Source organism: Streptomyces sp. ATexAB-D23 (assembly GCF_000373645.1).
GTDB classification, from domain to species: Bacteria; Actinomycetota; Actinomycetes; order Streptomycetales; family Streptomycetaceae; genus Streptomyces; species Streptomyces castrisilvae.
This window is the reverse complement of record NZ_KB892089.1, coordinates 1-229,028: the sequence shown is the minus strand read 5'-3', so window position 1 is coordinate 229,028 and position 229,028 is coordinate 1. Positions and strand designations below refer to the sequence as shown.

At 72.1% G+C, this 229,028-nt stretch carries 206 protein-coding genes, 1 tRNA gene, 1 other RNA gene, 3 pseudogenes and 1 riboswitch (1 of these 212 running past the window's edge); of the genes and pseudogenes, 103 read left to right on the top strand and 108 right to left on the bottom strand.

Features of this window, described 5'->3' with window-relative positions; genetic code table 11:
* From fabF to B082_RS0135160, 5 genes are all read right to left on the bottom strand, one after another.
* Positions 1–375 carry the beginning of a beta-ketoacyl-ACP synthase II gene (gene fabF / locus B082_RS0135180; RefSeq protein ID WP_018556466.1) on the bottom strand. It extends 888 nt beyond the left edge of the window, so 375 of the gene's 1,263 nt are visible here — the first part of the coding sequence; it begins with the start codon at positions 373–375; the stop codon falls past the left edge of the window.
* A gap of 77 nt (positions 376–452) precedes the next feature.
* Positions 453–701 (bottom strand): acyl carrier protein, encoded by a 249-nt coding sequence (locus B082_RS0135175; protein WP_018556465.1) that lies wholly within the window; start codon positions 699–701, stop codon positions 453–455.
* 63 nt (positions 702–764) lie between these two features.
* The gene (locus tag B082_RS0135170) at positions 765–1,766 is read right to left on the bottom strand and encodes a ketoacyl-ACP synthase III (protein ID WP_018556464.1); all 1,002 of its coding nucleotides are present in this window, start codon (positions 1,764–1,766) and stop codon (positions 765–767) included.
* A 13-nt stretch (positions 1,767–1,779) separates the two neighbouring features.
* A complete protein-coding gene (locus B082_RS0135165) occupies positions 1,780–2,694 on the bottom strand; it encodes an ACP S-malonyltransferase (RefSeq protein WP_018556463.1) in 915 nt (304 codons plus the stop codon).
* 89 nt (positions 2,695–2,783) lie between these two features.
* Complete coding sequence (locus tag B082_RS0135160; protein ID WP_026250512.1) at positions 2,784–3,983, bottom strand: PucR family transcriptional regulator; 1,200 nt, start codon at positions 3,981–3,983, stop codon at positions 2,784–2,786.
* A 174-nt stretch (positions 3,984–4,157) separates the two neighbouring features.
* Here B082_RS0135160 and B082_RS0135155 point away from each other — a divergent pair, with 174 nt between their 5' ends.
* The gene (locus tag B082_RS0135155) at positions 4,158–4,814 is read left to right on the top strand and encodes a pirin family protein (protein ID WP_018556461.1); all 657 of its coding nucleotides are present in this window, start codon (positions 4,158–4,160) and stop codon (positions 4,812–4,814) included.
* Between the two features lie 13 nt (positions 4,815–4,827).
* On the opposite strand, the gene B082_RS0135150 is transcribed toward B082_RS0135155, so the two are convergent.
* Positions 4,828–5,409 (bottom strand): GNAT family N-acetyltransferase, encoded by a 582-nt coding sequence (locus B082_RS0135150; RefSeq protein WP_026250511.1) that lies wholly within the window; start codon positions 5,407–5,409, stop codon positions 4,828–4,830.
* A gap of 29 nt (positions 5,410–5,438) precedes the next feature.
* Complete coding sequence (locus B082_RS0135145; RefSeq protein ID WP_026250510.1) at positions 5,439–6,254, bottom strand: serine hydrolase domain-containing protein; 816 nt, start codon at positions 6,252–6,254, stop codon at positions 5,439–5,441.
* Between the two features lie 92 nt (positions 6,255–6,346).
* On the opposite strand from B082_RS0135145, the gene B082_RS0135140 reads away from it, so the two are divergent.
* From B082_RS0135140 to B082_RS0135130, 3 genes are all read left to right on the top strand, one after another.
* Positions 6,347–6,811: a MerR family transcriptional regulator gene (locus tag B082_RS0135140; RefSeq protein WP_018556458.1), complete on the top strand. Its 465-nt coding sequence runs from the start codon at positions 6,347–6,349 to the stop codon at positions 6,809–6,811.
* Positions 6,808–7,824: an aldo/keto reductase gene (locus B082_RS0135135; protein ID WP_018556457.1), complete on the top strand. Its 1,017-nt coding sequence runs from the start codon at positions 6,808–6,810 to the stop codon at positions 7,822–7,824. Before B082_RS0135140 ends, B082_RS0135135 begins: the two co-directional genes overlap by 4 nt.
* An 89-nt stretch (positions 7,825–7,913) precedes the next feature.
* Complete coding sequence (locus B082_RS0135130) at positions 7,914–8,231, top strand: hypothetical protein (RefSeq protein WP_018556456.1); 318 nt, start codon at positions 7,914–7,916, stop codon at positions 8,229–8,231.
* 66 nt (positions 8,232–8,297) lie between these two features.
* Here the strand turns inward: B082_RS0135130 and B082_RS0135125 are convergent, their stop codons facing one another.
* From B082_RS0135125 to B082_RS0135095, 7 genes are all read right to left on the bottom strand, one after another.
* On the bottom strand, positions 8,298–8,921 hold the full coding sequence (locus tag B082_RS0135125; RefSeq protein ID WP_018556455.1) for an RDD family protein: 624 nt from the start codon (positions 8,919–8,921) through the stop codon (positions 8,298–8,300).
* 166 nt (positions 8,922–9,087) lie between these two features.
* Entirely contained in the window at positions 9,088–10,152 is a 1,065-nt protein-coding gene (locus tag B082_RS0135120; RefSeq protein WP_018556454.1) for an alpha/beta hydrolase, read from the bottom strand.
* A gap of 161 nt (positions 10,153–10,313) precedes the next feature.
* The gene (locus B082_RS0135115) at positions 10,314–10,997 is read right to left on the bottom strand and encodes a response regulator (RefSeq protein ID WP_018556453.1); all 684 of its coding nucleotides are present in this window, start codon (positions 10,995–10,997) and stop codon (positions 10,314–10,316) included.
* Complete coding sequence (locus tag B082_RS0135110; RefSeq protein WP_051094768.1) at positions 10,994–12,226, bottom strand: sensor histidine kinase; 1,233 nt, start codon at positions 12,224–12,226, stop codon at positions 10,994–10,996. The genes B082_RS0135115 and B082_RS0135110 overlap by 4 nt, the downstream gene beginning before the upstream one ends.
* A 21-nt stretch (positions 12,227–12,247) precedes the next feature.
* Positions 12,248–13,201: a DUF4429 domain-containing protein gene (locus B082_RS0135105; protein ID WP_018556451.1), complete on the bottom strand. Its 954-nt coding sequence runs from the start codon at positions 13,199–13,201 to the stop codon at positions 12,248–12,250.
* 89 nt (positions 13,202–13,290) lie between these two features.
* Entirely contained in the window at positions 13,291–14,502 is a 1,212-nt protein-coding gene (locus B082_RS0135100) for an alpha/beta hydrolase (RefSeq protein WP_018556450.1), read from the bottom strand.
* A gap of 138 nt (positions 14,503–14,640) precedes the next feature.
* A complete protein-coding gene (locus tag B082_RS0135095; RefSeq protein ID WP_018556449.1) occupies positions 14,641–15,297 on the bottom strand; it encodes a TetR family transcriptional regulator in 657 nt (218 codons plus the stop codon).
* A 117-nt stretch (positions 15,298–15,414) separates the two neighbouring features.
* Between B082_RS0135095 and B082_RS0135090 the strand changes: the two genes are divergently transcribed.
* Positions 15,415–17,025: an MFS transporter gene (locus B082_RS0135090; protein WP_026250509.1), complete on the top strand. Its 1,611-nt coding sequence runs from the start codon at positions 15,415–15,417 to the stop codon at positions 17,023–17,025.
* A gap of 264 nt (positions 17,026–17,289) precedes the next feature.
* Positions 17,290–17,760: a peptidase inhibitor family I36 protein gene (locus B082_RS0135085; RefSeq protein WP_018556447.1), complete on the top strand. Its 471-nt coding sequence runs from the start codon at positions 17,290–17,292 to the stop codon at positions 17,758–17,760.
* 68 nt (positions 17,761–17,828) lie between these two features.
* On the opposite strand, the gene aceE is transcribed toward B082_RS0135085, so the two are convergent.
* On the bottom strand, positions 17,829–20,570 hold the full coding sequence (gene aceE / locus B082_RS0135080; RefSeq protein WP_018556446.1) for a pyruvate dehydrogenase (acetyl-transferring), homodimeric type: 2,742 nt from the start codon (positions 20,568–20,570) through the stop codon (positions 17,829–17,831).
* Between the two features lie 531 nt (positions 20,571–21,101).
* On the opposite strand from aceE, the gene B082_RS0135075 reads away from it, so the two are divergent.
* The 6 genes from B082_RS0135075 to B082_RS0135050 all read left to right on the top strand — a co-directional run bounded on the left by B082_RS0135075 (position 21,102) and on the right by B082_RS0135050 (position 25,702).
* On the top strand, positions 21,102–21,539 hold the full coding sequence (locus B082_RS0135075) for a DUF3052 domain-containing protein (RefSeq protein WP_018556445.1): 438 nt from the start codon (positions 21,102–21,104) through the stop codon (positions 21,537–21,539).
* A 198-nt stretch (positions 21,540–21,737) separates the two neighbouring features.
* Positions 21,738–22,196, top strand: coding sequence for a peroxiredoxin (locus B082_RS0135070; RefSeq protein ID WP_018556444.1), 459 nt, complete (start codon positions 21,738–21,740; stop codon positions 22,194–22,196).
* Positions 22,197–22,347: 151 nt separating this feature from the next.
* Entirely contained in the window at positions 22,348–22,923 is a 576-nt protein-coding gene (locus tag B082_RS0135065) for a TerD family protein (RefSeq protein ID WP_026171553.1), read from the top strand.
* Between the two features lie 114 nt (positions 22,924–23,037).
* On the top strand, positions 23,038–23,613 hold the full coding sequence (locus B082_RS0135060) for a TerD family protein (protein ID WP_018103347.1): 576 nt from the start codon (positions 23,038–23,040) through the stop codon (positions 23,611–23,613).
* 70 nt (positions 23,614–23,683) lie between these two features.
* Positions 23,684–24,811 (top strand): DUF475 domain-containing protein, encoded by a 1,128-nt coding sequence (locus B082_RS0135055; RefSeq protein WP_018556443.1) that lies wholly within the window; start codon positions 23,684–23,686, stop codon positions 24,809–24,811.
* 156 nt (positions 24,812–24,967) lie between these two features.
* Positions 24,968–25,702 (top strand): TerD family protein, encoded by a 735-nt coding sequence (locus B082_RS0135050; protein WP_026250508.1) that lies wholly within the window; start codon positions 24,968–24,970, stop codon positions 25,700–25,702.
* Positions 25,703–25,708: 6 nt separating this feature from the next.
* Here the strand turns inward: B082_RS0135050 and B082_RS0135045 are convergent, their stop codons facing one another.
* A complete protein-coding gene (locus B082_RS0135045; protein ID WP_018556441.1) occupies positions 25,709–26,590 on the bottom strand; it encodes a TerD family protein in 882 nt (293 codons plus the stop codon).
* 221 nt (positions 26,591–26,811) lie between these two features.
* Between B082_RS0135045 and B082_RS0135040 the strand changes: the two genes are divergently transcribed.
* The 4 genes from B082_RS0135040 (at position 26,812) to B082_RS0135025 (ending at position 32,170) form a co-directional block, all read left to right on the top strand.
* Positions 26,812–27,975, top strand: a complete 1,164-nt coding sequence (locus B082_RS0135040; protein ID WP_026250507.1) for an HpcH/HpaI aldolase/citrate lyase family protein — start codon at positions 26,812–26,814, stop codon at positions 27,973–27,975.
* A gap of 56 nt (positions 27,976–28,031) precedes the next feature.
* The gene (locus tag B082_RS0135035; RefSeq protein ID WP_018556439.1) at positions 28,032–30,560 is read left to right on the top strand and encodes a phosphoribosyltransferase; all 2,529 of its coding nucleotides are present in this window, start codon (positions 28,032–28,034) and stop codon (positions 30,558–30,560) included.
* The gene (locus B082_RS0135030) at positions 30,557–31,381 is read left to right on the top strand and encodes a hypothetical protein (RefSeq protein WP_018556438.1); all 825 of its coding nucleotides are present in this window, start codon (positions 30,557–30,559) and stop codon (positions 31,379–31,381) included. The genes B082_RS0135035 and B082_RS0135030 overlap by 4 nt, the downstream gene beginning before the upstream one ends.
* A gap of 129 nt (positions 31,382–31,510) precedes the next feature.
* Positions 31,511–32,170, top strand: coding sequence for an O-methyltransferase (locus B082_RS0135025; RefSeq protein WP_018556437.1), 660 nt, complete (start codon positions 31,511–31,513; stop codon positions 32,168–32,170).
* Positions 32,171–32,286: 116 nt separating this feature from the next.
* Here B082_RS0135025 and B082_RS0135020 read toward each other — a convergent pair whose 3' ends face one another.
* The 3 genes from B082_RS0135020 to B082_RS0135010 all read right to left on the bottom strand — a co-directional run bounded on the left by B082_RS0135020 (position 32,287) and on the right by B082_RS0135010 (position 34,999).
* The gene (locus B082_RS0135020) at positions 32,287–32,502 is read right to left on the bottom strand and encodes an FmdB family zinc ribbon protein (RefSeq protein WP_018556436.1); all 216 of its coding nucleotides are present in this window, start codon (positions 32,500–32,502) and stop codon (positions 32,287–32,289) included.
* A gap of 29 nt (positions 32,503–32,531) precedes the next feature.
* Complete coding sequence (locus B082_RS0135015) at positions 32,532–33,995, bottom strand: hypothetical protein (protein ID WP_026250505.1); 1,464 nt, start codon at positions 33,993–33,995, stop codon at positions 32,532–32,534.
* Positions 33,996–34,231: 236 nt separating this feature from the next.
* Complete coding sequence (locus B082_RS0135010) at positions 34,232–34,999, bottom strand: DUF4097 family beta strand repeat-containing protein (RefSeq protein ID WP_026250504.1); 768 nt, start codon at positions 34,997–34,999, stop codon at positions 34,232–34,234.
* A gap of 326 nt (positions 35,000–35,325) precedes the next feature.
* Here B082_RS0135010 and B082_RS0135005 point away from each other — a divergent pair.
* The 3 genes from B082_RS0135005 (at position 35,326) to B082_RS0134995 (ending at position 37,520) form a co-directional block, all read left to right on the top strand.
* Positions 35,326–35,400 (top strand) — tRNA-Val (locus B082_RS0135005).
* A 374-nt stretch (positions 35,401–35,774) separates the two neighbouring features.
* A complete protein-coding gene (locus B082_RS0135000) occupies positions 35,775–36,683 on the top strand; it encodes a phosphotransferase family protein (RefSeq protein WP_018556433.1) in 909 nt (302 codons plus the stop codon).
* A gap of 435 nt (positions 36,684–37,118) precedes the next feature.
* Positions 37,119–37,520, top strand: coding sequence for a hypothetical protein (locus B082_RS0134995; protein ID WP_234018321.1), 402 nt, complete (start codon positions 37,119–37,121; stop codon positions 37,518–37,520).
* A gap of 4 nt (positions 37,521–37,524) precedes the next feature.
* On the opposite strand, the gene B082_RS0134990 is transcribed toward B082_RS0134995, so the two are convergent.
* Positions 37,525–37,992 (bottom strand): DUF4240 domain-containing protein, encoded by a 468-nt coding sequence (locus tag B082_RS0134990; RefSeq protein WP_026250502.1) that lies wholly within the window; start codon positions 37,990–37,992, stop codon positions 37,525–37,527.
* A 168-nt stretch (positions 37,993–38,160) separates the two neighbouring features.
* Here B082_RS0134990 and B082_RS0134985 point away from each other — a divergent pair, with 168 nt between their 5' ends.
* The 3 genes from B082_RS0134985 to B082_RS38585 all read left to right on the top strand — a co-directional run bounded on the left by B082_RS0134985 (position 38,161) and on the right by B082_RS38585 (position 39,246).
* Positions 38,161–38,472 (top strand): hypothetical protein, encoded by a 312-nt coding sequence (locus B082_RS0134985; protein ID WP_018556431.1) that lies wholly within the window; start codon positions 38,161–38,163, stop codon positions 38,470–38,472.
* Positions 38,473–38,583: 111 nt separating this feature from the next.
* Positions 38,584–39,009, top strand: a complete 426-nt coding sequence (locus B082_RS0134980) for a hypothetical protein (RefSeq protein WP_018556430.1) — start codon at positions 38,584–38,586, stop codon at positions 39,007–39,009.
* Positions 39,010–39,060: 51 nt separating this feature from the next.
* Positions 39,061–39,246 (top strand): hypothetical protein, encoded by a 186-nt coding sequence (locus B082_RS38585; protein WP_026250501.1) that lies wholly within the window; start codon positions 39,061–39,063, stop codon positions 39,244–39,246.
* A 54-nt stretch (positions 39,247–39,300) separates the two neighbouring features.
* Here B082_RS38585 and B082_RS0134970 read toward each other — a convergent pair whose 3' ends face one another.
* On the bottom strand, positions 39,301–40,071 hold the full coding sequence (locus B082_RS0134970) for a class I SAM-dependent methyltransferase (RefSeq protein WP_018556429.1): 771 nt from the start codon (positions 40,069–40,071) through the stop codon (positions 39,301–39,303).
* A 392-nt stretch (positions 40,072–40,463) separates the two neighbouring features.
* On the opposite strand from B082_RS0134970, the gene B082_RS0134965 reads away from it, so the two are divergent.
* Positions 40,464–41,654: an MFS transporter gene (locus B082_RS0134965; protein ID WP_018556428.1), complete on the top strand. Its 1,191-nt coding sequence runs from the start codon at positions 40,464–40,466 to the stop codon at positions 41,652–41,654.
* A gap of 10 nt (positions 41,655–41,664) precedes the next feature.
* Here B082_RS0134965 and B082_RS0134960 read toward each other — a convergent pair whose 3' ends face one another.
* Both B082_RS0134960 and B082_RS0134955 read right to left on the bottom strand, forming a co-directional pair.
* Positions 41,665–42,981 carry an MFS transporter gene (locus tag B082_RS0134960; RefSeq protein ID WP_018556427.1) on the bottom strand — a complete coding sequence of 439 codons (1,317 nt, stop codon included), beginning with the start codon at positions 42,979–42,981 and terminating at the stop codon, positions 41,665–41,667.
* 199 nt (positions 42,982–43,180) lie between these two features.
* Positions 43,181–44,137 (bottom strand): LysR family transcriptional regulator, encoded by a 957-nt coding sequence (locus B082_RS0134955; protein ID WP_026250500.1) that lies wholly within the window; start codon positions 44,135–44,137, stop codon positions 43,181–43,183.
* 90 nt (positions 44,138–44,227) lie between these two features.
* Here B082_RS0134955 and B082_RS0134950 point away from each other — a divergent pair, with 90 nt between their 5' ends.
* The 4 genes from B082_RS0134950 (at position 44,228) to B082_RS0134935 (ending at position 47,395) form a co-directional block, all read left to right on the top strand.
* A complete protein-coding gene (locus tag B082_RS0134950; RefSeq protein WP_018556425.1) occupies positions 44,228–45,718 on the top strand; it encodes an MFS transporter in 1,491 nt (496 codons plus the stop codon).
* Complete coding sequence (locus tag B082_RS0134945; protein ID WP_018556424.1) at positions 45,715–46,458, top strand: siderophore-interacting protein; 744 nt, start codon at positions 45,715–45,717, stop codon at positions 46,456–46,458. Before B082_RS0134950 ends, B082_RS0134945 begins: the two co-directional genes overlap by 4 nt.
* Positions 46,459–46,601: 143 nt before the next feature.
* The gene (locus B082_RS0134940; protein WP_026250499.1) at positions 46,602–47,087 is read left to right on the top strand and encodes a DUF7144 family membrane protein; all 486 of its coding nucleotides are present in this window, start codon (positions 46,602–46,604) and stop codon (positions 47,085–47,087) included.
* An 80-nt stretch (positions 47,088–47,167) separates the two neighbouring features.
* Positions 47,168–47,395 (top strand): DUF2277 domain-containing protein, encoded by a 228-nt coding sequence (locus tag B082_RS0134935; RefSeq protein WP_018556422.1) that lies wholly within the window; start codon positions 47,168–47,170, stop codon positions 47,393–47,395.
* On the opposite strand, the gene B082_RS0134930 is transcribed toward B082_RS0134935, so the two are convergent.
* The 5 genes from B082_RS0134930 to B082_RS0134910 all read right to left on the bottom strand — a co-directional run bounded on the left by B082_RS0134930 (position 47,382) and on the right by B082_RS0134910 (position 52,260).
* Positions 47,382–48,047 carry a DedA family protein gene (locus tag B082_RS0134930; protein ID WP_018556421.1) on the bottom strand — a complete coding sequence of 222 codons (666 nt, stop codon included), beginning with the start codon at positions 48,045–48,047 and terminating at the stop codon, positions 47,382–47,384. The genes B082_RS0134935 and B082_RS0134930 overlap by 14 nt on opposite strands.
* A 234-nt stretch (positions 48,048–48,281) precedes the next feature.
* Positions 48,282–48,740: a DoxX family protein gene (locus B082_RS0134925; protein ID WP_018556420.1), complete on the bottom strand. Its 459-nt coding sequence runs from the start codon at positions 48,738–48,740 to the stop codon at positions 48,282–48,284.
* A 449-nt stretch (positions 48,741–49,189) separates the two neighbouring features.
* Complete coding sequence (locus B082_RS0134920) at positions 49,190–49,834, bottom strand: HNH endonuclease family protein (RefSeq protein ID WP_018556419.1); 645 nt, start codon at positions 49,832–49,834, stop codon at positions 49,190–49,192.
* A 336-nt stretch (positions 49,835–50,170) separates the two neighbouring features.
* The gene (locus B082_RS0134915; RefSeq protein WP_018556418.1) at positions 50,171–50,833 is read right to left on the bottom strand and encodes an HAD-IA family hydrolase; all 663 of its coding nucleotides are present in this window, start codon (positions 50,831–50,833) and stop codon (positions 50,171–50,173) included.
* 206 nt (positions 50,834–51,039) lie between these two features.
* Complete coding sequence (locus tag B082_RS0134910) at positions 51,040–52,260, bottom strand: peptidoglycan-binding domain-containing protein (RefSeq protein ID WP_018556417.1); 1,221 nt, start codon at positions 52,258–52,260, stop codon at positions 51,040–51,042.
* 137 nt (positions 52,261–52,397) lie between these two features.
* On the opposite strand from B082_RS0134910, the gene B082_RS0134905 reads away from it, so the two are divergent.
* A complete protein-coding gene (locus tag B082_RS0134905) occupies positions 52,398–54,461 on the top strand; it encodes an MDR family MFS transporter (RefSeq protein ID WP_018556416.1) in 2,064 nt (687 codons plus the stop codon).
* A 9-nt stretch (positions 54,462–54,470) separates the two neighbouring features.
* On the opposite strand, the gene B082_RS0134900 is transcribed toward B082_RS0134905, so the two are convergent.
* The gene (locus tag B082_RS0134900; protein WP_018556415.1) at positions 54,471–54,965 is read right to left on the bottom strand and encodes a GNAT family N-acetyltransferase; all 495 of its coding nucleotides are present in this window, start codon (positions 54,963–54,965) and stop codon (positions 54,471–54,473) included.
* A gap of 49 nt (positions 54,966–55,014) precedes the next feature.
* Positions 55,015–56,103 carry a DUF2330 domain-containing protein gene (locus B082_RS0134895; protein ID WP_018556414.1) on the bottom strand — a complete coding sequence of 363 codons (1,089 nt, stop codon included), beginning with the start codon at positions 56,101–56,103 and terminating at the stop codon, positions 55,015–55,017.
* A 380-nt stretch (positions 56,104–56,483) separates the two neighbouring features.
* Here B082_RS0134895 and B082_RS0134890 point away from each other — a divergent pair, with 380 nt between their 5' ends.
* Complete coding sequence (locus B082_RS0134890) at positions 56,484–58,523, top strand: bifunctional glycosyltransferase 87/phosphatase PAP2 family protein (RefSeq protein WP_018556413.1); 2,040 nt, start codon at positions 56,484–56,486, stop codon at positions 58,521–58,523.
* A gap of 26 nt (positions 58,524–58,549) precedes the next feature.
* On the opposite strand, the gene B082_RS38580 is transcribed toward B082_RS0134890, so the two are convergent.
* Both B082_RS38580 and B082_RS0134880 read right to left on the bottom strand, forming a co-directional pair.
* Entirely contained in the window at positions 58,550–58,699 is a 150-nt protein-coding gene (locus B082_RS38580; protein WP_018556412.1) for a hypothetical protein, read from the bottom strand.
* Positions 58,700–58,744: 45 nt separating this feature from the next.
* Positions 58,745–59,995 carry a cytochrome P450 gene (locus B082_RS0134880; RefSeq protein ID WP_018556411.1) on the bottom strand — a complete coding sequence of 417 codons (1,251 nt, stop codon included), beginning with the start codon at positions 59,993–59,995 and terminating at the stop codon, positions 58,745–58,747.
* Between the two features lie 332 nt (positions 59,996–60,327).
* Between B082_RS0134880 and B082_RS0134875 the strand changes: the two genes are divergently transcribed.
* Together B082_RS0134875 and B082_RS0134870 are read left to right on the top strand one after the other, a co-directional pair.
* Positions 60,328–61,506: a steroid 3-ketoacyl-CoA thiolase gene (locus B082_RS0134875; protein WP_018556410.1), complete on the top strand. Its 1,179-nt coding sequence runs from the start codon at positions 60,328–60,330 to the stop codon at positions 61,504–61,506.
* A 100-nt stretch (positions 61,507–61,606) separates the two neighbouring features.
* Positions 61,607–62,890, top strand: coding sequence for an alpha/beta hydrolase family protein (locus B082_RS0134870; protein WP_018556409.1), 1,284 nt, complete (start codon positions 61,607–61,609; stop codon positions 62,888–62,890).
* Between the two features lie 74 nt (positions 62,891–62,964).
* Here B082_RS0134870 and B082_RS0134865 read toward each other — a convergent pair whose 3' ends face one another.
* The 6 genes from B082_RS0134865 to B082_RS0134840 all read right to left on the bottom strand — a co-directional run bounded on the left by B082_RS0134865 (position 62,965) and on the right by B082_RS0134840 (position 69,340).
* Positions 62,965–63,405, bottom strand: coding sequence for a transglycosylase SLT domain-containing protein (locus B082_RS0134865; RefSeq protein WP_018556408.1), 441 nt, complete (start codon positions 63,403–63,405; stop codon positions 62,965–62,967).
* A gap of 302 nt (positions 63,406–63,707) precedes the next feature.
* The gene (locus tag B082_RS0134860; RefSeq protein WP_202454207.1) at positions 63,708–64,580 is read right to left on the bottom strand and encodes an ECF transporter S component; all 873 of its coding nucleotides are present in this window, start codon (positions 64,578–64,580) and stop codon (positions 63,708–63,710) included.
* Complete coding sequence (locus B082_RS0134855) at positions 64,532–66,253, bottom strand: ABC transporter ATP-binding protein (RefSeq protein ID WP_018556406.1); 1,722 nt, start codon at positions 66,251–66,253, stop codon at positions 64,532–64,534. Before B082_RS0134855 ends, B082_RS0134860 begins: the two co-directional genes overlap by 49 nt.
* Positions 66,250–67,410, bottom strand: coding sequence for a cobalt ABC transporter permease (locus tag B082_RS0134850; RefSeq protein ID WP_018556405.1), 1,161 nt, complete (start codon positions 67,408–67,410; stop codon positions 66,250–66,252). The genes B082_RS0134855 and B082_RS0134850 overlap by 4 nt, the downstream gene beginning before the upstream one ends.
* Positions 67,407–68,087, bottom strand: a complete 681-nt coding sequence (locus B082_RS0134845; protein WP_018556404.1) for an SCO2322 family protein — start codon at positions 68,085–68,087, stop codon at positions 67,407–67,409. Before B082_RS0134845 ends, B082_RS0134850 begins: the two co-directional genes overlap by 4 nt.
* Entirely contained in the window at positions 68,084–69,340 is a 1,257-nt protein-coding gene (locus B082_RS0134840; protein WP_018556403.1) for a prenyltransferase/squalene oxidase repeat-containing protein, read from the bottom strand. The genes B082_RS0134845 and B082_RS0134840 overlap by 4 nt, the downstream gene beginning before the upstream one ends.
* A gap of 128 nt (positions 69,341–69,468) precedes the next feature.
* Positions 69,469–69,541: riboswitch (cobalamin riboswitch) on the bottom strand.
* A gap of 135 nt (positions 69,542–69,676) precedes the next feature.
* Here B082_RS0134840 and B082_RS0134835 point away from each other — a divergent pair.
* Positions 69,677–70,771, top strand: a complete 1,095-nt coding sequence (locus B082_RS0134835) for a hypothetical protein (protein ID WP_078622724.1) — start codon at positions 69,677–69,679, stop codon at positions 70,769–70,771.
* 41 nt (positions 70,772–70,812) lie between these two features.
* On the opposite strand, the gene B082_RS0134830 is transcribed toward B082_RS0134835, so the two are convergent.
* Complete coding sequence (locus tag B082_RS0134830; protein ID WP_018556401.1) at positions 70,813–73,035, bottom strand: bifunctional glycosyltransferase/CDP-glycerol:glycerophosphate glycerophosphotransferase; 2,223 nt, start codon at positions 73,033–73,035, stop codon at positions 70,813–70,815.
* A 223-nt stretch (positions 73,036–73,258) separates the two neighbouring features.
* The gene (locus tag B082_RS0134825) at positions 73,259–74,299 is read right to left on the bottom strand and encodes an MBL fold metallo-hydrolase (protein ID WP_018556400.1); all 1,041 of its coding nucleotides are present in this window, start codon (positions 74,297–74,299) and stop codon (positions 73,259–73,261) included.
* A 239-nt stretch (positions 74,300–74,538) separates the two neighbouring features.
* On the opposite strand from B082_RS0134825, the gene B082_RS0134820 reads away from it, so the two are divergent.
* Both B082_RS0134820 and B082_RS0134815 read left to right on the top strand, forming a co-directional pair.
* Positions 74,539–76,002, top strand: coding sequence for an aldehyde dehydrogenase (locus B082_RS0134820; RefSeq protein ID WP_018556399.1), 1,464 nt, complete (start codon positions 74,539–74,541; stop codon positions 76,000–76,002).
* Complete coding sequence (locus B082_RS0134815; RefSeq protein ID WP_018556398.1) at positions 76,002–76,235, top strand: ferredoxin; 234 nt, start codon at positions 76,002–76,004, stop codon at positions 76,233–76,235. The genes B082_RS0134820 and B082_RS0134815 overlap by 1 nt, the downstream gene beginning before the upstream one ends.
* 70 nt (positions 76,236–76,305) lie before the next feature.
* Here the strand turns inward: B082_RS0134815 and B082_RS0134810 are convergent, their stop codons facing one another.
* Positions 76,306–78,273: a helix-turn-helix domain-containing protein gene (locus B082_RS0134810; RefSeq protein WP_018556397.1), complete on the bottom strand. Its 1,968-nt coding sequence runs from the start codon at positions 78,271–78,273 to the stop codon at positions 76,306–76,308.
* Positions 78,274–78,308: 35 nt separating this feature from the next.
* The gene (locus tag B082_RS0134805; RefSeq protein WP_018556396.1) at positions 78,309–79,127 is read right to left on the bottom strand and encodes a 3-hydroxybutyrate dehydrogenase; all 819 of its coding nucleotides are present in this window, start codon (positions 79,125–79,127) and stop codon (positions 78,309–78,311) included.
* A 265-nt stretch (positions 79,128–79,392) separates the two neighbouring features.
* Here B082_RS0134805 and B082_RS0134800 point away from each other — a divergent pair, with 265 nt between their 5' ends.
* Positions 79,393–80,676 (top strand): alpha/beta hydrolase family esterase, encoded by a 1,284-nt coding sequence (locus B082_RS0134800; RefSeq protein ID WP_018556395.1) that lies wholly within the window; start codon positions 79,393–79,395, stop codon positions 80,674–80,676.
* 58 nt (positions 80,677–80,734) lie between these two features.
* Here B082_RS0134800 and B082_RS0134795 read toward each other — a convergent pair whose 3' ends face one another.
* The 7 genes from B082_RS0134795 to B082_RS0134765 form a co-directional block, all read right to left on the bottom strand.
* Positions 80,735–81,628: an alpha/beta hydrolase gene (locus tag B082_RS0134795; protein ID WP_018556394.1), complete on the bottom strand. Its 894-nt coding sequence runs from the start codon at positions 81,626–81,628 to the stop codon at positions 80,735–80,737.
* On the bottom strand, positions 81,625–82,737 hold the full coding sequence (locus B082_RS0134790; protein ID WP_018556393.1) for a branched-chain amino acid ABC transporter permease: 1,113 nt from the start codon (positions 82,735–82,737) through the stop codon (positions 81,625–81,627). The genes B082_RS0134795 and B082_RS0134790 overlap by 4 nt, the downstream gene beginning before the upstream one ends.
* Entirely contained in the window at positions 82,734–83,621 is an 888-nt protein-coding gene (locus tag B082_RS0134785) for a branched-chain amino acid ABC transporter permease (protein ID WP_018556392.1), read from the bottom strand. The genes B082_RS0134790 and B082_RS0134785 overlap by 4 nt, the downstream gene beginning before the upstream one ends.
* Complete coding sequence (locus B082_RS0134780) at positions 83,621–84,367, bottom strand: ABC transporter ATP-binding protein (protein WP_018556391.1); 747 nt, start codon at positions 84,365–84,367, stop codon at positions 83,621–83,623. The genes B082_RS0134785 and B082_RS0134780 overlap by 1 nt, the downstream gene beginning before the upstream one ends.
* On the bottom strand, positions 84,364–85,152 hold the full coding sequence (locus tag B082_RS0134775; RefSeq protein WP_026250498.1) for an ABC transporter ATP-binding protein: 789 nt from the start codon (positions 85,150–85,152) through the stop codon (positions 84,364–84,366). The genes B082_RS0134780 and B082_RS0134775 overlap by 4 nt, the downstream gene beginning before the upstream one ends.
* 3 nt (positions 85,153–85,155) lie before the next feature.
* Positions 85,156–86,397, bottom strand: coding sequence for a substrate-binding domain-containing protein (locus B082_RS0134770; RefSeq protein WP_018556389.1), 1,242 nt, complete (start codon positions 86,395–86,397; stop codon positions 85,156–85,158).
* Positions 86,398–86,532: 135 nt separating this feature from the next.
* Positions 86,533–87,144: a TetR family transcriptional regulator gene (locus B082_RS0134765; RefSeq protein WP_018556388.1), complete on the bottom strand. Its 612-nt coding sequence runs from the start codon at positions 87,142–87,144 to the stop codon at positions 86,533–86,535.
* A 230-nt stretch (positions 87,145–87,374) separates the two neighbouring features.
* On the opposite strand from B082_RS0134765, the gene B082_RS0134760 reads away from it, so the two are divergent.
* The 3 genes from B082_RS0134760 to B082_RS0134750 all read left to right on the top strand — a co-directional run bounded on the left by B082_RS0134760 (position 87,375) and on the right by B082_RS0134750 (position 90,593).
* Entirely contained in the window at positions 87,375–88,706 is a 1,332-nt protein-coding gene (locus B082_RS0134760; RefSeq protein ID WP_018556387.1) for a glycosyltransferase family 4 protein, read from the top strand.
* A gap of 70 nt (positions 88,707–88,776) precedes the next feature.
* A complete protein-coding gene (locus B082_RS0134755) occupies positions 88,777–89,523 on the top strand; it encodes a class I SAM-dependent methyltransferase (RefSeq protein ID WP_018556386.1) in 747 nt (248 codons plus the stop codon).
* Positions 89,520–90,593 (top strand): prenyltransferase, encoded by a 1,074-nt coding sequence (locus tag B082_RS0134750; RefSeq protein ID WP_018556385.1) that lies wholly within the window; start codon positions 89,520–89,522, stop codon positions 90,591–90,593. Before B082_RS0134755 ends, B082_RS0134750 begins: the two co-directional genes overlap by 4 nt.
* A gap of 19 nt (positions 90,594–90,612) precedes the next feature.
* Here B082_RS0134750 and B082_RS0134745 read toward each other — a convergent pair whose 3' ends face one another.
* Positions 90,613–90,903, bottom strand: coding sequence for a hypothetical protein (locus B082_RS0134745; protein WP_018556384.1), 291 nt, complete (start codon positions 90,901–90,903; stop codon positions 90,613–90,615).
* Positions 90,904–91,003: 100 nt separating this feature from the next.
* Here B082_RS0134745 and B082_RS0134740 point away from each other — a divergent pair, with 100 nt between their 5' ends.
* Both B082_RS0134740 and B082_RS0134735 read left to right on the top strand, forming a co-directional pair.
* Positions 91,004–91,780, top strand: coding sequence for a maleylpyruvate isomerase family mycothiol-dependent enzyme (locus tag B082_RS0134740; RefSeq protein WP_018556383.1), 777 nt, complete (start codon positions 91,004–91,006; stop codon positions 91,778–91,780).
* A 93-nt stretch (positions 91,781–91,873) separates the two neighbouring features.
* Positions 91,874–92,914: a PHP domain-containing protein gene (locus tag B082_RS0134735; RefSeq protein WP_018556382.1), complete on the top strand. Its 1,041-nt coding sequence runs from the start codon at positions 91,874–91,876 to the stop codon at positions 92,912–92,914.
* On the opposite strand, the gene B082_RS0134730 is transcribed toward B082_RS0134735, so the two are convergent.
* From B082_RS0134730 to B082_RS0134700, 7 genes are all read right to left on the bottom strand, one after another.
* Complete coding sequence (locus tag B082_RS0134730; RefSeq protein WP_018556381.1) at positions 92,895–93,914, bottom strand: LLM class F420-dependent oxidoreductase; 1,020 nt, start codon at positions 93,912–93,914, stop codon at positions 92,895–92,897. The two genes, B082_RS0134735 and B082_RS0134730, sit on opposite strands and share 20 nt — an antisense overlap.
* A gap of 107 nt (positions 93,915–94,021) precedes the next feature.
* Positions 94,022–94,804: a DUF5336 domain-containing protein gene (locus B082_RS0134725; RefSeq protein ID WP_018556380.1), complete on the bottom strand. Its 783-nt coding sequence runs from the start codon at positions 94,802–94,804 to the stop codon at positions 94,022–94,024.
* Positions 94,805–95,027: 223 nt separating this feature from the next.
* Positions 95,028–95,960 (bottom strand): N-acetylmuramoyl-L-alanine amidase, encoded by a 933-nt coding sequence (locus tag B082_RS0134720; protein ID WP_018556379.1) that lies wholly within the window; start codon positions 95,958–95,960, stop codon positions 95,028–95,030.
* 81 nt (positions 95,961–96,041) lie between these two features.
* Entirely contained in the window at positions 96,042–96,629 is a 588-nt protein-coding gene (locus B082_RS0134715) for a class I SAM-dependent methyltransferase (protein WP_202454225.1), read from the bottom strand.
* Positions 96,630–96,800: 171 nt separating this feature from the next.
* Positions 96,801–98,129 carry a M20/M25/M40 family metallo-hydrolase gene (locus B082_RS0134710; protein WP_018556377.1) on the bottom strand — a complete coding sequence of 443 codons (1,329 nt, stop codon included), beginning with the start codon at positions 98,127–98,129 and terminating at the stop codon, positions 96,801–96,803.
* Positions 98,126–99,514, bottom strand: a complete 1,389-nt coding sequence (locus B082_RS0134705; protein WP_018556376.1) for a cytosine permease — start codon at positions 99,512–99,514, stop codon at positions 98,126–98,128. The genes B082_RS0134710 and B082_RS0134705 overlap by 4 nt, the downstream gene beginning before the upstream one ends.
* Entirely contained in the window at positions 99,514–100,467 is a 954-nt protein-coding gene (locus tag B082_RS0134700; RefSeq protein WP_018556375.1) for a DUF1177 domain-containing protein, read from the bottom strand. The genes B082_RS0134705 and B082_RS0134700 overlap by 1 nt, the downstream gene beginning before the upstream one ends.
* A 148-nt stretch (positions 100,468–100,615) precedes the next feature.
* Here B082_RS0134700 and B082_RS0134695 point away from each other — a divergent pair, with 148 nt between their 5' ends.
* Together B082_RS0134695 and pepE are read left to right on the top strand one after the other, a co-directional pair.
* Positions 100,616–101,449: an IclR family transcriptional regulator gene (locus tag B082_RS0134695; RefSeq protein ID WP_018556374.1), complete on the top strand. Its 834-nt coding sequence runs from the start codon at positions 100,616–100,618 to the stop codon at positions 101,447–101,449.
* 25 nt (positions 101,450–101,474) lie between these two features.
* Positions 101,475–102,203, top strand: coding sequence for a dipeptidase PepE (pepE, locus tag B082_RS0134690; protein WP_018556373.1), 729 nt, complete (start codon positions 101,475–101,477; stop codon positions 102,201–102,203).
* Here pepE and B082_RS0134685 read toward each other — a convergent pair.
* Positions 102,166–104,052, bottom strand: a complete 1,887-nt coding sequence (locus B082_RS0134685; RefSeq protein WP_018556372.1) for an MFS transporter — start codon at positions 104,050–104,052, stop codon at positions 102,166–102,168. The genes pepE and B082_RS0134685 overlap by 38 nt on opposite strands.
* Before the next feature lie 268 nt (positions 104,053–104,320).
* Here B082_RS0134685 and B082_RS0134680 point away from each other — a divergent pair, with 268 nt between their 5' ends.
* The 3 genes from B082_RS0134680 to B082_RS0134670 all read left to right on the top strand — a co-directional run bounded on the left by B082_RS0134680 (position 104,321) and on the right by B082_RS0134670 (position 109,236).
* Entirely contained in the window at positions 104,321–106,504 is a 2,184-nt protein-coding gene (locus tag B082_RS0134680; RefSeq protein WP_018556371.1) for an acyl-CoA dehydrogenase, read from the top strand.
* 18 nt (positions 106,505–106,522) lie between these two features.
* Positions 106,523–107,719, top strand: a complete 1,197-nt coding sequence (locus B082_RS0134675; RefSeq protein WP_026250495.1) for a lipid-transfer protein — start codon at positions 106,523–106,525, stop codon at positions 107,717–107,719.
* An 80-nt stretch (positions 107,720–107,799) separates the two neighbouring features.
* Positions 107,800–109,236, top strand: coding sequence for an MFS transporter (locus B082_RS0134670; protein WP_018556369.1), 1,437 nt, complete (start codon positions 107,800–107,802; stop codon positions 109,234–109,236).
* Positions 109,237–109,390: 154 nt separating this feature from the next.
* Here B082_RS0134670 and B082_RS0134665 read toward each other — a convergent pair whose 3' ends face one another.
* Genes B082_RS0134665 through B082_RS0134645 form a run of 5 tightly spaced genes read right to left on the bottom strand, consistent with a single transcriptional unit; the run spans position 109,391 to position 114,441 of the window.
* A complete protein-coding gene (locus tag B082_RS0134665) occupies positions 109,391–110,833 on the bottom strand; it encodes a glycosyltransferase family 39 protein (protein ID WP_018556368.1) in 1,443 nt (480 codons plus the stop codon).
* A gap of 50 nt (positions 110,834–110,883) precedes the next feature.
* Entirely contained in the window at positions 110,884–111,516 is a 633-nt protein-coding gene (locus B082_RS0134660; RefSeq protein ID WP_037711581.1) for a response regulator transcription factor, read from the bottom strand.
* A gap of 5 nt (positions 111,517–111,521) precedes the next feature.
* On the bottom strand, positions 111,522–112,757 hold the full coding sequence (locus B082_RS0134655; protein ID WP_026250494.1) for a sensor histidine kinase: 1,236 nt from the start codon (positions 112,755–112,757) through the stop codon (positions 111,522–111,524).
* Positions 112,758–112,768: 11 nt separating this feature from the next.
* Positions 112,769–113,497, bottom strand: a complete 729-nt coding sequence (locus tag B082_RS0134650; protein WP_018556365.1) for an ABC transporter permease — start codon at positions 113,495–113,497, stop codon at positions 112,769–112,771.
* Positions 113,497–114,441, bottom strand: coding sequence for an ABC transporter ATP-binding protein (locus B082_RS0134645; protein WP_199783893.1), 945 nt, complete (start codon positions 114,439–114,441; stop codon positions 113,497–113,499). Before B082_RS0134645 ends, B082_RS0134650 begins: the two co-directional genes overlap by 1 nt.
* Positions 114,442–114,745: 304 nt before the next feature.
* Between B082_RS0134645 and B082_RS0134635 the strand changes: the two genes are divergently transcribed.
* The 3 genes from B082_RS0134635 (at position 114,746) to B082_RS0134625 (ending at position 117,773) form a co-directional block, all read left to right on the top strand.
* Positions 114,746–115,621 (top strand): MaoC/PaaZ C-terminal domain-containing protein, encoded by an 876-nt coding sequence (locus B082_RS0134635; protein ID WP_018556362.1) that lies wholly within the window; start codon positions 114,746–114,748, stop codon positions 115,619–115,621.
* Positions 115,622–115,705: 84 nt separating this feature from the next.
* On the top strand, positions 115,706–116,782 hold the full coding sequence (locus B082_RS0134630) for a Zn-dependent alcohol dehydrogenase (RefSeq protein WP_018556361.1): 1,077 nt from the start codon (positions 115,706–115,708) through the stop codon (positions 116,780–116,782).
* A 49-nt stretch (positions 116,783–116,831) separates the two neighbouring features.
* Positions 116,832–117,773: a 3-oxoacyl-ACP reductase gene (locus B082_RS0134625; RefSeq protein WP_018556360.1), complete on the top strand. Its 942-nt coding sequence runs from the start codon at positions 116,832–116,834 to the stop codon at positions 117,771–117,773.
* A gap of 190 nt (positions 117,774–117,963) precedes the next feature.
* Here the strand turns inward: B082_RS0134625 and B082_RS39680 are convergent, their stop codons facing one another.
* Together B082_RS39680 and B082_RS0134620 are read right to left on the bottom strand one after the other, a co-directional pair.
* Positions 117,964–118,113: a hypothetical protein gene (locus B082_RS39680; protein ID WP_199783898.1), complete on the bottom strand. Its 150-nt coding sequence runs from the start codon at positions 118,111–118,113 to the stop codon at positions 117,964–117,966.
* 144 nt (positions 118,114–118,257) lie between these two features.
* The gene (locus tag B082_RS0134620) at positions 118,258–119,730 is read right to left on the bottom strand and encodes a hypothetical protein (protein WP_018556359.1); all 1,473 of its coding nucleotides are present in this window, start codon (positions 119,728–119,730) and stop codon (positions 118,258–118,260) included.
* A gap of 211 nt (positions 119,731–119,941) precedes the next feature.
* Here B082_RS0134620 and B082_RS0134615 point away from each other — a divergent pair, with 211 nt between their 5' ends.
* From B082_RS0134615 to B082_RS0134605, 3 genes are read left to right on the top strand one after another with little or no spacing between them, the layout of a single operon-like run.
* Positions 119,942–120,778, top strand: a complete 837-nt coding sequence (locus B082_RS0134615) for a Nif3-like dinuclear metal center hexameric protein (RefSeq protein WP_018556358.1) — start codon at positions 119,942–119,944, stop codon at positions 120,776–120,778.
* A complete protein-coding gene (locus B082_RS0134610; RefSeq protein WP_199783897.1) occupies positions 120,775–121,518 on the top strand; it encodes a zinc ribbon domain-containing protein in 744 nt (247 codons plus the stop codon). The genes B082_RS0134615 and B082_RS0134610 overlap by 4 nt, the downstream gene beginning before the upstream one ends.
* Complete coding sequence (locus B082_RS0134605; protein WP_018556356.1) at positions 121,518–122,867, top strand: bifunctional RNase H/acid phosphatase; 1,350 nt, start codon at positions 121,518–121,520, stop codon at positions 122,865–122,867. Before B082_RS0134610 ends, B082_RS0134605 begins: the two co-directional genes overlap by 1 nt.
* Before the next feature lie 194 nt (positions 122,868–123,061).
* Here B082_RS0134605 and eda read toward each other — a convergent pair whose 3' ends face one another.
* Entirely contained in the window at positions 123,062–123,682 is a 621-nt protein-coding gene (gene eda, locus B082_RS0134600) for a bifunctional 4-hydroxy-2-oxoglutarate aldolase/2-dehydro-3-deoxy-phosphogluconate aldolase (protein ID WP_018556355.1), read from the bottom strand.
* Positions 123,683–123,746: 64 nt separating this feature from the next.
* Entirely contained in the window at positions 123,747–124,547 is an 801-nt protein-coding gene (gene yaaA, locus B082_RS0134595) for a peroxide stress protein YaaA (protein WP_018556354.1), read from the bottom strand.
* Between the two features lie 200 nt (positions 124,548–124,747).
* Between yaaA and B082_RS0134590 the strand changes: the two genes are divergently transcribed.
* The 4 genes and pseudogenes from B082_RS0134590 (at position 124,748) to rnpB (ending at position 127,359) form a co-directional block, all read left to right on the top strand.
* Positions 124,748–126,166, top strand: a complete 1,419-nt coding sequence (locus B082_RS0134590; protein WP_018556353.1) for an RNB domain-containing ribonuclease — start codon at positions 124,748–124,750, stop codon at positions 126,164–126,166.
* Between the two features lie 64 nt (positions 126,167–126,230).
* The gene (locus B082_RS0134585; RefSeq protein ID WP_018556352.1) at positions 126,231–126,740 is read left to right on the top strand and encodes a TetR/AcrR family transcriptional regulator; all 510 of its coding nucleotides are present in this window, start codon (positions 126,231–126,233) and stop codon (positions 126,738–126,740) included.
* A gap of 68 nt (positions 126,741–126,808) precedes the next feature.
* Positions 126,809–126,928 (top strand): annotated as a pseudogene (locus B082_RS39385) (Uma2 family endonuclease); the annotation flags it as partial.
* Between the two features lie 31 nt (positions 126,929–126,959).
* Positions 126,960–127,359: RNase P RNA component class A (rnpB, locus tag B082_RS37575), an RNA gene on the top strand.
* 772 nt (positions 127,360–128,131) lie between these two features.
* Here rnpB and B082_RS37340 read toward each other — a convergent pair.
* Positions 128,132–129,379 (bottom strand): MFS transporter, encoded by a 1,248-nt coding sequence (locus B082_RS37340; protein ID WP_018556350.1) that lies wholly within the window; start codon positions 129,377–129,379, stop codon positions 128,132–128,134.
* Positions 129,380–129,674: 295 nt separating this feature from the next.
* On the opposite strand from B082_RS37340, the gene B082_RS0134570 reads away from it, so the two are divergent.
* On the top strand, positions 129,675–130,880 hold the full coding sequence (locus B082_RS0134570; RefSeq protein WP_106435578.1) for an acyltransferase family protein: 1,206 nt from the start codon (positions 129,675–129,677) through the stop codon (positions 130,878–130,880).
* A gap of 142 nt (positions 130,881–131,022) precedes the next feature.
* Here B082_RS0134570 and B082_RS0134565 read toward each other — a convergent pair.
* The 4 genes and pseudogenes from B082_RS0134565 to B082_RS37330 form a co-directional block, all read right to left on the bottom strand.
* A pseudogene (locus tag B082_RS0134565) lies at positions 131,023–131,730 on the bottom strand (NADPH-dependent F420 reductase); the annotation flags it as partial.
* A 58-nt stretch (positions 131,731–131,788) separates the two neighbouring features.
* Complete coding sequence (locus tag B082_RS0134560) at positions 131,789–132,799, bottom strand: beta-ketoacyl-ACP synthase III (protein WP_018556347.1); 1,011 nt, start codon at positions 132,797–132,799, stop codon at positions 131,789–131,791.
* Between the two features lie 283 nt (positions 132,800–133,082).
* Positions 133,083–133,910 carry a helix-turn-helix transcriptional regulator gene (locus tag B082_RS37335; RefSeq protein ID WP_078622723.1) on the bottom strand — a complete coding sequence of 276 codons (828 nt, stop codon included), beginning with the start codon at positions 133,908–133,910 and terminating at the stop codon, positions 133,083–133,085.
* A 34-nt stretch (positions 133,911–133,944) separates the two neighbouring features.
* Positions 133,945–134,820 (bottom strand): thioesterase II family protein, encoded by an 876-nt coding sequence (locus B082_RS37330; RefSeq protein ID WP_018556345.1) that lies wholly within the window; start codon positions 134,818–134,820, stop codon positions 133,945–133,947.
* Between the two features lie 214 nt (positions 134,821–135,034).
* On the opposite strand from B082_RS37330, the gene B082_RS0134545 reads away from it, so the two are divergent.
* From B082_RS0134545 to metF, 12 genes are all read left to right on the top strand, one after another.
* Positions 135,035–135,889 (top strand): helix-turn-helix transcriptional regulator, encoded by an 855-nt coding sequence (locus B082_RS0134545; protein WP_051094758.1) that lies wholly within the window; start codon positions 135,035–135,037, stop codon positions 135,887–135,889.
* A gap of 560 nt (positions 135,890–136,449) precedes the next feature.
* The gene (locus B082_RS0134540) at positions 136,450–136,692 is read left to right on the top strand and encodes an acyl carrier protein (protein ID WP_018556343.1); all 243 of its coding nucleotides are present in this window, start codon (positions 136,450–136,452) and stop codon (positions 136,690–136,692) included.
* Between the two features lie 137 nt (positions 136,693–136,829).
* Positions 136,830–137,450 (top strand): hypothetical protein, encoded by a 621-nt coding sequence (locus B082_RS0134535; protein ID WP_018556342.1) that lies wholly within the window; start codon positions 136,830–136,832, stop codon positions 137,448–137,450.
* A complete protein-coding gene (locus B082_RS0134530) occupies positions 137,443–138,336 on the top strand; it encodes a hypothetical protein (protein ID WP_037711533.1) in 894 nt (297 codons plus the stop codon). Before B082_RS0134535 ends, B082_RS0134530 begins: the two co-directional genes overlap by 8 nt.
* A gap of 41 nt (positions 138,337–138,377) precedes the next feature.
* Positions 138,378–138,596, top strand: coding sequence for a tautomerase family protein (locus tag B082_RS0134525; protein ID WP_018556340.1), 219 nt, complete (start codon positions 138,378–138,380; stop codon positions 138,594–138,596).
* A gap of 12 nt (positions 138,597–138,608) precedes the next feature.
* Positions 138,609–139,436: an AfsA-related hotdog domain-containing protein gene (locus B082_RS0134520; protein WP_199783892.1), complete on the top strand. Its 828-nt coding sequence runs from the start codon at positions 138,609–138,611 to the stop codon at positions 139,434–139,436.
* 80 nt (positions 139,437–139,516) lie between these two features.
* Positions 139,517–140,212: an HAD family hydrolase gene (locus B082_RS0134515; RefSeq protein WP_018556338.1), complete on the top strand. Its 696-nt coding sequence runs from the start codon at positions 139,517–139,519 to the stop codon at positions 140,210–140,212.
* 276 nt (positions 140,213–140,488) lie between these two features.
* Positions 140,489–141,304, top strand: a complete 816-nt coding sequence (locus tag B082_RS0134510; RefSeq protein ID WP_018556337.1) for a carboxymuconolactone decarboxylase family protein — start codon at positions 140,489–140,491, stop codon at positions 141,302–141,304.
* 351 nt (positions 141,305–141,655) lie between these two features.
* Positions 141,656–142,465, top strand: a complete 810-nt coding sequence (locus B082_RS0134505; protein ID WP_018556336.1) for a class I SAM-dependent methyltransferase — start codon at positions 141,656–141,658, stop codon at positions 142,463–142,465.
* 237 nt (positions 142,466–142,702) lie between these two features.
* Positions 142,703–143,911: a methionine adenosyltransferase gene (metK, locus tag B082_RS0134500; protein ID WP_018556335.1), complete on the top strand. Its 1,209-nt coding sequence runs from the start codon at positions 142,703–142,705 to the stop codon at positions 143,909–143,911.
* 1 nt (position 143,912) lies between these two features.
* Positions 143,913–144,893, top strand: coding sequence for a carbohydrate kinase family protein (locus B082_RS0134495; RefSeq protein ID WP_018556334.1), 981 nt, complete (start codon positions 143,913–143,915; stop codon positions 144,891–144,893).
* A gap of 118 nt (positions 144,894–145,011) precedes the next feature.
* Positions 145,012–145,911, top strand: a complete 900-nt coding sequence (metF, locus tag B082_RS0134490) for a methylenetetrahydrofolate reductase [NAD(P)H] (protein WP_018556333.1) — start codon at positions 145,012–145,014, stop codon at positions 145,909–145,911.
* Positions 145,912–146,068: 157 nt separating this feature from the next.
* Here the strand turns inward: metF and B082_RS0134485 are convergent, their stop codons facing one another.
* On the bottom strand, positions 146,069–147,010 hold the full coding sequence (locus B082_RS0134485; protein ID WP_026250492.1) for a helix-turn-helix domain-containing protein: 942 nt from the start codon (positions 147,008–147,010) through the stop codon (positions 146,069–146,071).
* Positions 147,011–147,254: 244 nt separating this feature from the next.
* Between B082_RS0134485 and B082_RS0134480 the strand changes: the two genes are divergently transcribed.
* Positions 147,255–148,694 carry an MFS transporter gene (locus B082_RS0134480; RefSeq protein WP_078622722.1) on the top strand — a complete coding sequence of 480 codons (1,440 nt, stop codon included), beginning with the start codon at positions 147,255–147,257 and terminating at the stop codon, positions 148,692–148,694.
* Between the two features lie 296 nt (positions 148,695–148,990).
* On the opposite strand, the gene B082_RS0134475 is transcribed toward B082_RS0134480, so the two are convergent.
* From B082_RS0134475 to B082_RS0134465, 3 genes are all read right to left on the bottom strand, one after another.
* Entirely contained in the window at positions 148,991–150,685 is a 1,695-nt protein-coding gene (locus B082_RS0134475; protein ID WP_026250490.1) for a glycosyl hydrolase family 18 protein, read from the bottom strand.
* Positions 150,686–151,108: 423 nt separating this feature from the next.
* Entirely contained in the window at positions 151,109–151,414 is a 306-nt protein-coding gene (locus B082_RS0134470) for a hypothetical protein (protein WP_018556329.1), read from the bottom strand.
* Positions 151,415–151,451: 37 nt separating this feature from the next.
* On the bottom strand, positions 151,452–156,623 hold the full coding sequence (locus B082_RS0134465) for a DUF6531 domain-containing protein (protein ID WP_018556328.1): 5,172 nt from the start codon (positions 156,621–156,623) through the stop codon (positions 151,452–151,454).
* A 464-nt stretch (positions 156,624–157,087) separates the two neighbouring features.
* On the opposite strand from B082_RS0134465, the gene B082_RS0134460 reads away from it, so the two are divergent.
* Positions 157,088–157,876, top strand: a complete 789-nt coding sequence (locus B082_RS0134460) for a MerR family transcriptional regulator (RefSeq protein WP_026250489.1) — start codon at positions 157,088–157,090, stop codon at positions 157,874–157,876.
* 36 nt (positions 157,877–157,912) lie between these two features.
* Entirely contained in the window at positions 157,913–159,127 is a 1,215-nt protein-coding gene (locus B082_RS0134455) for a glycosyltransferase (RefSeq protein ID WP_018556326.1), read from the top strand.
* Between the two features lie 18 nt (positions 159,128–159,145).
* On the opposite strand, the gene B082_RS0134450 is transcribed toward B082_RS0134455, so the two are convergent.
* Positions 159,146–159,595, bottom strand: coding sequence for an Lrp/AsnC family transcriptional regulator (locus B082_RS0134450; RefSeq protein ID WP_018556325.1), 450 nt, complete (start codon positions 159,593–159,595; stop codon positions 159,146–159,148).
* 93 nt (positions 159,596–159,688) lie between these two features.
* Here B082_RS0134450 and B082_RS0134445 point away from each other — a divergent pair, with 93 nt between their 5' ends.
* Entirely contained in the window at positions 159,689–160,507 is an 819-nt protein-coding gene (locus B082_RS0134445) for an LLM class flavin-dependent oxidoreductase (RefSeq protein ID WP_026250488.1), read from the top strand.
* Positions 160,504–160,938, top strand: coding sequence for a nucleoside deaminase (locus B082_RS0134440; RefSeq protein ID WP_018556323.1), 435 nt, complete (start codon positions 160,504–160,506; stop codon positions 160,936–160,938). The genes B082_RS0134445 and B082_RS0134440 overlap by 4 nt, the downstream gene beginning before the upstream one ends.
* Positions 160,939–160,978: 40 nt before the next feature.
* Here the strand turns inward: B082_RS0134440 and fxlM are convergent, their stop codons facing one another.
* From fxlM to B082_RS0134400, 8 genes are all read right to left on the bottom strand, one after another.
* Positions 160,979–163,324 (bottom strand): methyltransferase, FxLD system, encoded by a 2,346-nt coding sequence (gene fxlM, locus B082_RS0134435; RefSeq protein ID WP_018556322.1) that lies wholly within the window; start codon positions 163,322–163,324, stop codon positions 160,979–160,981.
* A 28-nt stretch (positions 163,325–163,352) separates the two neighbouring features.
* On the bottom strand, positions 163,353–163,898 hold the full coding sequence (locus tag B082_RS0134430) for an NUDIX domain-containing protein (RefSeq protein WP_018556321.1): 546 nt from the start codon (positions 163,896–163,898) through the stop codon (positions 163,353–163,355).
* Complete coding sequence (locus tag B082_RS0134425) at positions 163,895–165,346, bottom strand: NUDIX hydrolase (RefSeq protein ID WP_018556320.1); 1,452 nt, start codon at positions 165,344–165,346, stop codon at positions 163,895–163,897. Before B082_RS0134425 ends, B082_RS0134430 begins: the two co-directional genes overlap by 4 nt.
* Positions 165,347–165,426: 80 nt before the next feature.
* On the bottom strand, positions 165,427–167,382 hold the full coding sequence (locus B082_RS0134420; RefSeq protein ID WP_018556319.1) for an ABC transporter ATP-binding protein: 1,956 nt from the start codon (positions 167,380–167,382) through the stop codon (positions 165,427–165,429).
* Between the two features lie 259 nt (positions 167,383–167,641).
* Positions 167,642–168,019, bottom strand: a complete 378-nt coding sequence (locus B082_RS0134415) for a VOC family protein (RefSeq protein ID WP_026250485.1) — start codon at positions 168,017–168,019, stop codon at positions 167,642–167,644.
* A 170-nt stretch (positions 168,020–168,189) separates the two neighbouring features.
* Positions 168,190–169,077: a PhzF family phenazine biosynthesis protein gene (locus B082_RS0134410; RefSeq protein ID WP_026250484.1), complete on the bottom strand. Its 888-nt coding sequence runs from the start codon at positions 169,075–169,077 to the stop codon at positions 168,190–168,192.
* A 98-nt stretch (positions 169,078–169,175) separates the two neighbouring features.
* Positions 169,176–169,643 (bottom strand): lamin tail domain-containing protein, encoded by a 468-nt coding sequence (locus tag B082_RS0134405; RefSeq protein ID WP_018556316.1) that lies wholly within the window; start codon positions 169,641–169,643, stop codon positions 169,176–169,178.
* Positions 169,644–169,730: 87 nt separating this feature from the next.
* The gene (locus tag B082_RS0134400; RefSeq protein WP_037711529.1) at positions 169,731–170,513 is read right to left on the bottom strand and encodes an SDR family oxidoreductase; all 783 of its coding nucleotides are present in this window, start codon (positions 170,511–170,513) and stop codon (positions 169,731–169,733) included.
* Positions 170,514–170,789: 276 nt separating this feature from the next.
* Between B082_RS0134400 and B082_RS0134390 the strand changes: the two genes are divergently transcribed.
* The gene (locus B082_RS0134390; protein WP_018556313.1) at positions 170,790–172,418 is read left to right on the top strand and encodes an alkaline phosphatase D family protein; all 1,629 of its coding nucleotides are present in this window, start codon (positions 170,790–170,792) and stop codon (positions 172,416–172,418) included.
* A gap of 3 nt (positions 172,419–172,421) precedes the next feature.
* Here the strand turns inward: B082_RS0134390 and B082_RS0134385 are convergent, their stop codons facing one another.
* Positions 172,422–173,417 (bottom strand): Gfo/Idh/MocA family protein, encoded by a 996-nt coding sequence (locus B082_RS0134385; protein WP_026250483.1) that lies wholly within the window; start codon positions 173,415–173,417, stop codon positions 172,422–172,424.
* A 76-nt stretch (positions 173,418–173,493) separates the two neighbouring features.
* Between B082_RS0134385 and B082_RS0134380 the strand changes: the two genes are divergently transcribed.
* A complete protein-coding gene (locus tag B082_RS0134380) occupies positions 173,494–174,807 on the top strand; it encodes a multidrug effflux MFS transporter (RefSeq protein ID WP_018556311.1) in 1,314 nt (437 codons plus the stop codon).
* A gap of 28 nt (positions 174,808–174,835) precedes the next feature.
* Entirely contained in the window at positions 174,836–175,831 is a 996-nt protein-coding gene (locus B082_RS0134375) for a small ribosomal subunit Rsm22 family protein (RefSeq protein WP_018556310.1), read from the top strand.
* Between the two features lie 161 nt (positions 175,832–175,992).
* On the opposite strand, the gene ddaH is transcribed toward B082_RS0134375, so the two are convergent.
* Positions 175,993–176,808 (bottom strand): dimethylargininase, encoded by an 816-nt coding sequence (gene ddaH / locus B082_RS0134370; RefSeq protein ID WP_026250482.1) that lies wholly within the window; start codon positions 176,806–176,808, stop codon positions 175,993–175,995.
* Positions 176,809–177,125: 317 nt separating this feature from the next.
* Here ddaH and B082_RS0134365 point away from each other — a divergent pair, with 317 nt between their 5' ends.
* Positions 177,126–177,872, top strand: coding sequence for a bifunctional DNA primase/polymerase (locus B082_RS0134365; RefSeq protein WP_018556308.1), 747 nt, complete (start codon positions 177,126–177,128; stop codon positions 177,870–177,872).
* Between the two features lie 30 nt (positions 177,873–177,902).
* Here B082_RS0134365 and B082_RS0134360 read toward each other — a convergent pair whose 3' ends face one another.
* The 4 genes from B082_RS0134360 to B082_RS0134345 form a co-directional block, all read right to left on the bottom strand.
* The gene (locus B082_RS0134360) at positions 177,903–178,895 is read right to left on the bottom strand and encodes a hypothetical protein (protein WP_420707729.1); all 993 of its coding nucleotides are present in this window, start codon (positions 178,893–178,895) and stop codon (positions 177,903–177,905) included.
* Between the two features lie 102 nt (positions 178,896–178,997).
* A complete protein-coding gene (locus tag B082_RS0134355) occupies positions 178,998–179,837 on the bottom strand; it encodes a heme ABC transporter ATP-binding protein (RefSeq protein ID WP_018556306.1) in 840 nt (279 codons plus the stop codon).
* Positions 179,834–180,931 (bottom strand): FecCD family ABC transporter permease, encoded by a 1,098-nt coding sequence (locus tag B082_RS0134350; protein WP_018556305.1) that lies wholly within the window; start codon positions 180,929–180,931, stop codon positions 179,834–179,836. Before B082_RS0134350 ends, B082_RS0134355 begins: the two co-directional genes overlap by 4 nt.
* The gene (locus tag B082_RS0134345; RefSeq protein WP_018556304.1) at positions 180,928–182,007 is read right to left on the bottom strand and encodes a heme/hemin ABC transporter substrate-binding protein; all 1,080 of its coding nucleotides are present in this window, start codon (positions 182,005–182,007) and stop codon (positions 180,928–180,930) included. The genes B082_RS0134350 and B082_RS0134345 overlap by 4 nt, the downstream gene beginning before the upstream one ends.
* 146 nt (positions 182,008–182,153) lie before the next feature.
* Here B082_RS0134345 and B082_RS0134340 point away from each other — a divergent pair, with 146 nt between their 5' ends.
* The 3 genes from B082_RS0134340 to B082_RS0134330 all read left to right on the top strand — a co-directional run bounded on the left by B082_RS0134340 (position 182,154) and on the right by B082_RS0134330 (position 186,026).
* On the top strand, positions 182,154–183,569 hold the full coding sequence (locus B082_RS0134340) for an HtaA domain-containing protein (protein WP_026250481.1): 1,416 nt from the start codon (positions 182,154–182,156) through the stop codon (positions 183,567–183,569).
* Between the two features lie 65 nt (positions 183,570–183,634).
* A complete protein-coding gene (locus B082_RS0134335; RefSeq protein ID WP_018556302.1) occupies positions 183,635–185,227 on the top strand; it encodes an HtaA domain-containing protein in 1,593 nt (530 codons plus the stop codon).
* 82 nt (positions 185,228–185,309) lie between these two features.
* On the top strand, positions 185,310–186,026 hold the full coding sequence (locus tag B082_RS0134330; RefSeq protein WP_026250480.1) for a PhzF family phenazine biosynthesis protein: 717 nt from the start codon (positions 185,310–185,312) through the stop codon (positions 186,024–186,026).
* 32 nt (positions 186,027–186,058) lie between these two features.
* On the opposite strand, the gene B082_RS0134325 is transcribed toward B082_RS0134330, so the two are convergent.
* Together B082_RS0134325 and B082_RS0134320 are read right to left on the bottom strand one after the other, a co-directional pair.
* A complete protein-coding gene (locus B082_RS0134325; RefSeq protein ID WP_018556300.1) occupies positions 186,059–186,721 on the bottom strand; it encodes a heme oxygenase (biliverdin-producing) in 663 nt (220 codons plus the stop codon).
* Between the two features lie 235 nt (positions 186,722–186,956).
* A complete protein-coding gene (locus B082_RS0134320; protein WP_018556299.1) occupies positions 186,957–187,703 on the bottom strand; it encodes a TetR/AcrR family transcriptional regulator in 747 nt (248 codons plus the stop codon).
* Between the two features lie 140 nt (positions 187,704–187,843).
* Between B082_RS0134320 and B082_RS0134315 the strand changes: the two genes are divergently transcribed.
* The gene (locus B082_RS0134315) at positions 187,844–188,731 is read left to right on the top strand and encodes an NAD(P)H-binding protein (protein ID WP_018556298.1); all 888 of its coding nucleotides are present in this window, start codon (positions 187,844–187,846) and stop codon (positions 188,729–188,731) included.
* Here the strand turns inward: B082_RS0134315 and map are convergent.
* A complete protein-coding gene (gene map, locus B082_RS0134310) occupies positions 188,718–189,575 on the bottom strand; it encodes a type I methionyl aminopeptidase (RefSeq protein WP_026250479.1) in 858 nt (285 codons plus the stop codon). The genes B082_RS0134315 and map overlap by 14 nt on opposite strands.
* A gap of 58 nt (positions 189,576–189,633) precedes the next feature.
* Here map and B082_RS0134305 point away from each other — a divergent pair, with 58 nt between their 5' ends.
* A complete protein-coding gene (locus B082_RS0134305; RefSeq protein WP_018556296.1) occupies positions 189,634–189,864 on the top strand; it encodes a hypothetical protein in 231 nt (76 codons plus the stop codon).
* A 96-nt stretch (positions 189,865–189,960) separates the two neighbouring features.
* Here the strand turns inward: B082_RS0134305 and B082_RS0134300 are convergent, their stop codons facing one another.
* Positions 189,961–191,271, bottom strand: coding sequence for an MFS transporter (locus B082_RS0134300; protein WP_026250478.1), 1,311 nt, complete (start codon positions 191,269–191,271; stop codon positions 189,961–189,963).
* A 417-nt stretch (positions 191,272–191,688) separates the two neighbouring features.
* On the bottom strand, positions 191,689–192,294 hold the full coding sequence (locus B082_RS0134295; protein ID WP_018556294.1) for a hypothetical protein: 606 nt from the start codon (positions 192,292–192,294) through the stop codon (positions 191,689–191,691).
* Between the two features lie 153 nt (positions 192,295–192,447).
* Between B082_RS0134295 and npdG the strand changes: the two genes are divergently transcribed.
* Positions 192,448–193,158: an NADPH-dependent F420 reductase gene (gene npdG, locus B082_RS0134290; protein WP_018556293.1), complete on the top strand. Its 711-nt coding sequence runs from the start codon at positions 192,448–192,450 to the stop codon at positions 193,156–193,158.
* Between the two features lie 86 nt (positions 193,159–193,244).
* Positions 193,245–193,442: a hypothetical protein gene (locus B082_RS0134285; protein WP_018556292.1), complete on the top strand. Its 198-nt coding sequence runs from the start codon at positions 193,245–193,247 to the stop codon at positions 193,440–193,442.
* 10 nt (positions 193,443–193,452) lie between these two features.
* Here B082_RS0134285 and B082_RS0134280 read toward each other — a convergent pair whose 3' ends face one another.
* On the bottom strand, positions 193,453–194,241 hold the full coding sequence (locus tag B082_RS0134280) for a site-2 protease family protein (protein ID WP_026250477.1): 789 nt from the start codon (positions 194,239–194,241) through the stop codon (positions 193,453–193,455).
* Between the two features lie 166 nt (positions 194,242–194,407).
* Between B082_RS0134280 and B082_RS37325 the strand changes: the two genes are divergently transcribed.
* The 3 genes from B082_RS37325 (at position 194,408) to B082_RS0134265 (ending at position 199,005) form a co-directional block, all read left to right on the top strand.
* A complete protein-coding gene (locus B082_RS37325; RefSeq protein ID WP_018556290.1) occupies positions 194,408–195,064 on the top strand; it encodes a hypothetical protein in 657 nt (218 codons plus the stop codon).
* 24 nt (positions 195,065–195,088) lie between these two features.
* The gene (locus tag B082_RS0134270; protein ID WP_018556289.1) at positions 195,089–195,487 is read left to right on the top strand and encodes a hypothetical protein; all 399 of its coding nucleotides are present in this window, start codon (positions 195,089–195,091) and stop codon (positions 195,485–195,487) included.
* Between the two features lie 146 nt (positions 195,488–195,633).
* A complete protein-coding gene (locus tag B082_RS0134265) occupies positions 195,634–199,005 on the top strand; it encodes an AfsR/SARP family transcriptional regulator (protein WP_018556288.1) in 3,372 nt (1,123 codons plus the stop codon).
* Positions 199,006–199,022: 17 nt separating this feature from the next.
* On the opposite strand, the gene B082_RS0134260 is transcribed toward B082_RS0134265, so the two are convergent.
* The 3 genes from B082_RS0134260 to panB form a co-directional block, all read right to left on the bottom strand.
* Positions 199,023–199,883, bottom strand: coding sequence for an ABC transporter permease (locus B082_RS0134260; RefSeq protein WP_018556287.1), 861 nt, complete (start codon positions 199,881–199,883; stop codon positions 199,023–199,025).
* A complete protein-coding gene (locus tag B082_RS0134255; protein ID WP_018556286.1) occupies positions 199,880–200,899 on the bottom strand; it encodes an ATP-binding cassette domain-containing protein in 1,020 nt (339 codons plus the stop codon). The genes B082_RS0134260 and B082_RS0134255 overlap by 4 nt, the downstream gene beginning before the upstream one ends.
* A 168-nt stretch (positions 200,900–201,067) precedes the next feature.
* Complete coding sequence (panB, locus tag B082_RS0134250) at positions 201,068–201,952, bottom strand: 3-methyl-2-oxobutanoate hydroxymethyltransferase (protein ID WP_018556285.1); 885 nt, start codon at positions 201,950–201,952, stop codon at positions 201,068–201,070.
* A 168-nt stretch (positions 201,953–202,120) separates the two neighbouring features.
* On the opposite strand from panB, the gene B082_RS0134245 reads away from it, so the two are divergent.
* The 4 genes from B082_RS0134245 (at position 202,121) to B082_RS0134230 (ending at position 207,361) form a co-directional block, all read left to right on the top strand.
* Positions 202,121–203,725, top strand: coding sequence for a DHA2 family efflux MFS transporter permease subunit (locus B082_RS0134245; protein WP_026250475.1), 1,605 nt, complete (start codon positions 202,121–202,123; stop codon positions 203,723–203,725).
* Between the two features lie 265 nt (positions 203,726–203,990).
* Positions 203,991–204,662, top strand: a complete 672-nt coding sequence (locus B082_RS0134240) for a TetR/AcrR family transcriptional regulator (RefSeq protein ID WP_051094760.1) — start codon at positions 203,991–203,993, stop codon at positions 204,660–204,662.
* A 292-nt stretch (positions 204,663–204,954) separates the two neighbouring features.
* A complete protein-coding gene (locus B082_RS0134235) occupies positions 204,955–205,887 on the top strand; it encodes an endonuclease/exonuclease/phosphatase family protein (protein WP_063831080.1) in 933 nt (310 codons plus the stop codon).
* 226 nt (positions 205,888–206,113) lie between these two features.
* Complete coding sequence (locus B082_RS0134230; protein ID WP_018556281.1) at positions 206,114–207,361, top strand: MFS transporter; 1,248 nt, start codon at positions 206,114–206,116, stop codon at positions 207,359–207,361.
* A 168-nt stretch (positions 207,362–207,529) separates the two neighbouring features.
* On the opposite strand, the gene B082_RS0134225 is transcribed toward B082_RS0134230, so the two are convergent.
* From B082_RS0134225 to B082_RS0134215, 3 genes are all read right to left on the bottom strand, one after another.
* Positions 207,530–209,284, bottom strand: a complete 1,755-nt coding sequence (locus tag B082_RS0134225) for an NAD+ synthase (protein WP_018556280.1) — start codon at positions 209,282–209,284, stop codon at positions 207,530–207,532.
* Between the two features lie 73 nt (positions 209,285–209,357).
* Entirely contained in the window at positions 209,358–209,792 is a 435-nt protein-coding gene (locus B082_RS0134220) for a CBS domain-containing protein (protein WP_018556279.1), read from the bottom strand.
* Between the two features lie 155 nt (positions 209,793–209,947).
* Complete coding sequence (locus B082_RS0134215) at positions 209,948–210,625, bottom strand: DUF3105 domain-containing protein (RefSeq protein ID WP_018556278.1); 678 nt, start codon at positions 210,623–210,625, stop codon at positions 209,948–209,950.
* Positions 210,626–210,868: 243 nt separating this feature from the next.
* Between B082_RS0134215 and glnA the strand changes: the two genes are divergently transcribed.
* The 4 genes from glnA to B082_RS0134190 all read left to right on the top strand — a co-directional run bounded on the left by glnA (position 210,869) and on the right by B082_RS0134190 (position 215,251).
* Positions 210,869–212,230 carry a type I glutamate--ammonia ligase gene (glnA, locus tag B082_RS0134210; protein ID WP_018556277.1) on the top strand — a complete coding sequence of 454 codons (1,362 nt, stop codon included), beginning with the start codon at positions 210,869–210,871 and terminating at the stop codon, positions 212,228–212,230.
* Positions 212,231–212,363: 133 nt separating this feature from the next.
* Positions 212,364–212,717 (top strand): hypothetical protein, encoded by a 354-nt coding sequence (locus B082_RS0134205; RefSeq protein ID WP_026250474.1) that lies wholly within the window; start codon positions 212,364–212,366, stop codon positions 212,715–212,717.
* Positions 212,718–213,620: 903 nt separating this feature from the next.
* Positions 213,621–214,874: a helix-turn-helix transcriptional regulator gene (locus tag B082_RS0134195; protein WP_018556273.1), complete on the top strand. Its 1,254-nt coding sequence runs from the start codon at positions 213,621–213,623 to the stop codon at positions 214,872–214,874.
* 14 nt (positions 214,875–214,888) lie between these two features.
* A complete protein-coding gene (locus B082_RS0134190) occupies positions 214,889–215,251 on the top strand; it encodes a hypothetical protein (RefSeq protein ID WP_018556272.1) in 363 nt (120 codons plus the stop codon).
* A gap of 214 nt (positions 215,252–215,465) precedes the next feature.
* On the opposite strand, the gene B082_RS37315 is transcribed toward B082_RS0134190, so the two are convergent.
* Positions 215,466–215,963, bottom strand: coding sequence for a contact-dependent growth inhibition system immunity protein (locus tag B082_RS37315; protein WP_018556271.1), 498 nt, complete (start codon positions 215,961–215,963; stop codon positions 215,466–215,468).
* A 158-nt stretch (positions 215,964–216,121) separates the two neighbouring features.
* Between B082_RS37315 and B082_RS37310 the strand changes: the two are divergent.
* A pseudogene (locus tag B082_RS37310) lies at positions 216,122–216,502 on the top strand (NUDIX hydrolase); the annotation flags it as partial.
* A gap of 871 nt (positions 216,503–217,373) precedes the next feature.
* Here the strand turns inward: B082_RS37310 and B082_RS0134170 are convergent.
* Complete coding sequence (locus tag B082_RS0134170; protein ID WP_018556268.1) at positions 217,374–217,772, bottom strand: hypothetical protein; 399 nt, start codon at positions 217,770–217,772, stop codon at positions 217,374–217,376.
* A 649-nt stretch (positions 217,773–218,421) separates the two neighbouring features.
* Here B082_RS0134170 and B082_RS0134165 point away from each other — a divergent pair.
* The 3 genes from B082_RS0134165 to B082_RS0134150 all read left to right on the top strand — a co-directional run bounded on the left by B082_RS0134165 (position 218,422) and on the right by B082_RS0134150 (position 223,602).
* Positions 218,422–219,603: a S1 family peptidase gene (locus tag B082_RS0134165; protein WP_018556267.1), complete on the top strand. Its 1,182-nt coding sequence runs from the start codon at positions 218,422–218,424 to the stop codon at positions 219,601–219,603.
* Positions 219,604–219,747: 144 nt separating this feature from the next.
* Positions 219,748–220,656 (top strand): hypothetical protein, encoded by a 909-nt coding sequence (locus tag B082_RS0134160; RefSeq protein ID WP_018556266.1) that lies wholly within the window; start codon positions 219,748–219,750, stop codon positions 220,654–220,656.
* Positions 220,657–220,770: 114 nt separating this feature from the next.
* A complete protein-coding gene (locus B082_RS0134150) occupies positions 220,771–223,602 on the top strand; it encodes a LuxR C-terminal-related transcriptional regulator (protein ID WP_018556264.1) in 2,832 nt (943 codons plus the stop codon).
* 42 nt (positions 223,603–223,644) lie between these two features.
* Here the strand turns inward: B082_RS0134150 and B082_RS0134145 are convergent, their stop codons facing one another.
* Positions 223,645–224,265 carry a hypothetical protein gene (locus B082_RS0134145; RefSeq protein ID WP_158688929.1) on the bottom strand — a complete coding sequence of 207 codons (621 nt, stop codon included), beginning with the start codon at positions 224,263–224,265 and terminating at the stop codon, positions 223,645–223,647.
* A gap of 389 nt (positions 224,266–224,654) precedes the next feature.
* Here B082_RS0134145 and B082_RS0134140 point away from each other — a divergent pair, with 389 nt between their 5' ends.
* The 4 genes from B082_RS0134140 (at position 224,655) to B082_RS0134125 (ending at position 227,921) form a co-directional block, all read left to right on the top strand.
* Positions 224,655–225,395 (top strand): peptidase E, encoded by a 741-nt coding sequence (locus B082_RS0134140; protein WP_018556262.1) that lies wholly within the window; start codon positions 224,655–224,657, stop codon positions 225,393–225,395.
* Between the two features lie 28 nt (positions 225,396–225,423).
* Complete coding sequence (locus B082_RS0134135; RefSeq protein ID WP_026250472.1) at positions 225,424–226,605, top strand: NADH:flavin oxidoreductase; 1,182 nt, start codon at positions 225,424–225,426, stop codon at positions 226,603–226,605.
* A 121-nt stretch (positions 226,606–226,726) separates the two neighbouring features.
* The gene (locus B082_RS0134130; protein WP_018556260.1) at positions 226,727–226,954 is read left to right on the top strand and encodes a hypothetical protein; all 228 of its coding nucleotides are present in this window, start codon (positions 226,727–226,729) and stop codon (positions 226,952–226,954) included.
* 166 nt (positions 226,955–227,120) lie between these two features.
* Positions 227,121–227,921 carry a putative protein N(5)-glutamine methyltransferase gene (locus B082_RS0134125; protein ID WP_018556259.1) on the top strand — a complete coding sequence of 267 codons (801 nt, stop codon included), beginning with the start codon at positions 227,121–227,123 and terminating at the stop codon, positions 227,919–227,921.
* Positions 227,922–228,072: 151 nt separating this feature from the next.
* On the opposite strand, the gene B082_RS0134120 is transcribed toward B082_RS0134125, so the two are convergent.
* Together B082_RS0134120 and B082_RS38555 are read right to left on the bottom strand one after the other, a co-directional pair.
* A complete protein-coding gene (locus B082_RS0134120) occupies positions 228,073–228,423 on the bottom strand; it encodes a hypothetical protein (RefSeq protein ID WP_018556258.1) in 351 nt (116 codons plus the stop codon).
* Between the two features lie 41 nt (positions 228,424–228,464).
* Positions 228,465–229,028 (bottom strand): RHS repeat-associated core domain-containing protein (locus tag B082_RS38555; protein WP_275942402.1); only part of this gene is annotated, 564 nt, incomplete at its 5' end.

The following is a 229,028-nucleotide window of genomic DNA, read 5'->3' as shown; positions in this document are numbered from 1 at the left end:
GTACTGGTCGAGCAGGGTGATCACGCCGCCGATGCCGGAGGCGATGACCGAACCGAGCCGCTCGGGCTGGATCTTCTCGTCCTCACCGGCCTTGCCGGTGAAACCCGCGTCCGCCCACGCCTCGCGGGCCGCGATCAGCGCGAACTGCGCCGAGCGGTCCAGACGGCGGGCGAGCGGACGGGGCAGGACGTCAGCGGGATCGACGGCGGCCAGGGCCGCGATCCGAACAGGCAGCTCGGCGAAACGTTCGCCCTCAAGAGGCTTGACGCCGGAACGGCCGGCCATCAGACCTTCCCAGGTCGATGCGGAATCGCCACCCAGCGGAGTGGTTGCGCCGATACCGGTGACGACCACGGTGCGATTGGTCGAGTTCACTGGAAAATCTTCTCCACGTGTAGGGGGTCGTGAATCAGCGGCGCCACCGCCGGGTGGCGACACACGATCCGGCTGGATCAGGCCTGGTGCTTGAGGATGTAGTCCGCGGCGTCGCCGACGGTCTTGAGGTTCTTGACGTCCTCGTCGGGGATCTTCACGTCGAAGCGCTCCTCGGCGGCGACGACGACCTCGACCATGGACAGCGAGTCGACGTCCAGGTCGTCCGTGAAGGACTTGTCCAGCTGGACGTCCTCGGCCGGAATGCCGGCGATCTCGTTGACGATGTCGGCGAGACCCTTGACGATCTCTTCCTGCGTGGCGGCCATGTCGGCGCTCCTTCGGTGTATATCTGCTGGGTTCGGACGTCCGGGCGAAAAGACCCGGTGTGCCTAGGGGAGGGTAACGACCGTCGCGGCGTAGACGAGACCCGCCCCGAAGCCGATGACGAGCGCGGTGTCGCCGCTCTTTGCCTGACCGGTCGCCAGAAGCCGCTCCATCGCGAGCGGAATCGAGGCGGCGGAGGTGTTGCCGGTGGTTTCCACGTCACGGGCGACCATGACGCTCTCCGGCAGCTTCAGGGTCTTCACCATCGAGTCGATGATCCGCATGTTGGCCTGGTGCGGGATGAAGACGTCCAGGTCTTCCGGGGCGATCCCGGCCGCGTCCAGCGCCTGCTGGGCGACCTTCGCCATCTCGAAGACGGCCCAGCGGAACACCGCCTGGCCCTCCTGCGTGATGGCCGGGAACTTCTCCGGCCGGTCGGCGTGGAAGGTGTCCCACGCCACGGTCTGCTTGATCGTCTCGGACTTGTCGCCCTCGGAGCCCCAGACGGTCGGGCCTATGGCGGGCACGTCGGACGGGCCCACGATGACCGCGCCGGCGCCGTCACCGAACAGGAACGCCGTGGCCCGGTCCGTCAGGTCGGTGAGGTCGCTCAGCCGCTCCACGCCGATGACGAGTACGTACTGGGCCGAGCCCTCGACGATCATGCCCTTGGCGAGGGTCAGCCCGTATCCGAAGCCCGCGCAGCCCGCCGAGATGTCGAAGGCGGCGGGCTTGCCCGCGCCGACCTTGTGGGCGATCTCGGTCGCGATGGCCGGGGTCTGCTTGAAGTGCGAGACGGTGGAGACGATCACGCCGCCGATCTGCTCCGGCGTGATCCCGGCGTCCGCGATGGCCTTGCCGGACGCCTCGACGGACATCGCAGCCACGGTCTCCTGGTCGGAGGCCCAGTGACGGGTCGCGATGCCGGAGCGGGAGCGAATCCACTCGTCGGACGAGTCGATCGTTTCGAGGATCACCTCGTTCGGCACGACCCGGGTCGGGCGGTAGCCGCCGACACCCATGATCCGTGCGTACGGGGCGCCCTTGCTGGGCTTGATCTTCGACATGCTCTCGGGCTCCTTAGGCGCCCGCGTGCTCAGCGATGAGCGCGCGGGCCGCGTCGAGGTCGTCGGGGGTCTTGAGCGCGAGGGTCCGCACGCCGGGCAGCGCCCGCTTGGCCAGACCGGTGAGCGTGCCGCCGGGGCAGGCTTCGATGAGCGCGGTGACCCCGAGTTCCTTGAACGTCTCCATGCACAGGTCCCAGCGCACCGGGTTGGCGACCTGGCCGACGAGCCGGGTGATGACCTCGTGGCCGGTCGCGACGGTCCTGCCGTCGGCGTTCGAGACATACGTCACGGTCGGGTCGGACACGTCCAGGTCCCCGGCGGCGGCGCGCAGCCGCTCGACGGCGGGAGCCATGTGGTGCGTGTGGAACGCGCCGGCCACCTTCAGCGGCACCACGCGGCGTACACCCTCCGGCTTGTCCTCGGCGAGCGCGGTGATCTGCTCGGCGGTGCCGGCTGCGACGATCTGGCCGCCCCCGTTGACGTTCGCCGGGGTCAGCCCGAGCTTCTCCAGATGCTCCACGGTGACCTCGGGGTCGCCGCCGAGCAGCGCCGCCATGCCGGTCTCCGTGACCGCCGCGGCCTCGGCCATGGCGAGCCCACGGGTGCGTACGAAGCGGAGCGCCGCCTCCTCGCCGATGACACCGGCGAGGGTGGCCGCGGTGATTTCACCGACGCTGTGACCCGCGACGGCACCCGGCGAAACGTCGAGCGCGGCGGCCGAGAGCAGACCGGCGGCGACCAGCAGCGGCTGGGCCACCGCGGTGTCGCGGATCTCCTCCGCGTCGGCCTTGGTGCCGAAGTGGGCAAGGTCGAGCTCGATGGCGTCGGACCAGGCCGCGATGCGGTCGGTGGCACCGGGGAGGTCGAGCCAGGGAGTCAGGAAGCCGGGCGTCTGAGCGCCTTGGCCGGGAGCGACGAGTACGAGCACCCTCACACTCTCTCTTGTGAACGGTCCGGAACACCCGTGGGGACAGGGACGAAGAACCGTAAGGGGAATTGTTGATGTCCGACAAAAGTCTAGGACTGCGCATCCCGGTCGGCCAGACGCCCCAGGATCAGGGCGATTCGCAGAGTGAACGCCGAACGGACATCGGAAGGCGACCAGCCGGTGACGTCTGTCACACGTCGGAGCCGGTAGCGCACGGTGTTGGGATGCACGAACAGCATCCGGGCCGCGCCTTCGAGGCTGCTCGCCTGCTCCAGATAGACACTCAGCGTCTCCAGGAGTGCGGAGCCCGCTTCTTCGAGCGGTCTGTAGATCTCCTCCACCAACTGCTCGCGCGCGGCAGGGTCGCCCGCCATCGCGCGCTCCGGCAGGAGATCGTCCGCGAGCACCGGCCTCGGCGCGTCCTGCCAGGCGCCGCACGCCTTCAGACCGGCGGCCGCCGCCTGCGCGGACCGGGTCGCCGCCAGCAGGTCGGCCACCACGGGACCGGCCACCACGGGACCCGCCGCATACGGTCCGATCAGGGCCTTCGCGACCTGGAGCGGGTTGTCGCTGCCGCCCGCGATGACGACCAGGCGGTTGCCGAGCACCCCCGTCAGCACCTGGAGCTTGGCGTGCCGGGCGGCCCGCCGGATCGCCTCCACGGTCAGCTCGCTGTCCCCGTCCGGGGCCGTGCCGAGCAGTACGCAGACGTGCTCCGGCGAGTTCCAGCCGAGCGCCGCGGCCCGGGACACCGCGCCCTCGTCGGCCTCCCCGGACAGCACCGCGTTCACCACGAGCGATTCCAGCCGGGCGTCCCAGGCACCCCGGGCCTCCGCCGCCTGCGCGTACACCTGGGCGGTCGCGAACGCGATCTCGCGGGCGTAGACGAGCAGCGCCTCGCGCAGCACCGACTCGTCGCCGGGCGCGGCCACCTCGTCGATCGCGGCCTCCATGACCTCGATCGTGGTGCGCACCATCTCGACGGTCTGCCGCAGTGTGATCGCCCGGGTCAGCTCGCGCGGGGCCGTCCCGAAGACGTCCGTCGAGATCGCCTGCGGGGTCTCCGGATGCCGGAACCACTCGGTGAACGCGGCGATACCGGCCTGGGCCACCAGGCCGATCCAGGACCGGTTCTCCGGAGGCATCGCCCGGTACCACGGCAGCGACTCGTCCATGCGGGCGATCGCGTTCGCGGCCAGCCGGCCGGAGGACTGCTCCAGCCGCTTCAGGGTCGCGGCATGGAGATGGGCGTCGTTCGCAGCGGGCTGCTCAGGATCGGGTCGGGGCACGGACACAAGACTGCCTTATCCGGACGGGGGCACGGAGGGCCGGGGCCGGTGGCGGGTCGTACCGCCCGGTAGCGGGGGGTTCCTCCGGACGGCCGAACATGATCACGTGATCACGTTACTGAAGTCGCGAATCCATAGGACACTCGCTCGCCCCCGGCGGGCTACCGTGGACGGGTGATCTCCGTACACCGCGCGGCCGACCGGTTCGAGGGCGGGGACGAGGCGGCCGGTATCTCCTCCCGGCACTCCTTCTCCTTCGGCCCCTTCTACGACCCCGACAACCTCCGCTTCGGCCCGATCCTCGCCTGCAACGAGGAACGCCTCGCACCCGGCGCGGGCTTCGAGGAGCACCCGCACAGCCACACCGAGATCGTCACCTGGGTCGTCGAGGGCGAGCTGACCCACCGCGACACCGCCGGTCACGCCACGGTCGTGCGCGCCGGGGACGTCCAGCACCTCAGCGCCGCCTCCGGCGTCCGCCACGTCGAACGCAACGACGGCGCCACCTGGCTGACGTTCCTTCAGATATGGCTCGCCCCCGTGGAGCCCGGCGGCGACCCCTCGTACACGACGGTCCCCGGCATGGCTGACTCCACCCCGTACGCCCTGCCCGAGGCGGGCGCGATGCTGCACGTGCGGCGGCTCACGGAGGGGGAGCGCACGGCGGTCCCGGACGCTCCGCGCGTGTACGTCCATGTGGTGCGCGGCGCGGTCCTCGTCGGCGGCGAGGAGCTGGCGGCGGGCGACGCGGCGCGGATCACCGGCGAGGCCGGTCTCGAACTGGTCGCGGCGGGGAACGCCGAGGCGCTGGTCTGGGAGCTGCCGGACTGAGCCGGGGTCCGGCCTACCGGCGCCACATCGACCACATCGGCGGCCCGGACCGGAACGTCATCTCCTCCCGCACCTCGAAGCCGTGCCGCCGGTAGAACGTCAGGTTGCGGCTGTTGCTCGACTCCAGGAACACCGGCCGCCCGTCCGCGTCCGCCCGCTCCAGCAGCCCGCGCAGCACCCGCGAGCCGCGCCCGGTGCCGCGCGCGTCGGCGTGGGTGCCTATGTACTCCACGTACCAGTGCGCGGGACCGGCCGGATGGCGGTGCTCCAGGGCGAGCAACCGCATCCCTGTACGCGGCAGTTGGGCCCGCCCCGCCCGCAGCAGCGTGCCCGCGTTGCGCAGCAGGTAGCTCGCCGGGAGCTTCCACGCGCCGGGCTCCGCCCAGATGGCCGCCACCGTGCGGTCAGCGTCCGTCCACACCCGGCCCGCCGGGATCTGCTGGGCCAGATGCGCGGTGAACAGCAGCCGCAGCCGCCGGTCCCGATCGGTCGGCATCAGCCACGACCAGACCGGGTCCTCGGCGTACGCGCTGGCCAGGACCCCGGCGAGCGCGGGGACATCGGATGCGGTGGCGCGGACCATGTCGTCGCTCATGGCCGGGGAGCGTAGCGCCGCCGGGGCCGTTACGCCCCCAGTTCCGCCAGCACCGCGTCCGTGAACGCGGGCCACACCTCGACCGCCCACGGCCCGAAGGCGCGGTCGGTGAGGGCGACGCAGGCCGCGCCGGCGACCGGGTCGACCCACAGGAAGGTGCCGGACTGACCGAAGTGGCCGAAGGTCGCGGGGGAGGAGGAGGCGCCGGTCCAGTGCGGGGACTTGGAGTCGCGGATCTCGAACCCGAGGCCCCAGTCGTTGGGGTTCTGGTGGCCGTAGCCGGGAAGGACGCCCTTCAGACCGGGGTGGACGACGGTCTGCGCGGCGAGCACGGTGCGCGGGTCGAGCAGGCGGGGGGCCTGCACCTCGGCGGCGAAGCGCGCGAGGTCGTCCACGGTGGAGACGCCGTCCTTGGCGGGGGAGCCGTCCAGGGTGGTGGCGGTCATTCCGAGGGGTTCGAGGACCGCCTGCCGGACGTACTCCGGGAACGGGATGCCGGTGGCCTCGGCGATGTGGTCGCCCAGGACCTCGAAGCCCGCGTTGGAGTAGAGGCGGCGGTTGCCGGGCGGGGCCATCACGCGGTGCTCGTCGAAGGCGAGGCCGCTGGTGTGGGCGAGCAGGTGGCGGACGGTCGAGCCCTCGGGGCCCGCCGGTTCGTCCAGCTCGACGGCGCCCTCCTCGTACGCCACCAGCGCCGCGTAGGCGGCGAGCGGTTTGGTGACGGAGGCGAGGGGGAAGCGGTGCGCGGTCGGGCCGTGCGTCCCGACGACCGTGCCGTCCGCTCGTACGACGGCCGCCGCCGCGGTGGGGACGGGCCAGTTCTCGATCATCGCCAGGCTGTTCATAATCACGAGACTAGGTTCTGCGCGCCGCCCGTCGAAACCCGCACCCGGTCATGCTTGCTTCGAGTGCACTCCAACGTTCTAGCGTGGAGGGCATGACGGTGATGGAGACCACTTCGACGGGGACCGACGCCTGCGCTTCGGGCCCGGCCGCGCACCCGCGCCCCGAAGGGCGGGACCAGTACACGATCAGCGAAGTGGCGGCGTTCACGGGTCTGACCGCGCACACACTGCGCTGGTACGAGCGGATCGGCCTCATGCCGCACGTGGACCGGTCGCACACCGGCCAGCGTCGCTTCACCAACCGGGACCTGGACTGGCTCGCCTTCGTCACGAAGCTGCGGCTGACGGGGATGCCGGTCGCGCACATGGTGCGGTACGCCGAGCTGATACGCGAGGGCGACCAGACCTTCGAGGAACGGCAGGAGCTGCTGGAGGCGACCCGCCGCGACGTGCGGACGCGGATCGCGGAGCTCCAGGACACCCTGGCCGTACTCGACTACAAGATCGACTTCTACGCGGGCGCCCGCACGGCGCCGGAAGGGCCCAGTGCCGCATGACCGACAACAAGATCGCCACCGTGGAGCTCGGCAGGGGCGGCCCGCGGGTCGGCGTCCAGGGACTCGGCTGCATGGGCATCAGCGAGTTCTACGGTGCCACCGACGAGGCTTCCGCCCGCGAGACGCTGGAAACGGCACTCGCGGCGGGCGTCACCCTCTTCGACACCGCCGACGTCTACGGCAGTGGCGCCAACGAGACGTTCCTCGCGCCATTCGTCGGGGCGCACCGCGACGAGATCACCCTCGCCACGAAGTTCGCCATCGAGCGGCGCGACGAGGACCCGGACTACCGGGGCGTGAACAACGACCCCGCCTACATCCGCAAGGCCGTCGAGGCCAGCCTGCGCCGGCTGGACACCGAGGTGATCGACCTCTACTACATGCACCGCCACGACCCGGCCGTCCCGTTCGCCGAGTCCGTCGGCGCGATGGCCGAACTGGTCGAGCAGGGCAAGGTCAAGCAGCTCGGGCTCAGCGAGGTGACCGGGGCGGAGCTGCGCGAGGCGCACGCGGTGCACCCGATCGCGGCCCTCCAGTCCGAGTGGTCGCTGTTCAGTCGGGACGTGGAGCGCAGCGCGGTGCCCGCCGCCGTCGAGCTCGGCGTGACCGTGGTGCCGTACTCGCCGCTCGGCCGGGGCTTTCTGACCGGGTCGTTCGCGGACGCGGGAACGGAGCTGTCGCAGGGTGACATCCGCAAGCACCAGCCGCGCTTCAACGGGGACAACGCGCGGACGAACGCCGCGCTTCTGGAGCCGGTCCACAAGATCGCCGCCGCCCACGGGGCATCGGCCGCGCAGGTCGCGCTGGCCTGGGTCCAGCAGCGCGCCCAGGTCCACGGCGTCACCGTCGTTCCGATCCCGGGCACCCGCAGGAGCCACCGCCTCCTGGAGAACGTGGGCGCGACCCGGCTCACCCTGACCGCCGGCGAACTGGCCCTGCTCGAACCGATCGCCGGCCGGGTGGCCGGGGACCGCTACCCGGACATGAGCCTGACGGCGGCGGCCCGCGAGTAGGGCGTCCCCGGCGGCCGGGCGCCCCGTGGTGATCGCGCCCCGGATGCCCCTTTCGTCACGAAAACGCATGGCCGGGTTAAGGTCGCGCCATGCGTACGATGCCGTCGGCCGAGATGGTCAGCCTGATCTCGTTCCTGGCTGTCCTGTTGATCTTCTTCAGCATCGATGTGCGGTCGAGGGACTCCGGGGCGTCGAAGCCTTGGCACGCGCGCCTCTTCGAGTGGGCCTCACGCGTCGGTGGCATCGCCACCGCTCTGGCCCTGACGCTGGGCTGGGTGGACCTGTTCCTGCCGGACGAGAACAGCGCGATCCATGTGGCGTTCGTGGCCGTGCCCGGATCGGTCGCGGTGCTGTGCGCGATCGTGCTGGGCCTGGAAATGCTCTGGCAGCGATGGGAAGCACCGTGAGGCAGGCGGTGGCGACGGTCTCCGGTGGGCCCGGGGAGCCCGCGGCGGCGGGGCCCCGCCTGCCGGTCAGCCCTTGGCGACCTTGATGACGACGGTGTTGCACACCTTGTCGGCGAACGTCTGCCGCTTGGGGTCCCACAGCGGCCACAGCCAGCCGAGGTAGCAGCTGAAGCTGTCCAGCGCGTGCGCGATCTTGCGCACGAACGCCATGCCGAAGCCGAGCGTGTTCCCGTCGCGCTCCCGGCGCACACTGATGCGCAGGACCTTCTTGCCGGTCGTCTGACCGGTCTTCCCCTCCCGGTAGAGCTGGTAGAAGCCCATGACGAAGAAGTAGACGACGCCGACCGCGAAGAAGGCCCCGGGGCCGGCGGTCTCCGGGTCGTCGCTCCGCGCGAGGTCGACGAAGCCGAGGGCGTACATCGGGGCCACGATGATCAGCAGGTCGAGCAGCCACGCCCCCACCCGCTCCCCCCAGTGGGCCAGCGGCGGCAGCCCCGGCATGCCCATGCCCGGCATTCCGGCCGGCGGGTACGCCCCGTAGGGCTGGGCCGGGTAGCCGTACTGCGGGGGCACACCTTGCGGGGGTACGCCCTGCGGAGGCACGCCCTGCGGGGCCTGCTGCGGATATCCCGGCTGCTGCCCGTACGAGGGCTGGTTCCCGTAGGGGTTGTTCGGGTCCCCGAAGCTCATGGCGAAGTCTCTCCCGTGCCGTTGAAAGATGTGGGGCGCGGGGTGGTGGACAGCTCGCCGTACCAGCGGTTTGCCCCCGCACACTCGCGCTGAGGAGCGCTCATCGTGTGCGGAGCACCACGGGGTTGTCCAATCCGATGACCACATCTTCGCAACCGGCAACCCTTCAGGCCGCGTTCACACCCCCCGCGTTCACCCCCTCGGCAATCGCGGCGAACGCGCGCAGCGACTTGGTGCCGGGGGCGAAGTAGCCCGTGTGGCCCTCGGCGTCGTCGGCGGGTACGTGGCGGGCGCCGAAGTCCGGGGACGCGGGATCGGCGCCGTGGCCGAGGCCGGCGAACTCGATGTGGGGGACCTTGCCGATCCAGTCGCCCGGGTCCTTGGCCGCCCAGACGCGCGCCCCGGTGCGCAGGCCGGAGACGTGGTCCGCGCGCATCCCGGGGGAGCCGAGGACCACCAGGTCGGCGATGTGCAGGCGGGACGCGGCCAAGCCGCAGACGACCGAGCCGTAACTGTGGCAGAACACCGTGGTGACGGGCACTCCGGCCGCCGCGAGGCCCTCCGTGAAGCGGGTGAGACGGGTGGAGCCGGCCTCGGCGAGGGTGCCGGTCGCGGCGTCCGGGCCGAGGCCCACCGGGGTGGTGTACCCGGCCCAGGCGATCACGGCGGTGCCCGGACCCGTCCGCGCGTACAGGGACTTGGCCATGCCGGCCGGGGTGCCGTACACATCGGTCGTCCGGTCGAAGGTGCCCGCGTCGATGTCGGAACCGGGCACCACCACCGACACCCGGCGGGCCGTCGCCAGGTCGCCGAAGACCTCGGCCACCTGGCCCCGGCCGCGCGGGTCGAACGCCAGGATGCGGCGGTGCGGGTCCTCGGCGAGGTGGGCGTACCGGGGGTCGTGGGTCGCCTTCAGGGCGCGCGCGTTGGCCCGGAGGCGCAGCTCCACCGGGGCGCCGTCCAGGTTGCCCACGACGAGCGGGTGCCGCACCGCCAGCGCCTGCTGGTCCGATGCGCTCAGCCCCCGGAAGAAGTCCGCCACTTCGGCGGGCGTGGCCCGCTGGGGATCGGGCAGCTCACGTCCCAGCGTGTGGTCCGCCCGCCAGGACGCCGTGCCCGGCGGCGGGCCCGTCACGGCCCGCTGGGCGTTGCCCGAGACCCATCCGGCCGTTCCCGACACCACGGTGGTCGCCAGCGCGACCGCGACCAGGGTCCTCGCGTAACGCCGCATCCGCCCCGCCCTCCCACTCCGGCCGAACCGCCGGTCCCCGCACGCCGTGCGGCGCGACGGGAGGAAGGTAGGAAGGGGGCGGGTGAGCGGACGTCACACCGGAGAGCCAACTGCCGGGTGATACCTGGGTAGGGGGTGGCCTGGACCGGGCCCGGTGCCGGTCAGGCGGTGCCGGGGACCACGAGTCCCGCCTCGTACGCGAAGATCACCGCCTGCGCCCGGTCCCGCAGGGACAGCTTCGACAGGACGCGCCCGATGTGCGTCTTCACCGTCTGCTCGGCGAGCACCAGCTTCCCGGCGATCTCCTGGTTCGACAGGCCGCGCGCGATCAGTTCGAGGACCTCCGTCTCGCGCGGGGTCAGCCCGTTGAGCCGGAGCGCCGCCCCGCTGCGGGACGCCGCCTGCGGCCGCTGCCGGGCGAAGTCGGCTATCAGACGGCGCGTCACGGACGGGGCGAGCAGCGCGTCGCCCGCCGCCACCACCCGTACCGCCGCGATCAGGTCCGCCGGGGGCGCGTCCTTCAGCAGGAACCCGGACGCCCCGGCGCGCAGCGCCTCGTACACGTAGTCGTCCACATCGAACGTGGTGAGCATCAGCACCCTGGGCACATGGACCACACCGGGCGGCGGGTCCAGCAGCGCGCGGGCCGCCGCCAGGCCGTCCATCTCGGGCATCCGGACATCCATCAGCACCACGTCCGGGTGGGCCCGGCGGCTGACGTCGATGCCCTGGCGCCCGTCCGGCGCCTCACCGACCACGTCGATGTCGGCCTGCGCCGCCAGCAGGGCCGCGAAGCCCGCCCGCACCATGGCCTGGTCGTCGACGATGATCACACGGATGGTCACGGGTCCTCCGGGCTCGGGGTGGCGGGGACGAGCGGCTCCTTCGGGGGGAGCGGCAGCCGCGCGGCGACCCGGAACCCCCCGTCCGGCAGCGGCCCGGTGTCCAGCGTGCCGCCGGTCAACCGTACGCGTTCGCGCATCCCGACAAGACCGTGGCCCGTTCCCGCCGTCTCCAGCGGTGAAACCGGCTGCTGGGGAGGGCCGTTGACCACCAGTAGCGTCAGATGCGCCCCGTCCGTGCCGACCGATATCCGGGTCGGGGCCCCCGGCGCGTGCCGGACCGCGTTCGCCAGCGCCTCCTGCACGATCCGGTACGCGGACAGGTCCACGGCCGGAGGCACACCGTCCAGTCCCGCCGGCATCGACAGCTCGGCCGGAAGCCCCGCCCGTACCGTCGCCTCCACCAGCTGCTGCAAGCGGTCGAGCCCCGGCTGCGGGGTCCGTTCGCCCTCCGTGCCGTCGCCGCGCAGCACCACCAGCAGCCGCCGCATCTCCGAAAGCGACTCCCGCGCGCTCGCGGCGATCGTCCCGAACTCCTCGCGCGCCTCGTCCGGCAGCTCCTGGAGCCGGTACGGCGCCGAGTCCGCCTGGACGGTGATCACGGACATGTGGTGGGCGACCACGTCGTGCAGTTCGCGAGCGATCCTGGTCCGTTCCTCCAGCAGCGTCCGCCGGGCGCGTTCCGCCTCGCTGACGGTCTCCTGCTCGGCGAGCCTGCGCTGCGCGACGCGCCGCTCCCGCACCGCCGCGCCGATCACCAGCGCCACGGCCCCGAAGACGGGCAGGAGCAGCGCGCTGCCGTTGCTGCGGTCCGGGCCGGCCAGATGCAGGAGGAGGCTCGCCGCGCCGGTCGCCAGCCAGACGGCGGCCAGGGTGCGGCGGGGCTCACGCAGGGCCAGCGCCAGGAGCAGGAAGAGGTAGGCGATCAGAGGGGCCGGCGGCCACGGCCACACGTCGTACTTATCGGCAGGCTGCCCGAGGATCACCAGCGCGCCCACGACGTCCGCCGGGAAGACGATCCACCAGGCCCGCAGCGGCCGGTGCGCCAGCATCAGCAGGGGCCCGGCCTGGGCGACGGCGAGGGTGGCCGCGACCGCGCCGCCGATGCCGTACTGATCACGCAGGTTGACGAGGGTGACCGGGAGGAAGAGCGCCGTCAGCAGGACGACGGCGGCGTACGGCAGGAACCGCCCCCGCCGCTTCGGGCCGGGGGCGGACGGGGACTCGGCCATGGAGGCGGTCACGCGCGGCGGCTACAGCTCGGCGAGGAGCTGCGCCTTCTTCGCGCTGAACTCCTCGTCGGTCACCAGACCCGCCCGGTGCAGCTCACCGAGGTGGTGGATGCGCTCCGCGATGTCCGCCGGATCACGCCGGGCGGTGGTGGTGGTGAGCGCGGTGGCGGCCGGGGGCACCGACTGCTTCCTGCGTACGGACTCCAGGACGGCCGCGGCGAAGGGCAGCGACTCGTGGACCGGGCCGTAGCCGAGGCCGAAGATCACGGCCGCCGGGTCCTGGTCGGCGCGGGCGGGCCGGGGTATCACCGGGTGGACGCTCTGGGCCGTACCGGTCCCGATCCCCGCGGGCACCGGCCCGGCGAGCGTGTCCGGCCCCGGGGCCAGGCACTCGGACCCCCTGGGCAGCAGCCGCAGATAGCCCTCCAGGCCCTCCGGAGAACGCCACTCGACCCCGCACAGGTCCGTCACCGGGAACGTCTGGTCGCCCGCCTTCCACTTCTCCGACGAGGCGCCCGTCCAGAACCAGCGGAAGGAGATCCGCTCCCCGTCGAAGCCGGCCCGCCCGTCGTACGCCTTGAACTGCATCGGTGCCTCGGGGGCGGCGACCAGGAAGCGGTCGGCCGGCTCGCCCGCGTCCGGCCCGAGACAGGCGCGCAGCTCGTCCGCGTAGTACTCGGCGAGGGTCTCGCGGCCGGCGGGGAGCACCAGGCGGTACGGGTCGCAGCCGTCCTTCAGCTGCCCGGCGGCGGCCTCCACCAGGGGGTCGGCACCGGGTCTCGGCACCGCACGCAGCACCACCGTGCCCCGCTTGCCCGGGGTCAGCGTCACCGACGACAGCGCCGTGTGCGGGACGCGGCGCTCGCGCAGGCTCTGGAGGAGCCTCGGCGTGCGGATACCCCGTTCGTAGCGGATGAGCACGGAGTCGGTGTCGAACTCCCAGGTGGCATGAATTCCGGCCAGCACATCACCCATGCGCCTCATCGTATGCGGCACTTGCCCGCCCCGTCCCCTCTCGGCGTCGACCGCTTCGGTGGGGACGAGGCGGCCGTCTTCTACGCGCGTCAGGCAGTCGTATCCGCGTAAACCCCGTTGTTGCAGACGCTGTCGGCCTGTGCGCAGGTCACCGACGTGTACGCGCCCACGCCGATCGCGGCGAAGTTCTCCAGGCTCTCGGTGCCGGGCTCGAAATAGCCGCTGTGCCCGCTCGCGCCGGCCGCCGAGACGACCCGGGCGCCGAAGGCGTGGTCCACCGGGTCGGCGCCGTGGCCGAGGCCGCCGAACTCCAGGTGCGGGACGTCCTCGATCCAGTCACCGCTGTCCCGGGCCGCCCAGACGTGGGCCCGGGTGTGCAGCTGTCCGGCGTTGTCGGCCCGCATGCCGGGGCTGCCCGCCACCGCGATGTCCTCCACCCGACCGGGCAGTCGCTTCGCGGCGACCCCGCACAGCACGGAGCCATAGCTGTGGCAGAACAGCGAGACGGGGGCGGGTCCGGGGAGCGCCCGGACGAGCGCGTCGAGCCGGACCGCCCCGCGCTCGGCGAGGTTGCCCAGGGCGGCGTCCATGCCGATGCCGACGGGCGTGGTGTAGTCGGCCCAGGCGATCACGGCGGTGCTCACCTCGGGGCGCGTCGCGCGCTCGGCGGCGTACAGCGACTTGGCCATGCCGACGGGCGCGGCGTTCGTCCTGCTGCCGGTGCGCTCCAGGGTCAGGAGGCCGGTGTCGACTCCGGGCACGACGAGCGAGATGCGTCTCGCCCGGTCGAGGTCGCCGAACACCTCGGCGGCGAGCCCGCGCCCCGACGGGTCGAACGCCAGGAAGTGGCGGTCCCGGGCCAGCATCGAGCGGAAGCGCTCCAGGCGGTGCTGTGCCTCGGCGCGGCCGGTGGCGGAGAGTCTGGTGTCGTGCACGCGCCGCCGCTCGACCGTGCTCGCCTGCTGGATCGCCCGCCGGTTCGCCCGGTAACGGACGGTGACCGGGGCGCCGTTGAGGTTCCCCACCACCAGCGGGTACCTGTCGGCGAGACTGCCGCGCTGCGCGGCCGTCAGCGTGGCGAAGAAGTGCGCCAGCTTGTACGACGGGGCGTCGGCGTCCGGCAGCGGCCGGCCCGCTATCGATCCCTTGGCCCAGGAGGCGAGCGCGAGCGTGCGCGAGTCGGAGGACCGCTGGTGGTGCACGGCGGTCCAGCCGGTCGTCGCGAGCATCACGAAGACGACCGCGAGGGCGAGCAGAGCGCGCCAGGCGGTGAGCGTGGGGGAGGAATCGAAGGAAGTCACTCCGGACCACCCTAGGAGACGCGGGGAGCCGCTTTGCGAGCAGGGTGACGCACATCACCCGACTGTGCGGAAGGACACGGCGATTGCCTCACGCTGCGTACGCCCTTCCACCACGGTGAGCGCCGCCGACGCGTCCGCCTACGGCGTGCGCCAGGTTTCGGAGAGGGCCGGGGTGAGGGCGTCGAGATACGTCTCGGTCAGCACCCGGAGCGACTCCATGCTGGTGTCCCGCCCCTGACCCCACAGTTGACCGGCCGCCCGCATCACTCCGGAGAACGCGGCGACCGCGACCCGGGGGCGGGGGTCGTGCGCCATGTCCAGGCCCTCGCGCCGCGCGATCAGTTCGGCGATCTGGTTCTCCAGGTCCATGCTGCGGCGCAGGTGGGCGGCGAGCAGCGAAGGCGTGGACTCGATCATCCGGTAGGCGCGCATGTGGAGTTCGACCGGGATGATGGCCTCGACGGCCTCCCCTATACCGTTCCAGGCGCACAGTACGGCACGCCGCATGGCCTCGAAGGGGGCTTCGCCGGCGGGCCGTTGGAGCAGCTCCGCGAGGAAACGCGACTCCACCATGTCCTGCACGGCGAAGACGACCGCCTCCTTGCCCGCGAAGTAGCGGAAGAAGGTGCGCTGGGAGACCTCCACCGCGTCGGTGATCTCGTCGACGGTGGTCTCCTCGTACCCGTGGGTGGTGAAGAGTTCGAGGGCGGCGACGAGCAGCGCGTCGCGGGTGCGCCGCTTCTTGCGCTCGCGCAGCCCGATCGGGAGGGCCGCGGACGGCTGCCCTTCGGTCACTGAACTGGTCCCCTTTTCCCTGCTTTGTCCAGCTCAGCCTACCTGTGAGCTACGTGACAGTTACCGACTTGTGAATTGGTTTGTCAACTGTCAGTGACTGACACTAATCTCCCGCGTATGACTAGTCAGACCACCGTCGAAAAGGCACCGCGGGACCCTCAGGACCCTGTCGGTCCCGCATCTGCCAGGGGGCTGCGCGGCCACCCCTGGCTGACGCTGTTCTCCGTGGCCATCGGCGTGATGATGGTCGCGCTCGACGGCACGATCGTCGCGATCGCCAACCCCGCCATCCAGCAGGACCTCGGTGCCTCGCTCGCCGACGTCCAGTGGATCACCAACGGCTACATGCTCGCCCTCGCGGTCTCCCTGATCACCGCGGGCAAGCTCGGTGACCGGTTCGGCCACCGGCAGACCTTCCTCATAGGTGTCGTGGGCTTCGCCGCCGCGTCGGGGGCCATCGGGCTCTCCAGCAGCGTCGCCTTCGTCATCATCTTCCGGGTGCTCCAGGGCCTCTTCGGCGCGCTGCTCATGCCGGCCGCGCTCGGCCTGCTGCGCGCCACCTTCCCGGCCGAGAAGCTGAACATGGCGATCGGTATCTGGGGCATGGTGATCGGCGCCTCGACCGCGGGCGGCCCGATCCTCGGTGGCGTGCTCGTGGAGCACGTCAGCTGGCAGTCCGTCTTCTTCATCAACGTGCCGGTCGGCGTGCTCGCCCTGGTGCTCGGTGTCCTGATCCTCAAGGACCACCGCGCCGAGAACGCCCCGCGCTCCTTCGACATCGCCGGCATCGTGCTGCTGTCCGGTGCCATGTTCTGCCTGATCTGGGCCCTCATCAAGGGCGCCGAGTGGGGCTGGGGCGACACCCAGACCATCGGCTTCCTGGTCGGCGCCGTCGTCCTGTTCCTCGCGTTCGCCCTGGTCGAACAGCGCGTCAAGGAGCCGCTGGTCCCGCTGGCGATGTTCCGCTCCGTCCCGCTCTCCGCGGGCACGGTCCTGATGGTGCTGATGGCCTTCGCCTTCATGGGCGGCCTGTTCTTCGTCACCTTCTACCTGCAGAACGTGCACGGCATGAAGGCCGTGGACGCGGGCCTGCACCTGCTGCCGCTGACCGCGATGATGATCGTCGCCTCGCCGCTGGCGGGCGCCCTGATCACCAAGTTCGGCCCGCGCGTCCCGCTGGTGGGCGGCATGGTCTGCACCGCCGTCGCCATGTTCGGCATGTCCCAGCTGACGGTCGGCACGGGCACGCTGACCATGTCGGTCTGGTTCGCCCTGCTCGGCCTCGGCCTCGCCCCCGTCATGGTCGGCGCCACCGAGGTCATCGTCGGCAACGCCCCCATGGAGCTCTCCGGCGTCGCCGGTGGCCTCCAGCAGGCCGCCATGCAGGTCGGTGGCAGCCTCGGTACGGCGGTGCTCGGCGCGATCATGGCCTCCCGCGTCGACGCCGAGCTGGCGGACAACTGGAAGGCGGCGAAGCTTCCGCCGCTGTCGCCCGAGCAGCTCGGCCAGGCGTCCTCCGCGATCAAGGTCGGCATGCCGCCGGTCACCAAGGAGACCCCGCCGGAGCTCGTCGGCAAGATCGCGGGCGTCGCCCACGACACGTTCGTCTCCGGGATGAGCACGGCGTTCATGGTCGCGGGCATCGTCGCGGTGATCGCCGCCCTCGTCGCCACGCTGACCAAGCGCGGCGAGAACGCGGAGGCGGGCGCGGGAGCCGGTCACATCTGACGTTCCCGCCACGCGGCGTTTCCGTTACGCGACGTTCCCGTCACGCGGTGTTTCCGTTACGCGACGTTCCCGTGGCGCCGTTCGCGTCAGCACAGCGCGTCCCACAGCCCCGCCGGACCGATCCGGCGGGGCTGTCACCTGTCAGGGTGAACCCGGCCCCGAACCCTTCCGGTTACGCAGAGTAATCATCCAGGGTTGGTGATGGAAGATCCACATCAGTGGACGCTCCACCCAGGAGTTCCATCACACGGGGGTTCATCTCGCATGCGTACGACCACTCTCGCGGCCGCCCTGGCCGCCACGCTTCTCGCTCTGACGGCGCTGTTCTCGTCCCCGCCGGCCCGCGCCACCGCCGCGCCCGCCCGAGCCGCCGCGCCCGCGGCCCCGGCCACCGCCGCGCCCGCCGCGCCCGCCGCGCCCGCCGCGCCCGCCGCGCCCGCCGCGCCCGTCGGGCTCGGCAACTGCGCGAGCGGGCAGCTCTGCCTCTGGGCCAAGCCCGACTTCACCGGCGCCCGGCAGATTCACGAGCTGTCCACGATCGACATCGAGAGCTGCGTGCCACTGAAGACCGGCACCACCGCCCAGGCCCTCGCCAACCGCACGGGCAGGCCCGTCACCACCTACCAGTCCGCCACGTGCGCGGAGACCGGAGAGTTCGAGACGTACCCGGGCGGCGGCACCTGGCTGCCCCGCTCCCCGTACCAGGTCCGCGCCTTCAAGGTCTGGGAGAACTGACCGGCCCGGGACACGCCGCGGGGCGGCGGCACCCTTCCGGGCACCGCCGCCCCGCACCGGTCACGGTGTTACGCGTCGCCGCCCGCGGCCCCCGGATCGGCCGAGGCCACATCCAGCAGCTCGTAGCGGTCGACCGCAGTCTTCAGCACCGAACGGTCGACCTTCCCGTCCTTCGCCAGCTCGGTCAGCACCGCGAGCACGATCGACTGCGCGTCGATGTGGAAGAACCGCCGGGCCGCACCCCGCGTGTCCGCGAAACCGAACCCGTCCGCACCCAGCGACTGGTACGCACCGGGCACCCAGCGCGCGATCTGGTCCGGCACCGAGCGCATCCAGTCCGACACCGCCACGAACGGCCCCTGGGCCCCGGAGAGCTTGCGCGTCACATACGGCACGCGCTGCTCCTCCTCCGGGTGCAGCAGGTTGTACCGCTCCACGTCCACGGCCTCGCGCCGCAGCTCGTTCCAGGAGGTCGCCGACCAGACGTCCGCCTTCACATTCCACTCGTCGGCGAGGATGCGCTGCGCCTCGACGGCCCAGGGGACCGCCACACCGGACGCCATGATCTGGGCGGGGATCTCGCCCTTCTCACCGCTGCTGTAGCGGTAGACGCCCTTCAGGATGCCCTCTACGTCCACGTCGGCGGGCTCGGCCGGGTGCTGGATCGGCTCGTTGTAGACGGTGAGGTAGTAGAAGACGTCCTCGTTCTCCTCGGGGGTCCCGCCGTACATCCGGCGCAGACCGTCCTTGACGATGTGCGCGATCTCGTAGCCGAAGGCCGGGTCGTACGCCACACAGCCCGGGTTGGTCGAGGCCAGCAGCTGCGAGTGCCCGTCGGCGTGCTGGAGACCCTCACCGGTCAGCGTCGTACGGCCGGCGGTGGCGCCCAGCACGAAACCGCGCGCGAGCTGGTCGGCCATCTGCCAGAACTGGTCACCCGTGCGCTGGAACCCGAACATCGAGTAGAAGACGTACACCGGGATCAGCGGCTCGCCGTGCGTCGCGTACGCCGAACCCGCGGCGATCAGCGAGGCCGTGCAGCCCGCCTCCGAGATGCCGTCGTGCAGCATCTGCCCGGTCGGCGACTCCTTGTACGCGAGCAGCAGATCGCGGTCGACCGACTCGTACTGCTGCCCCAGCGGGTTGTAGATCTTCGCGCTCGGGAAGAACGCGTCCATGCCGAAGGTGCGGTACTCATCGGGCGCGATCAGCACGAAGCGCTTGCCGATCTCCTTGTCCCGCATGAGGTCCTTCAGGATGCGGACGAACGCCATGGTGGTGGCGATCGACTGCTGACCCGAACCCTTCTTCGCCGTCGCGTACGTCTTGTCCCCGGGCAGCTCCAGCGGCTTCGCGCGCACCACACGGGTCGGGACGTAGCCGCCCAGGCCCTTGCGGCGGTCGTGCATGTACTGGATCTCCTCCGAGCCGCGGCCCGGGTGGTAGTACGGCGGGTTGCCGTCCTCCAGGTCCTTGTCCGCGATCGGGATGTGCAGCCGGTCCCGGAACCGCTTCAGGTCCTCGGCGGTCAGCTTCTTCATCTGGTGGGTCGCGTTGCGGCCCTCGAAGTTCGGCCCGAGGGTCCAGCCCTTGACCGTCTGCGCCAGGATCACCGTCGGCTGGCCCTTGTGGGCCTTGGCCGCCGCGTACGCCGCGTAGACCTTGCGGTGGTCGTGACCGCCGCGGCCCAGGTGCAGGATCTGCTGGTCGGTCATGTCCTTGACCATCTCGCGCAGCCGCGGATCGTCACCGAAGAAGTGCTCCCTGATGTACGCGCCCGTCTCCGTCGCGTACGTCTGGAACTGCCCGTCCGGCGTCGTGTTCAGCTTGTTGACCAGGATGCCCGTGCGGTCCTGCGCCAGCAGCGGGTCCCAGGAGCGGTCCCAGACCAGCTTGATGACGTTCCACCCGGCACCCCGGAACTGCGACTCCAGCTCCTGGATGACCTTGCCGTTGCCGCGCACCGGGCCGTCGAGGCGCTGGAGGTTGCAGTTGACGACGAAGGTCAGGTTGTCCAGGCCCTCGCGGGCGGCGATGGACAGCTGGCCCAGCGACTCCGGCTCGTCCATCTCGCCGTCGCCGAGGTAGGCCCACACATGGGAGTTCGACGTGTCGGCGAGGCCGCGCGCCTCCATGTAGCGGTTCATCCGCGCCTGGTAGATCGCGCCGAGCGGGCCGAGACCCATCGACACCGTCGGGAACTCCCAGAAGTCCGGCATCAGCCGCGGGTGCGGGTAGCTGGACAGCCCGTTCGGAGCCTTCGACTTCTCCTGGCGGAACGCGTCGAGCTGCGCCTCGCTCAGCCGGTCCAGCAGGAACGCGCGGGCGTAGATCCCGGGGGAGGCGTGCCCCTGGAAGAAGATCTGGTCACCGCCCAGACCGTCGTCCTTGCCGCGGAAGAAGTGGTTGAAACCGACGTCGTACAGCGAGGCGGAGGAGGCGAACGTGGCGATGTGCCCGCCGACGCCGATCCCCGGACGCTGGGCGCGCGAGACCATCACGGCCGCGTTCCAGCGGGTCGCGTTCAGGATCTTGCGTTCGATCTCCTCGTCGCCGGGGAAGAACGGCTCGTCCTTCGTGGCGATCGTGTTCACGTAGTCCGTGCTGCGCATCTCCGGCACGGCGACACGCTTCTCGCGTGCGCGCTCGATGAGCCGGAGCATGAGGTAGCGGGCCCGCTCACGGCCTCGCTCGTCGACGGCGGCGTCGAGGGAGTCGAGCCATTCCTGGGTCTCTTCGGGATCGAAGTCCGGGACCTGACTCGGAAGGCCGCCAATGATGATCGGGTTGCGATCGGATCCGGAAGCCACGCTGTTCCTTCGCTGTTCGGTACTACGCTTCGGGGCCTGTTACGGGAGTCCGCCCCCGGACAAGAGGAATGTGTACGCCAACCCCATCGTGTACCGCTGGAACGCGTACGTCATCTCTACCGAGAGGTAACCCCGACGCGTCCCGGCCCGTCCGCGCCGGGACGGATGGACGGCCGCGGACTGGGTATCGGTGCAGGCAGATGGTGTCGGACAGGATGGGGCAGGCAGGATGGTCCGGGCCGAACCGCAACCATACGCCCAAGGCGTCCAAGTGTTCCCAAATGCTGCTCGGCTCCGAATGCCGGACCGAAACGGCATAAGCTGTCCAAGGACGTAAAGGGAATGGAGGAGGGCGCGGGCTCCCGCAGGGGGGCCGCCGGCACGACGGCGACGTGGTACGAAACGTCACCGTTTAGGCGGTCTCGCACGCTGGGTACTTGCGCGATCCGCCGCTCCCGTGTGGACTACGGCCAACGCCCCGCGCACGCGCGTGGCTGAAGCATTTTCCGAAACATGATCAGGAGGCAACCCGTGAGCGCGACCGCGGACCACGCGGAGGAGCGGACCAACCCGGCGGCACGCCTGGGGTTCGAGCCCGGACAGGTGGTCCAGGAGATCGGCTACGACGACGACGTCGAGCTGGAGCTCCGTGAGGGCATTGAGGCCACTATCGGCCAGGAACTCGTCGACGAGGAGTACGACGACGTCGCGGACGTCGTTCTGCTCTGGTTCCGCGACGAGGACGGCGACCTTACGGACGCGCTGGTGGATGCCATCGGTCTGCTCGAGGACGGCGGCGTTGTCTGGCTGATGACCCCGAAGACCGGCCGTGACGGATACGTCGAGCCGAGCGACATCAACGAGGCCGCCCAGACCGCCGGTCTCGCCCAGACCAAGAGCGTCAACGCGGGCAAGGACTGGTCGGGAAGCCGGCTCGGGACGCCGAAAGCGGCGAAAGCCAAGCGCTGACCCCCTTCATCCCTGAAGGCCCCCGACAGGCATCGAGCCGGCCGGGGGCCTTCGTACACCCGTCCCCGCGCCGGCGGGCTTGAGCCGTATGTCCGCGGGAAGCTTTCACGGGTGCCGCGCGGCCGCCCGCGCCCTCTGCGTAGGGTGGGGGTCACCCGGACAGCCCAGCCCGGCGGACGTAGCGAAGGGACGCGTTTCATGGCGATCGAGGTCGGCACCAAGGCCCCGGATTTCGAGCTGAAGGACAACCACGGCCGGACCGTGAAGCTCTCCGACTTCCGTGGCGAGAAGAACGTGGTGCTGCTGTTCTACCCGTTCGCCTTCACCGGCGTCTGCACGGGCGAGCTGTGCGCGCTCCGCGACGAGCTGCCCACGTTCGAGAACGACGACACGCAGCTGCTGGCCGTCTCCAACGACTCCATCCACACCCTGCGCGTCTTCGCCGAGCAGGAGGGCCTGGAGTACCCGCTCCTGTCCGACTTCTGGCCGCACGGCGAGACCTCGCGGGCCTACGGGGTCTTCGACGAGGACAAGGGCTGCGCGGTGCGCGGCACCTTCATCATCGACAAGGAGGGCGTGGTGCGCTGGACGGTCGTCAACGGCCTGCCCGACGCGCGCGACCTCAACGACTACATCAAGGCGCTCGGCGCCCTCTGATCCGGCTTCGGGCGGATCATCCGGCGGGACCCCGGACCGAAAGCCTGCTCAGGCCGGGAACCGGTCACTAGGATCCACTCGTTGATCCGATGCCAACACGACGTGGAGGCGCCGGCACCGGCCGGCCCCCAAGAAACCAATGGGAGGACTCGTGGGAGTCAGCCTCAGCAAGGGCGGCAACGTCTCGCTGACCAAGGCCGCGCCCAACCTGACCGCGGTCATCGTGGGTCTGGGCTGGGACGCCCGTACCACCACCGGCGGGGACTTCGACCTCGACGCCAGCGCCCTGCTGACGAACGCCGAGGGCAAGGTCGCCAACGATGGCAACTTCGTCTTCTTCAACAACCTCAAGAGCCCCGACGGCTCCGTCGAGCACACCGGTGACAACCTCACCGGTGAGGGCGAGGGCGACGACGAGGTCATCAACGTCAACCTGGCCACCGTTCCGGCCGACGTCGACAAGATCGTCTTCCCGGTCTCGATCTACGAGGCCGAGACCCGCCAGCAGAGCTTCGGCCAGGTGCGCAACGCGTACATCCGCGTCGTCAACCAGGCCGACAACAGCGAGCTCGCCCGCTACGACCTGTCCGAGGACGCCTCGACGGAGACCGCCATGGTCTTCGGTGAGCTGTACCGCAACGGCGCGGAGTGGAAGTTCCGTGCCATCGGCCAGGGCTACGCCTCCGGCCTGCGCGGCATCGCGCAGGACTTCGGCGTCAACGTCTAGGCAGCTGCCCGGGGCCGCACGGCCCCGGCATCAGCGTTTCTCCGTCCGGCGCCGCACGACGTGCGGCGCCGGACGCGCTCATCACACGGTTCATCGACTCGGGGAGGACACACCATGGGCGTCACGCTCGCCAAGGGAGGCAATGTCTCCCTCTCCAAGGCCGCACCCAATCTCACCCAGGTGCTGGTCGGGCTCGGCTGGGACGCACGATCCACGACCGGCGCGGATTTCGACCTCGACGCCAGCGCGCTGCTGTGCCAGTCGGGCCGGGTGCTCGGCGACGAGTGGTTCGTGTTCTACAACAACCTCACGAGCCCCGACGGTTCCGTGGAGCACACCGGTGACAACCTCACGGGTGAGGGCGAGGGCGACGACGAGTCGATCATCGTGAACCTCACGCAGGTGCCGGCCCATTGCGACAAGATCGTCTTCCCGGTCTCCATTCACGAGGCCGACAACCGCGGTCAGACATTCGGCCAGGTCAGCAATGCGTTCATCCGCGTCGTCAATCAGGCGGACGGCCAGGAACTCGCGCGTTACGACCTCACCGAGGACGCCTCGACGGAGACCGCGATGATCTTCGGCGAGCTCTACCGCTACAACGGCGAGTGGAAGTTCCGTGCAGTTGGTCAGGGGTACGCGTCAGGGCTGCGGGGCATCGCTCTAGACTTCGGGGTCAACGTTTCGTAAAGCCGCGCACGGCGCGGGGGAGCCCCGTACACCTCGGGGGAGACCCGTTACATACATGATGGGGTAGCCAGTGCTTCTGAAAACCTTCGGGTGGTCGCTCGCGATCACCGCGATCGGCCTCGTGGCCGCGTGGTTCTACGGGGGGTGGGAAGCCTTCGGAGTGGTGGCGATCCTATCCGTTCTGGAGATCTCGCTGTCGTTCGACAACGCGGTGGTCAACGCCGGAATTCTGAAGAAGATGTCTGCCTTCTGGCAGAAGATCTTCCTCACGATCGGTGTGCTGATCGCGGTCTTCGGTATGCGGCTGGTCTTCCCCGTCGTGATCGTGGCCATCACCGCCAGTCTGAACCCGATCGACGCCATCGATCTCTCCTTCAACGACGCGGACCGCTACAAGGAACTGGTCACGGACGCCCACCCGGCGATCGCCGCCTTCGGTGGCATGTTCCTGCTCATGATCTTCCTCGACTTCATCTTCGAGGACCGTGACATCCAGTGGCTGCGCTGGATCGAGCGCCCGCTCGCCAAGCTCGGCAAGGTCGACATGCTGTCGGTCTGCATCGCGCTCATCATCCTGCTGATCTCGGCCATGACCTTCGCCACCAGCGCGCACCAGCACGGCGGCGGGCACGTGGACAAGGCGGAGACCGTCATGCTCTCCGGCATCGCGGGTCTGATCACGTATCTCATCGTCGGCGGGCTCTCCGGCTACTTCGAGGACAAGCTCGATGAGGAGGAGGAACGCGAGCACGAGGAGGAGGAAGAGGCCAAGCGGAGCGGCAAGAAGATCTCCGCGGTCGCCCTCACCGGCAAGGCCGCGTTCTTCATGTTCCTCTACCTGGAAGTGCTCGACGCGTCCTTCTCGTTCGACGGCGTGATCGGCGCCTTCGCCATCACCAACGAGATCGTGCTGATGGCGCTCGGCCTCGGCATCGGCGCCATGTACGTCCGTTCGCTCACGGTCTACCTGGTCCGCCAGGGCACCCTGGACGACTACGTGTACCTGGAGCACGGCGCGCACTACGCGATCGGCGCGCTGGCGGTCATCCTGCTCGTCACCATCAAGTACGAGATCAACGAGATCATCACCGGTCTCGTCGGCGTCGTCCTGATCGCCTGGTCCTTCTGGTCCTCGGTCCGCCGCAACAAGGCGCTGGAGGCCGAGGAGGAGCGGAGCGAAGTCCCCGCCGGGGTGTGACCCGGTAGCAATTGAGGGAACGCTCTCTGCGGGGCGGCTCGTCAGGCGGCGGCCCGGGGTAATGCCCGGGACCGGCCCGGAGTCGCCCCGCAGCGGTGCGTGCGTCGCGTGCGCCGTGTGCGACGACTGGAGCAGGACCGAGAGGTGGGGGTCGGGATGGCGTTCTGGGACAACCTGTGGCCGGGGCGGGAATCACAGTTCGAGTCGGGCAACGCGGCCACCAACTCCATCGTGCTCACCCGGCGCCGCGCCACGGTCTCGCTGACCAAGCAGGGCGCGCTCAGCGGCAACCTCCGGGTCAACCTCTCCTGGCGGATGCGCACCTCCGACATCGAGGGCCGCTCCCGCCAGGGCGGCCGGCTGCTGCGCCCCCTGAAGCTCTTCCAGCCCGAGCCCGTCCAGGCGCACACCCAGGGCGTGGTCAACGTCGACCTGGACCTGGGCTGCATGTACGAGCTGGCGGACGGCACCAAGGGCGTGGTGCAGCCGCTGGGCGACCTGCTCGGCGATCTGAACGGGCCGCCCTACATCAGGCTCAGCGGCGACGACCGCTTCGGCGCGCCCTCGGGCGAGACCCTCTACGTCAACCTCGACCAGCGCGAGAACATCAAGCGGCTGATGGTCTTCGTCTACATCTACGACCAGACGCCGGCCTTCGACCGCACGCACGCCAAGGTGACGCTCTACCCGGGCAACGGGCCGCGCATCGAGATCGAGCTGGACGAGCGCGCCCCGCAGGCCCGCTCCTGCGCGGTGCTCACGGTGGAGAACATCAAGGACGAGCTGGTCGTGCACCGCGAGGTGAAGTTCGTGTACGGCTTCCAGTCGGAGCTGGACCGGATGTACGGCTTCGGCATGCAGTGGGGACGCGGCTACAAGTCCCGTACCTAGTGCTTCTCAGGGCCGTATGAACTGCGGGCCCTGCGGGGGCAGCGTGAAGTTCGGGTCGGGCGCGGGCGCGGCCGCCGGGGCGGGCTGCGGATAGCCGTAGGCGGGCTGCGCGGAGGACGGCTGAGGGTAGCCGTACGCGGGCTGCGGAGCCGGTGCGGCGGGTTGCGGATAGCCGTACGAGGGCTGCTGGTGCAGCACCGTCGCCTGCGAGTCGGGCGCGGGGACCGGCGCCGGCGGGAACGGCGGCGCGGGCGGCACCGGGTCCGGCCGGTACTGCGGCTGCGGCGGCTGCTGCGGATGGGGCTGGGGCTGCGACGCGGGCTGCGGCTCCGGCTCGGGCTGCCCCTCGTCGACCGAGATCCCGAAGGCGGTCGCGAGGCCGATGAGCCCGGTCGGGTAGCCCTGCCCCACGGCCCGGAACTTCCAGCCGTCCCCGCGCCGGTACAGCTCGCCGCAGATGATCGCGGTCTCCTCGCCGGTCTCCGCGCGCACGTCGAACACGGCCAGCGGTTCGCTGCCGGCCGCGGCCGCCGCGTCGTGGATGAGGATGCGCAGATCGCGCACGTGCTCGAAGGCGGCCCCGTCCGACGACGCGGCGATGACCACCTGGTCGACCGAGGGGTCGAGCGCGCCCAGATCGGCCTCGATGGTGTCCGTCAGGCCCTCGGGCAGGCTCCGCTTCGGCAGTCGGCGCACCAGGCCGGACGGATGGCGGGGCTGGTTGTAGAAGACGAAGTCCTCGTCCGAGCGCACGCGGCCGCCGGCACCGAGCAGCAGGGCCGAGGCGTCCACATCGGGCACCCCGGCGCCCGGCGTCCAGCGCAGCACGGCCCGTACGGCCATGGCGTCGAGGGGGACGTTCGAGCCTTTCACCATCGCGTGCGTCATGCCGGTCATCCTGCCTGCTGGCGGCCCGTGCGGACAACGCGGGGGTCGGGACCCGTGTCCCGGCGGCAGGCGGCGATCACCCGGTCCCGCCCCTTCGAAACCCTCGCGAAAGGGGTGAGCCACCCCGAATTCATCCGGCCAGGGAACCGCGGACACCCGCTCGTACGTACTATTACCGGCCACACGTTGTCCGATCGGTCAGAGAGTACGGGGGGAATTGCATGCGTCATTTCGGGCATATTGCAGCTGCTGCGAAGGACGGGCTGTTCTTCCAGGAGCCCTGCGTGTTCGACGCGGACTCGCCGCGTACCCTCCTCGCCGCCGCTCTGGGCGCCACGCTCTACAGCCCCGCCACCCGCCCCCGCCTCGCCGACGACATCGTCAAACTGGCCGGGCGCGGCGTCGTCTCCATGGTGCTGTGCCTGGAGGACTCCATCGAGGACTGCGAGGTCGCCGGGGCCGAGGAGAACCTCGTCCGGCAGTTCGCCGACCTCGACGCACGCGGAGCCGATCTGCCGCTGCTGTTCATCCGGGTCCGCGAACCGGAGCAGATCACGGACCTGGTGCGCCGCCTCGGGGCATCCGTCCGGCTGCTGTCCGGATTCGTGTTCCCCAAGTTCACGCGCGAGCGGGGCGTGCCGTTCCTGGAGGCCCTGACCAAGGCCGAGGCATGCGCCGGACGGCAGCTGTTCGCCATGCCCGTGCTCGAATCGCCCGAGCTGCTGCACCTGGAGACCCGCCGGGACGCCCTCCAGGGCATCGCGGAGACCGTCGGCGCCCACCGCGACCGGATCCTCGCACTGCGGCTCGGCGTCACCGACTTCTGCTCCGCCTACGGACTGCGGCGAGCGCCCGACATGACGGCGTACGACGTAGGGATCGTCGCCGACGTCATCGCCGACGTCGTCAACGTCCTCGGCCGCGCCGACGGGACCGGCTTCACGGTCACCGGCCCCGTGTGGGAGTACTTCCCCCGCCAGGAACGCATGTTCAAGCCGCAGCTGCGCCGCAGCCCCTTCCAGGAGAACCGCGCCGACGAACTGCGCACGGCGCTCATCGCGCACGACCTGGACGGACTCCTGCGCGAGATCGAGCTCGACCGGGCCAACGGTCTGCTCGGCAAGACCTGCATCCACCCCTCGCACGTCGCCCCCGTGCACGCGCTGTCCGTGGTCAGCCACGAGCAGTTCAGCGACGCCCAGGACATCCTGCGGCCCGAGAGCAACGGCGGCGGGGTGCTGCGCTCCGCGTACACGAACAAGATGAACGAGGTGAAGCCGCACCGGGCCTGGGCCGAGCGCACGCTGCTGCGCGCGGAGGTCTTCGGCGTGGCCCGTGAGGACATCGGCTTCGTGGACCTGCTGACGGCCTGCCTCGCGGAGTGAGCCCGGCCGGCGGGACCATCGGAGAAGGACCCCCGGCGCCGGCTGCGGCACCGGGTATGACGGGCGAGTGGAAAGAGACGGCGAACGTGGTGTGGTCGGGTAGCTGGGTGGCGGAGCGACTGGGCGTCGAGCTGGTGGGAGACGCGGAGCTGCGCGAGCTGCTGGGCCTCGCCCTGCGGCGCAACCCCAAGCGGGCGCACCTGCTCGTGTCCCAGGTGCTCGGCAAGCACGTGCCGCAGCACCCCTCGGTGGTGTACGCCGCCGGATTCGACCTCGGCCGCCGGGTACGGGCCCTGCTGGGCGACGAGGGGGCACGGCGGGCGGTCGTCCTCGGATACGCGGAGACGGCCACCGGCCTCGGCCACTGTGTCGCCGACGGCCTCGGCGACGCGCCCTACCTCCACTCGACCCGCAGGCCCGTGCCCGGCGTGCCCCGGGCGGGCGGCTTCGAGGAGTCCCACTCGCACGCCACCTCGCACCTGCTGCTCCCGCGGGACCCGCGGCTGCTGGCCGCGGACGCGCACGGCCCGGACGGCTCGCCGGACGCGGCACTGGTGCTGGTGGACGACGAGTTCTCCACCGGCAACACCGTCCTCAACACGATCCGCGCGCTGCACGAGCGCTACCCCCGCGACCGGTACGTCATCGTGGCCCTGGTCGACATGCGCTCCCCGGCCGACCGGGGGCGGCTCGCCGAGTTCGCCGCGGAGATCGGGGCCCGGGTCGACCTGGTGGTCCGCAGCACCGGCACGGTCGGCCTCCCGGACGACGTCCTGGCGAAGGGGCAGGAGCTGATAGCCAGGCAGGAGGCACTGCGGGCGGCCGGGGCCCCCGTCGAGCAGCCGCCCTCGCGAACGCCCCGCACGCGCATCGACCTCCCCTGGCCCGCAGGCGTCCCCGACGGCGGCCGGCACGGCTTCACCCGGGCCCACCGCGCCCTCTTGGAACCCGCCCTGCCCGCCCTGGCCGACCACGTCGCCAAGGCCCTGGGCGACGGCCCCCGCCGCGTCCTGGTCCTCGGCTCCGAGGAGCTGATGTACGCCCCGCTGCGCCTGGCCACCGCCCTGGAGGAGCGCACCGCCGCCGAGGTCCGCTACTCCACGACCACCCGCTCCCCGGTCCTGGCCGTGGACGACCCGGGCTATGCGATACGCACCCAGCTGGCCTTCCCGGCCCACGACGACCCGGCCGACGGACCCGGCGAGCGCTACGCGTACAACGTGGCGGGCGCCGGCTTCGACGCCGTGGTGGCCGTGGTCGACTCGGCGGGCGACACCCCTGCGCTGCACGCCCCGGGCGGCCTCCTGGACCAGCTCGCCGCGCACACCGGGCAGGTCCTGCTCGCGGTGATCCCGTCGTACGTACCGCAGGCGCCCGCCGCCGCACTCCCGCCCGCCTCCGAACGGCAGGAAGACCCCCACATGCTGCTGCCCGAGCCCCTTCGCGGCCCCGCCTTCTCCTCGTACGCGCCGGACGAGGTCGGCTGGCTGCTCCAGGACCTCTCGGACACCCGCCTCGAAGCACCCACGGAGGAGCGCGAGGAAGCGATACAGAGCGGGGGAGCGCACTACGCGGAGTCGCTGCCCGTCGAGTACCAGCCGTCCGCCCAGTACCAGGAGCTGTTCAAGACCGCCCTGGACCTCTCGGCCGCCCGGATCGCCCGCGCCGTGGGCACGGTCACCGAGACGGTCCTCGCCGAGCGCGGCCCGCGCCCGGTGCTCGTCTCGCTCGCGCGGGCCGGTACGCCGGTCGGCGTGCTGATGCGCCGCTGGGCCCGGGTGCGGCACGGCATCGACCTGCCGCACTACGCCGTCTCCATCGTGCGTGGACGCGGCATCGACGCCAACGCCCTGCGCTGGCTGGCCGCCCACCACGACCCGGCCGACGTCGTGTTCGTCGACGGCTGGACCGGCAAGGGCGCGATCACCCGCGAACTGGCCGCCGCGATCACCGAGTTCGAGGAGTCCGAAGGGGTCAAGGGCTTCAACCCGGAAATCGCGGTGCTGGCCGACCCGGGCGGCTGTGTGCGTACGTACGGCACCCGCGAGGACTTCCTCATCCCCTCCGCCTGCCTCAACTCCACGGTCTCCGGGCTCATCTCCCGCACCGTCCTGCGCGCCGACCTGGTCGGGCCGCACGACTTCCACGGAGCGAAGTTCTACCGCGACCTGACCGGCTCCGACGTCTCCGGCCTCTTTCTCGACACGGTCACCGAGCGCTTCGACGAGGTCGCCGGCGCCGTGGACGCCGAGGTGAAGGAGCTGCCGGCCGCGGACCGGGCCCCGACCTGGGAGGGCTGGGCCGCGGTGGAACGCATCAGCGAGGAGTACGGCATCCACGACGTCAACCTCGTCAAGCCCGGCGTCGGCGAGACGACCCGCGTCCTGCTGCGCCGCGTCCCGTGGAAGATCCTCGCCCGGCGCGGCGCCGGCCCGGACCTGGAGCACATCAGGCTGCTGGCCGAGCAGCGCGGCGTCCCCGTCGAGGAGGTCGACTCGCTCCCGTACACCTGCGTCGGGCTGATCCACCCCAAGTACACGCGCGGGGCGACCGGCGCCGACGGCAAGGCGGTGGAGTCCGCGTGACCGCCTCCCCGGTGACCCTGATCGCCAGCGACCTCGACCGCACCCTCATCTACTCCGCGGCGGCCCTCCAGCTCACCATGGACGATGCGCAGGCGCCCCGGCTGCTGTGCGTCGAGGTGTACGACCACAAGCCCCTCTCGTACCTCACCGAGACGGCCGCCGGGCTGCTCGCCGACCTGACCGGCGCCGCGTCCACCGTCTTCGTGCCGACCACGACCCGCACCCGCGAGCAGTACCACCGCATCCATCTCCCGGGCGCCCCCGCCGAGTTCGCGATCTGCGCCAACGGCGGCCACATCCTGGTGAACGGCGAGTCCGACCGGGACTGGCAGCGGACGGTGGCCCGCCGGCTCTCCGACGAGTGCGCCTCGCTCACCGAGGTCCGCGCCCATCTCGTCTCCGCCGCCGACCCCGCGTGGCTGCTCAAGGAGCGGGTCGCCGAAGACCTGTTCGCCTACCTCGTCGTGGACCGCGCCGAACTCCCCCCGGACTGGATGAAGGAACTCGCCGCCTGGACGGAGCCGCGCGGCTGGGCCGTATCGCTCCAGGGCCGCAAGATCTACGCGGTACCGCGCCCGCTCACCAAGAGCGCCGCCATGCGCGAGGTCGCCCGCCGCACCGGGGCCACCCTCACCCTCGCCGCCGGCGACTCACTCCTGGACGCCGACCTGCTGCTCGCCGCCGACCGGGGCTGGCGCCCCGCCCACGGCGAACTCGCCGACGCCGACTGGAGCGCCCCGCACATCGAGGTGACCGCTGAGCGCGGCGTCGCCGCGGGCGAGGAGATCCTGCGCCGCTTCGTGCGGGCGGCACGCCGGTGACGTAGGAGCGGGTCCCCTTGCGACGCGCCGTGGAAACGCGCGTGTCCGGGCAGGGGCGGACGACTGACGACTACAGTCACGCCGTTCCCGCCCGCCGGGGGGACACGCGGCCGACCAGGGAGTACTGCGATGACCAAGGGAAACGAAACCAAGATCACGGACGAGCTGTACGCGTACATGCTGGCGCACAACCCGCCGCTCGACGCCGTACAGCGCGAACTCGTGGAGACCACCTACGCCGAGCTGCCCGACCGGGCCGGCATGCAGTCCGCCGAGGAACAGGGCCCGCTGCTCGCCTTCCTCGTCCGGCTGACCGGCGCCCGGCACATCGTGGAAGTCGGCACCTTCACCGGCTTCTCCGCCCTGGCGATGGCCCGGGCGCTGCCCGCCGACGGCCGGCTGATCGCCTGCGACATCTCGGAGGAGTGGACGGCGTACGGCCGTGCGGCGTGGGAGAAGGCAGGCGTCGCCGACCGCATCGACCTGCGCATCGCACCCGCCCTGGACACCCTGCGCGCGATGCCGCGGGAACCCCACATCGACTTCGCCTACCTGGACGCGGACAAGAGCGGCTACATCGCGTACTGGGAGGAACTGGTGCCCCGGCTGCGGCAGGGCGGCGTCATCGCCACGGACAACGTGCTGTTCCACGGCCGGGTGACCGACCCGCACGCCACGGGCGCGGCGAAGGACATCCAGGACTTCAACGACCACGTGTCGGCCGACCCGCGCATGGACAGCGTGCTGCTGACGGTCGCGGACGGCCTGACACTGTCGCGCAAGCGGTAGCCGCCGGGAGGGCGGGCCCCCGGGCGGCCGGATCAGCCGGGCGGCGGGTCCGGCCGGGCGGCCGGACCAGCCGCAGCGGTCCTGGATCAGCATCAGCCGCACCAGCCAGCCCTGGATCAGCCGCAGCAACCCCCGCCGCAGCAGCCGCCGCCACCGCCGGCCGAGGGCGCGGGACCGGAACTGCCCGATCCGCCCACGGCGACCGTGGAGAGCAGCTTCACGGTGTCCTCGTGCCCGGCCGGGCAGGAGGCGGGGTCGGCGGACTCGGCCATGGGCCGGCTGAGTTCGAAGGTGTCTCCGCAGGAGCGGCAGCGGTACTCGTAACGAGGCATGGGCCCAGGCTATCCGCAGCGGGCCGAAGTCAGTTGGCTCCGGCCCCGCGTTCTTCGCGGATCTCGGCGACGACGTCGGCGGCGGTCTGCCGCAGGCCCTCCGTCACCGTGAGGAAGTGCCAGTAGTCGGGATGGCGGCCCTCAAGAGCCGTGATGGCCTGGTCGAGGCGGGCCACCGCGTCGTCCAGCGGGCGGGCATGGCGCGGCTCGGGGGTGTGGCGCCCGGCCATGGCCAGCCGCTGGGCGTCACGGATCGCGAACCGGGTCCGCTGGATCTCCTGCTGCGGGTCCTTGGCCACGAGGTCGAGCCGGTGCAGCCGGTCACCGGCGGCGGATACCGCCTCGTCCGTGGCGTTGAGCAGGGCGCGCACCGTGCTCAGCCGTGAGGTGGCGTCGGCCCAGCGCTGCTCCTCGCGGGCACGGGCGGCCTCCTTGAGCTTCTCCTCGGCCCGGCGCACATTGACGGCCGCCTGCTCGGGAACCGGCTGGAGGTCCTGCCAGCACGCGGCGGAGAACCGCCGCCGCAGCTCACTCAGCACGGGCTCGACGGACGCGGACCGGGTGGTCAGCGCCTGGGCCCTGGTCCGCAGGGACACCAGCCGGCGATCGATCTCGGCGGCCCGCTCGGGCAGCTTCTCGGCCTCCGCCCGTACGGCCTCGGCGTCGCGCAGCACCCGGTCGGCACGCTGAAGGGTCTCGGGCACACCGTGGCGCCCGGCTCCCTGATTGAGCTTGGTCAGCTCGGGGCCCAGGGCGGCGAGCCGGGCGGCGAGATCATCGGCGCGCAGCCCGGACGCCCGCACCGCGTCGAGCGCGTTGCTCGCGGCGAGGAGCGCCTGTCGCGCCCGCTCGACGGCCGGGGCGAGCCGGGCGAGCTGGGTCTCGGCGCTCCCGAGCAGGGGCCCGAGCCCGGCGGCGAACCGCTCCAGGTCGCCCTTGACGCGCACCAGCTGGTCCTTGGCGGAGGACAGCTCGGTCCGGGCCCGGGAAGCGACGGACGGGTCGAGATCGTCCCGGTCGAGGTCGTGGGCGTCGACGGCGGTGATGTAGGCGTGGCTGGCCTCGTCGATGCGCTGTCCGAGCGCGGCGAAGTCGTCGACGGCCTTGCGGGCGGCGGGCGAGCTGTCCACCGCGGTGATCGTCTCGATGGAGATCTTCAGGTCGCGCTGCGCGGTGTCGAGCTCGTAGAAGGCCTCGGCGGCGGCATCCTTGGCCGCCTGCGCCTCGGCCCGCTGCCCTTCCCCACGCCCTCCGAACCAACGCCGCGTACCCCCGCCGTTGACGGCGAGGGGAAGAGCGGCGGCGAGGAGGGGGAGCGGGGCGAGGACGAGGAGACACACGTCACGTACGTCGCGCCCGAGCGAACGGCGCCGCCCGCGCCCCGCGTACGCCCCGATCGCTCCGGGCATCCCGATCGCTCCGGGCGCTCCGGCGACGGAACTCACACCCCTCCCGCCCGCTCTCGCCTGCGGCTGCGTGTGTGTTGCCGTCACATGCCTCTCCCGTGCCGTTTCGCCTTGCCCCGGTACATTCTCCCACCCGGTAATAACGAACACACGGGCCGGTTGGTTCGCGCCGGGCGCGGTGACTCGGTGTTGCGGGGCGGTGGCGTGTGACGTGGCGCGGTGGCGTGACGGGCGTGACAGACGTAACGGGCGTGACAGACGTGGCGGACGTGGCGTCGTGCGGTGCGGCGGCTGTCCGCGCGGGGGCTGTCCGCGTGGGGAGGTCAGTCCGCGTGCCGGACGGAGACACCCCCGTTGTCGCTGTGGGCCTTCACGACATGCGCGCTGTCGTCACTCCGAGGCACATCCACGGAGACGTGCCCGTTGTCGGCCGACGCGGACACGGCGTACCGGGTCTTGCCTGCGGGAAGGTCGATGGTGATACGCCCGTTGTCACTGACGGTGTCCACGAGATCCGGCACCTTGCTGAGGCCGAGCTTCACGGACCCGTTGTCCGACCGGGCGATCACGGACGCGGACGAGATTCGCTCGGCCAGGACGGACCCGTTGTCGCTCTTCAGCTCCAGGGGCCCGCTGACGTCCCGTACGACGACCCCACCGTTGTCCGAGTAGAGCTTGAGCGGCGTGGTGAACTTGGAGGCGGTGACCTTGCCGTTGTCGGCATCCACGGTGAGCGCGAGCCCCCGGGGCACCTTCACCTCGTGCCGCCCCTCGCAGTTGCTGATCATGGCCTTGCACTTCACCCGGAGCGTGAGGGTGTCCCCCTCCAGCTTCCACACGGGGTCCGGCCCGCTGCCGAGCACGGCCCAGCCGTCGACCTGCCGGGTCACCTCGACCTCGTCCACATCGGCGGGGACGACGACCACGGTGGAGTTCTCCGCGTCGATGGTCAGCGCCTTCCCGCCGTACGCGAACGACTTGTGCTCAACGGGCGCGTCCTCCACATCCGTGCTCCCGCACCCAGTGAGCGCCCCGACGAGCAGAGCGGTGCCCCCGATGGCCACGAGAACGCTGCGATTACGGATGGTCATGGTGATCAGGTCCCCCTGGGCCGGCGCTGCGTTATGCCTCTTGCGATGCCCCTACGGTATGCAGCCCCGGCCGCGCCGACGATCCGGTCGGCTACCGTCTTGGGGGTGGGGGTAGCCCCCGTACACCCCGGGCCGACGCGGCCGTACGACCGGGCCACCGCCCCGGCTCACGACCCGGTCTCCGGCCTGTGTTACGACCCGGTCTCCGGCCTGCGTTACGACCCGGTCTCCGACCTGCCTTACGATCCGGCTCGGCCCGGCTTCGGCCCGGGGATAACCGATTGTCGACATGTGCCGTGAGGCATGTAACCTGTTGCCTCATCCACGGGTGCGTAGCTCAGGGGTAGAGCGCTGCTCTTACAAAGCAGATGTCGGCGGTTCGAAACCGTCCGCGCCCACCAGTACGAAGGCCCCTCGTCGATCACGGCGGGGGGCCTTCGGCGTCTTCCTCCGACATCAACGGGCGGAGCCAAGAGCGGACGAGGGGTATCGGGGACCTGAGGCGGGCGGGATGGGAGCCGGGGGAGCAGCGGGCCGGGGATCGCCTCGTCCATGAGTAGTAGAGCAGCCCGACGAGGTAGTCGGAACCTCGCTGCCGTGCAGTAACGAGTGCAGCGACCTCAGATGCCTTCCCGTGCCCGTCTCCACGGATAACTGGGCTCGCAGGGTGAGTCGTTCGTCATGTCGATAGCCTTCCCTCGTGACCAAAGGTGGGGGCCGAGAGGGACGTGACGGCGATCTTGGGGCGGAGGTCCCGGGTGCCACGCGGTCGTGGGTGGAGGAGCGGCTTGGTGCCGGGCAGCGGATAGCGGGGGTCGAGCGTCTGCGTGGCGGCTGGACCTCGGAGATGCGCAGACTTTGTATCGAGGGGCCGGGTGGCAGCGGGCACCTGGTGTTGCGGTCCTTCGTGAAGCCCTTCTACGTGCGGCACGCGGACGGTCTGTTGTCCCGTGAGGCCGAGATCCTGCGTCTCCTCGGGGCAACGGACGTACCCGCGGCCGCCCTTGTGGACGTGGACGCGACCGCGACGCACTGCGACCACCCGTCTCTCCTGATGACGTTGCTGCCCGGGGCGGTTCGGCTGGACGACCGAGGTGCCGAGCGCCGGGCGGACCTGTTGGCCGAGCAGCTGGTGCGCATCCACCGGGTGGAGGTCTCCGCCGACGCGAGGCCGCGTGCCTGGCAGGCGTGGACGTCGCCGGAGCGGGTGACGCCCCCGCAGCAGGCGGTGCGGCCGGAGCTGTGGAAGCGGGCCGTGGATGTCATCCGGCAGGATCCGCCTGCCTTCCGGCCTTGCTTCCTGCATCGGGACTTCCATCCGGGCAATGTCCTCTTCGAGGGCGAGCGCGACGATGCCCGCGTCAGTGGTGTCGTCGACTGGGTGGAGACCCCCTGGGGGCCGGCCGACCTCGACGTGGCCCACTGCTCGACGGCTCTGGCTCTGCTCCACGGCGTTTCCCTCGGGATGACCTTCGCCGATCGGTACGCCGCCGCGGGCGGGCGCCTCGCCGAGCGGGGCGCGGCGCACCTCTACTGGCGGGTCATCGACGCCCTGGCATTCGCCCCGGACGCGGAGAAGGTCGCCGTCCCTTGGCGCGAACTCGGCCGCACCGACCTGACTCCCGGCCTTCTGAGCAGCCGGCTTGAGGACTACCTCCAGGCCCTGTTCGACCGCTACGCGTAGGTTGCGAAGGTCTGCGGGCGCGTCAGGGGGATGGTTCGAGCCCAACCAGCCCGGTGAGCGACGACCGCATCCGTGGGCCTGGCCCTTACCGCTTCCGCCGTTGTGCCTCTTCCACTTGTGCGGGCCGGTCGCCTCCGGGGGCGGAGGCCAGACGCCCGACGCACTTGACGCCCGTGTCCGTCCAGCGTTCTGTTCGGCTGTTCCCGGTCCCGTCGTGTCTGTGCAGGGCGTCTGCTCGTGCTTGCTTGTGCGGGCACGCGCCCGGCGCCGATGATCGGTGACGACTGCCCGCGAGGTCCGGGCTCGGGAGGCGCGGGGATGATGACAGCCGATCTTCGGTTCAGTTGGGAATTGAGCGGCTCGGGATGGGCGACCGTTCGCATTGCTGACAGTGTTGCCGAGCACAAGGAAGACGTCAGCTATTGCACGGACGCCTTGGCCGACCTACTTCATGCGGTGGCGGGGCTGTACGGCGGCTCCGCCATGCAGAGGGTCTCCTTCGACCTCGAACCGGCCGAGGTGAGGTGGCGGCTCCGGCGCCGGGGTGAAGGCGTGGACCTCGCCATCTATCGGTTCCCGGACATGGCGAGTAGTTGGGACGCGCCCGACAGCGACGGCACCCTCGTCTGGAGCTCGGCGCAGCCCCGCAGCACGCTGGGGCATGCGGTGATGGAGGCCGCTGAGACCGTGCTGAGGTTGCACGGAGAGGACGGCTACCGGAAGAAGTGGGTGCTGTACCCGTTCCCCGTTTCGGCTCTCCAGGACCTTCGAAGGCTGCACCGGAGGGAGGACCGGTGCCGGCACGAGTCGTGCCTGAGCGGGACCGTGACCTGCTGAGGCGTCAGCCTCGCAGGTGCGGCCAGCCGTCCTTGTTGGAGAAGGACTCGAAGCAGTACCGGGTCGTGCGGTCCCACTCCTTTCCCGTGGCCAGCTCGTACGCCTCGTCCGGTACGTACAGCAGTCGCTCACCGTCGTACTCGGTCGAGGTGTACGGGGCGAAGGCGTCGGCGTCGGAGAATGCGCTCTCCCAGACGTCCCGGCCCGCGGCCACCACCGCGCACCGTGCGTAGAGGAACGAGTCGCCCGACTGCGGGAAGGGCTCGCCGTTGCCGTCCGTCATGTCGGCGACGGGCAGTGAGCCGAACTTCTCCTGGTCCAGGCGGTAGAGAGCTTCGGCGTGGCGTTCCGCGAAGCCGATGATGGCGGGGAGGGGGCGGCGGCTCAGCCTCGTGGCGAGGCGGCGGCAGTTGGCTTCGGTGGCTTCGCCGTTCAGGGTGGCTATCAGGGCCCAGAAGTCGGCCCATGTCATGGTCACGGCGTGCAGGATGTCAGGGCGGTCTGACATCTGCGGCCGGTGTCGAGGGGGCGTACGTGTACTCGGGTGGGTTGTGTGCCGGTCCGCGCTCAGGAAGGTTGACCAACTGGCGGGATCCGCTGGCACACTCCGAGACGGCGGCGGAGTCGGAGGCGTAGCGGAATGAATGAGTTGCCCCAGGCGCTTTGCACCTGGTTCGCCGAGAACGACGAGCAACTGCGATCACGCGGTGTCACGGGTGAGATCCAACGATCACCTGACGACGGCCGGCCCAAGTCCAACGCATGGATGACGGTGGAGACCGACGATTACGGCGCCGTACTCATCGTCTGGGACAGCGGCGAAGCGGAGTTGGAGTGCGGTGGCTCGACCGGTGACGGAATCCGGCGAGAGCATCGCGATCTGCGCACTGTGGACGAACTCCACGACGCCATCGATTCCCTTCTCGGATGGGTCCGGGCGAAGCACGGATGAGGACGCCCCGCGCGACGTGAGGGTTCTCCTCGTGTCAGGGAGCGGACACGACTCCTCGCTCTCTCCGTATCTGGCAGCCTGAATTCCTTGCCACTCAGCCCCAGGGGGACCATGAACACCCGCATCGCCGCCCCGCTCATCGCCGTCGGCCTGCTCGTCGGGCTCACCGCGTGCGGGAGCAGTGACGACGACAAGGCTGCCGCAGCGCCCAGCAGGACCGTCAGCGAGGCCGATCGGGATGCCGCGCGGAAGGCTGCCGGGCTTCCCGAGGAACCGAGCGCCCATGCCCGGTACGCGTTTCTCGGAGCCCTCGACGCGATCGACCCGCGCATCTCGAAGGCCGATATGGACGAGCGGTCCGTGAGCCGTGGGCTCAATCAGTGCGGGTCGATCAGGACGACCAAGGACCGTGCGAAGCTGATCGAGCTGACCCTTGAGAGGTTCACCATCGCGACGCGCCTGCCCGACATCAACAACGCGGACACCGGGGGCAAGATCCTGGACGCCGTGCACAAGCATCTCTGCCCCGACTTCTGACCGGCCCCACGCCGGCCCGCCCTTCACAGCCTCACTCGGTAAGGTCCCCGTGTGACGAGCAAGCCTGAGCCGACGATTCCCGAGATCACCCGCACCGACTGTGCGCGGTGCGGCACCGAGGTGCATGGTCTGGCCGGACGGTACGCCTGTGCGCTCTGCGGGTGGGTCAATCACTACTCGGAGGGGCATGAGGAACTGCCCGGGTTGGACGAGGATCCCGATCACGGGCGCGGGTGAACGCATTCGGCGTGCGGGGCGTGCGGGGCGTGCGGGGCGTGTGCGCCGGGCCGTTCAGCCCGCGATCAGCAAGCGGTAGCCGTAGTCCACGGAATCGCGCGTGAGCAGGTCCGCGTGGCGGGTGTGCCAGGTGCCCGATGCCAGGTCCTCGTGGAGTCGGGCGATCGCCGGTTCGACCACCGATGCGGGCAGCTGGGCGAACGTGGAGCTCGCGCGGCGGATCATCGGGTCGAGGTAGGACTCCGGGCGGCGCCAGTACGCGATCTGGAAGCCGTCGGTGAAGTCGTGCGGGATGGGGAACGGGACCACGGTGTGGGCGCCCAGAGCCTCCGCCACCGTGGACAGTGGGGTGAAGCGGGCGTGTTCGAGGTGGCGGATCTCCGGGAGGTACTCGTTGATCAGCCACAGTTCCTCCGCGTGCTGCGGGTCCCAGGTGAAGACCAGTTGCCGGTGCGATACGCGTCGCAGCTCGGCCAGGCCCCGTCGCAGGTCGGGCCAGTGGTGGACCGTCATCACCGCCATCGCGGCGTCGAACGCCCCGGCGGGGAACGGCAGGTTCTCCGCGCTCGCCAGGACCTTCCGGCCGCCCGGGTGCTGGTCGAGCATGACCTGTGACGGATCGACCGCGGTGACCCGCGCGGTCCCCGCGCCGGGTTCGTAGGAGCCGGTGCCCGCGCCGACGTTGACGACCGTACGGGCCCTGGCCAGCGCCTCGTGGATCAGGGCGGCCAGACGGGGGTCCGGGCGGCGGATGTCGGGGTAGCCCGTGCCGATGCGGTCGTACGTCGCGGTAGGTGAGGTGTGTCCTGGTCTGGAATGCGTCATGGGGGAATGCCACCACGTCCGCGCACCGCCCGGCCAGGTAGGCGGCGCGGCCCGCCGTGGGCTGCCGGTGCCCCGGCGCGTACCGGGCCGGGCTTGCCCCCGTCCAGCAGAGGTGCGGCGGTCCCGGACAGTCGGGTGCCACGCCACGCCCTCGCGCGTACCGGACCGGGCTCGTCACCCGGGCCCGGCATGGGCACCTCGTCCTCTACCTGCGCAGCACGCTCGGGGACCGGCCGGCCGCCTGAGGAGCCCTTACCGGCCACCTCCGGACGCTCGGGTGCCCCCGCCCCGCCCCCACCCCTAATCTGGCCGCCATGGGTGACGTGCGTGAAGGGCCGGCCGCTGCTGTCGATCATCCGAGTGAGCCTCCCTCTCCCGCGGCCGGGTCCCCGTTGCGGCTGCCCGTCTTCCGGCGCTTCCTGCTCGCGAACCTGATCTCGGCGACCGGGTCGGCGATGGCCCCCGTGGCGCTGGCCTTCGCGGTGATCGGGCAGGGCGGGGGAGCGTGGTCGCTCGGGGTCGTGCTCACCGCCAATACCGTGCCGAGCCTGCTTTTTCTCCTGGTGGGAGGGGTGCTCGCGGACCGGGTCTCGCGCAGCCGCCTCCTCTTCCTCGGGAACCTCGGGGCGGGGGGAGCGCAGGCGGTCGTCGCCGTGCTCGTCGCGACGGCGACGGCGACCACCTTCGCGATCAGCGCGTGCGCGTGCGCCTCGGGAGCGGCCTCCGCCTTCACCACGCCGGCGGCCCGGGGGATCGTGTCCCGGCTCGTGCCCGTGGAGCAGCTCCAGCAGGCCAACGCGCTGGTCCGGGTGCCCCGTAACGCCGTCAAGGTCATCGGTCCGGTCGTCGGCGGGTTCGTCGTCGCGCTGACCGGGCCGGCCTGGGCGCTCGGGTGGGACGCGGCCACGTTCGTCGTCGCCGCGCTCCTGATGGCCGGGCTGCGGCTCGCGGGTTCCGCGGCTTCCGGGGGCCCTCGCGGCGGGCTGCTGGTCGATCTGAGGGTCGGGTGGGCCGGGTTCCGGTCCCGGGCCTGGCTGTGGAGCTACACGCTGTCCGGGACCGCTGTCGTGGCCGCCTGGCTGGCCGGCTACCAGCTGCTCGGGCCGCTCGTGGCGGACCGCAGTTACTCGGGTGCCGGTTCCTGGGGGCTGGTGCAGGGGGCCTTCGCCACCGGGCTGCTGGCGGGGACGGCCGTCTGTCTGCTGTGGAAGCCGCAGCGCCTCATCCTGGTCTGTGTCATCACCAGCTCCGGGCTCTTCCTGCCGCTGGCCGCCATGGGTCTGGGGCTGCCGCTGCTCTGGGTGCTGGGCGCCGCGGCGGTTGCCGGGGCGGGGATGGACGTTGCGATCGTCGCCTGGTCCACCGCCATGCAACAGCAGGTGCCCGACGAGGAGTTGGGGCGGCTCAACGCCTTCAACTCCCTGGGGGAGCAGATCGCCATCCCTGCCGGGTACCTCGCGGTGGGGGTCGCCACCGCGTACTGGAGCACCCGGAGCGTCCTGCTCGTCTGCGCGGCCGTCATCGTCTTCGCCGGGCTCGCCAACGCCTGCGTACGCGATGTGCGCCGGATCAGGAGGGTGTGAGGGTCCGGGGTCACTCACCGGCATATGACGGTTCTCCGGCCGACTGTCCTGGTTCAGCGGCCGGGAGGTGTCTGCCCAGGCGGGACAAGGGGGAGAGCGCCATGAACGCCGGGGAGAGAGCGAGCGCCACGGCGGTGAGCAGCAGGCTCGTACGCAGGCCCCACGCCGTCGCCAGGAAGCCGCCCAGCAGCGAACCGAATGGCGTGAGGCCCATGCCCGCGAAGTTGATCGTCGCCACCACCCGGGCCTGGATGCGGACCGGGGTGACGGCCTGCCGTACCGACATCACCGTGACGTTGACCAGCTGGCCGAACGTACCGAAGAAGAAGTTGACGGCCATGAGAGCGGGCAGGACGAGGGCACCCGCGCCGGGCAGTGCCGGTACGCCGAGCATCACGCCGTCCGCGAGGACCGCCGCGCCCACCAGCACGGGTCCGTAACCCAGCCGTTCCGGCAGTTTCGCGGCCAGCAGCGAACCCAGCACCGCCCCCGGGCCGGTCGCCGCGAGCGCGAGGCCCACCTCCGCGCCCGACAGGCCGAGTTCGCGCGGGAGGAAGAGCAGGTAGACGGTCATCAGGGCGGCCAGCGAGAACTGGAAGAGGGCCGATGCCAGTCCCACCGCACGCAGCGCCGGATGCCGGGCCACGAAGCGGAGGCCCTCCCCGATCTCCCGCAGGACCCGGGGGCGGCCTCCGAAGGGCGCGGGAACACGTTCACGGCGGCGGATGCGGCAGATCGACAGGGAGGACAGCGCGAAGAGGACCGCGCCGGTGACGACGGCCAGGGGAGGCGCGAACACGGACACCAGCGCGCCGCCCAGCGCCGGGCCGCCGATCTGCGCCGCCGACCTGCTGCCCTCCAGGGCGCTGTTGCCCCGCATCAGCAGGCCGCGGTCCACCAGCCGGACCAGCGAAGCCTGGTACGCCACGTCGAAGAACACGCTGCCCACGCCGGTCAGCGCGGCGGCGACGAGCAGCGCGGGCAGCCCGAGCACGCCGAGCAGATACGCCACCGGGACCGCCGCCAGGGCCAGTGCGCGGCCGATGTCCGCCGCGACCATCACCGTGCGGGTGCGCCGGCGGTCGACCCACGCGCCCGCGAGCAGCGAGAGCAGCAGGATCGGCGCCTGCTCCACCGCGCGCAGAACGCCCAGCTCGCCCGCGTCGGCGTGCAGGGAGACGACGGCGACGAGCGGCAGGACGACCTGGATGGCCTGCGCGCCGAACTGGGACGCGGTCTGGCCCGCCCACAGGCGCAGGAAGTCCGGGTCCCGCCGGAGGGAGGTGCGGGAGGTGTGGTGGTCGGGGGTGTGGGAAGCGGGATGCACGGGTGGCCCCTTGGGCTGCGGAGGACAACGCTCCGCCGCCGCCGGGGCACGTGTGTGCGCCGGCGGTCGGGCGGGAAGGGCTCGCTGTGCCGCAGTCGGAGGCAGCACGCGATGACGGGTCGATCACGACCTACGGCGTCAGCGCGCGCTCGGGCTACCGGGCAACTTTCCCTCCTCGTGGCCGTCGGATGAGGGGAGGTTAGCCCTTGGGCGGCGCGGGGAACAGCGGGTTTTCGGCGCCGTCCCGCGGGGCCTCCTCACGTGCCAGGTTCCGGAAGCAGTCCCGTAGCCAGGCGTGCGCCGGGTCCGCGTCGTGGCGTGGGTGCCAGGCCATGCCGAACGACAGCGGCGGCAGCGGGAAGGGGATCTCGAACGTCCGCAGGCCCAGGGGGGCCGTGATGGGGCGGGCGCGCCGGGAGGCCAGGCCGACCAGGTCACTGTTGAGCAGGATGAAGAGGGACGAGGGGAAGGTCCCGACGCTTCCCACCACCCGTCTGCGCAAACCCAGTCCGGCGAGGGCGGTGTCGACCGGGCCCTCGGTCCGGCCGCGCCGCGAGACGGTCAGGTGCTCCGCGGCGGCGAACCGGGCCGGAGTGATCTCCCCGTCCAGGAGCGGGTGCCCCGGCCGCACCACCCCCACCATCCGGTCGTCGTAGAGGTGTTCCCGGTGCACCTCCGGCGCACGCGTGTCGAGGACCCCCACCTCCAGATCGGCGGCCCCCTCGCGCAGGAACGGGCCGTCCACATGGCTCTCCATCAGGAAGCGGAGCCGCACGCCCGGCGCCTCCCGCGCGATCCTGGCGAACAGCGCGGGACCGGACGTCGCCGCCAGGAGGTCCTGGGCGAGCACCGTAAAGGTCCGTGACAGGGCGCGCAGATCCACCTTGCCGCCCGACAGGAACAGCCCGCGCGCCCGCTCCACCACGGCGCGCACCTCGCCGTGGATGGCCAGGGCGTGCGGGGTGGGCACCATCGTGCGCCCGGCGCGCACCAGCACGGGATCGCCGAGCGCCTTGCGGATGCGGCCCAGGGTGCGGCTCATCGCGGGCTCCGACAGATGGAGCCGGGCGGCGGCCCCCGAGACGCTGGATTCCTCCAGCAGAACGTCCAGGGCGACCAGAAGATTGAGGTCAAGGCTGGATTGCGTCACGCGCATACATCCCTTGTCAAAGATGCATTGGAAAGCAAGTCGTGCCCACTCTACGGTGGACGGCACACCCCTCAACCACGGCTCCCAGGAGGAGCGTTGTCCCCGTATGCCCAGAAGACCCCCGAGGCCCCGGACCCGCCGGTCCTCTCCCGCGCCGCGCTGTACGTGCTCTGCGCCTGTGTGCTCGTCGCCCAGGGCATGGTCGCGGCCATCAACCTGCTCATCCCCCAGCTCGCCGCGTCCTCCCTGCACCCCTCCTCCAGCGAACTGCTGTGGGCGGTCGACGCGTACGTCATCGTCTTCGCCGGTCTGCTGATCCCGGCGGGCGCGCTCGGCGACCGCTACGGACGCAAGGGTGCCCTGCTCGCCGGACTCGGGCTCTTCGCCGCGGGCGCCGCCACCAGCGCGCTCGCTGCCACCCCCGCCGTGCTCATCGCCGGACGCGGGGTGTGCGGCGCCGGGGCCGCGCTCATCATGCCCGCGACCATGTCCCTCCTCGTCACCCTCACCCCGCCCGCCCGCAGGTCACAGGCGCTGGCGAGCTGGACGCTCGCCGCCGGGCTCGGCGGGCTCGCGGGCAACGTCGGCGGCGGCCTCGCCGGACAGTTCCTGACCTGGCGCGCCCTGTTCTGGGTGATGGTGCCGCTCGCCGCCCTGCTCGCCCTCGCCGTCGCCCGCCTCACGCCGCGCAGCCCCGAGCGGTCCAACTCCGCGCCCGACCCGGCCGGATCGCTGCTGCTGACCGGGGCCCTGGCCGCCCTGGTGTACGGAATCATCGAGGGCCCGCCGCGCGGCTGGGGCTCGGTGCACGTCCTGTCCGCCTTCGGCCTCGGAGCCGTACTGCTCACCGTGTTCGTCGTCCACGGGCTGCGCGCGGCCGAACCGCTGCTCGACCCCCGGATCTTCGCCTCGCCCGTTCTGCGGGCCGGGACCCTGGGCATCGCCACGGGCTTCTTCGGCCTCTTCGCGCTCTTCTACGTCAACTCCCAGTACCTCCAGTACGTGAAGGGCTTCCCGGTCGGCCTCGCCGGGGTGGCGATCATCCCGCTCACCGTCGGGATGGCCGTCATGCCGAAGGTCGGGGCGCGCTGGCAGGACCGGCACGGCATCCGGCCGGTGGCGGGCGGCGGGCTCGCCCTCATCGGGGCCGGGCTGCTCCTCGTGTCGACGGCCGGCGCGGCCACGCCGTACGCCCTGTACGCCGGGTACCTCCTCGTCATCTCCGCCGGTACGGGACTGTGCGCGCCGGCGCTGACCGCGGCCGTCCTGGCCGGACTTCCCGCCCATCGCAGCGGGCTCGGATCGGGGCTCAACACGGCGGCCCGCGAGATCGGGGCGGCCCTCGGTGTCGCCGTCGTCGGCACCGTGCTGGCCTCCGGGGCCGGTACGGGCCACTCCTCGGCCGCGGACGCCGCCGCGTTCACCTCGGCGATGTCCGACGGGCTGCGGGTCGTCGCGGTGGTGCTGCTGGTCGCCACGGTCTTCGTCGTGCTCGGCGCCTCCGGCCGGCCGCCCATCGCCCCGGCCCCGGCGGACGACGAGGACGGGACGCGGGTTGCGCGCGCGGACGAACGGGAGACGGTGTGAGCGGCAGGGAGAAGGGTTCCCCGCGCGCCGGCGGGGTACGGGAACGCGTCCTCGGTCTTCTCACGCTCCGGGGAACGGTCACCGAGGCGGAACCCGTCGCCGCCCGGATGCGCAGGATCCGTATCGCCGGGAGCGGTCTCGCCGGCCTCACCGTGCTGCCGGGGCAGCAGATCAGGGTCCATGTGGACGGCGGGCTCACCACCCGCCGCACCTACTCCCTGCGGCGGTACGACCCCGCCGGCGGCCTCGACCTGTGCGTCTACGACCACGGGGACGGCCCCGGAGCGGCGTGGGGGCGGTCCGTGCGGGTGGGGGACGAGGTGCGGTTCGGGAAGCCGGAGGGCGGTTTCGTCCTGCGGCCCGGGGCCTCCCACCACGTGTTCGTCGGCGAGGAGACCGCCTCGGTCGCCCTGGCCGCCATGCTCGCCGCCCTCCCCGACCCGTCCCGGGCGCACGGGGTGATCCAGACGGCGACCGAGGCCGGCCGGCTGCCCGTGGACCACGCGGGCCGGCTGCGGTGGCAGCTGCGCGGGGACCGGCCGGCCGCCGCCTCCCAGCAGCTCGCGGACGGCGTACGGGCACTGGAGCTGCCCGCCCCCCGGGGCGCGGTCGCCTATGTGGCGGGGGAGGCGCGGACGGTGCAGCTGGTGCGGGGCGTGCTGGTACGGGAGCGCGGGTGGCCCCGCAGGTCGGTGGTGACGAAGCCGTTCTGGACGCCGGGGAAGCGCGGCCTGGAGTGAGGGAAGCGCGGGCGTCCGGGGCGGGGCGGTGGGGCCTGTGCGGGGCGCCGGCGTTCACCCGTACGGGTGTGTTCGCGTGGCCGTCCCCGGGTAGCCGCCGCAGGGTCGGGCTGACGTGTACTTCCGCCGGCCCAGGAGTCCTCATGGCACACACCGCGCCCCCGCCGGGCACCCCCTCCTCGCCTCAGCCGCCTGCCGGTCCGGGGGCGCCCGGCCCGGGAGGCGGTTCGGGTTCCGGGCCCGGGGACATCAATCCCTGGGCGGCCGGCGGGATCATGTTCGCCGGTGTGCTGCTGATGGTCGACGGGGTGCTCGGGGCGATCAAGGGCATCGCCGGAATCGCCTCGAACGACGTCTACGCGCGGATCGACGACTACGTCTTCAAGTTCAACGCGACGTCCTGGGGGTGGATCCACCTCGTCCTCGGTGTGGTCATCGCCGTGGTCGGCTGGGGCATCCTGCGGGGCTCGCCCTGGGCGCGCGGGGCCGGTGTGGGGCTGGCGGCGCTCAACATGATCGCCAACTTCATGTGGCTGCCCTACCAGCCGGTCTGGGCCGTCGTCTCGCTCGCCATCGACACCTTCGTGATCTGGGCGCTGTGCACGGGACGCACCAAGCCGGTCGTCTGACGGTCGCCGCGCGGGCCCGGCACCGGGCCCGCGCCGGACGGCCGCGCGCTGTTGTCAGTGGTGGGCGTCACACTGGAGACATGTGCCGCAGTATCAAGACGCTCCGACCGCCCGCCCTCCCCGAAGAGGCCACCGAGGAGGACATCCGCGCCGCCGCCCTGCAGTTCGTCCGCAAGGTGTCGGGCTTCCGCGCCCCGGCCGCGCACAACAGGGAAGTCTTCGACCGCGCCGTCGACGAGATCGCCGAGGCGACCGCCCGGCTGCTGGACGGCCTGGAAATACGCGGTGGTGGTGTCAGGACGCCGTAGGGACCGAGGCGGCGGCCGCGGCGGCCGCCGCCGGGCGCCGCATGAGGAGCGCGGCGAAGGAGCCCGCGACGAACAGGGCGAGGACCGAGACCGCCGTGCCCAGCCAGCTCGCGCCCAGCCATTGCGCGCCGAAGTAGCCGAGGCCCACGCTGTAGCCCGCCCAGGCCAGGCCGGCGACGGCCGACCACGGCAGGAATTCCTTCACCTTGCGCTGCGAGGCGCCCGCGCCGAGCGAGACGACCGAGCGCCCGGCCGGTGCGAAGCGCGCGATGACGACGAGGACGCCGCCGCCCCGGCTCAGGGCGGCGCCGAGACGTTCCTGCGCCGAGGTGAGGCGGCGGGAGCGGGCGATGGCTCTGTCCAGCCGCTCGCCGCCGTGCCGGGCCAGCCGGTAGGCGGCCAGGTCGCCGAGCACCGACGCGGTGGCCGCGCACAGGAGGAGGGCCAGGAGGGAGGGGACCTCGGTGACCTGGCGGGCGGCGCCGGCCGCGTCGGCGGCGACGCCGGTGGTGCCCGCGGCCGCGGCCGTGGCGGCGGTGATCACCAGCACGCCGCTGGGCAGTAGGGGGAGGAAGACGTCCAGCAGCACCGAGAGGGCGACCACGGCGTAGATCCATGGGCTGCCGGTCAGCGCACCCACACTCTCCAGCACCTTCTACTCCCCGATCGGTGACAACGCCGCGACGTCGCAGGGGAGCGGCAGGAGCGGCAGGTTCAGCTGTACAGCGTACGCCTGTCGTTCAGCTGGAGATCCCTATATATGCGTGATGTTGGGCACCTCGGTCGAGCGGTGCTCGAACGCGTACCGCCGGGGAGCGGTTTTCCCGGCGGTACGCGTGGGTTTCGGCGGGCCCGGTCGGCAGCGGGCCCAGGGGAGGGGAGTGGGTCAGACGGCGACCGGGGAGCTCTGTTCCGTCGTGTGGTTCTGGTCCTGCCGGTTGGGGGGCCGGGAGGTGAACAGCCGGTCCAGGGCGAAGGCCCCTGGGCCGGTGAAGACGAGCAGGAGGAACACCCAGGAGTAGACGGCGGAGGGTTCGCCGCCGTTCTGCAGGGGGAAGAGTCCTCCCGACTGGTGGACGCTGAAGTAGGCGTACGCCATGGAGCCGGAGGAGATCAGGGCGGCGATCCGGGTGCCGAGACCCAGGGCGACGAGGATGCCGCCGATGAGCTGGATCACCGCGGCGTACCAGCCGGGCCAGGTGCCGGCGGGTATGGAGCCACCGCCCCTGGCGCCGCCGAGCACGCCGAAGAGCGAGGCGGCACCGTGGCAGGCGAAGAGCAGGCCGACGACGATTCGGAAGAGCGCGAGGGCATAGGGCTGGGCCCGATGCAGGTGTGCGGACATGGTGGGGAGCTCCTTCGGTCTGGTGGGGACGTGAACCGACTGAGCCCAAAAGATTAGGTAGACCTCACCAATACTTGCAAGTTCAACGTTTTGTCGACTGGCTGAAATTCGACGGCCTGTCATGAGTCAATGGGCGGGCCAATACCGCCGCGAACTGGGCACCTTCTTTCCTTTACTTGGCCTGAACCATTGACGGCGCAGCTTTCCGGCCATGGGGGTCCGTGTCGCGGCGCGACGCCCCGACCATGGCACGCCCTTTCTTTCGCTGGAGTACCGGTGGAGTTCCGGGCCTCCCGGGGGCTGTTGAGGGGTGCGCGGGCCGTCGTCCGGTGGCCGGTTCGCGCGAGGGCTTGTCATGGACATCCGTAGTAGGCCGAAAACACGTCGGTGGCCCCACCGGCCGGCCCGGCCTGCGGGCGTCGGCCGGTGGGGCCACCGACGTGGGGGTTTCAGCAGCCCTTGAGCGCGGCTTGCAGGGCTGTCTTCTCCGCCGAGTCGACCGTCAGCTTGTAGTAGTGCTTCACATGAATCCAGGCGCGCACATATGTGCACTTGTAAGCGGCGCGCGGCGGCATCCACTTGGCCGGGTCCTTGTCGCCCTTGGACTGGTTGACGTTGTCTGTGACCGCGATCAGCTGTGGGCGCGTCAAGTCATTCGCGTACGCCTGCCGTTGGGCGTTGGTCCAGCTGGAGGCGCCGGAGCGCCAGGCCTCGGCGAGCGGGACCATGTGGTCGATGTCCACATCGGAGGCGGCGGTCCAGGTGGCGCCGTCGTACTCCGAGTACCACTTGCCGCTGGTGGCCGCGCAGCTGGAGTCCTGCGTGACGTTCGTACCGTCCCGCTTCAGAACGACCTCGCGGGTGTTGCACGTCCCCGACTGGGTGATCCAGTGCGGGAACTTGTCCCGGCTGTAACCGCTGGACGAGCCTTCGGCCTGGACGGTCAGCTGGCTCAGATACGTGCGGGCGGTGGACGCGGCGATCGGGGTGGGCATGGCGGCCTGGGCGCTGGGGGCGGTGAGCAGGCCGGTGGTGGCCGCGAGGGCGGCGGACGCGGTGAGTACGGCTATGCGACGCGCGTAGATACCTGACATGCGAACTCCCTTGATGTGGGGGGCTGGTGGGCGGGCTGTCCGGAACGGCCCGGCCATCGTGGCGGCGCCGGGTTTCCGCGGGGTGGGCGCCAGGTAACAGAGTGGCGACATGGGCACGTCACATCAAGGGGTCTGACAAAGGGGTTCGCCGTACGGGGGGCGTGCCCGGCCGTGCGCGCGGGCGCGGGGAGCTGAGGGATTGCCAGTTTCGGGGCGGGGCAAGGGTGCCGGCCTGCGAGGGGTCACACGCGTACGGCCCTCACCCGGAGTGGGTGAGGGCCGTACGGCTGTTCGCGGTGTGGGTGTGCGGTGGGGTGCGGGAACCCCGGCCGGGGGCTACCGGGCGTCGAAGCGCAGGGTGATCGCGCCGTCCGCCGCCGCCTCCACGCGGAGGTGGGTCAGATCGTCGACGTGGGCGTCGGGGGAGAGGGCCGCCGCGCGCGGGCCGACGCCCACGACGCGCATACCGGCCGCCCGGCCGGCGGCGATGCCCGCCTCGGAGTCCTCGAAGACGACGCAGTCGGCCGCCGTGAAGCCGAGTCCGGCGGCGCCCTTGAGGAAGCCCTCCGGGTCCGGCTTGCTGGCTCCGACGCTCTCGGCGGTGACGCGGAAGTCGGGCATCCGCAGACCGGCCGCGCCCATCCGGGCCGTCGCCAGCGCCAGGTCGGCCGAGGTGACCAGGGCGTGCGGAAGGCCGGCGATGGCGTCCATGAAGGCCGGGGCGCCGCCGACCGGGACCACGCCGTCGGTGTCGGCGGTCTCCTCGGCGAGCATCACCCGGTTGTCCGCGTGGTTCTGCTCCATCGGGCGCTCGGGCAGCAGGACCGCCATCGTGGCGTACCCCTGCCGGCCGTGGACGACCTTCAACGCCTCTTCCGGGTCCAGCCCGTGCCGCAGGGCCCAGCGTCGCCAGCAGCGCTCCACGACGGCATCGGAATTCACCAGGGTGCCGTCCATGTCGAGCAGGAGGCAGCGGGCGGTGAGGGCGGTGGCCGGCATGGGCGGGCTCCAGAACGGGGAAGCGAACGCCGCCGGGGGAGCGGCGCGGGAAGAGATCAAGCGGCCCCCGCCCGCCGGTCAGGGTGTGCGCGCGGAGGCCACTTTGTTCCTCCACGATACAAAAACGGGCCGATGAAAGCGAATCACCCCGGCCCCGGAGGTGTGCGGCTCCGGGTGCCGGGGTCTTCCGCGCAGGTCGGCGCGGGTCAGCGGCGGCCCTGCCCTGTCGTGCGCGCCTCAAGAGCGCGCCGGGTGCTCGGGCCGTAGACCCCTCCCGGGTCGTCCGTGATGTTCCACCAGCTCTGGAGCTCGCGTACGGCCTGCTCCGTGCGGTCCGAGTAGTCGGAGTCGACGGGGCCGTTGTACACCCAGACCTCGCGGAGCCGGTTCTGCAGCTCGGCCACCTCCGGGCCCCGGTCGCCGCGCCGCAGCGTCGAGGAGTCGCCGGGCGGCTCGGGAGGCGGTGCCACGCCCTCCGTGGGGCCGTTGCTCTCCGTGGGCGCCGCCGGGGACGAGGGGGCGCCCGCGCCGGGCGCCGTCGCCGAGGCCGTGGCGGAGCGGGACGCGGAGGCGGTCGCCGAGGGGGACGCGGGCGCCGAGGCGGAGGCGGAGGAGGACGCGGAGGGGGAGGGCGAGCGGGACGGCGGGGCGGAGGCGGACGACGTGGTGGACGGCTCGGGCTCGGCGCTCTCGTCGGGCAGGCTGGCCACCGTGGAGGGCAGGGCCTGGTCGAGGTCCACCTCCCCCTTGTCGTCCCCGTTGAACAGTCCGCCGATGAACGCGGCCGTGCCGACCACCGTGACCACGGCCGCCCCCGCGACCAGGGCGGCGAAGGGCTTGCGGCGGCGCGGCGAGACGGGGTCCTGGCCGGCGAGCAGGATGCCGGTGGGCGCGTCCCCCGCCGGGTCCTTCGCGTCCGGCGCGGGGCCGAGGAAGAGCGGCATCGTGGTGGCGGCGTCGCCCTCGGGGCCACCGGGCCCGTAGCCGTGCGGGGTGCCGGGGCCGTGCGCGCTGTCCGGGTCGTGCGCGCCGTCCGGGCCGTGCGCGCTGTCCGGGTCGTGCGCGCCGTCCGGGCGGTGCGCGCTGTCGGGGTCGTGCGAGGTGCCCGGGGTGTGCGGGGTGCCCGGTGGGTACGCGCTGCCGTCCGGGGCGTGCGCGCTGTCCGGGGTGTGCGCGCCGTCCGGGGCGGCGGGTGCGGGCGCCGCCGCGGTGTCGCCGCCCAGGGTCACGTACGGGCGGATGCGCAGCGGGTCGAAGTCCTCCGCCGCCGCCATCTCCGCCGACCGGCCGGCGTGGTGCGCCTCGGTGATGCGCTGCTGTTCGGCGGCCCGCTCCCGGTCGGTGGCGTACCGCGGTGCGCAGGCGCAGCCGGGACCGGTGCCCGGTCTGCTGTCCGTACCGCACTCCGGGCATATATGTCCGGCCATGGTGGGTCCCCTCCCCTTGAATGGTTGCGATTATGCAGCCCGCCGCCGAGAAGCCCAATCATGCGGGTCCCCGGCAGGCCATAACGGTGTGAAACAGACAGGATGGGGGTGTAACGGATCATCCGAGGAGATGTTTCATGGCCCAGCAGCTGAGCCCCACGGCCCAGGCCCCCGGCGGGGACCGCTCCACGCGCTCGGTTCTGGTGGCGATCGGCGCACTGCTTCTCGGCATGCTGCTCGCCGCGCTCGACCAGACCATCGTCTCCACCGCGCTGCCCACCATCGTCAGCGACCTCGGCGGGCTCGAACACCTGTCGTGGGTGGTCACCGCCTATCTGCTGGCCTCCACCGCCGCGACCCCCCTCTGGGGCAAGCTCGGCGACCAGTACGGCCGCAAAAAACTGTTCCAGGCCGCGATCGTCATCTTCCTGATCGGCTCCGCGCTCTGCGGCGTCGCCCAGAACATGCCGCAGCTGATCGGCTTCCGTGCCCTCCAGGGGCTCGGCGGCGGCGGTCTGATCGTGCTGTCCATGGCGATCGTCGGTGACATCGTCCCGCCGCGCGAACGCGGCAAGTACCAGGGGCTCTTCGGGGCCGTGTTCGGCGCGACGAGCGTCCTCGGCCCGCTGCTCGGCGGCTTCTTCACCCAGCACCTCAGCTGGCGCTGGGTCTTCTACATCAACCTCCCCATCGGGGTCGTCGCCCTCGTCGTGATCGCCGCCGTGCTGCACATCCCGGTCCGCCGGACGAAGCACACCATCGACTACCTCGGCACCTTCCTCATCGCCTCGGTCGCCACCTGCCTGGTCCTCGTCGCCTCACTCGGCGGTACCACCTGGCCCTGGGGCTCGGGCCAGATCATCGGCCTCGCGGTGCTGGCCGTGCTGCTCCTGGCCGTCTTCGTGTACGTGGAGCGGCGGGCCGTCGAACCGGTCCTGCCGCTGAAGCTGTTCCGGATCAGGACCTTCAGCCTCGTCGCCGTGATCAGCTTCGTCATCGGCTTCGCGATGTTCGGCGCGATGACCTATCTGCCGACCTTCCTCCAGGTGGTGCACGGCATCACCCCGACGATGTCCGGCGTCCACATGCTTCCCATGGTGTTCGGGCTGCTCCTCACCTCGACCGGGTCCGGTCAGATCGTCAGCCGGACGGGCCGCTGGAAGGTGTTCCCGATCGCCGGCACCGGCATCACCGCCATCGGCCTGCTGCTCCTGCACCGGCTCACGGTGTCCAGCGGCACCTGGGAGATGAGCGCCTACTTCTTCGTCTTCGGTGCCGGGCTCGGCCTGGTGATGCAGGTCCTCGTCCTCGTCGTGCAGAACGCCGTCTCCTACCAGGACCTCGGCGTGGCGACCTCCGGCGCGACCTTCTTCCGGTCCATCGGCGCCTCGTTCGGCGTTGCGATCTTCGGCACCATCTTCACCAACCGGCTCACCGACAAACTCAACGCGGCGCTCGCCGGCCGGTCGATGCCGCCCGGGGTCGACGCGAAGAGCCTGGCCGCCGACCCGCGCGCCCTCGGCCAGCTGCCGCCGGCCCTGCGCGGGCCCGTCCTCCAGGCGTACTCGACGTCGATCACCGACGTGTTCCTGTACGCGGCACCCGTCGTCCTGGTCGCCTTCCTCGTCGCCTGGTTCCTCAAGGAGGACAAGCTGCGCGGTTCGGTGACGGCGCCCGACACGAGCGAGACCCTGGCGTCGAACCCGGTCGAGCGGTCCTCGTACGACGAGTGCGCGCGGGCCCTGTCCGTCCTGGCCACCCGGGAGGGGCGGCGCGAGGTCTACGTCAAGATCACCGAGCGGGCGGGGTTCGACCTGCTGCCGGCCGCCAGCTGGATGCTGCTGCGCATCAAACGGCACGGCACCGTCGAGCCCGCCCGGCTCGCCGAGGTGGCCCCCGTACCGCTGCGGGTGATCAACGAGGCGGCCCGGCAGCTGGAGGGACGCGGCCTCGTCCGGCGGGTCGGGGTGCAGATGGTGCTGACCGAACCGGGCGCGGAGGCGGTGGTGAAGCTCTCGCAGGCCCGCGAGGACTCGCTCGCCGAGCTGCTCGGCGACTGGTGGGGGCCGGACCGGCCGACCGACCTGGTCGCGCTGATCTCCGAGCTGACGGCGGAGACGAGCGGTTCGAGCAAGGAGCGCCCGCACAGCCCGGAGCCGAAACGCGACCACGCGGCCGGCCACCCGCGCCGCGGGGAGTAGGCGCCGGGGTCAGGAGGCGGGCGACGCCCGCAGCTCCTTGACGAACCAGTGCTCGGCGTACGCGCGCCGGTGGAAGGCCGGGACCTCGCGGTAGCCGTGCTTCGCGTACAGGCCGCGCGCCTCGACCAGGTCGTGACGGGTGTCCAGGCGCAGCCGGCTCAGCCCCATCGCCCGCGCCCGGGACTCCACCGCGGCGAGCAGCAGCCCACCGCCGCCCGTGCCCCGGAACTCCGGGCGTACGAACACCCGGGTCAGCTCCGCGACGTCGGCGTCCACCAGGACCAGGCCCGCGCAGGCCGCGGCCCGGCCCCCGAAGCGGCCGACCACGAAGTCACCCGTCGGGGCCGTGAGCAGCTCGGCGCCGTCCCCGGTGAGCCCGTCCTCGATCTCCTCGGCCGTCGCCGGACGGTCCCAGTAGCGGCCGGCCACCTCCGCGTAGTACTCCCACCGCAGCTGGGCGGCGTCCGCGGAGTCGAAGGGCTCGGGCGTCACGGTCCAGGTCATGGGTTCATTCTGACGACCGCGCTACGGGCTCCGGGGCCCGCCCCCGCCCTCACCGCAGCGGCGGCGGAGCGAAGACCGGCGGCGGGGGCGGCACCGGGCGCCGCCGCCGGGCCCGCACCACCAGCAGCAGTGCCACGACCACCACCACGGCCGCGCCGAGCAGCGTCAGCAGCCAGGCCGGCACGCCGCCCACGGTCAGCAGCTCGTCCCGGTACACCACGGTCCGGTACGGGGTGTCGTCCGCGGTCGCCCGCAGCTCGTGGTCGCCGTCGATCCGCTCGGGCGACGGGAAGTACTGGCCGATCGCCGTCAGGAAGACCGGCTTGCCGCCCGTGACGGCCGCCAGCGCCTCGTACGGCTCCTTCGCCGGGTCCACCCGGCCCGCGTAGGCGACCTTCGGGGGCCGCCCGCCGATCGCGCCGCGCGGCTCCATGCGGTGGTCGGCCAGCACATACAGGTCCAGCGACTGCGGAGTGGCGGCGAGCCGGGACAGGCGCATCGGGTAGACCAGCCGGTCACTGGCGAACCGCAGCCGCAGCGGGTCGAGCGTGCCGCTCAGCCGCGAGCCCTGCTCCTGGGGCGCGAGGCGCACCGCCACGTACTCCCACTTCTGCTCCACGTACGGGGTCAGGGCGGTGGCCAGACGGTCCGGCAGCTCGAAGCCGTTCTCCTTCAGCCAGCCCTCCAGCGCCGCCGGGTCGGTCGCCGCGAGCCGGGCCACGTCGAACGGCCCGAGCCGCTCCCGGCCCACCACATCGACCGGCGCGGCGGCCGATGGCGCGGGGGCCCCGTCGCCGGACGCGTTGCCGGAGCCGCCGAACGGCCAGTCCTTGTCGCGCGGCCAGAAGTGGTGCCGCTCCTCGGTGACCGGCGCGGTGATCGCCTTCAGCTCGGAGAAGAGGGCCGCGTCACCCAGCTCGACCGTGGCGCGGTGCGGCACCGGCATGATCCAGGCGGCGTCCGGCGCGTTCCCCCGGACGGTCAGCCGCATCACGATCTGCTCGGTGGTGCCGTCCCAGCCGACCGCCGAGGTTTCCCGGTCGACCGCCACCTCGCTGTCGCGGTGCACGACCATCGCCCCGCAGCCGCAGGCGTACGCAGGTGCGATCAGGGAGCCCAGTTGCAGCGACACCAGCATCAGGGCCAGGGAGAGCGCACGGGCCGCCCAACCGCGTGCCCCGCTCCCCGCCCCTCGTTCTCTCCCCGTGCGCCGCATGTTCCGGTCCTCCCCCGTCGGTGCCGATCACGGGCTCAGACGTGCGCGGACTCCGGCCGGTTCCGGACCCCCGGCCGGCATCCGAAACGGCCGACCGGGCAGTCTTTCGGACAAAGCGGGATGACAGTCAGGCGAAGAGCGGGTTGATTGGGTCTACCTCAGAGCACAATGCGAAGGTTTCACACATGCCGGACAACTGGCCCGGCGACAGACCTTGGGAGGGTCGGCGCAGGGTGGCGAACGCGGAGCAGAGTGGGAGCGCAAGCGCGACGGGGGGAGCGAGGACCGGCACGGCACGGGCGGTGCTCTGGCTGGTCGTGGCCGCACTGGCGGTCCGGCAGATGGCGGTGGTGCTGCGGCAGCCGCCGGGCGAACGGCTCACCGATCTGGAGACCTGGATCGGTGAGAACGGTGTGCTCCATGTGACCGGCTCGCTCTACGACACCGACCGGTTCAGCGGCACCCCCTTCGCCGGCCTCGTCCTCAAGCCGCTGACCCGCACCGCGGAGCAGAGCCTCGGCGTCGCCTGGACCTTCGGCTCGCTGCTGCTCGTCGCCGCCCTCGGCCTCGTCGCGGCCCGCGCCCTGCCGAAGCCCGTGGGCCGGCGCACCGCCCTGCTCGCCGCGCCCGTCGCGATCAGCCTGCTCATGCTCTCGCTGCCGGTGCGCAACGCCCTCCACCTCGGCCAGGTCAGCATCCTGCCCGTCCTCCTGGTCCTCGTCGGCCTCTTCGCCGTCCGGGGCGAACGCAAGGCGGGCGTGCTCATCGGGGTGGCCGCGGCCCTCCAGCCGACCGTGCTCCTGTTCGCCGTCCTGCTCTGGCTGACCGGCAGACGCCGGGCCGCCCTGACCGGCGGCGCCGCGTTCGCCGCCTGCACGGCCCTGGCCTGGGCCGCGATGCCGCACGACTCGTGGACGTACTGGGTGCACCATGTCGCCGGGGCCGGCCTCGGTGACCAGGCGGACAGCCTCGCCAACCAGTCCCTGCACGGCGCGCTGCTGCGCCTGGGCCTCGCGGGACCGGTGGAGATCGCGCTCTTCCTGGCGCTGGCCGCCGCCGTCTGCGTCCTCGGCCTGCGCCGCGCCGTGCGGTACGCCCGCGACGGGCAGCTCCTGCTCGCCGTGGCCGTGACCGGCTGCGTGGCGGTCGCCGTGTCGCCGACCGCCTGGCAGCACCAGCTGCTGTGGGTGCTGTTCGCCGTGGTCGGCCGGGCCGGGCGGCGGGCGTCCGACCGGCTGGTGTGGCCGGCCGTCGTGGTCCTCGTGACCACCCTGCCGGGCGCGATGCTGCTGCCCAACATCGAGGCGGTGTTCCCGGTGCGCGACAACGTGCTGCTGATCGCCGCGCTCGGCGCCGCCTGCGCCGCCCCCTTCCTGCCCCGCACCTCCCCGTACTGGCAGCGGCCCGTCCCCACCGACTACGCGGCGCCCGTCCCGGCGCGCTGGAGCCGGGTGCCGCTGCTGCCGGTGTGGCGGCGCGTCCTCACCCGTCCCAACCTGCTCCTGGAACTCCTGCTGATCCGCGTCGTCTACTCGGCGTACGCGCATGTCAGGCTGGCCGCGACGGCGGGGCGGCCCACCGCCGAGCGGCACGGCCGGCAGATCCACTCGATCGAGCAGTGGCTGCACATCGACATCGAGCACCGGGTCAACCACGCGGTCGCCGGGGTCGCCCGGCTGCGGGACTTCTTCGACTACTACTACTCGACGTTCCACTTCATCGTCCCGCTGGCGATCCTCGCCGTGCTCTACGTACGCCGTCCCGCGGACTACCGCTGGGCCCGCAGCACCCTCGGGTTCGCCACGCTCCTGGCCCTGGTCGGCTTCTGGCTCTACCCGCTGGCCCCGCCGAGGCTGATGCCGGGGCTCGGCTTCATCGACACGGTCCACGGGGTCCAGGACTTCGCCAAGCCGGACTACGGGGCGCTGACGGCGATGACCAACCAGTACGCGGCGATGCCGTCGCTGCACTTCGGCTGGTCCCTGTGGTGCGGGGTGATCATCGTGCTCCTCGCCCCGAAGACGTGGATGAAGGCGCTCGGGGTGCTGCATCCGCTGTTCACGGTCTCCGCGATCGTCGCGACCGCCAACCACTGGGTGCTGGACGCGGTGGGCGGGGCGACGGTCGTCGCGCTCGGCTTCCTCATCGCGTACGTGCTCGCCGGGCCGCGGAGGCTGCGGAAACCGGAACCGGAACCGCAACCGGAACCGGAAGTGGAGGCGGCGGAGGCGGACGTGAGGGTGGCACCGGGGAAGGCGGCCCGGGTGCCGGTCCCTTCCCCCGCCCCGGCACCGGAGGCGGAGGCGGAGGCGGACGGCGAGGCGGTGGCGGGAAAGCCGTAGCCGCCCGCGTGCGGTACGCGGACGGCTCACGGGTCCAGCGCCCAGGTGGCCAGGGACAGGGTGACCATGGACACCGGCGTGGACGCCACGATCGCGTCGCGGGCGGGCCCGGTGTCCAGGGTCACGCCGAGCAGCGAGGCCATGATGACCGGGTCGCGGACGGGCACGGTGAGCATCCGCCGCAGCCCGCCGCCGGGGCGCGGGCCGCCCTCAGCGCGTTCTCAGCGGGCCGATGTGCTCACCTGGAGCTGTTTGATGCCGTTGAGCCAGGCCGAGCGCAGCCGCCGCGGGTCGCCGGCCGGCCGCAGAGTGGGGAGCACGTCCGCGATCGCGTTGAAGATCAGGTCGATCTCCATCACGGCCAGGGACTTGCCCAGGCAGAAGTGCGGACCGCCGCCGCCGAAGCCGAGGTGCGGGTTGGGGTCGCGGGTGATGTCGAAGTCCTCCGGGCGGTCGAAGACCTCGGGGTCGTTGTTGGCCGATGAGTAGAACAGGCCGACCCGGTCGCCCTTCCTGATCCGCTGCCCGCCCAGCTCGGTGTCCTGGGTGGCGGTCCGCTGGAAGGAGACCACCGGGGTCGCCCAGCGGACGATCTCCTCCGCGGTCGTCGACGGCCGCTCGCGCTTGTAGAGCTCCCACTGCTCGGGGTGGGTGAGGAAGGCGTGCATGCCGTGGCTGATCGCGTTGCGCGTGGTCTCGTTGCCGGCGACCGCGAGCAGGATCACGAAGAAGCCGAACTCGTCGGATGAGAGGTTTCCCTCGCCCTCGGCCGCGACGAGCTGGGAGACGATGTCCCGGGCCGGGCACTCCTTGCGGGCGGCCGCCAGGTTCATCGCGTACGAGACGATCTCCATGGCCGCCTCGGTGCCGACCTCCTCCGTGATCGCGTACTCCGGGTCGTCGTACGCGGCCATCTTGTTGGACCAGTCGAAGATCTTGGCCCGGTCGTCCTGCGGTACGCCGATCAGCTCCGCGATGGCCTGGAGCGGCAGTTCCACGGCGATGTTGGTGACGAAGTCGAACGAGCCGTCCGCGTCGGCCGAGGCGAGGGCCGTCTCCACGATCGAGCGCGCCCGCGTCCGCAGGGCCTGTTCCAAGGAGCGTACGGCGCGCGGGGTGAAGCCGCGCTGGACGATCTGGCGGACCCGGGTGTGCTCGGGCGGGTCCATGTTCAGCATGATCAGCTTCTGGACGTCGATCTGGTCGCGGCTGATCGACTCGTTGAAGCGGATGACCGCGGTGTTGAGGTTCGAGGAGAACAACTCGGGGTGCGTCGACACGTACTTGACGTCCGCGTGCCGGGTGACCGCCCAGTAGCCGTCGTCCTGGAAGCCGGAGATGCCGGTGGGCTGGGCGCACCACCAGACCGGTGCGGTCTCCCGCATGCGCGCGAACTCCGGGTGAGGGACGCGGGATCGGAGCAGGTCGGGGTCGGTGAAGTCGAACCCTTCGGGCAGATGGGGGCAGGGCATCGGCAGCTCCAGGTCGAAGACTCCGGGTCGGTCCGCGAGTTGCCGTACGGCGTCTGACGACCCCACAGCTGACGACCCATCAGAAGATGTCCGCAAGGTAGTAACGAGTTCTACAACTCACAAGGGGCGTGGCCCGATCTGTTGCGCCGGGCGCCCCTGCGACTGGCCGATTCCTGTCGGTTGTGGGGCGTCTTGTGCCGTTGCCGTGGGTGCACGACCCTTGCGTACCGGGGGTAAGCCTCATAAGACTGCTTGCAGAACTAGAACGCGTACTAGTTCCTTCCGTGGGGCGCCGGGACGCCATCGCGGGAGCGCGAGGAGAGGACGAGCTCATGGCCGCGGAACCCGTCATCGTCGAAGCCGTACGCACTCCCATCGGCAAGCGCCAAGGCGCGCTCGCCAATCTGCACCCCGCCTATCTGCTGGGTGAGACCTACCGTGAACTTCTCGGCCGGACCGGCATCCAGGCCGACTGCGTCGAACAGATCGTCGGCGGCACCGTCACCCACGCCGGCGAACAGTCCATGAACCCGGCACGCAATGCCTGGCTCACCGTGGGACTTCCGTACGAGACGGCCGCGACCACCGTCGACTGCCAGTGCGGCTCCTCGCAGCAGGCCTCGCACATGGTGGCCAACATGATCGCGGCCGGGGTGATCGACGTCGGCATCAGCTGCGGCGTCGAGGCGATGTCGCGGGTGCCGCTGGGCAGCGGCTCCAAGCACGGCCCCGGCAAGCCCTGGCCCGACGAGTGGAACGTCGACCTGCCCAACCAGTTCGAGGCCGCCGAGCGCATCGCCCGCAGGCGCGGCCTCACCCGCGAACGCGTGGACGCGCTCGGCCTGCGCTCCCAGCAACGGGCGGCCGCCGCCTGGGCCGAGGAGCGGTTCAAACGGGAGACGTACGCCGTCCAGGTGCCGACCACCGAGGAGGAGCAGGCCGCCGGGCAGGGCATGTGGCGGCTCGTCGACCATGACGAGGGACTGCGCGACACCACGATGGAGGCGCTCGCCGGCCTCAAGCCGGTGATGCCCACCGCCGTCCACACCGCCGGCAACTCCTCCCAGATATCCGACGGCGCCTGCGCGATCATGTGGTCCTCCAAGCGGATGGCCCGCGCCCTCGGGCTCAAACCGCGGGCCCGGATCGTGGCCCAGGCGCTCGTCGGCTCCGACCCGCACTTCCACCTCGACGGACCCGTCGACGCCACCCGCGCGGTGCTCGGCAAGGCCGGGATGTCGCTCAAGGACATCGACCTGGTCGAGATCAACGAGGCCTTCGCCTCCGTGGTGCTGAGCTGGGCCCAGGTCTTCGAGGACGACCTCGACGGCCTCGCGAAGGTCAACGTCAACGGCGGCGCCATCGCGCTCGGCCACCCGGTCGGCGCCACCGGGGCCCGGCTGATCACCACCGCCCTGCACGAACTGGAGCGCTCCGACAAGGAGTTCGCCCTGATCACCATGTGCGCGGGCGGCGCGCTGGCCACCGGCACGATCATCCAGCGGCTCTGAAGCGCGTCCGGCGGGTGGCCCCCGGCCAAGGGTGCACTCAAGTGCACCCCGGGCCGGGGGCTCACGCGGATGTCGGCGCCGCGTCCCCTTTTCTAACGTCATGGACATGAACAACAACGCGAGCAACTCGCCCCGGAAGCCCAGCGCCCGACGCCTCCTCGCGGCGGCCACCGTGGTGGTCCTCGCCGCACTGGGCACGGTGCCGGCCACCGCCGCGTCCCGGCCCGCGACCGGCCACGACCCCGCGTCCGCCACCACCGGCCGCCACGAGGCGCGGGGGACCCTCCTCGCGGTCACCCCCGTCGCCCGCCTCGGCCGGGCCGAGGTGGCCGCCTTCATCAGCGAGGCCGGCATGAGCGCGGACACCGTCCGCCACGGCGTCCGCGCCTACCGCCTCAGCTACGCGACGATCACCCCGCAGGGCCGCCCCACCACCGCCACCGGCCTCCTCGTGCTGCCCCAGGGCGGCAGCCACCGGCTCGACCTCGTCTCCGACACCCACGGCACGATGGCCCACCGCGACTACGCGCCGTCCGTCGGCGAGGACTTCGGCCGCTACGCCCCCTACCTGCACGCCTCCGCCGGGCGCGCGGTCGCCGCCCCGGACTACCTGGGCCTCGGCCAGGGGCCCGGCCGCCACCCGTACATGGACACCGACTCCGCCGTCAGCGCCTCGATCGACATGCTCCGCGCCTCGCGCACCGCGTCGCGGCACCTGGGCCGGCCGCTCACCGGCGACGTGTACGCGAGCGGCTTCTCGCAGGGCGGCCAGGTCGCCATGGCCGTGGGCAAGGCCCTCCAGGACGGCGCCGACCGGCACTTCCGGCTGCGGGCCCTGGCCCCCGTCTCCGGCCCGTACGACATCGAGCACGCCGAGACGCCCGCCCTCTTCGACGGCCGCGTCAACGACACCAGCGGCATCTTCTACATGACGTACTTCCTCACCGCGCAGAACCGGCTGCACCCGCTGTGGAAGGACCCCTCCGAAGCGTTCCGGGAGCCGTACGCGGGCATCGTCGACGACCTCTTCGACACCCACCACTACGAGGAGCAGATCATCCCCGCCCTCCCCGCGACCCTGAAGGAACTGCTCACCGACGACTACTACCGCAAGCTCCAGCACCCCACCGGCGCCCTGCTCGCCGCGGTCCGCGCCCAGGACGGCACCTGCGCCTGGAAGCCCGCCGTCCCCGTACGCCTCTACACCTCGTCGGGCGACACCGACGTACCCATCGCCAACGCCCGCAGCTGCGCGGCCGATCTGGCGAAGCGGGGCGTGAAGGCGCCGGTCATCGACCAGGGTGAGACCGGTCACAACGAGACCTACCTGACGTCGGGCCCGCGGATCGTGCGCTGGTTCGACAGGCTGGCGGCGCGCGGCTGACCGCGTCCGGACGCGCCGGAGCCCCGGCCGCGGTGCGGTCGGGGCTCCGTTGCTCACTGGACGGCCGGGCCGGCTCAGTACCAGCTGTTGGCCTGCCAGAAGGACCAGGCGGCGCAGGGGCTGCCGTAGCGGGAGTTCATGTAGTCCATGCCCCACTTGATCTGGGTGCCGGGGTTGGTCTTCCAGTCGGAACCGGCGGACGCCATCTTCGAACCGGGCAGCGCCTGGACCAGGCCGTAGGCACCGGATGAGGCGTTGGTCGCGCTCGGGTTCCAGCCGCTCTCGTGGCTGACGATGTTGCTGAAGCACTGGAACTGGGCGTCGTCACCGATCATCTGCTTCGCCGTGTCCTGAGCGCTCGCGGCGGCGGACGTCGGCGCGGCGGACGGGGCCGCCATGGCCGGGGAGACACCCAGGCCCAGGCCGGTGGCGCCGAGCAGTACGGCGGCGCCGGCGACGACGGTCTTGCGACGGGCGGTGCGGGGCTGGGCGAGGATGTTGCGGGCGAACGACACAGGGAACCTAACGTCGGGGACGGGGGAGTCGCGGGCTCGGTCCGAATCCTGCGTGGACCGGCGCTCGTTGACCGCGATCCGATCGATGGACCCTGCGGTGCTCGGCGACGGGTTCCAGTCTTAGCGGCGCCGATCGGCCGTGGCAATGACCCCCGGTACGACCCCGCCTCGCACCCCGGACCGAAGGTCCCGAACCATCCCAAACCGCTCCATAGCAGGTCGGAGGGGTCGGGGCCGGTCCCACGGGCCGCCCGTGCGTCTCCTATCCCGCTTCGTACGGGACCAAAGTCCTGTGGGTGCCCTCACTCGCCACGGGCGTCGAATGTGACCTGGGCCTCGAAGGCGGCCCGCCTGGTGGCCCGCCGCAGCGCCTTCAGCAGCGGCGCCCCGACCGTCAGCGTCAGGACGACGGTGAGCACGGCCCGGCCCAGGTCCCAGCCCAGCGACGTCGTCGCGCAGTACACCAGGAACCGGACCAGGTTCTCGCCCAGCGGCCCGCCGGGATGGAAGGAGATGCCCGAGGCGAGGCCCGGCACGATCGTCCACCCGTACAGATTCATGATCGTTCCGTACGCGAACGACGCCACCGCCCCGTACGCCGCGAGCATCCACAGCTCGCCGCGCCCGCGCAGCCGGTCCGGGCCCGGCAGCAGCCCCGCGCCCATTGCGAACCAGCTCATCGACAGCATCTGGAACGGCATCCACGGCCCCACCCCGCCGGTCAGCAGCGCCGAGGCGAACATCGTCACGGAACCGAGCACGAAGCCGAAGCCCGGCCCCAGCACCCGGCCGCTCAGCACCATCAGGAAGAACATCGGCTCAAGCCCCGCCGTCCCCGCCCCCAGCGGGCGCAGCGCCGCGCCGACCGCCGCCAGCACCCCCAGCATCGCCACCGCCTTCGCGTCGAGCCCGGCGTCCGCGATCATCGCGACCACCACCCCGACCAGCAGCGGCAGCAGCGCGGCGAACAGCCACGGCGCGTCCTGCGCGTGCGCGAGCCCCGAGTCCGGGCCCGCCAGCAGCGGCCAGCCGAAGGCCACCACCCCGATGGCGCTGATCAGCACCAGCGCGGCGACGGCACGCGGCCCGAGCCGGACCGGGCCGCCGCCGAGCCCCTTCGCGCCGCTCACACGCCACCTCCGAGCGCCGCGCGCACCTGGGAGACGGTGAGCCATTCCTGCGGGGCGAGGACCTTCGCCGTCTGCGGGGCGAACGCGGGCGACGACACCACGACCTCGGCGGTCGGCCCGTCCGCGACGACCTCCCCGTCGGCGAGGATCACCACCCGGTGGGCCAGCTCGGCGGCCAGCTCCACATCATGGGTGGCCAGCACGATGGCGTGGCCATCGGCGGCCAGCGCGCGCAGCACCCCGACGAGCCGGGCCTTCGCCGCGTAGTCCAGGCCCCGGGTCGGCTCGTCCAGGAGCAGCAGCGGGGGCCGGGCGGTGAGCACGAGGGCGAGGGCCAGCGCGAGGCGCTGCCCCTCGGACAGATCGCGGGGGTGGGTGTCGTCCGCCACCCCGGGCAGCAGCTCGGAGACCAGCGCCCGGCAGTTGCCCGGCTCGGCCCCCGCGTCGGCGTCGGCCGCCGCGCACTCGGCGGCGACCGTGTCCGCGTACAGCAGATCGCGCGGCTCCTGCGGTACGAGGCCGACCCGGCGCACCATCTCGCGCGGCGGGGTGCGGTGCGGGGTGCGTCCGCCGGTCAGAACGGTGCCGGAGGTGGGCTCGACCATGCCGACGAGGGCGCCGAGCAGGGTGGACTTCCCGGCGCCGTTGCGGCCCATCAGCGCCACGGTCTCGCCGGGGCCCACGGCCAGCGACACCCGGCGCAGCGCCTCGATCCGGCCGCGCCGCACCCCGAGCCGCTCGACCCGGGCCGCCGCGTCGCCGCCGACGGGCTCCGGAGCCGGGGCCTCCTGCGGGGCGCGGCCGAACAACCTGGCGAGCGGGCCCCGGCGCGGCGCGGGCGCGAGGGGCGGCGGCGCAAGGAGCCTCTGATCCACGACACCGCCGACGGGCTGCGGCACCACACCAGCCAGCCGCTCCCGCATCCCCGAAGCCCGCCGCCGGGCGTCCCGGACCGAGAGCGGCAGCGGCTGCCAGCCGGCGAGCCGCCCGAGCGCGACGACCGGCGGGTACACCGGGGAGACCGCCATGACGTCGGCGGGCGCCCCCATCACCGGGGCGGCGCCCGGCGAAGGCAGCAGGACGACCTGGTCCGCGTACTGCACCACGCGCTCCAGCCGGTGTTCCGCCATCAGGACCGTCGTGCCCAGGTCGTGGACGAGCCGCTGGAGCACCGCGAGGACCTCCTCGGCCGCCGCGGGGTCCAGCGCGGACGTCGGCTCGTCCAGCACCAGGACCCGGGGGTGCGGGGTGAGGACCGAGCCGATCGCGACCCGCTGCTGCTGGCCGCCGGAGAGGGTGGCGATCGGGCGGTCGCGCAGCCCGGCCAGCCCCAGCAGGTCCAAGGTCTCCTCGACCCGCCGCCGCATCACGTCCGGGGCCAGGCCCAGCGACTCCATGCCGTAGGCCAGCTCGTCCTCGACCGTGTCCGTCACGAAGTGCGACAGCGGGTCCTGGCCCACCGTGCCGACCAGATCGGCCAGCTCCCGGGGCTTGTGCGTGCGGGTGTCCCGCCCGTCCACGGTGACCCGGCCGGACAGCCGGCCGCCCGTGAAGTGCGGCACCAGCCCCGAGACGGCACCCAGCAGTGTCGACTTGCCGACCCCGGAAGGACCGACGAGCAGTACCAGTTCGCCTTCCGGGACCGTCAGGTCGACCCCCGACAGGGTGGGGCGCTCCACGCCCTCGTACCGCACCGAAACATCGTCGAACCGGATCACACCTGCTCCTCGAAGCCTTTGGGGGAGGGCGGGACGGGCGCGGCCACCGCCGGCAGCAGCCCGAGCAGCACGGCGGCCGCGGGCCACAGCGGCAGCACGGGAGCGGTCAGCGGTACGACCCCGGGGTGCAGTGCCGCGGGACCGGCGCTCCCGGCCCAGATCATCGCCGCGGCGACCGCGACGCCCGACCCCGCGACCAGCCAGGCCCGCGCCCCCCACCGGTCGGGCCGGTAGCGGGTCCGCACCGAACGCGCCCCGCCCAGGCGCAGCCCGGCCGTCGCGGCGACGAGACCGGCGACCAGCACGGGCAGCCCGTACACCGCGCCCTGCGCGGCGAGCAGCCCGTACGTACCCGCGCACACGCCGAGCAGCCCGCCGAGCGTGAGGACGTTCGTGGTGTGCCGGACGGCGGCCGGGACCCGGGCGGTCCGCCCGTAGCCGCGCGCGTCCATCGACGCCGCCACCGCGACCGACCGCTCAAGGGCGCCCTCCAGGACGGGCAGCCCGATCTGGAGCACCGCCCGCACCCCGCCGGTCGGACGGCCGCGCAGCCGCCGGGCGGTCCGCAGCCGCAGCACGTCGGCCACCATGTTCGGCGCGAACGTCATCGCGACGACGACGGCGACCCCGGCCTCGTACAGCGCGCCGGGCAGCGACTTCAGGAGCCGGGCCGGGTTGGCGAGGGAGTTCGCCGCTCCGACGCAGATCAGCAGGGTCGCCAGCTTCGCCCCGTCGTACAGCGCGAACAGCAGCTGCTCGGCGGTGACCCGGCCGCCGATCCGGACGCCCTTCGCCCAGTCCGGCAGCGGCGCCTCGGGCAGCGTGAACACGACGTGCGTGCCGGGGATCGGGGAGCCCAGGAAAGCGGAGAAGAGCAGCCGCACCGCGATGACGAACAGCCCGATGCGGATGAACATCCCGTAGGACCGGGCCCACGGTGCGTCGGTGCGGCGCGCGGCCACCACGTATCCCGCGACCCCGATCAGCAGGCCGAGCAGCAGCGGGTTGGTGGTCCGGGACGCGGCGGTGGCCAGCCCGAGCGCCCACAGCCACCAGGCCCCGGCCGGCAGCGCGTTGCTGCGGGTTGCTGCGGGGGCACGCCAGGCGGGGAGCCGGGCCGGCGCGGTGTCCGTGCGGCCGGCCGTCGGGCCGGTCATCCGCGGCGGCGGCGGGCCTGCGCGACTGCGGCGATGCCGAGGAGCAGGACGGCGCCGATCCCGACGAGGACCCCGGCGGACGGACCGCCGCCGTTGCCGGAGGAGGAACCGGCGGCGGACGCCGAGGTGGGCGCCCGGCTGCCGCCGGAGTCCGAGCCGCCGTTCCCGTCGTGGGAGGTCTGCTCGCCGCAGCCGGTGGCCGGGTAGCCGGAGATCGCGCAGAGCATCGCGCTCGTGTCGTAGCGCAGCGGCTCGGCGACCGAGGCCAGCGCCTCCGCGCTGCTCGCGTCCCCCGGGACACGCGCGCAGGCGGTGCGCAGCGCGGGCGGGGTCTCGCCGTCCGGCGCGTCCGCCGCGACGCCGGGGTCGATGACGAGCGCGACGCGCTTGCTGCCGTCCTTCGCCGGGGTGTCCGCGCAGATCTTCGCGAAGTCGGGGGCGCGGCGGGGCTTCGACGCGTCCTGGGAGTCCGCGCTCACGGCGAACCGGAAGCCCTGCACCGAGCCGTCGCCGGGCCGCACGAGGGACGGCCCCTGGGTGGCGTACGTCCAGCCGCTCGCCGAGCCCTCCCAGAACGACCAGTAGCGGTAGCCGGCCGCCTGCGCCGTGCCCGAGCCGAGCACGGCCGGCACGGCGCAGGCGGCCAGGAGCGCGGCGGTCCTGACGACGTTCCTCACAGCTGCTGGTTCTTGCGGCGGCCACTGATCAGGAAGCCGACGCCCGCGCCGACGGCGAGGCCGATCCCGACGAACCACCAGAGGCCGCCGATGCCGTCGCCGTCGCCGCTGTCCTTCTTCTCCTCGTCCTCCGTGGCGGCCGCCTTCGGCTTCTTCACGGCGGCCGGCTCGGGGCCGGTGGCGTTCAGCTGGGCGACCAGGTCGGCGCCGCCGAAGTCGCGGAGGTCGGCGCCGGTCGCGTGGGCGGCCAGGATCAGCTGGGCGTAGGCGGCGGGGCCGTTCTCCTTCGCCCAGTCGGCGGAGTTCTTCTCCAGCCAGGCGACGGAGGCGGCGGCCTTGTCCTTGTGGCCGGACGCGGACAGGGCGACGACCGCGTCGGCGGTGTTGCCGTAGTCGGGCTGCGGGGCGCTGTCCTGCGCGCCGGGCATCGGCGCCGAGTCGAGGTGGCCGCTCTTCGCGAGGGTGGCGGCGAGGTAGGAGGCGCCGTTCTGCGCGGCCTGCTCGGGTTCGAGCGCGGAGCCCTTGTGGCAGGTGGGGTCCTTGACCGCCGCGTTGTTCCCGACGACGAGCCCCTTGCCGAGCGCGCCGAGGACTCCGGCCGCGGTGGCGTCGGCGTTGGCGGCGAGCTCGCCGTCCTTGTCGGGCTGGTAGGCGAAGGCGCCGCCGTCCTTACCGCCGCAGGGGATGGCGAAGGTGAGCAGCGCGGCGTACGGGGTCCGGCCGCCGTCCGTCGTCACGTCCCCGAGCTTCTCGCCGGCCCGCGCGAGGGCGCCGATCACGATGGAGGTGGAGTTCGCGTCGCTGGGGCTGCCCGCGGTGTAGCCCCAGCCGCCGTCCTTGTTCTGGACGGACTTGAGCCAGCTGACGGCGTTCGCGACGGCGTCCTGGTGGCCGCCGACGTCGCGCAGCGCCTGGACCGCGGCCGCCGTCGCGTTGGTGTCGACCATCGTCTTGTCGGTGCAGGGCGCGGAGGCGTCCGCCCGGTACGCGGGGAACGCGCCGCTGTCGCACTGCTGGCCGGTCAGCCAGTCCACCGCCTTCGCGGCGGGCGTGACACCCGCGGTGCGCTGCGCGAGGAACGCCAGCGACTGCCGCCACACCCCGTCGTACGTCGGGTCCTTCGTGCCGTAGAGGCCCGAGGGCAGCGCCACGGAGGGGGAGGGGGACGGCGCGGCGACGGCGGCCGGTGCTGCGGCCGCACAGAGCACGGTGGCGGTGGCGGCGAGCGCGACTGCGCTGCGGCGTACGGTCATGGCGGCGGGGGCCTCTCCTGGGGGAACCGGGCACAGGCACACACAGGCACCAGGCTCCGGCTCCGTATACCTCGACGGTGCCGGCCGCCGGGGGTTCCCGACGACGCGAGCCGGTCACGACACGGACAGGGCATTCCGACTTCCGCTGGGCGGCGGTTCACGGCTGCGTGGTCAGTGCCGGATTCGCACCGGCTTCCCCCTGAACGGGCATGATGACGACTCGCACACTCTACCGGGCGGGTCTCAGGGGGGCCCTGGCCGGGAGCGGCCGCCGGGCAGAATGCGGGTGGACGGTGCGGTGGGACGGCCGGGGGGCCGGGAGGGACGGGGGCCGGAATGGATACGACGACGAGCGGCGGGCCGGGGGCACCGGAGCGCTGGAGGCTACTGGCGCCCGCGTGCGTGGGGCTGCTGTGCCTGCTGGCCGGGGCGGTGCTGTTCGCGCTGGTTCCGGGAACGGTCGCGGACGTGGACGCCTACGCCTCCGCGCCCGCGTGCCGGGCCGGGCAGCCCCGGTCGGCCTCGTGCACGACGGCGGTTCCGGCGACGGTGCGGACCACGGAGAAGGTGTCGAGCGGGCGGGGCATGCGCTACTGGCTGACCGCCGGCGAACGGGACGCGGCGCCGGGCGCGGACGCGGTGCACCGCATCCACATGAGCGGCGCGAAGCCGGTGCACTCCGCCGTGCGTCCGGGCGACGAGGTGACCCTCGTGTACTGGCGCGGCGAGATCCGCACGGTGCGCTTCGGCGGGGCCGCCCAGGAGACCAAGGAGTCGCCCTCCGAGGACTGGCGCCTCCCGGTGGCCTTCGGCCTGCTGGCCGTGCCCTTCGGTCTCGTCCTGCTGTACGCCGCCTGGTGGTACCGCTACCGCTCCCGGACCACGACGCACATGGCGCCCATGCGGTACCTGATCTGGCCGCTGGCCCTCACGCTGGTGGCCGTCGTCGGATTCACCGCCGGCCTGGTGGGCAGCGGGATCGGGAACGCGTTCACGGTCACCGGGTGTGCCGTCCCGCCGTCGTTCGCGCTGGCCGCCCTGTGCGCCTGGCGGCTCCAGCGCCGCGCGACGCGCGCCGCCGACACCAGCGACATCGTGCCGGTGGCCGTGACGGGCCGACGGTGTGTGAGCGCGTCCGTCCACGGCGACGTCCCGTACAGCGTGGCGGGCTTCGGCACCCTGGTCCTCGGCGACGGTCCGGTGGCGACGACCCCGGACCCGACGGGCCGCGTCGCCGGCCGGGCGCTGCCCGCGACGCTGACCGTGCGCGGCGTACGGGGGCTGCGGCCGGGCGACCCGCACGCCTGGTACGGCATGTACAAGTACGACGCGGCCGTCATCGAGTGCGCCGACGGCGACCGTACGGTCCTCATCGGCGCCCCGCGCAAGGAGGCCGGGGCGATACTCGGGGCCCTGGCCCGGCCGGACTGAGCACCGCCGCCCGCACCCGGCCGACCGGGGAGAACCCCGCCCTACGCCGTACCGGGCGCGGGCGCCGGGGTGCGCTCCGCGAGCGGGACCGGTGCGGGGCCCGGGTCCTGGGAGAGGAAGAGGCGGCGCACGACGCGCTCGGCGGCGTGCCCGTCGTCGTACTGGCAGAAGCGCTCACGGAAGGCGGCCCGCAGCGCCGTGGACTCGGGGCCGCGCCAGCGACCGCTGAGGAAGACGTCGGCGAGCTCCTCCTCGGTGGCCGTCACGGGCCCGGGGGTGTCGCCGGGGAGACCGGAGAGCAGGTCGAAGGTGACCCCGCGCACGTGCGAGTAGGTCGCCCAGTCGTCGGCGTGGACGACGATCGGGCGGTCGAGGTTGGCGTAGTCGAAGACGACGGACGAGTAGTCCGTGACGAGCGCGTCCGCCGCGAGGCAGAGCTCCTCGACCGACGGGTGACGGGACACGTCGATCACGCGGTCGTGCCCGGCGAGTTCGGCCGGCAGCGGGCTCCCGCTGTCCAGGCGATGGGGCCGGACCAGCAGGACGAAGTCCTCGCCCAGCGTCTCGGCCAGCCGCGCCGGGTCGAAGGGAGGCGTCCACTCCTTGCGGTAGTCGCGGTGGGTCGGCGCGTACAGCAGGGCGGTCTTCCCGGCCGGGATGCCCAGCCGGTCACGGGCGGCGGCGACGTCCTCGGCGCCGGCGGTGTAGTAGCGGTCATTGCGCGGATAGCCCGTGGCCAGGGACTCGAAGGCGCCGGGGTAGACGCGCTCCCACTGCGCGGTGGAGTGCTGGTTGGCGGAGACGCTGAGATCCCACTGGTCCACCCGCTCCAGAAGACGGCCGAAGTCGATGTTCCGGGCGGCGGCGGGATGGGCCTTGCGGTCCAGGCCCATGCGCTTGAGCGGGGTGCCGTGGTGTGTCTGCGCGTAGACCTGCCCCGGGCGCTTGACGATGCCGTCCGGGAAGTCTTCGTTGCTCACGAAATACGTGGCGCGGGCCATCACCTCCCAGTAGCGGCGCGACCCGCGGACCACGTGGTCGATGCCCTCGGGCACCTCGGGGGCCAACTCCTCGCGCACCAGCCACACACCGCGCACCCGCGGGGCCAGCTCCCTGGCCTTCTCGAAGACCGCCAGCGGGTTGCAGGAGGGCAGCCCGTTCCCGTACGAGGTGTAGACGGCGAGGTCCGGATCCAGGGGGCGCCGGCGGTGCACGGTGTACAGGCCCGCAGACGCCCGCCTGCTCGCCGCGTCCGTGATCCTGACGGCCTTCTTCGGGCCCCTTCTCCTGACCCGCACGGCGAACTCGGCCGCCCGGTAGGTGCTGAACGACCGCTTGGCCAGGGCGCGCATGGCGGCCCCGACCGCCCCGCCCGGCGGCGTGAAACCCGCCGGGACGTGCTTCGCGTAGAAGTCCGCGGTGAGGGCGAAGAATTCCTTGCGGTCGCCGGCCTGCACCCGGTCGGGGCGCTTGATCACGAACAGCATGTGGTCCATGGCCCGCTCGAACAGCAGCCTCTGGGCCCAGGCCAGTCCGGGGCGCTCGGCGAGGGCGGCGAACAGCCCCTCGTACTGCGCGAAGATGTCGAAGTGCCTGCGGCCCGGCGTCTTCGTGATCGCGCCGTGGCGGCGCTGGCGGTACTCGACACCGACCCGGTCCAGGCAGCCGATGCGCTCGGCCGTGACCATCGCCAGGTGGGAAACCGGCGCGTCCTCGTACAGTCCTGGCGCGTACTGGAAGCCCTCCTTCAGGAAGAACTCGCGGCGGAACGCCTTGTTCCAGGCCACCAGGAACAGCTCGATGAACTCGGGCCGGTCCTCGACGCGGAAGACGTCCGTGCCCGCGCGCGCGACCAGGTCCGCGGTCTGGCTGCGCGGGCCCCTGCCGTACCAGTGGGTGCGCACGTGGTCGAAGACGAGGATGTCCAGCTCACCCACCGCGTCGAGCCGGTCCGCGAGCGCCTGGAGCAGGCCGGGGGCGTAGGCGTCGTCACTGTCGAGGAAGAGGACGTAGTCGCCCCGCGCGTGTCCCAGCCCCGCGTTCCGCGCCCGCCCCAGGCCCACGTTCTCGGGCAGGTGCACCGCCTCGACACGGGCGTCGCGGGCCGCGTACTCGTCGATGATCGCCCCGCAGGCGTCCGGGGAGCAGTCGTCGACGGCGATCACTTCGATGTCCCGGAACGACTGCCCCAGGACCGAGTCCAGGCACTCGTGAAGGTATCCCTGAACCTTGAACACAGGGATGACAATGCTGAAACGGGGCATTTTCGGGAACTCCAGGTGAAGTGCTGGGTCGCGGGGGTCGGACAAGGATGACTCCCGAGCCCGCTGAAGCGTTGTACGGGGGTGTTGTACCAGGTGAGGGGAGGGCGCGTCCCCCCGCCGGCGTCCCCCCGCCGGTACCGCGCCGGCGTCCCCCCGCCGGTACCGCGTCCCCTCGCCGGAGTCCCCGTCGGTACCGCGGGCCCGTGACCGGGCCCGCTCCCCGTCACACCGCCACGTACGTCACCGGCTCGCTCCCCGCCACCGCCTCGGCCCGGCCCAGCTTCACCAGCCGCCGCAGATGCGCCTCGGCCTCCGAAACGGCGATGTTCCGGGAGCCGTGGGGGATCTGCGCCCAGGGGCGGTTCCACTCCATGCGCTCCGCCAGCTGCCACGGGGTGAGCGGTTCGGCGAGGAGGGCGAGCAGCCCCGTCAGGCGCTCCTCGTGGTGGTCCAGCAGCTCGCGGACCCGGCCCGCCGCGTCCGCGAAGGCGTGCTGATGGGCGGGCAGCACCTCGGACGCGCCCAGCCGGCCGATGCGTTCCAGCGAGTCGAGGTAGTCGCCGAGCGGGTCGGTGACCGTCGCGTCGTCCGGGTCCTCGTACAGGCCCACGTGCGGGCTGATGCCGGGGAGCAGGTGGTCGCCGGAGAAGAGGCGGCCCCGGCCGGGGAGGTTCGCCGGGTGCTCCTCCTCCAGGTGCAGGCAGACGTGGCCGGGGGTGTGGCCCGGGGTCCAGATCGCGCGCAGCGAGCGGCCCGCGAGGTCCAGGAGTTCGCCCGGCACGATCTCGCGGTCCGGGAGCGCGGCCCGCAGTCCCGGCAGGGTGCGCATGCGGCCGCCCTGCTCGCGGGCGGCCAGCAGCGGGGCGATGTGGTCCCCGGGGGCGCCGACCGCCGTCAGCTTCGCCGCCAGGTACGACAGCCAGCTGCCGGGCTCCGACTCGCGGGTGCGGCGCACGATCGCCGTGTCCGCCGCGTGCATCGCGATCCAGGCACCGGAAGCCTCGCGGACCTGCCCGGAGAGGCCGTGGTGGTCGGGGTGGTGGTGGGTGATCACCACGCCGTGGATGTCCGCCACGTCCACGCCCACGGAGGCCAGGCCCGCCGTGAGGGTGTCCCATGCCTCCGGGTCGTCCCAGCCGGTGTCGATCAGGACCGGTCCGCGGTCGGTGTCCAGGAGGTGGACCAGGGTGTGGCCCAGTGGGTTGTCCGGGATGGGGACCTTGATGCTGTGGACACCGCCACCGTGATTGATCACCTGCGTCATGGACTCCCCATCTCTGCGCGGTATCGGCGGCGTCCGGCTGCGACCACGACGCGCCACGCCCACTGTAACGAGAACTTGTTGCAGCGGGAGCCCCGGGGCCGGTCGCCCGCCCTTCGGTGGCGGTGTACGGGGTGGACTCCTGCAACAGGAACTGGTATCAGTTCTGACTGTCAGTCAGATTCGGTCGCGGGGCGGGTCGCCGAGCCGGATCACGTGCCGCGTCGCGGAAGGCAGCAGCCATGAGCGAGCTTGTCGAACACGGAAAACTGTTCATCGGCGGGGAGTGGGCCGATCCGCTCGGCCGGGACGTCATCGAGGTCGTCTCGCCGCACACCGAGCAGGTCATCGGCCGCGTCCCGCACGCCGCGGAGGCCGACGTCGACCGGGCCGTCGCCGCCGCCCGGCAGGCATTCGACCACGGCCCCTGGCCCAGGACGAGCCTGGACGAGCGGATCGCCGTCGTCACCCGCATCAAGGACGCCTTCGCCGCCCGGTACGAGGAGATGGCCCGGGTCATCAGCGCGCAGAACGGCACCCCGTACACGTCGAGCGTCATGGTGCAGGCGCTGGCCGCGATGATGGTGTGGGACGCCGCCCTCACCGTCGCCCGCTCCTTCTCCTACGAGGAGCGCAGGGACGGGGCGCTCGGGCCGCTGCTCGTACGCCGGGAGCCGGTCGGGGTCGTCGCGGCCGTCGTCCCGTGGAACGTGCCCCAGTTCACCGCCGCCGCCAAGCTCGCGCCCGCGCTGCTCGCCGGGTGCACGGCCGTCCTGAAGGTGTCGCCCGAGACGCCGTTGGACGCCTACCTGCTGGCCGGGATCGCCGCCGAGGCCGGGCTGCCCGAAGGCGTGCTGTCGATCCTGCCCGCCGACCGCGAGGTCAGCGAATACCTGGTGGGGCACGGGGGCGTCGACAAGGTGTCCTTCACCGGGTCCGTCGCCGCCGGCCGCCGCGTCATGGAGGTCGCCTCCCGCAACCTCACCCGCGTCACGCTGGAGCTGGGCGGCAAGTCCGCCGCCGTGATCCTGCCCGACGCCGACCTGGACGCGGCCGTCGCCGGCATCGTGCCCTTCGCCTGGATGATCAACGGACAGGCGTGCGTGGCCCAGACCCGCATCCTCGTGCCGCGCTCCCGGTACGAGGAGTGCGCCGAGGCCTTCGCCGCCGCGGCCGGCGCGCTCAAGGTGGGCGACCCGCTCGACCCCGCCACCGAACTCGGCCCGCTCGTCGCCCGCCGCCAGCAGCAGCGCTCCCTGGACTACATCCGCATCGGCCAGGACGAGGGCGCCAAGCTCCTGACCGGCGGCGGCCGCCCGGCCTCGCAGGAGCGCGGCTGGTACGTCGAGCCCACGCTCCTCGGCGACGTCGACAACTCCATGCGCGTCGCCCGCGAGGAGATCTTCGGCCCGGTCATCTGCCTGCTGCCGTACGGGGACGAGGAGGAGGCCGTCCGGATCGCCGACGACTCCGAGTACGGGCTCAGCGGCAGCGTCTGGACCGCCGACACCGAGCGCGGCATCGACATCGCCCGCCGGGTCAGGACGGGCACGTACAGCGTCAACACCTTCAGCCTGGACATGCTCGGCCCGTTCGGCGGCTACAAGAACTCCGGCCTGGGACGGGAGTTCGGGCCCGAGGGGTACGGCGAGTTCTTCGAGCACAAGATGATCCATCTGCCCGCCGGATACGGGAGCGGAGCCTGATGGGGGACCGCTGGAGCGTCGAGGTCGACCGGGGGGTCTGCATCGGCTCGGGGATGTGCGTGAACCACGCGCCGGACGGCTTCCGGCTGGACTCCGCCCGCCAGTCCCACCCCGTCGACGCGGAGGCCGACGCCAACGAACGCGTGCTCGCCGCCGCCGAGGGCTGCCCGGTCGAGGCGATCACGCTCACCCTGGCCGGCACCGGAGAGGTGGTGTTCCCGCCGGAGGAGTAGCGGACCGGGGCCCTTCCGATCCGAACGAAGGGCCCCGCGGGCTGATCCACGAAGATCCGCCGGACAGGCCCTAACGGCCGGCCCCCGACAGCAGATGCAGCCGCAGCGCCAGTTGCAGTTCCAGCGCCCGGTCCGGTTCGTTCCAGTCGCGGCCCAGCAGCACCTGGATGCGGTCCAGGCGCTGCACCACCGTGTTCACGTGCACATGCAGCTCGTCCTTGGCCCGGATCAGGCTGCCGCCCGCGCCGAAGTACGCGCTCAGCGTCCGCACCAGATGCGTGCCGCGCTGGGCGTCGTACTCCAGCAGCGGTCCCAGCGTCGCCGACACGAACCCGTCGACGTCCCGCGCGTTGCCCAGCACCACGCCCAGGAAGCCCAGCTCCTCCACGCACGCGCCCTCGCCCGCACGCCCCAGCACCCCCATCGCCCGCAGACAGCGCGCCGCCTCCGCGTAGGCGGCGGCCAGCTCCTCGGGGCCCCGGGCCGGACCGGCGGCGGCCACCGTGACCGGGGCCTGGGCCAGCTGCCCGAGCTGGGCCGCCGCCGCACGGGCCGCCGCGCCCGCGCCCGTACCGCCGTACTCGGTCAGCAGCACCACGGCGCCCGCGTGCTCGGCGCTCACGCCCTGGTTCTCGCCGCCGAACAGGAAGCGCATCGCGGCGGGCGCCAGCCGTTCGCGCGCCTCGGTCTCCGCGACCAGCAGCAGGTGCGGGCGGTCCAGGTCGATGCCGAGCCTGCGCCCACGCTCGGCCAGGCCCGCCGGATCGCGGCCGCTGTCGGTGAGCAGGTCGGCGATCAGCTCGCCGCGTATGCGGTTCTCCGTCTCGGCCACCGTGCGCCGCAGCAGCAACAGCAGCCCCGTCACCACCGCCGACCGCTCGAACAGCCGCCGGTCGGAGTCGTCCAGCGGGCGGCCGCGGTGCAGCACCAGACCGGCCAGCAGCTCCTGGCCGGCGAGCACGGCACACACCACCCGCCCGTCGCGGTGCACGGCCCGCGCCCCCGTACGCGACTCCTCGGCCGCCTCCGCCAGCCACCCGGCGTCCATGCTGTCGGCGGCGAAGCCCGTACCGTCCGGGCGGACCGCGGCCAGCGGGCGGCCGCCCGGGTCGTGGATGGTCAGCGGTGAACCGAGCAGCCCGGCCACGGCCGCCCCCACGTCTCTGACGTCCCGGCCGCGCAGCACCAGGTCGGTGAGCCGGTCGTGCGACTCCTCGGCCCGCCGCATGGCCGCCGAGTGCGCCCGCACGGAGGCGTTGGCCTCGGCCAGTTCCGCGTTGGCCTCCGCGAGGTCGGCGAGGGCCGATGTGGTGTCGGCGAGCGCGCGGGCCGTGTCGATGGCGATCGCGGCGTGCGCGGCCAGCGAGCAGAGCAGGGCGACCTCGTCGGGGCTGAAGACCCGGGGCGCCCGGTCCGCCGCGAACAGGACGCCGATCACCTTTCCCGTACCGCCCCGGCTGGAACCCAGCAGCAGCGGCACGCCCAGGATCGCGACCAGGCCCTCGTCCAGGACCCCGGCATTGATGTTGCGGGTGTGGCGGAAGCGCTCGTCGGTCCGGTAGTCCGGTGTCGCGTACGGGCTCGCCGTCTGCGCCACCAGACCGCCGAGCCCCTCGCCCAGCTCCAGGCGCAGCCGCTGGAAGAGCACCGAGACCGAGCCGTCCGTCACCCGCATGTAGGTGTCGCCCGCCTCCTCGTCCGGGAGGGTCAGATACGCGGTGTCCGTGCCCAGCAGCATCCTGGCCCGCCGCACGATCGCCTTCAGCACGTCGTCCAGGTCGCGGGAGGCGGCGAGGTCGCCCGCCGTGTCGAAGAGCGCGGTGAGCTGGAGCTCGCGCCGCCGGTGCTGGCGCAGCACACTCCTGATCCGCAGCGCGGTCGCCGTCGCCCGCTCCACCTCCGCCAGCTCCTCGGCGGGCACCCCGTCCCCCCGGGCCTGCGAGGAGACCGCCCCCAGCGTCTCGGCCGGCGCGTCGTCGGCCAGCAGGTCGAACAGGCGCCGGAGGTGGGGTGCGGCGGAGGGGAGCGGTTCAGGCATGGCGTCCAGAGTTCCTCGGGGGTGTGTCAGGCGGGTCAGTTCGCGGTCCAGCCGCCGTCCATGGAGAGCGAGGAGCCGGTGATGTGACCGGTGCGCGGGCCGCACAGCCACAGGACCGCGTCGGCGACGTCCGCCGGCTCGATCAGGCGCTTGATCGCACTGCGCTCCAGCATCACCCGCTCCACCACCTCCTCCTCCGAAATGCCGTGCGTCCGGGCCTGGTCGGCGATCTGGTTCTCGACCAGCGGGGTGCGGACGTAACCGGGGCAGACGCAGTTGCTCGTCACCCCGTGCTCCGCCGCCTCCAGCGCGACCACCTTGCTCAGCCCCTCCAACGCGTGCTTGGCCGTCACATAGGCCGATTTGTACGGGCTCGCGCGCAGCCCGTGCACCGACGAGATGTTGACCACGCGCCCCCAGCCGCGTTCGTACATCCCCGGCAGGGTCCGGCGCAAGACGCGGAACGGGGTCTCCACCATCACGCGCTGGATCAGGGCGAACCGGTCCGGCGGGAACGTGTGCACCGGGGCCACGTGCTGGAGCCCCGCGTTGTTGACCACCACGTCCACATCGGCCGGCAGGGTGTCCACGACCGCCGGCTCGGACAGGTCCACCACCCAGGGCGTCCCGCCGATCTCATCGGCCAGGAGCCCGGCCGCCTCACCGGCCCGGTCCACCACGTGCACATGGGCGCCCGCCGCGGCGAGCGCCTGGGCGCAGGCCCGTCCGATCCCGCTCGCCGCCCCGGTCACCAGCGCGGTGCGCCCGGCCAGGACGGGTACTGCGGGCGCCTGCGTCGGTCCGCCGGGCGCGGGGGCGGCGGGCTCGTGATCCGGTCTGCGGGAAGTCTCCATGGCCGTCACCGTAGGTACGCGGCGGCCCGTGTCACATGGCGCCGGTGCACACACCCTCCCGCCCCGGCATGGTGGCGGCGTACGTGGTGCCGGTCCCCGCCGGGGCGGCCCCCGCGCCGGTCCCGGGCGCGGCGCAAGGGAACGGCCGCACACAGCCGGGGCCCGCCGGTGTCCGTCTGCCACATGGGCGGGGGCGTGCGCTGCTCGTAGGTTCCGGCAGCAACCCATCGGACCGCCCACCCCCACGACAGGGAGATGCAGCCCCGTGCGTCCAACGATCCTGAAACGCCTCTTCCGCCGCGTCGCCTCCACGGCCGCCCTCGGCCTGCTCGCCGCGACGCTGAGCGCCACCACCGCCGCGCAGCCCGCGGCTGCCGCCTCCGGCCTCCAGCAGGTGACCGGCTTCGGCTCCAACCCCGGCAACCTCCAGATGTACGCGTACACCCCGGCCGGGCTCCCCGGCAACGCCCCCCTCGTCGTCGCGCTGCACGGCTGTGCCCAGAGCGCCGACGCGTACTACACCAACTCCGGCTGGCCCGAGTTCGCCGACGAGTGGGGCTTCGCGGTCGTCTTCCCGCAGACCACCTCCGCGAACAACGCGCTGTCCTGCTTCAACTGGTTCGACCCGGCCGACGACACCCGGGGCAAGGGCGAGGCCGCGTCCATCGTGCAGATGGTCGACTACGCGAAGCAGACCTACGGCACCGACGCGGGCCGGGTGTACGTCACCGGACTCTCGGCGGGCGGCGGGATGACCGCCGACCTGCTCGCCGCCTACCCGGACGTCTTCGCCGGCGGCTCGGTGGCCTCGGGGCTGCCCGCCCAGTGCGCGACGAGCCAGGTGGCCGCCTCCACCTGCCAGTACGGCCCGCAGAGCCAGACACCCGCGCAGTGGGGCGACAAGGTCCGCGCCGCCTACCCCGGCTACAGCGGCCCGTGGCCCCGGGTGGCGATCTGGCAGGGCACCTCGGACTACACGGTCTACCCGGCCAACGCCACGGCCCTGCGCGACCAGTGGACCAACGTCTGGGGCATCAGCCAGACCCCGTCGTCCACCGACACCCTGCCCGGCAGCACCACCCGTACCGTCTACAACGACGCCTCCGGCAAGCCGGCCGTGCAGATGTACTCGATCTCCGGCATGGGCCACGGCCTGGCCGTCGCCCCCGGCTCCGGCGACCAGCAGTGCGGCTCGACGGCCGCCTACTTCCTGAACTCCATCTGCTCCTCGTACTACACGGGCGTCTTCTGGGGCCTGGACGACGGCACCGCCCCCGGCGACGGCGGTGACCCGGGCGATGGAGGGGACCCCGGCGACGGTGGCGACCCGGGTGACGGCGGCGACCCCGGTACGCCCGACCCCGCCGCGTGCTACACCGCCTCCAACTACGCCCACGTCACGGCCGGCCGGGCGCACACCTCCGGCGGGTACGTCTACGCCAACGGCTCCGACGAGAACATGGGCCTGTACAACCTCTTCGTCAGCCACACCCTGAAGGAGACCCCGGCGGGCTACTTCGTCATCGCCGACAGCGGCTGCACCACCTGACACGCACGGCGGGAGGGGCCCGGCGGACGGTGTGCCGGGCCCCTCCCGCCGTTCCCGGTCAGGCGCGCGCGAACGCCACCAGCCGGTCCGCGATCTCCCGCGCGCCCCGGTCGCCCGTGAGGACCGTGTAGTGGTTCACGTCCCGCACCGCGACCGGCTCCACCCGGGTCCCGCCCAGGCCGGCGGCGGTCAGCCGGCCCTCGTCGTACAGGCCCTGCTCCTCGTCCATCAGGCCGCGCGCCGCCCACAGCAGCACCGCGTCGGCGGGCAGCTTCCGCACCGCCGAGAGGACCTCCTCGTCGAACAGGCCGACCCCGTCCGTGCGGATCGCCTCGATCCGGCAGGTCGAGCGCAACTCCGGCTCCTCGCCCGTCAGATCGCGCTGGATGTACGCGTCCACCTCGTCCGACCAGGCGTCCGCGAACGCCGGGTGGGCCTGCCAGAACGCGCGGTAGGCGGCCCGGTCCGGGAAGGTCATCGACAGCCGGTCCATCGCCGGGCCGATCACCGCCGTCATCAGCTCGTCCGGGGTCAGATGGGTGGGGGCGGGGAAGCCGATGCCGCCGTCCACGAGCAGCAGCGGCCCGAAACGGTCCGGGTGGCGCACCGCGGCCAGCGCCGCCACGAACGCGCCCATCGAGTGGCCCGCCAGCACCACCCGGTCCGGGCCCAGGGCCTCGGCGAGGGCGGCGATGTCGTCGGTGTGCGCGCCGATGCCGTACGGCCCCGGCAGGTGCGCGCTGCCGGCCCGGCCCCGCAGGTCCGGGGCGATCAGCGTGACGCGGCCGGCCAGCTGCCGGGCCACCGCCGCCCAGGACAGCGCGTTGGCGGTGATGCCGTGCAGCGCCACCACCACCGGGGCGTCCGGGTCGGCGGCCGGCCAGCGCAGCGCCGCCAACGCGCCCCCGCGCACGGGGACCTCGATCTCTTCGTACTCCGGGTGCGCAGTCACTGCTCTCCGGTCTCCTTCCGGTTCGATGCGGCCCGCAGCCGGGACGGCAGCCGGGCCAGGCCGCCGGGCAGCAGATGTACCACGGCCACGAACAGCACGCCCAGCAGGAACAGCGGCTGCGAGAGCGGTACGCGCAGCACCGCCGGCAGATCGGCGACCGCGCCCGAACCGGCCAGGTCGCCGAGCCGGTGGTCGGCCCAGGTGTAGAGGATGCCGCCGACCATCGGGCCCCAGCGGGTCCCGGAGCCGCCGAGCACCACCATCACCAGCAGCGACAGCGTGAAGTCGGAGGTGGTCGTCTGCGGGGTGGAACCGCCCGTCAGCAGCAGGTGCACGATCCCGCCGAGCGCCGCGAGCCCGCCCGCGACCACGAACGCCGTCAGCTTGAACCCGTACGGCTTCAGGCCCAGCACCTCCACCCGGCGCTCGTTCTCCTTGATGCCCTCCCAGACCCGGCCGGTGGGGGAGCGGACCGCCCAGTGGACGACCCCCAGGGTGAGGACGAGGTAGGCCAGCGCGATCCAGTACAGGTTGGCGGTGTTGTCGATGCCGACGAGAGAGGACGGCAGCAGGTCGGAGGGGGCCGCCCGGCCCTCCTCGCCGCCGGTGATCCCGCCGGGGTCGCGGGACACCAGGATCGAGCCCGCCTGAGCGAACGCCAGGGTCACCATGGAGAAGCCGATGCCGGTGACGCGCAGGCTCACCGACCCCAGCGCCAGCGCGAGCGCGATCCCGAAGAGCAGCCCGAGAACGGTGGCGAGGGCGAACGGCAGCCCCGCCTCCAGCAGGAACAGATTGGTGGCGTAGCTGCCCGCCGCGAAGTACAGGGCGTGGCCGAACGAGAGCAGCCCGGTCCGCCCGAGCAGCAGGTCGTAGCCGGTGGCCAGGGCGCCGAAGAGCAGGCAGGTCGCCAGGAGTTGCAGACTGCCCGCCGAGCCGAGGGGCCCGTCGAGCACGCCCGGAACCGGTACGGCGCTGAACGGCGCGACCACCAGCACCAGCAGGACGACGGCCGGCCACCAGCGCAGTGGCCGGGTCCGCCCGGCCGGGGCCGGGGCCTTCGCCGGGCGCCCGGCGGTGCGGTCGGGTGTGTCGGTGGCGGTGCTCACGCGAGCCTCCCCGTCAGTCCGCGCGGCCGGATCAGCAGCAGCACGGCGAGCAGGACGACGACCGCCAGATCGCCGAGCCCCGCTGCGGTGTAGTAGTTGGCGAACTGCTGGACCAGGCCGATGACCACGGACGCCACGGCGGCGCCGGTCACCGACCCCATGCCGCCGGTGACCACGACGACGAACGCGAAGATCAGCAGCGAGGTGCCCTGGTGGGGGTCGACCGAGCCGAAGTACAGCCCGCCGAGCGCCCCGCCGAGCGCCGCCGCGCAGCCGCCGATCGCGAAGACCAGTGTGAACGCCTTGCGGACGTCGATGCCGAGCGCGGTGACCATCGCCCGGTCCTCGACCCCCGCCCGGACGACCAGGCCGTGCCGGGTCCGGCCGAGGAACAGCCGCAGCGCCACCAGCACCACGACCGCCGCCCCCACCAGCACCAGCCGGTTGACGGGGACCTGCGCGCCCAGCAGCCCGAAGGTCCCGCCCAGCGCCTCGGGCCCGGGGAAGGTGTGGGCGTCCGAGCCCCAGATGCCGGAGAGCAGCGCGGGCACGGCCAGCCCCACCCCGACCGTGGCGAGCACCTGCTCGCGCGGCCGGGTGTAGAGCGGGCGGACGACGGCGAGTTCCAGGAGCACGGCGGCGGCGGTGCCCACCGCCGTACCGAACAGGACCGCCAGCACGAAACCGGCCCCGCCGGGACCCGCGCCGGGCAGATTCCCGGACGCGGCCCACCAGGTGCCGTACGCGCCGATGGACAGCAGCGCCCCGTGCGCGAAGTTCAGCACGTCCATCAGACCGAAGATCAGCGAGAGTCCGGACGCGACGAGGAAGTAGAGGGCCCCCAGACCGAGTCCGGTCATGGTGAGCAGGACGAGGGTGGACATCAGGAATCCGCCTTCACGGAAGGGTGTGCGGGGAGCGGGCCGTGCCCCACGCCGAGCAGCGTGCGGGCCGCCTCCGCGTCGCCCAGCAGCTCGGCGGCCGGGCCCCGGTGGGCGGTACGGCCGTCGGCGAGGACCACGCAGTGCCCGGCGAGCCGGCGCACCACGGCGAGGTTCTGCTCCACGAGCAGCACCGGTACCGCCTCGGCGGCCCGCTCCAGTACCTGCGCCACCTCGGTGACGACCTTCGGCGCCAGGCCCTTGGTGGGCTCGTCGGCGATGATCAGCCGGTTGGTGTTGAGCAGGGTGCGCCCGATGGCGACCATCTGCTGCTGCCCGCCCGACAGCGTCCCGGCCAACTGCCGGGCCCGCTGCTTGAGTTCGGGGAAGAGTTCGTGGACCAGGCCGTACGCGGGCTCGCCCGCGCCGCGCCGCTCGGCCAGCCGCAGGTTCTCCGCGACGGTCAGCCCGGCGAAGATGCCCCGGTCCTCGGGGGCGTAGCCGACACCGCGCCGGACCAGGGCGTGCGTGGGCAGGCCCACGGTCTCCTCGCCGTCGAGCCGGACGCTGCCGGCGCGCGGGACGAGCCCGAGGACGCCCCGCACGGTGGTGGTCTTCCCGGCGCCGTTGCGGCCGAGCAGCGCGGTGACGCCGTGCGCGGTGACGTCCAGGTCGACGCCGTGCAGGATGTGCCGGCCGCCGATCAGGACCCGCAGGTCCCTGACGTCCAGGAGGGGGCGCTCCGTCAAAGCCCCTCCCCGAGGTAGGCCTGCTGCACGGTCGGGTCGGCGGTGACCGCCTCCGGGGTGTCCAGGGCGAGCAGCCGGCCGTGGTGCATCACGGCGAGCCGGTCCGCGAGGCCCAGCAGGACGTCCATGTGGTGTTCGACCATGAGGACCGTGCGCCCCTCTTCCCGGTGCAGGGTGCGGATGAGTTCGGTCAGGGCGGGGACCTCCTCGGCGCTGACTCCGGCCATCGGCTCGTCGAGCAGCATCAGCCGGGGCTCGCCCACCAGCAGCACGGCCAGCTCCAGCTTCCGCTTCTCGCCGTGCGACAGTTCGGCGGCCGTGGCCTTCGCCCGGTGGCCGAGCCCGGTGCGTTCCAGGACCCCGGCCACCTCGGCGGGGTACGCCTCGGCGCGCCGCCACAGCCGGTACGAGCCGCCCCGGGCCGCCTGCGCGGCGAGCCGGACGTGGTCGGCGACGGTCATCGCGGGCCACAGGCTGGACGTCTGGAACGTCCGGCCGACCCCGTGCCTGGCCCGCACGTGCGCGGGCCGGTCCGTCATCTCGGCGCCGTCCAGCTCGATGCGGCCGGCGGTCGGCAGGTTCAGCCCGCTGATGAGGTTGAACAGGGAGGTCTTGCCCGCCCCGTTGGGCCCGATGAAGGCGAGGAACTCGCCCTCGCGGACGCTCAGCGTGACGTCCTGGACGATGGTGGCGCCGCCGACGCTCCAGCCGAGTCCCTCCAGCCGGAGCACGGGCGTCTCCCTGTCCGCCGGGCGCGTCTGCCCGAGGGTGTGGGGTGCGGTCACGGTTCAGCCCGCCGCGGGCTTCACGGGCGGGGCCACGGCGTCCATCTGCTGGGTGTCCAGCAGCTTCGGCTCGGCCGTCTCGCCCTTGCCGTCCAGCTTGGCCACGAACATCGGCTGGAGCAGCGCGTGGTCCTCGCCGCGCACCCGGGTCCGTCCCTTGACGCCGTCGAAGCTCCAGCCCTCCAGCGCCTTCACCATCGCGGCGGTGTCGGTGGCGCCGCCCTCCTCGATGGCGTGCACGACCATCTGCGCCGCGGTGAAGCCGTCCGGGGTGAACAGGTCGGGCCGGCCGCCGTCCTTCTTCACCGCGTCCAGCATCGCCTTCTCCACGGCGTTGTCACCGCCCGCGCCCGGGAAGTAGTGCGCCAGGAACGACACCTTGGAGCCGGCGGCCCCGAAGACCGGGTACGAGGCGGTGCCGGCCAGGCCGGTGACCACCTTGCTCGCGCCGAGTACGCCCTGCTGGTCCAGTGCGGTCCACAGCGCCGGGGCGGTCGACCCGGCCCAGGCGACGAAGACCAGGTCGGGCCCGCCCGCCTTGACCTGCCGGGCGAACGGCGTCAGGTCCGTCGCGCTGGGCGGCGCCAGCACCGAGCCCACCTTCGCGCCCTTCTCGCCGAGCACCGCCTTGACGGCGGCCACGTTGGCCTGGCCGAAGGTGGAGTCCTGGGCGAGCACCGTGACCTTCTTGCCCTTGGCGTCCCCGAGCATCGTCCCCGCCGTCAGGATGTCCTGGTAGGACTGGCGGCCGGAGCGGAAGGTGTAGTCGTTGATGCCGGTCACCGCGTCGGTGGCGGCCGGGCCGCAGACGTAGAGCACCTTGTTCTGGGCGGCGAGCGGGGCCATCTGGAGGGCGACACCGGAGTCGGTGGTGCCGGCCAGCACCTTGTAGCCCTTGCCGATGAGGTTCTTCGCGGCGGACACGGCCTTGCCCGGGTCGCCCGCGTCGTCCTGCTCGGTGACCTCGATGGGGTGGCCGCCGGCCTTGCGGGTGCCCTTGGTGGCGTAGTCCAGGCCGGCCATGAAGCCGTCGCGGTACTGCTTGCCGTAGTCGGCCAGCAGCCCGGTCCTGGAGTACACCAGGCCGACCTTCACGGCCGAGTCGTCGGCGGACTCCGCGGAGTCGGACCCGCCCGCCTTCCCGGCGGCGGTGCAGCCGGTCAGCAGCAGGCCGGCCGCGGCCAGGACGGCGACGGTACGGACGGGGGTGAGGGCTCTGAGGGATCTGCGGGCTGTGCGGGGCATGGTGACCGGCTCCTCGGCGTGTTCCTGTGATGTCGCCGAACCGTATGAACACCGTGCCGTCGTCGATATGGTGCAGGGCACCCCACCTGGCCCCCGGGGCGTGTGGGCGCCGCACATGGCAGGCGCCCGCCCGGGTCAGGGGGCCGGGTCCGGCGCCGACAGGCCGATCAGCCGGCACACCGTCTCGATGTCCGTGCGCACCTGCGCGATCGACGCCCGGCCCGAGAGCCAGGTGATCAGCGCCGAGTGCCAGGTGTGCTCGATCACCCGGACGGCGGAGAGCTGTTCCGGCGTCGGGTGGCCGGTCCCCATCGCGTCCAGGATGATCGCGGTCGTGAGCCGCGAGACCGTGTCCACCTCGGGGCTCACGCTGCGGTCCGCGAACGTCAGCGCCCGGACCATCGCGTCCGCGAGGTGCGGTTCGCGCTGCATCGCGCGAAAGGCCCGCATCAGGGTGTCGGTGACCCGGGCCGCCGCGTCGTCCCCGGCCGGGGGGCGCTTGCGGAGGGTCGTGTGCATGTGCTGGAGCTGGTCCTGCATGGTGGCGACGAGGAGGTGGACCTTGGACGGGAAGTACCGGTACAGGGTGCCGAGGGCGACCCCGGCGGCCTCCGCCACCTCGCGCATCTGGACGGCCTCGAAACCGCCCTTGCCGGCGAGCTGGGCGCTGGCGTGCAGGATGCGGCGGCGGCGGGCCTCCTGGCGTTCCGTCAGGGGCGGCGATGCCGGTCTGGCTTCCGCTGTCATGTGTCCCATCCCCGTGGCTTGCGTCCGCGTCCGCGAGGGCGCGACGGCCGGTGCGGCGGCGCACAGCATGCCAGGGTGTGTGCCGTGGCGCGAATCACCTGATCCCGCCGTTGCACCGTCGCTACCTGCCGGTAGATTCGTAGCTCATTGAACGACCCGGTCTATAACTTGTTCTAGATTAGCGTGAGCGGTTACGCTCCGGCGAACACGCAGTGAGAAGGGGGCCGAGTGTGACCGCTGAGGCCATAGAGTCGGGCCCCCGCACGGGCCCGGGTACGTCGGGCACGGGCGACGGAGACGGCCCCCTGCGCATCGCACTCCTCACGTACAAGGGCAACCCCTTCTGCGGCGGACAGGGCGTCTACGTACGCCACCTCGCCCGGGAGCTCGCCCGCCTCGGCCACAGCGTCGAAGTCATCGGCGCGCAGCCCTACCCCGTGCTCGACGAGGGCGTCCCGCTCACCGAACTGCCGAGCCTCGACCTCTACCGGCAGCCCGACCCGTTCCGTACCCCGAAGCGCGGCGAGTACCGGGACTGGATCGACGCCGCGGAGGTCGCCACCATGTGGACCGGCGGCTTCCCCGAACCGCTCACCTTCAGCCTGCGGGCCCGGCGCCACCTCGCCGCCCGCCGCGGCGAGTTCGACGTCATCCACGACAACCAGACGCTCGGCTACGGGCTGCTCGGCGACCTCGGCGCCCCGCTGGTCACCACGATCCACCACCCCATCACCGTCGACCGGCAGCTCGACCTGGACGCGGCCCCCAACCGCCGCCGCCGCGCCTCCGTACGCCGCTGGTACGCCTTCACCCGCATGCAGAAGCGGGTCGCGCGCCGACTGCCGTCCGTGCTCACCGTCTCCGGCTCCTCCAGGCAGGAGATCGTGGACCACCTCGGCGTGGACCCCCGCCGCGTCCAGGTCGTCCACATCGGCGCCGACACCGACCTGTGGTCGCCCGACCCCTCGGTCGCCGAGGTCCCCGGCCGGATCGTCACCACCTCCAGCGCCGACGTCCCGCTCAAGGGCCTCGTCCACCTCGTCGACGCCCTCGCCAAGCTCCGCACCGGCAACCCCGCGGCCCACCTCGTCGTCGTCGGGCGCCGCGCCGAGGACGGGCCGGTCGCCCAGGCCATCGAGCGGCACGGGCTCACGGACGCCGTCGAGTTCGTCAAGGGCATCAGCGACACCGAGCTGGTCGACCTGGTGCGCGGCGCCCAGATCGCCTGCGTCCCCTCCCTGTACGAGGGCTTCTCGCTGCCCGCCGCGGAGGCCATGGCCACCGGCACCCCGCTCGTCGCCACCACCGGAGGAGCGATCCCCGAGGTGGCCGGCGCGGACGGCGAGACCTGCCTCGCGGTGCCGCCCGCCGACCCCGGCGCCCTCGCGGACGCGCTCGGCCGGCTGCTCGGCGACGCGGGGCTGCGCGCCCGGCTCGGGGCCGCTGGGCGCGAGCGGGTGCTCGCCCGGTTCACCTGGAAGCAGGCCGCGATGGGCACCGCCGCCCTCTACCGGCAGGCGATCGCCGCCCGCGCCGCGACCGGCCCCGGCGGCCGGCGATGAACCCGGCCCGCCCGCCGGGCCCCTGACCCCCTGACCACCCTCCCGACCCCGACCGCGAAAGCAGGCATTCGTGCTGACCGTGGACTTCACCCGCTTCCCGCTCGCCGCAGGCGACCGAGTGCTCGACCTGGGCTGCGGCGCCGGACGCCACGCCTTCGAGTGCTACCGGCGCGGCGCCCAGGTGGTGGCCCTCGACCAGAACGGCGAGGAGATCCGCGAGGTCGCGAAGTGGTTCGCCGCGATGAAGGAGGCCGGGGAGGCACCCGAGGGCGCCACCGCCACCGCGATGGAGGGCGACGCGCTGAACCTGCCGTTCCCCGACGAGTCCTTCGACGTCGTGATCATCTCCGAGGTCATGGAGCACATCCCCGACGACAAGGGCGTGCTCGCCGAGATGGTCCGGGTCCTCAGGCCCGGCGGCCGGATCGCCGTCACCGTCCCGCGCTACGGCCCCGAGAAGGTCTGCTGGGCCCTCTCCGACGCCTACCACGAGGTCGAGGGCGGCCACATCCGCATCTACAAGGCCGACGAACTCCTGGGCAGGATGCGCGGCGCCGGCCTCAAGCCGTACGGCACCCACCACGCCCACGCCCTGCACGCCCCGTACTGGTGGCTCAAGTGCGCCTTCGGGGTCGACAATGACAAGGCGCTGCCGGTGCGGGCGTACCACAAGCTGCTGGTCTGGGACATCATGAAGAAGCCGCTGGCCACCCGGATCACCGAGCAACTGCTGAACCCGGTCGTCGGCAAGAGCTTCGTGGCCTACGCGACCAAGCCGCACCTGCCCGTCGCCGCGGCAGCCGAGGCCGAGGCGTGAGCCTTCCCGAGCGGACCGAACACCTCGTCCTGCCCGGAGTCCTCACCGCCGCGCAGGCCACCGAGACCGTCGCCGCCGTGCTCGCCGTGCAGCGCCCGGACGGCGCGATCCCGTGGTTCCGCGGCCACCACCTCGACCCGTGGGACCACACCGAGGCCGCCATGGCCCTGGACGCCGCCGGTGAGCACGCCGCCGCGGAACGCGCGTACGAGTGGCTGGCCCGCCACCAGAACGAGGACGGCTCCTGGTACGCCGCCTACCACGACGGCGACCCGCTGCGGCCGACCGACCTCGGCCTGGAGTCCAACTTCTGCGCCTACGTGGCCGTCGGCGTCTGGCACCACTACCTCGCCACCGGCGACGACGCCTTCGTCGACCGGATGTGGCCGACGGTCTTCGCGGCCGTCGAGTTCGTCCTGCGGCTCCAGCTGCCCGGCGGCCAGATCGGCTGGAAGCGGGAGGCCGACGGCACGCCCGTCACGGACGCGCTGCTGACCGGCTCCTCCTCCATCCACCAGGCGCTGCGCTGCGCGCTCGCCATCGCCGAGCGCCGCGAGGAGCCCCAGCCGGACTGGGAGCTGGCGACCGGCGCGCTCGCCCACGCGATCCGCAGCCACCCGGAACGCTTCCTCGACAAGAGCCAGTACTCGATGGACTGGTACTACCCGGTCCTCGGCGGTGCCGTCACCGGCACGGCCGCCAAGGAGCGGATCGAGGAGGGCTGGGACCGTTTCGTCGTCCCGGACCTCGGGGTGCGCTGTGTGCTGCCCAACCCGTGGGTGACCGGCGGCGAGAGCTGCGAACTGGCCCTCGCCCTCTGGGTCATGGGCGAGTCGGACCGGGCGCTGGAGATCCTCCAGTCCATCCAGCACCTGCGGGCGGACGGCGGCATGTACTGGACGGGGTACGTCTTCGAGGGCAACCGGGCGTTCTGGCCCGAGGAGCACACCTCGTGGACGGCCGGTTCGCTCCTGCTGGCGGTGGCCGCGCTCGGGGGCGACGAGGCGACCACCGCGGTCTTCAGCGGTGAACGGCTCCCGAAGGGCCTTGAGCCGGACTGCTGCGGCTGAGGGCTCCGGGGAGGTTCCGTCAGCGCCGGATACGGCCTGCCACGGCGTGCCCGATGAACAGGTACACCAGGGCGGCCAGGCCGTATCCGGCGACGACGTTGGCCCAGGCCCGGTCGAAGGTGAACAGGTCGTGCGACCAGCCCGCGAGCCACCGTGCGGTGTCGCGTACGAACTCCACCAGCTCGTTGCCCCGGTTCGCGTCGAGCAGGTACATCAGGATCCACAGGCCGATGATGAAGGCCATGACGTCGGCCACCACGGCGATGACACGTGCCGCGGTGATGCTTCCACTGCCTCTGCTGTAGGACATGGACTCCGCGTTGCCCCTTTCGCCGCGCCGAAACCCGGACGGCTCGCGGCCCGGCGGATATCCGCATGTGGGGGAGCCTCGATCGCACTAGGGTCCGAGCATGGATCTTCGCGCGCATGAGCGCTACTGCGATGAAATCGTCCGGCTGACCGGTGAGTTGAGGGCGACGATCAAGGGGGCCGACCTCGACGCCACCGTGCCGACGTGCCCGGACTGGACGCTGCGCGAACTCGCCCAGCACGTCGGCCGCGCCCACCGCTGGGCCGGCGAGATCGTCCGCACCCGCGCCACCGAGGCGGTCGCCCCCGAGAAGGTGCCGGCGCACACCCCCGAGGGCGACGGCCCCGACGCGCTCGACGCCTGGCTCGCGGACGGGGCGGCCGGGACCGCCGCCGCGCTGCGGGAGGCGGGGCCGGAGGCCGAGGTGTGGAGCTGGGCCTGGGAGCGGCGCGCCGGCTTCTGGTCGCGGCGCATGGCCCTGGAGACCGTCGTCCACCTCGCGGACGCGGCCCTCACCGCGAAGGTCCCGTACACGATGTCCCCCGAGCTGGCCGCGGACACGATCGACGAGTGGCTCCAGATCGTCGCCTTCGCCCAGGCCCAGGGCGACCCGGAGATGGCCGAGCTGCGCGGGGCCGGGCGCTCCCTGCATCTGCACGCCACCGATGTGCCCGACGCCGAATGGCTGATCGAGCTGGGCGAGGACGGTGTCACCTGGCGCCGGGCGCACGGGAAGGCGAACGTGGCGCTGCGGGGGCCGCTCACCGACCTGATGCTGGTCTTCAACCGGCGCCTGGCCCCGGACAGCGACCGGGTGGAGGTGCTGGGCGACGCCGCGCTGCTGGACCTCTGGCTGGCGCGCACGTCCTTCGGCTGAGGACGGCAGGCCCTCCGGTGTGCGGGCCGGGCGGTGCTGGGCCAAGCTGGACGGGGCGGCCGAAACCGCCCCGTCCCGCACGAGGAGGTGCCGATGGACCCGGTCGGGGCCCTGGAGCGGATCGCCTTCCTGCTGGAGCGCGACAGCGCGGTCACCTACCGCGTCCAGGCCTTCCGCACCGCCGCGCGGACCGTCGCCGCGATGGACGACGGCGAACTGGACCGGCGGCTGGCGGACGGCTCACTGGAACGCGTCAAGGGCATCGGCCCCCGCACCGCCCAGGTCATCCGCGAGGCGGCGGCCGGCGAGACCCCTGGCTACCTGGACCGGCTGGAGTCCGGGGCCCGGAGCGCGGGCCCGCTCGCGAAGGGCGGCGAGCACCTGCTCTCCCTGCTGCGCGGCGACTGCCATACCCACTCCGACTGGTCGGACGGCGGCAGCCCCATCGAGGAGATGGGCCGCGCCGCCGCCGAGCTGGGCCACGAGTGGACGGTGCTCACCGACCACTCGCCCCGGCTCACCGTCGCGAACGGCCTCTCGCCGCGGCGGCTGCGCCGGCAGCTCGCCGAGATCGCCGAACTCAACGAGCGCTGGGCTCCGTTCAGGCTCCTCACCGGCATCGAGTGCGACATCAACCTCGACGGCACCCTCGACCAGGAGGAGGACCTGCTGGAGCAGGTGGACCTCGTGGTGGTCTCCGTCCACTCCAAACTCCGCATGGACCCCGCCCCGATGACCCGGCGCATGCTCGCCGCCGTCCGTCACCCGCGGGCGAACGTCCTCGGCCACTGCACCGGCCGCCTGCTCACCGGGCGGGGCCGCCCCGAGTCCACCTTCGACGCGGACGAGGTCTTCGCCGCCTGCGCCGAGTCGGGCACGGCCGTGGAGATCAACAGCCGGCCCGAACGCCTGGACCCGCCCCGCCGCCTCCTGCGCCGGGCCGTCGCGGCGGGCACCCTGTTCGCCGTCGACACCGACGCCCACGCACCGGGCCAGCTGGACTGGCAGGCATACGGCTGTGCCCGCGCCGAGGAGTGCGAGGTCCCACCGGAACGCGTGGTCACCACCTGGCCGGCCGGTGAACTGCTCGACTGGACCCGCGAGGGCGAAGTCCCTAAGCGCGCTGCTGGTTGAGCTCCGCCAGCACCCGCAGCGTGTCCGGGTCCGGCGCCGTCACCAGCAGGTCGGTGACCGGGCCCGCGCGCCACGCCTCCAGGCGTTCCGCGATCCGTTCCCTCGGGCCGACCAGGGAGATCTCGTCGGCGAACGCGTCGGGCACGGCCATCACCGCCTCCTCCTTGCGGCCCTGGAGGAACAGGCGCTGGATGCGGTGCGCCTCCTCCTCGTAGCCCATCCGCGCCATCAGATCCGCGTGGAAGTTGCGGGCGGCGGCGCCCATGCCGCCGATGTAGAAGCCGAGCATCGCCTTCACCGGCAGCAGGCCCTCGGCCACGTCGTCGCAGACCCGGGCCCGTGCCATCGGCGCGACCATGAAGCCCTCGGGGAGGCCGGTGAGCGCGGCCTCGTAGACGTCGGTGCGCTCCGGTGACCAGTACAGCGGCAGCCAGCCGTCCGCGATCCGGGTGGTCTGCGCGATGTTCTTCGGCCCCTCCGCGCCCAGCAGTACCGGGAGGGAGGCACGCAGCGGGTGGGTGATCGGCTTCAGCGCCTTGCCGAGGCCGGTGGCGTCCGGGCCGCGGTACGGGTGCGGGTGGAAGCGGCCGTCCAGTTCCACGGGGGCCTCGCGGCGCAGCACCTGGCGGATCACGTCCACGTACTCGCGGGTCGCGGTCAGCGGGCTCGCCGGGAACGGGCGCCCGTACCAGCCCTCCACGACCTGCGGGCCCGAGAGGCCGAGGCCGAGCATCATCCGGCCGCCGGAGAGGTGGTCGAGGGTCAGTGCGTGCATGGCGGTCGCGGTGGGGGTGCGGGCCGCCATCTGCGCGATGGCCGTGCCCAGGCGGATGCGGGAGGTGTGGGCGGCGATCCAGGTCAGCGGGGTGAAGGCGTCCGAACCCCAGGCCTCCGACGTCCACACCGAGGCGTAGCCCAGGTCCTCCGCCGCGCGCGCCAGCTCCAGCTGGGCCGCGTCCGGGCCGCGGCCCCAGTAACCGAGAGCGAGTCCGAGCCGCATTCCGCTGCCTCCCCGGGATTCTGACGTGTCATCAGCTATGCCGGGGAGGGTACGGCAGCGGCCCCCCGCCCGGAAGGGGCGAAGGGCCGCCGGCTGGGCGCGGGGCGTCAGCCGCGCTGGATGCCCGTGGTGTCCTGGAGGACGCCGCGACGGCCGTCCTGCGTCTGGGCGATCAGCGCGGCACCGCGCTGCTCGACCGCGAGGTACCAGGTGCCCGGCGCCAGTTCGGCGATCGGCGCCTGCGAACCGTCCTCGTTGTACAGCTGGCGGGCCACCGGCACCGCGAACCAGAACGGGGTGAACTCACCGGACTGCCCGCCGGCCGCCGGGGCCTGCGGGGCCGGGGCCTGCGCCTGCTGGGCGTCGGGCTGACCGGCCTGCTGCGGGGCACCGTACGGCTGGGGCTGGCCCGGCTGACCGCCGAAGGAGGCCTGCGGGCCGCCCGGGTAGCCGTAGCCCTGGCCGGGCTGGGCGCCGTACGGCGGCACGGCCTGCGGCTTCGGGGCGCCCGCGAGCGGGGCCTTGAGGGCCGGGACCAGCGGGGCGGCGACCGCGCCGCCGGCCAGCACCAGGGAGGCGATGAAGCCGAGGATCAGACCGGCGCCGGCGTCGATCTGGCCGAGGTCGATGATCGTCCAGAACATGTTCCACGCCGTGAAGACCGTGGCGGCGACGCCGAACGGGGCGAGGTCGAGTCCGAGGACCTTGCGCGGCTGGGGCTGCGAACGGGACAGCACGATCAGTGCCGCTCCGATCACCCCGACCATGTAGACGCCGATGCCGTTGCCCAGGGAGTCCCAGGAGTTGGGCGCGTCGATGCGGCTGCTTCCGTAGTCGACGTAGTCGAGGAAAGAGGCGATGAACAGCACGACCGCTGCTCCGATCACCACGCCATCGCCTCGAGTGAGGGAGCGGATATTCACGTGAAGGTCCTTAGTCGGTCGTCTCGTCGGGGCGGTCGTCGCTGGCACCGCGTCTACGGCGGGCACGGCACGTAGCTCGGGAACGGCTCCCCATCGTACGGATGAATCTATCGTCTGATCGGCCGGGTTGTGTTCCTGCCCGGTTGGTGCGCGGACATCCTCCCGAATTCATCGCAGAACCACCTCTTGCCTACCCCTTGAGGAAGCTGCTGATGCCGTCGGCGATGCCCTGGGCGGCCTTCTGGCGCCAGCCGGGACTGGTGAGCAGGGCGGCGTCCTCGGGATCACGCATGTTGCCGCATTCGATGAAGACTTTGGGCACGGTCGACAAATTAAGTCCGCCAAGATCCTTGCGGACGTCCAAACCGGTATTGCCGCCTACGTAATTGGAAGGGGAACTTCCGGTACTGCGTACGAACAGTCCGGCGATACGGGTACCGAGATCGCGCGAGGGCGCGACGATCTTCGAGGTGTCCGCGCCCCCGCCGCGCACCGATGCGGGGAGAATCACATGGAAGCCCCGGTTGCCGACGGCCGATCCGTCCGCGTGGATCGAGACCACCGCGTCCGCGTGCGCCTTGTTGCCGATGCGCGCCCGCTCGTCCACGCACGGCCCGAACTCCCGGTCCCCGTCGTACGTCAGGATCACCGTCGCGCCCTGGGCCCGCAGCAGCGTCCGCAGCCGGTGCGCGACGTCGAGGTTGAACGCCGCCTCCGCGTAACCCCCGTTGGTGGATGTGCCGGTGGTGTCGCACTCCTTGTGCCCGGTCCCGATCTCCACCTGGCGGTTGATCTCGGCGGTGTGCAGGTGGTTGGTCGGGTTGTGCCCGGGGTCGATGACGACCGTACGGCCGGACAGCGGGCCCGAGGGGGCGGCCGGCGGCTTCGAGGGCGGCGCGGACGGGGACGCGCTCGTGCGCGACGGTGTCGGGGAGCGGGACGGGGAGGGCGGGGCCGGGTCGGCGGAGGGGGTGACCGCCTCGGTGGCGCTCGGGCCCGGCCGGGCCTGCGCGGTGCCGCCGTCGCCGCCGCAGCCGGCGAGACCCAGGCACATCAGGGCCGCCGCCGCCGCGAGCAGGACCGGGCGGCGCGGGGTGGGGGGAACGCTCTCGTCGTGACGCACCCGGCGATGCTATCCGCCGAGGGCGGCCGCGTCCGGGGCGTTCACGGACCCGCCGGGAACACCCGGGGCAGGCCCCCGCCCTCAGATCCCCGGCCCCGTGCGCCGCAGGACGCGCAGCGAGTCCGTGACGGAGACCTCCGTGAACGCCCCCGACTCCAGCGCCCGCAGATACACCCGGTAAGGGGCCTGCCCGCCGTGCGCCGGGTCCGGGAAGACGTCGTGGATCACCAGCAGCCCGCCCTCGGCGACATGCGGCGCCCAGCCCTCGTAGTCACCGTTCGCGTGCTCGTCGGTGTGGCCGCCGTCGATGAAGACGAGGCCGAGCCTGCCGCTCCACACCGCCGCGACCTGCGGCGAGCGCCCCACGAGCGCCACCACGTGGTCCTCCAGGCCCGCCGCGTGCAGCGTCCTGCGGAACGTGGGCAGCGTGTCCATCCGGCCGACCTCGGGGTCCACCACCGTCGGGTCGTGGTACTCCCAGCCCGGCTGCTGTTCCTCGCTGCCCCGGTGGTGGTCGACGGTGAGCGCGGTCACGCCCGCCGCACGGGCCGCGTCGGCGAGCAGGATCGTGGAACGCCCGCAGTAGGTGCCGACCTCCAGCAGCGGCAGGCCCAGCGCCGCCGCCCCGGCCGCGGCGTCGTACAGCGCGAGCCCCTCGACCACCGGCATGAAGCCCTTGGCGGCCTGGAACGCGGCGAGAATCTCCGGCTTGGGCTCGGCGGACACGGGGTTCCTCCTGGTGGGACGGGTACGGCGACGACCGGCGGGCGACGGCGCCTTATCGTGCCGTACGCCCCCGCCGAAGGTACCGGCGGGGGCGTACGGCGGGGGCGCGCGGGCTCAGCAGCTCTGCCAGAGGCGGGTCATGACACGGACGCCGAAGCGCAGGCCCTCCAGCGGGACGCGCTCGTCCACCCCGTGGAAGAGGCGGCCGTAGTCCAGGTCGTGCGGGAGCTTCAGGCCCTTGAAGCCGAAGCAGCGGATGCCCAGGTGGGTGAAGGCCTTGGCGTCCGTGCCGCCCGGGTTGCAGTACGGCACCGGGTGGCCGTCCGGGTCCTCGGCGCGCACCGCCGCGCACATGGCGTCCACGAGCGGGCCGTCGAACGCCGTCTCCATCGCGATGTCGTGGTTGACCCACTCGCGGCTGACCGAGGGCAGCAGGAGCCTGTCGATGGTGTCGATCAGCTCCTGCTCGTGGCCGGGCAGGAAGCGGCCGTCCACACGGGCGGTGGCCTTTCCGGGGATGACGTTGGTCTGGTAGCCGGCGTCGAACATGGTGGGGTTCGCCGAGTTGCGCAGGACCACCTGCATGAAGTCGGCGACCGGGCCCAGCTTCGCGAGGCTGCCCTCGATGTCGTCCTCGTCGAACTCGACCCCGTAGAGCCGGGCGGCCTCTTCGAGCAGGGCGCGGACCGGTTCGATCAGCCGGACCGGGAAGGTCTCGCGGCCGATCCGGGTCAGCGACTCCGCGAGGTCGGTGACCGCGTTCTCGTCGTTGGGGGACGAGCCGTGACCGGCCCGGCCGGTGGCGGTCAGCTCCATCCAGGCCATGCCGCGCTGGGCGTTCTCGATCGGGTAGAGCCGCCGGGTGCCGTCGATGGCGAAGGAGAACCCGCCGCCCTCGCCGATCGCCTCGGTGACCCCGGCGAACAGCTCCGGGCGGTGCTCGACCAGCCAGTGGGCACCGAATTTGCCGCCCGCCTCCTCGTCGGCGAGGAAGGCCAGGACCAGATCGCGCGAGGGCGTCGTCCCGGTGCGGGCGAAGTGCCGGGCGGTGGCCAGCATCACGGCCACCGTGTCCTTCATGTCGATCGCGCCCCGGCCCCAGAGGTAGCCGTCCCGGATCTCGCCGGAGAAGGGCGGCACCTGCCACTCGGAGGCGTCGGCCGGCACCACGTCCAGATGGCCGTGGACCAGCAGGGCGCCGCGCTCCGGGTCGCGCCCGGCGATCCGCGCGACGACGCTGGCCCGGCCCGGCGCCGACTCGATCAGCTCGGAGGCGATGCCCACGTCCGCGAGGCGGGCCGCCACCCACTCGGCGCTCGCGCGCTCGTCGCTCGTGGGGTTGGAGGTGTCGAACCTGATCAGCTCGGCGCAGAGGTCGACGACCTCGGCCTGGGCCTCGTCGGAGGCCGGGACCAGGGCGGGGGAATCGGATGCGGTGCTCATGCTGCTCCCACGGGGGTGGTGGTGCGGGCGGCGGGGGTGGTGCCGTCCTCGTCGTCCAGGGCGGAGGTGCCGTAGGGCCTGATCCAGCCCAGCAGGCCCAGGACGCTGTACAGGACGAAGGCGGTGGCCAGCGAGTTCAGGGCCGGGATGCCGCCGTCGTAGAACTTGCCGACGCAGAACGCGACGACCCAGATGGCGAGGGACGCGGGGACCCAGGTCGGCGAGGAGGCCGGCAGGGTCTCGGAGGCCCGGGTCTCGTCCAGCGGCCTGCGCATCCGCTTGACGATCCAGTACTCGGCCACGATGATGCCGCCGATCGGCGGGATCGCGACGCCGAGGATCGTGAGGAACTCGGTGAAGTGGCTCATGATCCCGACCGCGGACAGAAGCGTTCCGGCGACGCCGAGGACGATGGTGACCGCCCCGCGGTGGACGCGCTTGCCGAAGACGACCTGGAAGAAGTTGACGACGCCGAGCGAGGAGCCGTACAGGTTCCAGTCGTTGATCTTCGCCGTGGACATCAGGACGACGAGCACACCGAAGGCGCCGGAGGTGGAGAGCACGATGTGCGAGACCTCGCTGCTCTTGACCAGGTGGCCCAGGAGCACGCCGGTCAGGCCGACGATGTACTCGGAGAGGATCATGGACGAGGCGCTCTGCAGGAAGACGTGCGAGCCCTTGCGGTTGTAGCGGGTCATCTCCGGGGAGACGATCGCGCCCGTCATGTAGCCGCCCGCGATGGCGGTGGCGGCGACGGCCAGCGGGATCGTGTCGCCCGGCGGCGGCGAGTGGATCAGCTCGCTCAGCGAGTGGTCGTTCAGCGTGCGGATGACGGAGAAGGCCACCATCGCGAAGAAGAGCGGGGTGACGATCTTCGCGAAGTTCGCCATGTACTTGAACCCGAAGATCACCAGGGCGGTGATGGCGATGCCCGCGAGCACGCACCACATCCAGGACGGTCCGCCGACCAGCGCCGAGACGCTGTCGCCGAAGATCGTGTTCTGGACACCGAACCAGCCGACCAGGCTGACCGCGATCACGAAGCTGACCAGCGCGGAGCCGTTGCGGCCGAAGCCCACCCAGCGGGTCAGCATCGGGGTGGCGAGACCCTCGCGCATCCCGGCCAGGCCGATGGCGAAGATCACGACCTCCAGGATCACCGCGCCCAGCGTGAACGCCCAGAAGGCGTTGGCGAAGGTCATCCCGACACCGATGGTGGCGCCGAGCGTGAACTGCGAGATCGAACCGGACTGGGCCAGCCACTGGAGCAGCATCGACCAGAAACCGAACCGCTTGTCACGCGGGACGCGCGAGAGCGAGTAGTCGTCGCTGCCGATGCTCTTGGCCTCACGGGCCACGGCACCGGACTGAGGGGCGGCTGCCATCAGGACTCCTGGGGTGTACGGCCGAAGGTCTGGAGGTGGGTCAGCGGGCCGTAGCGGCTGACGAGGTTGTCGAACTCCACGGCGTCGTGGAAGTCCAGCCGGCCGCCGCCGAAGGCCTTGGCGACCTCCACGGCGTAGCGGGCGGCCGACGCGATGTCGCTCTCATGACTCGCGCCCGTCCCGCAGCCCGGCACCGCGGCGGCCGAGGTGACGGCCAGGCCGACCACGGGGGCTGCCGTGGCGGTGGAGGGCTGGAGGATCGAATTGATGTGGTGTGCACCATTACCGTACGGCGTGATGTCCTGCGTGGTCACGGGGTACGTGACCAACGGCTCACCGGTCACCACGGCCAGCAGCTCGCCCAGCTGCTCGTTGACCCGCAGCACCCAGCCCTCCTTGACGGTGGGTGACAGGGCGAGGCCCTTGTGGTTGATGATCCGGTTGCCCTTGGTGGTGTCGATGGAGAGCACCGCCTCCATCTCGCCGGTCACCTCGTGCCGGTTCATGGTGGCGATGTCCACGGGCGAGCCCATGAACGGCACCGGGTCGTGCGGCTCGGTCGGCGCGTTCGGGCAGATGTGGGTGGCGACGATCACATCGCCGGGCAGCACGTCGCCCCGGCGCCGCATGTCGAGCAGCTTCGCGGCGGCGGCGAGCGCCGAGACGGCGCCGTCAGCGTCGGAGACCAGGCCGGTGACCTCGGGCCGGGCGCCGATACCGCCGAGCCGGCCGACGACGCCGAGCGTGCGGGCGTCACCCCCGGCCGTACGCCCCCGGGAACCCGGGACGCGGACCGACACGAAGTCCGTCGAGCCCCGCTCACCGGCGACGGTGGTGACCTGTGCGGACGAGCCCTCGGCCCCCGCCGCGGCGTCCAGGTAGTCGACGACCGTCCTGCCATTGGCCCGGGGGTCGTCGAGCAGGTCGACGAGGTCCAGTACGTACTTCAACATGGGGGGCCTTTCTCGCGCATCCGTCACACCCGTCCGGAGCCCGCCAGGGAGCCAAGGCCCCGGACGGGGTGCTGAGAGCAGATTCGGGATCGGATAGCGTTGAGCGCAATGATTTCCCGTTATCTGCAATTCACGTCTGAATGGTGAGATGGCCATGGCGGAGTTCGATCTGGACCGGCGCACCCCCGCCGGAGCCCTGCAAACCGTGGACCGGGCGCTGCTCGTGCTGCTGGCCTTCGAGCGGACCCGGCCCGACTGGGGTGTGACCGAGGTCGCGGCGGAGTTCGGCTGGGACACCTCCGTGGCGCAGCGCCTCCTCGCCACCCTCGCGGGGCGCGGCTTCCTGGTCTCCGACCCGGCCACCCGGCGCTACCGCATCGGCCCCGCCGTGCTGCGCCTGGGCAGGCTCTGGGAGCGCTCGGGATCACTGGAGCTGCTGGCCGGACCGGTCCTGGAGGAGCTGCGCCGCGTCACCGGCGACACCGTGCTGTTCTGCCTGCCCGACAGCTTCCACATGCGGTGCGTGGCCGCCGAGGAGGGCGAGGCGGGACCGCTGCGCTACTACCCGCTGGTCGGCGAGCTCTACCCGGCGCACGCCGGGGCGACGGCCAAGTCCTTCTACGCCTGTCTGCCTGACGAGCAGCGCCACCGGCTGTTCCGGGGACGCCCGATGGCCCGCTTCACCGACCGGACCGTCACCGATCCGGACGCGCTGGAACAGGAGTTCCTGAAGGTCCGCGCCCAGGGGTACGCCTGGACGGTCGGCGAGTACGACACCGGCATCGCGACCGTCGCCGTACCCGTCTTCCTGGGCCGCGAACCCTACGGAAGCCTCAGCCTGGGCGGGGCCGAGGAGCGGTTCGACGGGGCGCCGGAGAACCGCCTCGAAGCGCTGCGGCACGCCGCCGGACTGCTGGAGAAGCGCCTCACCCACCCGCCGCAGCGCCCGAAGCCCCGGACGCGCCGCACCCCCACGACCTGACCGAGCAACCCCGAAGAGGAACCCCGTGAATCTGCTCCTGCTCTCCAACTCCACCCAGTACGGCCGCGGTTACCTGGAACACGCCCTCGAAACGGTCACCGCGTTCCTGCCCGCGGGCGCCCGGCTGGCCTTCGTGCCCTACGCGCTCGCCGACCACGCCACGTACACCGCACGCGTCCGCGACGCCCTCGAACCGGCGGGGATCGGTGTGCACGGCGTCCACGAACACACCGACCCGGTCGCCGCGCTGGAGACCGCCGACGCGGTGTTCGTCGGCGGCGGCAACTCCTTCCGGCTGCTGAGCGCGCTGTACCGGACCGGGCTGCGGGACGCGGTGCGCGGGGCCGTGCGGGTGGGGCTGCCGTACATGGGGGCGAGCGCCGGGACGAACATGGCGGCGCCCACCCTGCGGACGACCAACGACATGCCCATCGTGCAGCCGCCGTCCTTCGAGACGCTCGGCCTCGTCCCGTTCCAGATCAACCCGCACTACCTCGACCCGGACCCGGACAGCACCCACAAGGGCGAGACCCGCGAGGAGCGGCTCACCGAATTCCTGGAGGAGAACGACGTGCCCGTGCTCGGCCTGCGCGAGGGGTCGTGGCTGCGCGTCGAGGGCGAGGCCGCCCGGGTCGACGGCGCCCGCCCCGCCCGGCTGTTCACGCGGGGCTCGGCGCCCCGGGAACTGGCGGCGGGGACGGACGTGTCCCGGCTGCTCACGTCCGCAGCGCGGTTCGACGCTCCGGCGCGCTGACCGTCAGCACCAGGTCCGTGTCCACCGCGCCGCCGCCCGCGGGGCAGGCCGCCGGCCAGGCGCGCGGCGCGTAGTCGGTGGCGGACACGGCCAGCACGAAGGTGCCGGAGCCGGGGGCCGTGAGCGCCCAGCGGCCGGAGGCGTCGGTGGTGGTGAGCCCGGCCTGCCGGCCCTGCCGGTCGATCAGGGTCACATTGGCCCCGGCCACCGGCGCCCCGTCGGCCTCCAGCACCCGGCCCCTGAACCCCTGCGGGCCCGGCAGCGGGATCGGGACGACGGCCTCTCCGGCAGCGTCCAGGATTCCGGCGTCCAGGATTCCGGCGTCCAGGGCCCCGGTGTCCAGGGCCCCGGTGTCCAGGGCCCCGGCGGCGGCGCGCCGGGCCGCCGCGTCGCCCTCGCTGCTCGCCAGGAGGACCGGGGCTGTGGCGGTGCGCCGCGACGGCAGGAACGAGGCCAGGACGAGGCCGGCCACCACCGCGCCCGTCGCGATGAGGAACGAGATGCGGAACCCCTGCATGGTGGGCACCGCGACCGTCCCCATCCGCGTCGAGGTGTGGGCCAGGACCATGCCGATCACCGCGCTCGACACGGAGGTGCCGATGGAGCGCATCAGGGTGTTCAGCCCGTTGGCCGCGCCGGTCTCGGAGGCGTCGACGGCGCCGATGATCAGGGCGGGCAGCGAGGAGTACGCGAGCCCGATGCCGGCGCCGAGCATCACCGCGATCAACACGGTCTGCCAGGCGGCGCTCATCAGGCCGAGCCCGGCCCCGTAGCCCACGGCGATGACCAGCATGCCGAGGATCAGGGAGACCTTCGGGCCGCGCCGGGCGGAGATCCGGGCGTACAGCGGGGCGACGAACATCATCGTCAGGCCGAGCGGGGCCACGCAGAGGCCGGCGACCACCATCGACTGGCCGAGGCCGTAGCCGGTGGACTTCGGCAGCTGGAGCAGCTGGGGCAGGACCAGCGAGACGGCGTAGAAGGCGACCCCGACCATGATCGAGGTCAGGTTGGTCAGGAGCACCTCGCGGCGGGCCGAGGTCCGCAGGTCGACCAGCGGGGCGTCGCTGCGCAGCTCGAACAGCGCCCACAGCACCAGCACGACCAGGGAAGCGGTGATCAGCCCGAGCGTGGTGGGCGAGGCCCAGCCCCAGTCGCCGCCCTTCGTGATGGGCAGCAGCAGGAGGACCAGGCCGAGCGAGAGGCCGAGCGCCCCGACGACGTCGAACCGGCCGGGGGCGCGCAACGAGGTCTCGGGCACGGCCAGCACGGTCAGCACCATGGCCAGCACGCCGAGCCCGGCGGAGCCGAAGAAGAGGGTGTGCCAGTCGGTGTGCTGGGCGACGAGCGCGGCGGCGGGCAGCGCGAGTCCGCCGCCCACTCCGATCGAGGAGCTCATCAGGGCCATGGCCGAACCGAGCTTCTCGCGCGGCAGCTCGTCGCGCATGATGCCGATGCCCAGCGGGATCGCGCCCATGGCGAAGCCCTGGAGCGCGCGGCCCACGATCATGATCACGAGGTCGTCGGTGAAGGCGCATATCAGTGAGCCGACGACCATCACGGCGAGGCTGGCCAGCAGCATTCTGCGCTTGCCGTTCAGGTCCCCGAGCCGCCCCATGATCGGGGTGGAGACGGCTCCGGCGAGCAGGGTGGCGGTCATCACCCAGGTCGCGTCGGAGGGGGAGGTGTGCAGAAGGGCGGGCAGATCCTTGATGACGGGGACGAGCAGGGTCTGCATCACCGCGACGGTGATGCCCGCGAAGGCGAGGACGGGGACGATCCCCCGGCCCGCCCTCGCGCGCGGATCAGGAAGCTCCGCGGCGGGCTGTTCGTGCGTCGTCTGTGGCATGCGTGCGGCCTCCGGGCAGCGGTGGGAGCGGCGACAGGGGTGGGGCGAACGGTCGTGTGTCCCGGTCGTGGACAGCGTCGACCGCCAAGTCTGTGCAGGGTGAACCTTCTTCGGCTACGGCGTATTCCGGTGAACCAGGTGCGAACGGGGCGCGCTCGCCCCCGGGTCCTCACGACCGTCGGGATCGAGCCTGCGTCTGACCTTCCGTCAGATTGAAACGTGTTCTACTCTTGCGCCGTTCCAATGGCTGCGACCGGCGAGGATGCGCATGGGTATCGGGATCACCGAAGAACACAGGGCGCTCGCACAGGCGGTACGGGGATGGCTGGCCAGAGCCGTACCCCCCGGCGCGGTCCGCGAACTGCTCGACGCGGACGCCCCCGCACCCCCCGGCGCACGCCCCGCGTACTGGGACGGCCTCGCCGGACAGGGCCTGCTCTCCATCCATCTGCCCGAGGCGTACGGAGGCTCCGGCGGCGACCTCCTCGACCTCGCCGTCGTCCTCGAAGAGGCCGGCCGGGCCGCGCTGCCCGGCCCCTACCTGGCGCACGCCCTCACCACCGCCGCCCTGCACACCGCCGGCGCGGACGCGCTGCTCCGGGACCTCGCCACCGGCAGCCGCACCGGCGCCGCCGCCCTCGGCCCCGGCAGCCTCACCGCCGTCCCGCACGCCGAGGGCCACCTGCTCGAAGGCGTGGCGCCCCCCGTCCTGTCCGGAGCCGACGCCGGACTGCTCCTCCTCCCCGCCACCCGCGAGGGCGCGGTCCACTGGTTCGCCGTGGACGCCGAAGCGCCGGGGCTCACCGTGCGCCCCCACCGCGGCGCCGACCCGACCCGGCCCACCGCCGAGGTCCGGGCCGCCGGCGTCCACGTCCCCGCCGGGCGGCTGCTGCGCCTGGGCCCGGACCTCGTGACCGACCTGGCCGCCGTCCTGTTCGCCGCCGAGGCGTGCGGAACCGCCGCCCACGCCCTGGAGACCGCCACCGAACACGCCAAGGTCCGCGAGCAGTTCGGCCGGCCCATCGGGCAGTTCCAGGGCGTCAAGCACCTCTGCGCCGACATGCTCGTGCGCCTCGAACAGGCCCGCGCCCTCACCTGGGACGCCGCCCGCGCGGCCACCGACCCGCACCGGAGCGGTGACGTACGGGGGCTGACCGCCGCCCTCGCCGCGGCCACCGCGCTCGACGCCGCGTACGGCTGCGCCAAGGACGCCATCCAGATCCTCGGCGGCATCGGCTTCACCTGGGAGCATGACGCCCACCTGTATCTGCGCCGGGCCCTGGTCGCCCGCCAGCTGCTCGGGTCCGGCGACACCCACCGTCAGCGGGCGGTACGGCTCGCCGCCGCCGGGGCCCGCCGCGAACTCGCCCTGGAACTCCCGCCGGAGGCCGAGACCCACCGCGCCGCGGCCCGCGAGGCCGTCGCCGCCGCCCGGGGCCTCGACCCGAAGGCCGCCCGCCGCGTCCTCGCCCCCACCGGCTACGCCGCCCCCCATCTGCCCGCACCCCACGGCCTGGACGCCGGCCCCGTACAACAGCTCGCAATCCAGCAGGAGTTACGCGCCCAGGGCGTGAAGCTGAGCGACCTCTCCATCGCCACCTGGGTGGTGCCCTCGCTCCTCGCCCACGGGACGGCCGAGCAGCAGGAGCGCTACCTCCCGCCGACCCTGCGCGGCGACCTCCTGTGGTGCCAGCTCTTCTCCGAACCCGGCGCCGGCTCCGACCTCGCCTCGCTGCGCACCCGGGCCGAACGCACCCCAGAGGGCTGGCGGATCAACGGCCAGAAGGTGTGGACGAGCGCCGCCCAGTGGGCCGACCACGGGATCCTCCTGGCCAGGACGGACCCGGACGCGCCGAAGCACCGGGGCCTCGGCTACTTCCTCGTGGACATGAAGAACACCGAAGGCATCGACATCCGCCCGCTGAAGGAGATCACCGGCGACGCCCTCTTCAACGAGGTGTATTTCGACGACGTGCTGCTGCCCCCCGACGCGCTCGTCGGCGAGCCCACCGGCGGCTGGCGGGTCGCCCGCAACACCCTGGGCAACGAACGCGTCCACATGGCCGACCAGATGACCTTCGACACCGGCCTGGAGGCGCTGATCGGCCGCTCCGCCGCACTCGACGGGGCCCAGCGCGCCCGGATCGGGGCCCTCGCCGCCGAGGCCCACGCCCTGGCCTGCATCGGCCTGCGCACCACGCTCCAACAGGTCTCCGGGCTCGAACCGGGCGCGGGCGCCTCCGTACGCAAGCTCGTCCGGACCACGCACCAGCAGAAGACCGCCGAACTCGCCCTCGAACTCCTCGGCCCCGAGGGAGCGGTGTGCGAAGGGCCGGGGGAGCGGGCGGTGCACGGCTTCCTGATGTCGCGCTGCCTGACCATCGCGGGCGGCACCACCCAGGTACAGCTCAACGTCGTCGCCGAGCGCATCCTCGGCCTCCCCCGGGACTGAAGGGAAACCGTGATCATGATGAGGTCCTACATCGTCGGCGTCGGGATGACGAAGTTCGAGAAGCCCGAGACCCGCGACTGGCAGTACTGGGACATGGCGAAGGAGGCCGGCACCGCCGCCCTCGCCGATGCCTCGCTCGCCTACCGCGACATCCAGCAGGCCGTCACCGGCTACTGCTTCCAGGCGTCCACCGCCGGACAGCGCGCCGTCTACGAACTCGGGCTGACCGGGGTGCCCGTCTACAACGTCAACAACAACTGCGCCACCGGCTCCACCGCCCTCATGATGGCCCGGCAGTTCGTGGAGGGCGGAGGCAGCGACTGCGTCCTCGCGCTGGGCTTCGAGAAGATGGCGCGCGGCTCGCTCGGCGGCGGCGGGGCGGACGGCGGCGCGAGCGATTTCAAGACGTCCCCGGTCGCCCGCCACTACGCGGTCATGGCCGCCGCCCACGGCTTCGAGATGACCCCGCCCACCGCCCAGATATTCGGCAACGCCGCCCGCGAGCACATGGAGCGCTACGGCACGACCGAGGCGCAGCTCGCCGCCGTCGCCGCCAAGAACCACCGCCACTCCGCCGGCAACCCGTACGCCCAGTTCCAGACCCCGTACACCGTCGACGAGGTCCTCGCCGCCAAGCCCGTCCACCTCCCGCTCACCCGGCTCCAGTGCTCCCCGACCTCCGACGGGGCGGCCGCCGCCGTCGTCGTGTCCGAGCGCTTCGTGGAGCGGCACGACCTCGGGACGCGGGCCGTCGAGATCGCCGCCCAGGCCATGACCACCGACACCGAGGCCTCCTTCGCCTCCGGGACCTGCGTCGACGCGGTCGGCCTGCCCATGTCCCGGGAGGCGGCCCGGCAGGTGTACGAGGCGTCCGGCACCGGCCCCGACGACCTCGACGTCATCGAGCTGCACGACTGCTTCTCCATCAACGAACTCCTCACCTACGAGGCGCTCGGGCTGTGCGGCGAGGGCGAGTCCGGGCCGCTCGCCGAATCCGGCGCCACCACCCACGGCGGGCGCTGGGTGGTCAACCCGTCCGGCGGCCTGATCTCCAAGGGCCACCCGCTCGGCGCCACCGGAATCGCCCAGGCCGCCGAACTGACCTGGCAGCTCAGGGGCGAGGCCGGGGCCCGCCAGGTACCCGGCGCCCGCACCGCGCTCGCCCACAACATCGGCCTCGGCGGCGCCGCGGTGGTGACCCTGCTGCGCCGTTGAGAAGGGCCCGGGTCCTACGCCGCTGGACCGAGGCCGACCGGACCGGAAACCGATGTACGGGGCGCACGGCGGCTGCGAGTATGACACCCATGGTTGACGTCTCCACGCCCGCACCGCCCACCGACCGGATCAAGGCCCGCACCTGGGCGGTGGTCCTCGCCGCCTGTGTGGGGCAGTTCCTGGTGGTGCTCGACGTGTCCGTCGTCAACGTCGCGCTCCCGTCCATGCGCACCGACCTGGGGCTCAGCGCCGCCGGGCTGCAATGGGTGCTCAACGCGTACTCGATCGCGTTCGCCGGGTTCATGCTGCTGGGCGGGCGGGCCGCCGACCTCTACGGCCGCAAGCGGATGTTCCTCGTCGGCCTCGGCCTGTTCACCGCCGCCTCGCTGGCCGGCGGCCTCGCCCAGGAGGGCTGGCAACTGCTCGCCGCCCGCGCCGCACAGGGGCTCGGCGCGGCCGTCCTCGCCCCCGCCACCCTCACCCTGCTCACCGCGGCCGTCCCCGAGGGCCCCGCGCGGACCAAGGCCATCGGCACCTGGATGGCGGTCGGCGCGGGCGGCGGCGCGGCCGGCGGACTGGTCGGCGGGGTGCTCACCGACACCCTGTCCTGGCGCTGGGTCCTCCTGATCAACGTGCCCATCGGGGTGCTCGTCCTGATCGGCGCCGCGCTCTGGCTCGCCGAGGGCCGCACGGGCGGCCGCAGCCGCATCGACCTCCTCGGCGCCGTCCTCGTCACGGCCGGCCTGGCCTCCCTGGCGTACGGCATCGTGCAGACCGAGGAGTCCGGCTGGACCGCCGCGCCGACCCTCGTACCCCTGCTCGGCGGCCCCGTGCTGCTCGCCCTGTTCGCCCTGGTGGAGACCCGCACGGCGAAGCCCCTGATGCCGCTGCGGGTCCTCGCGGCGCGGCCGGTGGCCTCCGCGAACGTCGCCATGGTCGTCATCGGCTCGGCCACGTTCTCCATGTGGTACTTCATGACGGTGTACGCGCAGAACGTGCTGGGCTACAGCGCGCTGGAGGCCGGACTCGCCCTGATGCCCTCCTCCTTCGCCGTGGTGCTCGGCTCCAAGGCCGCGCCCCGGCTGATGGCCCGCGTCGGCGCGAAGAACCTCGCGCTCATCGGCGCCGCCGTCGCCGCGACCGGCTTCGGCTGGCAGTCCACGATGACCGTCCACGGCTCCTACCTCACCGCCGTCTGCCTGCCCGGGGTGCTCATGATGGCGGGCGCCGGGCTCGCCTCCACCCCGCTCGCCGCCCTCGCCACCTCCGGCGCGGCCCCCGGCGAGGCCGGCCTCGTCTCCGGTCTCGTCAACACCTCCCGCACCATGGGCGGCGCCCTCGGCCTCGCCGTGCTCTCCACGGTCGCCGCCGCCCGCACCCACGACGGGGCGGACCCGGTCGAGCTGACCGCCGGCTACGCACTGGCCTTCCGTACGGCGGGCGGGGTCCTGCTCGCCGGGGTCCTCGTGATGGCCCTCTGGCTCCCGCGCCACCGGCCGACCGTCATCAAGGTCTGAGCCCGCCGGACGCCGGGCGCGCGAGGGCGCCCGTACGAGGCCGGGCGCGCGGGACCCGTACGACGCCGGGCGCGCGAGGCCGGCCGGACGCCGGGCGCGCGAGGCCCGCCCGGGTCATCGCCGTGCTCGCCCCGTCACCGCCGTGCCCGCCCCGTCAATTCCGCTCGTACAGCGTCACCCGCCGGCCGCGCACCCGGGCGTCCGCGACCGCGGTGAAGTGGCCCCTCAACACGGCGGCCTTCACCTTCTCCCGCTGTTCCGCTTCCGGCCGGGCCGCCTCCGGTGTGTCCGTCACCAGCAGTATCCGCGGCTGCGCCAGCATCGCGTCCCGTATCCGAACCGGCTCCGCCTCCACCCCGTTCAGCGTCCCGGACTCGTGCGGGCCCCGGGCCAGCGCTATGTCCCGCAGGCCGGTGAACGCGCCGGGGGAGACCAGCATCGTGTCCCGCCGGGCGCTCGGCAGGAACACCACCGCCGCCCCCGGCTCCTTCAGCCGCCGTATGTCCGCCGTGGTCGCCAGCACATCGTCCACCCGGCTCTCCGGGGACCGCTTGGCCAGGGACTGCGGAAGGAGCGCCGCCACCGTCCCGGCCAGCAGCACCGGGACCAGCCACCTCGACGCCGCGGGGAACCGGGGCGCCGCCGCCCGCACCGCCGCCGCGAGCCCGGCGCCCGTCAGCAGCGCCAGGCCCAGCAGGCTGAACAGCACGTACCGGTCCAGGAACAGCGGCTTGACCAGCGAGAGCGCGACCAGGCCCAGTTGGGGAACCGCCAGCAGGGGCAGCCCGACCGAGGCCAGGGAGAGCCGCCCCGCCCCCGGCCGGTCCGCCAGCGCGCCGAGCCCGCCGATCGCCAGCAGCACGGCGGGGCCGATCAGCATGTGCCAGGTCAGCGGCGGTATCCAGGACACCTGCTCGGCCTGGCCCGCCGTGAACAGGATCAGCGGCAGCGCACCGGCCACCGCGGCGGCCGAGGCCACCGCCCACCGCGCCCACACCCCGCGCCCGGCCCCGCTCCACGCCAGCGTCGCCAGATGCGCGGGCAGGATCAGCAGCGAGAACCAGTTCAGCAGCGCACCGGCCAGGACCGCGCCCGCGTACGCCACCCAGCGCCCCCACCCGCCGCGCCCCTGGAGCAGGGCCACCAGGAGCAGCGTCGAGATCCCGGCCGCCGCCGCGACCAGGGCGTACGGGCGGCCCTCCTGGAGGTAGAACTGCACGGCCGGCAGGAGACCGAGCACCATGCCGCCGCCCAGACCCGCCCACGGCCCGGCAAGCCGCCCGCCGATCGCCGTCACACAGGCCGCCGCCACCGCCATGGCCAGCACGGACGGCAGCCGCAGGGTCGTGGTCGTCGCCCCGAACCAGTCGAACAGGCCGTGCATCAGCAGGTAGTAGACCCCGTGCACCGCGTCGACATGGCTCAGCAGGCCCCGTATGCCGGCGGCGGACCGCAGGGCCACCTGCCAGGTGGCGGCCTCGTCCCGCCAGACGCTGTCCTGCCGCGAGAGCCCCCAGAGCCCGAGGCCCAGGGTCCAGAGCGCCGGTATCGGCCAGAGCGGAAAGGCGCGCCGGAGCGCGGTGGTGCGGGAAGTCATCGATGTGGCCGGGTCCCTGGGTGGTGACGGTACGGACGAAGCGGTGGCGGTCAGAGCCAGCCCTGCTGCCGGGCCGCGCGGACCGCTTCCATCCTGTTGCGGGTGCCCGTCTTGCCGATCGCCGACGAGAGGTAGTTGCGGACCGTCGACTCGGAGAGATGCAGCTTGGCCGCGATGTCGGCGACCGTCGCCCCGTCCACCGACGCGATCAGCGCGTCACGCTCGCGCGCGGTCAGCGGGCTCGGACCGGAACTCAGCGCGGCGGCTGCCAGCGCCGGATCGACCACCGTCTCCCCGGCCAGCACCCGGCGGATCGCCTCGGCCAGGTCCTCGACCGGGCCGTCCTTCACCAGGAAGCCCGCCGCCCCGGCCTCCATCGCACGGCGCAGATAGCCGGGCCGGCCGAAGGTGGTGAGGATCAGCACCCGGCAGTCCGGCACCTCCTCGCGCAGATCGGCCGCCGCGTCCAGCCCGCTGCGGCCCGGGAGTTCGATGTCGAGCAGTGCCACATCGGGCCGCGACGCCCGCGCGGCGGCCACGATCTCGTCGCCCGCGCCGACCTGGGCGACCACTTCCATGTCCGGCTCCAGCCCGAGCAGCAGGGCGAGCGCGCCGCGCATCATCCCCTGGTCCTCGGCGAGCAGTACGCGTACGGACGGGGCCGGCGGGTGCTCCTGTGGCATCTCGTTCACCGGCCCAGGGTAGGCGAGTTGTCCGCGCGGTCCCTCACATCCGGCTCCGCCGCGTCGCCGTCCGCCGCGCCGCCCGCGTCCACCGGGAGTTCGGCGGTGACCACGAAACCGCCGTCCGGTCCCGGGCCGGCCACCAGGGAGCCGCCGGCCGCGGCGAGCCGTTCGGTCAGCCCCTTCAGGCCGGTGCCGCCGATGCCCGGGGTCGGCGCGGGCCCGTCGGGCCTGCCCCGGCCGTCGTCGGTGACGGTCAGCCGGACCCGTTCCCCGCTGCCGCCGAGCTCGAACACACAGCGGGCGGCGGTGGAGTGGCGTACGACGTTGGTGACGGCCTCCCGCACCACCCAGCCCAGCAGTGCCTCGGTCTGCGGAGCGAGCGGGGGTCCCGAGCGCCGGACGACCGGTTCGATCCCGGCGGCGGTCAGCGCGGACCTGGCCCGGTCCAGCTCGGTGGCGAGGCTGCCCTCGCGGTAGCCGGTCACCGCCTCGCGGATCTCGGTGAGCGCCTGGCGCCCGACGGACTCGATGTCGGCGACCTGGGACAGCGCCGCGTCCATGTCGCGCGGGGCGAGCCTGCGCGCGGCCTCCGACTTCACGACGATGACGGAGAGCGTGTGGCCCAGCAGGTCGTGCAGATCGCGGGAGAACCGCAGCCGCTCCCGCTCGACGGCGGTACGGGCCAGCTCCTGCCGGGTGTCGCGCAGCTCCATCACCGTCTCCGACAGGGTGAGGATCGCCGCCGTCACCGCCCCGGAGATGAACGTCCCGTACCCCAGCGTCCACGGGGTCGACGCGCTGTCCCCGCGCCAGACGGCGATCCAGCACGCGGTGATCGCGAGGCCGAGCAGCCCGAGCACCAGCCGGCGGCTGCGCAGGACCGTACCGCAGGCCAGCGACAGCAGCGGGAAGAACAGCAGCCAGCTGCCGCCGTAGCCGATGGCCAGGGCGAAGGTGACCGCGGCCAGCGCGCCCAGCAGCACGTACGTCACCGGGCTCTCCCGCTTCTTCTTGACGAAGCCGCGGAACACCACCGAGATGTAGAGGGAGTTGAAGGCGAGGAGGCCGGCGCCACCGATCCACGGGCTGGGGGTCTCGCCCTGGAAGAGGTTGGAGAAGGCGCCGAGCCCCATCAGCAGCCAGGGCATCAGGGCGTACGGGCCGGGAGGGCCCGGCCGGCGGCCCTCCCTGCGCAGCCGGCGCCGCTCCTTGCGGGATGGTGTTGCGTTGCGCGGCATGTTCGCTCCCGTCACACGGTCCTGGCGGCCCGACGGTACGAGATCCGGGCGTACACACCGAACAGCAGCAGCCACACGGCGAGTACCCCCAGAGTCGTCGCGCCCGGCGCGTGTCCGTCGGTGGTCGCCCAGCCCAGGTCGGCGAACCGGTTGGCGGGGGTGAAACGGCCGACCGAGCCCAGCCACCCGGGCAGCATCTCCAGCGGGAACCACAGCCCGCCGACGACCCCGAAGCCCATCAGGCAGGCGACGTTGACGACACCCGTGCCCTGCGGGGTCAGGCGGTAGCCGTTGCCCAGGCCGAGGAGGGTGAAGGGCAGCGCACCGGCCCACAGCACCAGCACCAGCACGGCCCACTGCCAGCCCGCCATCCGCACTCCGTTGACCAGCGCGCCGGCCAGCAGCACGGTGAGGATCACCGGCAGCACGGTCACCGAGCCGCTGACGGCCCGGCCCACCACCGCCTGGGTGGGGGAGAGCGGGGTGACCCGCAACTGCTGGAGCCAGCCCAGCGACTTGTCGGAGGCGACGCCCGTACCGATCGACATGGCCGAGCCGAGCGCCCCGTACGCGGCCATGCCGACCATGGAGGCGGTGCGCCAGCCGTCGGCGCCCTCACCGTCGCCGGAGCCGATGTTGGTGAAGATCAGATACATCAGGACCGGCATCCCCGTGCCGAAAACGAGGAAGGAACCGTCGCGCAGGGTCCGGCGGATTTCGAGCAGAACGTAGCGGAACATCAGACGGTCTCCTTCTCGTTCTTGAGCGTGGTGTCACCGGGAGCGGTGAGGGCGAGGAAGGCGGTCTCCAGCGTGGCCACCGAGACCTGGAGGCCGCGGACCATGCCGAGCCGGGCCAGCTCCATGACGGTGGCGTCCGAGTCGTCGGTGTGCAGCAGGGCGCGGTCCCCGGTCACCTCGACGGTGGCGACCCCGGGCAGCAGCTCCAGGCCCTCGGTGGAGCGGCCCGCGAGGTCGAAGGAGACCTGGTTGCGGCCGGCCGAGCCCTTGATGGTCTCGCCGCTGCCGTCGGCGACGATCCGGCCCCGGTCGATGACGACGATCCGGTCGGCGTTCTCGTCGGCCTCCTCCAGGTAGTGGGTGGAGAAGAGCACGGTGTTGCCGCGCCGGGCGTAGGCCCGCATCGAGTCCCAGAAATCACGCCGTCCCTCCACGTCGAGGGCGGCGGTCGGCTCGTCGAGCACGATCAGCTCGGGATTGCCGGCCAGCGCGACGGCGAACCGGACGCGCTGGATCTGGCCGCCGGACAGCTTGTCGATGCGCCGGTCCGCGTACTCCGTGACCCCGGCCAGGACCAGCGCCTCGGCGACCGGCAGCGGGTGCGGGTAGGTGGAGGCGACGAAGGCGACCAGCTCACGCACGGTCACCCGGGGGATCGGGCGCCCGTCCTGGAGCATGGCGCCGACCAGACCCGCCCGCACCGCCTGCTCGGGGGAGCGGCCCAGGACCTGCACGGTCCCGGCGTCCGGCTCGTCCAGCCCGAGCAGCAGCGAGATGGCGGTGGACTTGCCCGCGCCGTTGCGCCCGAGCAGGGCCACGGTCTCGCCGCGCCTCATCGTCAGTTCGATTCCGTCGGCGGCCCGTACGCTCCGGCCGGCCCGCCCGAAGGTCTTCACCACCCCGGTGAAGACCACCGCTGCCTCGTCGTCCCTTGTCTGCGTCATGTCTACGAGATTACGGAGGGTGAGTGTGCCGTGGCAGAGGCACATGTACGCGGTCGGCGATGACATATGTCACCGCCGCCACCGGACGGAATGCTGAACCGGTTGCCGCGTAAGCGATCTGACGGAACGTCAGCGGTCTTCACAACTTCCGGGCGCTGCGTTATACAGGGGGGCAACCGGCTAGAACGCGTTCTAGAACAGGCGTGGTCCGCCCGGTCCCCGCACGACCTCGGTGCGGCCGACGGTGCGGACGGCCGTGCCGAGGTCTCCCACCGTCGAGGAGCAGTCGAGGAGCAGCTTCCCCATGCCCATTGATGCCGAGAAAGCTCTCGCCGCCGAACCCCGGACCAGCCGGATCGGCTGGGACCACAAGGACGTCCAGCTCTACCACCTCGGCATCGGCGCGGGCGCCCGCCCCGGCCTCGCCGACCCTGCCGTCGACCCCGGCGAACTGCGCTACACGCTGGAGTCACGGCTCCAGGTGCTGCCCTCCTTCGCCACGGTCGCGGGCGCCGGTACGGGCATGGCGGGGCTCGCCTCGCCCGGCATCGACGTGGACCTCGCCGCCGTCCTGCACGGCGGGCAGAGCGTACGCGTGCACCGGCCGATCCCCGTGAAGGGCGACGCCGTACAGACCTCCAAGGTCGCCGCCGTGTACGACAAGGGGAAGGCGGCCGTGCTGGTGCTGCGGACCGAGGCGGCGGACGACGACGGCCCGCTGTGGACCAACGACTCCGAGATCTTCGTACGCGGCGAGGGCGGCTTCGGCGGCGAGCGCGGTCCTTCCGGACGCACGGCCCGCCCGGCCACCGCCCCCGACCAGGTGGTCGAGCGGCCCGTCCGCCCGGACCAGGCCCTGCTGTACCGGCTGTCCGGCGACTGGAACCCGCTGCACGCCGACCCCGGTTTCGCCGCGCTTGCGGGCTTCGACCGGCCGATCCTGCACGGGCTGTGCACGTACGGCATCACGCTCAAGGCCGTCACCGACACCCTGCTCGACGGCGACGCGAGCCGCATCCGCTCCTACCGCGCCCGGTTCGCCGGAGTGGTCTTCCCCGGCGAGACCCTCCGTATCCGGATGTGGACCGCGACCGCCGGGAACGAGGTACGGGTGGAGGTGACGGCCGCGGAGCGGAACGACGCCGTGGTCCTCGGCGACACCTCCGTCACGCACTCCTGAACCGCGCACTTGTGAACCCGCGCACTCCTGAACCCGCGCACTTCCGAGCCCATGAACCGCCCGTGTACCGAGGGGAGCCGCACCATGCGCGCAGCCGTACTGCACGAGATAGGCCAGGACAAGCTCGAAGTCCTCGACGACGTCGAGGCGGTGGGCTTCGGCCCCGGCAAGGTCAGGCTCCGCATCCGGGCCACCGGCCTGTGCCACTCCGACGTGTCCGCGATGAGCGGGGTGCTGCCCCAGCCCGCCCCCTTCATCCCCGGCCACGAGGGCGCCGGCGAGGTCATCGACGTGGGCGACGGGGTGAGCGGGCTGAGCGCGGGCGACCGGGTCCTGGTCTGCTGGCTGCCCGCCTGCGGCTCCTGCCCGGCCTGCAAACGCGGCCAGACCCAGCTGTGCCTGGCCGGCTTCATGAACGCCGGCACGCCCAACTTCAAGCGCCCCGGCGGGGACGTCTTCGGCTTCGCGGGCACCGGCACCTTCACCGAGGAGGTCGTCGTCGGAGCCGGCTGCGCGGTGCCGATCCCCGACGACGTCCCGTTCGAGATCGCCGCGCTGATCGGCTGCGGGGTCACCACCGGCCTCGGCGCCGCCATCAACACCGCGCGGGTGGAGGCCGGTTCGTCGGTCGCCGTGATCGGCTGCGGCGGTGTCGGCATCTCCACCGTTCAGGGCGCCAGGGTCCAGGGCGCCGCCCAGATCGTCGCGGTCGACCCGGTCGCCTCCCGGCGCGAGGCCGCGCTCCGCTTCGGTGCGACCGAGGCCGTCTCCCCCGAGGAGTTCGCCGACGCCAAGCAGCGGATCACCGCGGGCGAGGGCTTCGACTACGTCTTCGAGGTCGTCGGCAAGTCCGCCACCGCCCGCACCGCGTACGAGAACACCCGGCGCGGCGGCACCCTCTGCATCGTCGGCGCGGGCGCGCTGGACGACAACTTCCAGGTCAACATGTTCGAGCTGTTCTTCGACGAGAAGCGCATCCTGCCCTCCATGTACGGGGGAGGGGACGTGCTGCGCTCCTACGAGCGGGCCATCGCGCTCTGGCGGGCCGGCCGCATCGACCTCGCCTCGATGATCACCCACCGGGTGCGGCTCGACGGCATCAACGACGCCCTCGACCAGATGCGGACCGGCGAGTCGCTGCGTACCTGCGTCGAGCTCTGAACCCGGCCCGCCCCGCCGCCCGTTGTCTCCCGAGAGGACCCGAGAACCGATGTCACTTCCCCTGGACGGACTGACCGCGGTCGTCACCGGCGCCGGTCGCGGCCTCGGACGCGCCGAGGCGCTGGAACTCGCCCGGCTCGGCGCCGCCGTCGTCGTCAACGACTACGGGCAGCCGGGCCGCGACGGCTCGGGCGAGGCGTCGGCCGCCCCTGCCGAGGAGGTCGCCGAGGAGATCAGGGCGGCGGGCGGCCGGGCCGCCGCCCACCTCGGCGACGTCTCCGACCACGAGCAGGCCCGCGCCCTGGTGGAACTGGCCGTCGAGACGTACGGGCAGCTCGACATCCTCGTCAACAACGCGGGCATCCTGCGCGACCGGATGATCTTCTCGATGACCGAGGACGAGTGGGACTCGGTGATTCGGGTCCACCTCAAGGGCCACTACAACACCACGCACTTCGCCGCCGCGCACTGGCGCGCCCGCTCCAAGGCCGCCGGCGGCCCGGTCCACGGCCGCGTCGTGAACACCTCGTCGGAGGCGTTCCTCGCCGGATCGGCCGGCCAGCCCAACTACGCGGCGGCCAAGGGCGGCATCGTCGGCCTGACCACCTCCACCGCCCTCGCCCTGGGCCGGTACGGCGTCACCGCGAACGTGATCTGCCCGCGCGCCCGGACCAGGATGACCGAGGACGTCTTCGCGGGCTTCGAGGAGCCGGGGGACGGCCGGCTCGACGCCCTGGCCCCCGAACACGTCTCCCCACTCGTCGGCTACCTCGCCTCACCGGCCGCCGCCCACGTCAACGGTCAGCTGCTCGTGGTACACGGCGGGATGGTCGCCGTCATGGAACGCCCCCGGGTGGCCGCGAAGTTCGACGCGGCCAAGGAGGCGTTCTCCTTCGAGGAACTGGACGAGGCGCTGACCCCGTACTACGCGGACCGCCCGCCGAACGAGACGTTCGCGGCGGCCGAGGTGCTGGCCCTCAAACGCGGCTGAACAGAAGGGCTGAACAGGGCGGCTGAGCAGGGCAGCTGAACAGAAGGGCTGAGCAGGGCAGCTGAGCAGGGCAGCTGAACAGAAAGGCTGAACAGAGGGGCTGAACAGAGGGGTGCCCCCGCGGCCGGAACGCTGTGGCCGGTCGCGGGGGCACCCCTCTCCCCTCCGTTGTTCTCCTGGCGGGCGGTGGTCAGGCCGCCGCGCTGCCCTTGTCCTCGGGACGGCGGTGACGGCCGGCCGGCTGGGCAGCCGCGTCGTCCGTCGCCACACCCCCTCGGTGCTTTCCGGAGCCGCCGGCTTCGCCCTGCGCGTCCGCCCCCGGCGGGCGTGTCTGGGTCATGTCGGTGCGGGCTTCAGACATGTGGGAAGTCACCCCGTTGTGATCGCTTACGTGTGTGTCGTCCGGAGCGTCACGCCCCCGCCGTCCCGGGACAAGGCCACGGTCGGTGACCGCAGTGCACGGTTGCGTGAGCCCGGCCCAAGCTTAGCCAGGAGCCGTACGCCCCACGAGAGGCGCCTGCCCCAACGGAACCGGCCTACACACAGGAGGAGGCGCCACAGCCGCGGAAGGTTGCGTACCGCTTTCACCGCATCCGGGACCCTCCACCGGCTCCACCTCCTCCGGCATCTCCAGCAGGGCCACCGCGCAGGCCGTCGCCCCGTCCGCGTAGGGGAGTCTGAGCACGCCGTCGCGGGACCAGACGCCGCTGCCCGCAAGCCAGCCCCCGGGCGCGGCGAGCTGGTGCAGCCGACGGCCCGCCGGGCGCCACACCCCGACCCAGCTGCCCGCCGCCCCGTCGATCCGCAGGGCCACCGCGCAGCTCTCCGGCATCAGCATCTGGCCCGGCTGCACGGCGAACGGCTCCACCGCGCAGTCCGGCAGGCGCAGGCACTCCGGGAAGCGCACCGGCAGGCAGCTGCCGAGCACCCCCCAGCCGAGCCGGTCGTGCCCCGGCGCGTCCGAGCGGATCAGCAGCAGTCCGCTGTCGGGGTCGGCGAGCAGCAGCCGGTCGTCGCTGTCGGGCGCGATCTGGAGCAGCGGCGTCATCTCCGCGCCCCGCCCCAGGTCCACGGCGACCGCCTTCACCGGGCCGCCGCCGGCCGGTTCCCGGTCCAGGGCCAGCAGCCGGCCCGCCCGGTCCAGCCAGACCCCGCCGGAGCAGCGGCCCGGCAGATCCGCCAGGTGCTCCGGCCCGCACGCCCCGCCGGCCACCCGCCACAGCGCGGTGGAGTACTCGCCGGCCGACAGGGCGTACACGCAGGCGCCGTCCGGCGAGGGCGGCAGCAGCGTCAGCTCGTCGCTCTCGACGGCGCCCAGCAACAGCTCGCCGGTGCCGGGCCCGGTCGGGTAGAGCAGCGAGAAGGTGTGCCGCTCCGCGACCCGGCGCCGGATCAGCACCCGCCCGTCGGCGAGCGGCAGCACCTGCGAATCCGCCTCCTCCGGCTGGTTCGTCGGCAGGGGGACGGCGTACGGCTCGGGCCCGTCGAGCGTCCAGCGCTCCGCGAACCAGGCGGTGTCGGCGCCCGCGCCCGCTTCCACGGTCCCGGGCGCGGCCGTCAGCCGGGCACCGTACGCGCCGTCGGCGGTGAGCGTGAAGCCGGGCAGGACCGTTTCGGCAGGGTCGGCCCTGGCGTGGCCGGGCCGAGCGGGGCCGACCTCGGCAGGCGCGGTCCGCGCGGGGACGCCGTCCCCCGGGGCGCCCTCCGCGTCGGCGGCCCCGTCCACTGCGGCCCCGTCCACTGCGGCGGCGGTCGCTCCGGCCCCGCCCGCTCCGGCCCCGCCCGCTTCGGCCCCGTCCACTGCGGCCCCGCCCGCTTCGGCGGCGGCCGCTCCGGGATCGCTCGGGTCGGGCTCGGGCTCCGACGGCTCACCGGTCCCGGTCGCCTCGGCGGAGCCGTTCCCTTCGGCGGACCCCTCCGCGTGTGTGGTCCCGTCCTCGATGGCACAGGCAGTCATCGACTCATCACCTCCGGCAACCGAAGCTAGTTTTCGCACTTCCAGCCGAACAACACGAGACCCCCCCACTTCACACATAAGGGTGGTGATGGTCGGATTCGGCTGTGACACCGAGGGCGGGTGTGCTTCGCGAGGGGCCGCTCCCGGGCCGCGGGAGGGCGGTCCGTTCCCGGGGCTCCCGGGGACGCGCCGGGCAGGTAGCCTTTCCCCCGTGCCCCGTCTGTCTGATGTCATCTCCGAGCTCGACGCCCTCTGGCCGCCCGAGCGGGCCGAAGGTTGGGACGCGGTCGGCACCGTCTGCGGTGATCCGGACGCCGAGATCCACCGGGTGCTCTTCGCCGTCGACCCCGTCCAGGAGATCGCCGACGAGGCGATGGAGCTGGGCGCGCACCTGATCGTGACGCATCACCCGCTCTACCTGCGCGGTACGACGACCGTCGCGGCGACCACCTTCAAGGGCCGGGTCGTGCACACCCTCATCAAGCAGGGCATCGCGCTGCACGTGGCCCACACCAACGCCGACACCGCCGACCCCGGCGTCTCCGACGCCCTGGCCGCCGCCCTCGACCTGCGCGTCGAGCGCCCCCTCGTACCCGACCCGACGGACCCGGCGGGCCGCCGCGGACTCGGCCGGATCTGCGCGCTGGACCACCCCGAGACCCTGGGCGCGTTCGCGGCCCGCGCCGCCGCCCAGCTGCCCGCCACCGCGCAGGGCATCCGCCTCGCCGGCGACCCGGAGGCGCTCGTGCGCACCGTCGCGGTGAGCGGCGGATCGGGCGACAGCCTCTTCGACGCGGTGCGCGCCGCGGGCGTGGACGCCTTCCTCACCGCCGACCTGCGCCACCACCCGGCCTCCGAGGCCACCCAGCACTCTCCGCTCGGCCTGGTCGACGCCGCGCACTGGGCCACCGAGTGGCCCTGGTGCGAGCAGGCCGCCGCACAGCTCGAAGCGATTTCCGACCGCCTCGGATGGGACCTGCGGGTCCATGTCTCGAAGCAGGTCACCGACCCCTGGACCGCCCACCACTCTTCTGGAGCCCCCAACTGAACGCCGCGCCCGCCGACCAGATCCGACTTCTCGACGTCCAGGCGCTCGACCAGCGCCTCTCCCAGCTCGCGCACCGCCGCAAGTCCCTGCCCGAGCACGCCGAGATCGAGTCGCTCACGGCCGACCTCTCCCAGCTCCGCGACCTGCTCGTCGCCTCGACCACCGAGGAGAGCGACACCGCCCGCGAGCAGACCAAGGCGGAGCAGGACGTCGACCAGGTGCGCCAGCGCGCCGCCCGCGACCAGCAGCGCCTGGACTCCGGCGCGGTCACCTCGCCGAAGGACCTGGAGAGCCTCCAGCGCGAGATCACCTCGCTCGCCAAGCGCCAGGGCGACCTGGAGGACGTCGTCCTCGAAGTCATGGAGCGCCGCGAGTCCGCGCAGGAGCGGGTCACCGAGCTGACCGACCGGGTCGCCGCCGTGCAGGCCAAGGTGGACGATGCCACCGCCCGCCGCGACGCCGCCACCCAGGAGCTCGACGCCGAGGCCGCCACGGTCACCAAGGAGCGCGAGGTCGTCGCCGGTTCGGTCCCCGCCGACCTGCTGAAGCTCTACGACAAGCTCCGCGCCCAGCAGGGCGGGGTGGGCGCCGCCCGCCTCTACCAGCGCCGCTGCGAGGGCTGCCGCCTGGAGCTCAACATCACCGAGATCAATGACGTGAAGGCCGCGTCCCCCGACACGGTGCTGCGCTGCGAGAACTGCCGCCGCATCCTGGTCCGCACCGCGGACTCGGGCCTGTAGTGAGCCGGCCGCGCCAGTTCGTCGTCGAGGCCGACGGCGGCTCCCGGGGCAACCCGGGCCCCGCCGGCTACGGCGCGGTCGTCATCGACCCGGAGACCGGCGAGACGCTGGCCGAGGCCGCCGAGTACATCGGGGTCGCGACGAACAACGTCGCCGAGTACAAGGGCCTCGTCGCCGGCCTCCGTGCCGTGAAGGCGCTGCTGCCGGATGGTCCGGGGGAGGCCGGCGCCCGGGTCCACGTCCGGATGGACTCCAAGCTGGTCGTGGAACAGATGTCCGGCCGCTGGAAGATCAAGCACCCGGACATGAAGCCCCTCGCGGCCGAAGCGGCGAGCGTCCTTCCGGGCTTCGCCGTCACCTACGAGTGGATCCCGCGCGAGCGGAACAAGCACGCCGACCGCCTGGCCAACGAGGCGATGGACGCGGGCAGGCGCGGCGCGCAGTGGGACCCGACGGCCTCCACCGCCGCCCTCGACGCACCGCGCTCCTCGGTGACCGCCGCCCTGCCCCCGGTCGAGGGCCCGCCGGGCGACGCGGCGGCCGGCGCGGCGAGAGCCCGAGCGGCACTGAACCGGCCGGGCGCCGGGTCCCAGGGCCCGGCCGGGGCGGGCCGTGCGACGCGGGCACCGTCCGCGACGCCGCCCACCGCCACCACCGAGCCCTCAAGCCCGCCGCCCTCCGACCCCGTCACCCCGCAGGTGGGCTGGGGCTCCGCCCCCGACCTGGGCGCGCCCGCCACCCTCGTCCTGCTGCGGCACGGCGAGACGGCCCTCACCCCGCAGAAGCGGTTCTCCGGAAGCGGCGGCACCGACCCCGAGCTCTCCGCCGCCGGCCGCGAACAGGCCGAGCGGGCGGCGGCCGCCTTCGCCGCGCGCGGCACCGTGCAGGAGATCGTCAGCTCACCGCTGCGCCGCTGCCGCGAGACGGCCGGCGCGGTCGCGGCCCGGCTCGGCCTGGAGATCCGGGTCGAGGACGGGCTGCGCGAGACGGACTTCGGCGCCTGGGAAGGGCTCACGTTCGGCGAGGTCAAGGAGCGGTACGCCGCCGACCTGGACGCCTGGCTGGACTCCCCGGACGCCGCGCCGACCGGTGGCGGCGAGAGCTTCGCCCAGGTCGCCGTCCGGGTGGCGGAGGCCCGCGACCGCCTCGTCACGCGTTACGCGGGGCGCACGGTCCTCGTCGTCACGCACGTCACGCCCATCAAGACCCTGGTCCGGCTGGCCCTGGGCGCGCCCCCGGAGTCGCTGTTCCGGATGGAGCTGTCGGCGGCGTCCGTCTCGTCCGTCGCGTACTACGCCGACGGCAACGCCTCGCTGCGCCTGCTGAACGACACGTCCCACCTGCGCTGACCCGGACCGGGGCAGCACTCGGCCCCACCGGCGGGGGGGAAGGCCGGTGGGGCCGAGGCGGTTCCGGCGGGTCGGGGGATTACCGGCCGGAACCCGGGTCACCCGGCATGCGGGCTACGTCCCCTACAAGGGTCGTGCCCCGAATGCCGGGAGGCATGCACGGCGAGGCGCGACGGGTTCTCCCGCCGCCCCGTTCAGCCCCGCAGCGCCGCCGCCCCGGCGGCCAGCCGCTCCACCCGCCCCCAGTCCCGGGCCGCGACCGCGTCGCCGGGAACCATCCAGCTGCCGCCCACGCAGCCGACGTTGGGCAGCGCCAGATACGAGGGCGCGGAGGCGAGCGAGATGCCGCCCGTCGGGCAGAAGCGGGCCTGGGGGAGCGGGGCGGAGAGGGCCTTCAGATAGGCCGTGCCGCCCGCCGCCTCGGCCGGGAAGAACTTCATCCCGGTGACCCCGCGCTCCAGCAGGGCCACCACCTCGGAGGTGGTCGAGACCCCCGGCAGGAACGGCAGCCCGGACCCCTGCATGGCGTCCAGCAACGCGTCCGTCCAGCCGGGGCTGACCAGGAACCGGGCCCCCGCCGCCACGGTGTCGGAGACGTTGCCGGGCGAGATGACCGTGCCGGCCCCGACCACCGCGTCCGGCACCTCGGCGGCGATGGCGCGGATCGCGTCCAGGGCGGCGGCGGTGCGCAGGGTGACCTCGATCGCCGGAAGCCCGCCCGCGACCAGGGCACGGGCGAGCGGCACCGCGTCGGCCGCGTCCTCCAGGACGACGACGGGCACGACGGGGGCGAGGTCCAGCACGGAGGAGGTCATGCGGCCATCCTGCCCGGTCAGCGGCGCGGTGCGCAACGAGCGTTGCGGAGGGTGCAACGTATGGTCAGTGGATCTCCGTCACGACCACATCGAGCTGCCACGGCCGCCCCGCCCGCGTGGGCGCCTCGCCCTCGACGACGTACCCGAGGTCCCGCAGGACGCCCATCAGCTCGGCGGGCCCGGCCGGCCGCGCCCCCGCGAGCAGCAGATCGCGCACCATCCGCCCCTTGGTGGCCTTGTTGAAGTGGCTGACCACGGACCGCTTCTCCACCCCGTCCACGACCTGCGCGTGCAGCACCCGCACGCTCGCCGTGCGCTCCGCGACCACACCCTTCGGCTTCCAAGCCGCCGTGTACGCGGACGAGCGCAAGTCCAGCACCAGCCCGTTCCCGGCAGCCTCGGGCATGACCTCCGCCATGGGCCCGCGCCAGAACGCCCCGAGCGCGCCGAGACCCGGCAGCTTCACCCCCATCGAGCAGCGGTACGGCGGAATCCGGTCGCCCACCCGCACCGCGCCCCACAGCCCGGAGAACACCAGCAGCGACTTACCCGCGAGGCGGCGGGCGGCCGTGTCGAGCGAGTCCAGGCCGAGAGCGTCGTACAGCACACCGGTGTACAGCTCCCCGGCCGGACGCGTCCCCGCCGTCCGCAGCTCCGCGTTCTTCGCGACCTCGCCCCGCAGCCCCTCGCTGAGCCCCAGCACGTCCCGCGCCTTCTCCTCGTCGGCCACGCACAGCTCCACGAGCGCGTCCAGCACCTCGGCACGCGCCCCGGCGAGACCGGGCAGCGACAGGGACTCGGGCTTCAGGGGCGCCCCGCGCCCCGAGGCGGCCTTTCCTTCGGAGGGCGGCAACAGCACGAGCACGGCGGTTCTCCTTCTTACGTACGGGGAAGAGGCGCGGCGGTGTGCGGACCGCACGGATGCCCCAGGTCAGCGTACGGGGACGGCGAGGCAGTTCGTACGGGGCGGAGGGGCCCACCGTACGGGCACAAGGCCCTCCGTTCGGAATGCCGCGTTCCGCGCTCCGCCCTACGCTCGGGACCATGCCCCGCCGTCATCTGCACATGACCGGCGCAGCCGAGACCCCGCTGCGGGCGGCCCTGCGCGGCCTGCGCACCGAGCTGTCGCTCCCCGACGACTTCCCGCCCGAGGTGTCCGCCGAGGCGGCGGACGCCGCGCGGAGCTCGGAGCTCGCCGGGCACGCGGACGCGACGGACCTTCCCTTCCTCACCATCGACCCGCCCACGTCCACGGACCTCGACCAGGCAATGCACCTGGAACGTCGCGCCCACGGCTACCGCGTGCACTACGCCATCGCGGACGTGGCCGCGTTCGTGCGCCCCGGCGGCGCGCTCGACGCCGAGGCCCACCGCCGGGTGACGACGCTGTACTTCCCGGACGGCCGGGTGTCCCTCCACCCCGAGGTCCTGTCCGAGGACGCCGCGAGCCTGCTGCCCGGCCGGGTCCGCCCCGCGGTCCTCTGGGAGATCGACCTCGACCCGGAGGGCGCGGCGGTCGCGACCCGGGTGCGCCGGGCCCTCGTACGCAGCCGCGCCAAGCTGGACTACGCGGGCGTGCAGCGGCAGATCGACGCGGGCACAGCCGAGGAACCGCTCGCCCTGCTCCGGGACATCGGCACGCTCCGCGAGGAGCAGGAGGTGGCCCGGGGCGGCATCTCGCTCAATGTGCCCGAGCAGGAGATCACCGAGCACGACGGCCGCTACGGCCTGGCCTACCGCGCCCCGCTCCCCGCCGACGGCTGGAACGCCCAGGTCTCCCTGCTCACCGGCATGGCGGCGGCCCACCTCATGGCGGAGAGCGGCACCGGCATCCTGCGTACGCTGCCGGTCGCGCCCGACGGCGCGGTGGCCCGGCTGCGGCGCAGCGCCGAGGCCCTGCACATCGACTGGCCGCATCACGTCCCGTACGCGCGGCTCGTCCGCTCGCTCGACCCGGGGCGCACGGATCACGCGGCGTTCCTCCAGGAGTGCACGACGCTGCTGCGCGGCGCGGGCTACACGGTCTTCGACGCCGGCGACCTGCCGGTGCCCGCCGTGCACGCGGCCGTGGCGGACCTGTACACGCACTGCACGGCGCCGCTGCGCCGCCTCGTGGACCGTTACGCCTCCGAGCTGTGCGTCGCGGCCTGCGAGGACCGGGACCCGCCCGAATGGGTCCTGGCCGCCCTGCCCGCGCTGCCCAAGGAGATGGCGGAGGGCACGCGCCGGGCCAACACCGTGGAGCGGGAGTCGGTGGACCTGGTCGAGGCGGCGCTGCTCAAGGACAAGGTGGGCGAGGTCTTCGACGGTTACGTGGTGGACGTGAAAGAGAACGAACCGGCCACCGGCACCGTCCACATCGACGCCCCGGCGATCGTCGCCCGCGTCGAGGGCGCCGCGCCCCTGCCCCTGGGCGAGCGCCTGCGGGTCCGGCTGGCCCAGGCCGCTCCGGGCACGGCGAAGGCCCTGTTCGTACCGGCCTGACGGCGTCTCGTACGATCGCGAGTCCGGCCCCCGCGCCCCGCGCCCGTACGACGGAAGGACCGGCGTGACCGACCGCGCCCGCCAGCACCAGATCCTGGCCGCCGCCCGCATGCTCCTGGAGCAGGAGGGCCCGGAGGCGCTGACCATGCGCCGGCTCGCGGGGCTGCTGGGCATCACGGCCCCGTCCCTCTACAAGCACTTTCCGGACAAGTCCTCGGTGGTCGACGCGCTGGCCGACGCGATGCTGACGGAGACCGCCGAGGCCCTGGAAGCGGCGGAGACGGCCGCCCCCGGCTCCTTCCCCGCCCTGGCCACGGCCTACCGCGCCCACGCCCTGGCCCACCCCCACCTCTACCGCCTCACCACGTCCCGCCCCCACCCCCACCACCTGGAGGACCGCGCCGCCGCCCCGCTCTTCCGCGCCCTGGCCCCCGAGGACCACCTGGCCCGCGCGGCCTGGGCCTTCGCCCACGGCATGGTCATGATGGAACTGAACGGCCGCTTCCCCACCCCGGAGTCCGTCACCACGGCTTGGACGGCGGGCATCACCGCGTTGGGGTCGAGCCGGTTGTGACAGTGGCGGGTCCGTTTGTGCCACGATGGCCCATTCCGGCGAGCGACCGAGGAGAGGGCGCCACATGTCCGCTGTTCAGCGACCCGGAGGGCGACGACTACCGGCAGCACCGCACGGTCCCGTTCGGCAAGTCGGTCCGCTTCCCGGAGCCGTTCTCGTTCGACCTGGAGACGGCGGAGTTCATCTGATTCGGCCAGGTAGCATGGGCCCCACGGCAGACGAGCCGGGCGGACGGCCGCGTGGGGATCTTCGGATCCTCCCGAGGAACGTCCGGGCTCCACAGGGCAGGGTGATGGCTAACGGCCACCCGGGGTGACCCGCGGGACAGTGCCACAGAAAACAGACCGCCCGGGACCTCGGTCCCGGGTAAGGGTGAAACGGTGGTGTAAGAGACCACCAGCGCCTGGGGCGACCCAGGCGGCTAGGTAAACCCCACCCGGAGCAAGGTCAAGAGGGAGCACCTCGGTGCTCCTGCGCGAACGCTTGAGGGCTGCCCGCCCGAGTTCGCGGGTAGACCGCACGAGGCCGGCAGCAATGCCGGTCCTAGATGGATGGCCGTCTCCCCGGCCGCCGCGAGGCGACCGGGCGACAGAACCCGGCGTACAGCCCGACTCGTCTGCCGCTACCTGCGGCTTTGCCTGGGAAAGGCCCTTTGACCTGCAGCGGAGGCCCTTTCCGGGCTTTCAAGGGCTTGCTGCGTCAGGTGGCGTAAAGTCCCTCGAAAGTCCCTCGGACAGCGCTGAAAGTCCCTGAAAAGTCCCTGGACAAGGGGTGGGGCGCTACGGGGCTGAGAGGCAGAGCCGCGCTCGGGTCGTGGATCACGGTTGTCGCAGATCCTCGCGGGGTACCCGGCCGGGCGCGCTCAGAACGACGCGGTGACTGCAGCCCGGGACGACATCAACACTGGGCGGCGTCGCAGGCGACGCCACGCTCGCCCGCGCGCCGGAACGCCTGGAGCTCACCTTGTTCGCAGGCGCGGGAGAGTGGACCGGACACGGTCTGGGGTACAACAACGCTCTGTTCATGGCGGCCGAACTGCTCCTGTTTCCACCAGTCGAAATCCTTGCCCGGACACCATTGGCGCCCGTGGGCGTCTGCCACCGTGGTACCCGCGCAGGATCACCGGCGTCCCGGCCGGCACCCGCACGTGGCCGCCGGAGGCCGACACCACGGCCCGCAGGTTCATACGCAAGTGCCGTTCGGCCCGGGGCCGGGCGCAGCAGCGGCGAGTGACGGCGCGGATCGCGAAGTCGGACCTGCTGCCCACCGATGTGAGTCTGCTGGAGCACCGCGCAGGCTTCGCCGAACCGAGCGCGGTCTGCGTCCAGTTCGGTTCGGCGCGGCCACCCGGCCTGCCCGGCCCGGAGCCGGCGCGAGGTCCGCGGGCGGCCTCAGTCCCGCCGGCGCACGCTGTCCCTCCCGCACAGCACAGCCAGTGCCGTCGCGCCCGCGGCGAACACCGCCGCCACGAGCATGGTCGGCCGTTGTCCCGACGCGTTCGTGAGCAGCCCACCGATCAACGCCCCGACGCCGATGGCGCCGTTGAAAGCCGCCACATACCACGAGGAAGCCGCCTCGCTCTTCTCGGGGACGGCTTGCAGCACCCACGTCTGCAACGCCACCGGCAGAGCCGCGTACAGCACGCCCCAGCAGACCAGCATCGTCACGGCGAGCGGAGTGCTCGCACCGCCCGCCCACATCACTGCCAGGACGACGCCCAACAGTCCGCTGCTGCCGATCAGGCTGCCCCGCAGCGCATGCGCCACCACCGCACCCGCCGCGAAGTTGCCCACCAGTCCGGCCACGCCGAAAACGAGCAGCAGCACGCTGATCAACGAGGGCCGGACCCCTGTGACCTCCTCCAGGTAGGGCGTCACGTAGGTGAAGGCCAGGAAGTGTCCGCTCATCACCAGCGCTGTCACCCCGATCGCCGCCAGCAGGGTGCGATGGCGCAGCACATGGAGGAGTGTGCGCAGGTTCCCGCTGCCCTGCGCGGGCAGCGTCGGCGTGAACAGCACTGCTGCCGCCAGCACCGGCACACCGAGCAGAGCCACGCACGCGAACGCCACGTGCCAGCTCGTCGATTGGCCTATCGCTGTGCCCAACGGCGTGCCCGCGACCGAGGCCAACGAGATCCCGCCCAGCACCACCGAGGTCGCCCGCACGGCGTGCTGCTCGGGGACCAGCCGTACGGCGATCGACACGGCGATGGACCAGAAGACACCATGGGCCAGCGCCACGATGATGCGGGCGGCCAGCAGCAGCGCATAGGTGGAGGCCACCATCGCCAGCGCATTGCCGGCGATGTAGAAGACCATCAGCGTCGCGAGCAGCCACTTGCGGTCCATACGGCTCGTAAGCATGGTCAGCGGCGCTGCTGTCGCCGCCGCGACCATGGCGAAACCGGTCACCAGAAAGCCCGCCGCGCCGACCGACATCGACGTACCGTCAGCGATCGACGGCAGCAGACCGATCGGCAGGGTTTCGGTCGTGACGAACGAGAAGACACCGAGGGTCAGTCCGGCGACGGCCAGCCAGCCGCGCGGTGCCGAGTTCTTCGCCGGTTTGGCCGACTGTGCCGAGCCGGGTGCGTGGGGTGAGTGCTGCGAGGTCGACTGACCGGTCGCACCGTGGGACATTCCTGCTCCCGATGGGATATGCCTGCGATGAATTATTCAGGGAATTGATGAAGAGGTCGGAAAATTGTTTGACGGGTCGTTCGGGTGATTTAGGTATGGGGTTATCGTCGCGCGCGCACCGAGTCTTCGGGAAGTGTTTTCCAGTCGTGGTGGTAGGGCCACCACCCATCGCAAACTGCCTGGTAGTCGCTCTGCTGGTGCTGGGAGTAACCGGATGAATCCACCCCCGCAGCAGCGGGAAGGGTCGGGTAACTTGCGCTTATCCGAATCCCACGTTTCCCTGAGGAGCAGATACGTGTCGACGGACCGAATGAGTGCGACGGGGCGCCCCCGGATCACTCGCCTCAACACGCTCACCGGGCTGCGCTTTCCCGCCGCTTTCGTGGTGTTTCTCTACCACGCGTCGCTGCTCGGATTTCTGGGCGTGCCCTGGCTCAGCCCCGAGAACACGCACGACTACTACCGCTCGGTACACCACGCCGGCGCGCTCGGCGTCAGTTTCTTCTTCGTGCTCAGCGGCTTCGTGCTGACCTGGTCGGCTCGGGGCTCGGACACCGCGGTGCGCTTCTGGCGCCGCCGGTTTCTGAAGATCGTCCCCAACTACCTGGTGGTCTGGGTGCTGGCCATGGTGGTCTTCGCGGCACCCCACACCGACATGCAGATCGGCGTGCTCAACTTCTTCATGCTCCAGGTGTACTACCCGGACTTCGCCATCAACTTCGGTGTTAACCCGGCTGGTTGGTCCCTGGCCGTCGAGGCGGTCTTCTACCTGTCCTTCCCGTTCCTGCTCCGCCTGATCAAGAAGATCCCGGCCAACCGGATCAACCTCTGGGTCGCGATCGTCGGCCTCGGCATCATCGCCACACCGTTTCTTTCCACCCATCTCGCGCCGGCCGGTTCCGTGTTCATGCCCATGGAGCCCGAGACCTCGGTAAACCAGTACTTCTTCTCCTACATCCTGCCGTTTCCGCGGGTACTGGACTTCGCGCTCGGCATTCTGGTGGCCCGCTCGGTGATGTCGGGGCGCTGGCGCAACATCGGTATGGTCTGGGCCGGCGCACTGCTCATCGCCAGCTACGTGCTCGGCTACTTCGTGCCGTACATCTACTCGTCGCGTGCCGTCTGCGTCATCCCGGCCGCCATCCTCATCGCGGCCGGTGCCATCGCGGACGACGAGGGCCGCTTCACCGTCTTCCGTAACAAAGTGACGGTCTGGCTCGGTGACATCTCTTTCGCCTTCTATCTCGTGCACTTCACCGTGCTGGAAGGTGTGTGGAAGCTGCTCGGGAGCAAGACGTACAGCGCACCGCAGGCCGCGGCCATGATGGTGCTCGGCCTCGGCGTCGCGATCCTCGCGTCCTGGGCGCTGTACGGCCTGATCGAGCGCCCCGTCACCCGGCGCTGGTCGAACCCGAGGAGGAGGCCGGCGTCCGCCCGGCGGGAAGCGGTCCCCGCGGAGTCCCTGTCGCTCGCCGCCGGGGCGGCCGGCGAGGAGCGCTGACCGACGCCGGGCAGAGGAGACAGCCACCCGGCGACCGCCTGCCCCGACCGGCTCCGGCCGGTCGGGGCAGGCGGTCGCTTCGTCTTCCCGGACGACGGGCGACGACGGGTACGTCGTCCCGCGGCCGCCGTCGTACGACGCCTCAGCCGCTGATGCCCGCTGCCCTCCGCAGGCCGGCTGCCGTCGAGAAGTATCCGAAGAGCGCGCCGTCGGGCTCCAACGCCGCGGACTCGTCCAGCCCGCCGATCCGTACCGGGACGAAGCCCGCGTCGTGTACGAGGCGTTCCGTGATCCGCAGCGCGTCCGCGTCGTCCCCGGCGACCGCCATCCCCCAGAAGTGCCGCTGCCGCGTGCCGCGCGGCCAGAGCAGTTCGTCCGGGAAGTGGCTGAACGCCCGCGTCACCGAACTGCCCGGCAACCGCTTCGCCGACCAGGTGCCCTGGGTCAGGCCCGGGCCCAGCTCGGACCTGAACAGGCCGTCGGCGGAGACTCCGATCGGGCTTGTCGCGTCGATCACGGTTTTCCCGGTCAGACGGTCGTCCACCTGCTCCAGCAACTCCTCAAGATGCGGATGCGGCACCGAGAGCAGCACCACGTCACTCGCGTCCACCGCATCCGGGTAGGAGGCCGCCCGCGCTCGCTCGCCCGACTCCTCGACGAGGGCGGCGAGCCGGTCCGGAGTCCGGGAACCGAAGGTCACGGTGTGGCCGGCGGTCAGCCAGTGGCGGCCCAGGGGGCGGCCGATGTTGCCCGCGCCGAGGACGGCGATGCGCAGCGGGGTGGGACCGGTCTTGGGTTCGGGCATCGTCCAGCTCCTTGGTCTCTGTGATCGGTCACGGCGGGACAGCCGCCGGACATGACTGGCGGCCGCCGGTCCTCCCGCGCCGACGGCCGTCCCGGTGCAGCGCTCAGCCCGCCACGATCTCCGGCCACACCAGGGCTGTGGAGCCCCAGGTCAAGCCGCCCCCGAAGGCGCTCATCAGGATTCGGTCGCCGGGCGTCAGCAACCCCCGGGAGGCGGCGTCGCCGAGCGCCAGCGGGATGGAGGCGGCCGACGTGTTGCCGACGCGGTCGAGGTTGACGACTGTCCGGTCGCGGGCCAGGCCGAGCTGGTCTGCGACGGCGTGCAGTATCCGCACGTTCGCCTGGTGGCCGACAAACCAGTCGACCGACTTCGGGGTCCAGCCGACGCGGTCGAGCAGGGTCTGGGACGAGGCTGCCATACGGGTCACGGCGTGCCGGAAGACCGGCTTGCCCTCCATGTGGAAGTACGTCTCGGCGGGGCGGGTGCCGGACGCCGTCACCGCGCCGGCCGGCTGCCGTGAGCCGCCGGCCGGGACGATGATGAGGTCCTTCAGCGAGCCGTCGCTTCCCAGGTCGTGTGCGAGCAACGCGCCCGGTTCGGACGGTTCACCGGCCCGCAGCACCACGGCCCCGGCGCCGTCAGCGAAGATCACCGAGGTGGCGCGGTCCTCGGGGTTGAGAATCCTGGAGTAGGTCTCCGCCCCGATGACCAGCACGCGGTCGGCGATCCCGGCGGCGATGGCGCCCGCGGCGGACGCCATCGCGTAGACGAATCCGCTGCACACGGCGGCGACGTCGTACGCGGCGACTGGGCCCAGCCCCAGCCGGTGGGCGACATGGGGAGCGGTCGCCGGGCAGGGGTGGTCCGGCGTGGTCGTGGCGACGACGACCAGATCGACGTCATGGGTGCCGGCCGACTTCAGCGCCCGCCCGCCTGCCTCGACGGCCAGGTCACCCGTGGCGGTGTCGGGTTGGGCCCAGTGGCGCTGGGCGATGCCCGTGCGAGAGCGGATCCACTCGTCGGAGGTGTCCATGGCCCGGGCGAGGTCCTCGTTAGTGACGACGCGGCGCGGCACGTATGTTCCGAGTCCGGCGAGGACCGCCGCTCTGCTCATACCGCCGTCTCCTTCAGCGGATACCAAGGGGGCCTCCCTGATTGCGATGCCGGACCTCGTGGCCGGGCCGTCGGAAGGTGCCGCCTCTTCGGTAGGGGACGGAGGAGGAACGACACACGTGGTCGGGTACGTGGCGACGGCGCTGATGCGCCCTCGTCACGAGGAGGCACCAAGGCGTACGACGATTATCGGGCGACCGGACACCGCCCTGCCAGACTGTGTCGACGCTGTGACTGGCCCCGGTGGTGGCGAGAACACCACCTCCCGAGCCGGGGCGCACCCGCTAGTTCTGGACCCGCTGGGCGCCGACGACTCCTGGCGGCAGATACACCAGCAGCCGGAAGGAGGAGGCTTCGTCGAGTTCCATGGTGAACAGCGCGAAGGAAGTCGGGCCCTGGTCGGGATGGTCCAGCTCGACAGTCATGGGCTCGAACTCCTCCACCTCGTGCCTGCCCCACAACTCGGCGAAGTGCGCGCAGTCCGCGGCGAGCCGTTCGGCCATCCGCTCGTAGCGCTGATCGTCGGCGAGGTGGGACGTCTGGAGGCGGAAGCGGGCGGTCATCCGGCGGGCCACCTGGGGCAGATCGACGTACTGGCGTCTGTGGGATCCCGTGAACAGACCGATCAGGAAGTTCTCGTTGCCGTCCTGCCCCAGGTGCAGCAGCCTGGCGGCCTGCTCGTTGCTCGCGACGACATCCCAGTACCGGTCGATGATGCATGCCGGCCCCAACCGCAGTCTGTCGACCACCCGTTGGAAGACCTCGGTGTCCGACGGGCCCGCACCTGGCGTCGGCAGCGGGGAAGTGGCCTCGGCGAGCCGGTACAGATGGACGCGCTCCCGTTCGGTGAGGCGCAGCGCGCGGCTGATCGCGTCCAGGATCCTGTCCGAGACCCTGATGGGACGCCCCTGTTCCAGCCACGCGTACCAGGACGCGCTCACCCCGGCCAAGACGGCGACCTCCTCCCGCCGCAGGCCCGCCCGGGTGCGACCGCCCGCCGACCGCATTCCGACGTCAGCGGGGGAAAGCGCGGCGCGACGACTGCGTAGAAAGTGCGTCAGCTCGTCGCGTCGCTTCTTCTGGTTGTCGATGCTGCTGGTTGAGGTATGCATGTCAACGGACTGTAGATCGGGCGAACACGCACTGTCAGCGGCGAGAGTCACACCTTCGGGGTGTTTGAGGAAGGGGTGACTGGTGGTCCGGTGAGCTGCGGTGATCGGCACCCGTCGCTCCCAGGGCGCGTCTCAACTCCTCGAAGAACAGCTTCTTGTGCTCTTTGTGGAAGAAGTGCCCGCCGGGCAGGACGCGCAGCGAGAAGGGGCCCGCCGCGTGGTGCTGCCAGGCTGCCGCGTGGGCGGTGGGAACCAGTGGGTCCTGGCTGCCGTGGAGCACGTGAACCGGACAGGGGAGCGGCCGATGCTCTGCCGCCGGATACCGGTAACTGGCGCTGACCAGCAGATCCTGACGGAGCCGCTCAACCACGGCGCTCATCCGCCCGGGGTTCTCCCGCAACAGCCGGCCGGTCCCGCCCAGGCCCAGCAGCAACTCGAGAGCGGCGGTGTCGGAGAGGTCCATGGTCAGTTCGGGCGCCGGCAGGTGCGGGGCACGGTGGGCCCCGGTCACGAAGGCGACGGGCGGTCGCCGACCGGCGGCCAACTGCCGCTGGGTCACCCCGTGGGCGACCAGTGAACCCATGCTGTGGCCGTAGAAGGCGTAGGGCCGCTCTTCGAGGGCCGGGGCGAGCCGCTGTGCCACCTCTCGGACCAGGTCGCCCATCGTGCTGACCGATCCGGCGGAGCCCGGTGCGGACACCGACCGTGGGGGCAGGGCAACCGGCACCACTTCGATCTCGGGCCCGAGCCGCCGCCCCCACCCCGCGAAGGACCAGGCACTGCCGCCCGCATGATGAAAGCAGAACAGGCGCAGCGGGGCGCTCTCGCCGCCCGGCACGGTACGCCGGCGCCTGCCCGGGGCTGTGTCGCCCACTGTCTCTTCGGTGCTGTCCTCCGTTATGTCGGCCATGATCGGCAGTCTCCCGCCGATAGCGGCAGAGCGGAAGTCCCCGTCCCATCAGGTGGTGTCACCGCCGGTGGCTCCGGCGCCGGGTCCGCCTACGTCACCGGACCACGATCGCAGAAAGTCATCGTCAACTTTGAACCAAGGACCTCCGTCTATTGCAAGATCACAGTAAAGTCTCGCTCCGGAATATCCCGAAATCAAGAAGAGAGGCCGTTACGTGCAGGAAACTGACTCGTCTCAGGCGTCCGGACACATACGAAGGGCGAAGCTGCGTGATTTCCTGCGGGCGCGCCGGAACGGATTACTGCCCGAGGAGGTCGGTCTGGTGTACGTCGAACGACGGCGTACCCCCGGACTGCGCCGGGAGGAGGTCGCGGCACTCGCCGGTGTCGGAGTGTCCTGGTACACCTGGCTGGAACAGGGCCGCGACATCAATGTCTCCGAGGGAATCGTGCACGCCATCAGTGACGCCCTGTTGCTGGACGACTGCGAGCGCCGGTATTTTCTCCGGCTGGCCAGACTCAACCCAACTCAGCGCGCGAGTGGGGAGCGTCGGGACGGCGAGTTCGCGCGTATGTGTGCGCTCGTGGAAGGCTGGTCCCCCAATCCGGCCTACATCACCGACCGGTACGGGCGTATCGAATTCGCCAACGGCTCCGCCCGCTCGCTGTTCAATCTCAACGCGAGCGGGGACAATTGCCTGGAGAAGTTCTTCACCGAGGCGCACACTCGCGCGAAGTATCCCGACACGGAACAAGTGGCCCGCAGCCTGGTTACTCACTTCCGGACGCAGTCAGCCCGGTTCCTGGACGATCCGGAATTCGGCAGGATGGCGGAACGGCTGTGCCGGACGAGTCCCAAGTTCGCCGAGTTATGGGAGCGCCACGAAGTCGACGACGAATATCAGAACGTGCGCAAATTCGTTCACCCGCGCGCCGGAGTGATGGTCTTCGACCGAGTACTGATGCGCCTGCCTGAGTACTCCGGGTCGGTACTGACCGTGTACATGGCCCAGCCTGGCGCCGCGGCGGCCATCAGGGCGCGCGACACGATGATGGTGAGTCATTCTTGAGGCGTCTCCAGCGGACCGGGCCGCATGTCGGGGAGACGAAGGCGTCGCGGAGCCCGATGCGGCCGGTGGGCTGCTCGCTGACGCAGCGGAGTCGGTCCGGACCCCTGACGTTCGGCGTTCCGTCGCGTGAGCCGGCCGGCCGGCTCAGGTGCCGGTGCGGCTCGCGAGGGTCCGGGTCGCGGTCGTAGCCCTGGTCGTTGAGCGGAGCCGCAGGTGTCGGCGTGGCCGGCCCGGACGTCCGGCGACGGTGGGACGCCGTCGACCGGGACGAGGGCCTGGGTGACGCCGTGCACGGTGGCCGCGGTGGTGAGCGGCCTTCAGCGGATACCGCGCCCGTCGCGGATCGTATGGCCGGAACCGCACCTCGGTCACGGCGGCCACCTGAGTAGTGAGACGGACCGGGGCCGCAGCCGGTTTCCTGGATGGTGGTGTTCTCGCCACCACCATGGGAAGACACTTCCTCCACCCGTGGCCAGATCCCAGGATTGCACCCATGGGACGCGACGGGGTTCAAGTCCCGGATTCGCAGTCGGCGTCCCCAACGACTCGTGGAGGAAGACATGGATAGTGCGATCGTCGGTCGCATCGTCGTGGCCTTGACGGAGTTGAACGTGCCGACGGACGAAGTCACGCCGGACACGACTTTCGATGCCATGGAGATCGACTCGCTCCTGCTGGAGGAACTCGCCCTGCGTCTCCAGAAAGTCTTCGGCATTGAGATCGAGACGGGCGAACTCGTCCCCGAGCATACCGTCGGCGAGGCGGCCGCGGTACTCGCGGCCAGGGGTGTCGCCGTCGTCTGACGCGCTCCGGGGCTCACGCCCTCGCGCCGTCCCGGCCGTGCGTTCTCGCCGTTTTTCTTGGCAGTCCACGTATCCAGCATCACCACCGGTCATGAGGTCACGCGCATTTCACGCGCACTTCATCGAGAGGAACAAAGATGTCCGCCACCCTCCTCATCCTCAACGAAGTCGGCGTCGCTCCCGGCAAGGCGGACGAGGTTCTGGCCCGCTGGAGCGAACTGAACGACAAGAAACCGCTGGACGGCCGCACGCTGTACCGCAGCGCGGACGGTGACGACATTCTTGAGATCACACCTGTCAAGGAAGTCGCCGAGTTGGACGCGTTGTCGGCGGGCTGGCGGAGGCTGTGGGACACCGTCTCGGCGGACCTTGTCAGCGACTTCCGTCGCCAGCTCCTGGAATTCGTCGAGGCGCCCAAGGACACCGCCGATCCGCTGCCTCGGACGCCGTACGTCCAACTGCGTTACATTCAGGTCAAGCCGACGGAGTACACGGCCTACCGAGAGTGGCGCGAGAACACCATCTTCGACGTCGTTCGCCGCGCCGGGTCGGTCACCACCTTCCTGGCATACCACACGCTGCTCAGCACCCAGCCCGGCGTGATGTTCGTGGCGGGTTTCGAGTGCGAGCCGCAGGAGTACCAGAAGGTCTTCGCCTCGGCCGAGTACCAGGACATCGTCCAGCAAGCCGGCGACCGTTTCATCGTCGGTGGCGAGAGCGGTCTGTACACCCGCGTCTACCAGCGTGCCGATGCCTGAGACCGCCGCGGCCTCCTGGACCACGACTCCGGGGCTCACAGAGACGCACGAACTCAGCCTCACCACCCAGGGCCCGCTCTACCCGCCGAGTGAAGTCATGGACGCCGACGGCAACTTCGTGGTGGTCGGGATGATCAACCGCACCACCCGGGACGGTGCGATCCGGCCGGACTGGGGCGCGGCCGTCGTCTCCCCGGACAGTCCGCTGCCCGAGTTCGGGGGGCTCGCTCCGTACACCGTGGTACGGGAGCTGGACACCGAACCCGACGGGGCCGACAAGGACATCGTCCTGCACACGCTTCCGCTGCCCCTGCCGTGCAACAACTACCCCATGGTGTTCGCACCGGAGCAGTTGCCGGAGGCCGGCCAGGTCAAGCGGCCCAGCCACGCCTTCCATGAGGTGCCCATCCCGGACCTCCGCCCCGAGGACGGGCCGAAGGTGACCGCCCCGGTGACATTCGGCACCTGGATGAGGGCCGGCGGAACCCTGGAGGTCGCGGTCACGTCCGACGGCCACTGCGGGACGTTCGACTTCGCGTTCTCCCGCCTTGTCCCGGACAGCATCTACACCGTGATGTCGCTGCGCGCCCACGACCTGGACCCGGCCGGGCCGACCCGGCCGGGCCCACTCGGAGTGCCGAACGTCTTCGTCACCGACGCCGACGGGAACGGCCGGTACCACGCGACCATGCCGAACCCGTTCCCGGACCCCGAGCTGCCCGCGGCCAACCGGATCATCAACGTGGTCGTGCTGTGGATGAGCTACCAGCGCGGCTACGGCGGCGCCATCGGTGAATTCGGCCTCGGCGGCGACATCCACGCCCACCTCAAGCTGCGCGGCGCGTCCTTCCAGAACCTGCGAACCACCGCCGCGCCACAGTCCTGACCCCACGCGCACCCGCCGGCATTCAGCAAAGGAGGAGCCCGATGCCCATCATCTCCGTCACCACCTGGGACGGTCAGGACGACGCCCAGGTACAGGAACTCATGGAAGAGCTGACCCGAACCGTCCGACGTGTCACGGGAGCCCCCCTGGACAAGATCACCGTCTACGTCCAGGAGGTGCCGCGCAACCGCTGGGCGGAGGGCGGTGCCCTGGGCAGCGACCCCGAGTTCCCGAAACTGAGCCGCCGGCTCTCTGAGTGAGGGGTGTTCGCCGTGTCCTCCGACATGCATGAGCTCACCCGCCGCACCGGAGCCGAACCGAGCACTCTCTTTCTCGTCGGTGACGTCTTCGTCGAATTCGCGCAGCACCAGGGCGTGGTGACGGTGTCCCAGCTCGCGCGGCGGATCAAGGAAGGCGCGTTCCCCAGCGGCGCCGGAGCGGCCTCGGTGACCCTCGGGCAGGGGGTGTCCCAGTTCGACGTCCAGTTCGTACGCGACATCCTGGCCCGGCGCGGCCTCACGGACGTGGTCGTCATCGACGACCGGGCGCTGCGTAACCGCGCCGGGCGGGAGATCGCGCACAAGCACCGGGCGGAGAACGTGCTGATCTCCCTGCCCCGGCGGACCGGCCCCGGCTCCTTCGAGTCGGACCTGCTGGTGGACTCCGGCAACGAGGTGATGTCCGACCACCTCACTGGCCAGCACATGCAGGGCATGCTGGCCATGGAGGCCGGGCGGCAGATGTTCATCGCGGTGGCCGAGCAGCACTACTTGCCGCCGGAGGCGGCAGGCAACAGCTACTTCGTGATCGACACCTTCGACACCCGCTACCGGAACTTCCTCTTCCCGTTGCCCGCGACCGTCCGGTGCGAGGTCCTCGCGCATCGCGTGCCGCACCGCACCCGCGCGGCGTTCTCCTGTGAACTCGCCGTGCTCCAGAGCGGCTGGGAGGCCGCGGTGATGGAGGTCCGGTTCACCGCCTTCGACACCAAGGTCTCCCACGTCAAGGAGGCCCGGGCGGCCGAGCGGGCCCTCCAGGGCACCGCGGCGATCCTGGCCGCCGAGACGGAGCCGGAAACAGCCGAAGCCCGTACCGCGTGACCGGGGCCGGCACCGAGTGACAGACGGCGGCCCGGACACGCGTCGGACCACCGGCACGCATCAAGAAGGAGCCCCCGTACATGTCAGATGCCCACCGCCGGCCGGCTACGGACCGCCCCTACCTGGTCTTCAGCGACGTCGACGAGACCTTGATCACCGTCAAGAGCATGTTCGACTTTCTCCGCTACCAGTTGGTACGCCGGTATGGCGCGGCCGGGGAGGGGAGGTACGAGCGGATCATGGCGGCGGTCCGCCGCCGCACCGGCGACGGCACCGCCCGCGCGGACATCAACCGCTTCTACTACGGCCACTACACCGACGAGTCGGTGGAGACGATCGACAGGCTCGCGGCGGGCTGGTTTGCCGAACGCGCCGCCGCCGGCCGGGGCTTCTACATCGAGTCGACGCGGGAGGCCCTGGCCGCCCATCGCGCCGGCGGTGCGACCGTCGTCCTCGTCTCCGGCTCATTCCCGCCGCTCCTGGAGCCGATCGCGCGCGAGGTGGGCGCCGAAGCCGTCCTCTGCACCCGTCCGCTCATCGCAGACGGCCGCTACACCGGGGAGGTGGAGACCCCGGTCATCGGCGCGGGCAAAGGTGTCGCCGTGCTGCGGAAGTTGACGTCCCGACCCGACGTCGACCCGTGCGACTGCTGGGCCTACGGCGATCACGTCTCCGACCTGCCGATGCTGGAACTCGTGGGGCACCCCGTCGCCGTCGGGGAGGACGAGGAGTTGCGAAAGCGACTGGCCGAGCGGGCCGAGGGAGTCACCGCCTGACGGCCGGGGGTCCGTTCCTCGTGCTGCCCGGCCCGACGGAGCCGGGCAGCACGAGGTGATCAGCCGCCCCGCCCGCGCCCGGCGGCCCCGGCTGCTGCCCCTCCGTCCGGTGCGGCGGCGCATGAACCCCAAGGAGCACGCCAAGCCCATTTTCTCACTGCTGCTTTACGGCTTTGCTGCTCTGCGATTCCAGAGCGAAGGCAATGTCGTCGCGGTCGGGGCGGTCCGAATACGCTAATTGCTTGGTGCGCACTCCACCTACTAATCTGATGCAGCATGAATGAGCCCAGTTCTCCGTCCGCGCAGACCGACAGCCGATTCGCGCGCGGCCTGACCCTCCTCGGCGAGGTGTCCGGCGCGCGCGGCGCCGGCATCGTCGACGCGCTGGCCGACATCGCCCCGGACCTCGGCCGCTTCGTCGCCGAGTGGGCCTACGCCGACATCTTCGATCGCCCCGGCCTCGACCTGCGGGAGCGCGAGCTGACCACGGTCGGCGCGCTCACCGCGCTGGGGGACACGGCACCCCAGCTGAATTTCCACATCGACGCGGCCCTCCGGGTCGGCGTCGCCCCCGTGGAGATCGTGGAAGCCCTCCTCCACCTGGTCCCCTTCACGGGCTTCCCGCGGGTGCTCAACGCGATCGGCGTCGCCCGGGCCGTCTTCGCCGACCACGGTGTCACCGTCGACCCGGTGGTCATGGACGACGACCGAGACCGCTACGAGCGCGGCGCCGAGAAGCTGGCCAGGATCGACGGCCAGCACGGCCTGGACGTCGTGGCCTCCCTCAAGGACATCTCTCCCGACCTGGCCCGGTATCTCGTCGAGTTCGCCTTCGGCGACATCTACTACCGGCCGTGGCTGTCGCAGCGGCGCAAGCAACTCGTCACCGTCGCCGCCTTGACGGCCCTGGGCGACACCGCGCCCCAGTTGGCCGTGCACATCGGAGCCGCCCTCAACGTCGGCCTGAGCCCGACCCAGGTCGTGGAGACCCTGACGCAGGTGACCCCGTACGCAGGCTTCCCGCGCGTCCTCAACGCCATCAGAACGGCCCGGGAAGTGTTCGAGAAGCGGACGCTCTCCGTAGAGCCATGAGGCAGTAGGCAGTAAGCGGTAGCGGAACGCCCGTGCATCCATGAGGCGGACGGGGTCGAATGCACAGCCCGCGGGTGTCGGCGTGGCCGGCCCGGACGAGGGCCCCGTCCCCCTTCTCGGCAGTGCGCCGGCGCGGGTGCCGGAGGCTGCCCGAGCACGGATCAGGTTTCCGCACAGGTGGTGTTCGGACCACCACGATCAGAAGACACTTCCTCCACCAGTGCCGTCATCCCAAGATGAATGTGTGGGACGCGGCCGAATTCAAGCCGCTCAATTTCCAGTCATGAATGGCGTGAAGAGCTGTCCGTTGTGAACTGCAATGGCGGCATCACGAACCCAAGGAGATCAGAAATGGCTGAATTCGACTCGCACGGCACATTCCAGAAGGCCGCAGACGAGTACGCGAAGATTCAGGACGCCTTCCCCGAGGTGATCCGTGACCCGCTGCTGGCCGACATGGCGGTGAAGGAAGGCGACCGGATACTCGATCTGCCCTGTGGGACGGGCGACTCAATCGTCAAGGCAATGGAGCAGGCGGGACCGACTGGGCACGCCCTTGCCATAGACATCTCCGCCTCCATGATCGAAGAAGCCAAGGAAGCGGCAGAGGCTGCCGGGGTCAAGAACATCCAGTTCGTCGTCGAGGACATGGACAAGGCCCAGTTCGACACCGAGGCATACGACATCGTCGTGTCGGCCAACGGGCCCTTCTTCTCCTCAGATCTCAGGGCATTCCTGGCGAAGATGTGGGACGCTGTCAAGCCTGGCGGAAAATTGGTCATCATGACCCTGGGGCGCAACTTCCTCGCCCCCCTCTCCGGCGTCTTCTTGGACCTGGCGCAGAACAAGACCGACAACCTGCACATCTCCACGCCCTGGCGCATCACGGAGGACATCCTCTTCCTGAAGACACTCCTGGAAGAGGTGACGGACGGGCACCGAGTCAATATCACCCACCGGGACGCGGTGATGGACTACAAGACGGCAGACGGAGGCTGGAGCCTCCTGATGGGTACCGCGTTCAGGAACTACACCCTGCAGATGTCACCGGAGAGCCAGGCCGAGATCGAGGCGGAGTTGAAGGACTGGATGCAGACCAACAGCCAGTTCTCCGCGACCTGCAGCTTCAACAACATCACCATCACCAAAGACGGTGCGTGACTCGACTGGAGCAACTGGGCGTCGCTGACTTGCGGCGTTCGCCGCGACCGTCGCGCTCTCGCGGGCCAGAACGCCGCCTCCGGGCGAACCGGAGACGAAGGCGGACCAAGACCGCCGGGGCGGTCCGGGCGCCAACGGGATTCCCTTCTTCGCGCCCCGGCGCTCACCACCAGCGGGAGGGGTCCAAGCTCCCTTGACGTCGAGTCTCCTCACTGCCCCCCAATCCCGGAGAACGCCATGCCTCGTTGTCTGTTCACCTCGGAGTCCGTCACCGAGGGCCACCCCGACAAGATCGCCGACCAGATCAGCGACACCATTCTCGACGCGCTCCTGCGCGAGGACCCGTCGTCCCGGGTCGCCGTCGAAACCCTGATCACCACCGGCCTGGTGCACGTGGCCGGCGAGGTCACCACCAAGGCCTACGCCGACATCGCCACCCTGGTGCGCGGCAAGATCCTGGAGATCGGCTACGACTCCTCCAAGAAGGGCTTCGACGGCGCCTCCTGCGGCGTCTCGGTCTCCATCGGCGCGCAGTCGCCGGACATCGCGCAGGGCGTCGACACCGCCTACGAGAACCGGGTCGAGGGTGACGAGGACGAGCTGGACCGGCAGGGCGCCGGCGATCAGGGTCTGATGTTCGGCTACGCCTCCGACGAGACGCCGACCCTCATGCCGCTGCCCGTCTTCCTGGCCCACCGCCTCTCCAAGCGCCTGTCCGACGTGCGAAAGAACGGCACGATCCCTTACCTGCGCCCGGACGGCAAGACGCAGGTCACCATCGAGTACGACGGCGACAAGGCAGTCCGCCTGGACACCGTCGTGGTCTCCTCGCAGCACGCCTTCGGCATCGACCTGGAGTCGCTGCTCGCTCCCGACATCCGTGAGTTCGTCGTGGAGCCGGAGCTGAAGGCGCTGCTGGACGACGGCATCAAGCTCGACACCGAGAACTACCGCCTGCTGGTCAACCCCACCGGCCGCTTCGAGATCGGCGGCCCGATGGGCGACGCCGGCCTGACCGGCCGTAAGATCATCATCGACACCTACGGCGGCATGGCCCGTCACGGCGGCGGCGCCTTCTCCGGCAAGGACCCGTCCAAGGTCGACCGCTCCGCCGCCTACGCGATGCGCTGGGTCGCCAAGAACGTGGTCGCCGCGGGCCTCGCCGCCCGCTGCGAGGTCCAGGTCGCCTACGCGATCGGCAAGGCCGAGCCGGTCGGCCTGTTCGTGGAGACCTTCGGCACCGCCAAGATCGACCACGAGAAGATCGAGAAGGCGATCGACGAGGTCTTCGACCTCCGCCCGGCCGCCATCATCCGCGACCTCGACCTGCTCCGCCCGATCTACGCCCAGACCGCGGCGTACGGCCACTTCGGCCGCGAGCTGGACGACTTCACCTGGGAGCGCACCGACCGGGTCGAGGCGCTGCGCGAGGCAGCAGGTGTCTGACATGCGCATCGCTGTCACGGGGTCCATCGCCACCGACCACCTGACGACATTCCCGGGCCGCTTCAGTGAACAATTGCTGCCCGACCGACTCGCCAGCGTCTCGCTGTCCTTCTTGGTGGACGATCTCCAGATCCGCAGAGGAGGAGTCGCCGCGAACATCGCCTTCGGCCTCGGCCTGCTCGGAGTCACTCCCCTGCTGGTCGGTGCCGTGGGCACCGACTTCGCCGAGTACGGCGCCTGGTTACGCATGCACGGAGTCGACACCAGCCATGTGCAGGTGAGCGAGCAGTCCCAGACGGCCAGGTTCATGTGCATCACTGACCGCGACCAGAACCAGATCGCCGCCTTCTACCCGGGTGCCATGACCGAGGCCCGGAACATCAGTCTGGCCGACATCACGGCCAGTTGGGGCAGACCCGCCCTCGTCTTCATCGCGCCGGACGACCCTCCGGCCATGCTGCGCCACACTTCCGAGAGTCGGGAACTGGGCATTCCGTACGCCGCGGACCCCTCGCAACAACTGGCCCGTCTGGAGAAAGAGGAGGCGCGTCGGCTGGTCGATGGAGCGCAGTCGCTCTTCAGCAACGAATACGAGGCCGCGCTCCTGTGTGAACGCACCGGATGGACCGAGCAACAGGTCTTGGACCGCGTGGGCACCTGGGTCACCACCCGGGGTGCCGACGGAGTGACGGTTGTCGCCCAGGGGCAGGCAGTGCTCACCGTCCCCGCGGTGCACTCCGAGAAGGTTGTCGATCCCACGGGTGTGGGTGACGGATTCCGGGTGGGCTATCTCGTCGGCATATCACGCGGCCTGTCCAGGGAGAGAGCGGTTCAGCTGGGCTGTGCCCTGGCCACCACTGTTCTGGAGACCGTGGGGACCCAGGAGTATCGGCTGAGTGATGACCTGCTGACGCGTGTCGCGGACACCTACGGCGCAGGTGCCTGCAGGGACATCGCGCGCTGTGTGAAGGTGCCGGTGTGACGGCGTCTTCCGACTTCACCGCCGTCCGTGACGGCCATCGGCGGAACACCGAGGGACTGCCTACCGACGGCACCGGCGCAAGAACCCCGAAGTACTGCGATGGTGGAGGCAGTCGAGCATGAGACCTCTGCGAGAACTCCTCGCCCGAGGGGAGCGGTCCTTTTCCTTCGAGTTCTTTCCACCGAAGTCGGAGGCGGGTACTCGGGTTCTGTGGGACGCCATCCGCCGCATCGAACCCCTGGCGCCCTCCTTCGTGTCGGTCACCTACGGCGCGGGCGGCTCATCGCGGGACCGCACGATGGAGGTGACCGAGCGGATCGTGAGCGAGACAACGCTCCGGCCCGTGGCGCACTTGACGGCGATCGGGCAATCGACGGCCGAACTGCGCCGCGTCATCGGTCAGTACGCGCAGGCGGGTGTGCGGGACGTGCTGGCACTGCGCGGCGACCCGCCGGGGGACCCCAACGCACCCTGGTCACCGCATCCGCAGGGGCTTCGGTACGCGCGTGAACTGGTCTCGCTGGTACGGGAGTCGGGCGACTTCAGCATCGGTGTCGCCGCCTTCCCCGAACGGCATCCGCGCTCCCCGGACTGGGAAAGCGACATCCGGCACTTCGTGGCCAAGTGCAGAGCGGGCGCCGATTACGCGATCACCCAGATGTTCTTCCATGTGGAGGACTACCTGCGGCTGCGCGACCGAGTTGCCGCAGCCGGCTGTGACACCCCGATCATCCCGGAGATCATGCCCGCTACCGACTTCCGGCAGATCGCCAGGTTCGCCGAGCTGAGCCACGCCACCTTTCCCGACGACCTGGCCAGGCGTTTGGAGGCGGCTCGGGAAAACTCGGCGGAAGGGCGCAGGATCGGCGTCGAGTACGCCACCGCGATGGTCGACCGGCTCCTCGACGAAGGCGCTCCGGGCCTGCACTACATCACACTCAACCGTTCCACGGCGACGCTCGAAATCCACCGCGGCATCCTGGGGTCAAGAAGCACACACGCTCTCGCGCTGAGCTGACTTCGCCGATCGCGGGGTCGCCGGGGCCCACGCGGACGATCCCGGCCTGACGGCGCTCGCCGGCGAAATCACGGTGACGTTGTCGGAGTTCGCGCGGACCGCGCCAGGCCCGACAACGTCAAGCCCGGACGAGCGCCGGCGAGGACGGCGGCCCGGCTCAGCCGGCGGAGGCGTCGGCCGCGGCGGGCACGCTGGTGGGGCACGGCTCGGCGGCCGGCTCCGGGGGCCCCACGAGTGCCGGCTCCGGCCTGGCGCCCACGGCGTCCAGGCGCAGCATGGCCTGCTCGTCCGCGGTGCCGGGGAGCGCCTGGTAGACCACCATCCGCTGGCCGCTCGCCCGGGCCAGTCGCATGACCTCGTAGGTCAGGGTCATTGGTCCGACCTTCGGATGCCGGAAGGACTTCTGCCCCCCACCGCGCTCGCAGACGTCGTACCGTTCCCAGATTCGCGCGAATTCCGCGGACTTCAAAGCGAGTTCGCCGACGAGCGTCGTCAGCTCGGGATCGTCCGGGTCGGCCCCGGCGACCGCGCGCAGATGTGCCACCGAGAGCGCGACCGTCTCCTCCCACGGCTCGTAGAGCGTCCGGCCGACGGGGTGGAGGAACAGATAGCGGGTCAGGTTGCGCTGGTCCTCCGGCATGTCCCAGAGGCCGGGCATCAGCCGCCGGCCGGGCCGGTTCGCCGCCAGTACGCGGTTGTAGCGGTCCTCCACATAAGCGGGCAGCGGACGAACCGACTCCAGCATGCGCAGTACCGAGTCGCGGACCGCGTCCTGCGGTCCGGCCGACAGCTCGGAGGACCGGCCGGAGGCCAGCTCCGCGAGTTCGTGCAGGCGTTCGTAGCCGTCGCCGCTCAGCCGCAGGGCCCGGCCCAGGGCGTTCAGCACGGCGGAGGACGGATTGGTCTCCCGCCCCCGCTCCAGGCGGATGTAGTAGTCGACGCTCACTCCGGCCAGCACGGCTAACTCCTCCCGGCGCAGCCCGGGCGTACGGCGCAGGCTTTCGCCGACCGGGAGACCGACCTCCTCCGGCTTCACCTGCGCCCTCCGGGCCTTCAGATATCGGCCGAGTTCGGTGCCCCTCGTCTCTGCTGCTGTCATAGGGCCATTGTCGCAGGCGGTCAACGCCCGTGGGGGGCAGTGCCAGAGCCTGGAACGCCGTACCCCGGGGACAGCGCGGTCTGCCGGACGGCCGGGCGGGGGCGGAGAATCGATCCCGGAGCGGGCGGTCCAGCCGTCGGGGCCCAGGGGGTGCGAGACACCGGGCCGCGGCCCCCGCCGCGTCGCGACCGCCCGCCCGGTCCTTTCTGTCAAACCGCCACCTGGCCTTGATCTGGAGTTCTCCATGACAACCACCCCGTCCACCTCCGGCACCGGACACATCCCCGAGCCGCCGGTGTCCGGGCTGCCACGACAGCCGGACCGAGCCCGGCCGGCCGCACCGCCGCAGTCCAGCGTCGCCGCACTGGTTGCTGCGTTGCTCGGCTTCACCGTGATCACCATCGACGTGTCGGCCGTGAACATCGCGCTGCCCGCGATCCAGGACTCCCTCGACGGCGGGATGGCCGGGCTCCAGTGGGTGGTTGACGCCTACACCCTGATGCTCGCGGCCCTCATGCTGTCCGCCGGTGGCTTCGCCGACCGCGTCGGCGCCCGCCGCGCCTACGCCTGGGGCGTCGCCCTGTTCACTCTCGCCTCCCTCGGCTGCGCGCTCGCGCCCGGTATCGGCGTGCTGGTCGCCGCACGCGTGGCGCAGGGCGCTGCTGCCGCGATCGTGATGCCGGCCTCGCTGGCGCTGATCCGGCAGGCCTACGACGATGCCCAGGCACGCGCCCGTGCCATTGCGACGTGGACGGCCGGTGGCGCGGTGGCGATGGCGGCGGGCCCGGTGCTGGGCGGGCTGTTCACCGACATGGCCGGCTGGCGGGCTGTCTTCCTGCTCAACCTGCCGGTGGGCGCGGTGATCCTCATCCTGCTGATCCGGGTGCCGCAGTCTCCGCGCCGACCCGCCGTGCTGGACGGCGGTGGCCAGCTCAGCGCGGTTTTGGCCCTGTCCGGGCTGACCTTCACCGTGATCGAGGGTGGCCACCTGGGCTGGACCAGCGGCCCCGTGCTGGCCGCCGCCGCGCTCGCCGTCGTTTCCGGTTACGCCTTCCGGGTGATCGAGGCGCGACACCGCCAGCCCATGGTCCCTCCGGCCATGTTGAACAACCGGCGGCTGGCCGTCACGCTCGCGGTCGGTTTCACCGTCAACGCCGCTTTCTACGGCGGGATCTTCCTGCTGGGGCTGTACTACCAGCAGCTGCGAGGGATGTCGGCGATCGCGGCCGGGCTGATGTTCGTCCCGGTTTCGGCGCTGGTGACGGCGAACAACCTGCTGTCGCCGCGGCTGGCGGAGCGGATCGGGCGCCGCTCGGTGATCGTCGTCGGGCAACTGATCTTCGTCATCGCCATGCTGGCCATGCTACCGCTGGCCGCACAGACCCCGCTGTGGCTGGTGCTGGTCCTGCTGCTGCCGCTGAGTGTCGGCGGGGCGCTCGCGGTGCCCGCGCTGACCGCGCTGCTGATGGACGTGGTTCCGTCGGAGCGCGCCGGGACCGCGTCCGGGCTGCTCAACTCTCTTCGCCAGACCGGCGGTGCGCTCGCCGTCGCGCTGTTCGGCGGCCTGCTCGTCGGTTCCGACGGGGGCTTCTCCCTCCCGGGCATGCGCATCGGCCTCATTACCATCGCCGTCCTTCTCCTGGCCACCGCCGTCCTCTCCCGAGCCCTCCTGCCCCGTGACTGACCGCCGCGACGGATGCCACTCGTCCGTCTGAAGACGCTCCGGCCCGGGCGAGCGACCTGATGAGCCGCCGCCCGGACGCTGCCGGAGCGGATCGTGCATCGCACGTACCTCATGCCAGAAGTCGTGAGCGGGACAGACCCCGGCGTACAGCCCGACTCGTCTGCCGCCACCTGCGGCTCCGCCGCCGAACAGTGGTCCTGGGTTCCTTCGGGTGGCCCGCCGCCCTCTGTGTCCCGTACGGCCGAGGGCCCCGCCGGTGCGTGCGCCGGCGGGGCCCTCGGGGTGGTCGGGGTCGTTCAGCAGGCGCCCTGGTCCTTCCAGACGCCCCAGTCGCCGGTGCTGCCCGGGGTTTCGTTCTGGGTCCACCACTGGGCCTTGTACGTGCGGCCGTTGTGGGAGACCTCATCGCCCGCGTTGTAGACCGTGCCGGCCACGTACGCCGGGACCGAGCCGCAGTCACCGGCGGGCGGGTCCGTGGGGTCGGTGGTGGGCGGGGTGGTCGGGTCCGTGGGGTCCGTGGTCGGCGGGGTGGTGGGCTCGGTGGTGGAGCCGCCGATCGCGGCGTTGATCTGGTTCAGCAGGGTGGTCTTGTCGTCCAGGCCGAGGAGGGAGTACATCATCGCGCCGGCCAGGCCGCGCTGCTTGGCGTAGTCGGCCCTGGCCTGGATGGACTTCTGGTCCAGGCCCGTGAAGAACTCGCCGTCCTTGTAGAAGTAGGACGCCTTCGCCTCGTCGTCCCAGTACGTCGTCGCCGGGTTGTCGACGATGCCGCCGAGCTCCTTGTAGTGCGCGATGCCGGCCTGCTGGCTCAGCGGGCGGGCGGCGGAGCCACCGGTCGCGGACTGGGCCAGGCCATGGGTGGTGCCCTCCGGGACGCCCTTCCAGCCGCGGTAGTAGAGCTCGTAGCCCAGGGTCAGCTTGTTCGCGGGGAAGCCGCCGGCGATGCCGTAGGCCGGCTTGCCGTCGATCCAGGAGTCGACCGCGTTGTCGATCGAGTACTTCTCGGTGCCGGGCGCGACCGGGTCGGACGGGTCGTCGGCGCCCGAGTAGAGCGGGGACTGGTGGTACGTCGGCCCGTCGCCGTCCCAGGCGCCGTGCATGTCGTACGTCATCAGGTTCGCGTAGTCGAGGTACTGGCCGATCTTGTCGGTCTCGATGTTCGCGATCTTGTCCTGGCCGGCCCCGAATGCAGCGGTCAGCAGGTACTTCTTGCCGCCGTTGGCAGCGCCGTACGCGTCGAGCTGCTTGCGGAACTCGGCGAGCAGGAGCGTGAAGTTCTGCTTGTCCTCGGGGGCGTAGTGGTTGCCCAGGTGGCCGCCCGAGGAGGCGGGGTACTCCCAGTCGAGGTCGATGCCGTCGAAGACGCCGGCCGCCGTGCCGGGGCCGCCGAAGCCGCCCTCGACGGGCAGGTTGCCCTTGATGTACTGGTCGATGCAGGAGGAGACGAGCTTCTTGCGGCTCGCGTCCGTCTTCGCCGCGTCGCTGAAGTACTTGGAGTAGGTCCAGCCGCCCAGCGAGATGTTGATCTTCAGGTGGGGGTACTTCGCCTTCAGTTCCTTGAACTGGTTGAAGACGCCGACGATCGGCTGGTCCCAGGTGTCGGCGACGCCGTCGACGCTGTCGGCGGCGCTGAAGGACTTCTGGTAGTCGGCGTACGAGTCGCCCGCACCGTCACCCGCGTTGGGGTTGTTGTCGTCGCCCGCCGCCTTGTTGGCCTCGAAGCAGGTGAGGTCGGTGGGGTGGATGTTGCCGAACGAGTAGTTGATGACGTCCAGTTGACCGGCGATGCCCCGGGTGTCGAGGTGCTTGGGGTAGAAGGCGTTGCCGTAGACGCTCCACTGGTCGTAGTACGCGATGCGTACGTTGCCCGCGGATGCGGTGGCCGGCGCGTCGGCCGCCTGTGCCGAGCCGAGGCCGACGGTCGCCGCGAGGGCTCCGGCCGCGAGGGCCGTGCTGAGCAGCGCGGCGGTCAATGTCTTACGGGGGTGCACGTGCGGCCTCCAACGAGGGGGAGCGGTGGTGCTGTTGATGGGCTGGAGCAGTGATAACCGGCCTGTGACCAGCGCGTCAACGATCTCGACGAGATTAGGACTAGACCAATTCGGGGCTTCGTGGCCCCACCGGGGCGGCGCGCGGCGCGGCCGGGAAAATTCGCGGTGCCGGTGACCAGCGGCTTAAGGGTCATTTAAAGATGGCGCACAAGTGGTTCAGTGATGAACCACTCGGTCTCGGTATGTGGACATCCGGGCCGCCGGGCTCCGCGCCCCGCTCGGGCACGGGGGTGTGGCTCGCCCCTCCCCGCACGCCGGCCGTGCGGCCCGGTCCGTCCGTCGATACCCGCGGCTTCTGCCGGGAAGGGGCCTCCGGCCCGAGCCGGAGGCCCCCTTCCGGCCTTCTTGAGTGGTGCGTGGCGCCTACCAGTAGGCGCGCGTGACCTTTTCAGGCGGTTGTCCCTGCCGCTCCCATTCCTGGAAGACCGCCGATACCACGATCAGGAAAGCGCGGCGGAGCTTCGGGTCCGGGTCGGGGTTTTCCACATTTCCGATTCCTTTGTCCAGGAGCATGTCGCCGATGACTGCTCCCTGTGGAGTGCAGGGGCGGGCGACCGAGCCCTCCGGGTCGATCAGGATGTTCCCGGTGGCGCCTTCCGCGGTTTCCCAGGCGTAGACGGATCCCGCTTCGAGGGAAGCGGTCCTCCTGCACGTCAGTGATGCTGTCACGGGGATTTCCGCCCATTCGCTCGTGCCAGGATTTTGATCACCGGTACCCTATCCCGTCCGCCGCGGGCGCGTGCTCGTCCCAGGTGTGCCCGGCGTCCAGGGTGGCCTGATGGGCGCGGCGATAGTTCTGGTCGCCGTGCTGACGCATCCAGCTCGACTCGTAGAGTTCATGCGCGAGCAGATCGAAATCGCTGGGATGCGGATTTCCGTTCTGGAGGCGTTCCCAGGCCCTGGCGATACGCGGATTGGCGTCGAATCGCAGCATTCCCGCGTCGAGCTGATGCGATTCGGTGAACAGGTGGTTGTAGATCTGATTGATGTCGGCGGCGGAATAGCCGTGCGACGCCGCGGTCTGCGCCACCCGGCCGAGCTGGGCGTCCGCGCGGATCGCGTCATAGGCGTGGTCGGCCCATTCCAGCTCGAAGTCCATCTCGCTGCGCGGCCGCCGGAAGGACGAACCGCCGGACTGCAACTCCCGCTCCGTGGCCACCGCGGTCCGCCGCCACCCGGTCAGCCCGCCGACCCCGGTGAGGACCAGCTGCTGGGCGAGTTCGTCGGCGGTCTCCGCGTACAGGTCGGCGAGCGCGTCGCAGCCCTGCTGGCGGAGCATGTACTCGGCGCGGTAGAGCCGGTAGGCGGGGCGCACCGGGAGGTACTTGTCGATGAACGCGCCCGCGCCGCCGTTCTTGCCCGTGAACGCGTCGTGCAGGTCCCCGAGGAACACGAACGGCGACTTGGCGACGTCCACGAAGGCGTCACCGAAGATGCCGAGCGCTTCGCCGAAGCTGTCGACCCGGTCGTTGTCCGGGTCGTCCGGGCTCAGACCGCTGGGGTCGGTGAGCGCGCTGGGCGCGTTGTCGGCGTAGGCGTACGCGGAGACGTACGGCGTCGACAGGTCCCGGGCGGCCGGGTCGGACCGGGTGAAGCGGCCGGTGGTGGTGTCGTACTGACGGGCGTGCAGGTCGAGGTTGCCGGTGCTGGTCTCGTACCGGGCGCCGGTGTAGGACGGGGTGCTCGCCGGCGCGCCGGCGGCAGTGGTGTCCAGGGTGCGGGTGCCGAACGAGTCGTAGGCCCAGCGCTGGTGGAGGGTCCCGGTGCTGCCGGTGACGTCGACCGGGGAGCCCTGGGTGTCGTGGTGGTAGTAGAAGACCTCCTCGGTGCCCGTCGCGGTGGCGGCGGGTTGGCCGAGGGGGTCGTAGCGGTAGGACTGCTCGACGGCCCAGCCGCTGTCGTACTCGGTGGCCAGGACGGGCAGGGGAGCGTTGGGGTCCCACTGGGTGCGGCTGGTGACCGCGCCGTCCTCGGCGGTGGTGACCTGGTTGCCGCTCGCGTCGTGGCCGTAGGTGTAGGAGGCGCCCCCGACGGTGGCGGCGGAGATCTGTCCGGCCAGGTCGTAGCTGTAGGTGTCGGCGCCGGCCTTGGTCCGGTTGCCCTCGGCGTCGTGGTCGTAGGCGGTGGTCGTCGTGCCGGTGGTGGTCGAGGTGAGCTGGTCGGCCGCGTCGTAGGCGTAGCCGGTCGAGGCGGTGCCCAGGGTGGAGGTCAGCCGGTTGCCGACCTCGTCGTAGGTGTAGGACGTGGTGCGGCCCGCGGCGCAGCCGGTGACCTCGGGCTGCGGCGCGCAGCCGGAGGTGAGCCGGCCGGCCGCGTCATAGGTGAGGTCGTAGCCGCCGGTGCCGACGCCTTCGCGGGTGACGTCGACCCGGGAGGGCAGGCCCGCGGCGGACAGTGTCAGCGCCGTCCCGGTGACCGTGGTGCCCGCGCGGGTGGCGGTCACCGCGGTGATCCGGCCCGCCCGGTCGTAAGTGCGGTTCTCGGTGGCGGAGTCGGGCAGGGCCGAGGCGGTCAGGTTGCCCGCCGGGTCCCAGGTGTACGTGGTGGTCGCGCCGTCGGCGTCCATCGTCGCGGTGCGGCCGTCGGCGTCGTAGGTGTACGCGAACGTACTGCCGTCGGCGTACTCGCGGGTGAGCATCTGCCCGGCGGCGTCATAGGTGTAGGCGAAACCGCGCGTGCTGGACAGGTTGCCGACCTCGTCGTAGACGAAGTCCTCCACGACCTCGGAGTTCGCGCGGGCGGTCAGCTGTCCGGCGTCGTCGTAGCCGAAGGACGCGTCGGGGGTGGTGTCCGAATAGTCGATCGCGGTGAGCAGTCCGCGCGGGTCGTAGGTGTACCCGGTGGTGCCGCGAGGGGTGGTCTTCCCGGTGACGTGGCCCTCCGCGTCGTAGGCGTAGGCCGTCTCCCGGTCCAGCGGGTCGGTGACCGAGGTGAGGCGGTGCACCGCGTCGTAGCCGTACGCCGTGACGTGGTCGTTGGCGTCGGTGCGCTCGGTCAGGTTGCCGAGCTGGTCGTAGCCGTAGGTGGTGACCGCGCCGCCGGGGGCGGTGACCTCGGTCAGCCGGTCCAGGTCGTCGTAGCCGTAGGAGGTGGTGCGTCCGTCGGCGTCCTCGCGCTCGACGACCTTGCCGGTGGCGTCGTAGGCGGTGGTGGTCGTCCCGCCGAGCGGGTCGGTGACCTCGGTCGGGTGGCCCGCCGGGTCGTAGCCGTACGTCGTCGTGTACTGGGCGGGGTCGGCCCCGGTGGCGTTGCCGCGCGGATCGACCGCGGTGGCCCGGCGGCCGTCGTCGTCGTAGGTCCAGCTCGCCCTGTGGCCGAGCGGGGAGGTGCGGCTGAGCAGATTGCCGTCGGCGTCGTAGGCGTAGGCCGTGGTCCTGCCCAGCTCGTCGGTGCTGCTGCTGAGGCGGTTGTTCTTGTCGTAGACGGCGGTGGTCGTCTCGCCCGCGGCGTCGGTGGTCCTGGTGACGTTGTTGTTGGCGTCGTAGGTGTAGCCGGTGGTGCGGCCCAGCGGGTCGGTGACCACGAGCGGCCGGTTGACTGCGTCGTAGGTCGTCTTCGTCGTCGCGCCGGTGGGACCGGTGGTCTCGGTGAGGTTGCCGGCCGTGTCGTACGCGTAGGACGTGGTGTAGGCGGCCGGGTCGGCGCCGGAGACGTTCCCGCGCGGCGAGACGCTGCTGAGCAGCCGGCCGGCCTTGTCGTACGTGAAGGTGGTCCGGCCGCCGGCCGCGTCGGTCCTGGAGGCGAGCCGTCCGCCCGTGTCGTAGGCGCGCGTGAGGGACTCGCCCGCCTGGTCGGTGGTCCGGGTCAGATTCCCCGCGTCGTCGTAGCCGAGTGTGGCGGTGTCACCCGCGGGGTTGAGCACCGACGCCAACTGCTCGGCGCCGTTGTACTCGTAGGTCGTCGTGCGGCCCAGGGCGTCCGTGGCCGAGCTGAGCAGACCGCGGCCGTCGTAGGTGTACGTCGTGGTGTACGCGGCCGGGTCGGCGCCCGTGACGTTCCCGCGCGGGTCCGTCCTGGTCAGGACGCGGCCCGCCGGGTCATAGGTGAACGTCGTCCGCTCGCCCAGCGGCGTGGTGACCGACGTCCGGTTGCCCGCGGTGTCGTAGCCGTAGGTGGTGACCTTGCCGCGCGGGCTCGTCACGGTCTCCAGCGAGCCGAGCGCGGTGTACGTGTAGGCGGTCTCGCCGCCCGTCGGGTCCGTCGCCGACGTCAGCCGGTTCGCGGTGTACGCGTAGGTGGTCGTGTTGCCGCGGCCGTCGGTGTGGCTGGTGAGGTTGCCCGCGCTGTCGTAGCCCCAGCTCTCCTCGTAGCCGAGCGCGGCCGGCGCGGCGCGGGTGAGCATCCGCCCCGCGGAGTCGTACGTCATCTCCGTGGTGTTGCCGCGCTGGTCGGTGATGGCGGCGGGGCGCAGGTAACGGTCGTAGTCGTAGGTGATGCTGTTGCCGTACGGGTCGATCGTCTCCATCAGGACGTTACTGGCGTAGACGTCGGTCCACACACCGCCGTCGGGCGCGGTGGTGTGGGACTCGCTCCTGCCGTCCCAGGTGAACGTGGTGGTCTCGCCGTTCTGGTCGGTCTGCGACGTGATGCGGCCCGCGCTGTCGTAGACGTTGCCGACCTCGCCGCCCGCCGGATCGGTGTACGACGACAGCCGCTTGTCCGTGTCGTACGTGTACGAGGACGTCCGGCCGGCCGGGTCGGTGACCGAGGTCAGCAAGCCGCCGGTGTATCCGTACGAGACCGATGTGCCGTCCGGCAGGGCCACTTCGGACAGCAGCCCGTCGGCGCCGGGTGTGAAGGAGGTGGTGCGGCCGGCGCCGTCCTTGACGGAGGCGAGGCTGCCCGACGCGTACGTCAGGCTCAGGCCCTTGCCCGCCGCGCCGGTCACGGAGGTCAGCAGGCCGGTGCTGTCGAACGTCCGCACCGTGTGGTCGGGGGTGGTGACCGTGTACGTACTCGTCCCCTTGACCAGCTCGGCCGTCGTGCCCGCCGGGGCCGTGTACGTGCCGTTGGCCGCCTGCGTGAACACAAATGACGCCCCGTCGCCCGTCCGGTACGTCGCCTTCCCCGTCGCCAGGGTCAGCCGCGCGTCGAACGGCGTCGCCCAGCCGCGCCCCAGCAGACCGGTGGAGGACGAGTCGGACCGGTAGGTGCGCTCCAGGGTCAGCGGCACCCCGGGACCCGTCAGCGAGGCGTCGGTGAGCTGCTCGTAGAACATGCCGGTCGCCGTGTTGACCGGGTCGGCGCGGTGGGCCTGGGCGTAACACGTGCAGATGCCCGCAGCGGCGCCGGGGATGCCGGGTGTGTAGAAGGCTTCCACCAGCAGCGAGGTGGTGCCGCCGGGGCTGGAGCCGTCGGCGTTGCTCAGGAAGACCCAGGCGTAGTACTTCTTGCCGTCCTCCAGGATTCCGTCCAGCTCACTGCCGGCCCACCAGAAGCACTGGTCGGTGGGGTAGGAGTTGCTCGACCACCAGTCGTAGCACCAGGCACCGGTGTCCGGGGTGTCCCCGCTGGGGTCGTCGGTGGACCTGTTGATCTCCTGCTGGACGACGGGGTAGCCCGCCTCGTCCAGGACGTACAGCCACATCCCGGTGTACGTGGATCCCCGCTGGGGCAGCTTCACCTGCCCGCCGATCGACAGCATGCCGGGGTACGCGGTCGCCCAGGCCGACACCGAGACCGGGTTCCCGGGCGCGGCGGCGAGGCGCTTCGAGGCCGCGCCCTTCCCGGCGGCGGGGCCCCGCTCGACGTGCTCCGAGTCCGGCCGGCCGGGCGGCGCGCCCTTCGCGGTCCGCTCCGGCGCGTCCATGTAGCCCCGCATGGGCGACACTTCGTGCCGGTCCTTCGCGACCTGCTTGCGCCGCTCGGCCAGCGTCATCGCCCTGGGCGGATCGGGCAGGTCCTCGGCCGTACGGGCCTTGACCTGGACGACCCCCTCCCCGGCACCGCCCGGCCGGTCCCGTGGAGCCGCCCAGGAGGGGGCGGTGGCGGCCGATATCGCAAGGAGAACGAAGGCCAGGAGGGCCGTGACGAGTCTTCGCGCTTGTGTGCGCATGGTGAATCACCTGTGAGGCAGCAGTGAGTGAGCAGAGACTCGGTGATGTTGATCCATAAAGCGTCCGGAGTAACGCGTGGTACGAAAAGCGGCTGGATAGCGAGGGCGAGGCTGAAGCGACGAGAGGGAAAACGCCTGCTCATGGAGGCGGGCCCGGACGGGCAGGTGATCAAGTTGGCGTGGACGCGCCGATGCGGACGGACCGGCCCGTCCTCCGCCCGGTTGCCGTGGATTGACCCTCCCCTTACGTCGGGCTCAATGCTGGGTGGCGACGAAAGGGCAGGTGGATGAGTTATTCCGTGGGGCAGGTCTCGGCCTTCGCCGGGGTGACGGTGCGTACGTTGCATCACTACGACAAGGCGGGGCTGCTCTCCCCCAGCGGGCGCAGCCAGGCCGGTTACCGGCTCTACAGTGACGCCGATCTGGTCCGGCTCCAGCAGATCCTCTTCTACCGGGAGCTCGGCTTCCCGCTCGACGAGATCGGCGAGATCTTCAAGGACCCGCAGGCGAACGCCCTGGAGCATCTGCGGGCCCGGCAGGAGCAGTTGGCGGCGGAGATCGCCAGGCTGCAACGGCTGTCCGAGGTGGCGCGGCGCGCGATCGAGGTGCAGCGGACCGGGGTCGCCCTGTCCCCGCAGGAACGCTTCGAGGTGTTCGGTGAGATCACCTTCGACCTGAGCTACGCCACCGAGGCGGCGCTGAAGTGGGCGCACTCGCCCGGACAGCGCGAGGCGATGGCCCGCGCGGCCGCCCACACCAAGGAGGACTGGCGGCAGCTCATGGGCGAGGCCACCGCCTGGCGCGCGGAGTTGCTCGCGGCCTTCGACGAGGGGGAGGCGAGCGACGGTGAGCGGGCCATGGACCTCGCCGAGGAGCACCGCCTGCACGTCTCGCGCTGGTTCACCTCCTGCCCGCCCGGCATGCACCGGCGCATCGCGGACGACTTCGCCGCCGACCCCCGTGCCTTCGCCCTGGTCGTCCCTGTGCCCCAGCAGCGCCCCGGCCTGGCCGCCTACCTGTGCAAGGCCGTCCACGCCAACGCGGCCCGCCGGGCCGCCGGCCCTGCCGGTGCATGAGGACCGATGAGGACCAGGGAGGACCAGGGAGGACCGATGAGGATACTGATCACCGCCGCCAGATCGCGCGGGGACATCGCGCCCTACACGGGCCTGGGCTCCGCACTGCGCGCGGCCGGCCACGACGTCGCCCTCGCCACCACGGACGCCTTCGCACCCCTCGTCCGCGCGGCCGGGCTGGAGTTCCGCGCGCTCCCCGCCGACCCGCGGAAACGGGGCGCGGGCACCGGGCAGCGGGAACTCGTGCGGACCGCCGCCGCGTTCATCACCGACCTCGGCCAGGGGTTCGCCGACGCGATGGACGACCGCACGGAACTGCTGCTGCTGTCGACCTCGACCGCCCCGCTCGGCCTGCACCTCGCCGAGGCCACCGGCATCCCGAGCATCGGGGTGTACCTCCAGCCCACCGTACCGACCGGCGACTTCCCGCCCGTCGTCACCGGCGCCCGCTCCCTGGGCCGCCCCGCCAACCGCCTGTCCGGCCGCTTCGCCCTGCGGATGACCGACCGCCTCTACGCGCCCGCGGTGGCCCGGCTGCGCGACCGCCTCGGGCTGCCCCCGGCCTCGCCCTCCGAGACGCGCAGGCGTCAGGAGCGCTCGAACTGGCCCATCGCGCACGGCTTCAGCACCGCCCTGGTGCCCCGGCCCGCCGACTGGCGTCCCGGCCTGCGCGTGGTGGGCAACTGGTGGCCCCACCACCCGGCGGCGGCACGGCTCCCCGCGGACCTGGAGGACTTCCTGCGCGCCGGACCCCCGCCCGTCCTCATCGGCTTCGGGAGCATGGCGGCCGGCGACGGGGACCGGCTGAGCGGGATCGCCGTGCGGGCCCTGCGCCGCGCCCGGCTGCGCGGCATCCTCCAGTCCGGCAGCGCCGGGCTCTCCGCCGAAGGCGACGACGTGCTCACCATCGGGGACGTACCGCACGCCCTGCTCCTCCCGCGGCTGGCCGCGGTGGTCCACCACGCCGGGGCCGGTACGTCGGCCGCCGCCCTGCGCGCCGGGGTTCCCTCGGTCACGGTCCCGGTGGCGGCCGACCAGCCGTTCTGGGCTCGCCGCCTCGCCGCCGTCGGAGCCGCCGACGAGCCGGTGCCCTTCCGCACCCTCACCGCCGAACGGCTCGCCGACGCACTCGGCCGCGTCGTGCGCGAGCCGGCCTACGCGGAAGCCGCCGCGAAGGGCGCACGCCACATGGCGGCGGAGGACGGGGCGGGGCGGACCGTCGAACTCGTTCAGCGGCTGACCGGCGGATGAGGGGGACTGGTCCCCGGGTCAGGAGGGCCGCGCGGGTCCCCGGTACGGCAGCGTCTGGCTGTAGACGACGCTGGTGGTCGTGGAGCCGAAGCCGGCCAGCTCGTCCATGAGGGTCTCCAGATGCTCCATCGAGGTCGCGGCCACCTTGAGGGTGTAGCAGTCGTCGCCGGTGGTACGCAGACACTCCAGGATCTCCCGCCTCTCGGCGAGCAGCCTGCGCAACGGCTGGTGGCGGTTGCCGGGGTACTTCAGCCGGACGACCGCGAGCACCGGGTAGCCGACCCGGGTCAGGTCGACGACGGCGCGGTAGCCGGTGATGACGCCCATCGCCTCCAGGTTCCGCACCCGTTCCGTGGTGGCCGACGAGCCGAGACCGACGCGCCGCCCCAGCTCGCTGAGGGAGATCCGCCCGTCCTGTTGCAGTTCGTCGACGATCGCCCAGTCGATGTCGTCAAGGTTCCCGGTCATATGGAAATTCTACCGGGAATTCGATGGCGAAGTCCCTCTTGTGCCGGGCGAATCGTCTTCCTCGGGCCCTGATCACCGGCATATCCTCCACCCATGCGACTTGGCGTCAACGTAACGAACTTCGGGCCCGGCACCGATCCCGGTGTGCTCCGCGAGTGGGCGCGGACCGTGGAAGGACTCGGATTCGATCTGCTCATGGTCTCGGACCACGTGGTCGTCACCCCCGATGTGGCCGCGCGCTATCCGGAGCCGTTCTACGAGCCCTTCACCACGCTGTCCTGGCTGGCCGGGATCACCACCAGGGTGCGGCTGGGCACGACCGTGCTCGTACTGCCCTACCGGCACCCGCTGCTGGTGGCCCGGATGGCCGCCAACCTTCAGCAGCTCAGCGGCGGCCGGTTCGTGCTCGGGGTGGGGATCGGCTGGGCGCGCCAGGAGTTCGACGCGCTCGGCGTGCCTTTCACCGCACGCGGCAGGCTGACCGACGAGCACCTCGGCGCCCTTCGCGAGGCATGGCGCGAGGAGGGGGACGGGCCCGCCGGCCCGATTCCCGTCTGGGTCGGCGGCAACAGCGAGGCCGGAATCCGGCGCGCCCTCTCGTACGGCGACGCCTGGCATCCGCTGCGGGGCACGCTCCCCTGGATGCGCTCGGTCCTCGCGAACCACACACTGCCGGCGTTCGCGCCCCGTATCGCCCTGCGGCTGACCGACTCCCCGGTCGACGACCCCGAGCGGCTCGCCGGCACCGGCACCCTCGAACAGATCCTGGACGATCTCGGCGAGTTGCACCGCCTCGGCGCCGACACCGTCGTACTCGACCCGTACCACGGGGACCCGCAGGACACCCTTCGGCCCCAAGAGGGCTGGCGGGCCCTGACGGCCGTGGCCACACACTGGAGGACACCATCGTGATCACCACCGCCGACGAGGCACTCCTGCGACGGGCCGTCGCCCTCGCCGCCCGCGCCGTCGAACTGGGCGACGCGCCGTACGGCTCCCTGCTCGCCGGCCCGGACGGCGCGGTCATCGCCGAGGCCCACAACACGGTGCGCCGCGACAACGACATCAGCGCCCACCCCGAGCTGAAGCTCGCTCGCTGGGCGGCCCGGGAGCTGGACCCCGACGCGGCCGCGCGCACCACCATGTACACCAGCTGCCAGCCCTGCGGCATGTGCGCCGGCGGGCTCGCCCGGTCCGGGCTCGGCCGGGTCGTCTACGCGCTCTCCACCGAGCAGCTCATCGAACTCAACCCGGAGTCGGGCGCCTGGCCGGTACCGGAACAGGACGGTCCGGCACTGTTCGACGAGGCGCGCGCGCCCATCGCGGACTACTACCGGCGCTGAGGCAGCCCTCCCTCCACGGCCCGCCCGCCGAATCCGCCCCTCATGCCCGCTCCGCCGTTGCGGCGGGCGGTGCCGCCGGGCCCGGCACCCGGGCGGTACGGCCGGGCCACCGGAGGACCAGCCGGGCGGACGGCACGTCGAACACGTCGCCCGGCGGCAGTTCGTCGTCACGGGTGTCCGCCGGGTGCACGGTCATCGGCGGGTAGCCGCGGTCGCGTACGTGGCGGTCCCAGGCCCTGACGCATCCGGCCAGCCGCTCGGCCAGACCGGGGGCGGCCGGGCCGTAGGCGTGGACACGGAACTCGCTGAGGCAGTCCGCCGGGTCCGGGGCGTCGTGGATTGCGACGTGGGTCAGATACGCGAGTGAGCCGCCCGACACGATCGCGGCCGCGTCCTGCTGGGCGATCAGCGCCGGATCCTTCGCGCCGCTCAGGCGGCAGAAGCCGCGCTGGGTGGTCGCCGCGTAGAGCTGCAACGTCTCGAACGAGTACCGGCCGGGGACGACGACCCCCGTGGCCAGCTCGTGGCGCCGGCCGCGCAGGGCCTCGTCCAGCGCGGGCACGTCACCCGCGACGCCGCCCTCCCAGCGCGCCGTGACCGCCCCGCCGGCCAGCACGGCGGCCGGGACCGCGCGGGCGGCGCCCCCTCGGTCGCGTACGAAACCGCAGTACGTCCAGTGCTCCGCCACCAGCACGTCGCCGCGCCTGACCAGAGCGACCGAGCGGGTGTAGCCGGCCACGTCGAGCGGGACGACCAGCCGGCCGCCCTCCGCAAGCTGCTCCCGCCAGGCCGGGGCGATGTCCGAGGCGGTGTGCGTGATGATCACACCACCGAACCCGCCCGCCGGTACGTGAGCGGGCGCGCCCAGGGCGCCGTCGCCGGGGACGGCGGTGACCCGGCCGCTGCCGGCCTCCGCGCACAGCCGCCGGGTGCGCCGCACGACGTACGGGTCGATGTCGACCGTCACCACCCGGCCGCGCGGTCCGACGAGATGGGCGAGCAGCTCCGCGTTGTATCCGCCCGAACCGACCTCCAGCACGGCTCCGCCCGGCTCCGGGCGGAGCCGTTCGGCCATGTCTGCCTGAAGCCAGGGGGCCGATACCGAGCTGACCGCGGTCCCGGTGGCCTCGCGGACCGTGACCACGGCGAGATCGTCGTCGTAGGCCGTCTCCAGGGGCGCCTCGGGGACGAAGCGGTGGCGGGGGACCTCGCGCAGGGCGGCCCGGACGGCGGGGGAGGGGGCCCAGCCCTTCCGGATCACCGCGTCCGCCATCCGCCCGCGCAGGCGTCCGGCCTCGGCGGGCTCACCGGGCACGGGCGGGACCCCGGACTCGCAGGGGTAGGAGTGGACGGGCGGCAGACCGGGCAGCACGCCGGGCCACACCGCGTTCAGCGCCTGGGCGGACGGCATGAAGATCCGGCCCAGGGACGCCAGGGTGTGCGGAGGGTGCCACTCCCAGCGGGAGAACCTGTGCGGTTCCGGCAGCCCGAGCTCACCCGCCCAGCCGGTGACGCGGACGACGGGCGTGACGCGGCGTACGTCGAGCCGGTCGTCGTGCAGGACGGTGACGACGTGCGCGGCGTCCTCGCGGGCCGTCAGCCCGGTCTCCTCCGCCAACTCCCGTACGGCGGCGGCCTGGGCCGACTCGCCCGTCTCCACGCGGCCGCCCGGCAGCTCCCACATGGACCGGGTGGAGCGGCCCAGCAGAACCCGGCCGGCGCCGTCGGTGACCACGGCGGCGGCGCCCAGAACGGCCTGCGGTGCCGGGCGGAGCTTCTCCACGGCGGTGAACGAGCCTTTGGGGCCGCGCAGCACGAGCACCGCCAGGCCCTCCGCGTCGAACCTCCCGGTCTCCTCGAAACCCTCCGCGATCAGGCCCAACTCGTCTTCCTCCAGGGCGATGTGACGCCGCGCCTCGGGGGTGTGGGCCACGACCGGAGTGATCACGACGAGCGCGCCGCCCGTGCGCAGCCGCGCGCCCAGAGCGTGCAGCAGGCGGGACCGGTCGCGGATGAAGGCGACGCACGACCGCATGGTGATCAGGTCGTATCCGGGGCCGCTCCCTTCCGGCGGGTGCGGCAGCTCTTCGTGCTCGACGTCCAGGCAGAGGAAGCGCACCTCGGGCAGCACCCCGGAGTGCTCCGCGCGGGCCCGGGTGATCGCCTCCGGCGCGAAGTCGACCGCGTCGACGGCGTAGCCCAGGCCGGCCAGCGCGGCGGCGAGTTCACCCGTACCGCAGCCGATGTCCAGCGCCCGGCCGGGCCGCCCGTCCAGGGGCGCCGGTGCGTGCTCGGCCAGCAGCGCCCGTTCCCGTACGCCCAGGGGGCGAAACCCCCGGCCCTGCGCGTAGTGCTTGCGCCAGATCTCCGTCCGGTCCCGCTTCAACGTGCCTCTCCTCTCGTCGCCGTACCGGTCACGCGTCCCCCCACCCCCACGCGTCGAAGTACGCGGCCGTGCCCGTCAGCCGCGCTGTCATCACCGCTTCCAGGCGGGCGAAGTCCTGCGGGGGCATCAGTGGGTGCCACTGGGCCAGGGACAGGGCCCGGACCGCGTCGTGCTCGTCCGGGTCCAGGACGATGGCGCGGATCTGCTCGTCCGTGAGCCGGCCGCCGTCGAAGACGCAGCCCGATGTGCTGAACGGCCAGTCGATGCCGGGCGGGCCGAAGACCGAGGCCAGCAGGCGGGGCGGGCCCGGCACCACGATGCCCGTCTCCTCCAGGCACTCCCGCCGCGCCGTCTCCCAGGGACGTTCGCCGTGGTCCATCGTGCCGCCGGGGAACTGCCACGGGTGCGTCCGGGAGTACGTCGCCCGCAACTGCACCGGGCGGTGGCGCTCGTCGGTGAAGAACACACAGGCGAAGCCGGTCGACTTGGGCACCGAGCGGGCGTACTCCTCCGGCGGGAGCATCACCCGCCCGGACGGTGCGGGGACGCCGTGGGCCGTGCCGGTCCCGGTCATGCCGCCTCCCAGCCCATCTCGGTGAACAGGCGCCCGGCGCGGACGCCCTCGATCGCGGCCCGGGTGTAGGGGACGATCGGGTCGGGAAGGGCGTCCACGGGCCACCAGTCCCAGGACACGCACCGGTCGGGTTCATACACGGCGGGCTCGCCCCGGGCCTCCGCACGGAGGAAGAGCTGAATCCTCGGCGGCCCGCCCGCGGCGTCCACCACGTGCACCACATGGACCAGTTCGGCACCGGCCGGGTCGACGACGAGGCCCGCCTCCTCCCACGCCTCGCGCGCCAGACAGGCGGCGGCGCTCTCCCGCTCGCAGTGCCCGGCCAGGGCGTGGTGGACGTTCCCCGCGTACGCGCTGTCCGGGTGCCTCAGGCCCAGCAGGACCTTTCCCTCGCGCTCCAGGTAGAGGTGCACGCCGACGACGCGCGGAACCGCGCCGCTCCCCGACACCGGCTTCGGGGGGCCGGCCTGCCGCGCGTGCCGCTGGATCAGGGCGAGGGTCGAGGGCGCCATCCGCAGCCGGGGCATCGTCTCCGGGTCGAACCAGGCCAGCATGACGCCCTCCGTCAGGGGGAGGGCGGCGGCGTCGCCGTTCCAGCGGCCGGCGAAGACCTGGATGAGGTGGCTGGTGCCGTCCAGGCTCACGGCCTCCTCCACCGCGAACGGCGCCAGGCCGGGAAGTACGAGGCCGGTCTCCTCGCGCAGTTCGCGGCGGGCCGTCGCCTCCAGAGAGGCGTCCTGCCGCTCCCGCCCGCCGCCGGTGACCGACCAGGCGCCCGGCTCCCAGATCAGGCCCGGGTAGTGGTCGCGCAGATGCAGCAGGTACTCGCCCCGGTCGTTGCGGATGAGGACGGAGGCGCTCAGCGGCTCCGGAGCCGCGCCCAGGGGTGCGGCGAGGAGCTTGGCGCGCAGGGCCGGGCACGTGGTCCCGGCGAGCGGCAGCCAGGTCACCGCCGAGACCTCGTCCGCCCGGACCGTGGTCTCCACGGTCTCCGGGACGAGGTGGAGGACGAACCGGAAGTCGTAGTGCCGGTGCGCGGGTTCGCCCTTGGCCGGGTTCGCCTCGATCTCGTGCACGTCGATGTCGGCCGGCTCGGCGCGGAAGGCGGCGGTGTGGCTGAGCCGCGCGGCCGGGATGCCGGTCTCCTCCTCCACCTCCCGCAGCGCGGCCCCGAGCAGGGTCGCGTCGCCCGGTTCGACATGGCCGCCGGGGGTGAGCAGCAGGCCGCCCGAAGCGTTGTGCCGCACGTGCAGGACCCGCCCCGCGCGGTCGATGACGGCGGCGCTGCACGTGATGTGCCCCGGCAGCGTCGTCCGCGCGGTCGGATCGTCCGCCGCGTCCAGCGCGGACAACAGCGGGGCGAGAGCGTCTCGTTCGTCCGGGTGGCGGGCCAGGTACGCGGTCACCACGGCGTGGATGCGGGAGCGGGTGAGGGGTGGCTGTGACACGGGGGCCTCTCTCGTTGTCGCGGGCGGAGGGTGCGGGGCGGCGGGTGCGGGCTGGAGGGTGTGGGGCGGCGGCCGGCCGGTCAGGGGGTGCCCGGGTCCTGGCCCGTGCGCTGCTGGAGTTCCCACAGCGTTCTGAACAGGCCCGGCTCCCGGGTCAGTTGCTCGTACGTCCCCTCCTGCACGATCCGGCCCCGGTCCAGGACCACGATCCGGTCGGCGACGCTGACGTTGGTGAGGCGGTGGGTGATCAGCAGGACGGCCCGGTCCTTGGCCAGGTCCCGCAGGCCGGTGAAGACGCGGTACTCGGCGCGGGCGTCCAGGGCCGCCGTCGGCTCGTCCATCACCAGCAGGGAGGCCTGCCGGTGGAAGGCCCGGGTCAGGACCGTGCGCTGCCACTGCCCGCCGGACAGTTGCTGGCCGCCGAACCACTCCGCCGTCAGCAGGGTGTCGAGGCCGGAGCGCAGCGCGGGCAGCATGTCGATCGCCCCGGACGCCTCGCAGGCGGCGAGCACGGCCGCGTCGCCGGTGTCGCCCTGGCCGAACGTGATGTTGTCGCGCATCGTCAGCGGCAGGTACGTGTACTTCTGCGGGACCAGCGCCACATGGCGCCACGCCTCCCACGGGTCGAGCTCGGCGGTCGTGGTGTGACCCCAGGCCACCGCGCCCTTTGACGGCAGCAGCAGCCCGCACAGCAGGCGGGACAGAGTGGTCTTGCCCGAGCCGTTCTCCCCGACCAGGGCCACGATCTCGCCGCGCTTCACATGGAGGGAGACCCCGGCGAGGCTGTCGGCGGGCGCGCCGTCGTAGCGGTAGGTGAGGTCGCGGGCCTCGAACCGCTCCGGCGCGGCCGGCAGGGTCCTGGTGCCCCGGGAGTCCGCCATCGCCTGGCCGTGGGCGTTGTCGAGGAACCGCTGCCAGTCCTGGACGTACCAGCCGGTGCGCACCAGCCGCGCCCCGCCGTTGATGATGCCGCGCACGGACGTGGTGGCGGTCTGGAGCGCGAAGACGGCGCCCCCGCCCGCCGCGAGGTCCATGCGGCCGGTGGCCAGAAGGTACAGCAGGGCCGCCCATACGGTGGCCGACGCGACCCCGCCCACGGCGGCGCCGGCCAGCCCCATCCACGCGCCCGTGTCGGCGGCCCTGCGCTCGGCGGCGTTCACGGACGCGGCGAGGCGGCGGTACCGCCCGATGAGGAACGGGCCGGCCAGGCAGGCCCGCATCTCCTCGCTGGACTCCGTGTAGGCCATGTGCCAGCGCAGCTTGGACAGCATCCGCCGGCGCCCGGACGTCTCCAGGTTCGCCAGGTACAGGACGCGGGCCGCCCGCACGTACGCGGCGGCCTGCGGCAGGCACGCCACCAGGAGCAGCGGCAGGAGTGCCGGGTGCAGGACCGCGAGCACGGTCGCCCCGGCGGCGAGCGTGGCGGTGGCGGCCAGCACGTCCTGGGACTCGGCCACCAGGTCGGGGGTGACCTGGGCGCCCCGGTCCGCGATGTCGTAGAAGTCGTTGTAGCCGGGCATGTTGTTCGCCGCGAGCTCGGCGCCGAGCGCGGCCTCGATCATCGTCAGCTCCGCCGCACGGGCCAGGACCGGGCGCAGCCTGCCCGTCAGCCACGTCACCACGATGCCCAGCAGGGCGCGCAGTCCGGCGGCCGCCGCGATGACCGCCAGCTGCGGGGCGGCCTCCCACAGCCGGTCCGCGATGTCGCCGGAGGAGATCAGCGCGTTGATGGTGCTCGTGACCGCGAGCAGTCCCAGCGCGGCCAGTACCCCGGTGCCCACCTGGCAGGCCAGCAGGCCCGCCGTCGCCGCCCGGTCCACCCGCCAGGCCATCCTGAGCGACCGGAGCACCAGCGCGGGCAGCCGCCGCGCCATCGTGCCGCTCGTCAGCTGCGCACCGGCCTGGAGCCGGGACTCGTCCCGGTACAGGAACTCCTCCTCCCGCGCCGGGCCTCCGCTTCCGCTGTCCGGTGGTGCTTCCTTCTCCGTGCTCGCTGGTTCCGCACTCAGCTGTTCGGGCGTGCTGGCCGAGGTCAAGGTGGCCCCCTCCGTGGTCGGTCGCCGCTGGGTCACACGGCTTAACGACCACGCCCGGAACTCGAACACCTGTGTTTCGGTCGGCCTGCGATCCCCTCCGCGCCGGGCCGCACGGGCGTGCGGGATACATCCACCCGTGCCCCGCACGGGGTCCGGTACGGGGCCGGGTTGGCCGAAACGCCGAGAGCAGCGCACACGGACACCCGAGCCTCCGGCTCGCGCGCCGGTGCGCGCGGGCGGGGGAACGGGCGCCCGGTGCTCAGCGGTGCGTCAGCACGTTGATCACGCGCCCGTTCGGATCGCGTACGAAGAAGCGGCGCACGCCCCACTCCTCGTCGTGCGGGCCGTACACGATCTCCGCGCCGGCACCGGTCAGCGCGGCGTGCACCGCGTCCACGTCCTCGACCTCCACGCTGAGGTCCGGGGTGACCGGCCCCGTCCGGTCGGCGGTCATGACGCTGATCTGGGCCGTGGGCCGGGCCGGCGACGCCAGGGTCATGATCCAGCCCTGGTTCATGACCTCCTCGAAGCCCAGCAGGCCGTAGAACGCGGCGTTGTCCCGCATAGCCGCCGCGCCGGCCTCCGTGCCGTCGCCCGCACCGACCGGGATGTTGGGAACCACGCGTCGAATCGACATGGGGCACTCCTGTCACAGGGATGACGGCCGGTCACTCCCACCACACTAAGGCCTGCCCCCGGCCGGGCCCCGGATCAGGACCGGGCCCCGGATCAGGACCGGGGCCGGGATCGGGATCGGGATCGGGGCCGGGATCGGGATCGGGATCGGGATCGGGATCAGGTTCAGGATCAGGCCGGCTCCGGCAGGCGGGTGCCCGTGCCGCTCACCCGCACCCGTGCGTCGCCCGCCCGCAGCGTCACCGTGAGTGTGCCGGGGCGGCCCATGTCCTCGCCCTGGTGCAGGGTCAGTTCGGCGGTCTCCGGGACGAGGGACAGCGCGCGCAGGTACGCGCCGAAGGCGGCCGCCGCCGCGCCCGTCGCCGGGTCCTCCACCACACCGCCGACCGGGAAGGGGTCGCGGACGTGGAACACCGTGGGGGAGGCGCGCCACACCAGTTGGAGCGTGGTCAGGTCCAGCCGGCGCATGAACGCTTCCAGGCGCGCGAAGTCGTAGTCCAGCGCGGCCAGCCGCTCCCGTGTCCCGGCGGCCAGCACGAGGTGGCGCGCGCCCGCGTAGGCGATCCGGGGCGGCAGGGCCGGGTCGAGGCCGGCGGCCGGCCAGTCCAGGGCCGACAGCGCCTCGGCCAGGTCGGCCGCACCGATGTCCTCGGTGTGCGGTGCCACGCTGGTCAGTGTGGCGGTCAGCGCGCCGCCCGCACGGACCACGGTGACCGGCACCCTCCCCGCGCGGGTGGTGAACTCCAGCTCCCCCGGACCGTCCCGCTCGGCGAGGGCCAGAGCGGTCGCGACGGTGGCGTGGCCGCAGAACGGCACCTCGGCCTTCGGGCTGAAGTAGCGGATCGCATACCCCCGCGCACCGGGCTCCGCCGTCTCGGCCCGCCCGGTCAGGAACGCCGACTCGCTGTAGCCGAGCCCCGCCGCCACACCGAGCATGGCCGCGTCGTCCAGGCCGGCGGCGTCGAGCACGACCCCGGCCGGATTGCCGCCCTCCGGATCGGCGGAGAACGCGGTGTAGCGCAGCACTTCGGGGGGCCCGGCGGCGGAAGGATCGCTCATGCGCCGCACAACCACGGACCCGGCGGCGGCATTCCCGGGCCCGTGGTGGTGCGGCATTCCCGGGCCCGCCCGCCGGCGGTGCGGACCCGGGGCGGCCCTCAGTGGCAGTTCTTGACGCCGTTGCCGGACTTCGTCCAGGAGCAGGAGTCCAGCAGCGCGCCGCTCGGCTTGATCAGCCGCGCCTTGTCGTCGGTGTTGTTCCAGACGTACGAGCCGCGGTTCCAGTACAGGTGGCCGGGGGTGGCCGTGCCCCTGCCGGTGTGTACCTTGACGGTCTTGCCGGGGCTGATGTTGTAGCTGCCGAAGGTGTACGTGTAGCCGGTGTTGTCCTTGAGCTTGTAGCCCTTGAGCTGGAACTTCGACTTGGTGTTGTTGTGTATCTCGACCCACTCCGCCTTCAGCGAGGCGTTGGACCGGGTGTCCTTGCCGGGGCTGTCGTACTGGATCTTGCCGAGGTGCACCCCGCCCTGGTGCTTCGCGGCCGAGGCCGGGGCCGCTAGGAGCAGTGAACCGGCGAGTGCGGTCGTGGCGACCAGCGCGAGGGGCGCCGCGGTGCGTATGCGCATGCTGTGTTCCTTGTGTGGTGTTCCGGTGAAGAAGCGTGAGCATAAAGGGCGTACGCACCCGCCGGCGGGGTTATCGCACAATCCGCCTCAACCACGCCCCACATACGGCATGGCCGTCGCCATGACCGTGGCGAACTGGACGTTGGCCTCCAGCGGCAGGTCCGCCATGTGGAGGACCGTGCGGGCCACGTCGTCGGCGGCCATCACCGGCTCCACCGCCAGTTCGCCGTTGGCCTGGAGGGTGCCGGTCCGCATCTGTTCGGTCATGTCGGTCGCCGCGTTGCCGATGTCGATCTGGCCGCAGGCGATCCGGTGCGGTCGCCCGTCCAGCGACAGCGACTTCGTCAGACCGGTGATCGCGTGCTTGGTCGCGGTGTACGCCACCGAGTGCGGGCGGGGCGTGTGCGCCGAGATGGAGCCGTTGTTGATGATCCGGCCGCCCTGCGGGTCCTGCTCCTTCATCTGCCGGTACGCCGCCTGGGCGCACAGGAACGCGCCCGTCAGGTTCACATCGACGACGCCGCGCCAGTCCTCGTACGCCAGGTCCTCCACCGGCACCGAACCCGGCCCGAAGGTGCCCGCGTTGTTGAAGAGCAGGTCGAGGCGGCCGAAGCACTCCCGCACGGAGGAGAACAGCGCGTCCACGTCATCCGGGCGGGTCACGTCGGCGGGGACGGTGATCACCCGGGCCTGCTCGCCGGCCAGCGCGGCGGTCCCGGCGAGCGGGTCCGGGCGCCGGCCCGCCAGCGCGACCGCCCAGCCGGCACCGGCCAGGGCGAGCGCCACCGCACGGCCGATCCCGGAGCCGGCGCCCGTGACCAGAGCCGTCCTCGTCGGGGCGGTCGGCGCGTTCAACAGTCTGTTGTCCATGCGGCCGCAGCGTACGCGCAGCGGCCGCGCGCCCTCGCGCGCCGCCGCCGGTTCCCGTCCCCCCAGGGGTGATTCCGGGGTCCGGTCCGGCGATTCACGGCCCCTCGCGGGCCCGCTCGATGATCATGGCTTTGGCCGCGTACGCGGAGTTTGCCCCCGGGGGCACCATCCTGCCGCACTCCTCATCCAGGCGACGCCCGCGCGACGCGAGCACGACAGCCGCAGGATGCGCCGGCCCGGTGGACTTCCCTCACATCACCAGTCAGGGGAGGACAGATGACGCACTCATCGCCACAGCAGGAGCTGCGCGACGCCGCCCGGCACACCGACCGCCGCCGTTTCCTCACCGTCACCGGAGCCGCCGCCGCGCTCGCCTTCTCGGTCGGCCTGCCCGCCGCCGGGACGGCGAGCGCCCGCGAGATGGAGGCCCGGCAGATCGGCGAGGACCCGTTCACCCTCGGCGTCGCGTCGGGCGACCCGCTGCCCGGCTCCGTCCTCCTGTGGACGCGGCTCGCGCCCCGCCCGTTCGAACCCGACAGCGGGCTGCCGAACGCCCGCGTCGAGGTCCGCTGGGAGCTGGCCCACGACGAGCGCTTCACCCGTGTCGTCCGGCGCGGCACCGCCTACGCGCACCCGGAGTTCCACCACAGCGTGCACGTCGAGGTGGGGGGCCTGGTCCCGGACCGCGTCCTCTACTACCGCTTCCGCGCCGGACGGTGGACCAGCCCCGCCGGCCGGACCCGCACCGCACCCCCGGCCGGTGCCCGCAAGCGCGAACTGAGCCTGGCCGCCGTCTCCTGCCAGGCCTACCACGACGGCTACTTCACCGCGTACAAGCACCTCGCGCAGGAGGACGTCGACGTCGTCTTCCACCTCGGCGACTACCTCTACGAGTACGCCGTCACCGCGACCGGCGGCGCCCGCGACTACACCGACCGCACCCTGCCCGCGCTCTTCAACCGGGAGACGACGACGCTGGAGGACTACCGGCTGCGGTACGCCCTCTACAAGTCCGACCCCGACCTGCGCGCCGCCCACGCCGCGCACCCCTTCGTCGTCACCTGGGACGACCACGAGACCGAGAACAACTACGCCGGCGCCATCCCCGAGAACGACGTACCGCCCGAGGAGTTCCTGATCCGCCGGGCCGCCGCGTACCGCGCGTACTGGGAGAACCAGCCGCTGCGCGCGCCCCAGCGGCCGACCGGCCCCGACATGCGGCTCTACCGCCGCCTGAACTTCGGCCGGCTCGCCCAGTTCGACGTCCTCGACACCCGCCAGTACCGCAGCGACCAGGCGTACGGCGACGGCTGGCAGACCCCCGGGCCCGAGTCCGAGGACCCGAAGCGCACCCTGACCGGCGCCGCCCAGGAGCGCTGGCTCATCGACGGCTGGCGCCACTCGCGCGCCACCTGGAACGTCGTGCCGCAGCAGGTCACCTTCGCCCAGCGGCGCGACCTGCCGACCGACGCCTTCAAGCTGTCCATGGACTCCTGGGACGGCTACCCGGCCTCCCGCGACCGTATTCTGAAGGGCGCGCGGAGCGCCGGCGTGGACAACCTCATGGTCCTCACCGGCGACGTGCACGTGAGCTACGCCTTCGACCTCAAGCAGGACTTCGACGACCCGGCGTCGCGCACCGTCGGCACCGAGATCGTCACCACGTCCATCACCAGCGGCAAGGACGGCTCCGAGAAGCCGTCCAACTACAACAACCTCACGCAGGCCAACCCGCACCTGAAGTTCTACAACGGGCGCCGCGGCTACGCCGTCGTCACCCTCCAGGAGGGCCGGGCGCGCGCCGACTTCCGTACGGTCTCCGCCGTCACCACGCCGGGCGCCCCCGTCACCACCGCCGGCTCCTACGTCACCGAGGCCGGTGACCCGGGCCTGAAGCCGGCCTGACGCCTACGCGTCCACCGGGTAGCGGACGCCGACGCGGTCACGTACCGCGTCGAGCGTCCGCATCACCGCGAGCGAACCCTCCAGCGGCACCAGCGGGGACTCCGTCTCGCCCGCCCGGACCGCGCGCATCACCTCGGCCGCCTCGTACTGCATCCCCGAGAGGCCCTGCGGGCCCGGACCCGAGGTGATCTCCTCGGGCTCGGCGCCCGCCCGGTGCAGCACGAAACCCTGCGGGTGGAAGAAGCTGTGCGGGATGTCGATCCGCCCGCCCGTGCCGATCACCGTGGCGGCGGTCGGGTGGTGCCCGACGATCGAGCAGGACAGCAGCGCCGTGGCGCCCGAGTCCCAGCCCAGCAGCATCCCGGTGTTCAGGTCCACGCCCTCCGGCGACAGCAGCGCGTCCGCCTGCACCCGGTCCGGCTCGCCCAGCAGCAGATGGGCGAACGACACCGGATACACGCCCAGGTCCAGCAGCGCGCCGCCGCCCAGCCGCGGATCGCGCAGCCGGTGACCGGGACCCAGGTCGCCCGCGAAGCCGAAGTCGGCCTGCACGGTACGGATCTCGCCGATCGCCCCGTCCCGCACCAGCTCGGTCAGCCGCCGCACGACCGGGTTGCAGTACGTCCACATCGCTTCCATCAGGAAGACCCCGCGGTCCCGGGCGAGCTTCACCAGCTCCCGGGCCTCGCGCTCGTTCAGCGTGAACGCCTTCTCGCACAGCACGTGCTTCCCGGCCTCCAGCGCGAGCGCGGCGGCCTCCCGGTGCGCGGAGTGCGGCGTGGCCACGTACACCACGTCGACCTCGTCGTCCGCGACCAGACCGGCCCAGTCGCCGTACGCCCTCGGTATCCCGAACCGCTCGGCGAAGGCCCGCGCCGAGGCGTCCGTACGGGAGGCCACGGCCACCACCTCCGCGTCGGGCATGGCCTTCAGATCAGCGGTGAACGTCGCCGCGATCCCGCCTGTCGCCAGCACGCCCCAACGGACAGTCCTGCTCATGCACGCTCCAAAAGGTGTCGACCACTCCCGCTGAGCTGAGAGCATAGAGCCGGATTCAACAACTATGGAGATGAGAATGCCGGAGAGCGGCGTCAGCCGGGCCCAGCACATACGCACCACCGACCCCACCCCCGACAGCACCACCGGCACCGGCACGGCACAGCCCCGAGCCGTCACCGCGGCCGCCCGGCGCACCGGCCTCCTCGTCACCCTGGTCCTCGGCGGACTGACGGCGCTCCCGCCGCTGTCCATGGACATGTACCTCCCGGCGCTCCCCGCCGTCACCGACTCGCTGCACGCACCCGCCTCCACGGTCCAGCTCACCCTCACCGCCTGCCTCACCGGCATGGCGCTCGGCCAGGTCGTCGTCGGACCGATGAGCGACCGCTGGGGCAGGCGCCGCCCGCTGCTCCTCGGCATGGCCGTCTACGTCCTCGCCACCGCGATCTGCGTCTTCGCCCCGTCCGCCGGGCTCCTCATCGCCTTCCGCCTGATCCAGGGCCTCGCGGGCGCGGCCGGCATCGTCATCGCCCGCGCCGTGGTGCGCGACATGTACGACGGCGTCGCGATGGCGCGGTTCTTCTCGACCCTGATGCTGATCTCCGGCGTCGCCCCCGTCATCGCACCGGTCATCGGCGGACAGGTCCTGCGGCTCACCGACTGGCGCGGCATCTTCGCCGTCCTCACCGTGGTCGGCGTCCTGCTCACCTTCGTCGTCTGGAAGTGGCTCGACGAGACCCTGCCGCCCGCCGAGCGCCACACCGGAGGCGTCGGCGACGCGCTGCGCACGATGCGCGGGCTGCTCGCCGACCGCGTCTTCACCGGCTACATGATCGCGGGCAGCCTCGCCTTCGCCGCCCTCTTCGCCTACGTGAGCGCCTCACCCTTCGTCATTCAGGAGATCTACGGCGCCTCCCCGCAGACCTTCAGCCTGCTGTTCGGCATCAACTCCATCGGACTGATCGCGGTCGGCCAGATCAACGGCAAGCTGCTCGTCGGCCGGGTCAGCCTCGACAAGGCCCTCACCTGCGGGCTCGTCGCCATCGTGGCCGCCGCGGTCGCCCTGCTCCTGATGACGTCCGGGGCCTTCGGCGACGTCGGTCTCGTGCCGGTGGCCGCCGGACTGTTCATCCTGATGTCGGCCATGGGCCTGGCGATGCCCAACACCAACGCCCAGGCACTGATGCGGACCAAGCACGCCGCCGGATCGGCCTCCGCGCTGCTCGGCACCTCGCAGTTCCTGATCGGGGCCGTGGCCTCCCCGCTCGTCGGGATCGCGGGCGAGGCGACCGCGGTACCCATGGCCGTCGTCCAGCTGGTCTGCGCGGTCGGCGCCCTCGCCTGCTTCCTCGGCCTGTGCCGTCCCTGGCAGCGCACCTCCGCGATCTGAGAGCCCCCGCCCCGCCTACAATTCCTCGGTGAACGCCACCCTCCCCACCGCGGAAGCCCTGCGCGCCGCCCTGTCCGGACTCCTGGACGGGCTGCCGCCCAAGCAGGCGGGCCAGGCCGTCGACCGGCTCATCGCCCACTACCGGGGCACGATTCCCACCGACGCCCCGGTGCTCCGCGACCGCTCGGACGTGGCCGCGTACGCCGCGTACCGGATGCCCGCCACCTTCGAAGCCGTACGGGCCGCCCTCGACGCCCTGCGCGCGGCCGCCCCCGACTGGGCGCCCGCCACGCACACCGACGTCGGCGGCGGCACCGGGGCCGCGAGCTGGGCCGTCGCCGGGGCGTGGGAGGGCCACCGCACCACGGTCCTGGACTGGGCCGAACCCGCCCTCGCCCTCGGCCGCGAACTGGCCGCCGTCTCCGGCCTGCCGGCCCTGCGCACCGCCGAGTGGCGGCGCGCCCGCATCGGCGAGGACCTGGACCTCGCCCCCACCGACCTGGTCACGGTCTCCTACGTGCTCAACGAGCTGACCGGCCGGGCCCGCACCGCGCTCATCGACGCCGCCGCGGCCGCCGCGCGGGCCGTCGTGGTCGTCGAGGCCGGCACCCCCGACGGATACGCCCGGATCATCGACGCCCGCGACCGGCTGACCGCCGCCGGGCTCACCGTCGCCGCGCCCTGCCCGCACAGCGGCGCCTGCCCCATCGAGCCGGGCACCGACTGGTGCCACTTCTCGGCCCGGGTCAGCCGCTCCTCCCTGCACCGCAAGGTCAAGGGCGGCACGCTGCCGTACGAGGACGAGAAGTTCAGCTACGTCGTCGCCACCCGCTTCGCGACCCGGCCCGTGACCGCCCGGGTCACCCGCCGCCCGCAGATCCGCAAGGGCCAGGTGCTCCTGGAGCTCTGCACCCGCGACGAGGGCCTGGAGCGGGCCACGGTCACCAAGCGGCACGGCGAGCTGTACCGCGCCGCCCGGGACATCGACTGGGGCGACGCCTGGCCGCCCCCGCAGGCCGGTTAGGGCCTGTCCGGCGGATCTTCGCGGGCCCGCGACGCCTGGCACGCACTCTCGCCGCACGCCCGAATCACCCAAGTACGTCCAGTACGAGGCAGATCCGGGCGCACGCCGAAAGCACGCACCAGACGCCGCGGGCTGATCCACGAAGATCCGCCGGACAGGCCCTAGCCGCGCAGCTCCTGCGTGCAGCACTTCACGCTGCCGCCGCCCTTCAGCAGCTCGCTCAGGTCCATCGGCACCGGCTCGAAACCGCGCGCCCGCAACGGGTCGAACAGGCCCGTCGCGGCCTGCGGCAGCAGCACATGGCGCCCGTCGCTCACCGCGTTCAGACCGAGCGCCGCGGCGTCCGGCTCCTCGGCGATCAGCGCGTCCGGGAAGAGCCGGGCCAGCACCGCCCTGCTGCCCGGTGAGAAGGCCGGAGGGTAGTACATGACCTCGTCGGCCGCGTCGTCCAGCACGCTCAGGGCCGTATCGAGGTGGTAGTAGCGCGGATCGACCAGATCGAGACCGATCACCGGACGGCCGAAGAACTCCTGCGCCTCCGCGTGCGAGAGCGGACTCGACCGGAAACCGCGCCCGGCCAGGACGTACGAGGCGGTCACCGCGAAATCGCCCTCGCCCTCGTTGACGTGGTCCGGCTCGTGGATCTCGGCGAAGCCGCGGTCACGGAACCAGTCCCGGTGGGCGGCGGCCTCCTCGAACCGTTCCCGGTAGGCGAAGCGGGCGCCGAGCACCCGGCCGTCGATCACCGTGGCCCCGTTCGCCGCGAAGACCATGTCGGGCAGGTCGGGCCGGGGCTCCAGCAGATCCACGGTGTGACCGAGCGCACGGTAGCGGTCGCGCAGGTCCTCCCACTGGGTCTGCGCCAGCGGCAGGTCGACGGGCTTGGTGGGATCCATCCAGGGATTGATGGAATACGTCACCCTGAAGTGGGAAGGGGCGCACATCAGGTAGTGCCGGGGTGTGGCTTCACGAGGCAAGGAAGGCTCCTCACGAAATCGTCGCTGCGGCTGTGGCCGCTGCGGCCGGTGCGTCGCACGGGTGTGTGCGTGAGCCCATGGTGCGGCCTGCGGGCCCCCGGGCGCAGTGGTCCGATCGGGTGGTTCGGGCGGACACGCCCCGCCACGCGCGCCCCCGCCCGGTTCCGGGCCGGGGATACACGCGCTCTTTCGTGACAAAGCGTGTGATAGCGCCCACCCTGCGGCACCGGCCGTCCCACCCCGCTTCCGGACTCTGGCCACCCGAGGCGCAGGATGGTGGGACCATGGGCAGGGGCAACGCAAAGGCAAGGGGATAGATGGGCGCCGATTTCGGCCGTAATCGCGGCTCAGAGAGCAAGTTTTCCCAGTGGCTGCGGCGACGACCCAAACCGCAGCAGCGCGAGGTCGACGACACCGCACGGGAGGCGCTGCTCCTGGCTGTCGCCGAAGCCGGAATGCCGATCGCGCCCGCCGCCCACCCGGTCGGCTACCGATGTTCGTGCGAACGCATCGGCTGTCCCACCCCCGCCCGTCACCCCGTCTCCTTCGCCTGGCAGACGCAGTCCACCACCGACCGCGCCCAGATCGAGCGCTGGGCCCGCAGCCAGCCGCAGGCGAACTTCATCACCGCGACCGGCATGATCCACGACGTGCTCGACGTCCCGCTGTCCGCCGGCGCCCAGGCGCTGGAGCGGCTGCTCGAAGCCGGGATCGAGGTCGGCCCGGTCGCCCGCTCCGGCGACGACCGGATGCTGTTCTTCACGGCGACGCGCGGCACGCCGGAGGACGAGGACGAGTGGTGGCCGTGCGAGCTGGACTGCCACCCCGAGACGATGGACGAGCACCCGGGCCTGCGCTGGCACTGCCGGGGCAGCTACGTCCTGCTGCCGCCGGCCCAGCTCCCCGGCGAGCTGGACGTCGCCTGGCTGCGGGGCCCCGAGCACCCGCTGCCCGACCCGCTGACGCTCCTGGAGACGCTGACGGACGCCTGCGCGCGGTTCGTGGGCTCCGCCGAGCAGAGTGAGGTCGATCACGACGCGGTGGCCTGGCCGCTGCGCCGGTGACCGGGCGGGGCCCCGGTCACCGGCGCCCCGCTACGAGCCCTTCGCCGCCGTCAGGCCGGGCAGCCGGTTCAGCACGGTGAGCTTGCGGTGCTCGGCGCCCTTCCCGGGGACGTACACCAGCTGGCTGGAGATCCGCTCCTTGGTCAGGGTGCTCTTCACCTCACCACTGAGCAGCGCCTCCACATCGGGGTCCACGGTCGGGTGCAGCCCCTTCGCCGCGGTCTGCCGTTCGTAGTGCTTGCTGCTGAAGAAGACCAGCGCCCCGCCGTTCCCGGCCGCCAGCGCGAGAGGCGCGAACGTGCCGTTGTCCAGCGGCTGGTCGACGTACTGGTAGGAGAAGCCGGCCCGCTTGGTGTTCAGCCGGGCGTCGCGCCACTGGGAGGTCGCGGCGCCCGGGGCGAACACATCGGGCGTGCCCTTCTGCAGGTACTGCGTGTACTGCGTGCCCAGGTCCTGCGGGGCCACGGCCAGGTCGGTGCTGTCCGCCGCGACCGGCTCGGCCAGGCCGTCGTCGTCCTCCACGAGGTCCGGTATCCGGTCCGGGGCGACGACCGCCAGATAGGCGGCCTTCCAGCCCGCGTCGGGGCCGGACTTGACGAAGGCCAGCAGCCAGCGGGTGTCCTGGTCGCCCGTGTCCCGGTCACGGTTGGAGTCCGTGTCGGCGAGGAACCAGCGCGGCCAGCCCGCCTTCTTCGGGATGACGAACTTGGCGTCCGTCAGCTCCAGCGGCTGGTGCCGGGCGTTGCCGGTCGGCTCGATCGTGTGGCGTGCCTTGAGCCCCGCCTGGTTGATGGCGCCGAGGGAGCCCGTCACCAGGCCGGCGTCGAGCGCCGGATCGTACGCCTTGTCGGCGGCGTTGTACGCGGCGGTGAACTCCTTCAGGACCCGTGCGGCCTCGGACTTCGTCGCGGCCGGCACGACTGCCTCCTCGCCGTGCACGGTCATGCACCCGCTCGCCGCCAGGCTCAGCACCGTCGCCACCGCGAGTCCCGTCACCGGCCGTGCCGGCTTCAGACTTCTCATCCGTTGCTTTCCGCGCCTTCTGATCCGTCGCCACTGACCGTCCGAACCCTACCGGGCAGACGAACACCGCGAGGGCCGGGACCGGATCGGGCGGTGCCGAGGTCAGGCGGTCCGGTCCGGTACGACGAGCGGCACCCCCGTCCGCGGGTGCGGGAACACCTCGACCGCCTGCCGGTAGACCCTGCCGAGCAGTTCGCCCGAGAACACCTCCGCCGGCGGGCCCGCCACCGCGATCCGCCCCTCGTGCAGCACGGCCGCCCGGTCCGCGTAGGCGGCGGCGAGCCCCAGGTCGTGCAGGACGACGACGACCGCGTCCCCGGCGGCGGCCCGCTCCCGGCAGATCCGCAGCACCAGCTCCTGGTGGCGCAGGTCCAGCGCGGCCGTCGGCTCGTCCAGCAACAGCAGCGGGGCCCGCTGCGCCAGCACCCTGGCCAGCGCGACCCGGGCCCGCTCACCGCCGGACAGCGCGGAGAAGGGGCGCCCGGCGAACTCGGTGACCTCGGTGGCCGCCATCGCGGCGGCGACCGCCGGATCGTCCTCGTCCGCCCGGTCCGTACCCGCCCAGGGCGCGCGCCCCATCCGTACGACGTCCTCCACCGGGAACGGGAAGGCGAGGGCCGCGGACTGCGGCAGCACGGCCCGGCGCAGGGCCAGTTCGGGGGCGGCCCAGTCGGTGACCGGCCGTCCGTCGATGCGTACGGCACCGCTCTCGGCCGGCAGGTCGGCGGCGAGCGCGGCCAGCAGGGTGGACTTCCCGGCCCCGTTCGGACCGACGAGCGCCAGGACCTCGCCCGCGTGCGCGGTCAGGTCGATGGAGTCCAGCACCTGCCGCCCGCCGAGCCGCACCCGCAGCCCGCTCACCTCGGCGACCGGCGCGCCGGCCGGTACACGTACGGGCAACTGCCGGCTGTGCGTGGCGAAGAGGTTCCGCAGCGACTTCATGCCCAACCACCTTGCTTGCGACGGGTCCTGCGCAGCAGCCAGAAGAAGAACGGGCTGCCGAAGAGCGCGGTCAGCACACCGAGCGGCAGCTCCGCCGGGTCGGCGACGGTACGGGCCGCGAGGTCGCCCGCGACCAGCACGAGCGCGCCGCCGAGCGCGCTGCCGGGGACGAGGAAACGGTGCCCCGGACCGTTCGCCATGCGCAGCAGGTGCGGCACCAGGAGCCCGACGAACGAGATGATCCCGGCGACCGCGACCGCCGCCGCCGTCAGCAGCGCCACGACGAGCACCAGCACGAGGCGCAGCCGCTCCACATCGACGCCGAGGTGCCGGGCGGGCCGCTCGCCGAGCGCGAGCAGGTCCAGCTTGCGCGCGTAGAAGGGGGCGATGAGGAGCCCCAGCGCCGCGCACGGCAGGACGGCCAGCACCTTCGGCCAGGTGGCCTGGGCCAGCGAGCCGAGCTGCCAGAAGGTGATCTGGGTGATCTGCGCGTTGTCGGCGAAGAAGACGAACAGGCCGATGAGGGCGCCCGCGAAGGCGTTGACGGCGATCCCGGTGAGGATCAGCGTCACCACCTCGGTCCGGCCGCCCGACCGCGACAGCGTGTAGACGAGGAGCACGGTCAGCAGACCGGCGGCGAACGCGCAGACGGTGATGGTCCAGTTGCCGAAGAAGCTCAGTCCGAGCGCGATCGAGGCGACCGCGCCGACCGCGGCGCCCGCGGAGATCCCGATGACGCCCGGCTCGGCGAGCGGATTGCCGAACACGCCCTGCATCAGGGCGCCCGCGCAGCCGAGCGAGGCGCCGACCAGCAGCGCGAGGACGACCCTCGGCAGCCGTACGTTCCACAGGACGCTCTCGCCGACCCGGTCCAGGGCGTGCCCGCCGAGCCCCATCCGGTGCTGGACGGAGGCGAGGACGTCGCCGAGCGGGATGTTGTACGCGCCGAGCCCGGCGGACAGCAGGCAGCCCAGGATCAGCGCCGCGAGCAGCCCGGCGGTGAGGGTGACGGCGGTGGAGCGCCGGGCCCGGGGCAGGGCCGCTGGAGCCTCGGGCCCGGCTGTCTTGGCGGGTGCTTCGTAGGAGGTCGTCACTTGCCCGCACCGCTCTCCGGGTAGAGCTGGGCGACCAGTTCACTCAGGACGCGGTCGGTGCGCGGGCCGTAGTTCAGCAGGACCCCGTCGTCGACGGAGACGATCCGCCGGTCCATCCCGGCCGGGGTCTCGGCGACGCCCGGGATCTTCACCAGGCCGTCGACGCCGCCGACCGATTCGAGGCCCTTGGTCATGACGAGGATCGCGTCGGGCGCGGCCTTGGCCAGCGCCTCGCTGGTGATGGCGGTGAAGTCCTTCTTCAGCCCGGACTCCTTGCCCGCGTCGACCGCGCCCGCGGCCTCCAGCAGCGAACCGGCCCCGGAATCCCGGCCGCCCAGCAGATAGACGGAGGCGGAGCCGCGCAGATAGAGGAAGGCGACACGTGGCTTCCCGGCTCCGTCGGCCGGTGCGGGCACGGATTCGCGCACGGCGTCGATGCGGTCCTCGGTGCGCTTCTTCAGCGTGGCCCCGGCCTGCGGCACGCCGAGCGCCCCGGCCACGGTCTCGATCCGGCGGCCCACATCGGCGAGTTCCTTGGCGGGCTCGACCACCACGAGCGGAATCCCGGCGTCGCGGATCTGCCCGATCGCCTCGGAGGGGCCGGTCGTGGTGTCCGCGAGGACCACGGTGGGCTTCAGCGACAGGACGCCCTCGGCCGACACGTCGTGGGCCCGGGTCACCACGGGGAGCTTCTCGGCCTGTTCGAAGGTGGCGGTGATGTCGCGGGCCACGACCTGCTTGCCGAGCCCCAGCGTGAACACGATCTCGCTCAGGCTGCCGGTCAGCGGCACGATCCGGTCCGCGGAGGTGATGGTGGTCCGCTTGCCGTCCGCCGAGGTGACGGTCACCGGAAGCTTCGGGGCGGGCGTGCCGGTCAGCGGCTCTATCCGGTCGGCGTCCGCCGCCGACGAGGCCCCGGCGCCGGAGGTCTTCGCCGAGGGCGGCTCCGTACCGCCGCAGCCGGACAGGAGCAGGACCGAGGCCAGGGCGAGGGCGGTGGTCAGGACGCCGGTGCGCCCGCGCCCGGTTCGCCGGGCGCTGCGGCCCGGCGGGGCGAAGTCCTGCGAGAAGCGCACGGGGCACCGTCCTGTCGTTGTGCGGCTCGCACTACGGCGAGCAGTTGGTGATGGTCTGAGAAGAATGTGACGGAAGGGGGTACCGACACGGGATGTACATACCTTAGGTTAGCCTTACCTGTGTTTCCAGACTTCGGAGGGGCCCCATGCCATCGTTCAGACCTGCCCGCGCTCTCGCCGTGGCGCTTCTCGCGGTCCTGCTGGGCGCTCTGCTCCCGGCGACCGCCGCGCAAGCGGCGAGCCGTACGGTGCAGGGCGGACGGCTGGACTGGGGCATCAAGTCCTCGTTCCAGAGCTACGTCACGGGCCCGATCGCCCAGGGGAGTTGGGGGCTGACCGGCGGCGCCGCCACGGTCGGCGGCAGTCAGTTCCGCTTCCACTCCGCGACCGGCTCCTACGATCCGGCGAACGGCGCGTTCCGGGCCGGCTTCTCGGGCGGTGTCCGCTTCGTGGGGCACAAGAAGTCCGGCGGATCCTACGAACTCGACCTCACCATCAGCCGTCCCACCGTCCGCATCCAGGGCGGCAGCGGCACCCTGTACGCGGACATGGTCAGCAAGGAACGGGGGAGCGGACGCGTCACCTCCGCCGCCCAGGTCCCGATGGCCACGCTCAACCTGTCCGGGATCGACATGCGGGGCGGTTCCACCCCCATCGCCCTCAACAACATCCCGGCCACGCTCACCTCACAGGGCGCCAAGTCCTTCGCCGGCTACTACACGGCCGGCACACCGCTGGACCCGGTCAGCCTCTCCGTGGACACCACAGGACCGGCCGCGAAGCCCAGCCCCTCCAAGTCCTCGGCCACGCCCGGCAAGAGCACCGAGCAGAAGAAGGAGACCGCGGCCGGTCCCTTCGAGGACGGCGCCGTCGACTGGGGCGTACGCCGCACCTTCCGCGAGTACGTCACCGGCTCGATCGGCCAGGGCAAGTGGACCCTCGCCGACGGAGCCCAGGACGGCGGCGCGCTCTTCCGCTTCCCGAAGGGGAAGGGCTCGTACGACCCCGAGAAGCAGACCCTGGCGGCCACCTTCGCGGGCAGCGTCCGCTTCACCGCCGCCGACGGCCTCGATCTGAAGCTGTCCGGGTTCGCGGTGGGCGTGAAGGCGGGCAAGGGCACGCTGCGCGCCGACGTGCTGAGCGACGGCGCGGCCACGAAGGCGGTGCCGCTCGTCACCTTCACCGCCAAGGACTTCGCGCCGAAGGACGGCCTCGCGGTCCTCACCGAGGCCCCCGCCACGCTGACCGCCGACGGCGCCAAGGTGTTCGGCTCCCTCTACAAGGCGGGCACCGCCATGGACCCGGTCTCGCTCGCCGTGGCCACCGACGCGAAGGCGGAGCTGCCCGCCCTGCCCGACCTGGGCAGCGACGCCACCGCCACGCCGGAACCGTCGAAGAGCCCGGTGAGGAAGACCGCCGCGGTCCCCACCGCGGCCGAGGCGGACGACGACTCCCGGACCGGTCTCTACCTGGCCGTCGGCGGCGCCGGAGTGCTCGCCGCGGCGGCCGCCGCGCTGATGCTCGTACGCCGCAACCGGGCGAAGCCGGACGCCTCTTCCTGACCCCCCGCACCACCCCGTCCCCACCATCCCCGTCGACCTGTTCATCCCTGAGGAGACCCCCGACCATGGCAGCCACCCGCCGCCCCATAACCCTCGCCGCAGCCGTCGCCACCGCCGCCGCACTCGGCGCCTCGCTGGCCCTTCCGGCCCTCGCCGCCGACCGTTCCGCGCCGAACGCCACCGCCGCCGCGCCGACGATCGAGCTGAAGGACGGCACGCTGGACTGGGGCTTCAAGGAGTCCTTCCGCAAGTACATCGGCGGCGCCGGCAAGATCACCGTGAAGGACGGCGCCACCCAGGCCGACGGCAACGGTGTCTTTACCTTCGTCAACGGCAAGGGCACGTACGACATCACCACGCACGGCACCGACACCGCCTTCGACGGCGGGGTCAACTTCTTCGCCCACGGTGGCGTCCTGGACATCACGCTCTCGGACGTCAAGGTCTCCACCGCCGGCACCGGCGGCGCGATCACCGCCGATGTCGCGACCGCGGAGGGCACGCAGAACGACGTGGCCGTCGCCGACCTCGACCTCTCCGCCGTGAAGCCCGGCCAGGGTGCGGGCGGCGCGATGGTCTTCAAGGACATCCCCGCCAAGCTGACGAAGGCCGGCTCCGAGGCCTTCAACGGCCAGTACAAGGAAGGGGAGGTGCTCGACCCGGCCACGCTCACCGTGACGGCCGCAGCCACCCCGACCGAGAAGCCGACCGACCCGGCCACCCCGACCGAGAAGCCCACGGACCCGGCCGAGCCCACCGAGAAGCCGACGGACCCGGCCACCCCGACCGGCAAGCCCACCACCGAGCCCACTCAGCCGACGACGAAGCCCAGCCCGACGGCCACGGCGACCGCCACCGACAAGCCGGCCGCCGAGTCCGGCCCGATCGTCGACGGCACCCTGGACTGGGGCGTCAAGGCGTCCTTCCGCTCGTACGTCACGGGCCCCATCGCCGATGGCAAGGTGGAGACGACGGGCGGCGCGAGCGCGACCGCCGACGGCTACCGCTTCTCCGACGCCACCGGCAGCTTCGACGCCGCCGGGCAGACCCTGAAGGCCGAGTTCGACGGCAAGGTCCGCTTCCTCGGCCACAAGGAGGACGGCGCCTACACCCTCGACCTGTCGCTGACCAACCTGGCGATCCGGTCGGACGGCACCAAGGCCCAGCTCGTCGCGGACGTCTCCTCCAAGGACCGGGAGACGAAGAAGGTGTCCAGCTACACCGCGCTGGCCATCGCCGACCTGAAGCTGCCCGCCGGCAAGCTCGCCGCGAAGGACGGTGTGGTGACCCTGTCCGGCGTCCCGGCCACCCTCACCGCCGACGGCGCCACCAAGGCCTTCGGCTCGATGTACCAGGCGGGCGCGGAGCTCGACGCGCTGACCGTCGCGGTCTCCCTCGACAAGGACGCCACCCTCCCGTCCGGCTCCACCACGGGCGGCTCGTCCGCCGGAGGCAGCACGGGCGGCTCGTCCACGGGCGGCTCCGGCAGCGTCGGTGGTTCGGGCAGTGTCGGCGGGGCCGGCACGATCGGCGGCTCGGGCGCCCTGGCCTCCACCGGCTCCGACATCCCGGCCGGCGCGCTGTTCGCCGCCTCGGGCCTGGTCGTCGCGGCCGGCGCGGGTGCGGTCGCCGTCGCCCGCCGCCGCCGTACCGCCTGACAACTCGGCACCCGTCGACACCACCGCCCGGGTACCGGCCCTCTCGTGGGGCCCGGTACCCGGGCGGTGCTTGAATGCGCACGTGAACGACTACGACGTACCCGCCGGCATCGATGTCCTGCGCGTGTTCTGCGGTCCCGACGGCCGGCACGGCAACGCCCTCGGGGTCGTACGCGACGGGCGCCGCCACCCGGACCGGCCGGCCCGTCAGGAACTCGCCCGCCGGCTCGGCTTCAGCGGGACCGTGTTCGTGGACGACCCCGAGCGCGGGCGGCTCGACATCTACACCCCGGGCCTGCGGCTGCCGTTCGCCGGTCACTCCGTGGTCGGCGCCGCCTGGCTGCTCGACCTGGAGATCCTGGAGCTGGAGGTGGGCGATGTGTTCGCCCGCCAGGACGGCGAGTTCAGCTGGATCACCGCCCGCCCCGAGTGGGCGCCGCCGCGCACGCTCCAGCGGTACGCGTCGGCCGCCGAGGTCGACGCGCTCCCGGCTCCGCCGCCCGGCGGGGGCAGGCTCTACGCATGGGCCTGGGAGGACGAGGCGGCGGGCCGGGTCCGGGCGCGGGCGTTCCGGCGCGGGTTCGATGAGCGCGGCGTCAGCCGCTCCGGTGGAGCCGGTGCCTGTACCGGGGGCATCGCGGAGGACGAAGCGACGGGAGCCGCGGCCCTGTTGCTGAGCGCCCGGCTGGGTCGCGCACTCAACATCACACAGGGCCGCGGCTCCCAGATCCTCACCGCGCCCGCGCCGGACGGTTCGGTGGAGATCGGCGGCAGGGTCGTCCTGACCCACCACGGTTAGGGCCTGTCCGGCCCATGGCTGTCGGTCGCCCGTCAGGCGGCCCGGAACACCTCGCCCAGCTCCCGGAAAACGGCCGTGTTCAGCGCGAAGGCGCGCTTGCACTCGTCCACGATCCGCCGCTTCTCCAGGTCGTCGGCGTTCACCGCGTCCAGCAGCTCACGGTAACCCCGCTTGAAGGACGCGGGGTTGGTGATCTCCTCGAAGACGTAGAACCGCACCCCGTCGCCCTTGCGCGCGAAGCCCCAGGTCTTCTCCGCCTTGTCGCGGATGATCTGACCGCCCGACAGGTCTCCCAGGTACCGCGTGTAGTGGTGCGCGATGTATCCGGCGGGCCAGGTACGGGCGCACTCGGCGACCCGTTCGGCGTAGGCGGCGGTGGCCCCAAGCGGCTCCAGACCCTCGCGCCAGTCGGCACCCCGCAGATGCGCGAGGTCGCGCTCCAGCTCGGTGGTGCGCATCAGCTCGGGCTGTATGAAGGGCCCGGCGACCGGGTCGGAGGCCAGCGCCTGGGCGCCCTCCTCCAGGGCGCGGTACACGAACCACAGCTGCTCGGTGTACCGCGTGTACGCGTCCACCCCGAGGCGCCCGCCGAGCAGATCGCTCATGAAGGTCGAGGTCTCCGCCTCGGTGTGCTGCTCGTGCGACGCGGTACGGATCAGCGTCGAGAAGGGCGTGGCGGTGACGGTTGCGTCCAAGGCGGGCCTCCGGGGCCGAGGGGACGGGAAGTCCAGAAAGAGACGGAAATATCGGCCCGCCGCGGTTGCCCGCCGCAGCGCCTGCCGATGGCTCGATCTTCCTACTTAGGCATACCTAAGTCAACTCCTTGCCGACGACTTGTCGGTAACTTCGGCGCCGCGGTGCCGCCCGGGGGCGCGGTGATCGTGGTGTCGCCGTGCCGTCGGAGGGGACGGTTGCGGTGTCGCTCCGGCCTTAGGGGGTGTGGTGGTGGGTTGCTGGTCGGGCGCCCGCTTCGGGTGCGGCCGAGATGCGGTCGAGCAGTTCCGCGAGCAGGGCGCGCTCGCCCGCGGTCAGTGCGCCGGTCCGGGGGAGCAGGGCGTGCAGGGCGACCGCCGCCGCCGCGGGGCCGGAGGCGGGGGTGGCCGGGGCCTCGGTGGTGATCGCGGCGATCACCGCCTCCCGGGCCAGATGGGACACGCTCATGTCCCGGTGGTCCTCGGGGGTGGCGATGAGGGAGAGGGTGGTGCCGCCGCCCACGGCGTGCACCAGGTGGGTGGCGCGCGTCTCGTCGATCCTCAGGCGCCCGGCCTCGGCGATCCGGTGGATGTGGGTGGCGAGGATCTCCAGTGCGGCGGTGGCCGCGGGGGAGGGGGTGCCGGGGCTGGGCTGGGCGTACATGAGGGTGTAGAGGGCCGGGTTGGCCAGCCCGAACTCGGTGTTGAAGTCCCAGCCGGTGCGCAGGTCCTGCACCGGGTCGCCGGTGAGCTCCAGGGTGGCCTTCTCGCCGACATGGCTCGCGAAGCCGTGCGCGGCGACGGCGTCGAGCAGGCCCTGCTTGTCGCCGAACAGCCGGTAGATGGTGGGTGCCTGGACGCCGGCCGCGGCGCTGACCGCGCGCGTCGACACCGCCTCGCGCCCCTCTTCGGCGAGCAGCCGGGTGGCGGCGGCGATGATTCGTTGGCGGTTGTCCCGTGCGGGGGCGGGGTGGTCGGTCTCCATGGTTTCCGATGATAACGGAATTATGTTAGCGGTTTGCGATATCGACGTTAGCGTGCCATCGTTATCAGCGGAAACGGTGGGCGGCCGGTGACCGGCCGGCACGTCGTATCCCTGTCCACAGCCATGCTTCGGAGGCTTCCGTGATTGTCGTTACCGCTCCCACCGGCCGGATCGGCCACCAGGTCATCGACGCGCTGCTCGACGGCGGCCGGCAGGTGCGGGTGATCGCCCGCGACCCCGCCCGGCTCGCCCCGAGGGCGCGCGAGGGCGCCGAGATCGTCCAGGGCTCGCACAGCGATCCCCGCGTCCTGGCCGAGGCGTTCAAGGACGCCGACAGCGTCCTGTGGCTGGTCCCGCCGAACCCGGTCGCGGACGACATCCAGGAGCACTACCTCGGCTTCACCCGCCCGGCCTGCGAGGCGATCCGGGCACAGGGCGTCCGCCGTGTCGTCGGCGTCAGCAGCCTCGGCCGCGCCCACGGCTCGGGCGCCGGGCAGTTGTCGGCCGCGTTCGCGATGGACGAGATGATCGAGAGCACCGGGGTCGGCTACCGGTCCCTGGCGATGCCCTTCTTCATGGAGAACCTCCTCCACCAGGCCGAAGCGCTCGCGGCGCGGGGCGTGCTCTCGCTGCCGGTGGCCGCGGACCGCCCGCTGGCGCTCGTCGCCACCCGCGACATCGCCGCGACCGCCGCCCGTCTGCTGGCCGACGACTCCTGGTCGGGGCAGGACACCGTCCCGGTGATCGGCCCGGACGCCCTGTCCCCCCACGGCATGGCCCAGGTCCTGTCCGAGGTCCTGGAGCGCCCGGTCCGCTTCGAGGAGCCCGACCGCGAGGCCTACCGGGCGACGATGGCGCGGTACGGGATGAGCGAGGCCTGGGCGCAGGGCCTGTTCGACATGGCGGACGCCCAGGACAACGGCGTCTACGACGCCGAGTGGCGGGCGCTGACCACCCCGGCCCCCACCGCCTTCCGCGAGTGGTGCCGGGAGGTGCTCATACCCGCCGCGCGCGCTACGGCAGCGTGAGGATGTCCGCGCCGGTCTCCGTCACCACGAGCGTGTGCTCGAACTGCGCGGTGCGCTTGCGGTCCTTGGTCACCACGGTCCAGCCGTCGTCCCACATGTCGTAGTCGTGGCTGCCGAGCGTCAGCATCGGCTCGATGGTGAACGTCATGCCGGGCTTCATCACCGTGGTGGCGTGCGGGCTGTCGTAGTGCGGCACGATCAGCCCCGAGTGGAACGAGGTGTTGATCCCGTGCCCGGTGAAGTCCCGCACCACGCCGTACCCGAAGCGCTTCGCGTACGACTCGATGACCCGCCCGATCACATTGATCTGCCGGCCCGGCCGCACCGCCTTGATCGCCCGCTTCAGCGACTCCTCGGTGCGCTCGACGAGCAGCCGGGACTCCTCGTCCACGTCGCCGCAGAGGTAGGTCGCGTTGTTGTCGCCGTGGACGCCGTTGATGTACGCGGTCACGTCGAGGTTCACGATGTCGCCGTCGCGCAGCACCGTGGAGTCCGGGATGCCGTGGCAGATCACCTCGTTGAGCGAGGTGCACAGCGACTTGGGGAAGCCCCGGTAGCCCAGCGTCGACGGGTAGGCGCCGTGGTCGCACATGAACTCGTGGGCGACGCGGTCGAGTTCGTCCGTGGTGACGCCCGGGGAGATGTGCTTGGCGGCCTCGGCCATCGCCTGCGCGGCGATCCGTCCCGCGACGCGCATGCGCTCGACGGTGTCGGCGTCCTGGACCTCCGGGCCGGTGTACGGCGTCGGGGCGGGCTTGCCGACATACTCGGGGCGCCGGATGTTTCCGGGCACGGAACGGACGGGAGTGAGCTCCCCTGGTACAAGCAGCGACTGGCCAGACATGCCAGCGAGTCTAACCAGCGTGTCTGGGGCAGCATGGCACAGAGGAAAGGAACCGACGATGGCCCTGTTCAAGAAGCGCACGGTGGGCAAGCCGGGCGAGTGGTTCTACTGCCTGGAGCACAAGAAGGTCGAGGAGGGCCCCGAGTGCCCGGCCAAGGACCGCTTCGGCCCGTACGCCACCCGCCAGGAGGCGCAGCACGCCATGGAGACGGCCCGGGAGCGGAACCTGGAGTGGGAGACCGACCCCAAGTGGCACGACCGCCAGGGCCCGGACGAGGACGACGCCTGACCCGACCCCTCGGGCTCCCCGAGACCTCCGACACCTCTGGGGCCTCCGGGGTCCCTGGGGCCCCAGGGACCCCGGGGCCCGGCTGAGGCGGCCGGCTCAGGCGGCCGGGGCCGCGTCCAGTCCCTCGGCGTGCTGCGCGCGCCTGCGCATCGCGTCCTCGTCCGTCGCCGCGTCGTACGTGAGGAGCTTGGGGAGCGCCGCGGCCAGCAGCGCCACGGAGGCGACGCAGGCCACGCCGCCGGTCCAGATCGCGGGCCGGGTCCCGGTCCATCCCGCCATGCCGCCGGCCCGGACCTGGCCGAGCTGCGGCCCGACGCTGTACGAGAGCACCTCGATGCCCGCGAGGCGGCCGCGCAGCTCCTCGGGGATGGTCTGGTTCCAGATGGTGGAGCGTCCGAGGCCGCTGAGCATGTCGCCCGCCCCGGCGAACCCGAGGCAGACCAGCACCAGCCACACGTTGCCGAACCAGCCGGCCGCCGCGATGGCCATGCCCCAGACGGCGGCACCGCACACGACGAACAGCCCATGCCTGCGCACCCGGGAGGTCCAGCCGCTGGTCAGACCCAGGACGAGGGAGCCGACCGAGCCCGCCGCGTACATCAGGCCGAGCGACCAGTCGGCGTCCAGCTCGTCCGCGAGGAACGGGAAGATGGTGTTGGGGAAGGCGAAGAACATCGCGGCCATGTCGATCGCGTACGTCCCGAGGAGCACCGGCCGGCTCCACGCGTAGCGCGCGCCCTCCACGATGCCGCGCAGCGAAGGCTTCTGCCCCTTCTCGGCGGGCGGCGCCGGGGCGAGCCTGCGGCACATCAGCACGGAGGCGGCGAAGGTGACCACGGTGACGGAGTACGCGGTGGCGTGCCCGGCGTAGGCCACCACGAGGCCCGCCAGCGCCGGGCCCATGATCGCCCCGGCCTGCCAGCGCAGGGCGTTCAGGGCGGCGGCAGCGGGCAGCTGTTCGTGCGGCACGATGCGGGCCATCAGCGAGTCCAGCGCGGGCCGTTGGAGCCCGGCGAGCGCGGAGACGCCGCCCGCCACCACGTAGAGCGGCCACAGCAGCGGGTCGGGCAGGGCCGCGTTCACCAGGAGGATCAGCGCGAGGAGCCCGAGCCCGGCCTCGGTGGCCAGGATGATCTTCCGCCGGTCGGCCGCGTCGGCGAGCGCGCCGCCGTACAGGCCGCATATGACCAGCGGCACCAGCTCGACCGCGCCCATCGCGCCGACGGCGAGGGGAGAGCCGGTGAGGTCCTTGATCTGGAGCGGCAGCGCGATCAGCGCCATGAAGCTGCCGAAGTAGGTGACGATCCCCTGCACCCACAGCAGCCGGAAATCGGCCGACGAGCGCCAGGGCGAAAGATCGGGAAGGAGCGCGGCAAGCCTGGCGGCGAGGGAGGAGCGAGAGGTCACGAGGAGACATGGTCTGTCGGGATACGTGCCCAATGCAAACGGTATTCGCGGCGGGGGCGGGGGCAGGGCCGGACCCCGGGGCGCCGGGGCCCGTACACCGCAGGGGCCCCCGCCGCCTCCTCCGAGGCGACCGGCGGCGGCCCCGGCGCGGACCGGGGCGGGCAGGTCCGGGCGGACGGGACGCGGGCAGGCGATGGCCGGCGCCGACCGGGGTGGGCAGGCGCGGGCAGGCCCGGGGCGGGCGGGCGCGGGCAGGCGCGGGCGGCCCGGGGCGGAGGCGCGGATATGGCCAGGCGCGGACCGGGGTGGGCGGATGCGGGCGGATCGGGGCGGCCAGGTCCGGGCCTGACCGGGGCGGGCATGGGCAGGCGCGGGGGCCGCCGGGGGCGCCGGGTCCTCCGGGCGGCGTCCCGCACCTCACCACCGAGGCGGGGGAGGTGCGGTCAGCTGGTCGGCGAGGCGGGACAGCCGGTCGCGGAAGGTGCGCCGGCCGCCGCGCGGGACGGGCGTGCCGTTCTCCCCGGCGGCGGCGCTCACCAGGTGCTGGACGGTGTCCAGGTCCACATCGTCGCCGTCCGTCACGGACAGCGCCTCATGGGCGAGCCCGCGCACCTGCGGATCGCCGTTGTCCAGCGAGAGGACCGTCGCCCCGGCCCGGCGGGCGTCGTGGACCCGTTCGAGGAAACCCTCGCCCGGCCGCTCCGGCGTCACCACGAGCAGCGTCTCGCCCCGCCCCGCCGCCTCGATCCGGCCGAGCCCGACCGAGAGGTGTTCGGGGACGCCGGGTTCCACCCGGTGGCGGACCAGGGTGGGGCGGAGTTCGGGCAGCCCCGCCCAGGTGGACTCGTCGACCAGATGGGCCGCCAGGTGCCAGGGCTCGTACACCTCGGTCCCGACCAGCAGCAGCCCGCCGCCGTGCGGGACCACGGAGGAGCGCAGGGCCCCGGCGAACTGCCGGGCGGCCGCCGGCCACCGGGTCCTGGCGAGCACTTCACGCAGCAGCGCCACACGTACGGCATCCATGGCCCGGCATCATCCACGAGCCCGCTGCCCGTCATCGGCGAACGGCCCCGCGGTCATCCGCACGGGGGGTCGTCCGGAAGGCTGTCCGATGATCCGTCCCGCTGGTCGGGGACACAGGGTCCTGACGCCGTACCTGGCAGTAGTGTCGAGGCCATGACTACGAATGACAACGGCAGCGCGCCCAAGCCCCCCGTCAAGGACCCGTGGGACCTGCCCGACGTGTCCGGCCTGACCATCGGCGTGCTCGGCGGCACCGGCCCGCAGGGGCGCGGGCTCGCCTACCGGTTCGCCCGCGCCGGGCAGCAGGTGATCATCGGCTCCCGCGCCGCGGACCGCGCCGAGGCCGCCGCCCAGGAGCTGGGGCACGGCGTACGGGGCGCCGACAACGCCGCCTGCGCCCGCGACAGCGACGTGGTGATCGTCGCGGTGCCGTGGGACGGGCACGCCAAGACGCTGGAGTCGCTGCGCGAGGAGCTGGCCGGGAAACTGGTCGTCGACTGCGTCAACCCGCTCGGTTTCGACAAGAAGGGCGCCTACGCGCTGAAGCCGGAGGAGGGCAGCGCCGCCGAACAGGCCGCCGCCCTGCTGCCGGACTCCCGCGTCACCGCCGCCTTCCACCACCTGTCCGCCGTGCTGCTCCAGGACGAGGCGATCGAGGAGATCGACACCGACGTCCTGGTTCTGGGCGAGGCCCGCGCCGACACCGACATCGTCCAGGCCCTGGCCGGCCGCATCCCCGGCATGCGCGGCATCTTCGCCGGCCGGCTCCGCAACGCCCACCAGGTCGAGTCGCTGGTCGCCAACCTCATCTCGGTCAACCGCCGCTACAAGGCCCACGCCGGACTGCGTACCACCGACGTGTGAGCGGGGGCCCACCCTGCTCCGGGCGGCCGGAGGCATGGGGGACACTGGAGGGGACCGCGTACCAGCCCCCGACAGGAGCCACCCCCATGCCCCGCCTCGCTCTCTACGCCCTCGTCGTCTGCGTCCTCGCCGTTGCCGCGGCCGTGACGTCCTTCGTGGAGGGCATGTGGCTCATCGGGGCCGTCTGGGTGCTGCTCGTCGGACTCTCGTCCAACATGGCCTGGTACTACCTGCGCCGCCGCCGCGCCGAGGCAACCGGCCGCCCGGCGGACCAGAGCCTGTAGCCGCCCCCGCTCACCCTCCGATTCCGCACACCGGACTGGCCCCCTGCCAGAACCGGTAGGCGTCCAGCCCGCAGTCCACCCAGAACCCGTGCACGCCCAGCGACCTCAGCACCGCGTAGACGGCGTCGAAGAAGACCGCGTTCAGCTCGGGGATCCACAGCAGGGCGAAGACCGCGATCAGTCCGAACGGCGCGATCGGCTCCACCGACCGCCGCACGGAGTACGACAGCCACGGCTCGATCACCCCGTAGCCGTCGAGCCCCGGCACCGGCAGGAAGTTCAGGATCGCCGCCGTCACCTGGAGCAGAGCCAGGAAGCCCAGCGCGTTGCGGAAGGCGGGCGGGACCCCGTCCAGCGCGTGCAGCCAGAACGGCGCGGTGCACACGAGGGCGAACAGCACATTGGTCAGCGGCCCCGCCGCCGAGATCAGACTGTGCCGCCACCGCCCCCGGATCCGTCCCCGCTCGATGAAGACCGCCCCGCCCGGCAGCCCGATCCCGCCCATGATCACGAACAGCACCGGCAGCACGATGCTCAGCAGCGCGTGCGTGTACTTGAGCGGATTCAGCGTCAGATAGCCCTTGGCGCCGATCGAGATGTCCCCGCTGTGCAGCGCGGTCCTGGCATGCGCGTACTCATGCAGACACAGCGACACCACCCAGGCCCCGGTGACGAACAGGAACGTCGCGAACCCGGGCTGCGCCGCGAAGTCCGTCCACACTCCCCACCCGGCCACGGCGGTCACGGCGGCAATGCCGAGAAAGACCGGGCTGATCCGCTGCTGTGCTGCGCCTGCCATTCCTTGAGCCTAAGGGCTGAACGCCGTTCGCAGGGCTCTCGCCGCTTTTCCCGCCGCGTCCGCAGGACCGCCGGCCACCGCCACTCGCCCGGCGTGGTGAACGTCTTTCAGGGGTAGGCGAGTTGGAGTGTTCGAGCGACGGGGGGCGGCGATGAGTGCGTCGACGATGACGGAGCGTCTCGGGAAGGCGCTGAGCCTGCCGGGGCGGTGGAGTCCGCGGCGGCCCCGGCTCGTGGGGGCGATCCTCGCGCTGGGCAGCGGGGTCGCGATCACCGGCTGCGGTGTTCTGGGCGCCGTCATGCACGACGGGCCCTGGTTCGTCACGGTCGGCTACGCGGTGGTCGTCACGGGGAACATACTCGGCCTGATTGCGCTCTGCATTCCCTCGTGGAAACACGCGGTGGCCCTGATGGTGCCCTGCTTGTTCCTGCTCGCCATGGTTCCCTACGGCTTCCGCAGCGCGGTCCTCGACTGGCGGGGGGAGCAGGTGCGGGCCACGGTCACCGAGGTGAAGCAGCGGCGGACTGCGAGGGTCGGCGGCGTGGACTACGGCTGCAAGGTCGAGACGCCGGGTCGTTCCTTCTGGTTCTGGGACAACGAGCCGTGCGGCCGGAACACCCGCCCCGGTGATCGCTTCGAGATCCTGCGCGACCCCCACGACCTGGTGGCGGCCGCGTCCACCTCCAGTCGGCCGATCGGCTTCCCGGTACTGGTGGCGGGCGCCGGCGCGGCACTGCTCCTGATGTCCGCGGTCGGCGCCTGGACCATGACGCCGTCGGCGCGCGGTGGCGGTGCACCACCGGCCGGGCCCCGGAGGGTGTGAGCGCCCCTGCTAACGTCCGGCTCCGTGAACGACAACGTAGACAACGTATACGTGGGCAACGCGGGCAAGGACGCCGCGCTCGACCGGGGATGGATTCTCGGGCACTTCAAGGACGCCGGCGATCCCCGGCACAGCGAGGACGTCGAGATCAAGTGGGGCGTCCATCCGCCGGGGGACGAGCGGGCGCAGTGGGTGCGGGGGGAGAGCCGGACCGCGCTGCTCGTGCTCATCAGCGGGCGGTTCCGGGTGGAACTGCCGGGGCGCAGCGTGCTGCTGGAGGAGCAGGGCGACTACGTCGTGTGGGGCAGGGGCGTCGATCACTCGTGGATCGCGGAGGAGGAGTCCGTGGTCCTCACCGTCCGCTGGCCGTCCGTGCCCGGGTACGCCGTCGGGCCGGAGAACCACGAACCGGTACGGGACTGACGACCGACGACCGCGGCGCGCGACACGCCGAAAACGCCTCGCTTCCGGACCGGGGTTCCGGAAAGGGTGGGGGCATGACGGACGGGGCGGGAGCACGGGGCGGGGCGGCTGTGCGCGGGGCGCCGGGGGTCGCGGACAATGGGCGCGTGCGCTACGGCATCCTCGGGACCACCCAGGCACTCCGCGACGACGGCACACCCGTATCCGTCGGCGGGGCGCGCCTGCGTGCCCTGCTCACCGTGCTCGCCCTGCGGGCCGGGCGGACGGTCCCGGTCGCCGTGCTCGTGGACGAGGTGTGGGACGGCGACCCGCCCGCCGACGCGGCCGGCGCGCTCCAGGCCCTGGTGGGGCGGCTGCGGCGGGCGCTCGGGCACGAGGCGGTCGCCTCGGCGGAGAGCGGCTACCGGCTGGCCGCCGCACCGGAGGCCGTCGACCTGTTCCGCTTCGAGCGGCTCGCCGGAGAAGGCGCGCGGGCCCTCGCGGAGGGCGACCCGGCGCGGGCCATGAACCACCTGGACGACGCACTGGCGCTCTGGCGGGGCCCCGCGCTCGCCGACCTCCCCGACCGGCACACCGCCGCCACGCGCTGGACGGCCCGGCGCCTCGACGCCCGCCGGGCCCGGCTCACCGCGGCGCTCCGGCTCGGCCGGGCCGCCGAAGTGCTGCCGGAGCTGGCCGCGCTCTGCGGCGAGCACCCGCTCGACGAACCGCTCCAGGCCCTCCGGCTGCGGGCCCTGCGCGACGCCGGCCGCACCGCCCAGGCGCTCGCCGCCTACGACGAGGTGCGCACCCTCATCGCCGCCCGGCTCGGCACCGGCCCCGGGCCCGAACTGACCGCCCTCCACGAGGAACTGCTCCGGCAGGAACCCGCGCCCTCCGCAGGCCCGTCCGCCCCGGCCGTCGCCGCACCGGCCCCCATCGCACCGGGCCCCGCCGCCCCGGCCCCCGCCGCCCCGCACGGCAACCTGCGGGCCCGGCTCACCAGCTTCGTCGGCCGGGAGCGCGACATGGAGGCGCTGCGGGGCGACCTCGCCCGGGGACGGCTCGTCACCCTCCTCGGGCCGGGCGGCGCCGGCAAGACCCGGCTCTCGCAGGAGGCCGCGGACACCATCGACCCGCGCACCTGGCCGGACGGCGTCTGGCTGGCCGAGCTGGCGCCCGTGGACGACCCCGACGCGGTGCCGGAGGCGGTGCTCGCCGCGCTCGGCGCCCGGGAGACCGTGCTGAGCGCGGCCGGCGCCGGGGAGCTCAGGGCCGTCGAACGGGCCTCGGGCGAGGAACGGGCCGCCGGTGAATCGCTCGCCCGGCTCACCGAGTACTGCTCCCGCCGCCGCATGCTGCTCCTGCTGGACAACTGCGAGCACGTCATCGGGGCCGCCGCCGCCCTCGCCGACCATCTGCTGGCCCGCTGCCCGCAGCTCACCGTCCTCGCGACCAGCCGCGAACCCCTGGGCGTGCCGGGTGAGACCGTCCGGCCCGTCGACCCGCTGCCGGACCCCACGGCCCTGCGGCTGCTCGCCGAACGCGGCGCCGCCGCACGGCCCGGCTTCCGGGTCGACGCGGACGAGGCGACGGCGGCGGCCACCGCCGAGATCTGCCGCCGCCTCGACGGGCTGCCGCTCGCCATCGAACTGGCCGCCGCCCGGCTGCGGATGCTCACCCCGCAGCAGATCGCCGAGCGGCTGGACGACCGGTTCCGGCTGCTGACCAGCGGCAGCCGGACCGTGCTCCCGCGCCAGCAGACCCTGCGGGCCGTCGTCGACTGGTCCTGGGAGCTGCTGGACGACGCCGAGCGCGTCACCCTGCGCAGGCTGTCCGTCTTCGCCGGCGGCTGCACCCTCGAAGCCGTCGAGGACGTCCTTGCCGACCGGGCGGGCCGGGCGTACGAGGTCGCCGGGCTGCTGGGCTCCCTCGTGGACAAGTCCCTGGTCGTGGCCGCTCCGGCGCCGGACGGCCAGATGCGCTACCGCCTCCTGGAGACCGTCGGCGAGTACGCGGCACAGCGGCTGGCGGAGTCGGGGGAGCGGGACGCCGTCGAGCGCCGGCATCTCGTCCACTTCCGCGAGCTGGCCCGTACCACCGACCCGCTGCTGCGCGGCTCCGGACAGCTCGCCGCCATCGAACTGTTCCAGCGCGAGTACGAGAACCTGCGCATCGCCCTGCGGCACGCCGTCGCCGCGGGCGACGAGCAGGAGGCGCTGTGCATGGTGCTGTCGCTCTCCTGGTACTGGCAGATCCGCGATCTGCGCAACGACGCCCTGCACTGGGCCGACGCGGTCGCGGCCCTCGGCCCGGACCCGTTCGCCCCGCCCGTACGGCCCGCGCCCTCCATCTACGAGCGCTGCACCGACGCGCCCCCGCCCATGCGGCCGGAACTGCTCCAGGAGGCGCGGCGCCAGGTGGCGCTGGTCCAGCTGGTCAGCATGGACCACGTGATGGACGAGTGGACGAACGAGTGCGGCAGGGACCGGCTGCGGGCGATCGTCGCCACCTACCGGGCCGGCCAGCCGCAGACCTGCCGCAGCCCCGCCTCGCTCTGGTTCTTCGCCGTGATGCTGACCGGCGGCGTCGCCGACCTGCGGCACCTGCTGGACGAAACCGTCCGCGCCGCCCGGGAGTTCGGCTACGAGTGGGAGCTGGCCGCCGCCCTCCAGATGCGCGCCAACGTGCTGGCCAACCGCCCCGACTGGGCCGGGGAGGCCCACACGGACGCCGCCGAGAGCCTGGCGATCTTCCACCGTCTCGGCGACGACTGGGGCATGGCCGAGGCACTCTCCTCGCGCGGCGAGGCCAACGAGAGGACGGGCGCCTACGTGCGGGCGGCCGAGGACTACCAGGCAGCGATCGGCTCGGCCGGGAAGCTGGGCGCCCTGGCCCAGGTGTCCGTGCTCCGCATCCGCTACGCCGCCGTGCTCACCGAACTCGGCCGCGGGGCGGAGGGCGAGGCGATCATGCGCGAGGTGCTGAGCGACGAGCGCCGGACCGGGCACGAGGCGAGGCCGGCGGCACGGCTGTTCCTCGCCATGTGGCTGGGGCGGTCCGGCCGTACCGTCGAGGCGCGTGAGCAGTTCGAGCTCCTGCTCGAAGCGTTCCGGTCCCGGACCATGGCGATCTTCGAGGGGTTCGTCACCGGAGGTCTGGCCTGGCTGGACAACCAGGAGGGCGACTACGCGAGCGGTCTTGAGCGGAGCCGGCAGGCCCTGACAGGGCTGAGCGACCCGCTGACGCGGATGGTCGCTCCGCAGATGGCCATGATCAATCTGGTGATCGTGGCGTGGGCGCTGGGCGGGCTCGGCGGCGAGGACCGGAGCGGTCTCGCGGCGCGGCTGCTGGGCGCCGCCCGGACGCACCTGCCGGCGGGCCACTTCCTGAACGGGATGGAACGGGAGAACTTCGCCCGTGCCGAGTCCCTGGTCCGCGACCGGCTCGGCGACCGCGCCTTCGAGGCCGCGTACGCCGAGGGCGGCGGCCTCTCCCTGGAGGAGGCCGCCGCCCTCGTCGACGCGTACCGGGACTGAGCCGGAGTCCTGAAGGGTCAGGACTTCTTGCGGAACTTGGACACCGCGAGCGGGGCCACCGCCGCCGTGATGACCGCGGCCCAGCCGAGCGTCAGCCAGACCGAGTGGCCGAGCGGGGTGCCCATCATGAGGCCGCGGGCCGCGTCCGCCAGGTTCGACAGCGGGTTGTAGTCGGTGAACGACTGGAGCCAGCCGGGCATCGTCGTGGGCGGGGCGAAGATCGAGGAACCGAACTGGAGCGGCATCATCACCAGCATCCCCATTCCCTGGACCGCCTGGGGCGTCTTCATGGCCAGCCCGAGCAGGATGAAGATCCACATGATCGCGGCGCCGAACGCGGCCGACAGGGCGATGGCCCCGATCAGCCCGAGCACGGAGCCGTGGAGTTCCAGGCCGAGGGCGAAGCCCATGCCCAGCAGGATGAACGTGGCGACCATCATCCGGCCCAGCTCGACCACGATCTTGGCGATGAGCACCGAGGACCGGGCGATCGGCATCGTACGGAAGCGGTCCATGACGCCCTTGCGGAAGTCGTCGTTGACACCGCTGCCGACGGCCATGGCGATGTTCATGCCCATCATCGCCATCAGCCCGGGGATCAGGTAGTTCAGATACTCCTGCCGGCCGCCGCCCATGCTGCCGCCGACCGAGCCGCCGAAGACGTACACGAACAGCAGCACGAAGATGACGGGCATCAGCAGCGCGTCGAACATCGACTCCGGATCCTTTTTGATCTGGAGCAGATTGCGCCGTACCAGCGCGCCGATGTGGCGCAGGTTGTTCCGGAGGCCGATCCCGCCCTCGTCGTGGAGCTTCGTGGCCGGTGCGGGGCCGCCGGTCGTGCCGGTGGGGGTGGGCGTCAGAGTCGTCGTGCTCATGCCGCGACCTCCTGGGGAATCGTGTCGGTGACGGTGGCCTTGTCGCCCGTGATGGCGAGGAAGACCTCGTCCAGGCTGGGCAGCGCGGTGGCGACGTGGGCCAGCGAGAAGCCGCGGGTGCCGAGCAGGCCGATGACGGCGGTGAGCTGTTCGTCGCTCAGGATCGGTACGTAGAGCACGCCCTCGTCCGGGACGGCCTGCGCGCCCGCGATCCCGTCGAGACCGGTCTCCCGCAGCGCCTGGGCCATCGCGGCCAGCTCGGACGGGTCTGTGGGCCTGATCTGGAGGGTGCGACCGCCGACCTTGGCCTTCAGCTCGTCCACACCGCCCCGGGCGATGATCCTGCCCTTGTCGATGACGGTGAGTTCGTTGGCCAGTTGTTCGGCCTCTTCCATGTACTGGGTGGTGAGCAGCACGGTCGCCCCCTCCGCGACCATGCGCTGCACCTCGTCCCAGACCTCGTTGCGGGTACGGGGGTCGAGCCCCGTCGTCGGCTCGTCCAGGTAGAGGACGGCCGGGTTGCCGATCATGGAGGCGGCCAGGTCGAGCCGGCGGCGCATCCCGCCGGAGTACTCCATCGCGGCCTTCCTCGCCGCGTCCGTGAGCGAGAAGCGCTCCAGCAGCTCGTCGGCCCGCGACCGCGCCTTCTTGCGCGGGAGGTCGAGCAGCCGCCCGATCATGTAGAGGTTCTCCCAGCCGGAGAGCTTCTCGTCGACCGAGGCGTACTGCCCGGTCAGGCCGATGGTGCGGCGCAGCGCGCGGGGCTGTTTCACCACGTCGAAGCCGGCCACGACCGCCGTTCCGGCGTCGGGCACGATCAGTGTGGACAGGCAGCGTACGAGGGTGGTCTTGCCGGCGCCGTTGGGGCCGAGCACGCCGAGGACGGTGCCCTCGCGCACATCGAGGTCCACACCGTCCAGGGCTTTGGTCTCGCCGTAGTGCTTGACCAGTCCCCGGACCTCCACGGCGTTCCCGCCGTTCCCGCCGTTTCGGGGGGTCTTGTCGATTCGCGTCATGCCGACTATCAGACCAGCCGCCACCGACAGTCCACCGACATCCCGCCTACAGCCGCCCGCACAGGCCGACAGCCCGCCGATGGGGGAAGTCGGCGGGCTGTCGTTGGTGCCGGTGGTGGTCATCGGGGGCGGGCCCCGGGCATCGGGGGACCGGCCCCCCCGCGGGCCTCAGTGGAAGGTGTGCTCCGGGGCCGGGAACGTGCCGCCGACGACCTCTTCGGCGTACGCCTTCGCCGCGTCGCCGAGGATCTGCCGCAGGTCGGCGTACTGCTTGGTGAAGCGCGGCACCTTGCCGCCGGTCAGCCCGACCATGTCCGTGTAGACCAGCACCTGCGCGTCGGTCTCCGGGCCCGCGCCGATCCCGATGGTCGGGATGTGCAGGGTGCGGGTGACCTCCGCTGCCAGCTCGGCCGGTACGAGTTCCAGGACGACGGCGAACGCGCCCGCGTCCTGTACGGCCTTGGCGTCGCGCAGCATCTGCTGGGCGGCCTCCTCGCCGCGGCCCTGCACCCGGTAGCCCATCGCGTTGACGGACTGCGGGGTCAGGCCGATGTGGGCCATGACCGGGATACCGGCGTCGACCAGCAGTTTGATCTGCTCGTGGCTGCGCTCGCCGCCCTCCAGCTTGACCGCGCCGACGCCGGACTCCTTGATGAGACGGGTCGCGTTGCGCAGGGCCTGGACCGGGCTCTCCTGGTACGCGCCGAAGGGGAGGTCCGCGACGATCAGGGCGCGCTCGGTGCCCCGGACGACGGCGGCGGACAGGATGGCGATCTCGTCCATCGTGACGGGCACGGTGGTCTCGTAGCCGAGGTGACAGTTGCCCATGGAGTCGCCGACGAGCATGACCGGGATGCCGGCCTCGTCGAAGACGGACGCGGTCATCGCGTCGTAGGCGGTGAGCATGGGCCACTTCTCGCCGCGCGCGGTGGCGGCGGCGATGTCGTGAACGGTGACCCGGCGGTTCCTCTTGCCCCCGTACAGCGACTTGCCGCTGTCGGAGGGGGTTCCCGCGGGGGTGGCGGACTGGTTCTGCGCAGCCTGAAGCGACATGGCAGGTGGCTCCTTCGTCATCTCGAGGCGCCCTGACGGCGTCCCCGGATCCCTTCCATGGTGGCATCCCGGAGCCGGTCGCGGGAAGTGGGCCGCGCTGCCGGGCCCTCGGTAAAGAATTTACAATACGAGACGGTCTCGTATCGAAAGTCGTTTAGGCTGCTCATCATGTCCACACCATCCGGCGCTCCCGCCGTGCCCCAGATACCGGAGGCGGTCCACCGCCGCCGCTGGGCGATTCTCGTCGTCCTGATGTTCAGCCTGCTCATCGTGGTGCTCGACAACTCGATCCTGAACGTCGCCGTCAAGACGATCGCCTCCCCCTCGCCCACCGGGCTCGGCGCCACCCAGAGCGAGCTGGAGTGGGCGATCAACTCCTACACGCTCGTCTTCGCCGGGCTCCTCTTCACCGCCGGCCTGCTGGGCGACCGCCTGGGCCGCAAGAAGGTCCTGCTCTTCGGCATCACCCTCTTCGGCATCGGCTCCGCCCTCGCCGCCATGTCCGGCTCGCCCGGCCAGCTCATCGCCTGGCGCGCCCTGATGGGCTTCGGCGCCGCCTTCGTCATGCCGGCCACGCTCGCCGTCCTGATGAACGTCTTCGAGCGCGACGAGCAGCCCAAGGCCATCGGCATCTGGGCCGGCAGCGTCGGCCTGGGCATCGCGATCGGCCCCATCACCGGCGGCCTGCTCCTCGAACACTTCTGGTGGGGCTCGATCTTCCTGGTCAACGTGCCCGTCGTGGTCATCGCGCTGGTCGCGATGGTGCTGCTGGTGCCGGACTCGAAGGACCCGAAGCCGGGCCGGCTCGACCCGATCGGTGTGGTGCTCTCCATCATCGGCCTGGTCCTGCTGGTGTACGGCATCATCCGCGGCGGCGAGCTCGCCGACTTCACCGACACCTCCGTCCTCCTCCCGGTCATCGGCGGACTCGTCGTCCTGGCGGGCTTCGTCCTCCACGAGAAGCGGAGCGCCAGCCCGGCGATCGACATCTCGTACTTCAGGAAGCCCGCCTTCTCCGCCGCCGTCGCCGCCATCGCGCTGGTCTTCTTCGCGCTGATGGGCGTGACCTTCTTCTCCGCCTTCTACATGCAGAGCGTGCGCGGCTGGAGCGCGCTCCAGTCCGGGCTGCTGATCCTGCCGCTGGCCGTGGCGCAGATGATCTTCGCGCCCCGGGCCCGGCTCGTCGTCGCCCGGTTCGGCGCCCGCGCCGTCTGCACGGTCGGCATGCTGGCCGTCGCGCTCGGCCTGGCCGCCTTCGCCCTGTTCGACGCCGACACGCCCGTCTGGCTGATGTGCGCGGTCTTCTTCGTCCAGGGCACCGGCATGGCGCATGTGATGCCGCCGGTCACCGTGGCCGTGATGCAGGCGCTGCCGCGCGAGAAGGCGGGCTCGGGCTCGGCCGTCAACAACACGTTCCGGCAGGTCGGAGGCGCGCTCGGGATCGCCGTCCTCGGCTCGCTGCTGTCCGCCGTCTACCGCGGTGGCATCGAGGACCACCTCGGCGGGGTGCCGGCCGCCGCCCGGGGCGCGGCGGGGGAGTCCATCGAGGCGACGCTCGCCGTCGCGGAGAGGATGGGCCCCTCCGGCACCCCGCTGGTGGCCGCCGCGCACGACGCCTTCATGAGCGCCATGCACGTCACGGCCGTCGGCTCGGCCGGTGTCGCGCTCCTGGGCACGGTCGTGGTCGCGCTCTGGCTGCCGGGCCGCGAGTCCGCCGGGCAGCCGCCCGTAGGGGAAGAGGCACCGGCCGCCGCGGCGGGCGCCGAACGGTGACACCGGTGGCCGCGTACGGCTGAATCTTTCGTGTGAACCGGGCCGCGTGCGCGACCCGGTTCACACACGGGAGGCCGGGACGCGGCAGAGCCCCCCGTCCGCGTCGGGGAGAATCGGGGCGGCGAAAGGTGGGTTTCACGTGCAGGCTCAGGCACCGGACCGGGACGAGCGGGCCACGGGCGGGCGGGACGGGCGGTCGGACGGCGACCCGGGTCCCGACCCGGGCGGCCCGGGTGCCACCGGACGGCCTCCGGCCCCGGCCGCGTTGCCCGCCTCCGCGCCCGCCTCCGCCCCGGCTTCCGCCCCCGGCGGGGAGCCGGAGCCGGAGCCGCGCCGGGGCCGGCCGCGCAGCGCCGCCGCCGAGCGGGCCATCCTGGACGCCGTCGTGGAGCTGCTGGAGGCCGGCGAACCCCTCGCGGCCCTCTCCATCGAGCGCATCGCCCGCACCGCGGGCGTCGGCAAGGCCACCATCTACCGGCGCTGGGCCGGCAAGGAGGAGCTGTTCGTCGACGTCCTGCGCGCCATCGAGCCCCCGGAGCCGGACGTCTCCGGCACCGGCGGCCTGGACGACCTGCGCATCCTGCTGGAGTCCATCCGTACGCGCGGCCTCGCCCAGCGCTCCTCGGCCCTGCTGCACAACGTGTTCGCGCAGATGAAGACCCACCCCAAGCTCTGGCACGAGTACCAGCGCACCGTGATCGTCCCCCGCCGCGTCGCCATGGCCGCCGCCGTCCGGCGCGCCGTCGATGCCGGTGAGCTGCGGGACGACACGGACGTGGAGCTGATAAACGACCTGTTCCTCGGCCCCATGCTCGTACGCACCATCCACCGGCTCGACGCGCCGCTGCCCGAGGACCTCGCCGACCGCGTCATCGCCCTGGCGATCGAGGGCCTGGCTCCCCGGCGGGCCGCGGACCATGGCAGGGACCGGGGCTGACGCGCCGGGCGGGTACGAGTGTGCAGGCTTCGTCACAGACCCGCGCGTACCGCCCCCGGCCGGAACTGCCGGCGCCGTCCGCTACGTCCTCGTGGCAGTACGGCAGCCGACGGAGGCATGAGTCGGCGGCATGAAACACATCGCGCATCCCCTAGGGTCGGGGGCGCGGCGATGTGTACGGCAAGGCAGTGAGGACAGTGCGATGGCGCAGGCGTACAGGGCGGACACGGAGACCGGCGGCACGGAGCCGCAGCGCTCCGGATCCCGCTTCCGGGACCTGCGCGAGAGACTGATGAAGGACCGGGGCATCTGGCGCCGCGGGATCGTTCTGGCCTGCTGCTCGGTGCTGCTGACCCTCGTGATGGCCTTCCACGCCCGCATCCCGAACACCATCGGCAACCTGGGCAGCCTCTCCGAGACGTTCCTGCCGTGGATCGCCGTGTTCATCCCGCTGCTGCTCATCCTCGGCCTGGTGCGCCGCTCGGCGACCGCCCTGATCGCACTGCTGCTGCCGGTCGTGGTCTGGCTCAACGTGTTCGGCGGGCTGCTCACCGACAAGTCGGGCAGCGGCGGCGATCTCACCGTCGCCACCCACAACGTCAACGCCGACAACCCCGACCCCGCCGCCACCGCCGAGCAGGTCGCGGGCTCCGGCGCGGACGTCGTCGCGCTCCAGGAACTGCCCGCGGGCAAGGTCGCGGCGTACGAGAAGGCGCTCTCCGGCACCTACCGCTACCACTCCGTGCAGGGGACCGTCGGCCTGTGGAGCAAGTACCGGCTCAGCGACACCCGGCCGGTGGACCTCAAGATGGGCTGGGTCCGCGCCATGCGCACCACCGTCGCCACGCCCGAGGGCCCGCTCGCCGTCTACGTGGCGCACCTGCCGTCCGTACGCGTCAAGCTCCACGCCGGCTTCACCGCCAACCAGCGCGACCAGAGCGCGGACGCGCTGGGCAAGGCCATCTCGCACGAGTCCCTCGCCCGGGTCGCCCTGCTCGGCGACCTCAACGGGACGATGAACGACCGCGCGCTCAACGCGGTCACCTCCCAGATGCGCTCCACCCAGGGCGCGGCCGGCGACGGCTTCGGGTTCAGCTGGCCCGCGTCGTTCCCGATGGCCCGGATCGACCAGATCATGGTCAAGGGCGTCGAGCCGATGTCGTCCTGGACGCTCCCGGCCACCGGCAGCGACCACCTCCCGATCGCCGCCCGCGTCAAGCTCTGACGTAACGGGCCGTTCACCCAGGGGTGTCCGGCCTCTGAGAGACTTTGTTCCGAACGGGAACAAGGCCGCCGGCGAAGAGGCCGGTCCGCCACCGTCCGCCCCGCCCACCCGGCGGACCGCGCCGGTAGGCGTACGGCCGCGTTCTCTCCCGCCCCTCCCGCACCCCCGCGGGCCCCGACCGGGTCCCGGGCGCCGGGCGGGGCTCTCCGCGGAAAGGTTTCTCCTCATGCCCCTGGCCCTGCTCGCGCTGGCCGTGAGCGCCTTCGGCATCGGCACCACCGAGTTCGTGATGATGGGCCTGCTGCCCAACGTCGCGGACGATCTGGGCACCTCCGTCCCCACGGCCGGCTACCTGGTGTCGGCGTACGCGATCGGTGTGGTGCTCGGTGCCCCGCTGCTCACCGCCGTCGGCTCACGCGTCCCGCGCAAGCGGATGCTCCTGCTGCTGATGGCCCTGTTCACCGTCGGCAACCTCGCCTCCGCGCTCGCCCCCGGCTTCGGCTGGCTGATCGTGGGCCGGCTGCTGGCGGGACTGCCGCACGGCGCGTTCTTCGGCGTCGGCGCCGTCGTCGCCTCCCGGCTGGTCCCCGAGGGGCGCCGGGCGCGCGCCGTCGCCACGATGTTCCTCGGCCTGACCGTCGCCAACATCGTCGGCGTACCCGCCGCGACCCTGCTCGGCCAGCACCTCGGCTGGCGGGCCACCTTCCTGGTGGTCGCGGCCATCGGCGTCTGCGCGATGGCCGCCCTCGCCCGGCTGATCCCGCGGATCCCGGTCGAGGCCCACCAGAACGTCCGCCACGAGCTGCGCGCCCTGGGCAACCGGCAGGTGCTGCTCGGCCTGCTCACCGCCGTCTTCGGCTTCGCCGGGGTCTTCGCCGTGTACTCCTACCTCTCGGCGATGACGACCGAGGCGATGGGCTTCGGCGAGTCCTCCGTGACGCTGGTACTGGCGCTCTTCGGCATCGGCATGACCCTGGGCGCCCTCGCCGCGGGCCCGCTCACGGACCGGGCGCTGCGCCCGACGCTGTACGGATCGCTCGGCGCGCTCGCCGTCGTCCTGGTGGTCTTCCCGCTCGCCGCGCAGGTGAAGTGGGCCGCGCTCGTGATGGTGGTGCTGCTGGGCGGCGTCGGCTTCATGACGACCACACCGCTCCAAATGCTCGTCATGAACAAGGCCAAGGACGCACCGACCCTGGCGTCGGCCTCCAACCACTCCGCGTTCAACCTGGCCAACGCGGGCGGCGCCTGGCTCGGTGGCGTGGCCATCGCGGCGGGCTGGGGCTGGACGTCCCCCGCCCTGGTCGGCGCGGCCCTCGCGGTGGCGGGCCTGGCGGTGGCGGTCACGGCGGGCGTCCTGGACCGCGACGGCGGCAGGTCAAAGGTGGTGGCGAGCCAAAACCGAGCCCACGCCGCGCAAAACCCAGCCCATCCGGCGCTTGAGAACAAGACCTCGGCCGGAACGGACCGCACCTGATCAGTGGAGCCCGGCCAATATCAAGCCAGTCCGGCGGTTGAGGACGGACCTGGGCCGGGAACGGGCCGCACTCGATCGGCGGCGGCCGGCCAAAATCGAGCCCGTCCGGCGCTTGAGGACAAACCCCAGGTCCGGACGGGCTCGCGTATCCCGGAATCCGCAGACGCGTCAGCCGGCCTCGCGCCACCGATTCGTAATCGGCAGCCGCCGGTCCTTGCCGAACCCCTTGGGCGAGATCTTCGTCCCCGGCGGGTACTGCCGCCGCTTGTACTCCGCCGCGTCCACCATCCGCAGCGTCTTCGCCACCAGCGCCCGGTCGAAACCGGCCGCGACGATCGCGTCGAGCCCCTGGTCGCGGTCGACGTACAGCTCCAGGACGCGGTCCAGCACGTCGTAGTCCGGCAGCGAGTCCGTGTCGACCTGGCCGGGCCGCAGCTCGGCGCTGGGCGGCTTGGTGATGGACGCCTCCGGGATCGGCGGCGTCTGCCCGCGCTCCTCGGCGGCCCGGTTGCGCCACTTCGCCAGCCGGAAGACCGACGTCTTGTACACGTCCTTGATCGGCCCGTACGCGCCGACCGAGTCCCCGTACAGCGTCGAGTAGCCGACGGCCAGCTCCGACTTGTTGCCGGGGGCCAGGACGATCTGGCCCTCCTGGTTGGAGATGGCCATCAGCGTCGTGCCGCGCAGCCGCGACTGGAGGTTCTCCTCGGCGAGCCCGGTGAGCCCCAGCGACCCCATGTACGCGTCGAACATCGGCTCGATCGGGACGGTCCGGTAGTTCAGCCCGGTACGCCGGGCCAGCTCGGCCGCGTCGCCCTTGGAGTGGTCCGAGGAGTACTTCGACGGCATCGAGACCCCGTACACCTGCTGCGCGCCCAGCGCGTCGCAGGCGATGGCGGCGACCAGCGCGGAGTCGATGCCGCCGGAGAGCCCGATCAGCACGCTGTTGAAACCGTTCTTCGCCGCGTACGCCCGCAGGCCCACCACGAGGGCCGTGTACAGCTCCTCGTCGTCGTCCAGCCGGTCCGCGTAACCGCCGGCCAGCTCGGCCTCGTACGGCGCCAGCGGCTCCTCGGAGAGGACCACGTGGTCGATCCGCAGGCCGTCGTTGACCTCGCCCGACGGCGCGTCGGCGGAGGCGGCCGGCAGCTCCAGGTCGAGGATGACGCTGCCCTCGGCGAACTGGGGGGCGCGGGCGATGACCTCGCCCTCCCGGTCGACCACGATCGAGTCGCCGTCGAAGACCAGCTCGTCCTGGCCGCCGATCATCGCGAGGTAGGCGGTCGTGCAGCCGGCCTCCCGGGCGCGCTTGCGCACCAGTTCCAGCCGGGTGTCGTCCTTGTCCCGCTCGTACGGCGAGGCGTTGACCGACAGCAGCAGCCCGGCCCCGGCGGCGCGCGCCGCCGGGACCCGGCCGCCGTCCTGCCAGAGGTCCTCGCAGATCGCGAGCGCGACATCGATGCCGTGCACGCGTACGACGGGCATCGAGTCGCCCGGCACGAAGTACCGGAACTCGTCGAAGACGCCGTAGTTGGGCAGGTGGTGCTTGGCGAAGTTCAGCGCGATCCCGCCGCGGTGCAGCACCGCGGCGGCGTTGCGCGGCGACCCGGCGGGCTGGCCGTAGCGCTCCGCGGCGAACTCCGAGCGGTCGAGGTAGCCGACGAGGACGGGGAGCTCCCCGAGGCCCTCCGCGTCGAGGCGGGCGGCGAGCGCGCGCAGCGCGTCGCGTGACGCCTCGACGAAGGACGACCGCAGGGCCAGGTCCTCGACGGGGTAACCGGTCAGCACCATCTCGGGGAACGCCACGAAGTGGGCGCCCTGTTCGGCGGAGTGCCGGGTCCAGTGGACGATCGCCTCGGCGTTGCCGGCGAGGTCGCCGACGGTCGAGTCGATCTGATTCAGTGCGAGGCGTAGTTGAGGCACGCGACCCACTCTAATCGTCTGACTGACGCGATGTCCTGGCGGGCCGGGTAAAAGCAACGACGCCCGCGGTGGATCAGCCGGTGGAGGTTCGCGCGTAGACCTGTTCCGCCCAGTCGGCGATCTGGTCGTCGGAGAGGTGCCGGGCCAGGTCGGCCTCGCTGATCATGCCGATCAGCTTCTTGTCCTCGACGACCGGGAGCCGGCGGATGCGGTGGTTCTGCATCTCCCGGAGCACGGCTTCCACGTCCGCGTCCGCCTCGATCCAGCGGGGCGTGCCCTGGGCGAGGTCGCCCGCGGTGACCTTGGACGGGTCGCGGCCCTCGGCCACGCAGCCGACCACGATGTCGCGGTCCGTGAGGATGCCGATCATCCGGTCCCCCTCGCCGCTGGCCGAGATGGGCAGCGCGCCGACGTGGTGCTCACGCATCAGTTGGGCGGCGCGGTCGAGGGTCTCGTGCGCCGGGATCCAGGTGGCGCCGGTGTGCATGATGTCCTTGGCGGTGGTCATGGGGATTCCTCCTGCGTGCCGATGGGCAGCCGTACGTGCGTCCCCGAGCGAACCCATCGTCATGGGCCCGTTCGGGGGACGCGACCGCTATCGGCCATTCGGGTGCATTTACTTCACAGGGGAACTTTTCCGTACAAGGGCGCGCCGGTGACGGCTCAGGGCGCGCTCAGTCCGCCCGTGCAGGCGGCGCCCGGCTCGGGCGTCTGCGGGCCCTGCACGTAATGGGCGAAGAACTGCGCCACCCGCGGGTCGTCCGCGCCGTCCACGGTGACCTGCTTGCCCCAGGCGGTCAGCATGATGGCACCCGCCTGGTCCTTGTAGGGGCTCATCAGCGAGTACGGAGTCCTCGACACCCGGTCGGCGAGCTTGTCGACATCGGAGGCCGGCGCGTCGTTGGTGTACGTCACCCAGACGGAACCGTGCTCCAGGGCGTGCACGGCGTTCACGTCGGGGATGGCCTTCTTGTACACCTCGCCGTCGCAGTTCATCCAGACGGGATTGTGGTCACCGCCGACCGGGGGCTTCATGGGGTACCTCACGTCCTCCTGGACGTGGTCGCGGCCCAGCTTCGCCGCGTCCCAGGACTTCTCGCCCTCGATGGGCCCGGTGGCCAGGTCCCCGTCCTTCTGGTCCGAGCCCTTCGCGCCCTTGCCGTCACCGCTCATCGAACTGGCCGAGGCGTCGGACTTGTCGAGGATCGTGTACGTACCGAAGGTGACGAGCCCGGCGACGACGAGGGCGCCTGCGCCTATGACCAGGACGCGGTTGCGGCGGTCCCGCGCGCGGTCGGCGCTGCGCATCTGCTCTATGCGGGTCCTGCGGTCGTAGCTCATGTCGTGGGTCCTTCTGCGAAGGGGCGATGAGGGGGACGGGGAGAGCGGGAATCCGGTGCGCGCGGGGCGGTGGCGAGGCGGCTGGGCCCTGCTCGCACCATGGGCGCCGATCGTAGTGGGTGGCCGGGTGCTCCACGTCACGTCGGGTGCGTAATCTGGGGGAAATCCGGGGTCGCGATACTGGAGTCTCTCCCCAGCCCCGGGAGGTGGAGCACAGACCGTCTGAACTGCAAGGATGTGGCTATGGACAAGCAGCAGGAATTCGTCCTCAGGACCCTTGAGGAGCGCGACATCCGGTTCGTACGGCTGTGGTTCACCGATGTCCTCGGTTACCTCAAGTCCGTGGCCGTCGCCCCCGCCGAGCTGGAACAGGCGTTCGACGAGGGCATCGGCTTCGACGGCTCCGCCATCGAGGGCTTCGCCCGGGTGTACGAGTCGGACATGATCGCCAAGCCGGACCCGGGCACGTTCCAGATCCTGCCGTGGCGCGCGGAGGCCCCGGGCACGGCCCGTATGTTCTGCGACATCCTGATGCCGGACGGCTCGCCGTCCTTCGCCGACCCGCGGTACGTGCTCAAGCGCATCCTGGCCAAGACCTCCGACCTGGGCTTCACCTTCTACACCCACCCGGAGATCGAGTTCTTCCTCCTGAAGGACAAGCCGGTCGACGGCACCCGGCCCACCCCCGCCGACAGCTCCGGCTACTTCGACCACACCCCGCAGAACGTCGGCATGGACTTCCGCCGCCAGGCCATCACCATGCTCGAATCCATGGGCATCTCGGTCGAGTTCAGCCACCACGAGGGCGCGCCCGGCCAGCAGGAGATCGACCTGCGGTACGCGGACGCGCTTTCGACGGCCGACAACATCATGACCTTCCGCCTGGTCATGAAGCAGGTCGCGCTGGAGCAGGGCGTGCAGGCGACGTTCATGCCGAAGCCGTTCTCGGAGTACCCCGGCTCGGGCATGCACACCCACCTCTCCCTCTTCGAGGGCGACCGCAACGCCTTCTACGAGTCCGGCGCGGAGTACCAGCTCTCCAAGGTCGGCCGCTCCTTCATCGCGGGCCTGCTCCGGCACGCGGCGGAGATCTCCGCCGTCACCAACCAGTGGGTCAACTCCTACAAGCGCATCTGGGGCGGCTCCTCCCGCGCGGCGGGCGCCGGCGGCGAGGCCCCCTCGTACATCTGCTGGGGCCACAACAACCGCTCCGCGCTGATCCGCGTCCCGATGTACAAGCCCGGCAAGACCGGCTCGGCCCGCGTCGAGGTCCGCTCCATCGACTCCGGCGCGAACCCCTACCTCACCTACGCGGTCCTCCTCGCCGCCGGCCTCAAGGGCATCGAGGAAGGCTACGAACTCCCGGCCGGCGCCGACGACGACGTCTGGGCCCTCTCCGACGCGGAACGCCGCGCGATGGGCATCGAACCCCTCCCGCAGAACCTGGGCGAGGCGATCTCCCTCATGGAGAAGAGCGAGCTGGTCGCCGAAACCCTCGGCGAGCACGTCTTCGATTTCTTCCTCCGCAACAAGAAGCGCGAGTGGGAGGAGTACCGCAGCGAGGTCACGGCCTTCGAGCTGAAGAACCTGCTGCCGGTGCTGTAACGACGGGCAGGCTGGACGAACGGCCCGGGGCCGTCGGCGGGCGACCGCCGGCCCCGGGCCGTTCGCGTACCCGGCGCCGGGTCCCCGAAATCGCGTGGCCGCCGCGATTCCGGGGCCGGTAACGTCCGCCCACATGACCGGCCGACAAGCAACGACGACCCTGTGGCGCCCCACCGGTCCCGAGGAGCTGGACCTGGTGCGCGAACTGAACTGGCGAGCCTGGCCGCCCAGGCTCCCCGAGCAGCCGATCTTCTACCCGGTCCTCAACGAGGACTACGCGATCCGTATCGCGCGCGACTGGAACGTGAAGCACAGCGGCGTCGGCTACGTCACCCGCTTCGAGGTCGAGTCGGACTTCCTGAGCAGGTACCCCGTACAACAGGCGGGCGGGCGGACGATCCTGGAACTTTGGGTCCCGGCGGAGGAGTTGGATGATTTCAACGCGCATATCGTGGGTGGGATTCAGGTGGTGCACGAGTTTCGCTGAGGGGGCTTGTGGGTGTCGCCGACCGGGGGCGCCCCGGAACGGCCGCTGGCTCGAAGGCGCGTCCGCAGGAGCCGTCCTGAGGGGTGAGCTCGCGCAGATCCGCCGGCCGCGGCTTGCCCAGGCGAAACCAGCTCATCAAGCGTCCGGTTGAGGGGTAACAGAGGGCCCGTGACATGGATGGTCGCCCTGTGTGAATCTCGCCTCTTCTTGCGGACGGACGTCCTCCCACGTATGCCGGTCGGCGTGGCCGGAGAACAGGCAGCAGGCGTCCCCGTCGTGGCGGGGGGCGATGGACGTACAGTCCGCGAGGACGCGAAGCTCGACTTCGGTGCCGTTCCACCGGAGCCACAGAGCCGTGTCGGGGCCGGCCTCGTCAAGGAGCGCGTAGTGCGAGCCGTGGGAGTGGCCGGGGAGTTGGCACTGCACGGCTGAGTCGATGCAACCGGACACCGCCATGCGGCGGGCTTCGACCGCGAGGGTCACGGGCACCCGGTGCCAGAGCGTGCACCGCATCACAGCGCCGTTCGGATGGAGCGGCCGGCGCAGCGCGGGCACGTGCACGGCGGGAACATCCAGGAGCCGACGGGCACCCCCCGGTCGTTGCCCGCCCGCACGTCCCTCCTCGGCCCCCATGTCCGGCCGGAGTCGCGAGAGACCCTGAGCGTCATGACGACACGTGTGTCGGTGTCCTGGTCCCGCGCTGGGGTGCGGCGTTCCAGCCCTTGCATCAGGGATTCTCTTCCCGTGGTCATGATTGAACTCCTTGGTGAGGCCGTGCGTCCGTCCTGCTCGACAACCAGGAAATCGCGCGAAATCGCAGGTCTCCACGGCATCGATGCGGCACTCTTGATGCAGATTCGGGCATGGCGCGGAGCCGGTCGGAGTCGGAGTGAGGGAGGCGCCATGGGGCTGGCGGAGCGGCGCAGGACGCTGGGCTACAGTCAGGAGAAACTGGCTGAGCTGGTGGGCGTGGACCGTACGACGGTCGGGCGCTGGGAGAGGGGCACAATCCAGCCGCAGCCCGCCCAGAGACGACGCCTGGCTTTAGCGCTGGAGGTCAGCCTCCATGAACTGGATGGCTTTCTGCTGCCGCCGCGAGTCGCAAGGCAGAAGGCGGTCGGGCACCAGTCCGCACAATCCCACGACGCGGGAGACTCCGACGAAATGATTCGCCGTGAATTCCTTCGGATACTGACCATCAGCGGGGCCCTGACCGCCCTGCCGGCGGAAGAGGCCGAGGCTCTCGTCGACGGCGTACGCCGAGGAGAGCCGGCCGACTTCGCACGCATGAACGGCCATCTGTGGCAGGTTTATCAACTGGCCCGTTCCAAAGGATCTGTCTACCCCGTTGTCCGGGACCAGCTGATGGCCCTTACCGAGGCTCTCGCCGGGCACCGTGGGAGCCCCCGTCCGCTGCTGAACGCAGCGGCCGACCTGTTTCAGCTCGCCGGAGAGGTGGCCTTCGACGGCAGCAAGTACGCCGACGCGGCAGCTTCGTACTCATTGGCGGCATCGGTCAGCAAGGACGCCGATGCGTACGACCTATGGGCGTGTGCGCTCGTTCGGCACGCCTACGTCGACATGTCGGAGCGGCGCTATCGGCAGGCTGCACAGATGCTCGGGGCCGCTGCGAGGCTGGCGGAACGGGGCGACACTCACCTTTCGACGCGCCATTGGGTCGCGTCGGTCCAGGCTGAGGCGTACGCCGGTCTCGGTGATCTGGGCGCCTGCGAGCGGGCGATGGACCAGGCGGAGCGCGTGCGGGACTTGACGGGGCGCGGCATCAGCGGCGGATGGCTGAGGTTCGACGGGGCGCGGCTCATGGAGGAGCGAGGCTCCCGATACGTGCAGCTCGGTCGTGTGGAATTGGCGGAGCAGGCTTTGCAGGAGGCCCTCAAGCAAACGGCTTTGGCCTCCGGGCAGTCCTACCGGCGACGGGCCGCCGTGCTTGTCGACCTGGCCGCCGTCGGCGCGAAACGGCGCGATCCGGACCAGGTGATCGCGTACGGAAACGAGGCTGTCGGCCTGGCGCGCGCCTCGGGGTCCGGGTATGTCGCCCGTAGACTCCAAGCCCTGTGCGACGAGTTCGGGTCCTTGAGCCGCGACCGGCGTGTGGCAGAGCTGAGGGCGGAAATCGGCGTGCTCAACACACTGTGAGGAGAGGCGTGGTTATGTCACAGACCGAAGGGGCGCGGTTGTTCCGGGAGAGCTGGATCGCCGGTGTGCGGCGGCACTTTCCCGGGGAGCCGAAGGCCGGGTACGTCACGCCGTGGGACGACACCCCGCAGTGGGAGCGGGAGGCGGCGGGTGCCGTGTACGAGCAGGTGCGGCAGTTCCTCGCGGTGAGTGGTGGGCAGGCGGCGCGGCTGTCGCGGGAGCAGAAGGGGCGGTTCGTCGCCCTGTGCTGGACGGCCCAGATGTACAAGCACTTCGAGGACCCGAAGCCCGGATACGTCGCGGACTGGGCCGAGCTGCCGGGTTGGCAGCAGGAGACCGATGCCGACATCTTCGAGGCCATCGAAGCCGTGCGGTGAGGGCCGGTTCCGTGCGGCGGTTCGTGGCGTAGCAGGGTGGCCCGGTCGAACGGGGCGGGTTCCTGTGCCGCCGGGGCGGGGCCGGTCCTCCGGATGACCACGTGCGTCTTCGGTGTGTCCTCGACGTGTTGTACGGGTCGCAGGTGGGCGAGGAGGGAAGCCGCGATCGCGAACATGCCGGAGCCACGATGGTGGTGGTGACCATCGCATAGTGTTACCCGCTCTGAGCGTCCCCAACTCCCCGCTCTGAACGGCGACGTCGGGTCTTGGCAGCGGATTGGCGCAGTCGGCTCAGCGATTCGGGCCCGGCGACGAAGCGGGCGACCTCCTCGGCGGCGCCGCGTGGCAGCTCGGCGACTGCCGCCTCCGGCAGGGCCGCGATGGCGGTACGCAACTGGGCTCCCGGCTCCGGCAGCAGAGCCCAGGCCGACGCAGGCACGTTCACGGTGGCGAGCAGCAGGTCGCCCTCGTAGAAGTAGGCGTCGAGCAGCGGCTCCTCCACCAACAGCCTTACTGCGAGAGGGAGAACGAACGGCAACGCCACCTGCTGGGAGACGAGCGTGCGCAGGTCCGCCGGGCGGAGTTCGCCCAGCGGAACGCGCCGCAACTCATGCACCGTGCGGACCAACCGGGTCGCATCGGAGGGAGGTGCCGCCCAGCGGGGCGGGTCAAGCTCATCGAGCGTGCGGTCGAGGTGCAGCAGGGGGCCCATGGGATTCATTGTCGCCCTGCCCCGGACGCTCTTCCGGGCAGGCGTCCTGTCAGGTGTGCCGGCCGGCGGGCCACCGGGACCACAGGGGGGATGCTTGACTCCCGTACGGGAGTAACAACCGCCAGGAGACCCCGTCACTACCGCTCCACTCCGTTTCCGTGGCCGGAGTCGTCGTCCGGGAGGACGGCCGGGTATTGGTGATCAGGCGGGCCGACAACGGGGCCTGGGAACCGCCCGGGGGTGTGCTCGAACTGGCCGAGGCTCCGGAGGACGGTGCCCGGCGCGAGGTTTATGAGGAGACCGGCATCGAGGTGCGGGTGGACCGGTTGACCGGTGTCTACAAGAATACGTCGCGCGGCATGGTCGCCCTGGTCTTCCGTTGCCGCACCGAAGGCGGATACGAGCAACTGTCCGCTGAATCAACGGCAGTCGAGTGGCTGACTCCGGACGAGGTGGCCGGCCGCATGACCGAGGTCTACGCGGTCCGGGTCGCCGATGCCCTTCTGGGCGGTACGCCGCAGGTGCGCACGCACGACGGCACGACGTTTGCCCAGCCTCCCGGACGCGTCGCGAAGAGGCGGTGGTTGTGTCGCGGGCTGCCCCGGACCCGGCCTTCGCCAGTTGTACCGGGCGGGTCGGCGTCGTCCCGGATCGCTCGACGCGTCTGCGCCAAGAACCATGGGCCGCGGCGGGCTTTCTCGCCGCGGCCCATGGCCTGATCGGTGGCAGTGGCTTCGAAGGGGTGGTGGTCTTCGAATCGCCGGCACCGGAGCCGGGCCGGAACCGGGAATCATCTGTGGATGAACCGTTCCCGCCTGCATGGTGGCCTTTCGGGCTTCGTCGAAATTCTAGGGAGTGAATCGCTGCCGATTCCATACGGACCGCCGATTTACGGATACGTAGAAAAAGGCGGAGTCGGTCAGAAGGCCAGAAACGCGTTGCCGCGTTCGTCCCTCCGTACGGCCAGGTGTCCACGGTCGCGGCAGGCAAGTCGAAGCCCCAGCCGGGGCGCAGGCCGCGCGCTCCGCGGCCGTCCGGGCGCCGGCGGGGGAGCGGGAAGCCCGCCTGCTGCGAGGCTGTGGCCGTGTCGCAGGTCTCGCGGGTGATGCGGAGGGCGTCCGACCAGGTGTCGGCCGGCCCCGTGAAGATGTGCAGCCCGCGCTGCTCGGGTGATCCGGAGTTCCTCATGAGCTCGTAACAGGATCACGAGTGGGTCTTCTTGAGTCGCCGCCGACAGATCAGGCCGCACGCCAATGGGAGGAAGATGTCGTGGTGGCCCGGACGCCCGGCCACCGGTGGGATCCCGTCGACGAGGGCGAGGGCCTGGGTAATGTCGCTGACGTTCACTGCGGTGGTGATGGTCTTACGGTCAGATCGCCAGATGGGTCACGGTCGACCTCGTTCATCGCTCTACGGCTTGCTACGCCACTGTGAAAACTTCAGTCCAGGTCCAAGCTCGACCGAGGAGATGTCGTCGAGGCGCTGGTGCGGAACGTGCTCGCTGGTCGAACTCTCTGTCGGTCCGTCGGCCAGACCCCCGTCGTGGAACGGGACCCTGTCGATGACCTCACTCTCATCGTCAAGGAAGTCCAGGGTGCCCGCGACGAAGTTGTAGTGCTGTCCGCGCAGGATGCCGTCCACGGTCATCCGCACCGTCTTCTCCTTCCCCGACGGGCGGGACAGATGAAGGTGCTCACGCACAGTCCGGGCCACCGCGGGTGATGTGGCCTCGGTGTTGGCCGGGAAGACCTCGGAATCACCCTTGTCGTCCTGGGCGTAGATGAATAGGCCGAGCAGAACGGCAGACACGGCTGCTGGGGCAGTCCACGACAGGAAGCGTGATCGGCGAGACATCCTGACATCGTCGCATGCCGCATCCGCTCCCTCGCTTCTGAGGTTGTCACGCTCTCGTTTCCCGGCCCGCCGCCATGATCGTGGTGCGGAGGGTTCGTTCCTCGGCGACCGCTCGTCTTCGTGCCCGTGCGGTCGCTGACCGGCCTCCGCCGGCGTACGAAGCCGCCCGGTTCCCGAATATCCGGAACGGTCAATCACCCATACGTATCCCGGGCCATCGGCTGAGCCCCTGGGTGCGCCGGGTTTTCTGCGTATACGTGAATCCGCCCTCCTGATGTAACGACGAGCCCGATTCCTCTAGGGTCCGGGGCGGGCGGCACCGCTGGGCGTGACCCGTTCCCGAAAGGGCGTCAGGTGACGCCCTTTCGCTTGATTTCCATTCAACAGGAATGCCGCGGACTCTGTTAAGAAATATTCCCGCCGCACGCGTATTGAAATCCCTTCGATCGCTGGGCAATAGTTCCGTTCGCGGCGAGTCGATGACTCTCCGTCGGCCAGAAACCGCCTTCGCCGGTGCGTTGTTCGTGCATTCCGGTGTACACCCCCCTTGAGTTTCTGGCTGCCATCAGAAGGGATCAACGTGCGTAACTCCCGTAAGTACCGCATGGCAGCGCTGGGCATCGCGCTCTCGGCCTCGGCAGTCCTCGGAACCCAGACCCTGGCCCAGGCACAGGAGACGGAGTCCGCCCCCCGCTACCAGCCCGAGATGGTCCGGGCGTTGGCCGCTTCGCTCGGTGTGAGTGAGAAGGCCGCGACCGAACGAGTGGACCGGCAGGGCGCCCAGCAGGCCAGGCTGGCCGCGCTCACGAAGAGCGGCATAGCCGACGACGGGGCCTTCTTCGACGGCTCCGGCAGGCTGACCGTCAACGTCGGCGACAAGGCCGAGGCGGCCAAGGTGGAGAAGGCCGGCCTCGCGGCCCGGGTGCCCGCGAGAGGGCAGGCGGCGCTCGACGAGGTCAAGTCCCGGCTGGACGCCCTCGCCGCGAAGAAGGTCCCCTCCGGAGTGGCTTCCTGGTCCGTGGACCTGGCCGCCGACAAGGTGACCGTCAAGGTCAACAACGACCGGGGGGCCGCCGCCAAGGCGTTCCTCGCCAAGGCCGCCGAACAGGGCGCGGCCGTCGAGATCGTGCGCGGCCAGGATCAGCTCGAAGCCAAAACCGCGATCTACCCCGGCAGCAAGATGACGCTCAACAACACCAGCGGCTGGTGCTCCGTCGGCTACGGGGCGCACGACAGCTCCGGGAGGCAGTACCTGGTGACCGCGGGGCACTGCGTCGTGAACACCCTGCGCTACGACGGAACGGCCTTCGCCCAAGGCTCCAAGACCCGTTACAAGCTCGGCAGCAACAGCGTCGACATGGGCATCGCGACCCTCAACTCCGGCCACTCGATCGTCACCGCTGTGGGCACCTGGGGCCAGGGCAGCACCTCGACGATCGCCGTCAACGGCGGCAACCGGGCGGCCGTCGGCTCCGCGATCTGCAAGTCCGGTGCCACCACCGGCTGGACCTGCGGTTCGATCACCTCGTACAACAACACCGTCACGTACGTCGATCTCAACGGAGGCCCCGACACGGTGATCACCGGTCTGGGCGCGTCCAGCGTCTGCGTCGAAGGCGGTGACAGCGGTGGTGCGTACATCTCCGGCAACCAGGCCCAGGGCATGACCTCCGGCGGCCCGACCAACCAGCAGTGCACCGGTGGGGTCAACTCCCGCGGCTCCTCGTACTTCCAGCCCCTCGGCGACGCCCTTCAGTACTACGGGCTGACGCTCAACACCAACTGATCACATCCGCGGCAGGCAGGGCCGGGGGCCGTTCACGCAACAGGGCGGGCGGCCCCCGGCTGCTTCCCGGGGGACGCCCCCGGGCCTCGGGCCCAGAACCCCGACCTCCGTCCGAAGACAGACCCTCCACCGCTGGAAGACGCCATGGCGAACGCTCCCCGCACCGACGACCCGGACACGTTGTTCGCGACCACGTTCAAGGCGGCTCTCCAGCGGCGTGAGCTGTCATTGGAGGTCGTACGCGATCATCTCAAGTCGCACGGAATCACCCTCAGTGTCGCCACCCTCAGCTACTGGCAGAGCGGCCGCAGCCAGCCGGAGAGGTCGCAGTCCCTGCGCGCCGTCGACGCCCTGGAGCCGTTCCTCGGCCTGCCGGGTGGCGCTCTGCGGTCCCTGCTGCGGCGCCGGCCGCGCGGCTGGGTCCCACCCCACGACCCGGCCGCCGTACGTGGCGTCTACGGCGAGAACTCCGACGTCGAAAGGGCCCTCGGCGACGCCTTCCCGCACCTCAACGCCGGCCTGCGGCGGCTGGTCGTCCACGAGGCGGTCCGCGTCAACGAGCACCGCCTCGTGGACGAGGTACGCGTCACCGTCGCGGTCAGAGCCGCCCGCACCAACGCGCGCCACCTGACGGTCGTCCACACCCTGGACGCGGCGAAGGACGACGCGTTCGACGTCACCGTTCCCTCGGGACCGCCTCCGCGCACCTGGTTCCGGCCGGAGCCGAACTGTGTGGTCGCCGAGATTCCGCTCGGGCGCCCACTGGCCAGAAACGAGACCGCTGTCGTCGAGTACACCGTCCGCATTGCCGCTACCGGGGGCGTCTCCCACCAGCACGAGTCCCGCGTCACCACCCCGTTGCAGACCTACCTGCTCCAGGTCCGCTTCCACCCCTCGGCCGTGCCGGCGACGTGCTGGCACTACTACCGCAGGCACCTCGGCGCCGAGCCCAGCCGGCAGCTCGCGGCCCTCGACGGCCTCCACACGACCCACCTGCTGCCGATGAAGTCGGCACCGGGCGTCCATGGCGTCGAGTGGCGCTGGCCGGACTGAACACCCGCGGCCTCCGCCTCCGCCTCCGCCTTGGTACGGTGCGGGCCCGGCGGGGCGAGGGCCCGGCGCGCCGTCTCCGCACCTTCCGGAAGAACGAGTAGCGAGGGTGATGACGTGATCGAGACGCGTGGTTCCGCTCTGCGGCTCCTGGCCCGCACCCTCACGGGCGAGCACGCCGAACCGGTCCTGCTGTACGTCGAAGGTGCCGCCGGCGAGGGGAAGAGCCACCTGCTCCAGGCACTGGCCGGCCTGCCCGGGACGCCGCACACCGTGCGGTGGCGGTGCGGAGCCGACGCCGGGCCGCCCGGCGAGGACGGCACCCTGCGGGCACCTGCCCTGTGGCTGGTGGACGACGTCCACCGGGCGGACGAGGAAGAACTGCGGTGGCTGCGCCGCGTCCTCGGTGAGCTGGGGTCCGGCTCGGCCGCCGCCGTGGCCTACCGGCCCGAGGAACTGCCCGTACCCGGAATGCCGTTGGGCGGCACGCCGATCACGTACCCCTCGCGGCTCAGGTTGCTCCGGCACCGGCTGACGCCCTGGGACGAGGCACGCGTCCGCCAGGCCGCCGACGAGGCGCTGAACGGGCCCTGCACCGCAGAGGCGGTGCGCAGACTGCACGAGCTCAGCGGCGGCGTGCCCCGGGTGGTCGTCGACCTCCTCTCCGTACTGAGGGAACGGCAACCGGCGTTCACAGGCACGGCGGCCGAGGTGGAGGCGGCCGACGTACCGACCCGTCTCGCGGAACTTGTACTGAGCCGTACGCACGCGCTGCCCCCGGAACACCGGCCGGTGGTCTGGGCGGCCGCCGTCCTCGGCGCCCCCGCCCACCGGGACGAGCTGATCGCGGTGTCGGGGCTCGGACCCGGGGCGGGAGCCGGTGCGCTGCTCGCGGCTCTGGAGAAGGCGGCCCTTGCGGAACCTGCCGAAGGCCACTACGGCTTCGCCGTCCCGCTGGCCGCCCCGGCCGTTCGGGCCTGCGTGCCCGGCCCCGTCCGCCAGGACCTGCATGGCCGGGCCGCGGGCGTACTGCGCCGCAGACAGCCCGTGCCCTGGGCGGAAGTGGCCGAACACCACCGGGCGGCCGGCGAGACCGGCAGATGGCTGGCGGCGGTGGAGAAGGCGGCCGAGGCCGCGGCGGCGGCCGGCCTGCACCAGCAGGCCGTCACCCTGCTGGAGAGGACCCTGGCCATGCCTGGCCCGCCCCCGCGGAGCCGGGCCCGTCTCGCACCGCTCCTCGCCCGCAGCGCGGTGACCGGGCTGCGCTCGGACCAGACCGTCGAGGTGCTCGCACAGCTCGTGCGCGACGCGTCCCTGCCCCCGGCGATCCGCGGCGAGCTGCGGCTCGACCTGGGCCTGATGCTGGCCAACCAGATGGGCCGGGGGCCCGAGGGACACCAGGCACTGGAGATCGCCGCCGTCGAACTGCGCGAGGTCCGGCCGGGCCTGGCCGCCCGCGCCATGGCGGCACTGTCCAGTACGTTCGTGCCCGGGAACCACATCGAGGCCGGCCGGAAGTGGCTGGCCGAGGCCGTCTCCGTCGCGGACGCCGCCGGGGACGAGGCCATGCGCACAGCGGTCCTCGCCAACCGGGCCGACCTCGCCCTGAGCTGTGCCGACCCGGGGGCGTGGGAGCTGGTCGAGGAACTGTCCGGGAAGGACACGGACCCCGCGTGCGCCCGGCAGGCGGCACGCGGCCTGTGCAACGCCGCGAACTCCGCGGTCTGGCTCGGCTTCCACGACCGGGGGGAGGAACTGCTCGCGGAAGGACTGGATCTGGCCGCACGCAGTGGTGCGCCCTACCAGGAGCACACCGCGCTGGGGGCGCGGCTGCTCCACGAGTGGTGGACCGGCCGGTGGCAGGGGCTGGCGCGGCGGTGCGAGGACTTCGTCGCGGCGACCGCCGACATGCCGTTCCTCGCCTCCGACGCCTACGTCGTGCGCGGCCTGCTCGCCCTCGCCGAGGGCGACTGGGGCGAGGTGGGGCCCTGGCTGTCCCAGCGCGGGGCCACCCGGGCCGAGAGCCTTCCCGTGCCCCTGGCCGCGACGACGGCCGGTGCCGCGATCCGCCTCGCCCTGGCCCGCCAGGAGGTGGAAGCCGCGGCGGAACAGGCGCGCGCCGCCTGGACCGCCCTTGCCGGGAAGGGGGTGTGGACGTGGGGCTGCGAACTCCTGCCGTGGGCTGTGGAGGCGGTGGCCCGCGCGGGCGATGAAACCGCCGCGCACGCCATGGTCCGGACCTTCTCCCAGGGCCTCGGCCATCGTGACGCGCCCGCCGCGCAGGCCGCGCTGATCCGGAGCAGAGCCGTTCTGGCCGAGACGGCAGCGCTCGCCCGGGAGGAGCCGGACGAGCTTTTCCGAGCCGCCGCGCTCTACCGGCAGGCCGCGGCGGCGTTCGCGGCCATGCCCCGCCCCTACAGCCGGGCACTGACCGCGGAGGGCGCCGCGCGCTGTGTCCTCGCGGCGGGCACCGACGCGCCCGCCGGGCCGGCCGAACAGGGCGGGGACACCGCCACGCCGCCGGATCCCGGCTCCGGCCGCCTCTCCACCCCGTCGGCGGTGGCCGAGCTGGAGAGCTGCGCCCGGACCTTCACCGAGCTGGGCGCCGGATGGGACGCGGCGCGGGTAAGAGCCCTGCTGCGCACACAGCGGCCGGTGAAGAAGGGCCGCCCTCCCGGCCGCCCCTCGCACGCCGACGAACTGTCCCCGCGGGAGGCGGAGGTGGCTCAGCTCGCTGTGTCCGGCCTGACCAACCGGGAGATCGCCGCGACCCTCCATCTGTCGCCCAGGACGGTGGAGCAGCACATCGCCCGCGCCATGCGCAAGACCGGTGCGCTCTCCCGCCGCGACCTCGCCGGCCGGCCGGCCGCGGCACGTCCGCCCCACCCGCGCGGCGGGCCGGGTCAGGGCGCGGGAGACCTCCGCCGAGCCGGCGCCGAGAGCGCGTAGCCGGCCGGCTTCCCCCGGGCGTCCTCCCGGTGCGTCTGCCGGTCAGGCGGCCGGCCGGCCGGATACGGCCTTCGCCAGGCGCGCCAGGCCGAGGAGACGGCGTTGCAGGGAGGCCGGTTGGAACATTCCGTCGAACCACACGGTCAGCATCCCGTGCTCCAGATCCCAGCCGTCCAGGTTCAGCCGGCGCGTCATGAGGCGCATCTCCTCCGTCACGAACGCGTGGGCGCGGTCGGTGTCGTCGGAGACGATCTCGTAGCGGCGGTCGAACAGGTCAGGGTTCTGCGCCGCGGGGGCGGAACCGCCGCGCCGGAGGGTCACGTACATCGACGGTGTGTCCTCGATGTGGTGCACGGGCAGCAGATGGGCGGAGAGGGACTGGCGCCGGGCGCCTCCGAACGCCATCGTCTCCCGGGCGACCGCCCAGATGTCGACGTCCTCGGCGCGCCGATGGGCCAGCATCAGGACCCGCACACCGCCTCGGGTGTTGTGACGCACCGGCTCCGGAAGGGCGGAGGCGTCTTCGAGGACGCGCCAGCCGGCTTTCGTCGCCCGTGCCTTGCGGGTCTCGTCCGCTTCTGTGTCGGCCTCGTTCTGGTGCCGGATGCTCGGGGCCAGGAGGAGGAGGGCGGCAGCCGGGATGGCGAAACATGCCAGAGCCACGATGGCGATAGTGACCATCGCCTAGTGCTACCCGCTTCGGGCGGGCTCCAACCCCCCTGTCCGGGAGGGGACTTCGGCAGGGGGAGCGATGGCGGGACGCGACTGGGCCGCGGCACCTGGGCGCAGCCCGGAGGCGCGCGCGACCGGTATTTCGCTGTCGCACCGAAGGCGGGTACGAGAGGCTGTCCGACGAGCGGACGGCGGTCGAGTGGCTGCCCCCGGACGAGGTGGCCGACCAAGAGGGCAGGCATGGCGCGGACCGGCGGTGTTCAAGTGTGGCGGCGGCCCTTCGAGGGCGCGGGGCCCGGGTCCGTGGCGGGCCGGGCCCGGCCGCCGGGACTGCGGTGGGAGGCCGGTGCCCGCACCTTCGAGGGCGCGGAGGGCGTGCGTTGAGCGCCGGGGCCGAGCCTCGGATCGCGTTGCTCGGAGGCGGGTTCTCCGCCGACGACGACGGGCTGCTGGACGACTGGGTACTCGGGCGGGTGGCGAGGCCGCGGCCACGGGTGTGCTTCGTGCCGACGGCCAGTGGTGATGCTCCCGAGTACATCGCGCGGTTCCACCACGCCTTTCGGACGCGCCCCTGCGAACCCGGTGTACTGGAGCTGTTCCGGCGGGAATTGGACGACGACGCCCTGCGCGCGTTCCTGCTCTCTCAGGACGTCCTTTACGTGGGCGGCGGCAACACCGCCAACCTGCTGGCCGTCTGGCGTACGCACGGAGTGGACCGGCTGATGCGCGAGGCGTACGAGCGCGGAGTGCTGCTGTGCGGGATCAGCGCGGGCGCCAACTGCTGGGCCGAGGGCTCGCACACCGACTCCTTCGGGCCGTTGACCCACCTTCCCGACGGGCTGGGCCTCCTGCCCGGATCCGTCTGCCCGCACTACGACAGCGAGCCGGGCCGCCGCCCGTCCTACGGGGCCGCGGTGGCGGCCGGCGCACTGTCGGCCGGGTGGGCGGTGGAGGACGGCGCCGGGGCGCTCTTCGGCGACGGCGGGCGGCTGGTCGAGGCCGTGACGCGCACGGACCGGGCCCGGCTGTACCGGGTGGAGCCCGACGGGCACGGGGGTGTCAGGGAGCGTGCCCTGCCGTGCCGGCGGCTCGGGGCGGGGTCGCGCACGGTTACTGACTAATCGTCAGGTCCGTGTCATGCTGCGCCCCATGGCGGGCGGAGAGAAACGCGTCGTACCCGATGTGCTGGCCCCGGCCCGGCTGGGGCCGCTGAGGTTGCGCAATCGGGTCATCAAGGCGGCCACCTTCGAAGGGGCCGCCCCCGAGGCACTCGTGACCGAGGAGCTCATCGACTACCACCTGCGCCCCGCCGAGGGTGGTGTCGGGATGACCACCGTGGCGTACTGCGCGGTGTCGCCGGAGGGGCGGACCGAGCGGCGGCAGGTGTGGATGCGGCGCGAGGCGTTGCCCGGGTTGCGGAGGCTGACCGAGGCGGTGCACGGGACCGGGGCCGCGGTCTGCGCTCAGCTAGGGCATGCCGGGCCGGTGGCCGACGGGCGGTCCAACGGGGTGGCCTCTCTCGCGCCGATGAGCGGGTTCAACGCGCTCAGCATGCGCCGCAACAAGGCCGCCACCGCCGAGGACATCGCCCGGGTGGTGACCGCCCACGCCGACGCGGCGCTGCTCGCGGCCGAGGCGGGGTTCGACGCGGTGGAGATCCATCTCGGCCACAACTACCTGGCCAGCGCCTTCCTCAGCCCCCGGCTGAACCGGCGTACCGACGCCTACGGCGGGTCCCTGCGGGCCAGGGCCACCGTGGCGCTGGACATCGCGCGGGCCGTACGCGAAGTGCTGGGCGACCGGCTCGCCATCACCGCGAAACTGAACATGAAGGACGGGGCGCCCGGCGGGATCACCGTGGAGGAGAGCCTTCAGGTCGCTCGCTGGCTCCAGGACGACGGCAGCGTCGACGCCCTCGAACTCACCGCCGGCAGCTCCCTGCTCAACCCCATGTTCCTCTTCCGGGGCGACGCCCCCGTCACCGAGTTCGCGGCCAACTTCCCGCTCCCGCAACGCGTCGCCATCCGGGCCCTCGGGCGCGCGTTCTTCCGTACGTACCCCTACCGGCCGCTCTATCTGCTGGAGGACGCCCGCCGCTTTCGGGCCGCCCTGGACCTGCCGCTGATCCTCCTCGGCGGGATCACCGACCGGGAGGGCATGGACCGTGCCATGGCCGAGGGCTTCGACTTCGTCGCCATGGCCCGCGCCCTGCTGCACGAACCCGACCTGCTGCGCCGTATCGCCGGCGACGCGGCAACCGTGTCCGGCTGCATCCACTGCAACCGCTGCATGCCCACCATCTACACGGGAACCCGCTGTCCGCTGGTGTAAGGATGTGGGGCCTGGACTGGACGTTGTCGATCACCGACAATGATGTGGAGATCACGTGCCCCACCGGCCGGCCGACGGGGGACCGCCGAGGCCGTGACCGGGGGAATGGGGGAGGGACACGATGTACGCGGTCCTCACACTGCTCGGGCTGCTCCTGGGCACGATCGTCCTTTTGATCGTGAAGCTGACGTTGCAGCAGCGCCGACGCCGTACGGAGAACTTCGACGGCCAGCAGATCGAACGGCACCACAGCGCGGAGATACGGGACATCCGCGCCGCCAACAGGTCGATCGCCGTTCACAACCGCCTCGTGGACGGCGGCAACGACTACCGGCCCCGGAAGCGCTGAGCGGATCTGGGGTAGTCTTTCGCATCCCCGCACGGGGACATGACCAAGGAGGTGGGACCCATTACCGCTGTATCGACCGGGGTGCTCACCCCCAGCGATCGCGTGGCCGACCGGACCTGACCGGCCGCGGAGCACCCCTCGGCGTTCCTCCGAAAGGCTCCGCACCATGCCGGTCCCGTTGTCACCGTCCGACCTCTCCTCCCTCGTCACCACCCTCCGCTCGGCCGGCTGTGTCTTCGCCGAGGACGAGGCCGCTCTCATCGCCGCCACCGCCGCCGGCCCCGCCGAACTCACCGCCATGGCGGAGCGCCGCGCCGCCGGTCACCCCCTGGAACACGTCCTCGGCTGGGCCGAGTTCAACGGGCTGCGGATCGCCGTGGACCCCGGCGTGTTCGTACCCCGCCGCCGCACCGAGTTCCTGATCGACCGGGCCGCCGCCCTCGCACCCGACCCGGCCGTCGTCGTGGACCTGTGCTGCGGCTCCGGCGCGCTCGGCACCGCGCTCGCCGCCGCCCTGGACCGGGTCGAACTCCACGCCGCCGACGTCGAGCCCGCCGCCGTACGCTGCGCCCGGCGCAACCTCGGGGACCGGGGCCGGGTCTACGAGGGCGACCTCTTCGCCCCCCTGCCCGGCACCCTGCGCGGGCGGGTGGACGTGCTGCTCGCCAATGTGCCGTACGTACCGACCGGCGACGTCGCCCTGCTGCCCGCCGAGGCCCGTGTCCACGAACCGCTCGTCGCGCTCGACGGCGGCGGCGACGGCCTCGACGTCCTGCGCCGGGTCGCCGCCGAGGCCCCCCACTGGCTGGCCCCGGGCGGCAGCCTTCTCGCCGAGACGAGCGAGCGGCAGGCGGAACGCGCCGCAGGGGTCCTGGCGGACAGTGGGCTCGTGGCGCGCGTCGACTCCTGCGAGGAGCGGTACGCGACCGTGGTGACGGGGACCCGGGCTGCGGGACCGGCGGGCTGACGCGTCGGAGCTCAGACCTCGTTCCGTGGGGCCCGGAGGGGCGCGCGATGTCGATGTGGTCCCGGAACGGGGACGGGTCCTTGGGGCGCGGGTCGTCGGACGAGGGCCGGAACGTTGTTCCCTTCCGGCTGCGGAGAAAGGGAAGTTCTTCCTACTGGAACAGAAGGCGGTCGCTCACCGAAAAGTGGGGTGTCACCAGGATTTCCATGGTGCCCGCGCACTCGCCCGTATGGAAGTCGATGAAAATTTGTTTGACTGTCTGCCCCGAGGCGAAGGAAAGGCGCGTCGCACCTTCGCGAAAGAGATCCAGCATCTCGACACCCTGATCGTCCACCCAGCGGACCCTTACTGATCTCGCCAGCGCGTCGTAGGAGAAAACGACAGATTTTCCTGAGTCGTCCTGCAGGGTGAGCACCCGTGTGCCGTTTTCGTCTGAATCAGACCATTCGTCGATGGCCTCGTAGACGTCATCGTCGTTGGGGGTGAGGAACTCGCGGTACATGTCTGCCTTTACTTTCCACTGCGAGGCTGCCAGTGGGTCGGCTAGTCGTGAATGCTGACACCCGGGCCACTGCCGCGGAAGATGACTGTGGAGAGTCTACGTCCACCGTCCGGCAGAATCTGCCAGGTGCTCTTGACTCCAAGTGCTCCGTGCGGGCCGTAGAGTAAGGATTCGGTAACGCCGAAATCACCACTTCCGCCGGGCCACTCATTGGTAAATGTGCGCCCGAACCGCTGTTGGGCGGAATGAGTCGGATGATCGGTGACGTATTGCCGCATCTCTGGAGTGTCCGGTACTCTGATCCGGTTGAGTTGCAGTTCGTTCTGGAGTGCCCTCGGTGAATTATGCGAGTTCGGTTTGATGTCCTTGTTGAACAGGTAATCGAGCTTTCGGGGATCGACCTCCGCGTTTCCTCCGTCTTCTTTATACGGGGACAGGCCGAGCGGGTCCGTCCACTGGTGCGGGTTGTCCACGTATGTGACGGGGTTGGGTGCCGGCGCCAGTCCCAGGGGGTCCGGGGAGGCGTAGCGGCCGGTCTCCGGGTCGTAGTGGCGGAAGACGTTGTAGTGGAGGCCGGATTCCGGGTCGTAGTACTGGCCGGGGAA

Coding starts and splice junctions, on each gene's coding strand:
- B082_RS0135175 (WP_018556465.1), bottom strand. CDS start 701: ATGGCCGCCACGCAGGAAGAGATCGTCAAGGGTCTCGCCGACATCGTC.
- B082_RS0135170 (WP_018556464.1), bottom strand. CDS start 1,766: ATGTCGAAGATCAAGCCCAGCAAGGGCGCCCCGTACGCACGGATCATG.
- B082_RS0135150 (WP_026250511.1), bottom strand. CDS start 5,409: ATGAGCGACGACATGGTCCGCGCCACCGCATCCGATGTCCCCGCGCTC.
- B082_RS0135145 (WP_026250510.1), bottom strand. CDS start 6,254: ATGAACAGCCTGGCGATGATCGAGAACTGGCCCGTCCCCACCGCGGCG.
- B082_RS0135140 (WP_018556458.1), top strand. CDS start 6,347: ATGACGGTGATGGAGACCACTTCGACGGGGACCGACGCCTGCGCTTCG.
- B082_RS0135135 (WP_018556457.1), top strand. CDS start 6,808: ATGACCGACAACAAGATCGCCACCGTGGAGCTCGGCAGGGGCGGCCCG.
- B082_RS0135130 (WP_018556456.1), top strand. CDS start 7,914: ATGCGTACGATGCCGTCGGCCGAGATGGTCAGCCTGATCTCGTTCCTG.
- B082_RS0135125 (WP_018556455.1), bottom strand. CDS start 8,921: ATGAGCTTCGGGGACCCGAACAACCCCTACGGGAACCAGCCCTCGTAC.
- B082_RS0135120 (WP_018556454.1), bottom strand. CDS start 10,152: ATGCGGCGTTACGCGAGGACCCTGGTCGCGGTCGCGCTGGCGACCACC.
- B082_RS0135110 (WP_051094768.1), bottom strand. CDS start 12,226: ATGGCCGAGTCCCCGTCCGCCCCCGGCCCGAAGCGGCGGGGGCGGTTC.
- B082_RS0135105 (WP_018556451.1), bottom strand. CDS start 13,201: ATGGGTGATGTGCTGGCCGGAATTCATGCCACCTGGGAGTTCGACACC.
- B082_RS0135090 (WP_026250509.1), top strand. CDS start 15,415: ATGACTAGTCAGACCACCGTCGAAAAGGCACCGCGGGACCCTCAGGAC.
- B082_RS0135085 (WP_018556447.1), top strand. CDS start 17,290: ATGCGTACGACCACTCTCGCGGCCGCCCTGGCCGCCACGCTTCTCGCT.
- B082_RS0135070 (WP_018556444.1), top strand. CDS start 21,738: ATGGCGATCGAGGTCGGCACCAAGGCCCCGGATTTCGAGCTGAAGGAC.
- B082_RS0135060 (WP_018103347.1), top strand. CDS start 23,038: ATGGGCGTCACGCTCGCCAAGGGAGGCAATGTCTCCCTCTCCAAGGCC.
- B082_RS0135050 (WP_026250508.1), top strand. CDS start 24,968: ATGGCGTTCTGGGACAACCTGTGGCCGGGGCGGGAATCACAGTTCGAG.
- B082_RS0135045 (WP_018556441.1), bottom strand. CDS start 26,590: ATGACGCACGCGATGGTGAAAGGCTCGAACGTCCCCCTCGACGCCATG.
- B082_RS0135040 (WP_026250507.1), top strand. CDS start 26,812: ATGCGTCATTTCGGGCATATTGCAGCTGCTGCGAAGGACGGGCTGTTC.
- B082_RS0135035 (WP_018556439.1), top strand. CDS start 28,032: ATGACGGGCGAGTGGAAAGAGACGGCGAACGTGGTGTGGTCGGGTAGC.
- B082_RS0135025 (WP_018556437.1), top strand. CDS start 31,511: ATGACCAAGGGAAACGAAACCAAGATCACGGACGAGCTGTACGCGTAC.
- B082_RS0135020 (WP_018556436.1), bottom strand. CDS start 32,502: ATGCCTCGTTACGAGTACCGCTGCCGCTCCTGCGGAGACACCTTCGAA.
- B082_RS0135010 (WP_026250504.1), bottom strand. CDS start 34,999: ATGACCATCCGTAATCGCAGCGTTCTCGTGGCCATCGGGGGCACCGCT.
- B082_RS0134990 (WP_026250502.1), bottom strand. CDS start 37,992: ATGACATGGGCCGACTTCTGGGCCCTGATAGCCACCCTGAACGGCGAA.
- B082_RS0134985 (WP_018556431.1), top strand. CDS start 38,161: ATGAATGAGTTGCCCCAGGCGCTTTGCACCTGGTTCGCCGAGAACGAC.
- B082_RS0134980 (WP_018556430.1), top strand. CDS start 38,584: ATGAACACCCGCATCGCCGCCCCGCTCATCGCCGTCGGCCTGCTCGTC.
- B082_RS0134970 (WP_018556429.1), bottom strand. CDS start 40,071: ATGACGCATTCCAGACCAGGACACACCTCACCTACCGCGACGTACGAC.
- B082_RS0134955 (WP_026250500.1), bottom strand. CDS start 44,137: ATGCGCGTGACGCAATCCAGCCTTGACCTCAATCTTCTGGTCGCCCTG.
- B082_RS0134940 (WP_026250499.1), top strand. CDS start 46,602: ATGGCACACACCGCGCCCCCGCCGGGCACCCCCTCCTCGCCTCAGCCG.
- B082_RS0134935 (WP_018556422.1), top strand. CDS start 47,168: ATGTGCCGCAGTATCAAGACGCTCCGACCGCCCGCCCTCCCCGAAGAG.
- B082_RS0134925 (WP_018556420.1), bottom strand. CDS start 48,740: ATGTCCGCACACCTGCATCGGGCCCAGCCCTATGCCCTCGCGCTCTTC.
- B082_RS0134920 (WP_018556419.1), bottom strand. CDS start 49,834: ATGTCAGGTATCTACGCGCGTCGCATAGCCGTACTCACCGCGTCCGCC.
- B082_RS0134915 (WP_018556418.1), bottom strand. CDS start 50,833: ATGCCGGCCACCGCCCTCACCGCCCGCTGCCTCCTGCTCGACATGGAC.
- B082_RS0134910 (WP_018556417.1), bottom strand. CDS start 52,260: ATGGCCGGACATATATGCCCGGAGTGCGGTACGGACAGCAGACCGGGC.
- B082_RS0134905 (WP_018556416.1), top strand. CDS start 52,398: ATGGCCCAGCAGCTGAGCCCCACGGCCCAGGCCCCCGGCGGGGACCGC.
- B082_RS0134900 (WP_018556415.1), bottom strand. CDS start 54,965: ATGACCTGGACCGTGACGCCCGAGCCCTTCGACTCCGCGGACGCCGCC.
- B082_RS0134895 (WP_018556414.1), bottom strand. CDS start 56,103: ATGCTGGTGTCGCTGCAACTGGGCTCCCTGATCGCACCTGCGTACGCC.
- B082_RS38580 (WP_018556412.1), bottom strand. CDS start 58,699: ATGCTCACCGTGCCCGTCCGCGACCCGGTCATCATGGCCTCGCTGCTC.
- B082_RS0134880 (WP_018556411.1), bottom strand. CDS start 59,995: ATGCCCTGCCCCCATCTGCCCGAAGGGTTCGACTTCACCGACCCCGAC.
- B082_RS0134875 (WP_018556410.1), top strand. CDS start 60,328: ATGGCCGCGGAACCCGTCATCGTCGAAGCCGTACGCACTCCCATCGGC.
- B082_RS0134870 (WP_018556409.1), top strand. CDS start 61,607: ATGGACATGAACAACAACGCGAGCAACTCGCCCCGGAAGCCCAGCGCC.
- B082_RS0134860 (WP_202454207.1), bottom strand. CDS start 64,580: ATGGCTCACCGTCTCCCAGGTGCGCGCGGCGCTCGGAGGTGGCGTGTG.
- B082_RS0134850 (WP_018556405.1), bottom strand. CDS start 67,410: ATGACCGGCCCGACGGCCGGCCGCACGGACACCGCGCCGGCCCGGCTC.
- B082_RS0134840 (WP_018556403.1), bottom strand. CDS start 69,340: ATGACCGTACGCCGCAGCGCAGTCGCGCTCGCCGCCACCGCCACCGTG.
- B082_RS0134835 (WP_078622724.1), top strand. CDS start 69,677: ATGGATACGACGACGAGCGGCGGGCCGGGGGCACCGGAGCGCTGGAGG.
- B082_RS0134830 (WP_018556401.1), bottom strand. CDS start 73,035: ATGCCCCGTTTCAGCATTGTCATCCCTGTGTTCAAGGTTCAGGGATAC.
- B082_RS0134825 (WP_018556400.1), bottom strand. CDS start 74,299: ATGACGCAGGTGATCAATCACGGTGGCGGTGTCCACAGCATCAAGGTC.
- B082_RS0134820 (WP_018556399.1), top strand. CDS start 74,539: ATGAGCGAGCTTGTCGAACACGGAAAACTGTTCATCGGCGGGGAGTGG.
- B082_RS0134815 (WP_018556398.1), top strand. CDS start 76,002: ATGGGGGACCGCTGGAGCGTCGAGGTCGACCGGGGGGTCTGCATCGGC.
- B082_RS0134810 (WP_018556397.1), bottom strand. CDS start 78,273: ATGCCTGAACCGCTCCCCTCCGCCGCACCCCACCTCCGGCGCCTGTTC.
- B082_RS0134805 (WP_018556396.1), bottom strand. CDS start 79,127: ATGGAGACTTCCCGCAGACCGGATCACGAGCCCGCCGCCCCCGCGCCC.
- B082_RS0134785 (WP_018556392.1), bottom strand. CDS start 83,621: ATGTCCACCCTCGTCCTGCTCACCATGACCGGACTCGGTCTGGGGGCC.
- B082_RS0134770 (WP_018556389.1), bottom strand. CDS start 86,397: ATGCCCCGCACAGCCCGCAGATCCCTCAGAGCCCTCACCCCCGTCCGT.
- B082_RS0134765 (WP_018556388.1), bottom strand. CDS start 87,144: ATGACAGCGGAAGCCAGACCGGCATCGCCGCCCCTGACGGAACGCCAG.
- B082_RS0134745 (WP_018556384.1), bottom strand. CDS start 90,903: ATGTCCTACAGCAGAGGCAGTGGAAGCATCACCGCGGCACGTGTCATC.
- B082_RS0134740 (WP_018556383.1), top strand. CDS start 91,004: ATGGATCTTCGCGCGCATGAGCGCTACTGCGATGAAATCGTCCGGCTG.
- B082_RS0134735 (WP_018556382.1), top strand. CDS start 91,874: ATGGACCCGGTCGGGGCCCTGGAGCGGATCGCCTTCCTGCTGGAGCGC.
- B082_RS0134730 (WP_018556381.1), bottom strand. CDS start 93,914: ATGCGGCTCGGACTCGCTCTCGGTTACTGGGGCCGCGGCCCGGACGCG.
- B082_RS0134715 (WP_202454225.1), bottom strand. CDS start 96,629: ATGCCGGTGGTCGAGGGGCTCGCGCTGTACGACGCCGCGGCCGGGGCG.
- B082_RS0134710 (WP_018556377.1), bottom strand. CDS start 98,129: ATGAGCACCGCATCCGATTCCCCCGCCCTGGTCCCGGCCTCCGACGAG.
- B082_RS0134705 (WP_018556376.1), bottom strand. CDS start 99,514: ATGGCAGCCGCCCCTCAGTCCGGTGCCGTGGCCCGTGAGGCCAAGAGC.
- B082_RS0134700 (WP_018556375.1), bottom strand. CDS start 100,467: ATGTTGAAGTACGTACTGGACCTCGTCGACCTGCTCGACGACCCCCGG.
- B082_RS0134695 (WP_018556374.1), top strand. CDS start 100,616: ATGGCCATGGCGGAGTTCGATCTGGACCGGCGCACCCCCGCCGGAGCC.
- B082_RS0134685 (WP_018556372.1), bottom strand. CDS start 104,052: ATGCCACAGACGACGCACGAACAGCCCGCCGCGGAGCTTCCTGATCCG.
- B082_RS0134680 (WP_018556371.1), top strand. CDS start 104,321: ATGGGTATCGGGATCACCGAAGAACACAGGGCGCTCGCACAGGCGGTA.
- B082_RS0134675 (WP_026250495.1), top strand. CDS start 106,523: ATGAGGTCCTACATCGTCGGCGTCGGGATGACGAAGTTCGAGAAGCCC.
- B082_RS0134670 (WP_018556369.1), top strand. CDS start 107,800: ATGACACCCATGGTTGACGTCTCCACGCCCGCACCGCCCACCGACCGG.
- B082_RS0134665 (WP_018556368.1), bottom strand. CDS start 110,833: ATGACTTCCCGCACCACCGCGCTCCGGCGCGCCTTTCCGCTCTGGCCG.
- B082_RS0134660 (WP_037711581.1), bottom strand. CDS start 111,516: ATGCCACAGGAGCACCCGCCGGCCCCGTCCGTACGCGTACTGCTCGCC.
- B082_RS0134655 (WP_026250494.1), bottom strand. CDS start 112,757: ATGCCGCGCAACGCAACACCATCCCGCAAGGAGCGGCGCCGGCTGCGC.
- B082_RS0134650 (WP_018556365.1), bottom strand. CDS start 113,497: ATGTTCCGCTACGTTCTGCTCGAAATCCGCCGGACCCTGCGCGACGGT.
- B082_RS0134645 (WP_199783893.1), bottom strand. CDS start 114,441: ATGACGCAGACAAGGGACGACGAGGCAGCGGTGGTCTTCACCGGGGTG.
- B082_RS0134635 (WP_018556362.1), top strand. CDS start 114,746: ATGCCCATTGATGCCGAGAAAGCTCTCGCCGCCGAACCCCGGACCAGC.
- B082_RS0134630 (WP_018556361.1), top strand. CDS start 115,706: ATGCGCGCAGCCGTACTGCACGAGATAGGCCAGGACAAGCTCGAAGTC.
- B082_RS0134625 (WP_018556360.1), top strand. CDS start 116,832: ATGTCACTTCCCCTGGACGGACTGACCGCGGTCGTCACCGGCGCCGGT.
- B082_RS39680 (WP_199783898.1), bottom strand. CDS start 118,113: ATGACCCAGACACGCCCGCCGGGGGCGGACGCGCAGGGCGAAGCCGGC.
- B082_RS0134620 (WP_018556359.1), bottom strand. CDS start 119,730: ATGACTGCCTGTGCCATCGAGGACGGGACCACACACGCGGAGGGGTCC.
- eda (WP_018556355.1), bottom strand. CDS start 123,682: ATGACCTCCTCCGTGCTGGACCTCGCCCCCGTCGTGCCCGTCGTCGTC.
- B082_RS0134590 (WP_018556353.1), top strand. CDS start 124,748: ATGACCGGCGCAGCCGAGACCCCGCTGCGGGCGGCCCTGCGCGGCCTG.
- B082_RS37340 (WP_018556350.1), bottom strand. CDS start 129,379: ATGTCCCACGGTGCGACCGGTCAGTCGACCTCGCAGCACTCACCCCAC.
- B082_RS0134560 (WP_018556347.1), bottom strand. CDS start 132,799: ATGAGCAGAGCGGCGGTCCTCGCCGGACTCGGAACATACGTGCCGCGC.
- B082_RS37335 (WP_078622723.1), bottom strand. CDS start 133,910: ATGCATACCTCAACCAGCAGCATCGACAACCAGAAGAAGCGACGCGAC.
- B082_RS37330 (WP_018556345.1), bottom strand. CDS start 134,820: ATGGCCGACATAACGGAGGACAGCACCGAAGAGACAGTGGGCGACACA.
- B082_RS0134540 (WP_018556343.1), top strand. CDS start 136,450: ATGGATAGTGCGATCGTCGGTCGCATCGTCGTGGCCTTGACGGAGTTG.
- B082_RS0134535 (WP_018556342.1), top strand. CDS start 136,830: ATGTCCGCCACCCTCCTCATCCTCAACGAAGTCGGCGTCGCTCCCGGC.
- B082_RS0134530 (WP_037711533.1), top strand. CDS start 137,443: ATGCCTGAGACCGCCGCGGCCTCCTGGACCACGACTCCGGGGCTCACA.
- B082_RS0134525 (WP_018556340.1), top strand. CDS start 138,378: ATGCCCATCATCTCCGTCACCACCTGGGACGGTCAGGACGACGCCCAG.
- B082_RS0134515 (WP_018556338.1), top strand. CDS start 139,517: ATGTCAGATGCCCACCGCCGGCCGGCTACGGACCGCCCCTACCTGGTC.
- B082_RS0134510 (WP_018556337.1), top strand. CDS start 140,489: ATGAATGAGCCCAGTTCTCCGTCCGCGCAGACCGACAGCCGATTCGCG.
- B082_RS0134505 (WP_018556336.1), top strand. CDS start 141,656: ATGGCTGAATTCGACTCGCACGGCACATTCCAGAAGGCCGCAGACGAG.
- metK (WP_018556335.1), top strand. CDS start 142,703: ATGCCTCGTTGTCTGTTCACCTCGGAGTCCGTCACCGAGGGCCACCCC.
- B082_RS0134495 (WP_018556334.1), top strand. CDS start 143,913: ATGCGCATCGCTGTCACGGGGTCCATCGCCACCGACCACCTGACGACA.
- metF (WP_018556333.1), top strand. CDS start 145,012: ATGAGACCTCTGCGAGAACTCCTCGCCCGAGGGGAGCGGTCCTTTTCC.
- B082_RS0134485 (WP_026250492.1), bottom strand. CDS start 147,010: ATGACAGCAGCAGAGACGAGGGGCACCGAACTCGGCCGATATCTGAAG.
- B082_RS0134480 (WP_078622722.1), top strand. CDS start 147,255: ATGACAACCACCCCGTCCACCTCCGGCACCGGACACATCCCCGAGCCG.
- B082_RS0134465 (WP_018556328.1), bottom strand. CDS start 156,623: ATGACGCTGGCCGAGCGGCGCAAGCAGGTCGCGAAGGACCGGCACGAA.
- B082_RS0134460 (WP_026250489.1), top strand. CDS start 157,088: ATGAGTTATTCCGTGGGGCAGGTCTCGGCCTTCGCCGGGGTGACGGTG.
- B082_RS0134455 (WP_018556326.1), top strand. CDS start 157,913: ATGAGGATACTGATCACCGCCGCCAGATCGCGCGGGGACATCGCGCCC.
- B082_RS0134450 (WP_018556325.1), bottom strand. CDS start 159,595: ATGACCGGGAACCTTGACGACATCGACTGGGCGATCGTCGACGAACTG.
- B082_RS0134445 (WP_026250488.1), top strand. CDS start 159,689: ATGCGACTTGGCGTCAACGTAACGAACTTCGGGCCCGGCACCGATCCC.
- B082_RS0134430 (WP_018556321.1), bottom strand. CDS start 163,898: ATGACCGGGACCGGCACGGCCCACGGCGTCCCCGCACCGTCCGGGCGG.
- B082_RS0134415 (WP_026250485.1), bottom strand. CDS start 168,019: ATGTCGATTCGACGCGTGGTTCCCAACATCCCGGTCGGTGCGGGCGAC.
- B082_RS0134410 (WP_026250484.1), bottom strand. CDS start 169,077: ATGAGCGATCCTTCCGCCGCCGGGCCCCCCGAAGTGCTGCGCTACACC.
- B082_RS0134405 (WP_018556316.1), bottom strand. CDS start 169,643: ATGCGCATACGCACCGCGGCGCCCCTCGCGCTGGTCGCCACGACCGCA.
- B082_RS0134400 (WP_037711529.1), bottom strand. CDS start 170,513: ATGGACAACAGACTGTTGAACGCGCCGACCGCCCCGACGAGGACGGCT.
- B082_RS0134390 (WP_018556313.1), top strand. CDS start 170,790: ATGACGCACTCATCGCCACAGCAGGAGCTGCGCGACGCCGCCCGGCAC.
- B082_RS0134385 (WP_026250483.1), bottom strand. CDS start 173,417: ATGAGCAGGACTGTCCGTTGGGGCGTGCTGGCGACAGGCGGGATCGCG.
- B082_RS0134380 (WP_018556311.1), top strand. CDS start 173,494: ATGCCGGAGAGCGGCGTCAGCCGGGCCCAGCACATACGCACCACCGAC.
- B082_RS0134365 (WP_018556308.1), top strand. CDS start 177,126: ATGGGCGCCGATTTCGGCCGTAATCGCGGCTCAGAGAGCAAGTTTTCC.
- B082_RS0134360 (WP_420707729.1), bottom strand. CDS start 178,895: ATGAGAAGTCTGAAGCCGGCACGGCCGGTGACGGGACTCGCGGTGGCG.
- B082_RS0134355 (WP_018556306.1), bottom strand. CDS start 179,837: ATGAAGTCGCTGCGGAACCTCTTCGCCACGCACAGCCGGCAGTTGCCC.
- B082_RS0134340 (WP_026250481.1), top strand. CDS start 182,154: ATGCCATCGTTCAGACCTGCCCGCGCTCTCGCCGTGGCGCTTCTCGCG.
- B082_RS0134335 (WP_018556302.1), top strand. CDS start 183,635: ATGGCAGCCACCCGCCGCCCCATAACCCTCGCCGCAGCCGTCGCCACC.
- B082_RS0134320 (WP_018556299.1), bottom strand. CDS start 187,703: ATGGAGACCGACCACCCCGCCCCCGCACGGGACAACCGCCAACGAATC.
- map (WP_026250479.1), bottom strand. CDS start 189,575: ATGTCTGGCCAGTCGCTGCTTGTACCAGGGGAGCTCACTCCCGTCCGT.
- B082_RS0134305 (WP_018556296.1), top strand. CDS start 189,634: ATGGCCCTGTTCAAGAAGCGCACGGTGGGCAAGCCGGGCGAGTGGTTC.
- B082_RS0134295 (WP_018556294.1), bottom strand. CDS start 192,294: ATGGATGCCGTACGTGTGGCGCTGCTGCGTGAAGTGCTCGCCAGGACC.
- npdG (WP_018556293.1), top strand. CDS start 192,448: ATGACTACGAATGACAACGGCAGCGCGCCCAAGCCCCCCGTCAAGGAC.
- B082_RS0134285 (WP_018556292.1), top strand. CDS start 193,245: ATGCCCCGCCTCGCTCTCTACGCCCTCGTCGTCTGCGTCCTCGCCGTT.
- B082_RS0134280 (WP_026250477.1), bottom strand. CDS start 194,241: ATGGCAGGCGCAGCACAGCAGCGGATCAGCCCGGTCTTTCTCGGCATT.
- B082_RS37325 (WP_018556290.1), top strand. CDS start 194,408: ATGACGGAGCGTCTCGGGAAGGCGCTGAGCCTGCCGGGGCGGTGGAGT.
- B082_RS0134260 (WP_018556287.1), bottom strand. CDS start 199,883: ATGAGCACGACGACTCTGACGCCCACCCCCACCGGCACGACCGGCGGC.
- B082_RS0134255 (WP_018556286.1), bottom strand. CDS start 200,899: ATGACGCGAATCGACAAGACCCCCCGAAACGGCGGGAACGGCGGGAAC.
- panB (WP_018556285.1), bottom strand. CDS start 201,952: ATGTCGCTTCAGGCTGCGCAGAACCAGTCCGCCACCCCCGCGGGAACC.
- B082_RS0134245 (WP_026250475.1), top strand. CDS start 202,121: ATGTCCACACCATCCGGCGCTCCCGCCGTGCCCCAGATACCGGAGGCG.
- B082_RS0134235 (WP_063831080.1), top strand. CDS start 204,955: ATGAAGGACCGGGGCATCTGGCGCCGCGGGATCGTTCTGGCCTGCTGC.
- B082_RS0134230 (WP_018556281.1), top strand. CDS start 206,114: ATGCCCCTGGCCCTGCTCGCGCTGGCCGTGAGCGCCTTCGGCATCGGC.
- B082_RS0134220 (WP_018556279.1), bottom strand. CDS start 209,792: ATGACCACCGCCAAGGACATCATGCACACCGGCGCCACCTGGATCCCG.
- B082_RS0134215 (WP_018556278.1), bottom strand. CDS start 210,625: ATGAGCTACGACCGCAGGACCCGCATAGAGCAGATGCGCAGCGCCGAC.
- glnA (WP_018556277.1), top strand. CDS start 210,869: ATGGACAAGCAGCAGGAATTCGTCCTCAGGACCCTTGAGGAGCGCGAC.
- B082_RS0134205 (WP_026250474.1), top strand. CDS start 212,364: ATGACCGGCCGACAAGCAACGACGACCCTGTGGCGCCCCACCGGTCCC.
- B082_RS0134195 (WP_018556273.1), top strand. CDS start 213,621: ATGGGGCTGGCGGAGCGGCGCAGGACGCTGGGCTACAGTCAGGAGAAA.
- B082_RS0134190 (WP_018556272.1), top strand. CDS start 214,889: ATGTCACAGACCGAAGGGGCGCGGTTGTTCCGGGAGAGCTGGATCGCC.
- B082_RS37315 (WP_018556271.1), bottom strand. CDS start 215,963: ATGGGCCCCCTGCTGCACCTCGACCGCACGCTCGATGAGCTTGACCCG.
- B082_RS0134165 (WP_018556267.1), top strand. CDS start 218,422: ATGGCAGCGCTGGGCATCGCGCTCTCGGCCTCGGCAGTCCTCGGAACC.
- B082_RS0134160 (WP_018556266.1), top strand. CDS start 219,748: ATGGCGAACGCTCCCCGCACCGACGACCCGGACACGTTGTTCGCGACC.
- B082_RS0134135 (WP_026250472.1), top strand. CDS start 225,424: ATGGCGGGCGGAGAGAAACGCGTCGTACCCGATGTGCTGGCCCCGGCC.
- B082_RS0134130 (WP_018556260.1), top strand. CDS start 226,727: ATGTACGCGGTCCTCACACTGCTCGGGCTGCTCCTGGGCACGATCGTC.
- B082_RS0134125 (WP_018556259.1), top strand. CDS start 227,121: ATGCCGGTCCCGTTGTCACCGTCCGACCTCTCCTCCCTCGTCACCACC.
- B082_RS0134120 (WP_018556258.1), bottom strand. CDS start 228,423: ATGTACCGCGAGTTCCTCACCCCCAACGACGATGACGTCTACGAGGCC.